The organism is Butyricicoccus sp. Marseille-Q5471, from assembly GCF_951230135.1.
Taxonomy (GTDB): Bacteria; Bacillota; Clostridia; order Oscillospirales; family Butyricicoccaceae; genus Agathobaculum.
The window spans coordinates 57,672-286,194 of the sequence record NZ_CATNVC010000003.1 but is presented as its reverse complement, the minus strand read 5'-3'; the positions used below and the strand labels follow the sequence as shown (position 1 = coordinate 286,194).

Below are 228,523 nucleotides of genomic sequence, written 5' to 3'. Positions count from 1 at the left end.
AAACCGATTTCAAGCTCCTCCACTTCGCCCTCGAAGGGACATTCGTCGTAGCTCTTGCCGACAGCGGTGATGCACGAAAGCTGTGCATAAGAGCCGTCAAAGTGGAAACGAACCGGATTTTTCAGCTTCTCGGACACAATCAGCGACACACGCTCGATGCAGGTAACCAGCTCTGAGCGGCTGACCTTGATTTCATGCTCAAATTCTGCGGGAATGGCGGCACGGTAGTTGAGAAATTCGCCGTCAATCAGGCGGGTAATGAGCGTTGTATTGCCGATGCGGAACAGAATGTTCTTTTTATCGGGATAGATTTCGACGATTGCGTCGGCGTCATCGCTTAAAATACGCTCAATTTCGCGCAGCGAGGAGCCGGGCACGACGAATTTCATGTCCCCGGAAATGCCTTCCACCGTTTCACGGCGCACCGAAAGACGATAACCGTCTACCGCGACGACGCTCAGGCACTTGTTTTCCAGCTCAAACAGACAGCCGGTGTGAATCGGCTTGGATTCATTGTCGGAAACCGAGAAAATGGTCTGCGCAATCATGCTTTTGAGCATTGCCTGCGGCAGATTGATTTCGGTTTCGCAGTCAACCTCAGCCAAAGCGGGAAATTCGTCGGCTTCGGTGGCAATCAGATTGAAAACAGCGCGGCCGCACTTAATGGTGGTCAGCAGCTTGTCATCGGTTTCAATATAGACAACATCGCTCGGCAGCTTGCGGACGATATCGTAAAACAGGCGGGCGTTCAGTACAACGCGTCCTTGCTGCACCACTTCGGCAGCACCTGTGGTGCGGATACCCATAGACAGGTCATAGCCTGTAAGGGTCAGCTTGTTTTCCGCTTCTACAAGCAGACCTTCGAGCAGCGGCATAGCGCTTTTGCCGGTGACGGCACGGGAAGCGGTACCGATCAAAGATAACAGCGTTTCTTTTTCACAGGAGAATTTCATCGGAAGTTCCTCTCTTCTCGGAATTGGTAAGGATAATATAGAATGGTTTTTATCGTAGTAGTAGAGGCTGTGCAAACTGGGGAAAACCTGCGGACAGTCAGGTATGGCGCGGGAAATGTCATTCACAGCGGGATGTGGAAAGTTTTTTGTCGATACACAGCGAAATTGGGTGAAAAATTTATCCACAGGGAAAGACCTGTGCAATCCACAAGGAACTGGGGAGAAATTCACAGGGGGATGGGGATAGAATTTAAGGCTCTGTTTTCCTCAAAATGAAGGATTGCAGGATAGAACTTTCATTTTTGCAAAATGCATTTCCAGTAGAATTTCCAGTTATTCGCCGCGGATGTTATTATGCAGCTTTTTGATGACTTCTTCGGTCTCGCCCGAGTGCTTGCGCTCTTCTTCGATCTTGTTGCAGGCGTGCATGACGGTGGTATGGTCACGCTTGAAAATCTTCGCGATGTCGGGGAAGGAGTATTCAAGCTCCTGCCGAATCATATACATAGCCATTTGCCGGGGGTATGCAACGTCCTTCGAGCGGTTTTGCGAAATCATCTGCTCGACCGGAATATAGAAGTAGTTGGCAACGGCCTCCATGATGCGCTCGGGTGTTGGGTTCAGACCCGGGTTTTCGGTTTTGACCGCGTCAATCGCGCGCTGCGCCAAATCCACGTCGACGGATTCATCGACCAGCTCGTGCATGGCCTTGATTTTCTTGACCGCGCCCTCAAGCTGACGGATGTTTGCCTGAATATACTGCGCGATATAGGTGGAAACGTCGCTCGGCAGTTCAACACCCATCTTTTCAGCCTTGGCGCGGATGATAGCGACGCGGGTTTCAAAGTCCGGCGGCTGAATATCGGCAAGCAGACCCCATTCAAAACGGGTTTTCATGCGGTCCTCAAGGGTGTTGATTTCCTTCGGCGGCCGGTCAGAGGTCAGCACAATCTGACGGTGGGACTCGTAAAGCGCGTTGAAGGTATGGAAAAACTCCTCCTGCGTACGCTCTTTGCCCGCGATAAACTGAATATCGTCAATCAGCAGCAGGTCGGCCATGCGGTATTTGATACGGAAATTCTGCACATTGCCTTCCTGAATGGCGGTGACCAGCTCGTTGGTAAAATCCTCGCCCTTGACATAAATGATGCGGTATTCCGAATGCGTTTTGCGAATGGCGTTCGCAATTGCGTACATAAGGTGGGTTTTTCCCAGACCGGATTGACCGTAAATGAACAAGGGGTTGTAAATTTCGGCCGGGGTTTTGGCAACGGCGAGCGCAGCCGCGTGCGCAAATTTGTTGGAAGAGCCGACGATAAAACGCTCAAACGTGTAATCGTCATACGGAGAAGAGGATGCCGAGGTCGGCGCGGAATATTCGCCTGTGACGACCACAACGGTGACCGGATCGCCGGTCAGCTCGTTCATCGCCTGCTGCAGCGGTTCGATGAACTTTTGGTCAATGAATTCTTTTTTGAACTGCACCGGAGAGTGCAAAATCAAACGGTTGTCCGAAAAGGAAACAACCGTCACGTCGTCAAACCAAGCCGAAAGGCTGGAAGGCGGAAAATCACGCTGGAGCAGCTCGAGCGCCATATCCAATATGTTATTGGCCATGAAGAGCCTCCTGTCTATTTTTATACATTATAAATAATAGCACAAGTTATCCACAAGTTCAATGAACAATTGTGTACAAATCCGCGGCGATGTAGTTGGAAAATGCTCCACGCCCCAACTTCTGGTGGGTGCAACCAACTCCTGCCCATAGATGTTGAAAACACAAAAAAAGCTTGACATTTTGGTCTGTTTATAGGATAATACTTATTGTCTCATATTCTGCGGACAGGCAGCGGCATGTGCCCGCGTCTTACCGGACTTATGCCGGTGCCCATCCGTAATCCAATTATAGGGAGGTGCACGAAATGAAGAGAACGTATCAGCCGAAGAAGCGTCAGCGCTCCAAGGAGCATGGCTTCCGCAAGCGCATGCGCACGACCAACGGCCGCAAGGTTGTGGCTCGCCGCCGCGCCAAGGGTCGCGCACGCCTGACCCACTAATTATCGTTATACCCAAAAACGGGCCGTCGAATTGTCGCGGCCCGTTTTTTGCCAGTTTATAAGGCACACGGAAAACAGGATTTGGGCCGAATTGCCGTGGGAAAAGAAGAAATTTCGGTCAGCTTTGCAGAAAATCAGATGCAAAGAATGCGTTTTTTCAGGGCATCGAAAAAACGGGGAGCAATTATGAAATACACAGTATCCATCAAGCAAAACCATGAGTTTCGGCGGACTTATCACCGGGGCAAATATACAGCCAACCGATATTTGGTGCTGTACTGCCGCAAAAACCGGCTGGGTCAAACCCGCCTGGGACTCACCGTCAGCGCCAAGCTCGGCAATGCCGTGCAGCGAAATCGGGTCAAGCGCCTGCTGCGCGAAGCCTACCGGCTGCATGAAACCGAATTTGCAACGGGCGCTGATTTTGTGCTGGTCGCACGCAGCCGTGCGGTTGGCGCAACGTACAAGGAAATCGAAAAATCACTGCTGCGCGCGCTGGCCGAAACGCCGGGCGCTGCGGCAGAGAAATGAAGCGGGTCATGCTGGCGGTCATTCGGTTTTACCGCCGTTACATCTCGCCTTCCATCGCCCCGCGCTGCCGTTACATTCCGACCTGCTCTCAGTATGCGGTTGAAGCGATCGAAAAATACGGCGCGCTCAAAGGCGGCTGGCTCGCATTCAAACGAATCATGCGCTGTCATCCGTTTTCCAAACGGGGACCGTATGACCCTGTCCCTTAGACATGATAATTCTTCCCCCCGCGCGGGGAAATCAAATGAAAGATCCGTTTTTGGAGGTTTAACATGCCAGAAGAACAACTTCTCAACCTAGTGAAGGACCCGAACATCTTTGGTTACGCCATTGTTCGTCCCTTCGGCCTGCTGCTGATGTGGATTTATGACATCGTCATGAACTACGGCCTGACTGTTATTCTGTTTGCACTGCTCGTCAAGATTATTCTGATTCCGCTTGCCATCAAGAGCAAGAAGAGCATGATGGCCATGTCGGCAATGAACGCGGAAATGCAGGCGCTGCAGAAAAAATACGCGAACAACCGTGAAAAGCTCAACGATGAAATGCAGAAGCTGTACTCGAAGCACGGCGTAAGCCCGATGTCCGGCTGCCTGCCGACCTTTATTCAGCTGCCCATTATGATGGGTCTGTATTATGCTGTGCAGCAGCCGCTGCAGTACATGATGGGCCTGAGCAAGGATTCTGTGCTTGCGCTGGCAAACTTTATCGGCCTTGACAATCTTGCGGGCGCGGGTTACACCGTGCAGATTACCATTGCCGAAAAGCTCAACGCCTTTCTCGATCCGGCGACCGGCGTGTTTAGTCCCGAGGTCACCAGCCTGATTACCGATACGGGCGCACAGCTCATTCCGCTCGACTTTAACTTCTTCGGCCTCAACCTTGCGATGACGCCGTCGCTCAAGGATCCGAGCATTATGTGGCTGATTCCGATTCTGTCGGGTCTGACCGCGTTCCTCTCCAGCTGGGTCATGCAGAGAATGCAGGGCACGCAGCAGCAGGGCGCTGCAGCGAACCAGATGAAAATTATGAACATCATGATGCCGCTGATGAGCGCCTATTTCGGCTTCATTCTGCCGGGTGCAATCGGCATTTACTGGATTTTCAACAACGTATTCACCTGCCTGCAGGAAATCGTGCTGGGCAGATACTTCCGCGCGAAAAAGGAAAAGCAGGAATCCGAAGCCGCACAGATGATGGCTGACGAAAAGGCTGCCAAGCGCGCCGCACAGCAGGCCGCGCAGAAAGAGCTGAACGAAAAGAAAAAGAAGGGGGATAAATAAAGATGCTTAAGAGCATTGAAATGACCGGCGAGACCCGTGATGCGGCGATCGATGCCGCCCTCAAATCGCTGGGATTAGATCGTGACGACGTTTCCGTCGAGGTACTGGATAACGGTAAAAAGGGATTTTTGGGAATTGGCGCAACGCCGGCCAAGGTGCGCGTAAGCTACGAAGCACCCGACGAACCCAAGGCAGAAAAAAAGCCGGAAGTCAAGCCGGAAAGCAAGCCGCAGAAGCTGTCCATCACGACGGAGGATACTACGCCCCGTCTGGTCAAGCCCGCGCCCAAGGATTTTGTGCCGGAAAAGCTGAATGTGGACAAGCCGCAGCGCGAAGACCGTCCGCAGCGCGAAGACCGTCCGCGTCGCGAAGGCGACCGTCCCCGCCGCGAGGGTGACCGTCCCCGCCGTGACGGCGACCGTCCGCGCCGCCCGCGCGAGGAGCGCCCGATTGTGCCGTCTGTTCCCAAGGAGCGTGAGCTGATTCCCGTCTCCGAGGAATGCATGAAGAAGGCCGAGGGCATGGCGACCGAGTTTATTAACGGTCTGCTCCAGAAAATGTGCATCGAAGGCGAAGTGAAGATTCTGCCGCAGGTTGAGGTAGATCAGCTGCGCGTTGAGATCGCAGGCCCGGATATGGGTCCGGTCATCGGCCGCCGCGGCGATACGCTCGACGCGATTCAGTATCTTGGTTCGCTGGTACTCAACAATACGCTCGATGAGCACATCCGTCTGTCGGTCGACACCGAAAATTACCGCGAAAAGCGTGCCGACAGTCTGGAACGTCTGGCTCGCAAGATGGCGATGAAGGTGGCGAAATCCCACCGTTCGATGACGCTCGAGCCGATGAACCCCTATGAGCGACGCATCATTCACGCCGCCCTGCAGGAATTCAACGGCGTGACGACCTACTCGACCGGCACAGAGCCCGGCCGCCGTGTCGTCATCGCGCCTGACAACAGCCGCTCCCACCGCTGATCGACCGGGGGGAACGATATGTACGATACCATTGCCGCCGTTTCATCCTCCGGCGGACCGATCGGACTGATCCGGGTATCGGGTGAGCATGCAATTGCAGCGGTTGAGGCGGTTTTTCGTGCGAAAAACGGCAAACCTCTGTCCGCTGCCCCGTCGCAGAAGCTGGTTTACGGCACGCTGCACGATAAAAACAACAACATGATTGACAGCTGTTTTGCGGTCTGCATGCGCGCGCCCCACACCTACACCGGTGAGGACATGGCTGAGCTGCAGTGCCACGGCTCGACCGCGTTGCTGACGCAGGCGCTTGAAGCGCTCTTTGCGCAAGGCGTGCGGCAGGCTGAGGCAGGCGAATTCACACGCCGTGCGTTTTTGAACGGCAAAATGGATTTGGCTGGCGCGGAAGCCGTGCATGATCTGATTACCGCCCGCACGGCCGAGGCCGCGCAGAATGCGGCGGCGCAGGTCATGGGCGCGGTCGGTTCGCCGGTGCGGGAAATCCGTGAGGAGCTGCTCGGTATGGTGGCGCATTTTCATGCCATCGTCGATTTTCCGGATGAGGACATTGATCCCATTCTGTTTGACGACGCGGCTGCGCTGCTCCATCGGACGACCACCCGGCTGTACGGCATGGCGGAAAGCTACGAGCGCGGGCGTATCCTGCGGGAGGGCGTGCCCTGTGTCATTCTCGGCAGGCCGAACGCCGGTAAATCCACGCTGCTCAACACCCTGCTCGGCCGTGAGCGCGCGATTGTCACACCCATTCCGGGCACGACGCGCGACCTGATTGAGGAAAATGTCAAGGTCGGTTCGATTTTGCTGCGCGTGTCGGATACGGCGGGTCTGCGCGATACGACCGATCCGGTCGAACAGGTCGGCATCGACCGTGCGCTGGCGCAGGCTTCGGCCTCGTCGCTCATCCTTGCCGTGTTTGACGGCTCGCAGACGCTCGGTGATGAGGACATGCTGGTATTGGCTCGTGCAGCCGGTCAGCGTGCCGTTGCCATCGTCAATAAGAGCGACCTTGCACAGCAGCTGGATATTGACCGCATCAAGCATCATTTCGAGCACGTTGTTTATCTTTCCGCGAAAACCGGAGAGGGACTCGATGAGCTGCTACACCTGATTCCAAATTTAGTCGGCTTGACGGACGGCGCGTATGACGGCGCGCTGATTACCAACGCACGTCAGGCCGCCGCGCTGGCGCGTGCCGCAGAACGGTGCGAAGCCGCGCTTTACGCCGCACAATCCGGCATGACGCCCGACGCGGTCGTGATGGACGCGGAAGGCGCGATTGCCGCCCTCGGCGAGATCACGGGAGAGACCGTGACCGAGGCCGTCGTCACACGCATTTTCAGTGATTTCTGCGTCGGCAAATAACCGGAAGGGCTGTTGCGCCTCGCGCAGCGGCCCTTTTGTTTTCCACAGGAAATCATTAAAATATTGATTACTATTTGATATATAAATATTAAATTATAACTAATTGTATTTGAAATTTTTAAAATATCAAAAAGTTATCCAGAGTTTACACAGAGTTATCAACAACCTGTGCACATGATTTCCACCAGAGGAAATCATGCCAATCCTCCGCGTTACACAAAGAAAGGAAAGCCGTCCATGACGATTTTTCAAGCAGAAACCTATGACGTTGCCGTAATCGGCGCGGGTCATGCGGGTATTGAAGCTGCACTGGCCTGCGCCCGACTCGGCGTGAATACTGTCTGTTTTACCATTAACCTGGATGCAGTCGGCAATATGCCCTGCAACCCCGCGATCGGCGGCACGGCCAAGGGGCATCTGGTGCGCGAAATTGACGCGCTGGGCGGCGAAATGGCGCGCGCGGCGGACGCGGCCTGCATCCAATACCGTATGCTCAACCGCGGCAAAGGCCCTGCCGTGCACTCGCTGCGTGCACAGGCTGACCGCACCGCGTACCGCTCTTATATGAAGCACGCGCTCGAATCGCAGCCGCATCTCAGTTTAAAACAGGATGAAATCGTGTCGATTGAAACGGAAAACGGTGCGGTTTGCGCCGTGGTGACAGCGGTCGGCGCGCGCCATCCGGTCAAGGCGGCGATTATTGCATCGGGCACCTTCCTCGGCGGCCGCATTATCATCGGCGATTTCACACGAGAGGGCGGGCCGGACGGCATGTTTGCCGCGGTCGGCTTGACCGACTGCCTGAGCATGCTCGGCCTGCGCATGCAGCGCTTCAAGACCGGCACACCGCCCCGCATTCACCGCCGCTCCATCAATTTTGACGGACTGGAGGAGCAGCGCGGCGAGGATGAAATCATCCCGTTTTCGTTTGAAACCGAGCGTCCGCCGGAAAATCGTGCGGTCTGTCATCTGACCTATACGACCGAAAAAACCCATCAAATCATCCGCGATAATTTGGATCGTTCGCCGCTTTACAGCGGCAAAATTGACGGCGTCGGCCCGCGTTACTGCCCCTCTATTGAGGATAAGGTGGTGCGTTTTGCCGATAAACCGCGCCATCAGCTCTTTTTGGAGCCGATGGGTCTTAACACCGAGGAAATATATGTCCAGGGGTTTTCGTCCTCCATGCCGTTTGATGTGCAGCTGAGCATGCTCAGGGCGGTCAAGGGTCTTGAGCACGCTGAGGTCATGCGTCCGGCTTACGCCATCGAGTATGACTGCATCGATCCGCTTGAGCTGCGGCCGACGCTCGAGACGAAAAAAATAACCGGTCTGTACGGCGCGGGACAGTTCTGCGGCTCATCCGGCTACGAGGAAGCGGCGGCACAGGGTCTTGTTGCGGGCGTGAATGCCGCGCTGCAGATTAAGGGCGAAGAGCCGCTCGTGCTCGACCGTGCGGACGGCTATATCGGCACACTGATTGACGATTTGGTTACCTGCGGCGCAAGTGAGCCGTATCGCATGATGACCTCGCGCTCGGAATACCGCTTGCTGCTGCGTCAAGACAACGCAGACGAGCGTTTGGTGCCGATTGGAGTAAGGATAGGCCTGAACCCTCCTGCGCGTGGAGCACGCGTGACGGCCAAATACGAGGCAGTGCAGCAGGAGATAGACCGCGTCGCCAAGGTCGGCGTCGCGCCGACCGATGTGCTCAACGGTATGCTTGCCGGCAAGGGCAGCACGGCTGTTTCGTCCGGCTGTAAGCTGATTGACCTGCTGCGCCGCCCGGAACTAAGCTATGCCGATCTCGCGCCCTTTGACCCTAATCGTCCGGCGCTGCCTGCCATCATTCGCGAGCAGGTCGAAATCCGCATTAAGTATGCGGGCTATATTGAGCGTCAGCTGCGTGATGTGGAGCAGTATCGCCGTCTGCAAAGCCGTTCGTTGCCCGCCGGACTGGATTATGCCGCAATTGATTCGCTGCGTCTGGAAGCGCGGCAGAAGCTTGCTGCGGTGCAGCCGATTAACTTTGGGCAGGCCGCGCGTATTTCGGGCGTTTCGCCGGCTGATATCACCGCGCTGATGATTTATTTGGAAACCAAGTGGAAGGGGGCGCAGGAAAAGTGACCGAACGCGAACTGCTGCAAAGCGGTCTGGAGCGCCTTGTCCCCAACTATTGTCCACAGGTTGTGGATAAACTCTGTGGATTCTCCGAGTTGCTCATTGAGAAAAACAAGGTGATGAACCTGACCGCGATTACCGACCCGTGCGAAATCGTCACCCGCCATTTTCTCGATTGCGCCGCGCTTGCATCCTATATTCCAGATAGCGCGCGTGTGCTTGACGTGGGAACCGGCGCCGGTTTTCCGGGCATGCCGCTTGCGATTTTGACAGCAGGGGAGTTTACGCTGCTTGACGCGCTGCGCAAGCGGACAGATTTTCTAAATGACTGTATCGTAGCGCTTGCGCTGCCGAACGCGGTTGCCGTGCACGCCCGCGCGGAGGATTTTGCGAAGGAGCACCGCGCAGGGTTTGATGTTGCGACCTCCCGCGCCGTGGCTGAGCTGAACGTCCTGTGTGAATTGGCACTGCCGATGCTCAAGGTGGGCGGCGTGTTCTACGCGATGAAGGCCGTCGACTGCGATGAGGAAATTTCCCGCGCGGAAAATGCTATTCGCACATTGGGCGGCGCGCCGGCTGAGGTGATTGATTACACCGTCCCGCACACGGATTTGACACGGCGCATTGTTAAAATCGTAAAGTATGAGCAAACGCCGGAAAAATATCCGCGGCGATTTAAGAAAATAGAATCGAATCCGCTCTGAAAATCAGAGGGAAATTACAGGTTGTATTGGAAATACGACCTGTAATTTTTTGTCCGAAAATAGGTGGAAATGTGTGTTTTGCCGAAGAATTTGACAGATTTGAGTCGAAGAAAGCAAGTATTGCGGTCGATTTTACTTGCCTATATGTAATAATATGGTAATCTATTACCAGTGGACATACTTTGGGACATAATGACGGAGGGATTCAAATTGATGTCAGTTTTAACGTTGGTTACGGGCAAAGAGGAGCGCACGCTGCGGCGTGTGCGGGTAGGAGAGATCGCGCGCAATCCCAATCAGCCGCGTAAGTATTTTGATCCGGAAGCAATTGCACAGCTAGCGGAAAGCATCCGTCAGTATGGTGTACTTAATCCGCTGACCGTGCGTCGGCTGTCAAACGGCGCATACGAATTGGTAGCAGGGGAGCGTCGGCTGCGCGCGGCGCGGGTTGCAGGACTGAACGAAGTACCGTGTCTGGTCATTTCGGCGGATGAACAGAGCTCTTCGGCAATTGCGCTGGTTGAAAATCTACAGCGCCGTGATTTGGACTTTTTTGAAGAAGCGTATGGATTTAAGCAGCTGATTGATCGCTACGGACTGACACAGGAGGAAGCTGCGCGCAAGGTAGGAAAAACGCAGAGCGCGGTGGCAAATAAGCTGCGGCTGCTCCGCCTGAGCCAGCAGAACGTGGAGCTGATTCGCAGTGCCAATTTGACTGAGCGCCACGCCCGCAGCTTGCTGCGGCTCGAGAACGAGGAAGAACGCATCAACGCAACACATTATATTATTGAGCATGAATTAAATGTCAGCCGCACGGAGCAATATATTGACAAGCTGCTGCAGGAGAAGGAAGCACAGGCTGCGCCGCAGCAGGAGCGCAAGGTTGTGCGCCTGATTAAGGATGTTCGGTTTTTCCTCAACACAGTGGATCGAGCAGTCGGCGTCATGGTAGACGCGGGCATCGGCGCAACGCTCGACAAAAAGGAGCAGGAAGGCGAGATGATTCTGACCATTCATATTCCGCATGTACGGGAAAATCAGGCATAAGCAAGCAGAATAGACGGGGAATGTTTCACGTGAAACATTCCCCAATTCGTTTTTTTGGATGTTTCACGTGAAACATTGTGCGAATGCTTTGCAATCGGAGAAAGAGGGTGGTATAATGGAACAGTACGATAATACCAGAAAGAAAAGGAGAAAGGCATGGGCAAAATCATCGCTTTTGCAAACCAGAAGGGCGGCGTCGGCAAAACGACAACGGCTATCAATCTGGCGGCCGCATTGTTCGATCGCGGCAAGCGCGTGCTGCTCTGTGATTTCGATCCGCAGGGCAACGCGACCTCTGGATTTGGCGTAGACCCGCGCGGTTTGGAAACCTCAATTTATGATCTCGTCGTAGCAGATGAGCCGGACGTGAAATCGGCCATCGTCTCCACAAAATGGGTGGATTTGATCGGTGCAAACGTCAATTTGGCGGGTGCAGAGTTGGATTTAATCGCATTGGAGCGCCGCGAGTACCGTTTAAAGGACGTTTTAGATCGCGTCAAGGACGATTATGAGTATATTTTCATCGACTGTCCGCCGTCCCTTGGTCTGCTGACACTCAACTGCTTGTGCGCGGCAGACAGTTTTCTCGTGCCGCTGCAGTGCGAATACTACGCACTCGAGGGCCTCAGCCAGCTGATGACGACCGTGCGTATGGTACGCAAGGCACTCAATCCGAAGCTAGAGATTGAGGGTGTGCTGCTGACCATGTTTGATGGACGAACCAACCTGTCCATCCAGGTCGTGGAAGAGGTCAAAAAGCACTTCCCGAACGAGGTGTATAAGACCGTTGTGCCGCGCAACGTGCGCCTGAGCGAAGCACCCAGTCACGGCAAGCCAATCACCGATTACGACCGCTATTGTCGCGGTTCTGAAGCATATTTAGAGCTTGCAGATGAAATGCTGAAGAAGAGTGAGAAAAGGGGGAAGTAAGGCGATGGCAACGCCCAAAAAGGGACTTGGCGGTGGTTTGTCCAACCTGTTTGGCGGCGAAACCGTAGTCGATCTTTCAGCGGAGAGCGCATCGCAAAGCGTCAGCTCACTGCCGCTGAACCGTGTAGAACCCAATCCCAATCAGCCGCGCAAGGTATTTGACCCGCAGGCGCTGGAGGAATTGGCCGAAAGCATCCGTCAGCATGGCATTATCACGCCAATTACCGTGCATCGCGGCGCAAAAGATGGGTATTATGAGATTATCGCGGGCGAGCGTCGCTGGCGTGCGGCACGCATGGCAGGTCTGGAGCAGATTCCGGCCATGGTGCTCGAGGTAGAGCAGAGCCAAATCATGGAGTTGGCTTTGGTTGAGAATTTACAGCGCCAAGACTTAAACCCGATTGAAGAAGCCGAGGGTTATGACCTGCTGATGCACGAGTTTGGTCTGACACAGGACGAAGTTTCGCGCCGCGTGGTCAAAAGCCGGTCGGCGGTGGCAAATTCGCTGCGTTTACTGGCTTTGCCCGAGGAAGTGCGCAAGATGGTGAGCAACGGCAAGCTGTCCGGCGGACATGCCCGTGCTGTGTTGGCGGTGAGCAACGAGGAAGAGCGCGTCGATGCCGCCAAGCAAATGGTCGGCTTGTCGGTGCGTCAGTCCGAAGCATTGGCCAAGCGACTGAACAAGAAGCCGCCGCAGAAACCCGAGCCGGAGACCGCATTTTCAGTTGATTATGTGGCTGAGGTGGAAAAGGAGCTGGAAGGCGTGCTCGGCCGCAAGGTTATCATCGAACAGGGTAAAAACAGCGGCACATTGTCGCTGGAGTATTACGGCGCGGATGATTTGGAGCGTCTGATGGACGCGCTGCGCGGTCTGCGCGTATAAGGAGGAGCCAATGGACGAGAAAAAGATGCCGGAAACACAAAAACAGGAGAAAAAGCTGAGCCGTACAACGCTTACCTTTTATATCATCGGCCTGTTTTCCGTTGCAATCGCGCTCATTTTAATCAGCTATGTCGCGCAGGTGCGCAGTGACAAGCAGCTCGAAAACCTGAACACCAAGCTCAGCGAGCAGCAGACCGTTGCGCAGGGAGCGACCCAGAAAATGGAAGACATGCAGAAGCAGCTTGATGCACAGGACGTGGCGCTGAACGCCGTGCGCGAGTCCCTGGCGACCGAGGAAGCGCAGAGCAATATTGCAAGCGCGGCCACCCACATGATGGACGAGAAAAACGCGGCGACCGTACTGGCGCAGGCGTGGCAGAAGCTGTCCGAGAGCGATGAGCAAGGCGCGAAAACGCTGTATGAATCGCTGATTTCCACCTATGGCGAAAATAGGATGCTCGCGAAGAGCGCGGACAAGCCAGAGGAAAATATGTCGGCTGACGTTGCAGCCTCGTTTGAGGCACTGGGCAAAAAGCTGGCCGAGCCAAAACAAGAAGAGAAATAAAATAGATATAAGGAGTCATCAAAATGCTGGATATTAAGCTGTTCCGAACCAATCCGGACGTAATTCGGGAAAACATCAAGAAGAAGTTTCAGGACGCAAAGCTGCCGATGGTGGATGAAATCATCGACATGGACCGTGAGTTCCGCGCTGCAAAGAGCCGCTGCGACGAGCTGCGCAGCCTGCGCAACACCAAGTCCAAGCAGATTGGCGGTCTGATGGCCAAGGGGCAGAAGGACGAAGCCGAGGCCGTCAAGGCCGAGGTCAAGGCGATGGCTGACGAGCTGGCCGCGCTCGAAGAGAAGGAAAAGACCCTACAGGTTGACATCCGTCAGCGCATGATGGTCATTCCGAACATCATCGATCCCTCGGTGCCGATTGGCAAGGACGATGCGGAGAACGTGGAAATCGAGCGGTTCGGCGACCCGGTTGTGCCGGATTACGAGATTCCGTACCATGTTGAAATCATGGAGAAGTTCGCGGGCATCGATTTGGACGCCGCCCGCAAGACCTCGGGCAACGGCTTTTACTATCTGGCAGGTGACGTTGCACGTCTGCATTCGTCCATCCTGTCCTACGCGCGCGATTTTATGATTGGCCGCGGCTTCACCTACTATATTCCGCCCTTCATGATTCGTTCGGATGTTGTGACCGGCGTTATGTCCTTCGCTGAAATGGAGAACATGATGTACAAGATCGAGGGCGAGGATCTGTACCTGATCGGTACCTCGGAGCACTCGATGATCGGCAAATTCATTGATTCGATCAACGATGAGGACACCATGCCGCAGGCGCTGACCAGCTACTCGCCCTGCTTCCGTAAGGAAGTCGGCGCGCACGGCATTGAGGAGCGCGGCGTTTACCGCATCCACCAGTTTGAAAAGCAGGAGATGGTCGTCGTCTGCAAGCCGGAGGAGAGCAAGGAATGGTATGATAAGCTGTGGAAAAACACGGTTGATTTCTTCCGCACGCTCGATATTCCGGTGCGCACGCTTGAGTGCTGCTCAGGCGATTTGGCCGATTTGAAGGTCAAGTCCTGCGACGTAGAGGCCTGGTCGCCGCGTCAGCAGAAGTATTTCGAGGTCGGCTCGTGCTCCAATTTGGGTGATGCACAGGCACGCCGCCTGAACATCCGCGTGCGCGGAAAGGACAGCAAGGAGCTGTACTTCGCGCACACGCTGAACAATACCGTCGTTGCGCCCCCGCGCATGCTGATTGCCTTCCTGGAGAACAACCTGCAGGCAGACGGCACGGTGCGCATTCCGGAAGCACTGCGTCCCTATATGGGCGGCCAGGAATGCATGAAGTGAGGGCGGAAAAGATGGAAATCGGAATTAAGGGCGAGCGCACGCTCGTTGTAACCAAGGAATTGCTGGCCAATCAGGTCGGCAGCGGTCTGGTGGCGGTGTTCGCCACCCCGATGATGATTGCAAATATCGAAGGCACAGCGGCGGACAGCGTCGCCCCGTCGCTTGACGCGGGCAAGACCACGGTCGGAACGCTGGTCAACGTCACCCATGTCGCGGCAACGCCCGAAGGCATGGAGGTTCGGTTTGAGACTGAGCTGACCGAGATTGCGCCGAACGGTAAGGTGCTCACCTTCCGTGTCGCGGCGTATGACGAAGCGGGCCTCATTGGCGAGGGCACACATCAGCGCGCCATCGTGGACAAGGAGCGTTTTGAAAGCAAGGCGCAGGCCAAAAAACAGAATTAAAAAAGAGGGAAGGGCAGTGCAAACTGTCCTTCCCTTTGTTATTTGCATATGGAAAAAGCAAATTTTAAAAAAGAGAAATAGCGGGAATCAAGAAGTATTTTGCCTAAATCAATCGATTTTATACTAAAAACGTATATTCACTTGAACTTCTTCGGCAAAAGTGATATACTGAAAGAAATATGGAAAAGGAGTTTGGATTATGGTAAATGCGCACGAACGGAAAATAGAGCACGAAAACGAAGCACTGCGCAGCCTGTTTTCCAGCGCCTTCCCCTATTATTTTTTGGTGAATCTAGAAAACGGAATAACGGAACTGGGCGGTTCCGATATGCAACCGGAACGGGCTATGGCCACGCGTCCGTGGGAAAAAATCCTGAATATTATCTGCAAGGAGCATGTCGTGCAGGACGATCAGGATAAGTTTCTCGGCGCGTTCTCGCTTGACCGCCTAAGGGAAAGCGGGCAGCGGTATACCTCGTGTGAGCTGCGCTGCCGCGGAGAGGCACAGGAATACTGTTGGGTGGAATTCGGTTTGGCGCGAGTCGAAAAGCCGGCGCCGCTTGCGTTGGTGACCGTGCGCGATATCAGCGGACCGAGAATGTTGCAGTCTATTGTGGAGCGTTATGTGTATCGCACGTGCGACTTTTTCCTCTATCTGGACGCAAAAGTGGGGCATTATACACTGTACAGCGCACATAAAGACCCCAATCGGCTGCCGCCCATGCGCAGCGGAGACTATGCGCAGGCGGTCGAGAGCAGCGTCAAGCGGTTTATCGCGCCGGAGGATCAGGAAATGGTGCTGCGGGAAATGCAGCTTGACCGCGTCATCGAGATGCTCGATTTGCATGGAGAGCACACATTTTTCTGCGGCGCAATGCATGAAGAACGCGGCTATACACGCAAGCAGATGCACTTTTTGTACTTTGACCGTACGGAAAAGACGATTATGCTCATTTGCACCGATGTGACGCAGGGCTTTCTGGAGGAGCGGATGCGCCGTGATCAGCTGCGCCGCGCCCATCATCTGGCGCAGACAGATCCGCTCACGCAGGTGTACAACCACCGCGCCATCAAGGAAATGATTGAAGCCACGCTGTGTGATGAAACCATCAAATGCGGCGCGCTCTTCTTTTTGGATTTGGATGATTTTAAGCTCGTCAACGATCGTTTTGGCCATTCGCAGGGCGATGATACCCTGCGCGGCATCGCCAATATGCTGCGCAGCTCGGTGCGCGTGACGGATTTGGTCGGCCGTGTCGGCGGGGATGAATTTGTCCTCTTCCTGCCCGGCATTACGGGCGATGAAGATATCGCACGCTATGCCGAGCGCCTGTGCGCCCTGCGGGAAACGGATGAAAAGCAGAGCTCGATTTCGGTCAGTGTCGGCATTGCACGCTACCCGGAGGACGGACGGGACTATTCCACCCTGTCCCGCCGCGCCGATTTGGCGCTATACCGCGCCAAGAGAGAGGGCAAACGCCGGTATGCGTTTTACACTGCCGAGCAGTGAGGTCAACAGCCGGACAGCGAATGCAGCAAAAGGGGAAGCGGAAATGGAAGGAACAGTGGCCGCACCGCGGCGCTATGGCATGCTGGACAGCCTGCGCGGGGCGATGCTGATGAGTATGATTGCCTATCACGCGACCTGGGATTTGGTCAACCTGTTCGGCGTTCGCTGGACGTGGTTTGACAGTCTGGGCGGCTTTATCTGGCAGCAGAGCATCTGTTGGGCGTTTATTCTGCTGTCCGGATTTTGTGCACCGCTCGGTCACAGACCGCTGCGCCGCGGCCTGCTCGTGCTCGGTGCAGGCGCATTGGTATCCGCAGCAACGCTGCTTGGTCCGGCGGCGTCGCGCATCCACTTCGGGGTGCTGACGTTTCTGGGAATCTGCATGCTGCTCTACGTCCTATTGCGGCGGTTGCTTTGCCGCGTGCCGCCTGCGGCGGGACTTGCCGGCAGTGCCGTGCTGTTTGCGCTCACGCGCAATGTGAACGCCGGTTTTCTGGGCTTTGGAGAGTGGAATCTGGCCGCGCTGCCCGCAGGTCTGTACCGCGGGCGGATGAGCGCTTTTTTCGGTTTTCCGCCGTCGGATTTTTACTCTGCGGACTATTTTTCGTTGTTTCCGTGGGTGTTTTTGTTCTTTTCCGGCTATTTTTTTTACCGGCTGTGCGAACGGCATGACGGACTGCGTCTGTTTTCCACGGGCAAATGGGGCGCGCTCGGTACGCTTGGCCGCCATTCGCTGCTGATTTATCTGGCGCATCAGCCTGCGCTGTATCTGTGCCTAAGTGTGGTGTTTTGAACCCTTCGTGTCTGCCGAAAACGGTGGATGCGGAGGGTTTTTTCAAAAGACGCTTGCTTTTATCAAAATTCCTGTTATGATAACTATCATACCGGTAGTACCGGTTTGACAGTTGACAGGAGGTTCTCTGATGGGAGCTTATTTATTTGAATCAATCGCCGACAAAATTGAGCGCGATATCAACACCGGCGTGCTGGCGGTGGGCGCGAAGCTGCCCAGTGAGCGCAGCATGGCCGAAAGCTACGGCGTGAGCCGCAATGTCATCCGGGAGGCCATCCGTGTGCTGGGCGAAAAGGGCTTTGTGCAGGTGCGTGCAGGGCGTGGCGGCTTTGCGTGCAAGCCGAGCCAGAAGGATTTGTCGGACAGCCTGACCACCGTGGTCGAGAGCAGCAGCGCCTCGCTCGAGGAAATCGTCGAAGCGCGCGAGGTGTTCGAGGCGGCCGTGCTCAGCTGCGCCGCCGAACGCGCAACCGGGGACGATCTTGCCGTGCTGCGTGCGCTGTATGAGAAGATGGAGCGCACGGGCAGCAACGGCCGCGAATACGCAGCGCTCGATAAGGAGTTTCACATCGCACTGGCCGGCTGCGCGAAAAACAGCGTGCTCGCACTGCTCGCGGGCAGTGTGTACAACATGGCGGCCTCAAGCCTGTTCCTGATGACGCCGCTCAACCCTGCCCGCATGGTCAGTGCCCAGCAGGAGCACCTCGAGATGATTGAGGGTCTGGCGCAGCACGACGCGGAGCGAGTCCGCCGCGCACTGGCCGCGCACATCCACTGCCTGCGCGAGCAAATCGCCGCGCAGTAAGCGGAACGCTTAGCACATTGCCAAAGAAAACACATCTGTTTTTGGAAGATTTGTACAAAGTAAACATTGACGGAAGTAGGCAAACCTCGTATACTAAAAGCATCAATTCAAACGGTTCAACTGGTAGAACCAGTTGGAGACCGAACCGGGTAATCCTTAAGATTTTCGGCAAAGGCGCTGCAAATGAGAACTTTTTCTCATGCAGCGCCTTTTTTGTTTTTCTGGTCAAAGGGAGGTTTTCCGGTCGGTCGGACGAAAGGAGTGGAGCACATTGGAACGCGCGATGGTCAAACTGGAGAACATAAAAAAGTCGTTTTCGGGCAACGAGATTTTGAAGGGCATCGACCTGACAATCAACACCGGCGAGGTGGTGGTCATTCTCGGGCCGAGCGGTTCGGGCAAGACCACGCTGCTGCGCTGCATCAACTTTTTGGAGGCGGCGGACGAGGGCAGTGTGACCGTGGACGACAAGACCGTGCAGTGCAAAAAGGCGGGGAGTCGGGACATTCTGGAGCTGCGGCGCAAAACCGCGATGGTTTTCCAGAATTACAACCTGTTCCGCAACAAAACGCTGCTGGAAAATGTGATTGAAGGGCCGCTCGTCGTGCGCCGCGCAACGCGCAAGGAGGCGACCGACAAGGCGGTGAAGCTGCTCGACAAGGTAGGCCTTGGCGAACGGCTGGACAATTACCCCTCGCAGGTGTCGGGCGGACAGCAGCAGCGCGCAGGCATTGTGCGGGCGCTCATCATGAATCCGGAGGTCATTTTGTTCGATGAGCCGACCTCGGCGCTCGATCCGGAGCTGGTGGGCGAGGTGCTGGCGACGATCAAGGCGGTTGCCAAGACCGGCATCACCATGATTGTCGTGACGCATGAAATAGCGTTTGCGCGCGAAGTGGCCGACCGCGTCGTCTTTATGGCGGACGGGCGCATCGTTGAGCAGGGCCCGCCGGGCGAGGTCATCGAACACCCCAGAGAGGAGCGCACACGCGACTTCCTCAGCCGTCTGGTCGGCGAACAGGCATCTTAATGTACAGGTAAGCAAGGGCGGTTACCGGAGGGGGGAAACCGTCCGGCTTCTCCCAACGGACCGAATTATTTGTCATCAAAACAGGGGGAAACCCCGCTGATTATGGGAGGAGACAGTATGAAAAAGATCACCAAACGATGGGCGGCTATGGGGCTGACAGGCGCAATGCTGCTGACCGGACTTACGGGCTGCGGCGGCTCGAGCGCACAGGACACGGCGGGCGCAAGCGGCCCGAAGACGCTGGAAATCGCCGTGCTGACGGGCATGGCGCCCTACACCTACGTTGACGATGCGGGCGAATTCCAGGGGTATGACTACGAATTCCTGACCAAGGTGGACGAAAAGCTTGCGGATTACGAGTTCCACTACAATTCGGTCGAGCCGGACGCGGCGGCCGCCGCGGTGCAGGCCGGCACCTATGCACTGTCCTGCTCGGCGCACTTCGTAACGCCCGCACGGGAGAAGAATTTCACCCTGTCCATTCCGAACTGCTACTATCCGGTCAACCTGATTTCGCGCACGGAGGACAATTTTAAGACATTTGAAGATCTCGACGGCGCGGTGATGGTGCCCAATCCGCCAAATGATGGCCTGTATGTCGTGCTCCACCAGATGGCTGAGCAGTATCCGGACGTGAAGTTCACGCAGGAGGAAGTCTCCAACTACGTGTCCTACGCGGATTCCTGCCGCGGTGTGTCGAACGGCACGTGGGACTGCTGGTTCGGCGGTGATACCATGTTCTATGACGTGATCGAGCAGGAGCCGATGGACAATCTGGTCTGCTCTGACCCGATTACCTGTGCGCCCTGCGTGGTTGTCATCAACAAGGATATGACCGACCTGCGCGACGCGATTAACGGCGCGATCGCCGAGCTGTATGAGGACGGCACGCTTTCCATCCTCGCCGATAAGTGGCTGGGCACCGATGTGTTCGCTATCGCCGAGCAGACCGGCGCGCTCGAGGATTACAGCCAGTACCTGCCCGCATAATTTCCGCATCTGAGGGAAAGGGATGCAATGCCCTTTCCCTCTCTCCATTTCCTAACTGGTCTGACTGGTCAGACCAAATACATCATAAGACGGTGCTCGACCGTCTGAGAGAGGGGAGAAGGCAAATGCAGATTGCAATTGAAAAACTGCCCGTACTGCTGGGCGCATTGCCGACAACGTTCTATATCCTGTTCGTTTCGGTGGCCGCCGCGCTCGCGCTGGGCGCCGCGCTGACCATGCTCAAGCTCAGCCGGCATACAGTCCCGCGCGTCGCGGCAACGGTGTACATATCCTTTATGCGCGGCACGCCGATGGTCGCGCAGGTGCTCATCGCGTTTATCGGCATTCCGATTTTGATGCGCACATGGTTCGGCATGACCCCAACTGGCTCCACCAACCTGTTCTGCGCGGTCATCGCCTTCAGCTTGAATGAGGCGGCGTTTTTTGCGGAAATCTTCCGTTCGGCCTATCTCGCCATCGATAAAGGGCAGATTGAGGCCGCCCAGAGCATCGGGATGAGTCGGGTGCAGACCTTTTGGCGCGTAATCCTGCCGCAGACAGCGATGAGTGCGCTGCCCAACACGACCAATATGATAATCGAACTGATGAAGAATACATCCGTTGGCCTTGCAATCGGCGTTGTCGATTTGATGGGCATGGCCAAGCAGGTTTCCTATAACACGATGGGCGTCGGCCAGACGCCGATTTTCCTCGAAACCGCCGTGCTGTACTGGCTGATTGGCATCGTCTTTATGGCGGTTTCCGGCAAGGTCACCGCGCATCTCAACCGGTGCGACCGGCAGACGGCCACCGTACGCCGCAGAACAGGAGGGGAGCACGCATGAGCTTTGATTTTGCTTACGCGGGCATGTGCTTTGCGCCCATCCTGCAAAAATTCGGCGTGACCATGCAGATGGCGCTGCTGTCCACCGTGCTGGCGCTGCTTGTGGGCGTGCTGCTTGCCGCCGCGATTGAAACGCGGTTTCCCGTGCTCGGCCCGCTGTCGCACTTCGTGTGCTCGTTTCTCAAGGGCGTGCCGGTGCTGGTGTTTTTGTACCTCGCCTTCAATTCGCTGCCCGACGGGCTGATTGCCGCAGGACTGTCCTATGACCGCCGCAACCCGCCGCAGCTGCTGTTCGCCGTGCTGGCCTTCGGCCTGGCCTATGCGCCCTATATGGCGGATATGTTCGTCTCGGCCTACCGCACCGTGCCCAAGGGGCAGAAGGAGGCGTGCATGGCGGCGGGCTTCACCGGCTTTCAGGCCATGCGGCGCATCATCGTGCCGCAGATGGTGGTCGTAGCCGTGCCGATTTTCGGCAACCACTTTGTCAATTTACTCAAAACGACGTCGCTTGCCTATCTGGTCAACATGGTAGAAATGATGGGCGCGGCCAAAAACTACGCGACCGGCTTTCAGATGTTTCTCGAAACCTATATCGTCGCGGCGCTCATCTACTGGGGCATCTGCATTGTGTTTGACCAGCTGTTTGCGGTGCTCGAAAGACGGCTGGGTAAATTCCGTGAAAGAACGGCGGCGGTCAAAAAGCCGGGCGTGCTGACAGCCGTGCTCGGCGCGGGGAGGTAAAAACATGAAGGATTTTTCGTTTCAAATGCCCGCGCGCATCGTCTTTGGCGAGGGCAAGGCGCTCGCGCTCGGCGCGCTGTGCCGCAGGTTGCTGCCCGAAGGGGAAGCGCGGGTGCTGCTCGTGACCGGCCCGCGTGTGTCGAAGGAGCCTTACTTCGCCGAAATCGTCGGGGCGCTCGAGCGGGACGGCCTGCACGTCACGGTCTTTTCCGACACCCGACCCGAGCCGACCGTCTCCTCGGTCGACAAGGCCGCACAGATGGTGCGGCAGAGCGGGGCGAAGCTGCTGATTGCGGTCGGCGGCGGCAGTCCGATTGACTGCGCCAAGGCGATGGCCGCGCTCGCCACGAACGATGGTTCCATCCGGGATTATCTGTTCGGCGGCTGCAAAACCGTCAAAAACGCGCCTCTGCCGCTGATTGCCGTACCGTCTACCGCGGGCAGCGGCAGCGAGGTTACGGCGGCGAGCGTGGTCGACGACACCGAGCGCGGCGTCAAGCTGTCGCTCACGCATGAGAGCCTGATTCCGCGCTTCGCAGTGGTCGATCCGCTGCTGCAGCGCGGCATGCCGCCCGCTGTCACCGCCGCGACCGGCATGGACGCGCTGACCCATGCGGTCGAAGCCTATGTGTCGGTTAACGCAAGTCCGATGAGCGACGCGTATGCGGAAAAGTGCATCGAGCTAATCGGCACGCATCTGCGCACCGCGGTCGGCAACGGCGCGGATTGTGCATCGCGCGGCGGCATGGCGGTTGCGGCCGTACTCGGCGCGGCGGCCTTCCTCAACGCGGGACTGGGCGCGGTGCACGGCGTTTCGCAGTCCATCGGCGGCGCGGCACATACCTCGCACGGCGCGACCAACGCCGTCATGCTGCCGGTTGTGATGGCGCGCAACCTGCCGGGCAGTCTCGCCAAATTCGCACGCATCGCCGCACTGCTCGGCGAGCGCACCGAGGGACTTTCCGAGCGGGACGCGGCGGAAAAGGCCGTTCAAGCGGTCAAAACGCTGTCCGCCGACATCGGCATTCCGAAGCGCCTGTCCGACCTCGGCGTGCGGCGCGATATGTTCGATGAAATCGTGCGCGGCACGATGGGGTACCGTCTGCTGGCCGTCAACCCCGTCCGAATCACCGAGCAGGACGTTTACGACTTTCTGGAGAAGGCGATTTAACGTGAACGAATATTTGTATCTGCGTCCGCCGTGCACGCCGCGTGCGGAACGCAACCACAACAGTTATAAAGGAGAGATTGTTTCATGTCTACGATGAAATTTTCCGATTATCAGCCCTATCTCAGCCCCGCGCTTGCAAAAAGCACCGATTTGGTCGTCGAGCGCGGCGAAGGCTGTTACGTAACAACCGTTGACGGCGAAAAATACCTGGATTTTGTGCAGGGCATCGCGGTCAACGCGCTTGGCCACAGCCATCCGGCAATCGTAAAGGCCATTTCCGAGCAGGCGGGCAAGCTGATTAACGCCTCGTTTAATCTGGTTAACTTCCCGACGACGCTCGCGCTTGCCAAGCGTCTGGCCGAGCAGTGCCCGGGAGAGCTGTCGAGCATCTTTTTCTCGAACGGCGGCGCGGAGGCCAACGACGGTGCGCTCAAGCTTGCCCGCGCATACACCAAGCGTCCGGCGATTATCGCATTCAAGGGTTCGTTCCACGGCCGCACGATTGGTGCAACCACGGTCACAGGGTCGAATGCCAAGTACCGCAAGCACTACGAGCCGCTGATGGGCGGTGTGTACTTCACCCCCTATCCGACGCGCGACCTCTGTCCCGCAGGTTTTGACGAGGATCAGCGCACCGAATACTGCTTAAACGAGATTGAAAACCTGTTCAAATACATCGTCGCGCCCGATACGGTTGCCGCGATTATGATGGAGGCGGTGCAGGGCGAGGGCGGCTATGTCGTTCCGACCAAGGCGTTTGTGCAGGGCGTGCGCGACCTGTGTGACAAGCACGGCATCCTGCTGATTTTTGACGAGGTGCAGTCCGGCTACGGCCGTACGGGAAAGATGTTCGCGTCCGAGCACTTCGGCGTCGTGCCCGATATTATGACGGTCGGCAAGGCGATTGCGGGCGGACTGCCGATGAGCGCGGTCATCTCCACGCCCAAAATCATGGCCGAGTGGCACGCCGGCATGCACGGCACGACCTTCGGCGGCAACCCTGTCGCCGCGGCAGCCGCCCTCGCCGTGCTCGACGAGTTTGAAAAGCAGGATATTCTCAAGAATGTCAATGAAATGGGCGGTTATCTCAAGAACCGCCTGCTCGAAATGAAGGAAAAGTACCCCATTGTGTACGACGTGCGCGGTCTTGGCCTGATGGTGGCAGTCGAGTTCTGCCGTCCCGATGGCACGCCTGCGGGCGATCTGTTCGGCAAGGTCAAGGATTTGTGCTTTGAGAACCATATGCTCACGCTGTCCTGCGGTGTAAACGGCAACGGCATGCGCTTTGCGACCCCGCTGAACGTCACCAAGGCGGAGCTTGACGCGGGACTTGCCATCTTTGAGGACGCGGTTGCCGCTGTGTGCCGGGAAGCGGGCTACTAAGGAGGAAACAGCATGGCCAAGGTCATTTATTACAACATTGACGACAACTTAGACTATGAAAACCGCCTGCTGCGCGAGTGGGGCGTGACCGATATCGAGCTGATTGAAATGAAAGATCCCGACCGCAAAACCGAATTCACCGAAGCCGTGCAAGCGGCGGACGGCGTGGTCGTCGAGTACGATCAGGTGACGGCGGCGCGGATGAAGAAGCTGCCGCACCTTAAAATCGTGGCGCTGCAGTCAATCGGCTACAACAACGTCGACATTCCTGCGGCGACGGCGCACGGCGTGTGTGTGACCAACATCCCCGGCTTTTGCACCGAGGAGGTGGCGACCCACACGGTCGGCATGCTGCTCGACCTTGCGCGGCAGATTACCTTTCTCGACCGCACGGTGCGCGCGGGCAAGTGGAATCCGCTGCTCGGCCACACCATGCGCCGCCTGTCGGGCAAGACGTTCGGCATGGTGTTTTTCGGCTCCATCCCCAAGGCGATGCTGCCGGTGCTCAAGGCGCTCGGCATGCACGTGCTGGTCTATGCGCCGACCAAAACCCGCGATTATCTCGCGGAGTTCGGCGTAGAAAAAGCCGAAACGCTCGAGGAGCTGTGCGAAAGGTCGGATGTGGTATCGATGCACTGTCCGCTGAGTGACGCGACGCGCGGCATGATGGGCGCGGCGCAATTTGCGAAAATGAAGCCCTCGGCCTTTTTTATCAATACCGCACGCGGCGGTGTTGTGGACGAAGCGGCGCTTGTGTACGCCCTGCAAACGGGTGAAATTCTTGCCGCTGCCGTGGACGTGATTGAAGACGAAGCGACCGAGCAGAGCGCGCTTTTCGCGCTCGAAAACACGGTCATCACCCCGCACGCGGCGTTTTTGTCGGAGGATTCGTTCTACAACGGCCGCAAAATGGCGCTCGAGCAGCTGGTGCAGCGCCTGAGCCTGCGGCAGATTCCAAGCAATCTGGTCAACAAAGAGGTACATATCGCGTTCTGAGGAGGACTTTTGATGAAGCAGGAGATTTTCTGTAAAGACGTGGCCGAAGCGGCGGGTCCCTATGTGCAGGGATTGACCTTCGGCAGCATGGTATACGCAACGCAGGTGGGCATCGACCGGGACGGTGCACTTGTCGGCGGCGGCATCGAAGCGCAGACCCGCCAGACGATGGAGAATCTTCGTCTGGTGCTCGAGCAGGCCGGCTCGTCGATGGACAAGGTGCTCAAATGCACGATTTATATCGCAAACGCCGCGGATAAGCCGGGCATGAACGCGGTGTATCAGACCTATTTCAGCGATCCGTTCCCGTCGCGCTGCTGTGTGCAGGTCGCCGGCATGGAGGGCGGGGCGCTGGTGGAGATGCAGGTCGAAGCGTACATCTAGTCCAGGGGGGATCAGTCCCCCTTGGACGCGGGTCCCAAGGCAGAGGTGCCTTGCTGCGGCGAAGCCGCGGCAAGGCGGGTATCCTATGGCGCTGCGGCGCGTGGGGCGGCGCAGCGCGACAACTTATTTTGATTTGGGGGCAACACGGTATGTGTATGCGTGTGGAAAACCATGTGGTGCTGGATACGGCGCCATCCGGGCGGCTGGTCACCATTACGGTGGACGGTCAGCCTGTCGAAGCCTTTGAGGGCGAAGCCATTCTGGCGGCGCTGCTGGCGAAGGGAATCATAATCAATCGCTATACGGTCAAAAAACAGGAGCCGCGCGGGTTGTTCTGCGGCATCGGGCAGTGTACCGACTGCGCCATGATTGTCGACGGCAAGCCCAATGTGCGCACCTGCATCACGCCGGTGCGTGCGGGCATGGTCATTGAGACACAGAACGGACTTGGAAAGGCGGGTGCGTGAGCATGCTGGAACGCGAGATAGTCGTCGTCGGGGCGGGGCCTGCGGGTCTGTCCGCCGCCATCGAAGCGGCAGGCGCGGGCGCAAGGGTGCTGTGCATCGACCTCAACATGCGGCCGGGCGGACAGCTTTTTAAGCAGATTCACAAGTTTTTCGGCTCGTCCGCGCACCGCTCGGGCACGCGCGGCATCGACATCGGCCGCATGATGCTCGACGAAGCCGAGGACAAGGGCGTGGAGCTTTGGCTCGGCTCGACCGTCATCGGTCTGTTCCCGGGAAATAAAGTCGGCGTGCGCCACGGACAGGACGGCACGGCAGGTGCGTTCGTCACCGTGCACGCGCAGAAAATCATCGTCGCCGCGGGCGCGAGCGAGAACGTCGTCCGCTTTGACGGCTGGACGACCCCGGGCGTGATGGGCGCGGGCGCGGCACAGACGATGGTAAATGTAAACCATGTAAAGCCCGGCAGGCGCGTTGTCATGCTGGGCAGCGGCAACGTGGGACTCATCGTGTCCTACCAGCTGATGCAGGCGGGGTGTGAAGTCGCGGCGCTGGTCGAGGCTGCGCCGAAGATCGGCGGTTACGCGGTGCATGCGGCAAAAATCGCCCGCGCGGGCGTGCCGATTTATACGAGCCACACCATCAAGCGGGTCGTGCCGGACGAGAGCGGGCGCGTGTGCCGCGTGGTCATTGTCGGTCTGGACGATGCATTTCAGGAAATCCCCGGCACCGAGCGCGAAATCGAAGCAGACACCGTTGCCATCGGCGCGGGACTCAAGCCGACGACCGAGCTGCTCGCGCTTTTGAAGTGCGATTTTACGTTCCATCCCGTTTGGGGGCGCGTGCCGCTGCACAATCGGGACATGGAGACCTCGCAGGAGGGCGTTTACATCGCGGGCGACACGACCGGTGTGGAGGAAGCAAACACCGCGCTTGAGGAAGGCCGCATCGCGGGCATTTCGGCGGCGGCAGCGCTCGGCTATCTGTCCGAAGACGAGGCCAAGGCACGCAAGGACGAAATCTGGGCGCGGCTGGCCGCTTTGCGCATGGGGCCGTTCGGCGAAAAGCGCGAGCAGGCAAAGCAGGATATTCTCAGTGCGTTTGACGAGAGCCGCGGCGGCCTTGCCGCGGTGTGAGGGGGGAAGAAAACATGCCATTACTGAAATGCGGCTACCTCACCTATGAGGAGCTTCGGGCGCTGCGCGCCGTTCCGTCGGACGCGCGGTATGCCAAGGGCCCTGTGGCGGTGATCGAGTGCGTGCAGGAAATTCCCTGCAATCCGTGCGAAACCTCGTGTCCGTCCCGTGCCATCTGCGTGGGCGACCCGATTGTCAATCTGCCCTGCCTTGCCGAGGAGCAGTGCACCGGCTGCGGCATGTGCGTGGCCAAGTGTCCGGGCATGGCGATTTTTGTGGTCGACAAGGCGTATTCGGACACGACCGCGACGGTCGGTTTTCCCTATGAATACTTCCCGCTGCCCGAAGAGGGGGCGGCGGTGACCGCGGTCGACCGCGCGGGACAGCCGGTGTGCGGCGGCACGGTCGTTCGGGTGATGAACCCCAAGGCCTTCGACCACACGCCGGTCGTGACGGTGGAAATTCCGAAAGCATTTGCCGACGAGGTGCGCGGCATCGAAAGGGGGACGTGCTGATGGAACGATATGACGACGAGATAATCGTCTGCCGCTGCGAGGAAATCACGGCGGGCGAAATCCGGCAGGCCATCCGCGAGGGCGCGCGGGACGTGACCGGCGTCAAGCGCCGCGTGCGCGCGGGTATGGGACTGTGTCAGGGGCGCACCTGTGAAAAGCTGGTACAGCAGATTTTGTGCAGCGAGCTGGGACTGCGGCCAAATCAGGTGGGCGCGTCCAGTCCAAGGCCGCCGGTGCGGCCGATTGCCTTCGGCGAGCTGGCTGACGGGGAGGTCGTTTGATATGACAACGTATGATGTAACGGTCATCGGCGCGGGCGCGATCGGCTCGTCGGTCGCCTATCACCTGTGCGAAAAGGGGTTTAAGGTCGCGCTGATTGACAAGGGGGACATTGCGCACGGCTCGTCGAGCCACTGCGACGCGGTCGCGCTCATCTGTGACAAGCAGCCGGGACTCGACACCCGGATGGGCGCGGCGTCCATTGCGCACTATGCGGAGCTTGCACAAAAGTTCGAGTACGATTTTGAGTTTGACCGCAAGGGCTGTCTTTACGTGTGCGAGACCGATGCGGAGTACGAAGCAGCGTCCGCCTACGCCGCCCGGCAGGCCGCCGACGGCTACGAGATGGGCATGGTGGACAACAAAACCCTGTGCGAAATGGAGCCGTACCTTGCGAAAGACATGGTCGGCGGCATCTGGACGCCGGGCGACGCAGCGATGAGTCCGTACAAGGTCTGCTTTGCCTTTACCTACGAGGCCGAAAAGCTCGGCCTTACCAAGTACACCTACTGCAATATTTCGTCCGTCACGCCGGTATCGGGCGGGTTTCACCTTTCGACCGATCAGGGCGAGCTGATGACAGGCAAAATCGTCAACTGCGGCGGCGTGTGGGCGCCCGACATCGGGGCGCTGTCCGGTCTTTCCATTCCCATTCAGCCGCGCAAGGGCATGAATCTCATTTCCGAGAAATGCGAGAAGATTTCCTTCCACAAGGTGCTCGAATTCGGCTACATGATGAGCAAGTTTGACAGCATCAACTTTAAGCGCAATGTTTCGCCGCTGGTGGAGGAGTACAACGTGGCCTTCAACATCGAGTACACGCACGCAAACAACGTGCTGCTCGGCGGCTACCGCGGCTTCCGCGGGTTTGACATCCGTTCGGAGGTTGAGGCTATGAAGGCCATCGCCGAGCGCGGCCTGCGCTTTTACCCCGTGCTGCGGGACATCAACTGCATCCGCTCCTACGCGGGCGTGCGGCCGTTTATTGAGGATCATCTGCCGATTGTGTCCGAGGTTGACACGCTGCCCGGCTATTTCATCGCCGCCGGACACGAGGGGGACGGCATCTGCCTGTCACCCATCACGGGCAAGCTGATGGCGCAGCTCGTCGCGGGTGAAGAGACCGATTTTGATATTTCCGGGCTCGATTTCGCACGTTTTGCCGCGCAGAAAGCGAGCGCGTGACATGGCAGGGGAATACGGTTATTTCGCGCCGGGCGCGGGCGGCGTCATTTCCCAGCCGGCGGGGCAGAATGCGGCGGGATTTCCCATCGGTATTTTGTATATCGACGAGGTCAATTACCCGCTGCTGCCCGGCAATGTCGTCAACGCCTGCACTTATTCGTATCCGGTTGCGATGGAGCCGGTTGAGGGGCTGACCATCGCGCAGCTCTTCGCGGCGGGGGACGAGGTGCTGCCCATGCTGCTCACCGCGGCAAGCAAACTGCAAAGGAAGGGCGTGCGGGCAATCACGGGCGCGTGCGGCTTTTTCGGAAATTATCAGCGGGAAATGGCGTCGGCGCTTGATGTTCCGGTCGCGCTGTCGAGTCTGGTGCAGCTGCCGTGGATGCGGATGCTGTTGAAACCCGCACAGCCGATCGGCGTGCTGACCGCCGACCTGTCCTCGCTGACCGACCGTCTGCTTGCCGCCTGCGGCACGACGAGCCGGGAGGGGCTTGTCCTGCGTGACCTGCGGCATGCGGAGGCGTTTTCCTGCATTCTGGAGGGGCGCGGCACGTTTGACAACGAGCAGGTGCGCCGTGAGGTGGTGTCCGCCGCGCTTGACGCGCAGCGGGAACGCCCCGACCTCGGCGCGATTCTGCTCGAGTGCAGCGACATGCCGCCCTACGCCGTCGATGTGCAGCGGGCAACCGGCCTGCCGGTGTTCGATTTCACAACGCTGATTGATTTTTTGCACAGCGCCGTCGCGCACAAACCGTTCAGCGGGTTTATTTGATTTTTGAACAAACCTTCCGGCGGCGCGAACACGTTCTGGAAAGACAAAAGAGACGGCAAACGCCGTCTCTTTTTATAAAGGGGAGAGTTACATTGCAAACAATGCTGCCACTGATTTTCAAAATCCTGCTGCTGATGGGGTTCGGGTTCGTCGTCAAGCGGGTAGGACTGCTGCCGGACGAAATCGAGCAGGGGTTGACGCGGCTGCTGCTCTCTGCGATTTTACCGCTGTCCATTCTGGCTTCGGGTGACGTGACGCTGTCCGCGCCGCTCGCCGCGGGACTAAAAACGACCGCACTGCTCGCCGCAGGGTATTACCTGTTTGCCATTTTCGGCCTGCGGCTGCTCTCGTGCACACTGCCCCTCGGGCGGGACCAGCGCACCGTGCTGGTCGTCATGGGGGCGTTCGCCAACACGGCATTTCTCGGCTTTCCGATCGCGCAGGCGCTGTTCGGGAGCGAGGGCGTGCTGTACTGCGCGGTGTACAACATCGGCTATCAGCTGACCTTTTTCACCTGGGGCGTGTCCGCGCTCGCGGGCGGGGGACAGTGCGACCTCAAAACGCTCGCCAAAACGCCGGTGACCGTCGCGTCGGCCGCAACCGTGCTGCTCGTGCTCACACCGCTGCGTCTGCCAGCCGTGCTGCAGGACGCGGTTTCGTCCATTGGCGGCATGACCACGCCGCTCTCGCTGCTGCTGATTGGCTGCGCCTTCACACGCATGCGCCCGACCGAGCTGCTGCGGGACGCATGGTCGTATCTCGTCAGCACGCTGCGGCTGCTTGTGTTTCCGCTCCTGATGCTGGGCATCGTGCTCGCGCTGCGGCTGCCTGCTGTGCCGTCGGCTTGCTGCGTGCTGCTGACCGCGCTGCCATGCGGCTCTCTGGGCGCGATTTACGCCGAGCGCTATGACTGTGCGCCGGGGTTTGCCGCTCGCGCCGTTGTGCAGACGACACTGTTGATGGCCGTCACCTTTCCGGCGCTGCTGCTTTTGCTCGGCAGGGTAGGACTGACATGAGCATCGGGCAGGCGATTTCATGCGCGGGGCGCTGTATCTCACCCGTTGGATGCGGTCGACTTCGGAACCTGTATCGGGGGTTCGGGCAGAATAATACCCGGCGGCGTCCGTGATGGGACGCCGCCGGGTATTGTTTTGCGGTGTATTTTGGTGAATGTTCATTCATTTGATATCATTTCAACCCACAGATTACTCTGACAAGGGGGATTTTATCACCTTGCGCGCAAAAAAAAGGTCAAATTAAAAACTATAGAAAAATCCTCGATATCAAATAAATGAATATTCTATTATATATGATGACATCATACAGTGCAGCAGGAGGTGATGAAAAATGTTTCACATTCGCAGTCCATCAGGATAGCCGCAGCGCAATGCGCTCTGCCGGGTGATAATGGGGAGGAAATATTGTTTGCGGTGGTGGGGGGAGTATGCTCAAAAGAGAAATAATACTATAGCAACAATTAAAAGTGCGAATGCACCTGTTATGATCCAACTCCGCACATGAGCTAAATTCATAGTCCAAGAATAAAGACCTTTTCTCCTTACGAAAAGATTCCAATCATCTTTATTGTAATATATTCGTCCCATCATGTGTTGCTGAATTTCTTCTTGGGAATATTTTCTTTTTATTAAATTTCCCTCACTGCGTCAAATAGAAACAACCCGATTCCATTCTATCACGCCCTGTACAATAAAAAGGCCTGACTTCCTTTTGGTGGAAGTTAGGCCTTTTTTGCATCCATGGGGGAAAATAGATTTATGCTTTGGGTAAGATTATGCTCATTTTGCGTTGTGATGGTTGCTGATTAAGAGAAAATTTGTCGCAGTTATGTTTTATATATTTAATATCCACATACCATTATCATATGTATAACGAACAACTTCACAATTTGAATATATAGGAGCTTTGTCTATTTCAAATATCGACTTTGACTTTGTACACGAGTATAATACACGTAAAGCCATTCCATGTGTCATAACGAATACTTTATCATAATCTTTTTTAATAAGATCATCTAAAAAGTAAGAAATCCTTGCTATCATATCATGAAGTGATTCACCATTAACTACAGGTTCATATGTTTTAGGGTCTGTAAAGAATCGCATTCCTGATTGTGGAAACTTTAATGAAGCCTCATCGTACGTCATTCCATCCATAACACCTAAATTAATTTCAGACAAACGATCATCAACATTAATTATATATTTATTGTCAAATGCTATGTTTACAGTATTAACAGCACGTTGTAAAGGACTACTATATACCACATCAAATGAAATACTATTCAAATTTTGTCCCAATTCTTTAGCTTGCATAATCCCTTTTTCTGTTAAAGGTGAATCCGATTTGCTACCTGCTAATCGTTTTTCAATATTTGCGAGTGTTTCCCCATGTCTTGAAACATACAACTCCATTTTTACCACCTATTATATAAACAACCTTTACTGCAATAATAGCACATAAAATAAAAACCATCAATCATTTCTGATTGATGGTTTTTTGGTGCGGGTAACAGGACTTGAACCTGCACGTCTTGCAACACCAGAACCTAAATCTGGCGCGTCTGCCAATTCCGCCATACCCGCATGCAGTTATAGTATACCCTGATGGCAAGGGTCTTGTCAATGCATGATGAAAATGAGCGGGAATTTCTTTAAATTGTTATATCCAATAATGGGGCTTTGTGATATACTAAATCTGTATAAGTGTTTGTCAAAACCGAGAAACGGGAGCTCAAATGAAACCCTTTAAATATCTTTGTTTGCTGCTTGCGATGCTGAGCGTGCTTTCCGGCTGCACCTTCCCCTCGGGCGACGATTTGCTCGCCGCACCGCAGGCTTCTGCAAACTACAAATCGCTTGAAGAAGAACTGAAAAAAATCCAGGCGACGCAGAACTATACCGCACCCATCGGCGGTCAAAACCGCTCAACCGTACAGCTTGCCGATTTGGACGGCGACGGGGTGGACGAGGCGATTTCCTTTTTTGCCAGCAACCCGGGCGCGGGCGGCAGCCAGTTCAGCGTCTACATTCATAAAAAGCAGGATGAGGCTTACGTGACCACCGGCTCAATCGTCGGCGCGGGCGTGGCGATTCAGTCGGTCGAGTATCCGGTCATTGCGCCGGACGGCCGCCGCGGCATCGTCATCGCATGGAAGCAGTCGACCGAGGGAACAGGCGCGCTGAGCGTGTGCACCCTAAACGAGGAGGGCGCACCCAAGGTGCTGCTCGAAACTGAATACACCGCAATGGAGCTGGCCGATTTGGACGGCGACGGCGCACAGGATTTGCTGCTGCTCGGCGCGGACGAATCCGGCAAGCGTGCGGCGCGGCTGTATCAATATCAGCGGGGCGAGCTGGTGCTTGCCGGCACTGCGCCGACCAATGCGGAGGCGGTCAGCGTGATGAGCATGACCGGCGGCCGCGTGGCAAACCATACCCCCGCCGTCTTTGCGGAGGAGAAAACCGAAAGCGGCGTCGGCCTGATGACCGATATTTTCGTCTTCAGCGACGGACAGCTGCATAATATCACGCTCGACGGCGAAGCCGCGGCAACCTTCGGTACGTATCGGCCGGTTTCGGTCTATGCGCGCGACATCAACGCCGACGGCATCACCGAGCTGCCTCGCGCCACACTGATGGCGGGTTATGAAAATGCCGCCGCGGCGGACGCGCTCTTCATGCTTGATTGGTATGTCTATGGGCCGGCCAGCCAGCCGCAGCGCGTCATGACCACGTACCAGAACGTGTCGGAGGAATGGCAGTTTACCATCGACAACGCATGGCACGACCAGATTACCGCCGTCAAATCGAGCGAAAGCGGCCTGACCGCCGTGCATTTTTCGCAGTATGTCAATGCAAATCAAAGCCTGCCGCTCTTTTCGATTTACTGTGCGACCGGCACGCTGCGTGACACCTACGCCTCGCGCGAGAATGTCATTCAGCTGGCGGAAACCGATAAGGCTGTCTTTTTCGCCCGCATTGATGATGTGAGCGGACAGGCCGGCATCCGAATCGACGAATCGGGAATTCGCGCACGATTCAAACTGATTGCAACATCGTGGAACACATGACCCCGTTTTTTCGGGGATGGATTGATAAATAATAGGAGGAACAAAAATGAAACGCAAGATCCTGGTACTCGAAGATGAAGAAAATATCCGTTCCTTTTTGGTTTTAAACTTAAAGCGTTCGGGTTATGAGGTCATCGAGGCAGAGACCGGCGAGCAGGCGCTTGAGCAATATCATGCAAATCAGGACATCGCAGTCGCCGTGCTGGACGTGATGCTGCCCGGCATTGACGGTTACGAGGTCTGCCGTGCGATGCGCGCCGCGGGGTATGCGGCGGGCGTTATCATGCTGACGGCACGCACGCAGGAGGCCGACAAGGTGACCGGGCTGATGAACGGTGCGGACGATTATGTGACCAAGCCCTTCTCGGTGATTGAGCTGGCCGCCCGTGTGGACGCGCTGTACCGCCGTGTTTCGGGTTCGCCCTTCTCGGAGGAGGACGTGATTAAGTCCGGCCCGTTCAAGCTCAACCTGCGCGCACGTGAGGTGCTGAAAAACGGCATTAAAATCGAGCTGACGCAGATTGAATACGGCCTGTTGAAGGCGTTTATGGAGAACATCGGCAAGGCGCTCAGCCGCGATGATTTGCTTGAAATGGTGTGGGGACACCACTATGTGGGCGAACTGAAGATTGTTGACGTGAACATCCGCCGTCTGCGCATCAAGATTGAGGACGATCCGGCCGATCCGAGCCACATCGTCACCGTGCGCGGGTATGGGTATATGTGGGAAGGATAAATAGTTCCAGGGGGAATCCAATTCCCCCTGGATACGCAGGGCGGTTCCGAAGAAACCACCCTGCGATACCCCCAGGACGCCGCCCGAGGCGGCTGGGTCGGGGTATAAAAAGTCAGGCGCATGTCCTGACTTTTTATGAAAACCGCGGGGCGGTTTCCTATTTTATGCGCGCGGCGCGCGGGGAAGGCACGAACCTATGAACAAGCACAACAACAAAAAAAAGCCTGATACGCAGACCGAAATTAAGGTACAGCACTCGCCCGGCGGCATTAAGGGCCGCTGGATGATGAATTCACTCAGCTTTGTGCTGGTCATTCTGGCGACGGTGCTGATTTTGGTGTCGGTGGGCGTGTCGGGCTATTATTATGCGGCAATCCGCGATAATCTGGTGCGCCGCGCCACCGGCTTGTCCAGTGAGTTCCAAAAGGACTGGACGGAAAACTACGACCAGTTCTACGCCCGCGCCGAAAACACCGTGCTCGATTATGCGGGCAAGGAAAAGGTTGAGCTGCAATTTTTAAACCGCTACAACCGCATCATGCTGTCCACCTCGGGGCTGACCTCGGGCGGCGCTCCCTCCACGGAGGATGCGTCGCAGGCGCTGACCGACCAGAAAACCGCAATTTTCACCGGCCGCGATCCGCTCTCCGAAGAGCGCGTGATGAGCGTCTCGACCCCGCTTTTCTCCGAAAACGGCGACTTGATCGGCGGTGTGCGCATTATTTCCTCGCTCCATATCGCGGAGCGGCAGATTTGGTTCATCATCGGCTTGACCTCGCTGTGCAGTCTGGGTTTTCTCATTCTGGTCGTGGCGAGCAACAACTATTTCATCAAATCCATCGTCGGCCCCGTGCTCAAAATCAACACCATCGCCAAGGAAATTGCGGACGGCCGCTACGGCGTGCGCCTGCAAAAAACCTATGACGACGAAATTGGCGAGCTGTGCGACACGATTAACTACATGTCCGACGAGATTTCCCGCGCCGAGCGCATGAAAAACGACTTTATCTCCTCGGTTTCGCATGAGCTGCGCACGCCGCTGACCGCCATCGGCGGCTGGAGCGAAACGCTCATCGCGGGCGGCGGCGAGGACCCGGAGGAGGTCATGCAGGGTCTGACCATCATCCAGAAGGAGGCCAACCGCCTGACCCGCATGGTGGAGGAGCTTTTGGACTTTGCGCGTATCGAATCCGGCCGGATGAAGCTGGAAATTGAGCTGTTTGACCTGTCGATTGAGCTGTACGAAGCCGTTTATATGTATGAAAACCTGCTGCAGCGCACCGGCATGCGCCTGACCTATGACGAGGACGAGCATGATAGCTACTTCGTCAGCGGCGACCGACATCGTATGAAGCAGGTGTTCCTCAACATTCTCGACAACGCCGCCAAGTACGGCGCGGACGGCAACCGCATCGACATCACGCTGTGCCGCGAGGCGGGCAAGGTGCTGGTCAGTGTGCGCGACTACGGCGCAGGCATTCCCGAAGCCGAGCTGCCCTTCGTCAAAGAGAAGTTTTATAAGGGTTCGAGCAAGCGGCGCGGCAGCGGCATCGGCCTTGCCGTCACCGACGAAATCGTAAACCTGCACGGCGGCTCGCTGACGATTGACTCGAAGGTAGGCGAGGGCACGACCGTGACCATCGCGCTGCCTGTGGCCGATACGCAGACCATCGCAAAGCCGTCCGAAACGGAAGGAGAAGCATAACCCATGTCAAATAAAAAAACCACGATCGGTGGGCAGGCCGTCATCGAAGGCATCGTGATGAAGGGGCCGAACAAATCCTGCACGGTCGTGCGCAAGGCAGACGGCACGCTGGTTGTCACCGAAAAGGAAACCAAGCAGCCGGCTGCCATTTGGAAAAAGCCCGTGCTGCGCGGCGCATACAGCCTGTTCACCGCGATGAAGGACGGCATCGAGGCCATTAACTACTCCGCCTCCTTCTTCGAGGACGAGGAGACCGACGGTCCGCCCTCCAAATTCGAGCTGTGGCTGGAAAAGAAGTTTGGCTCGGAGGGACTCAACAAGTTCATTATGGGTCTGTCAACCGTCATCGGCATTGCGCTGCCGGTCGCGCTGTTCATGCTGCTGCCGAGCTTTCTGGGCGGCCTGCTGCCCGCGGGTGTGGGCGTGCTCGGACGCAATGTGCTCGAGGGCATCGTGCGTATCGTGCTGTTTTTGCTGTTCATGTGGTCGGTGTCGCATATGAAGGATATCCGCCGCACCTTTGAATACCACGGCGCGGAGCACAAGACCATCTTTTGCTACGAAGCGGGCGACGAGCTGACGGTCGAAAACGTCCGTCGTCAGGGTCGGTTCCATCCGCGCTGCGGCACAAGCTTTATGTTCGTGCTGATCATCATCGCAACGATTGTCTCGTCGATCGTGTTTTCGATTGTCGATATCACCAATCCTTTTCTGCGTATGCTGGCGCATCTGGTGCTGCTGCCGCTGGTCGTCGGCCTGTCGTATGAGTGCAACCGCTTTGCCGGCCGTGTGGACAACACATTCACCCGCGCGCTGCGCTGGCCAGGACTGATGATTCAGCGACTGACCGTGTTTGAGCCGGACGATTCGATGATTGAGGTCGCAATCACGGGCATGCAGGCTGTCATTCCGACCGACGGGTCGGATAACTGGTAACAGAAAACGCGCAGGGGGTGAAGGTTTGACCAAGACGATTAATGATGTGTACATGCAGCTATTCAAGCGCTTTAAGGAGGGCGGCTCTCCGCAGCCGTCGCTTGAGGCGCGGGAGCTGACCGCTTATGCGTGCAAGGCGGACAAGCGCAAGACCGCCGACTGGGGGCACTGCTACTTAGACGACGCGACCGTCGACTATGCCAATCTGCTTTGCGACCGTTGTCTGGACGGCGAGCCGCTGGCCTATGTGCTTGGCGAATGGGATTTCTATGGGTTGACCTTCAAGGTCACGCCCGATGTGCTCATCCCGCGGTCGGACACCGAGCGCCTGTGTGAGCTTGCCATCGAGCGGGCGCGGCAGGTGGTTAATCCCCGCGTGCTCGACCTGTGCTGCGGCTCGGGCTGCATCGGCGTGGCGCTCGCGCACGAGGTGGAGGATGCCCACGTGACCGCGGTGGATATTTCGGATGAGGCGCTGCTTGTTTCCCGGGAAAACGCGCGGCGAAACGGGGTGTCCGCCCGCTATGTCGCCCTGCGGGGCGATGTGTGCAGCCGTCCGCAGCACCATCTGGGCGCGTTCGACATCATCGTCTCCAACCCGCCCTACATCACGGCGGACGAAATGCGTGGTCTTGACCCCAGTGTGCGCGATTTTGAGCCGGAACAGGCACTTTTCGGCGGGGAAGACGGTCTGGATTTTTACCGCACCATCTGCTCCAAATGGGGCGAGCTGCTCGTGCCGGGCGGTATGCTGCTGTTTGAGTGCGGCTACCGGCAGGCGGGCGAGGTGGCCGGCATTTTGGAAAACAACCGGTTTGCCGGCATCGGCGTGACCGAGGATTTCTCCGGCGTGCCGCGCATCGTGTACGGCTATACCATTTGAGGAAAAGTGAAATTTGAATGCAGGAAAATTATCGAACAAATTTTCGATTTTTTCTTGCATTTATTTTTTTATACTGCTATAATGAGTGCATCGAACAGAAATGCGAACATGCAGGAGGCAGTGCACATATGGCTAGCAAAAAGCAGCTTGAACCGGTCGCACCGGCAGCAGATAAGAAAAAGGCGCTCGCCGCCGCCCTCGGCCAGCTGGAAAAGCAGTTCGGCGCGGGCGCGGTCATGCGGCTTGGCGAAAACACCGGCATGGCGGTCGAGCATATTCCGACCGGCTCGATCGGACTCGACCTTGCGCTGGGCATCGGCGGCCTGCCGCGCGGCCGTATCATCGAGATTTACGGGCCTGAGTCCTCGGGTAAGACGACGGTCGCCCTGCACGCGGTGGCCGAAGCGCAGCGCCTGGGCGGCGAAGCCGCGTTTATCGACGCAGAGCACGCGCTCGACCCGATTTACGCCAAGGCGCTCGGTGTAGATATCGACTCGCTGCTCGTGTCCCAGCCGGACACAGGTGAGCAGGGTCTGGAGATTGCCGAAGCGCTCGTGCGCTCGGGCGCGATTGACATTGTGGTCATCGACTCGGTCGCAGCGCTCACGCCTCGCGCCGAAATTGAGGGCGAAATGGGCGATTCCTTTGTCGGTCTGCACGCCCGTATGATGAGTCAGGCCATGCGTAAGCTGGCAGGCTCGATTGCAAAGTCCAACTGCGTGGCGATTTTCATCAACCAGCTGCGTGAAAAGGTCGGCGTCATTTACGGCAGCCCTGAGGTCACGACCGGCGGCCGTGCACTCAAGTTCTACGCCTCCGTGCGTATCGACGTGCGCCGTACCGAGCACCTCAAGAACGGCACCGAGCTGATCGGCAGCCACACGCGCTGCAAGGTGGTCAAGAACAAGGTTGCGCCCCCGTTTAAGGAGGCCGAGTTCGACATCATGTACGGCGAGGGTATCTCCCGCACGAGCGAGCTGGTCGATCTGGGCGTGCGCTATGGCATGGTGCAGAAATCGGGCGCGTGGTTCTCAATGGGGGACATGCGTCTGGGACAGGGCCGCGACGCTGCCAAGCAGTATTTTAAGGATCATCCGGACGAAGCGGACGAGCTGCAGCAGCGCATCATGGACGCTGTTGAGGAGGAGCGCCGCAAGGCCGTTCAGCTCAAGGCCTCCAAGGGCATGGAAACAGCCAAGCCCGCCGCCGCACCGGCAGCACCCAAGGCGTCCGCCGCCAAGGCCGTGTCGATTGACGCGGACGATTTTGACGACGTAGACGACATCGAATAAGGAAAAAACAGGGCGAAGCACAGCTTTCGCCCTGTCTGTATTTTGCTATGAAGGATTTGGAACAACAATATCGCGACGCGCTCGATTTTGCGGCAAAGCAGCTGTCCTACCGTGCGCTGTCGACCGAGGGACTGCGCAAAAAGCTGCTCGAAAAGGGCTGCACCGAGGACGCGGCCGATTATGCCATCGCGTGGCTGACCGAGCGTGCGCTGCTCAGCGACACGGCCTATGCCGAAAGCGTCGTGCGGTCGTACGCGCGAAAAGGCTACGGTGAAATGCGTATCCGACAGGAGCTGACGCGCCGCGGGGTCGACCGTGAAACGGCGGACGCCGCGATGCAGGCGTTCTCGCCCGACCGGGCACAGCTCTTAGCGCTGCTCGAAAAGCGTCTGCGCGGCGATGTATCCGACCGTAAGGAGATTGACAAAGCGGTTGCCGCACTGCAGCGCCGCGGTTTTTCGTGGCAGGACATCCGCGACGCACTGGCCGAATACGGCGAAAGCCTGCCGGACGTGTGCGACTAAATGCATGTTTTGTGGTGCTGACAAACAGTTCGGGTCATGATATAATGAGTACAATTGAAAAGAATTGTGAATAGGAGAACCAAATGAGCAAAATCGGATTGATTTCCCTCGGCTGCTCGAAAAACCTCGTCGACAGCGAGCATATGCTCGCCCTGCTGCGCGACGCGGGGCACGAAATTACCGAGGATATGAGCGAGGCCGAGGTAGGCATTGTCAACACCTGCGGTTTTATTGAGGCCGCTAAGACCGAAGCGATCGAGACGATTCTCGACACCGCCCAGTTTAAGCAGACCGGCAGCATGAAGGGTCTGATTGTCACCGGATGCCTCGTGCAGCGATATGCGGACGAAATGCGTGCCGAGCTGCCCGAAATTGATGCAATCTGCGGTACCGGCAGCTACGAAAACATTGCGGACGCGGTTTCTGCCGTGCTGCGCGGAGAAAAGCCCGCCTATCTGGGCGATATGGCTGCCGCCGCGCTCGAGGGCGACCGCATGGCGCTCACGCCGTCCTACACCGCCTACTTCAAGATTGCCGAGGGCTGCTCCAACCGCTGTGCCTACTGCATCATCCCCAAGCTGCGCGGCCCCTACCGCTCGCGCGAGCTCAGCGCCCTGCTGGAAGAAGCGAAAAAGCTGTCCGACGCAGGGGTCAAGGAGCTCATCGTTATCGCACAGGATATCACAAAATACGGCATGGATTTGCCCGAACATCGCCGGTTGCTGCCCGAACTGCTGCAAAAGCTGTGCGAAATGGACTTCACGTGGATTCGGCTGCACTACCTCTATCCCGACCAGATTACCGACGAGCTGATTGACGTAATCGCCGTCGAGGATAAGATTGTCAAGTATCTGGACATCCCGCTGCAGCACGTGTCGAGCCGCATTTTGAAGGCCATGCACCGCCCTGGCGGCCGCGCCGAGTTTGAAGCGCTGATTGACAAGCTCCGCACGCGCATCCCCGGACTGGTGCTGCGCACCAGCCTGATCGTTGGTCTGCCTGGCGAAACCGAGGATGAGTTTGCCGAGCTGTGCGAATTTTTGCAGAATACCCGCATTGAGCGCGTCGGTGTGTTTGAATTTTCGCCCGAGGAGGGCACGGAAGCCGCGCTTCTGCCCGACCAGATTGATGCGGAAACCAAGTCAAACCGCCGCCTGATTGTCGAGGAATTGCAGTCCGGCGTGATGGACGACTATAACATCAACCGCCACAACACCGACATGATCGTGCTGACCGAGGGCTTTGACAGCGAGCAGGAGCTTTACTTCGGCCGCACCTACGCCGACTCGGTCGAGGTGGACGGCAAGGTTTGGTTTGAAAGCGAAAGCGAAGTTCGCGCGGGCGATTTCGTCACCGTGCGCATCACCGACAGCCTGGGGGCCGACCTGCTCGGCGTGAAAAAGGAGGACTGACCCATGACCACCGCCAATAAAATCACCATCATCCGCATTCTGATGATTCCGTTTTTCATTTTCTGCGCCATGCAGCCCGGCGCCGGGATGCAGATTGCGGCGCTTGTGCTGTTCTGCGTCGCCTCGTTTACCGACTTTCTGGACGGCTACATTGCCCGAAAATATAATCAGGTCACGGATTTCGGCAAATTTGTCGATCCGCTTGCGGATAAGCTGCTCGTCACTGCGGCACTGCTCCTCTTCATTGAAAATGGCATTTTCCCCGCGTGGATGGTGTTTATCATCCTCGCGCGTGAGTTTATCATCACTTCGCTGCGCATCGTGGCCGCAAACAAGGGTCGCGTGCTTGCCGCAACGTGGACGGGCAAGGTCAAGACCTGCGTGCAGATTGGCGGCATCATCCTGTTATTCCTGTCGCTGATCGTCTTCAACCTGACGCCGCAGGGCATGAATTCTGCACCGCAGCCCATCTGGACTGCCTTGGTGTGGGAGATTGCACCGTGGATTGTGACCATCGTCACCCTGTACTCCGGCTGGGACTACCTCGCCAAGAACTGGGATCTCATCAAGGAGGGCGCAGTCAAGCAGTGACCTGAAACCGACAAGGTTTTGCCTTGACAGTCCCTGAGAAAAGACGTACAATAAACACAAAGAAAGCAGCAAGGAGGCGCTTACCAAGCCCGTTCCTTGCTGCTTTTATTTTGTTTGAAAGGCAGGCGACCCCTGATGCGCACCCTAACCGAGCACACGGCGGCCATCAACACGCGCCTTGCGCGTTACGGCATCCGCTATGGCAAGATTGAAAACCACATGTATTACGAGCAGCGCGCCCCGTTTGACGGACAGCCATGCGTGCTGCCGGCGGACGTTTTTGCGCGGCTTGCGCAGGGCGTGGCGCAGCGCGTGCACGCGCTCAACCTCTTTCTGCAGGATGTTTACGGCGCACAGCATATCCTACGCGCGGGCGTGATTCCGTCCGATTTTGTGCACACATCGGCGGGATTTCTGCCGCAGTGCGCGGGACTTACCAAGGATGGGTTCCTTGCCGCCGCAGCGGTCGATGTGGTGCGCGGCGCGGACGGCGTATGGTATGCGCTGAGCGACCGCACCGCTGCACCCGCGGGCATGGTCTATCCGCTGGTCACGCGCGAGCTTGCGCGGATGGACTGCGACCTCACCGGCGTGGCGGACATCAGCCGTCTGGGGCAGTGGCTGGCGCAGTCGGTTGCGCGGCAGAACGCAGGCGGCGCGGCGGTCGTGCTCACGCCCGGACGGAGCGACCCGCGTTGGTTTGAGCACCATGTGCTGGCCGAGCGGATGGGTGTGCCGCTCGTGTCGGCGGACGATCTTTTCGTGGAGGACGATGTGCTGTTCCGCCGTCTGGAGGGCGGGCAATCCGAACGAGTCGGCGCCGTGCTGCGCCGCGTACCGGACGCCCTGCTCGACCCGCGCGTCCTTTCGCCGGACAGTACATGCGGCGTACCCGGCCTGCTTGGAGCCTGCCGCGCGGGAAATGTGCGCGTGCTGAATGCGCCGGGCAGCGGCCTTGCCGAGGACGGCGGGCTGTATCATTTTGTGCCACGCATCATTGAATATTACCTGCATGAAACACAGATTCTGCCCAATATACCAACTTTTCTGCCGTATTACGAGAGCGAGCGCAAGTACATCATCGACCACCTGTCGGACCTGATTGTTGAGGATGTCGAGGGCGGCTACGGCACGGTGGACGGCGCGGGGCTAAACGCCGAGCAGCTGACCAGTCTGCGCCGCACGCTGATTTCGCAGTCGCGCCGGTTTGTCGCGCGCCGTAAGGTGACGCTCGCCTCGCTGACGACCGAGGACGGCGCGGCCGAGCAGCTGGGCACGCGTCTGTTTGCCGTTGCAGGGGAGCAGGGGCCGTGCGTCTGGCCGGGTGGTTTGACGCGCTTTGCCCGCGACGGACACGAAGGCTTTCAGGACACGTGGGTCATGCAGAACGCATAACAACAGTTCCGTAAAACGGCCGCGCAGACGCACGGTACACATAAAAAAGTCAGGCACAATGCCTGACTTTTTGTTGTCTGTTTTCGCGGTGCGGAACTATACTTGAATCAGATATACTTAATGCCCTACGTGGTCTTTCCCTGCCGAAACTGAACGGGCAGCACGAAGTCATCCTGTGCAAGCGGCACGCATTCAATGCGCTCGAGCAGCACATCCACCGCACAGGCCGCCATCGCCCGCTCATCCTGCCGCGCGTGGGTGAACGTGTATCCGGTCGGGGCAAGGTAATCCTCGTCGATGCAGCAGACGCGCAGTCCGTCTCGTCCGAGCGTCACGCCCGCCTGCTCGGCCGCATGGGTCAGGCAGGAGACAATGCCATATTCGGTGGTGATTACCGCATCCAACTGCGCGGCGTTTTCGGTTAAATAGGCGCGCATTTCCTCGATAATCCCATGATCGGGCGCATTTTCGGCCAAATCCTGCGACACATGCACATAGCAGGGGGGACATTGGGGCAGACCGAGCCGGTCAATTTCATCAAAAAAGCCATCCCGCCGCTCGGTGAGTGAGGTGGTTTCGCCTGCATCCAGCGAAATCAGGCCGATGCGCCTGCAGCCGCGCTCGTGCAGATGGCGCACCAACATCGCGGTCGCGCCCGCGTTATCCGACCGTACCGAGGGCACCGGAATGCCCTCCAGCTTTTTGTCGACCAATACAATGGGGAAATTGTCGATAATCAGCCGCAGCAGCGTGGTGTTATAATGATTGCCGTGACAGGGCATGATGATGAGACCGACCACACCCAGCGACAGCAGGAAGGACAGCTCCTCTGTTTCGCGGTCGCGGTCGCCATAGGAATAGCGCACGCAGAGCTTATAGCCATGCTCGGAGAGCAAACGGTCGACCGTATAGAGCAAATCAAGGCCAAAGGGTGTGGAAACGTGCTCTAAAATCATGCCGATCAGCCGCGGATTGTACGGTCGGGGCGCACTGGCCGCCGCATCCACGACGGCAGAACCGCGCACAAAGGTGCCCTTGCCCGGCACGCGGCGGACCAAGCCTTCCTCCGCAAGCATGGAAAAGGCCTTTTTGATGGTGATTGCGCTCACACCGAACCGCGCCCGCGTTTCGCTTTCGGGCGGCAGCTTGCTCCCTTCGGGCAGCACACCGGTCTCTATTTCGTTTTTGATGGTCTCGTACAGCTGTTTGTACAGGAATTTATTATCCCCCATAGGACAAACCTCGCATTAAATATGTTAAATATATTATTTAATCTTTTTGCCCATTTGTCAATTGGTGAACCTGACAGAAGTGAGCCTTGGTTTCGCACATCCTTGTGCAGGACGCGCGAAGCCATGAATTTCTTGCGAAATGCGTGAAATAGGGGTATACTATCTCTATCTGGGATTCTTTATAAGGAGAAAATGCCGATGAAAGACGGATTTATCAAAGCGGCGGCGGCCACACCTGCTCTGCGCGTGGCGGACTGCGCTTATAATGCGCAGGAAATTGCAAATCAGGCGCGGTTAGCGGCCGAAAAGGGCGCACAGATTGTTGTGTTTCCCGAGCTTTGCCTGACGGGCTACACCTGCGGCGACCTGTTTTTGCAGGAAACGCTGCTGATGGGCGCGGTGGACGCGCTTGATACGGTGTGCAGCGAAACAGCCGAGCTGCCGCTGATTGCGGTCGTCGGACTGCCGGTGCGCAGCCGCGGTAAGCTGTATAACTGTGCGGCCGTGCTGTGCGGCGGCGAGGTGCTCGGCCTTGTACCCAAGCAGTACCTGCCCAATTATTCCGAGTTTTACGAGCAGCGCCACTTCGTTTCCGGACGTGAGATGGAGGCGTGCACGGTCACACTGTACGGCCGCAGCGCGGTCATTGCGGATGTGTCGCTCGCGTGCGACCAGTTGTTTGCCTGCGAGGACTTTCCGGAGCTGACGCTCGGTGTGGAAATCTGTGAGGATTTGTGGATTGCGACGCCGCCGTCGACCAAGCTTGCGCAGATGGGCGCAACGGTGATTGCCAACCTGTCGGCCTCGGACGAAATCGTCGGCAAGGCCGCTTATCGACGTGATTTGGTGAAGAGCCAGTCCGGCCGCCTGCTGTGCGCCTATGTGTACGCGGACGCGGGCTTCGGCGAGTCGACGCAGGATCTGGTCTTTGCCGGACACGACATGATTGCCGAAAACGGCACGCTGCTGCGCGAAAGCGGCCTGTTCGAGAGCGGCATCATCTACGCCGACCTCGATTTACAGCGCCTGCTGCACGAGCGTCAGCGTATGAACACCTTTGAAACCGTGGATGAGGGCTGGCGCATCGGATTTTCCCTGCCCGCGGTCGAGTGCGACCTGACCGACCGCTTGTTCCCGCGCATGCCCTTCGTGCCGTCCGACAAGGCGCGGCGTGACGAGCGGTGCGAGGAGATCCTCACCCTGCAGGCCACCGGCCTTGCCACCCGCCTCAGGCACACGCACGCGAAAAGCGCGATTATCGGCCTGTCGGGCGGACTCGACTCCACGCTTGCGCTCATCGTCATGGTGCACGCGTTTGACATGCTCGGGCTTGACCGCAAGGGCATCCGCGCGGTGACCATGCCCTGCTTCGGCACGACTGCCCGCACCAAGGGCAACGCCGAAAAGCTGGCCGACGCCTACGGTGTGACCCTGCAGACGGTTGATATCAAGGCCGCGGTCGATCAGCACTTCAGCGACATTGAGCAGTCCAAGGACGAGCACAGCGTCACCTATGAAAACGGTCAGGCGCGTATGCGCACACTGGTGCTGATGAACCTTGCCAACAAGCACGGCGGCATGGTGGTCGGCACGGGCGACCTGTCCGAGCTTGCGCTCGGCTGGGCGACCTACAACGGCGACCATATGTCGATGTACGGCGTAAACAGCTCGATTCCCAAGACGCTGGTGCGCCATTTGACCGCATACGAGGCAGAGCGGACGGAGGGCGAGCTGTCCGCCGTGCTGCGCGACGTGCTCGATACCCCGGTGTCACCCGAGCTGCTGCCGCCCAAGGACGGCGAAATCAGCCAGTGCACCGAGGAGCTGGTCGGTCCCTACGAGCTGCACGACTTTTTCCTGTACTATCTGTTGCGCTTCGGCTACCCGCCGCGCAAGGTGTTCCGCGTTGCAAAACGCGCGTTTGACGGCGTTTATGAGCCGGAAATCATCAAGCAGTGGCTGCTTGTCTTCCTGCGCCGCTTTTTCAGCCAGCAGTTCAAGCGTTCCTGCCTGCCGGACGGCCCGAAGGTCGGCTCGATCACTCTTTCGCCCCGCGGTGACTGGCGCATGCCGACCGATGCCTGTGCGGCACTGTGGCTCGACGAGGCCGAACGCCTGTAAGGAGAAAGCCATTTTGAAAACGCTCATTCGCAGAATCGCGGCGGTCGCTACCGCCGCGCTGTTCTGCATGAATCTGTATTTTGAGCTGGCGCCGAAATACGCGATCGGCCCGACGTGGAAGTTCGGTTTTGCCGCCGTCTTCGCCGGACTGCTCGCGCTTGCGTTTTTCTGCGGCGTCACACCGGGGCAGAAGCAAAAAAGGATGCACGATTATGTGCTCATTCTGTTCTGGTATTACATTTGGGTGCTCATGAACGTTTTGTTTTTCGACAGCACCTTTGGACGGGGCTTTTCGCTTGATTTGAGCTTCGGCGCGGTCAACTTGGTCCCGTTGCGCACCATTCACGATTATCTTGCGGCCTACGGCTACGGCAATATTTCGCTGTATCTGGTCGTGCTCAACCTCGCGGGCAATCTCGTCGCCTTCGCGCCGATGGGATTTTTCCTGCCCGCGCTGTTTCGCTGGCAGCGCAGCATTTTCTTTTTCACCGCAACGCTGACGCTCGCCATCACGGCGGTCGAGGTTTCGCAGGTCTATTCGGGCACAGGCTCGTGCGATGTGGACGATTTGATTTTGAATCTCGCGGGCGCGCTCGTCGTGTACATTTTCTGCCGCATTCCGCCTTTGTGGCGAAACGTGTGCCGGATTACACCAAAAAAGGGAGATTGACACCATGTTTGAAACGGTTTTGATTGCAGGCCTCGGCCTGATGGGCGGCTCGATGGCGGGCGCGGTCAAGCGGCACACGGATTGCCGCGTGCTGGGCTGGAACCGCACGCGCGAAACGGCCGAGCGCGCCAAGGCGGACGGCATCATTGACGCGGTCGCGGCCGAAGCGCTCTACGGCGAGGCCGACCTCATCATCATCGGCCTGTATCCGCAGGCGACGGTCGACTGGCTGCTGGACGCGATGCCAAGGCTCAAAAAGGGCTGCGTGATCGTCGACATGGTCGGCGTCAAAACATTTATGGTCGACCGCTTGGAGCAGGCCGCCATTGACCATGGCGTGCACTTTGTCGGCGGGCATCCGATGGCGGGACGCGAGTTTTCCGGCCTTGACTACGCGATGCCGACGCTGTTTGACGGCGCGAGCATGATTTTTGTGCCAAACCGGAGCAGCGATGAGGGTGTTTTGCAGGCGCTGGAAGCGTTTTTTCTGTCGCTCGGCTTCGGCCAGACCGTGCGCTGCACCGCCGAGCAGCATGACCGCATGATTGCCTTCACTTCGCAGCTGGCGCACGTTGTCTCCTCGGCGTATATCAAAAGCCCCGAGGCCGATCAGCACAACGGCTATTCGGCGGGCTCGTACCGCGATTTAACGCGCGTTGCAAAGCTCAACGAAACCATGTGGAGCGAGCTGTTCCTCTGCAACGCCGAGCCGCTTGCGCGCGAGATTGACGAAATCATCGCGCATCTCGACGAATACCGCCGCGTCATCCGCGCGGGCGACCGTGAAGCGCTCACCGCGCTGCTGCGGGACGGCCGCGAACGCAAAGAGCGTCTGGGATAATAAAATAACGAGAAAAGCACCGCGAAACCCTCGGGTTTCGCGGTGCTTTGTTTTGCAAAAATCAGCAGGCCGCATCGGTCTTGCGCTGCTGTTTGAACTGATACATTTGCTTGTCTGCCGCCGCGATGGCGCTCGCGGGGTCGGAGTGTGCACGGTCATAGTGTGCATATCCGAGAGAGACCAGCGGAAGCCGATAATCTGCCGCCCGTTCTCGGATAATCAGCTTCAAAAACCGCCGGATACCGGCCTGCACGGTGTCCTCGTCATGTCCGGGAATGATAACGCAGAATTCATCACCGCCAATGCGGTAGCAGCGACCCAAGGCGGAAAATGCATCGAGAATACAGGTGGAGACGACGGCCAGCGCCTGATCGCCCGCAGGATGACCGTAGGTATCGTTGACCATTTTGAAATCATCCACATCAAAAACTATAATAAACGCAGATTCAGCCAGGTTTTCCAGTGAATTTTCATACATGCGGCGATTAAACAGACGGGTCAAGGGATCAAATTTGAGACTGAGCTCGCAGTAGAATGCATAGTAGATTAGGAATGACATCGTCGCGCAGGCCCATGTTAAATAAATCTGCGGAAACAGCAGCTGCACCGAGGTACCCACTACGAAGAACACACAAATCAGCAGCAACGTCGAGCCGGATTTGTCCTGATATCGGTGGACGGCATCGCGCGTTTCGGTCGCAATCCAGATAATGCTCAAAAAGTAGGCGCCGAGAAAGACAAAAAAGAGCGGCCCGCGGGAGTAGACGTTGGCGTCGCTCACTCGAAAAATCAGTCCGTATCGCACCGAAAGCAGGCAGAGCAGGGCATTAAGTGCAGCGGGAATCAACAAAAATTGATTGCGATTGCCTCGTTTCTCACCAACGGCAAAGCTGATGAGCAACGGAATGAGCGGTGTTACGCCAAAGCCGATGACGTTAAACAGCTTGTGCAGCAGCACGTATGGCTTGCTCGCCGCGGCGCAGTGCAGCGTCCCGATTTCGGACACAATGGCCGCAATGGTAAGGCTGATTGCCATCATAAAAAAACGGCTGGAGCGCTTGGGAAGCACGCTGCTGCTCGCAATCATGTGAAGCACAAGTGCCATCACCGTAATATTAAGTAGGGCAAGCGCGGTGTAATTTCGTAGCATATCCTTCTCCACTGTAAGAAATTCCATATTTATAATAATCATAGCACAGGTTTCCCGAATAATCAAATGAGGGGACAAGGGCGAGATGCACGGAAATCCAAGCTCACAATCGTTATATTATATAAGAACGGCCAAAACAAAAAAATGTGACAAAAAAAGGCGAACAGCCGTGTAGCTGCTCGCCTGCAATGTGTTTTTATTCAAATTCCAGTGTATAAGCCAGCGTGTCGCACACGTTCGGCTGTAAAAGACGCACACCGTGCTTGTTTGCAAGCTCTGTGTCGAGATAGGCGCAGTCAGGCAGCGCACTCCACGGCTCGAGGCACACATAATTGCCCTTGCGCGGCGAATAGCGGCTCCAAACGCCAAGATACGGAAAGCCTGCGAAAGACAGTGTAACTTTTTCCGCGCTCTTGCGGCTGCCAAGCGTGACGGTGGATGCCGGTAGGTTTTCTAATATCAGCGCATCAAGCGCGAACACCTCCGGGGTCAAATACAGCCGTTCTGCATCAAGCGGCACTTCGCGCGTCTGGTCGAGCAGCATCAGGTTTTCGTCAGAACAGCGAGTGTGCAGCACGGTGCTGCCTGGGAATTCGACATAATAATCCTCCATGCGCTCGCCCGGATGCAGCGCGGTGCACAGGCCATCGTGTCCACCCAGTTCAAAGGGCATGACGGACGCAGAGCAGTTGTACACGGTGCATGTCTTGGTAAGGCGCGGCCCGTCGAGCGCAAAGCACACGGTGAGCACAAAGTCAAACGGATAACAGGCGCGGGTATCCGCGTCGCTTTCCAGCGTGAAGGTGATGGAGTTCTCGCGCTGCCCGGTGACAGAAAACCGTTTTGCGCCCGCAAAACCGTGAATCGGCATGCGGTAAGGTGTGCCGTCGAGCGAATAGGTTTCGTTTTTGAGCCGTGCAATGACCGGAAACAGCAACGGTGCATGCGCATCCCAAACTGCAGGGTCGGCCTGCCACAGCCGCTCGAGGCCGTTCCGGTCGCGGATGCTGTGCAGTTCTGCACCGATATCGCAGATTTGTACGTGTAAATAAGGATTTTGAATGGAATGCAGCATAATTACTCCTCGTTTTGGCTCAGAATATGCCAAACTGCCTTGGCCGCACCGTCGGAGCTGTTGTCGGCTGTGACGAAGTCGGCACAGGCCTGCACGGCGGCGGGGGCATTGCCCATGGCGACCGCGAAACCGGCCGCGTTGAGCATGCTCAGGTCGTTTTCGTTGTCCCCGATTGCGGCGCATTCGTCCGTCATCAGGCCGAGCTGCTCACACAGATGCAAAAGTGCCGTGCCCTTGTCCGTTCCCGCGGGTAAAACCTCGAAATTGTCCTCACCCGAACTGGTTAGCGTGATGCCGGGCAGCGAAACGAGCGAAGCGCGCACGTTGGCGAGCATGCTCTCCTCGCCGCAGGCAAGCAGCTTGCAAATCGGCGCATGCGAGTTGCGGGCATGCGCGGCAAGGTCGGGCACAATGACGAGCGCCTCCGGACGGCCGATGTAGCCGTTGTCTCCGGCGAACAATCGGTCGCGGGCGGAAGCGGTCGTCACAATCTGGCCGTTGGCATAGTACATGACCGCAAGGCCGTGCGCCGCCGAACAATCGAGCGCAGCGTAGGCGCTTTCGGGCGGCATAGTCCAGTTTTGGAGGATGTGCAGTGTGCTGCGGTCGGCAATCATCGTGCCGCCCTCACAAATCATGCGGTCCGCGCAGCCGGCGCGTTCGGCAAAGGCTGCGGCTTCGGTCAGACTGCGGCCGCTGCACACGGTGACAAGCACGCCCTGCGCCTGTGCGGCGGCGATAGCACGCACATTCTCCGCGCTGATTTGCTTGCGGTGGTCAAGCAGCGTGCCGTCCAGATCAACAGCAATCAATCGAATCATCGCAGCCGCTCCATAACCGCCTGCAGCGTGGGCATCGCCGGAATCGCGCCGCGCTTTTCCACGCACAAACTGGCAGCGGCGCAGGCAAATCGTGCGAAGTCTGCGGCTTCGTCGAGGCTGATTTCCTCGGGGTACTTGCTGCATTCGCTGAGCATGCTCAGGAATGCGCCCCAAAATGCGTCGCCCGCGCCCGTCGTGTCAACGACCGTTTCGCAGGCAAAACCGGGCACGGTTTGCACGCCATCCTTGGTGCAGACAAGCGCACCCTCCGCGCCGAGCGTGACCACAACGAGCGGAATACCGCCCGCAACCAGGTGCTTCGCCGCCTGCGCCGGGTCGGCGAGGCTGGTGAGCAGCTCGCACTCGTTGTCCGACAGCTTCATCACGTCGGTCAGCGGCAGCAGCGAGCGCATGTGATCAATTGCGGTCTGTACATCGGGCCAGAGCAGTGCGCGGTAGTTGGGGTCGTAGGAGAGGACCACGCCCGCCGCCTTTGCCGCGCGAATGGCAGAAAAGGTTGCGCTGCGGGCGGGTTCATCGGTCAAAGAGAGCGAACCGACATGGAAAATGTTCGTGTTTTGCAGCAGCTCCATGTCCAAATCAGCATCACAGAGCAGCGTGTCCGCGCCCGGCTTGCGGGCAAAGGAGAAATCGCGCTCGCCCGACTCGGTCAGGCTAACGAAGGCAAGCGTGGTGAACGCTTCGTCGGTCTGCATCACGCCGCGCGTGTCAATTTGTGCATTTTGCAGGGTTTCCAGCAGGAAATCACCATGCATATCACGGCCGACCTTGCCGATGAAAGCGGTCTTTTTGCCGAGCTTGGCCAGCGCCGCGAGCACATTTGCCGGCGCACCGCCCGGATTTTGCTCAAATAGGCGCATACCGGACGCCGAACGACCTGCGGGCGTGAAGTCGATCAGCGTTTCGCCGAGCGCGACAACGTCGTATCTCATAGCGTGCGATCCTGCGCGGCGTTGATGGCCGGATCGGTGTAGATGTCGAACTCGTCGCGGCTGCAGGTGGAGAATTCGGAAACCACGCAGCCCTCGGGGCCGGACTGGAACCAGTGCATGGTGTTGGGCATGATGGTGTACTGCTCGCCGGGATTCAGGATGACCTCATGGCGGCAGGTGAAGTACTGCGGACGGCTCTGGGGCGGTACGGCCTTCATGGTCTCGTCGGTCACGTTGGGCGCACCGTCGACATACAGGAACACCTGACCCGAGCGGCAGCGGAAGGTCTCTTCCTTGCCGATTTCGCCGCATACGGGCGGATGGCGGTGCTCCGGGCAGGTCTGACCGGGCAGCAGCACCAGCTCCTTGGCGCAGCAGCGGGCGGTGTTGACGTACTCAATCAATTCAAGTCCGATTTCATCGACGCAGCCGAGGTCGTATTCAGCGACCTGAAACTTCTCCCACTCCTCGTCGGTGACGGCAATTTTGGCGTTCTCGAAATAGGGCTTGCAGGCGGCCTTCAGGCGGTCGTAATCGGTTTTGTTCAGCATGGGTTTGTCCTCCTTTAATAATGTAAAATCAGTGTTTTGATCTCAAACGGGTGGAATTGCAGGGCATTTTGTTTGAGCGGTGCAAAGACCTCCTCGAGCAGGTTGGACTGCTCGGCGCGTGTGACATAGGGCGCGAGGGTCAGTGCGGCATTCGTGCGGCAGCCCTCGCACTCGTACAGGCGCACGGCGAAGGCGCGTGCGGCAGTCTCGTGCAGAGGCTTGATGGACTCGATGATAATGTTCGGATTTTCTACGCGAAGCGGCGTTTCCGGCAGGGTTTGTGCACCGGAAAAGACAATCGGCGGGTTGTTCAGGCAATACGCCGCACGCACAGTTTCCTCTGCGCAGAGCGCACCGACGTGGGGCAGCAGGGCATAACTGAAGTCGTGCACGCCGCTGTCGCTGCTGTCGTCCGGACGCAGGCCGCCCTTGTGCAGGCTCAGGCGCATGCTGCCGCCGCGCACGGACACGCCGTATTTGCAGTCGCTGAGCATGCTCACGCCGTAGCGCGGCTCGGAAAGGTCGGTGTATTTGTGGCTGCAGGTCTCAAACATCGCCTGCTCGCGTGCATTGTTGCGGGTGGTCGGACGGCGAAGTGCGCCGAACTGAATCTCATGCGTGGAAAAATCGGTGCGGATGTCGGTATCGAACGCCGCCTTGAGGAAGAGATGCTTGTCGTTCCAGTTGCAGCGGCTGTGGAACTCAATAATCGGACGGCGGGCGTAGAACACCACGTCCTGCGTGAGCGTGCTCAGCGCGGTCAGTCGATAGGTGCAGCGGAAGCGGATTTGGCTCTCGCCGGCGCTCACGAGCTCGCGGCGGATAAGCTGCGCGGTCGGGGCGAAGCGATCCTCCATATCGGGGTCGATGTCCCAGTTATCCCACATGTAGGGCACGTCCTCGGCGAGCAGCAGCGTGCCGAGCGGCAGGCCGGAGCGCACTTCGCGGTCGGCTCGCTTGTCGAAAAGTGATGCTAAACCGCCGTTTTCATCCCATATCACGCGATAGAACGGAGTTTCAATCGTGTTTTCGTCCCAAATAAAGTTACCCACAGAGTTTTCCACAGCCTGTGCATAAGTCGGTGGATAAGCACCGAAGGCGGGGAGGGAAAGTCCTTCAACCGCGGTCACAGTGCGGCCGAACACGTCGGTAAAGGTCTGACCGGGCACGTCACCCGATTCAAAATAAACCGTGTCGTCACGCGCAAAGCCCAGCGGATTGAACACCGTATAGCCTGCACCGTCGGCGGCGAGGGTTTCACGCTGCAAATCGCGGACAGACGCAATCATTTCGCCCATTTCAGCGATGCTTTCGGTGTGCGCGCGCTCGATGCACGAGCCGGGCAGGATGTCGTGGAACTGGTTTTTGAGCAGCGTTTCCATGTGCGGACGGATGCGGGCATCGTCCGCGGGCGCATCCTGCTGCACGGCGCGCAGGCAGGTCAGCACCTCCAGATCGTGCAGCGCCTGTTCGCCCTTGCGGTTGTTGCGCTTGATTTGGTGCTTGCTCGTCAGCGTGCCGCGGTGCAGCTCAAGGTAGAGTTCGCCGTGGTGCACGGGCGCGTTTTTGCTCTCGCGCTCGAGCTCCCGCCCGAATTCCTGCACCGAGCAGTGCTCGGTTTTGGGGCAGCCGTCCAGATCGGCTTCACGTTTTGTGTATTCAATGCTCTCAAATTCCGGACCGCCGCCGCCGTCGCCGTAGCCGTAGGCAATCAGCTTGCGGCGCGAAACCGTCTTGTTTTTGATTTCCTGGGTAAAGTTTTCCGCGCCCGCCGTGTAGCGGCTGAGCGTTTCGGGATCGGGATAGCAGTGTGTGGCGTTAAAGTGGGTGAACACGCGTGTGCCGTCGAGTCCCTCCCAGTAGAAGCTGTCATAGGGGAACACGGTCGTGTCGTTCCACGACAGCTTGGTGGTGAAGAAATAGTCCACGCCGCAGCCCTTCATAATCTGCGGGATGGCGGCGGAGTAGCCGAAGGTGTCGGGCAGCCAGAAGTTGTTCGAGCGGAAGCCGAAGTGCTTTTCGGTGTATTTCTGTCCCCAAAGGAACTGCCGCACCATGCTTTCGCCCGAGGTGATGTTGCAATCGCACTCAATCCAGACCGCGCCGCCCGGCTCATAGCGTCCCTCGCGCACCTTCTCGCGAATGCGCTCAAACAGGGCGGGGTAGTGGCGGCGAATCATCTCGCTGTGGCACGAGGAGGACTGGAAAAAGCGAAATTCCGGATATTCCTCCATCAGCGCGAGTGCGTTTGCGTAGGTGCGCGCGCATTTGCGCACGGTTTCATCCACCGGCCAGAGCCATGCGGTGTCCATGTGGCTGTGACCGACGACCGGGGTAATCGGCGCGGAGGCGGCATTTTTGGCCGCAAGCAGCGGGCGCATGATGTCCCGCGCGCGGATCAGACCGTCCTGCCAGTCGGTGTGCTCAAACGGATCGGCAACGCACGCATCGACAACCTCGCACAAGCCGCGCACCACGTCACCGCGGCGGAAGCTGTCCTCCGGCAGGGCGCGGACGAGCGAGCAGAGCACGTGCAGGTCGAACACAAAGCCGGAAACGAGAGGATTTTTGACGCAGACGGCGATTTCCTCGAAGGTGTGGGAGAAATCCTTAAGCCCGGTGTCCTCATAGGGCTGGCAGCCGGGAATGTTGTGTCCCGCGTAGTATTCAAAGGCAAGGTCGAGCGCCGTGCCGGCAGGGGCGCCGGCCGTGATGCGCGCCGCCCAGTGGTTGCCGTGGGTGTCGACCGTGTACTTGGTGGTGAAAATCGCATGGGGCGCACCGTCCAGATAGAGAAAGCCCTCCCAGCCGCCCAGACGGGGCAGCACGTAAAGCGGCTTACCCGCGAGGTGGTCAGGCACGGTGTAGCTGCCGCGCAGCCAGAGCGTCGACCACTCCGCGCCCCATTTGCCGCCGCGGGAAATGGGGGCATAGCCGGTTTCGGGCGGCGCGTACAGGTGCTCCTCGCACGCGAGCGCACCGACCGTTACCTCGCCCACCGGCGTAAAGAGCAAGCGGCCGTACAGGGTTTCAAGCCGCTCGGCCTTGTGCAGCACGCGGGTTAGATGTTTTTCGTTTACCATACTGTACTCCTTTTATCGGATGATAAAGCTGCGAATGCCGAATGCAGGCAGATCGAAGGAGAGTGCATCCCGCGTCTCTTCGCCCGCGGGCGTGCCGCGCAGGTCAATGGGAGCAAGGGCGCGTCCGGGCGCGGACAGTGTTGCCGTGCGAGGGGTCAGCGCGGTGTCGCGCAGGGTGAGTACGCGCGAGCCGTCCGCCTGCGCAAGGTACTGCACCACCTGCACGCCCTCGGGCAGGGTCAGGCGGCTGTGCTTTTCGGCAAGCGGCAGGGCGAACGCGCCGCGGGTCAGCGTAAGCGCACGGTCGTAAACCGCGCCACCGCAGGTGTCCGGATAGCCGAACAGGGTAAAATCATAGGTAAAATCGCCGCCCAACCACTGCGGGAAGTTGGTGCCCCACATGTTGTTGAACAGATTCCAATAGAGGATGGGTTCGTGCTCCTCGTAGCGCGGACGGTAGGCGTAAATGCCGGTTTCGCCGATTGCGCAGAGCGGCGCGTCGTGCGAAATGCAGCACAGGCCGCCTTGCTCGTCCTCGGCGCAGGCAAAGGATTCGACGCAGTAGAGTGCGTGGTTTGCGCGGTCGACGATGTCGGCGGCGGGGTCGATGAGGTCGCCGTTCTTGTTCATGCGCCAGCGCGGACGCTCCTCCGCCATCGGCAGGGCGAGCGAGCCGGATTCGACAAAGGGAGTTTCCGCTTTGCCGTCCAGATGCACGCGTACGAACAGCTCATCGCCCTTGGGCGGCAGGGAAACCGAAACGGTCACACGGTCAGCGTCGCCCAAGGCTTCGTGCCCCGTGCCGCGGTAGTGAAGCGACACGGTCGCGCCGTCGATGGACAGGCTTTCAAAGCGCGGCGTGCAGATGGTGCGGCCGCATTCGGGATAGCTGTCGCGGCCGTTGTCGCGCACGCCCCAGTCGGAAAAACGGTAGGCATAGGTGCGCAGGTATTCGGTTAAATCGTCTGCGCCGTAGCGGTCGTAGCGGTAGTCAAACACGCCCACGCCGCGGCGCTCGCGCAGCAGTGCGCGGCCAAGCTTTTTATCAAACAGTTCGGTGATTTTGCCGCGCTGCAGGTCGATTTTAAGAAGATAGCGGTGGTTTTCAAGCGTGTCCCCGTTCAGCCGGAGCGGCGCGGCAGGCGTGTGCGCGGGCAGCGGCGAAGCGGACAGGGCGGGCAGATTTTCGGCGTACACACGCGTCTCGCCGCAGATGTTTTCACCCTCGGGGGCGGGCATCCAGCCGGTGAACGCGCTGCCGTTCGGGTTGAGCGCGGAAAACGCATCGCCTGTGCAGGCAGCGGCAAGCGCGGCGCGGCTCTGCTCGTCTGCGGTGCAGGCGCGGACGCGCTGCTCGTCCCACGAGCGTTCCATCAGGCGGTAGGACGGAGAAGTGCGCTCTGCCGCAAAGGCCGCCTTGTCGTACACACGGTCGGGCAGCCAGGTTTTCACGTCCAGTCCCCAGGTGTGCTCGTCAAACAGCATCAGATTTTCGTAGGCCGCGGCGGTGTGGGCGTGCACGTCCGCGTCGCTTCGCTTGGACAGCGCGGCGGCGGCGTTCGCCGCCACCAGTGCTTCGCGTGCGCGGCGCACCTGCCGCACCTCGGCGGGATAGGTGCCTGCGCCGTGAATCCACGTGTCGGCCAGATCGCCCGCGACGACGGGCAGGCGGCTCAGGTCGCATTCGGAGAGCGCACGGTAGAAATCATCCATCGTGCCGCAAACAATCTCCGCGTCGGGGAAGGTTTCGCGTGCCTGCGCAACCATGCCGCGCAGCATGTCGGCCGACTGCGGGCCGCAGTTGTCGTGCGTGTGCATCAGCGCCATCCAGACCGGGAAATCCCAGCCCTCCGGCGGCGTCAGCGTGGAGCCGTAGCCGCCCGCGCCGTACATTGTGACGACCTCGCCGCCGTCCGGCCCGCGCCAGCGGAACAGATGGGGCACCTTGGGGGGTGTTGCAAACTCGTTGCAGCCCAGATGCAGGAATTTCACACCCGCGCCCGCAAGGATGGTGGGCAGCAGGCGGCCGTGGCCGGGGACGTCGGTCATCTTGGCGCTGACGGGCAGCGGCAGACCGTACTGCGCGGCAAGCTCCTTGGCACAGCCGAGGCCGTAAATCGCGTCTTCCACGCCGCCGAAGTCGAAGTGCGAGGTAAAGGGCAGCGCGTGGAAGGCGATTTGACCGTTTTGAGTCAGCCGGTCGAGCGCGGCGCGGTCGGCGGGGGCGGCCTGCTGCATAACGCGCAGCGGCCACGAGGGCATCGTCCAGACATAGCGCAGGTCGCCCATGTCGGCCGTGCCGTCGCAGGTCTCCACGACCTCGCGCAGCATTTTTCCGGCGTATTGATCGATGATATGTGCGGAAAGATCGGTGAAACCGATGTCAAAATGCGTCTTAAATACGAGTATTATCTTCATTATAATCCATTCCCTGTTAAAAGTAAATCGGGTTTGAGATCAGCACGGGCAGGTCGCCGCGCACAACCTCGAAGCGCACGAAGCGTGCGTCCGGAAACGTCCGTTCCGCCGAGAAGGCGTGTGCCGCAGGCGGGAAAATCAGTTGCTCCGCGCCGCGGTCGGTCAGTATGCGCAGGACATCGCCCGCGCGAAGATTGTCAAAGGAAAAGGCGACCGGTGCGCCCTGCGGCAGCGTTTCGCCGAGCGGCGCATCGAGCACCGGGCCCTTGGCGGTGGCGGTGACAAAGCTGCTGCCCGCGCGGATGGCGGAAAGAATGTCCGCCGGGGCGGGGGAGAGCGCATACAGGCAGGTGCAGGGCAGGCCGATCATGCCGAGCGGTTCGGGGCGGTGGAAGTCGCTGCCGCCTAGGATGGGCAGGTGTCTGCCCGCGCATAGCTGCTCGTGCCACCATGCAAGGCAGGCCTTGTTCGCGCCGCCGACCGTGCCGCCGTTCCAGATTTCGATGAGGTCGAACGGTACATCAAACCCGAAATGCCAGCCGCAGTTGGGGCAGAAGGGATGGTTTAACACGATCAAAGCGCCGTTTTGGTGCGCTTCCTCGAGCTTTTGCTCGGCCTCTTGCTGCGAATTGACGCAGAACGCCGAGCCGAACGGCCGCGGTACGCCCAAAAGGCCGGCGTGCCCCTGATAGTGCGTCCACTCCGTGCCGGGCAGGATGGTGATATCCGTTAGCGCGGGCAGGTTCAGATTGTGGGCATAGTTGTTGTGATCGGTGATAAAAATGTAGTCCATGCCGAGCTGCCGCGCGGTTTTTGCCGTGTCGTAGACCGACATGCAGCCGTCCGAGCCGAGGGTGTGCATGTGGGTGTCACCCCGGAGCAGGCGGCGGCGCTTTTCGGTGAAGCGAACGGTGTATTCCACATCGAGCCCGCCCGCTTCAATCTTGTACGCGCCGCAGATGATGGCCCACTCGCCGGGCAGGGTGTCAACGCGGGCATAGCCCTGCGCGCTGTCCCACGCCGAGAGATGGATGGCGTTCCGATCCGAGCCGGATGAGCCGACAAATTCCCCGCGTCCGTCGCGCACGGCGAGATCGACGATGTTGTCCTCGGTGCACAGCGTGAAGCCGTCTGCCGCATGGTCGCGACGGCGGGGATAAGCATAGGAAATATCAATGCGGCACACGTTTTCCGGCACAGAAAAGGGGATTTCAAAGTAAGTGCGCTCCTTTTCGTGCGGAATGTGCAAAGTAAAGCTGATTTCTTGTTCCATAACGCAGTCCTTTCGCGCCCCTCACCGGAGCGCAGCGACGATAAAATACCGTAAAAACCGGGGCTTCGCCTCGGTTTTTACACCACGACCCAGCCGCCTAGGGCGGCGTCATTCGGATATCGAAAGCAAGGTTCAAAGGAACTTGCTTTCGTATCCAGGGGACTTATGAAGTCCCCTAGAAGTAGTGTTACTCCTTGCTCGCGCCCAGTGTCATGCCCGAAAGCAGGAAGCGCTGCGCGAACACATAGATGAGCAGCAACGGCACGGTCGAAATGACGATTGCCGCCATAATGGCGTTGTCCGGTGTCATCGCCGCGCCCGACTGTGAAACGTCGGTTTGCAGAATCATCGCCTTGAGCATGAGCGGCAGCGTGTAGTATTTCTGCTCGGTGACCAACGTGGCGGGCAGCATGATGCTGTTCCACTTGCCGACAAATTCAATAAAGAACACCGTTGCAAGACCGGGTTTGGAAATCGGCAGATAGATGTTGCCGAAAATGCGAAACTCGCTTGCGCCGTCAATCCGCGCCGATTCGGCCAGCGAATAGGGCACGGAGGTAAAGTAGTTGCGCATCAGCAGAATCGAGAAGCCGGAAATCAGGCCGTTGAGAATCAGACCGGTGTAGCTGTTGAGCAAATGCAACTGCTTATTCATCTGGTAGACCGAAATCAGCGTCAAATCGCCGGGAATCATCATGGTGAGCATGATAAAGGAGGTGATTATCTTGCGGCCGGGCAGCTCCTTCTGAATGAGCACATAGCCTGCAAAGGCGGAAAGCACGACCTGAATGACTGTGCCCACGGTCGAGACAAACAGCGAGTTCAGGAACGGGCGGGCGAGCTTGGTGACCTCAAATACGTACTTGTAGCCTTCCAGACTAAATCTCGACCACCATAGCTTCATGCCGGATGCGGCCGCGTCGAGCGCGGTCGAGGTGGACATGACGATGACGTTCCACATCGGGATGGCCATAGTCAGGAAGATCAGGCCGAGCACCAGCCACGCAATGGTTTTCTGCGGTGCGGTCAGCTCGTTGCGGATGCCGCGATTAGTTCGTTTCATGGAATCCTCCTCAATCTTCGTAGGTGTCGTCGTAGCGCATCAGCTTGCGGGCAACGGCAGAAATGATCAGCGTTGCAACCAGAACAAGCGTTGCGCCCGCCGTTGCAGGGCCAATCTTGAACTGCGTGATGCCGTCCGTGTAAATCAGGTAAAGCAGGTTGCGCACCTTGTCGTAGATGGACGCGTTGCCCATGATGAAAATCTGGTCAAAGTTGCGCATCACGCCCATAATGCCGAGCATGGCGACGACCTTCATCGTCGGCACGATATTGGGCACGGTGATTTGGAAAATCTGCCGCAGGCGGGACGCGCCGTCAATCGAAGCCGATTCATAGATCGAGGGGTCGATGCCGACGATGGCGGCAAGGAACAGCACGGCGTAATAGCCTGCGCCCTTCCATGCGCCGGTGAAAATCATAATCGCACGGGCAAAGGAGGCCTCGCTCATAAAGACGATGGGCGAAAATTCCGCGCCCTTGACCAGCTCCAGAAAGCCGTTGACCATGCCGGAGGGGGAGAAGAGCAGAATCCAAAGTCCGCCGACAACCGACCACGAAAGCAGATACGGAATGTAGGTGACCGACTGAATGGCCGACTTTGCGACCTTGTTTTTGACCTCATTAAGCAGCAGGGCGATTAAAAGACCCCATACAAACTGCAGCACGAACGTGCCGATGCCGACAATCAGCGTATTGACAAAGGCCTGCGAATACTGCGGGTTGGAAAAGACATAGCGGTAGTTCGACAGACCGGAAAAGGTCGCATTGCCGAGCAGCTTGACATCCTGAAAGCTCGATACAATGCCGAGCCCGAGCGGGTAATAGGAAAAAAGGATGAAATACACGGCGATTGGCAACAGCATTAAGTAGATAAAACGGTGTTTATGTAAGGCGCGCACCAGCTTGCCGGGACGGCGGCGCACCGCGGTTTTCGGTTGATTCAATCGAATGACCTCCCTGATTTGGATAAAGTGAGGGGCGCCGGAGCTGGCTGACAGCCTTCGGCGCCCCTCTTAGAAAGATGAAAGAGACGGGAATTTTACTTGTCGGTAAAGCCGAGGGTTGCCAGCTCGTCGGACAGACCCTTGACGCCGTCAGCCGCGCTGACCTCGCCCTTGACCATCTTGATACCCCACTTGCCAACGGTCTTCTTATAGGTATCCTCGTCCGCGAGCGAGGGGTCTACCGAAGCGTACTGACCCAGTGCCAGGGCTTCCTCTACGCCCGGGTTGTAGCCGAGGGGATTGACAAAGTCCTTGAAAATCGGAACGGGAGCACCGTGGTCGTTGCCGTGCGCCTTGCCGGTCTCGGTCTGGGTGTAGGCGGAGCCTTCCTTGGTGTAGTCGTTGCCTTCCATGCCGATGGACAGCAGCTCGCCGCCCTCCTGCGTTGCAAAATACTCAAGCACCTTGATTGCGCCGTCCACGTTCTTTGCGTTGGCCGGTACGGCGAACAGGCTCGCCGAGCCCTTGACCAGCTTGTAGCTGCCGTCCGGCGTCTGGGTGCCGGGCAGGCTGACGATTTCGTACTGATCCTGCGATATGCCGCCCGCAAGTGCGTTGGAGTTATGCAGGCCGAGCCATGCCGCCCAGTCAACGCATACCGCGGTCTTGAGCGAGGAGGCTTCCATCTTGGCACGCATGTCCTTGGTCTGGTCTACAAACGAGGAGGGGTCGAGCAGACCTTCGTCATACAGCTTCTTGAACCATTCCCAAACCGGAATGGCCTCTTCGGTGGCATAAGCGCAGGTCTTCTTGCCGTTGACCTCGCGCACACCGTTGGATAGACCGGCCGATGCGAACCACGGCTGCAGATCATAGCTTTCGCTCAGCACGCAGTTGAAGGGGTAGAAGTCCTTGGTGGTGTTGTTTTCCTTGAGCGCCTTGAACACCTTATAATAGCCGTCGAGCGTCGGCTCGATCTTGGTGTAGTCAATGCCTGCCGCTTCGAGCATCTGGCGGTTGAGCTGCACCACGCGGTGCACTTCCTTCTTGTTGAAGCCTGCGTAGACCTTGCCGTCCACCGTGATATCGGCCCATTCCTGCGGGTCGATGTTGTTCGACAGGATTTCGGAATTCTTGACACGGTCGGTAATATCAAGCAGTGCGCCCTGATCAATCAGCTGTACGTACTCGTTCGCGCCGCAATAAATCAGGTCGTATTCCTCGCCGCCCTGCAGCTTTTGCATCAGCACCTTGTTGTAGTCCGAAGCGGGCTTTTCAATTTCGATGGTCAGGCCGGTCGCCTTGCTCAGTGCCTCCGAGAACAGCTTCATTTCGGCATCGTCCTTGCCGCCGGTGACGTTGGACATGATGCGAACCGTGCCGGTGGGTGTAGCCGCGGCATCTCCGCCGCTTGCCGAGGGGGTGGAGCCGCTGTCTGCGCTGCTGCCGCCGCCGCAGCCGGTCAGTGCGCTCATTAACATACATCCGGCCAGCATGCCGGATAATACCTTGGTCTTTTTCATAACAACTTTTCTCTCCTTCTCAATATGCCGATTCGGGTTGGCTATTTGTTGTGCTAATCATATCATCAGAAATATACTTTGTAAAGGCATATTTGGTATTTTGCATAGTTTTGAGGTTTACAAAAATAAAAAATCGGCAATATAGGCATAATAACGCGAATAATTGCCGATAAAGCCTATAAAAAGTTTCGGTATTTTGAGCGGATATCAGAAATATACTTTGACTATCTTAAAAAGTATGTTTAATGTGACAAGAACCAGCCGAGCCGCTGCGGATAATCGGAACAGCGCAGGCACAAACTAAAACCCCCGTCAAAAGACGGGGGTTCGTGTCATTTTTCGGCGGTTTGCGTAGGTTTACGCCCGAAAGAGGTGTGGGACAGCGCTTTTTGCAGCGCGGGCAGCAACGCCATCGCGACGACCACCGCGATAATCGTGTTCGGCACCGAGGTGACGAGCTTGGGCACATTGCCGATAAACGCCGGAACAAAGCCACTGCCGCCGATCATCAGTGTGATAATGCCCTTGAACATATAAAATACTGCAGAAAAGACGGCCGCGACGACGCAGGCGGTCAGGTTGCGGCTGAATTTCTTCGCCCGTGCGCCCGCCCAGTGCGCGATTACGCCGCACAGCCACGCCATCAGGAAAAAGCGCACAAAGGTCAGCCACGCTTCGGGCACGTATTCCGGCGTCATCAGGTCGAAAAACATCGAACCGATGCCCGCCGCCAGACCGCCGCGCACCGGGCCGAGCAGCAGTCCGCACAGAAGAACGAAGGCGTTGGCCAGCTTAATCATCGTCGTGCCGGTCGGTGTCGGAATGCGGATGGACAGGAACATGGTCACAACGAACACAACCGCTGCCATGAGGCCAACCATCACAATATCATACAGAGAAATGCGATTATTTGTGGATTTCATTGTAGTTACCCCCTCTGATTGTTATATTTGTGACTTTATGATACGCGATAATTGGCATTCTTTAAATATCCAATTTACGAATATTTTATAAGGCCAGATGGATAAGTATAAAAAGCCTGCGCATACTAGGGCAACACCGAAAGGGGAGAATTGCATGAATTTAGATAAGGAACAATATCAGCAGATGCTGCAGCAGAAAAGCCCGAATTCGCCCTTGTGGAAGGACTGCCTGAAGGCATTTTTAATCGGCGGGTTGATTTGTATGGTCGGTCAGGGCGTGAGCAGCTTTTACAAAGCGCGCGGCCTATCCGTTGCGGACAGCGCGGCGGCGACCTCCATCACGATGGTCTTCATCGGCGCACTGCTGACCTGCCTGCACCTGTATGAAAAAATCGCAAAGCATGCCGGCGCAGGTACAATTGTGCCGATTACCGGCTTTGCAAATGCCATTGTGTCGCCCGCAATGGAGTTCAAAAGCGAAGGTTTGGTGCTCGGTCTGGGCGCAAAGCTCTTTGCCATCGCGGGGCCGGTGCTGGTTTACGGCATTTCGGCGAGCGTGATTTATGGACTGATTTTAGTCATTATGCAGGGCGCATAATCGGCGCAAGAGAGGGAAAACGAAACTTCTCTCCCGTACACACAACGTTTCAGAGAGGGGAATTTGGCATGATGTTCGGCCAGACGACTTGTAAGACAGGGGGCGGCGCTTAATGGCAAAACGGATTGGCGAGCGCACGCTTCGGTTTGAAAATCCGCCCGCAGTGCTCGCACATGCGGCCGCGGTCGGCCAGAAGGAGGGTGCAGGCCCGCTGGGCAAGCGGTTTGATCTGGTTGCGCAGGATGACCGGTTCGATCAAAAATCGTGGGAGCTGGCAGAAAGCCATCTGCAAAAGAAGGCGATTGACCTCGCGCTTGAAAAGGGCGGCATGCAGGCGAGCGATTTGGATATGATTCTCGCAGGCGATCTGCTCAACCAGTGCATCGGCTCGGCCTTGGCCTCGGTCGATTCGGGCACGGCGTATCTCGGTCTGTACGGCGCGTGCTCGACGATGGCGGAAGGCCTGGCGCTCGGCTCGTGCCTGATTGACGGCGGCGCGGCACGGCGTCTGCTCGCGGCGGCATCGTCACATTTCTGCTCGGCCGAACGGCAGTACCGTTTTCCGCTCGCCTACGGCGGACAGCGTTCGCCGACCGCCCAGTGGACGGCGACAGCGGCAGGCGCGGCTGTTCTGGGGCAGATGGGAAGCGATATCCGCGTCACACACGCGATTTTCGGCCAGCAGGTCGAGATGGGCGTCAAGGACGCGAGCAATATGGGTGCCGCGATGGCGCCTGCCGCGTGTGACACCCTGTCGCGCCTTTTGCGTGACATGAACGCCAAGCCGACCGACTTTGACTGCATCGTCACCGGCGACCTCGGTCACGTCGGCGCGGATTTGGTGCTGACGCTGCTGCGGGAGCAGGAGAACCTTGACCTCACCCCGGTTTATTCCGACTGCGGCAGCCTATTATATAAGGAAGAGCAGGATGCGCATGCAGGCGGCTCGGGCTGCGGCTGTTCGGCCTGCGTGCTGTGCGGCCCGCTGCTGCGCGACATGCACGAGGGCAAAATCCGCCGCCTGATTTTTGCAGGCACGGGCGCACTGATGAGTCCGACCTCGATTCAGCAGGGACAGGCCATCGCGGGCGTGTGCCACGCGGTTGTGCTTGAAAGAGGAGGGAAATCATGAACTGGATGGACTATTTCAACGCATTCTGGGTCGGCGGCCTGATCTGCGCAATCTGCCAGATCGTGATTGACAAGACCAAGCTGACGCCCGCGCGCATTCTGGTCACGCTCGTCGTGCTGGGCGTTATTTTGCAGGGTTTCGGTTTGTATCAGCCGGTGGTGGACTATGCGGGCGCGGGCGCGACCGTGCCGCTGCTCGGCTTCGGCTACTCGCTGGCCAAGGGTGTTGCCAAGGCGGTTGCGGAGCAGGGACTGCTCGGCGCGTTCACCGGCGGCGTAACGGGCGCGGCGGGCGGCATCGCGGCGGCGATTGTGTTCGGCTGTCTGTTCGCACTGCTCTCAAAGCCCAAGAGCAAAAGCTGATTCCACCCTTTTATCCACAAGCCTGTGCATAAAAAAGGGCACAGCCAAATGCCTCAGTCTAATAAGGATGTTTCAAAAGACGGCAGCCATGATGCACTTTCATGGCTGCCGTTTTTCGCTTTTCGGGGGATTGGGACACTTTCCGGATTGTCATACCATGACGTATTTTGTCACAGCGGTGCAGTGGTTGCGATGGTCATTGAGTACTGGTATAATGAGGGGCAGTAGATTGTTTATATTTTGCGAGGAGGTCATACTTTGAATACTCTTTTTGAAAAATACAAGAGTCTGTGTATTGATGGCAGTTTAATATCCCTGGAAAATGGTGATTTGTCGTCGCCCTACTTTTGTTATCCGGTCAATGCAAAAGTGATAGGATTTGAAGGATGCATTCTGTATTGTGCCATTGCCGAATATGGTGAAATGATATTTGCATCAAACCCTGAAAGTTGTGCAGATAAAAACGTATATCCATTGGCTAAGAACTTTTCTGACTTTATGCGGCTCATTTTGGCTTGTGGTTCGACAAATCCAGTTGAGCAAATTGTTTGGATGGATAAAGAGCAATTCGAGCAACATATGCAAGATGAACGAGCCATTCAGACGGGGAAACAAAAAGCAGTATTGCTATTGCTTAGTAAAGAGCTGGAGTTGTCCCCTATAGAAAATCCTTTTGAATATGTTAAGGCAATACAAAAAGATTTTGATGATAGTCATATCAAATTCAGCGATGAATACTATGATGTTTTGGGCATAGAGAGAAATTGCTAAACTCTAATCTATAGTGAGATTCTGAGCATACTACGAAATTAAGGCATCACCGCTCCAATGAGCAGTGATGCCTTAAAATTATGGACGCTGACGGATGCGCCGTTTCGCTCTTGTTTACTTGTCCTCGTCCTTGCTGATCTTGACCACCAGACCGGAGAGCGCGAGCAGACCGATGAGGTTGGGGATGACCATCAAGCCGTTAAACATGTCGGACATGTTCCAAACCAGATCGACCTTGAGTGTCGAGCCGAGGATGATGAACAGGACGACAATTGCCGCGTAAATCTTGACCGCCTTCTGGCCGAACAACGCCTTGACATTGGTCTCGCCGAAGAAATACCAGCCGATAATCGTCGAAAATGCGAAGAACAGCATGCAAATCGCGATAAACACGTTGCCGAACGAGCCGAACGCCGCGTTAAAGGCCTCCTGCGCGAGAACAGAGCCGGTGTGACCATCCGCCCACAGGCCGGAGGAGATGATAACCAGCGCGGTCAGCGTCAGGATGATGAAGGTGTCGATAAACACGCCAATCATTGCAACAACGCCCTGATCGCCGGGCTTTTCCACCTTAGCAAGTGCGTGCGCGTGCGGGGTCGAGCCCATACCGGCCTCGTTCGAGAACAGGCCGCGCGCCACGCCGTAGCGCATCGCCTTCTGCACGGAAATGCCGATTACGCCGCCGGTGATGGCCTGCGGATTGAACGCCATCACGAAAATCTGCTTGAATGCAAAGCCCACGGTTTCGTGGTTGATGAACAGAATCGCCACACAGCCGACGATGTAAAGCGCCGCCATCAGCGGCACGACCTTCTCGGTGAAGGAGGCAATACGCCCCACGCCGCCGAGGAAAATGAACGCCGCGACGACCGCGCAGGCGATGCCGACATAGACAGCCTTGATGCCGAACGCGTTTTCAAACGCGCCGCCGATGGAGTTGGACTGCACCATGTTGCCCATAAAACCAAGCGCAAGGATGATGGCGACCGAGAAAAAGCCCGCAAGGAACTTGCCGAACTTGCCCTTGAATGCCGCGCGGATGTAGTAGCTCGGGCCGCCGGTGACGTGACCGTCCGGGCCGACTGTCTTGAACTTCTGCGCCAGCACGGCTTCACCGTAAATGGTGGACATGCCGAAAAACGCGGAAACCCACATCCAGAAAATCGCGCCCGGGCCGCCGGAGGCGATGGCGGTTGCCGCACCGGCGATGTTGCCCGTGCCGACCTGCGCCGCGATTGCAGTGGTCAGCGCCTGGAAGGACGACATGCCCTCGTGTCCGGCCTTGTCGCCGCGCAGCGAAAAGTTGCCGAACAGACGGCGCATGCCCTCGCCGAACTTGCGCACCTGAATAAACTTGAGACGAATGGTGAAATAGATGCCCGTGCCGCACAGCAGGAACAGCAGCAGGTAGTCCCACAACACCTTGTTGACCACGTCAACGATACTTTCGATAATTGCCACTTCTTACATACCCCTTTTTCATCTTTTTTTGCGCCAAACAAAAAAATGCCAAACCCCGCACGTGTCCCCCGCGGAATTTGGCTCTGAAAATTCGGCGGATAACCCGAAAAAACGGGGTTCCACCGGTCTCATACTCTGTCCTTTTGCCTGAGAGATTAGCGGATTTTCGCCCGCCTTGCACCTTCGGCATCTCACTAAAGAGACTTCTCCAGAGCCACATCCATCCATAGTCTTCATCCGGCTCGGCCGGACGCCTGAGAGTTTTGCTCCTTCGGCAGTGGGAATTCCCACTTTTCCTACAGACTTCGTTTGTCGCTTTTAAATTATGTAGCCTGACCACTATACCAGAAAGCGCAGAAAAAGTCAAATTTTCACCTGATATTGCTTTACATTGCTAACAAAATGGGATAAAATGTCTTGACAGATGTGATATAATAATATGATATAAAATTCGGTTTTTTCCTCGAAGGGAGGACATTTATGCAAGCAATTAATGACGGACTGCAGAGCATGCTCGACAGCCTGACCGCACTGCTTTCGGAAAATCCCTTGGTCGGCGCGTGGTACACGACGGTTGTGCGGTTTGTGTTCCCGCTGCTCGCCCTGATGATTCTGGTCGGCGCGATTCGCTCGCTCTGGAAGGTCAAGCACCCGGACGAGGTTTGGGGCTACCTGACGATGAACAACGGTGCGCGTCTGCCTATCACCCACTGGGAGAATATCATCGGCCGCGCTCCGGCCTGCGATTTGCAGCTCGGCTATCAGTCGGTGTCCCGCCAGCACGCCGCCCTCATCCGTGACGATGACGGCTCGTGGACAGTGTATGACCTCAATTCCACCGGGGGCGTACAGGTAAACGGTCTGGATGTGGACGAGTATGCCCTCGTCAACGACGGCGACACGCTCACCTTCGGCGGTATTCCCGCGGTGATGACGCCGATTTTAGCCGAAGAGAAGCGCGAGCAGATGTATGAGCGCCGCATGGAAGGCCGTCCGGCCGGCATGTGGGGCGCGCTTGTGCTGCTGACGCTGTTTCAGGTGCTGACCGCGCTGCAGCTCATTGTCGCCGCAGGCGACAAGGCCACCATTACCATCCCGCTGACGTTTTTCGCCTTCACCATCGTGTGCTGGGCGTATTTCCTCGCGCTGCGGATGTTCCGGCGCATCGGCTTTGAAATGGAGACCATCGCCTTCTTTTTATGTACGCTGTCGCTTGCGATTACGGGTTCGTCCGCGCCGGAGTCGCTGTTTAAGCAGTTTATCTCCATTTTAATGGGACTGCTCGTCTTTCTCGTGCTCGGCTTTTTCCTGCGTGACCTGCCGCGTGCCCAAAAGGTGCGCTGGGTCATGGCGGCGGGCGCGATATTCCTGCTTGCCATCACGCTCGTCATCGGCACGGGTGAATACGGCGCGAAAAACTGGATTAAGTTCGGCGGTTTTTCGTTCCAACCCTCCGAAATCGCAAAAATCTGCTACATTTTTGCGGGTGCGGCAACGCTTGAACGTTTGTTCAACAAGCGCAACCTGTGGATGTTCATTGTGTTGACCGCCGCGTGCGGCGGCCTGCTCGCCCTGCAGAATGACTTCGGCACGGCGCTCATTTTCTTCGTCACCTTCCTCGTCATCGCCTATCTGCGCTCGGGCGACTTTGCGACACTCGCCCTGATTTGCTCGGGCTGCGGCATCGGCGGCCTGATGCTGCTGCGGCTCAAGCCCCACGTCGCCAGCCGCTTTGCGGTCTGGGGGCACGCGTGGGAGGATGCGTCCGACAAGGGCTTTCAGCAGGTGCGCACGATGTCAGCCTCGGCCTCGGGCGGAATGATTGGCGTCGGCGCGGGCAAGGGCTGGCTTTCTGGCATATTTGCCGCCGATACCGACCTTGTTTTCGGTATGCTGTGCGAGGAATGGGGGCTGATTATCGCGGTTTTGAGCGTTTTGTGCATCATTACGCTCGCCGTGTTCGCCGTGCGTGCTTGCCGCGCCGGACGGTCGAGCTTTTACACCATCGCAGCCTGTGCCGCGACCAGTCTGCTCGTGTTCCAGACCTGCCTGAACGTGTTCGGCGCGGTCGATATCCTGCCGCTGACCGGCGTGACCTTCCCGTTCGTGTCGAACGGCGGCTCGTCGATGCTGTCGGCGTGGGGCATGCTCGCCTTTTTGAAGGCGACCGACACCAGACAAAATGCGTCCTTCGCGGTCAAGCTGACCCCGCGGCGCGAGCTGAGAGGGGAGGAGTAAGCCATGCGGAAAATCGAAAAACGAACGGTATTCTGCCTGATTCTCGCCGGCCTGCTCGGCCTCGGCCTTGCGGTGTTCTGCTTCCGCTTTGCGGTGGACGGCGGCGACTGGGCGTCCTTCCCGTCCAACCGGCATTTGTACAATTCCTCCGGCCAGCTCAAGGGCGGCACCATTCTCGACCGTGACGGCGATGTGCTGACGTGGATCAATGAGGACGGCAGCCGCAGCTATTTTGACAGTGCGGACGTGCGGCGTGCCACGCTGCACGCGGTGGGTGACCCGGCGGGCAACATCGGCGCGGGTGCGCTGACCGCCTTTGCCGACAAGCTTTCGGGCTACAACCTGTTCACGGGCGCGTATTCGCCCCTCGGCGGCGGTAACTCGGTCTATCTGACGATTGACGCATATCTGAACAATATCGCCTATCAGGCATTGGGCGGCAAAAACGGCACAGTTGGTGTTTATAACTATAAAACGGGTGAAATTTTGTGCATGGTATCCACGCCAACCTTTGACCCCGCCAACCCGCCGAGCATTGATCCGGACGATCCGCAGTGGGACGGTGTGTACGTCAACCGTCTGCTGTCCGCAAATACCACGCCCGGCTCGATTTTCAAGGTCGTCACGCTCAACGCTGCGATTGAAAATCTGCCCGACCTGTTTTCGCGCCACTGGACGTGCACCGGCTCGGTCGATGTCGGCGGCGACGCGGTCACCTGCCCCTATGCGCACGGCGAGCTGGACATCGAATCCGCCCTTGCCGTCTCGTGCAACGGTGTGTTCGGACAGCTTGCGGCCGAGATGGGCGGCAAGACGATGGCGAAATACACCGATGCGGCGGGCTTGACCACGGCCATGCGGGTGGACGGCATCCAGACCTCCAAGGGCAGCTTCAAGTTCGATGGCACGGAAAACCAGCTTGCCTGGGCGGGCGTCGGACAGGGGCAGGATGCGATGTGCCCCATTAATATGATGCTGTATATGGGTGCGATTGCAAACGGCGGCAAGGCGGCCATTCCGCGCCTGATTGAGAAATCCACGACTGATTACGGTCTGCCGACCGGCGTGTACGCGCCGCGCAAGTCGTCCGAGCTGATTGCCGCCGACACGGCGGATACTATCGCGGACATGATGCACAACAACGTCATTGCGACCTACGGGCAGGATCGTTTCCCGAACATGGACATCTGCGCCAAGTCGGGCACAGCCGAAATCGGCGCGGATAAAAGTCCGAACGCGTGGTTCACCGGCTTTCTGCGTGATCCCGAAACGCCGTATGCGTTCATTGTGCTGGTCGAGCAGGGCGGCGGCGGTGCGTCCGTCGCGGGCACGGTGGCGAGCAAGGTGCTGACCGCAGCAGTCGAAAAAGGGTATTAATCAGCAAAGAGACGGGGAAATCCCGTCTCTTTTTTCATGCCGAAGTCCGGTTTAACGGACGAGCTGTTGGGTAGAATAAAGGTATCAAAACAGCAACTGGAGGACGGACGGGATGAAAACAGCATACACAGCCATTCAGCTTGCGGGAGCGGTACTGCTGCTGCTGACAGCGGGCGCATCGGACGCGGGAGTCACAACGGTGGGCGAAATCGCCTATGGACTGGCCGTCTCGGGGCTGCTGGTCGGCGTGGGCACGATGGGCAAGCGCCCGCGTGCGCGTCGCGTAGTGCGCCATATCGCAAAGCGCGTCTAAAAAAACGGACGAACCAAATGGTTCGTCCGTTTTCCGTTCTCCAAAAGGAGCGCAGCGACATAAAAAAGTAAAAACCGGGGCTTTGCCCCGGCTTTTACGCCCCGACCCAGCCGCCTTGGGCGGCGTCGTTCGGGTATCGGGGTTTCCTTGCAAACCGCCCGCCGTATCTAGGGGACTTCCGAAGTCCCCTAGACCCACTTGTTACATTTTGTCAAGCACGCGGTAGCAGCGGCTCTTGGTGTAGCTCTGCTTAAAGCTGGTGCGCGCCAGATTGGCCGCGGTCTTGGCTTCATCGCTGTTTTTGTCGTCAAAGGTCTTGAGCGCATCGTTTGCCGCGCTTTCCGCACCGGTGTCGCGCTCCTTGACCCAGTCCTTGTACTGGCTTTCCTCGGAAGCATAAGCATCCGCGTTGAGCGAGGTCTGCAGGTGGTCATACATGCTGTTCAGCAGCGTATCCCACGCGTCGAAGGAGGACGAGGTCAGCTCAAGCTGCTCAGCCGTTGACGAAGCCGAGGACAGCTTCTTGTCAAACTCCTCAAGCTGATCGATCTGGGTGACGAAGGCGTCCTTCTGCTTGGCCTGCTCCTGCGCCGTTTCCTCTTGACGCTTGGCAGCGTCCTGCTTCTCGGTCAGCGTCTTGCGCACGTCCTCAATCTGCTTTTTCTGTTCGGACGTAAGGCTGCCGTCGCTCGCCAGTGCATCGAGTTGACCGGCCGCGGCGTCAAGCTTGTCGCTCGCGATATAGTCGACCGCCTGCTGCAGGTCGGCGGCAAATTTGCTCTCGCTCTGCTTCTGGTTGGCTTGCGTAATCAGCTCGTCAACCGCGTCATACAGCGGAGAAGTCGTGTCCGTGATGCGGTTTTTCAGGTCGGTCAGCAGTGCCAGCGCCGAGCTGTAGTCGCCGCTTTCAACCGCGTCGCGTCCCTGCTGATAGCTCTTGAGCAGGTCGATCTGCAGCTGGATGGAGGACGGGTCCTTCGCATCCGCAAGCGCGGCCTGATAGGCTTCGAGCGCATCGTCGAACTTGGCGCGTTCCATGTACTTTTCGGCCGCGGTGATGTTTTCATCCGGTCGGCGGGACATGGCGAACCAAACGCCGCCGCCAATCAGCGCAACGACGAGCACGACAACCAGCGCAATCACGCCGGCCTTTGCGCCCTTGCTCGGCTTTTTGTAGGGCCGGTCGGACGGATCGGGTTCAAAATAGGTGGTGCGCGGTGCGGTAGACGCGGACTGCGGTGCAGCGCGGCGCACGGGCGGCACGTCGATGGGCGGCATCTGAGGCGTTTCGCCGGTGTCTGCCAGCGGATCGGCCGGCTGTGCGGCACGGCGGTCGCCCTGCATGGCTGCGTCGAACGCAGCGGTGTCGATGGGAGAGCCGAACGGATCGTCCGCCTTTGGCGTTGTGTTTTCCTCGGGGATGGGCGTGAATACTGCGGTTTCGTCGTTTACGCCGACGATTTCGGTCGGCGCACCGCAAAACGGACAGAATTTGCCCGCAACCGGCAGCTCTTTGCCGCAATTTTTGCAAAGCATGATTAATGTCCCCCTCGCTGTTGATATAAAAATCCTATGATAGTATAGCACGCCCGCATTCCATTGTAAACCTTTGCTTGATTTATGCGGGGAAAGCGTGGAAAATAGCAGTTTTTTTGTCGTATCGTTTCTTGACACTGTCAGGTGCTGACCGTACAATATAAGTAGTATGGGCGATAGGTCCAAGTTTAGGGAGGAACAGCAATCTTGAGCAAACGACTTTTCTGTGCGTTTCTGGCGGCAGCGATGCTGCTGTCGAGTGCCGCTGCCGCAGGGACGGACACAGCGGATGCCTCGACGGAGACGACACAAACCGGCACGGCCGTGCCGGACGAAAACACCACCGCAGGCGATGCCATTGCACCCGCCGGGCGCGCGATCACAGTGGTTCCGACGGCGGAGCCGCTGAACGAGCAGTCCGCAGAGCAGGCCGCCTTTCCGGATATGACCGGCCATTGGGCCGAAGCCGAACTGCGCCGCGCAGTGGAGCTGAACCTGCTGAAGGGGGCAGACGGCAAGCTGCTGCCCGACCATGCAGTGAAAAGCTCGGAAGCGTTGACCATTTTAAACCGCACCCTCGGCGCGACGGTCGCTGCTGATATTTCGGGCCTGCATCAGGTGCCGCAGAGCGCTTGGTACGCCGAAGAGGTGGCCAAGGCCGTGCATCTCGGGTTAATCGACCCGTCCGACACCCGCAATTTTGATACGAACGCGACCCGCGCGGAGGCATTTGTGCTGCTTGCCCGCGCATTTGTGTACGAACGTGCCGAGTCTCCGGATGACGCGCTATCCGCCTTCCCTGATGCCGGCAGCATGACGGACGAGCAGCGCCGCGCCGCGGCCGCACTGGTCGGTACGGGCATCGTCAAGGGCGACAATAAGGGGGCACTCAACCCCTCCGCCAAGCTGACGCGTGCGGAGTTTGTCACCATGCTGCTGCGCATCGTGCCCAATTTCCCCGCGGAAAAGGATGATTTGATTCCGCTCATCGGCGGTGCGCTGATTGGAAGCGACACGGCGCTCAATTCCGCCCTGCCGGACGGCGACCGTGTTTTCGCCTGCGGTGCGAACGAAATCGTGCTGTCCGGCGTGTCTGCGACCGACCGTTTCGTGCTCAAGGGCATGGAAAACGCCTCGTTCCGCGCAGATAGCATGACCTCGCTGAATCTGCTCGCGGTTGACGCGGCAGGCAGCGCAACGCTGACCCTGGCAGACGGCGCGTCGGTTTCGACGCTCGTGCTCGCCGGACAGGGCGGGGCAGTTACTTATTTGGGCAACGCGCAGAATATTGAAATCACCGCGTCCAACCGCACCATCCGGCTGTCCGGCGTGCAGGCTGCGTCGCTCACCGTCACGGGCAGCGGCAACACCATCGTGGTGGACGGTTCTGCGGCGGTGGTGTCGATTGCGTCCACCGCGGTGAACACCGCGCTGACCATGAACGGTCAGGTCGATACGATGACCGTATCCGGCCGCGGCGCCAAAATCGACGGCACAGGCAAGGCCGGCAGCATTGATGTGCGCGCGGTCGGCAGTGAAATTACGCTGGCGGCGGATTCGCATATCGAGAACATCGACAACGGCCTTGCAGGCGTGACGCTCGAAATGGGCGTGCCCACCAAGGTGACGGCGGGCGGCCAGCTGGTCACGCAGGTCAAGTTCAGCGGCGTTACCGACCCCAAGCTGTGCAGTGCGCAGTGGTACCGCGACGGCAAGGCGATGGACGGCTTCGGCAACGATTCGTTTGAGCTGGCCGCAAATACTGTCTCCAAAATCACGACCGGCTTTGAGTTTACCAAGGACATGGCCAAAAGCGTGACCATGGGCTTTAAGCTGACGTATTTTAATCACTCAACCGGAGAAAACGAGGAGCGCTATGTCGAAAAGACCGTGCCGATTGAAAACTATTCGGATGAGTGGTACTATCAGCGGGACGTAAACCGCATTATGGCGTTGGTGTCGCACGAGTATAAGGGCAATTACACCGCAAAATACGCCATCAATAACGACTACAAGGACTACGAAAAAGAGGTGTGGATTAACGCCAAGGGCTATTCGAGCAAGACGAATTACCTCATCTGGATTAACCGCGCCTATCAGCACGTCAATATTTTCACCGGTTCTGCGGGCAACTGGAAGCTGCATCGCTCCACTCTGGTGGGTACGGGTGCGGATACCTCGCCCACGCCGACCGGCCTTACCACGGTCTCCTACAAGTCCGCCGCCGGCTGGACGACGGAAACGTATACCTGCAAACCGGTTGTCGGGTTCTATCCGGGCACGGGCTATGCGTTCCATTCCCGCCTGTACTATCCCGGCACGACCAAGCTGATGGATTCGAGCATCGGCTATCCGATTTCCCACGGCTGCATCCGTATGTACGATCAAGATATTAAGTGGATTTACGATAATATCCCGATTGGCACGGCCGTCGTTATTTTCTAAATCGGTTCAAATTAGAATGGTGTTTCCGATTTGACAAGCCTGACGCTCTTCCTTCGGGAAGAGCGTTTTTGGTTGTTAGCGTATCAAACTGTTTGCAGCTTATACATGCTGCTCTTGCGTACAACCATTGTGAACAGCCGGAAAAGCGCGAAAACTCCGCTTTTTGTAAGTTGTTCCAAGAGGGGAAGTTTGACATCATTGCAGGATTGCGTTACAATATATTCATTATCCATCGCAAGAAACAGAAAGGAGAAAGCCCGATGACATCACAACCGAATTTTATTAAGGAAGAACTACTTTCCGAGCTTTGTCAGAGCTTCCGCCAGAATACTAAGATACCAGCCGAGCTTTTCTCTCGTTATGGCATTAAGCGCGGCCTGCGCAACGCGGACGGCACGGGCGTGCTTGTCGGCGCGACGCGTCTTGGCAACGTACACGGCTACATCCTCAATGAGGGCGAGCGTGAGCCGATCGAGGGCCGTTTGACCTATCGCGGTTACAACGTTTATGATTTGATTCGCGGACTCGAGCAGGAAAACCGCTTCGGGTTTGAGGAGGTCGGCTATCTGCTGATGTGCGGTTCGCTGCCCAACCGCGAGCAGCTGCAGCAGTTTCAGCACACCATCGGTCTGGAACGTGCCCTGCCTGAGAATTTTACCGAGGATATGGTTATGCGCGCGCCCAGCCGGGATATCATGAACAAACTGGCCGCGGCGACACTCGCGCTGTACTCGTATGACGCGAACCCGGATGAGACAACGGTCGAGAATATCATGCGGCAGGGCATCAGCCTGACGGCCAAGTTCCCGGTCATCATCTCGCACGCCTATCAGGCCAAGCGCCGCTATTTTGACGGCGACTCCATGTTCCTGCACGTGCCTGATCCCAACCGTTCAACCGCGGAGAACATCCTGCACCTCATCCGTCCGGACGGTCAGTTCACCGACGATGAGGCCAAGCTGCTCGACCGCTGCCTGATTCTACACGCCGAGCATGGCGGCGGCAATAACTCGTCGTTCACCGTGCGCGTTACCTCTTCTTCGGGCACGGATACCTATTCGGCGATTGCCTCGGCGGTTTCCTCGCTCAAGGGTCCGCGCCACGGCGGCGCAAACCTGCGCGTCGTCACCCAGTTTGAGGAGATGAAGGCGAATATCATGAACTGGAAGGACGAGGACGAGGTGCGCGCTTATCTCGCCAGGGTGCTCGACGGTGAGGCCGGCGATGGTTCGGGTCTGGTCTACGGCATGGGGCACGCGATTTATACGCTGAGCGACCCCCGTGCGGTAGCGCTCAAGGACGCGGCGCGTCCGCTGGCCGAAAAGAAGGGCATGACCGACGAAATGGATCTGCTGGAGCTGGTGGAAAAGCTGACGCCCGATGTATTCCGCGAAAAGAAGGGTCTGGATAAGCCGATGTGCGCCAATGTCGACCTGTATTCCGGCTTTGTGTACAAAATGCTTGGCCTGCCCAAATCGCTGTACACCCCGCTGTTTGCCACGGCTCGTATCGTCGGCTGGATGGCGCATCGTCTGGAAGAGGTCACAACGGGCGGCAAAATCATGCGTCCGGCCTATAAACCGCTCGCCAAAAGCAACGAATACCGCTACCTGCCCGAACGGGACTGATCAGCAAGCGTAGCGGATTGCATAAAGGGAAGAAAAGGTTATTGTGCAAGGTGTCAAAAATGATCGGCCAAATTCCTGCAATATTGCATGAAAAATCAATTGAAAAATTGTGCGAAACGACTATAATAGAAACATAACCAAAACCTCAATTTGATCCTCAATCCTTTCTCTTTACTTAATGAGAAAACGGCGCGCTGCTTGGCAGCGCGCCGTTTTCTTTTTTGCGCGTTGCGGCGCAAAAAGCCGACAGACGCGGTTTCGCATCTGCCGGCTGACTGTTTTAAATGGAAATCTGTCCGGTGACCTTGAGCAGCTCACCTACGAGGATGCATACGATCAGAATGGGAGCAACCCAACGGATCATGACCTCAAACAGACGCTTGCGATGGAACTTGAAGTTGCGCTCGACCTCGTCCGACACCAGCTTGGTGCCGACCACGTGACCGACCAGAACGCAGGTCAGGAAGGCGACGATGGGCATGAGCACCGAGTTCGAGATGAAGTCAAAGAAGTCGAGGAACTGCATGCCGAGCAGCTTGACGCCCGCCCACGGGCCATAGCCCAGGCAGGATGGCACGCCCATTACAATGACAATCACTGTGACGATAAGCGTGCAAAGGCGACGATTCCAGTGCAGCTTGTCGTGCACGATGGAAACGACCGTCTCCATCAGCGAGATGGACGAGGTCAGCGCCGCAAACATAACGAGCAGGAAGAATGCCGTGCCGATGATGTGACCGAATGCCATCTGCTCAAACACCTTGGGCAGCGTGCCGAACATCAGGCCCGGGCCGGCGTTGATCTGGCTCGGGTCGCCGCCGTTGAAGGCTACAACGGCCGGAACAATCATCAGGCCCGCAAGGAAAGCAATGGCTGTGTCGAAAATCTCAATCTGGCCGACCGAACGCTCAAGATTGGCTTCCTTGGGCATGTACGAGCCGTAGGTGATCATAATACCCATTGCCAGCGACATCGAATAGAACATCTGACCCATCGCGGCAAGCACGGTGGTCATCGAGAAGTCCTTGAAATCGGGCAGCAGGTAGAACTTGAGGCCTTCGATTGCGCCCGGCATGGTCAGCGAGTAGCCGGCTACGAAGATCGTCAAAATGACGAGCACAGGCATCATCACGCGGGATACCTTTTCAATGCCCTTTTCCACGCCGAGCAGCACGACGACCGCAGTCACCGCCACATAAATCAGGAACCAGAACACCGGGGTGGACAGCAGGCCGCTGCCCGAGAAACCGATGAAATCACCGAAATAGTCCCCCTGCGAGAGCGCCGCGCCGCCGCCGGAAATGTATTCGAAGAAATATTTCATCACCCAGCCGCCGATGACGCAGTAATACGGCGTGATGATGACAGGCACAAGCGACGCCAGCCAGCCGAGGAAGGAAAACCGCTTGTCGAGCGCCTTGTATGCGCCGATGGTGGACAGTCCGGTTTTACGGCCGATGGTGATTTCGGTAATCATCAGCGCAAAGCCGAAGGTGACCGCCAGACACAGGTAGACGAACAGGAAGATACCGCCGCCGTATTTTGCCGCAAGATAGGGGAATCGCCAGATGTTGCCCAGTCCCACCGCTGAGCCTGCCGCCGCCAGCACAAAGCCGACGCGGCTGGAAAAACTGCTTCTCTTTTTCTCCATTATTTTTTGTTACTCCTTACATTGATGTTGCTACTCTTTATCATGACGCCGCAGATTTGGCGGTCATTCCATTAAATTAAAATCGCTGAGATACAGATAGGCATCCAGCAGGTTGGCCAAATGGTAGTTGCCCACCACGTCGGCTTCGGTGTGTGCGTCCCCCGGCATGGTTTCGGGCACACGCAGACCGAGCACGCCCAGACGCTCCGCATTTGCGCGGCTGAGCCGCCCGCGTTCGTCCATCGCGCAGAGCGCCCCGAGCTCGTGCACCATTGTTTGGGCGAGCTGCTCGCAGCCGCGCAGATAGACCGTTTGCTGATCATGGTCGCTGTGGCGCGGCCAGTTCTGCTTTTCGAAAATCTCGAGTTCCTCGCTGATGCGGTCAAGCTGTGCGTGCAGGGGGGATAAATCGGGATAGTGTCCATGCAGCACGCGCTCTCCTATATAATGAGGAATGGTTTGCAGCAGGTGCGTCAGCAGCTTGGAAATCTGTGCGCGGTTGTTGTACGGCTTGATGGCAACGTTGATGGCCAGCGCCGTGACAAGGCCGATCGAGGTATCGAGCAGGCGGTTGACACTATAAATGAAGGCCTCGTCCGGCGGGGACAGGCAGATGGAAACGAATACAATGCAGGCCAGCGGCACGGCGAAGTGCAGCCGGAACTGAATGCAGACCAGAATCAAGCCGATGATGCCCAGACCGATGCCGATATAGCGGAAATTACCGAAGAGCGTCACGAACAGCAGGCCGAAGCCCGCGCCCGCGATGATGCCGAAGAACTGCGTCACGCAGGACTGGAACGCATCGCCCAGTGTGCGGTTCATGGCGACGATTGCGCCAATGGCGGCAAAAATAGGCGCCGGACTGCCGCGCAGCGTGGCAAACAGCAGCGCGAGCGCAACCGCAGCGCCGGTTTTGACCGTTCGCAGACCGACATGAGGCAAATATCTTCCTAAAGACATGCGCATATCACCCCATTTTGAATAATATGCTTATTCTAGCACATAGAACGGTCGAGTACAAGGGTAACACGGCATTTGCATTGAAAAGCGGTTTGTGATAGAATGCCCCTATCGGAAACGATGTATGTGAAGGAGGAATTCGGATGAAGCAGTATCAATTCGGTGTGCTTGGCGCGGGCAATATGGGCACAGCCATTGTCGAAGGTGCAGTGCGTGCCGGCCTGTTCGCGGCAGGGGACGCGCTTTTATTTAACCGCAGCGCGGAAAAACGGCAGTTTAACGCCGCAAAGGGCTTTGCCGTGACCGCGGACTATGCCGAGGTTTATACACAGTGCGAGTGTGTTGTGCTCGGTGTCAAGCCACAGAATTTCAGCGAGGTGCTGCCCCGTCTTGCCGCCTGCAGGGTGGAACGCAAGCCGCTGCTCATTTCGATTGCCGCAGGCGTGACCTTCGGCACAATTGAGGCCGTGCTCGGTGCGGACACGCCGATTATCCGCGTCATGCCCAACACGCCGCTGATGCTCGGCGAAGGCGCAAGCGCGCTGGTCAAAAACGCCGCCGCAACGGACGAGCAGCTCGCCGCTGTCAATGCGCTTTTCGGCACGATGGGCGTGACCGCCGTATTCCAAGAGGAAAATATGCTCAACGAAGTCATTCCGTATAACGGTTCGCTGCCCGCTTATGTTTACCAATTTATTGATGCCTTCGCAAAAAGCGCCGAAAAGCATGGAATTTCCCGCGAGGATGCGCTGCCGCTGATTTGCAAGACCTTCATCGGCGCGGCGGAAATGGTGCTTGCCGGCGAAAAAACGCCCGCGGAGCTCATTCAAGCCGTCTGCTCGCCGGGCGGCACGACCATTGAGGGCGTGCATGTGTTTGAAGCGTACGGACTCAATGCTGTGGTCGCGGAAGCGAGCGATAAATGCATCGCGCGCGCCTATGAGTTGGGTAAATGACCGCGCTCTGCCATTGACTTTAAAACGCGGTTATGGTACATTTAATACAACCCGAATCACGGAGAGGAAGTGGATCTCGTGAAAAAATCGACGAAATTTAAGACAGCTATGCTGCTCACCAGCCTTGCAGTTGCCGCCGGCGCGACCGCGGCAGTGATTCTGCTGGAAAAAAAGCGTGAGGAAGAGGTTTACCATGAAGCTGAGCTCAAGGCCATGGATGAACTCGAGCAAATGATGCGTGCCGAGCAGGACTGCGCGTCCTGTGCCTGTGCCGAAGAGTGCGCCGCGGCAGACGCCGCTTATCAGGACGCACCGGAAGAGGATGCGCCCGCACCGGCCGACGATATCCCCGAAGAGGACGACGAGCCGGAAGCTACCGAATAATGTGACAACACGGGCGGGGACAGATGATCTCCGCCCGCATTTTTTATAAAGGAGAACAACAAATGATACAGTATGAAGGACGCGTGTTTCGTCCGCCTTCCGAGGCGTACAGCCTGATTGTGCAGGTCACCATCGGCTGCAGCCACAACAAGTGCACGTTCTGCGATATGTACAAGGAAAAGCAGTTCCGTGTGCGCAAAATTGAGGATGTCAAGCGCGATTTTGACGACGCACGCCGCCAGTACCGCCGCGTTGACCGCATTTTTCTGGCTGACGGCGATGCACTGATGTGCCGTGCCGAGCATATGGCGGAAATTTTGCGGTATATTAAAGCGGTGTTTCCCGAGTGTGAGCGCGTGACAAGCTACGGCTCGCCCGCATCCATCCTCGTGAAAAAGCAGGAGGAGCTGAACCTGCTGCACGAACTGGGACTGGATATGATTTATCTGGGGTTGGAGTCCGGCTCGGATGAGGTGCTCAAACGCATCAACAAGGGTGAGACCGCCGATGAAATCGTCCGCGCGGGCCTGATGGTCAAGCAAGCGGGCATGAAGCTTTCGGTCACCTGCATCGCAGGCTTGGGCTCGATGGAACTTTCCGAAGAGCACGCCGTCAAAACAGCAGAAGCGCTTTCGCGGATGAAGCCCGAGTATATCGGACTGCTGACCCTGCTGTTTGAGCTGGAAACGCCGCTCATGCGTGAGTGGCAGGCGGGACGCTTTTATCTGATGAACCCGATTGAAATTGCGCACGAAACGCTCATCCTGCTCGAGCATATTGATTCCGAGGGTTCGGTGTTCCGTGCAAACCATGCGTCGAATTATGTCAACCTCGCCGGCACGCTCAACCGCGACCGTGAAGCCATGTGCAGCCGTCTGCGGCAGGCACTGGAAGGTAAGATCCAATTCCGCAACGAAGCCTTTCGTGCAAGGTAACCAAAATAGAATTCAAAAATTTTACAATTCAAATCAATTCCTTAAATTTTCTGAAGGCATACAAGAAATTTTAAAAAAATGCGGGACATTAGCGGCAAGTTGTGCTATAATGACTTCGTATTTTGAGAAGAGATTGAATTGTGGCTATCCAGTTGGAGGATGAAGAATGGATTCCGTGTCCCACATCCGCGTGGCAAATCTGCTGATGAAATATGTGGAGCAGACTTGCGGCGTTACTTTTGAACAAAGTGGTTTTCTGTATGGCAACCTGAAGCCTGACCTGACCGGTACCTACCTCACCAAGCGGCATTATCCGTCGCTGATGATGGAAGAGGTAATGGAAAAAATCCGGGTGTTCGCTGCGAAATATACCATCGGACCGATTAACGGCCATGAGCTGTCGGTCGATTTGGGAGAAATCTGCCATTTCATGACTGATTTCTTTACTTACCCGCATAACGACGATATTTACGATCATAACCTGCTGGCGCACTATGTCTATGAAAAGCGCATCGCGCTCGTCATCCGCCGCAGGCTGGACGATCAAAAATTTGAGCAGTGGGCAAGCCCGCTGATTCCCCCGCTCACCGTGGATACGCTCATCGGCCGCATTGAAGCCATGCACGAGCAGTACCGTATGCAGCAGCGCAAGCACTGCATCAACGATGACATCATGCACGTCTGCCGCGCAACCGCGCTTCTGGTGATGTCGGTCATCAATATCTGCTACGAGCAGGCAGAGGTCGGCGTTCCGGCGACCGCTTAACGGAAAATTCGAAAATCCTGCTGCCGAACCGACAGCGGGATTTTTTTAACTCAGCGCAGCTGAAACGACGATAAAACCGCAGCAGAACACCGGCATTGAAGCATGCCAATCCAGGTCGGCGCGGTAAAACGGAACGAGAAAGAAGGTGACGCAGATGAAGAAGATTAAATTGCCAACTAACGTCATCATATCCATCGTGATTATGCTGGGCTTCGGGGCAACCGCGCTTTTCTCGTATCTCTCGTCTCAGCAGCTATTTTATGCGGATGTGGAGGCTGTTTCGGAGCTGACATCGGAAAATATATTTGTCAACATCAACAACCTGATGGATCGGCCGATGAATATTTCGCTGACCATGGCGAACGATACCTTCCTGCGTGACTTTATGCTGACGGAAGCGAAGGATGAGCTGCATCATAAGAATATTGCCACGCTGCAGGATTATCTCGCGTCCTACCGGCAGAAATACAACTTTGACTCCGTGTTTTTTGTCTCCACCAAGACGGGGTATTATTATCACTATGCCAATGGAATTGACCGCACTCTGACGCCTGACAATCCGGAAAATGATTGGTATTACGAATTTTTGAAGGATCCGAGCGAGTGCGCTCTTAATGTGGATAACGACGAGGCCAAGGATAATACGATCACCATTTTTGTCAACTGCAAGCTGCTGGACGACCAGGGCAATATTCTGGGCGTTGTGGGCGTTGGCATGGAAACGCCTTACGTGCAGCATTTCCTGTCTGAAAACGAAGAAAAATATGGCGTGCAGGCCTTCCTGATTGATGCACACGGCAAGGTGCAGCTTTCCTCCACCGCGACGGGCTTTGAGAATGTAAACCTATTCGATCAGGAGATTTACAGCTCCATGCAGGATGCGATCCTCAAAAACACCGAGGGTGCGGAGCAAAGATGGTACCACAGCAGGGAGGTGGACGGCCATGTTGTCTCCCAATATATCCCGAATCTCAATTGGTATCTTGTCGTAGAAAAAAATATTACCGAATTCAAAGAAAGAATGACAGTTCAGCTTGGCTTTGGTCTGCTGTTCAGCGTGATTGTGCTTGCTGTTGTCATCTCGATCGTTTCCGCGGTTAACAGGCGCAACAAGAAGATGCTTGTCAGCCTGGCGCAGATGGATCAGCTCACCGGAATCCGCAACCGCAACAGCTATGAACAGCAGATGGCCGAGTACAGCGCGCGGCTGAGCAGCCTGCCGGGCTTCGGCATCGGCATATTTGACCTGAACAATCTCAAACGGGTCAACGATCTGTACGGGCATCAGGCGGGCGACGCATGCATCAAGCGCTTTTCTGCCCTGCTGTGCACCACCTTCAAAAGCTGTCCGGTTTTCCGTATCGGCGGCGATGAGTTTGCCCTTGTGCTGCTCAATATGACGGAGGCTGAGCTTGAACGGTCGCTGCGGGTGCTGCGCGAGAAGCTGGAGGCGGAGCGTGTGGGCGAATTTGCGATCAGCGCGGCGTTCGGCTACGCGTTTTATGACAGAGCGCATCCGCAGGATTGGAATGAAATCTTCAAAACGGCGGATGACAATATGTACGCCAATAAGGCAGCGTCCAAGCGGCAGCAGGACGGCAGTTAATCCGATCAAAAACAAGCGGCGGAACACCAAGGTGTTCCGCCGCTTTGCTGATGCTGTTGTTATATTCCATGCTCCTGCGTCGCGCCGAGCTTTTTCTCGTGAATCAGGCGGGCGGCATAGACCGCGGGCGTGTCGAGCAGCGAGGTGAAAATGAAGATGATGTAGCTCGAAAGCGTGATGGAGAGCAGCGTCGGCCAGTCGTACGTGCCGTAAAACGCGAAAAGCGTGAAAAGCATGGCGTTAAGCAGCTGGGATACCAGCGTCGAAGCGTTGTTGCGCAGCCATAGGAAACGACGGCTGTCGCCCGTGCGTCGGGTGGTCAGCGCCCACCACGTGTGGTAAAGCCAGACATCGAAAATCTGTGCGATGGCATAGACCGCAAGCGAGGCAATCATCATACGCGGCGTGTTGGAGAACACCGTGCGCATGGCGGGCGAAGCCCAGTCGCTTTGTGCGGGTACGTACAGCAGCCACGACTGCGATACCAGAATGAAGAGAATATTGGTTAAAATACCCGCATGCACCGCCTTCTGCGCGGCCTTTTTACCCGCGACCTCGCTCAGGATGTCGGTCACAAGGAAGGTGGAGGCAAACAGGATGTTGCCGAGCGTCATTTCCATGCCGAAGGCGTTGACCAGAATCAGCACCTCGATGTTGGCGGCAATGGTCGCAAAACAGGTGAAGGCCATCAGGCCGCTTGTCCCAAAGAGGTAAAACCAGAGCAGCACCGAGCCGTACAGCAGCACGACCGAGCCGATTAACAGCAGTTCATTTGTCATTTTTACAGGCCTCCTACGCCAAAATCGGTATTGTTCAGCAAAATATCGACCCGTGGGTCGTCCTTGAAGCGGGGATAAATCTCCCGCACAAAAAGTTGGTGTACGTCCGCGTCCGGGCGGACATCGGTCGCGTTTTCAACCATGAGGTTGACGCATACGCGGTCAAAATGGGCAAGTCCGGTTTGGATATCGCTGAGCATGCTCAGCGCGGTCTGTCCCGAAAGTCCAAACAGCAGGCAGCATTCGTCAAACTGCTCGGCGATTGCGGCGGGGTCCGTCTCGTCGATGCCCTTGTCGAGCACGCGCTCGCGGAAGTTTGCATCAAAGCTCTCGACGCCGATTTTCACATGCAGGTGAACGCCAAGCGTTTCAAACCGCGCACGCAGCGCGGGGATGCGGGTGCGGTAAACCCAGTGGCTCTCGACATGAAGGTCGCGGATGCTCTTTTCGCGGCAGACCTGCTCAACGAGTGCGATGGAGGACGAATCCAGCTCGAAAAACGAGCCGGAGTTGATGACCTCAAGCCGGCCGAACACGCCGGTTACCTGCCCGAGCACCGCGCGGTTCACGGCGAGGTTGTCCTGCTCGTCCTTCGAGCAGTCCAGATGATAATCGCAAAAGCGGCACCGCCGCCATGTGCAGCCCCGTCCGCGCAGCAGCGCGATTTCGCGGGGGTTTTTGTCGTCAATCACGGAATACCGTGTTAAATCAGCCACAGCTGCCCCTTTCCGGCAAAAAAATATGGCACGCCCACGGGCGCACCATCACAAAGCCCCCGCGCCTTGCCGGCCGGGGAATGCCTAGTTTTGTTTATAGACAGGATGGTTACGAACTGTCTGTTTTTCAGTTGTAAATCGCAGTATACAGGAAAAAAACACAAAAGTCAAGCATAGACTTTCCCGAATGGGAAGGGAAGTGCATGTGATGGAACAAATAAAGCTGATCAATGACATGGTGCGTGCCTTTGTCTGGGGCATGCCGATGCTGCTGCTCCTGCTGGGCACAGGCGTGTGGTTCACGGTCAAAACCGGATGGTTTCAGCTGCGGTACATTCGGCTGTGGCTGCAAAAGACGCTGTTTTCCTGCTTCACCGGCCGCGCACGTCAGGGGACGGACAAGGGCGCGATTTCGCCCTTCGCCTCGATGTGCACGGCGCTTGCGGCGACGGTGGGCACGGGCAACATCGCGGGCGTGGCCACCGCGCTGACCATCGGCGGGCCGGGCGCGGTGTTTTGGATGTGGGTGTCGGCGTTTTTCGGCATGATGACCGCGTTTGCCGAAAATACGCTCGGCCTGCTGTACCGTGAGCGCGGAGCGGACGGCGCGTGGCGCGGCGGGCCGATGCTCTATCTCAAAAACGGCCTGAAAAGTCCGTTTCTGGCAGGCGCGTTCGCATTTTGCTGCATGCTCGCCTCTTTCGGCATCGGCAACATGAGCCAGTGTAACTCAATCGCAGAGGGGCTGTCGGGCACGTTCGGCGTGCCGCCGCTTGTCACCGGACTGTGCACAGCGGCCGTGCTCGGCGCGGTCATGCTGGGCGGCCTGAAGCGGATTTCCCGCGTCACAGAGACGCTCGTGCCCTTTATGGCGCTGTTTTACATGGGCGGCGCGGCGATTGTGCTGGTCGTTCATCGCGGGGGACTTGCGGACGCGTTTTCGCAGATTCTCTCCTGCGCCTTTGACTGGCGGGCAGGCGTGGGCGGCGCGGCGGGCTACGGCATGCTGCGCGCGCTGTCGTCGGGTGTGTCGCGCGGGGTGTTTTCGAACGAAGCAGGACTCGGCTCGTCGGTCATGGTACACGCAGCGGCGGACACAAAAGAGCCGTGTGAACAGGGCATGTGGGCGGTTTTTGAGGTATTTTTCGATACGATTGTCATGTGTACGGTGACGGCACTGGTCATTCTGGCGTCGGGCGTGTACGACGTGGGGCAGTACGGCGCGGCTGCCGGTACGCCCATTCTGTTCCGCCTTGCAACGGGGGCGCGGCTGACCTCGGCTGCGTTTTCCACCGTGTTCGGCGCGTGGGGCGGGGCGTTTATCGCGGTGTCGCTCGCGCTGTTTGCGTTTTCCACGCTGCTCGGCTGGTCGTACTACGGACAGCGCGGCGTGGAATACCTGTTCGGCGCGCGGGCAGTGCCGGTTTACAAGTTCCTGTTCGTCGCTATGACGGTGTGCGGCTGCACGATGGAGCTGTCCCTTGCGTGGGAGCTGTCCGACACCTTCAACGGCTTGATGGCGCTGCCCAACCTCGTCGGCGTGCTTGCGCTTTCGGGTCAGGCGCTCGACGAATGGAAGCGTTATCGCCGCCGTTTGGAGCCTATGGGCGGCAAAAAATACAGAAAATAGGGAAAGCGACAAAGGCAGACCGTGTGAGGAGCACTTTTTTTGGCGGAAAAGAAGCAATTTAGCCTTGTAAATCGTGTAAATCCCATGTAAAATAGAGAAATAGACTGCGAACGTTTGCGGCGTTCGGAGGAATAGAAAAAATATGGGGGACTTTATTGCTTATGGATTTGACTGCAACCGTATGGACACTGCTGCCGCCGATCATTGCAATCGCGCTGGCGCTCATCACCAAGGAGGTCTATTCGTCGCTGCTCATCGGTATTTTGACAGGTGCGCTGCTGTACAGCGGCTTCAATCCGCTGCACGCACTGGAAACCACCTTTGAGGTTATGGGCGGAAAACTGGGTGGAAACATCAATATCTGCATCTTTTTGGTGCTGCTGGGCATTTTGGTTTCGCTCGTCACCAAGTCAGGCGCATCCCGCGCTTACGGCGAGTGGGCGGTAAAATCAATCAAAAGCCGCCGCGGCGCATCGTTTGCCACCTCGTTCCTCGGCTGCTTCATTTTCGTGGACGATTATTTCAACTGCCTGACCGTCGGCACGGTCATGCGTCCGGTAACGGATAAATACCGCATCTCGCGCGCCAAGCTTGCGTACATTATCGACGCGACGGCCGCGCCCGTCTGCATCATCGCGCCAATTTCCTCTTGGGCGGCGGCGGTTACCTCGTCCCTGCCCGAATCGAGCGGGATTGACGGCTTCTCGCTCTTTATGCAGACCATTCCCTTCAATCTGTACGCCCTGCTGACGCTCGGCTTCCTCGCCTTCCTGATAGCGAGCGACTTCGATTTCGGCCCGATGGCCAAGTACCAGAAGCGCCATGAGCAGGACGATCTCGCCCACATTGAAGAAACGCACGTGGTTGCGGGCGCGGGCAAGGTCGGCGACCTGATTATCCCGATTGCCACGCTGATTGTGCTGTGCATCGCCGGCATGCTGTACACGGGCGGCATTCTGGACGGCGTGGGCGTTGTAGACGCGTTTGCAAACTGCGATTCCTCGACCGCGCTGGTGCTCGGCTCGTTCACGACGCTGATTGTGACCTTCCTGCTCTACATTCCGCGTAAGATTCTGACCTTCGGCCAGTTCTGCGAGGCCTTCACCGAAGGCTTCCGCTCCATGGTGCCCGCCATCATGATTCTGACCCTCGCGTGGACGCTGTCCGGTGTGTGCTCGGGCGATTACCTGAACATCGGCGGCTATGTGTCGAGCGTCGTCGGCGGCGATTCGGTCGTCACCATGCTGATGCCGGCCATCTTCTTCGTCGTTGCGCTCGGTCTGGCGTTTGCCACCGGTACCTCGTGGGGTACCTTCGGCATCCTGATTCCGATTATCGTTGCGGTTTTCGCCGATACGATGAGCCCGATGCTCGTGCAGACCGTGGCGGCCTGCCTTGCGGGCGCGGTGTGCGGCGACCATGTTTCTCCGATTTCGGATACCACCATTCTGGCCTCTGCGGGTGCGCAGTGCAACCACATTGAGCACGTTTCGACCCAGATGCCCTATGCGCTGCTGATTGCGGCGATCTGCTTTGTCGGCTATCTGGTCGGCGGCCTGACCGGCAGCGGCTATCTGGCGCTTGCAACGGGCGTAGTGCTGCTCGTGATCACCGCCTGCGTACTGACGGCCAAGAACAAGAAAAAAGCATAAAGCAAAAACCGTAAAGATGCGGGCGGACGAATGTGTCCGTCCGCTTTCTCACGCGAACATCGTCACAAAGGGTGAACAATTTTGACAACCGATTTAACCGAAGGAAATCCTTCCAAACAGCTGTTTTGGTTCTCGATGCCGCTTTTGGCGAGCGTTGCCTTCCAACAGCTGTACCAGATGGCGGACTCTATCATCGTCGGCCGGTTTGCGGCGACGGCTGAGGCCGGTGAGCTGGCGCTTGCCGCGGTGGGCGCGAGCTTTCCGATTACGCAGCTTTTCGTCGCCGTGGCGACCGGCGTCAACATCGGCGCTTCGGTGCTGGTGTCGCAGCTGTTCGGCGCAAAGCGCTTTGTCCGCATGAAAAGCGCGGTTTCGACCGCCATGCTGACCACCACAATCATCGCACTGCTGCTGACGCTGCTTGGCAGTCTGGCCTGCACGGGTATTATGTCCGCGCTGCAGACCCCGGCCAATGTGTTTGCGGACGGCGCGCTTTACTTACGGGTTTACGTGTTCGGACTGCTGTTTCTGTTCCTGTATAATGTCTGCACCGGCATTTTCAACGCCATGGGCGACAGCCGAACGCCGCTGATTCTGCTGGTCATTTCCTCGGTGGTAAACGTGGTGCTCGACCTGGTGTTCGTGGCACAGCTGCACTGGGGCGTGGCGGGCGTTGCATGGGCAACCTTCATCGCGCAGGGCGGTGCATCGGTGCTCGCGCTGATTCTGCTGCTGCGCAGGATGAAAAGCTTTGACACAGGCGGCCATTTTCTGTTCTTCTCGGTTGAAATGCTGCGCCGATTGACCAACTATGCCGTGCCATCTATCGCGCAGCAGAGCTTCGTATCGGTCGGCAACGTCATCATTCAGTATTTGATCAACGGCTGCGGCGCGTCGGTCATGGCGGGGTATTCGGCGGCGATTAAGGTCAATTCCTTTGCGCTGACCTGCTGCATGTCGTTCGCCTCCGGTCTGTCCAGCTTTGTCGCGCAGAACATCGGCGCGCGCAAGCTCGACCGCGTCGGACAGGGACTCAAAGCGGGCGCGGCCTACTCCATCGGTTTGTCAGTGGTGTTCACCGCAGTGATTCTGCTGAGCGCCGATCGGCTGATCGGCCTGTTTCTGCCTGCGGGCAGTGCGTCGGCGGCCATCACGGTCGGAAGGCAGTTCCTGTTTGTCGTGGTGCCGTTCTACATCGTCGTGTGCGTCAAGTTCGTGTGCGACAGCGTGCTGCGCGGCGCGGGCGCGATGCGTCCGTTCATGATTACCACCTTTTCCGACCTGATTATCCGCGTGGTGCTGTCGATTATTCTGTTCCGCGTGCTTGGCAGCGAGCTTGGTATCTGGCTTTCGTGGCCGCTTGGCTGGTTCCTCGGTTCGGGTCTGTCCGCGTATTTTTACAAAACAGGCGCGTGGCGTAAAATATTGCCCGAGCTGTAATGGCAAAACAATTGAAACCCTCCCAAAATGGGAGGGTTTTTTTTGTGCATAAACGCTGATTCATTGCCGCAAACTGTAAAAGGGAGGGGAATGGACTTGATAAATTTGATGCATGCGAGTAAAATATATGTAAACGGTGTGCGCGCGTTGAGCGGAATTGATTTTGCCGCGGAGGATGGAGAATTTGTTTCCATCATCGGCGCGTCCGGCTCGGGCAAGTCGACACTGGTACACCTGCTTGGCCTGCTCGATACCCCGAGCGACGGCCGCTATCTGCTCGATGGGGAGGACGTATCCGCCCTGCGTCCGCGGGAGCTTGCCGCGCTGCGGGGACGGAAAATCGGCTTTATTTTTCAGCATTTTCACCTGATTGAAGGCATGTCGGCGCGGGATAACGTTGCGCTGCCGCTGCTTTTGCAGGGCGTGCGCCGCGAGGAGCGGCTGGAGCGGGCGGATGAAGCGCTGGCGGCGGTCGGTCTGTCACACCGCGCGGGACACCGTCCGGCCGAACTTTCGGGCGGTCAGCAGCAACGTGTCGCGGTCGCGCGCGCAATCGTCACCAGACCGCGTGTGCTGCTTGCGGACGAGCCGACCGGCAACCTTGACCCGGCGGCGGCTAAGGACGTGCTCGCGCTGCTGTGCGAGCTGCATCGGCAGGGAAATACAGTCGTACTCATCACACACGATATGGCGGCGGCCGGCCGTGCCGAGCGCACGCTGTATCTGGAAAACGGTGCGCTGCTATCATAAAACGGAAATTTTGGAGGATGCATATGAATCGACGGGACAAGACCAATTACTATCTCGACATGGCCGAGGTCGCGCTCGAGCGCGGAACCTGTCTCCGACGCAATTTCGGCGCGGTCATCGTCAAAAATGACGTAATCGTGTCCACAGGCTACACCGGAGCGCCCCGCGGCCGTGAAAACTGTATCGACATCGGTTCGTGCATCCGCAAGAAGCTGAATGTGCCGCGCGGGGAACGATATGAGTTCTGCCGCTCGGTGCACGCCGAAATGAATGCCATCATCAACGCTTCGCGTGAGCAGATGCTAGGCGCGACGCTTTACCTCGTCGGACGCGACATGGAGACAGGCGAAATCATGCAGGATGCCAATTCCTGCACCATGTGCAAGCGCATGATTATCAATGCGGGCATTGAGCACGTGGTCATCCGCCGGGATCGGGATACATATGATATTGTCAGCGTTCGGGACTGGATTTATCACGATGATATTCTGGACGGGCAGCGGGGATACTAAGCGGTGAGGGCCAAACGAGCAATCGGTCGGCCTTTCCGATAGATGCGCAAGTGCGCAGAGGGTTTTAATAAGAAAGGAGTTTTACACAATGGAACTGAAGCTGCTGAAATGCATGCACTGCGGCAACGTAGTGGAAAAGGTAGTGGATCACGGCGTACCGGTTATCTGCTGCGGTGAGCCGATGAAGGAAATGCACGCGGGTGCGACCGACGGCGCGATGGAAAAGCACGTGCCCGTTGTCAAGGTCGAGGGCGATAAGGTCACGGCCTGCGTGGGTGAGGTCGCCCATCCGATGAGCGACGAGCACCACATCGCCTTCATCATTCTGGTGACGGACAAGGGCGTTTATCGCCGCGATTTGCCGCATACTGGGGCACCGGAGGCCAAATTTGCGCTGTGCGACGAAAAGCCGATTGCGGTTTATGAATACTGCAACCTGCATGGTTTGTGGAAAAAGGATCTGTAAGAAAAGTGAAGCAAAAGCCGCTGCCGATCAAGTCGGACAGCGGCTTTTTCCCCTGAAAGGCAAAAAAAGACCGCCCCCCGGAGGGACAGTCTCTTGTGTATCCTATTAAAAAACGATTTGCTTACTCCGCCGTGTAGGGGAGCAGAGCGATGTGACGGGCACGCTTGATTGCGTCGGTCAGCTGACGCTGATGGCACGCACATGCACCGGTCATACGGCGGGGCAGAATCTTGCCGCGCTCGGACATAAACTTGCGAAGCTTCGCAAGGTCCTTATAGTCAACATGCTCGACCTTGTCTACACAGAAGGTGCAAACCTTTCTGCGACGACGGCCGCGCTGGGGACGCTCCGAACGTTCCGGACGGGGCGTGTATTCCTTCCTGGTTTCTTCCATTGTCACATAACCTCCTTATTAGAATGGGACATCGCCGTCGTCATCAGCGAGCTCCTGGAAATCCGAACCGCCCGAGGGCAGATCGAATGCGGGAGACACCTGAGATCCGGCGGGTTCAGGGCGCATCTGGGAACCGTTATCATAGCCGCCAAAGCTGCCGCCGCCGTTTTCACGCGACTTTTTGGTCTCACCAAAGGAGACTTCGTCGCAGTTGATTTCGATGGCGGTTCGGTTGTTACCGTTCTGGTCCTGCCAACGGCGGGACTGGATGCGGCCAACCACGATGGCCATGACGCCCTTTGTGAACCACTGAGCGACAAATTCAGCCTGACGGCCCCATGCGACACAGTCGATGAAGTCGGTCTGGCGTTCGCCGTTGGGTCCCTTCCGATCGCGGTCAATCGCGAGGGAGAAAGAACAAACGGCCATGTTGCTCTGGGTGTGGCGCAGCTCGGGATCGCGGGTCAATCGACCCATCAGAATAGCCTTGTTGAGCATTTCAGCACACCTGCCTTAGTCGTCCAGGCAGACGATGAGGGAACGCATGATACCGTCCGTGATCTTGTAGATACGGTCGAGCTCAGCCGGGAAAGCCGGAGCAGACTCGAAACGGACGAGCGTGTAAGTGCCCTCGGTCAGATCGTTGATCGGGTACGCCAGCTTGCGCTTGCCCCAGTCCTCAACCTCGACGTTCGTGCTGTTCTGCTCGATGAGCGCCTTGAACTTGTCCACGACAGCAGTAGCAGCTGCCTCTTCCAGCGTGGGGTTGACAATGAAGATCGTCTCATACTTGCCAGTGATCTTTGCCATAAATTTAGCACCTCCTTTTGGACTTTTGGCCCACAACCTTTGTTGTGAGCAAGGATACCCTACTATTATATCGTGTGAAAACAAAAAGTCAAGGAAAATATCAAAAAAAGATTGACGAAATGTCAGAGCCGTGTTACAATAACAAGGCTGACAACCTGAGATGCTTGTGTGGCTCAGTTGGTAGAGCAGCGCATTCGTAATGCGCAGGTCGCCGGTTCGAGTCCGGCCACAAGCTCCAAGAAAACCCGCTGTTTCGTAAGAAACGGCGGGTTTTTTGCATCTGTTTACCGCTCATGGTTGCCGAGCGTTTTTTCTGGACATACTGGAAAAAACATGAGGTGATGACAGTGCGCAAACCAAACCATATTGCAATTATTCCGGACGGCAACCGCCGCTGGGCGTGCGAAGCAGGGCTGCAAAAGCGCGACGGCTACGACCACGGCCTGACGCCGGGCGTTGCCTGCCTGCGGCTCGCGCAGCAGTACGGCATCGGCGAAGTCACGTATTATGGCTTTACCACCGACAACTGCAAGCGTCCAAAGGATCAGGTGCAGGCGTTTACCGACGCGTGCGTTGAGGCGGTCAGAATGGTGCAGCGGGAGAACGTATCCCTCCTCGTGGTCGGCAACTACGACTCGCCGATGTTCCCGAAGGAGCTGCTGCCCTATGTGCACGAGCGCACGGTATTCGGCGACGGCAGAACCCGGGTCAATTTTCTGGTCAATTACGGTTGGGAATGGGATTTGGGTAACATGCAGACCGGCACGCGCAGCCGAAAAACCATCTGGGACAACCTCCGCTCCCGCGATGTTTCCCGGGTCGATTTGGTGCTGCGCTGGGGAGGCCGGAAGCGGCTGTCCGGCCTGCTGCCGGTGCAGACGGTGTATGCGGATATTTTCACGATTGACGAGATGTGGCCGGAGTTTGCCGCAGGGCAGTTTGAACGCGCCATGCAGTGGTATGATACGCAGGATGTGACCCTTGGCGGCTGAGTCCGCCCGGGGTGCGCGGGCGGGCATATTGACAAGGATTGCCGCATATGGTATGATAAAAAAACTGTAATAAGGGAGTAGTCAGCGAGGCTTGTTCCGGCCGCGCGGCAAGGCCAACATACTGAAGAGCCTGCTCTTCTGGTTTTGCATGAAATGACGAGACTTATCTGTTTAAGCGACAGATGGGTCTTTTTTTATGCCCTTTCTGGCGCGGGATAACATAAGGAGGACAAGAAATGGGATTATGGGAACTTTTTATCATCGCGGTGGGGCTGTCGATGGATGCGTTTGCGGTATCCATCTGTAAGGGGCTTTCGGTGCGCAAGCTGCGGCCAAAGCATGCGCTCATCACGGGCGCGTATTTCGGCGGTTTTCAGGCAATGATGCCGCTGATTGGCTTTTTGCTGGGCGTTAATTTTCAGTCGTTCATCACCAACGTCGATCACTGGATTGCATTCGTGCTGCTTGCACTGATCGGCGGCAACATGGTGCGCGAGTCGCGCGGCGGGCAGGATGACGAGGGCACCTCGCTCAATGACTCCTTCTCCTTTGCGACCATGCTGCCGCTCGCGGTCGCGACCAGTATTGACGCGCTCGCCGTGGGCGTAACCTTCGCGTTTTTGCAGGTCGACATCGTGCCGGCCGTGCTGTTTATCGGTCTGACGACCTTTGTGCTCTCGTGCATCGGCGTCAAGGTCGGTCATGTATTTGGACTGAAGTATAAGTCCCGCGCCGAGCTGTTCGGCGGCGCGGTGCTGATTTTAATGGGGCTGAAAATCCTGCTCGAGCATTTGGGATTGCTGGGCTGAACAAAACAGAAAGAGGGCGCTGTCGCTTGCAAGCGATAGCGCCCTCTTTTACTATGATTCCTCTAATCCGTTGCCCGCCGCCTCGATTTCCGGCCACCAGAGGACTTCCGGCTGATGCTGAAAATGGTCGCCGATGGTTTTCTCCATCCACACCATGTTGTACCAGCGCTTGAACTTATAGCCGCATTGATGGAACTCGCCGACCATGCGATAGCCGAGATGCTCGTGAAACCGCACGCTGTCCCGCGTGAGGTATTCGTCCTCGGTCTCCGGACAGGCAATGCAGGCGTTCACATTTAGAATACCCTGCTGCCTCAGCGCGCGCTCCAGCGCGTGATAGAGCTTGCATCCGATGCCCTGGTGCTTGCAGTCCATGCGGACATAAATGGACGTTTCGACCGCCCAATGGTATGCGGCACGTTCGTGAAACGCCCCGGCATACGCATAGCCGACGAGGACACCGTTTTGCGCGGCAACCAGATAGGGATAGCGCTCCTTGACGCGCCTGATGCGGGAGCGAAATTCGGACACGCTGGGTACGTCATACTCAAACGTAATCGCGGTCTGCTCAACATACGGCGCATAAATACCAAGGAGGTCTGCGGCATCCGCTTCGGTCGCAAGTCGGATGATGAAATCGTCCATTTTATTCGGACAGCAGCATACGGTCGTTTTCGATGTTGAATTTCTCCAACAGATCGCGCACGGAGAGGTTTTTCTTCTCCTCGCCGCGAATGTCGACCACCACGCGGCCAGCGTCCATCATAATCAGACGGTTGCCGTACTGGATGGCATGCTTCATGTTGTGCGTGACCATCAGCGTGGTCAGGCCGTCGCGTGCGACGATTTCTTCGGTCAGCTGCAGCACCTTGTCGGCCGTTTTGGGGTCGAGCGCGGCGGTGTGCTCATCCAGTAGCAGCAGATCGGGCTTTTGCAGGGTCGCCATCAGCAGCGTCAGCGCCTGACGCTGGCCGCCTGACAGCAGGCCAACCTTGCTCGTCATGCGCTCCTCGAGTCCCAGGCCGAGGGTGGCAAGCTTTTCGCGGTAAATCTCACGCTCGGCGGCGGTGATGCCGCTGCCCAGACCGCGTGTTTTGCCACGTCGGTAGGCCAGCGCGAGGTTTTCTTCGATGCCCATCGTCGCGGCGGTGCCCATCATCGGGTCCTGAAACACGCGGCCGAGATACTTCGCACGCTTGTGCTCGGGCAGTCCGGTCAGGTTGAAGCCGTTTAGGTGAATCGTGCCCTGATCGACCGGGAACACGCCCGCAATGAGGTTCAGGATGGTCGACTTGCCCGCGCCGTTGCCGCCGATGACGGTAACAAAATCGCCGTTTTCAAGCGTCAGATTGAGGCCGTTGATGGCCTTTTTCTCATTAATTGTGCCGGCGTTGAAGGTTTTTTGGATGTTTTTAAGCTCCAGCATGTTACTTGCCCTCCTTTTTCGCGGCCTTGTTGAAGTATTTGCCCTTCCAGTAGGGGATGGCGAGGAAAATCGCAACCACAACGGCGGAGAGCAGCTTGAGGTCGTTGGCGTTCAGACCCAGCCAGAGCACGACCTGAATGACAGCGTAGTAAATAATTGCGCCGAAGCCGACGGAAAGCAGCTTGAGTGCGAAATTGCGGAAAATCTTTCCGAAAATAACATCGCCCACGATGACGGCGGCCAGACCGATGACAATCGCGCCGCGTCCCATGTTGACGTCCGCAAAGCCCTGATACTGGGCGAGCAGTGCGCCGGAAAGCGCAACCAGTCCGTTGGATAGCATCAGGCCGAGCACCTTGGTCAAATCGGTGTTGATGCCCTGTGCGCGGGACATGTTGGGGTTTGCGCCGGTCGAACGAATCGCGCAGCCGAGCGAGGTGCCGAAGAACCAATACAGCAGGGCGATGATGACGACCGTGAAGAGCGCGCCGATGAGAATGGCGTTGGGAATGCGGCGCAGCGAGACGAGCAAATCGTATTTATCGACCGAAATGGCCTGATTTGCCTTGCCGCTCATGATGCGCAGGTTGATGGAGTACAGCGAAAGCTGCGTTAAAATACCGGCAAGCAGCGCCGGAATGCCCATCAGGGTATGTAGAATGCCCGTGATAAGACCCGCGAGCAGACCCGCGATAATCGCGCCGAGCATGGCAAGCCACACGTTGCAGCCGTTTACCATCAGGATGATGCAGGTCGCGCCGCCCGTGGTGATGGAGCCGTCGACGGTCAGGTCAGCGACATCGAGCACCTTATAGGTGATAAATACGCCGATTGCCATGATGCCCCAGATGAGGCCCTGGGCCATCGCGCCGGGCAAGGCGTTGAAGAGATTGACAAAATTCACGTTCATTCCCCCAAAAGGTATTTTTCATTACAAACACACGTTAACATTATAGCGAAAAAAAGCGGAAAAGGAAAGTCCTTTTCCGCTCTTTTTAAAAAGATGCCCGATTATTCCGCAGCGATGGCTTCGTAATCCGCCGGCGGGGTGATGCCGAGCGCTTCACAGTTCGCCGCATTGTACTTCTTGGTTACGTTGGGCGCAAATTCCACGTCCATCTTGGTCACGTCCGCACCGTTTACCAGAATGTCGTATGCCATCTGGCCGGTGGTCTGGCCGAGCTCATAGTAGCTGATCGACAGAGTAGCTACGCCGCAGCCGGAGCAGATGCCCTCTTCACCCGCGATGACCGGAACCTTGGCCGGCAGGCAGATGTTGTTGATGATTTCGGTGTTCGACGCAACCTGATTGTCGGTCGGTACGTAGATCACATCGGAAGCACCGACAGCGCTGGTGCAGATCGAAGCGATGTCGTTGGAGTCAGCAAAGGAATACTCGGTGCAGGTGTAGCCCATCTGCTCCAGAATCGGCTTGATGACCGAAATCTGGTAAGCCGAGTTCGGCTCGCCCGAGCAGTACAGCAGGCCGACGTTCTTTGCATCCGGGAACATTTCGTTCAGCATCTTGGCCTGCTCCTCGAGGGGGGCAAGGTCGGAGGTGCCCGAAATGTTGCGGCCGGTTGCGCCGGTCCAGTTGTCGATTTCAAGCGCGGTCGCATAGTCGGTGACCGAGGTGCCGAGCACGGGAATGGAATCGGTGCCTGCGGCAGCGGCCTGCAGCGGCGAGGTCGCGTTGGCAAGAATCAGATCAACGTTCGAGGAAACAAAGCCGTTGACGATGGTAGCACAGGTCGGTGCATCGCCCGAAGCGTTCTGCTCGTCAAACTCCACCTTGTTGCCGCCTGCCGTCATCAGCTCTTCGAGCTTTTCGCGGAAGCCCTGGGTTGCAGCGTCCAGTGCGGGGTGCTGCACGAGCTGGCAGATGCCAACTTTAAAGGTTTTGCCGGTCGCAGCCGCATCGCCGGCGTTATCGGTGTTGCCCGCAGCAGCATTGTCGCCACTGCCGCCGCATGCAGTCAGGCTGAGTGCCATTGCGCCCGCCATCAGAGCAGCCAGAATTCTTTTCTTCATTATGTAACCCTTCCTTTGCGATAAAACATTCAATGGGAAGCCGCCTGCGGCTTCACTTTTACATTTTAGCAGTTAAAAGGAAAAAGGTCAAGACTGTATGGAAGGTTTTTCATGCCGCTTTTTGCGAAGAAGTGCGCGGATATTTGTAAATAAACTATCAATCTTGTACGACGGCGGTTGACCTGTCACGCCCGCTGTCGTACAATAATACCAAGGGAAATTCAAACCTTCCCAAGAAATGAGGGGATTTGGATGAACATTTCGTTTTTCTTGAAGCCAAAGATAGAGGTTTCGTACTTATATGAGGACTGTCCGGCGCGGCAGGCGCTCAGCGACATGATGAAGAGCGGATTTACCGCCATTCCGGTGATTGACCATAAAGGCATATACCTCGGCACAATCAACGAGGGCGATTTTCTGCGCATGCTGCTGATGAAAAAGCCGGAAGAGGTCAAAAGTATGACGGTCGGACAGGTGCCGCGCCGCGTGCGCCATCGTACGGTCAGCATTGACGCGCGGATGGAGGATTTGGTGGATTTGGTGACCGAGCAGAACTTTGTGCCCGTGGCGGACGGCCGCGGTGTGTTTATCGGTATCATCACCCGGCATGATGTAATTCAGTACCTGCGTGAGCATAAATAAGCGGTAACAGGGGGAGTTTTATGGGCAGATCAGGCGGCGGAGGCGGCGGTTTCTCCGGCGGAGGCGGCTTTGGCGGCGGCGGATTTTCCGGCGGCGGGCGTTCCTCGGGCGGATTTTCCGGCGGCGGCCGCTCGGGCGGCGGCTCAAACGGCGGCTCGCGCGGCGGATATGGCGGATTCGGCGGTTACGGTGGCTTCGGCCGCATCCGAACCGGACCGATTATCATCAACAATTCACCCCGCAATTACGGCGGGGGCGGTTCAAACGGCGGTCCACCCGCGGGCGGCGGCGGACCCAACCGCAGCAGCGGCTCGGGCTGCGGCACATTTGCCATTTTGCTCGGTATTTTTGGGGTGCTGCTGCTGGTTTTCGTCATGATGAACGGCATTATGATTGGGGACGGTGCGCCGCGCTCCACCGTGGAACGCGAAGCCCTGCCCGCGAGCGCGGTGAGCGAAACCGCCTACTACACGGATGAACCCGGCTGGATTACACAGCCAAGGCAGCTTGAAAGCGGCATGAAGAAGTTCTATGAGCAGACCGGCGTGCAGCCCTATCTGTATATCCTGCGCGACGACGCGGCCGCAACCGTGAGTGAGCTGCAGAAGAAGGCGGAGGAGCTGTATCCCAAGCTGTTCTCGGACGAGGGGCATTTCCTTCTGGTGTTCTGTGACAACGGCCAAGGCTCGTATAACTGCGGTTATACGGTAGGCACGCAGGCAAAAACGGTCATGGACAGCGAAGCTATCGGCATTCTGGCCGATTATCTGGATCGCTACTATTCCTCCAACATGGGGGAAGAGGAATTCTTCAGCACCACGTTTGAAAAAACGGGCGAGCGCATCATGACGGTCACAAAGTCGCCGGTTCCGGTGATTGTGATTTGCGTGTCGGTTGTTGCCGTGGTCGCGCTGCTGTATTTCTGGCGCAAAAAGGCGCGTGAGCAGCGTGAGCGGGAGCAGAAGCGGGCGGAGGAAATCCTCAAAACGCCGCTTGAGAAATTCGGAGATCAGGAGGTCGAGGACCTCGCCAAGAAATATGAGGACGGCGAAAGCAAGCCGTAGGCACTGTAAGGAGGACAAAAGCAAATGGGCATGTTGGAACGTTTTAGTGACATTGTAAAGGCGAATATCAACGACCTGCTGGACAAATGCGAAGACCCTGCCAAGATGATTGACCAGTATCTGCGCGACCTGACCGAAAATCTGGCCGAGGTCAAGCGGGAAACCGCGGGCGTGATGGCAGAAGAGGCGCGCACCAAGCGTCTGGTGGACGAAAACGCTGCAGAAAGCAAGCGCTATGAGGAGTTGGCCAAAAAGGCGCTGGCCGCGGGCAGCGAGAACGACGCGCGCGTATTCCTCGGCAAGAAGCAGCAGCATGACGCAAAGGCGGAAGGGCTGCAGGCCACCTACGCCGCCGCGCATGAAAACGCGGTCAAGATGCGCCAGATGCATGACAAGCTGATCGGTGATATCGAGCAGCTCAATGGCCGCCGTGAGGCGATTAAGGCCAAGGTTGCCGTTGCAAAGACGCAGGAGAAGGTCAGCAAGTACTCGTCCTCGGCCGACAAGACGGCGGGCGCGATGAACGCCTTTGACCGCATGGAGCGCAAGGCCGACGACATGCTCGACCGTGCCAACGCGATGGCCGATTTAAACAGCAAGCCGGTGGACGAAGCAAGCGAGCTGGAGAAAAAGTATGCCGAAAACGGCGCGAACGCCGCCGTGAGCGACGAACTGGAACGCCTGAAAAAGGAAATGGGCTTATAAAGCAAACAAAAAAAGACCGCTGCATGAGCAGCGGTCTTTTTATTTTGGTTTACTTCAGAATAACGCGTTCGCGCACGGTATCCTTAACGATAATGGCCAGACTTTGCGAGGTGTAGCCTTGGCAGGCAATCTGCGCCGTGTAGGTAGAGCGCTTGAGGCGGAAGGTCGCCACGCCGTCTGCGCCGGTGTTGACAATCTTGCCGCCGATGGTCACCGCAGCGCCCGACAGCTTGGCGCCGTACGAGTTGGTCACGGTGATTTCGACCGTTTCAAGAATTTCGCCCGTCAGCGTGACTGTGCGTGCGTTGGTGACGCTGGTCGTGGCGGAAACGCTGGCGGTGAAGCGGCTGTCCGAAGCCTTGAGCGTGTACGAACCGCGCTTGACATAGAAGACTGCCTTGCCGCTCGAATCCGTGTTCACGGTCTGCACCGGCGTACCGGTCTCCGCGTCCGACGGGGTGCAGGTGGCGCTTGCGCCAGAAATGGCGTTTCCGAGGTCGTCCACTACGGTGGCGGTTAGCGCGTAGGTTGTCACATAGTTGACGCGCAGCACGGGGTTAACGCCGCTCGACATGACGAAGGTGAAATCAGCGTAGTTCGCGCCGCTCGTCGCAAAGGAGGACACGGCGGACTTGCTCAGCGTGATGACATTGCCGTTCGTCTGGTACTGCCAGTTCTCCTCGAGGGTCTTGTTATTGCTGCGGATGTACTTGAGCGTTGCACCGTTTGCGGGCTTGAGGGTAACGGTCAGGTCGGTGTAGCCGCCGGACGAGGTGTTTGCGTCAAAGTCGGCGGTGCTCTGCGACAGGGCGTTGACCGGCGAGGTATCCACAACTGTAAGAGAGCAGGTCATCGACGAGCCACGGCTGGGCACAAAGGTCACGGTGTACGAGCCGGTGCTGCGCGAGGCAAGCGCCGACAGCTTGAGTGTGACAAGGCCGCTGGTCGAGGCGTAGGTGTAATCGTCTCCGCGCGTCAGCATGGTGCTGCCGATTTTCACATCGGACAGTGTGGTGCCGGCCGGCAGGGTAACGGTCACCGACTGGTCCGCGTAGTTTGCGGATTCCTTGTACTTGTCAAAGGTGACGGTCGACGGACTGACGGCGGTCAGCGCGCTGTTGATGCTTGAAACCGCGATGGCGGCCTTGGTGCCGTCCTCAAAATAAAGCTCCATCGAGTAGGTGCCGGCACTGAGCGTGGTCAGATAGGTCTTGTACACGCGGATGCCGTTCTGGCTTGTCAGCAGCGCATAGTCGGTGCCTTGCTTGAGGTTTGCGCCGTTGCAGACGACCTTGGTCAGGTCGTTCTTGTCTGAATTAAAGGTAAAATCATAGGAATGCGCGATGGACGAGGTGTCGCTCACATCAAAGCTGAGTGCGGCGGGGGAGACTGACACGCTCGACGAGGACTTGACTTCCTCGCCCGCGATGGTCGCAGTCACGCCGCTTGCCAGCTCAACCGAGCCGGGCTTCATCAGCAGATTGCAGCCGGTGGCGTTGAGCTTTGCCTTCTGAATCGAGCCGCCGCCGGAAACCGTGACCTTGGCGTCAGCCGTCAGCTCGTTGATCTCGGTGCCGCCGGTGGTGAGGATGGTAGCGGGCTGGCTGACCTTAGTCGTCCAGACCTGACCGTCGAGCGTCAGCGACAGGCCAGAGCCGCCGAGCGTCAGGTCGGACAGGCCGCCTGCCGACACGCTGAGGTTGCTTTCGCTCAGCGAAGCGGAGGTCATGACCGTGGTCTGTCCGATGTTGGTGTTGCCGGAGCAGATGACCTGCGGGGCGATGCCGAGTGGGGTGGAAACGACCATTTGCGCCGTGTTTACGCCGTCCAGCGTGACTGCGCCGCCCGAAATAATCACGCGGCCGGAAACATTGACGTTCTTGAGCAACACCTCGCCCGAGAGCACGCCCTCGGTGATGTAGAGATTGCCGTTCACCGTCGTATCGGACAGGGTGCAGGGCGCGGTGATAGAGACGTTTTTGGTGGTGCTCTGCAGGTTGGCCGATGTGTAAACACCGCTTTTGGTGTTCAGCGGCGTGCCCATGTAGAAGTAGAGAATCTTGGCAATCTCAGCGCGGGTAATCTGTCCCTGCGGCTTGAGCGTGCCGTCGGTATAACCGTTTAAGTAGCCGTTGTCGATTGCGTCGGCCAGATACTCGCGGCTCCAGGAGTTGATGGTGCCGCTGTCCTTAAAGCTGGTCAGCAGGGAATCGCTGCTGGTGGGTGTGTACTTTTGCAGACGGCCCAGAATGGTCGCGGCCTGCTCGCGGGTGAGCGTGCCGTTGGGATTCATCTTGTTGTTGCCCACACCGTTAATGTAGCCGTGCGCTACCGCGATTTGGACGGTTTCATAGTACCAATCGGCCTTGGCAACGTCAGCAAAGCTGATGGTTGACTTCTGCGTGAAGTCAAACGCGCGGTTGATGTATCGCATGAACTCAGCGCGCGTGATGGCCTGATTGGGCTTGTACTCGCCCGTGCTGGACGAGGGATTCATGATGCCCTGGTTGCTCAGCGCCTCAATATAGCTTTTGGCCCAGTGATTCTGAATGTCGGACGCAGCAAAGGCTGCAGGCAGCGTGCAGATCAGCAAAGCGGCAGAAAGCACGGCGGTAAGAAATCTTTTCACTCTGTTTCACCTCTTATTGTTTTTCTTGGTTACACGTTCCATTTTACCATTGTTTTGCTTATTTGTGTACTGTAAATTTACGCCTGCGGACGAGCAGGGATGCCCTTTTGCGGAAAATGCTCCCTGAGTTAGACGAAAACGGCGCGAAAAGGGTTCCCCGCAACGCGGCGCGGATGGGAATCAGACAAGCAGCAGGAGTTTTACGAACTGTGCGCGGGTCAAGATGCTCTGCGGGTCGATGCGGCCGTCCGAGCCTTGGATCAGCGCCTGTTGTACGCACAGCGCGGCGGCGGCGCGTCGGTTGGCGGAAAGCTGCGCCGCATCGGAAAAGGCGGAGAGCGTGCTGTCAATCCGGGTGGAGGGCAGCGCGGTTTTTCCGTCCTTCAGCAGCACGTTTGCAAACAGCTGCATGGCGTCCTCCCGCGTGACGGCGGCGTTGGCGGAAAATCCGTCCCACAGGCCGGTGAGCAGGCCGCCGGTGTAGGCCGCGCCGACCTCCTCTGCGTACCATGCGTTCGGGTCATAGCCCGGCTGCGCGGGCACGGTCGCGGGGGTCAGGCTGCGGCTGCGCGCAACGGTGGTACAGACCTCGGCATAGGTGATGGCGTCATCCGGACGGAAGCGACCGTCACTGCCCTGCACCAGTCCGCGCTCGGCGGCACGCAGGATCAGCGGCTCGGCCCAGTGTCCGGACACATCGGTGAAGCGAACGGCGGCCGCGTTCTGCTGATAAGGGGTCAGCAGTGCCTGGAAGCAGGCGCTGTCGCGGTTGACCGCATCACCAAGCTGCTCAAAGGAAAGCAGATAGCGCTCAGTGTAAGTGCGGCGGGTGCTGCTCTCGTACTCGTTGTAGAAATAGGTCACGCCCGCGGTGCTGATGCGCGGAAAGCTGTACAGATAGATGGCGTGCTCATCAGGCAGCAGGCTGCGCACGGTGGACAGATAATCGCTTCCGAGCAGGTCGGAAAGCTGATACTGTTTGCCGGTGTTCAAATCAAAGGCCAGATTGTTGTTCCAGACGGCGGAACCCTGACCCTTGCCGCTGACACAGTTGGCCGAAACGACCAGAACCGACCCTTCGAGCGACACGCCGTAGGTGCCTTCAAGCGCCTCGTACTCGGCGGTTACCGACGGACCCTTGAGGAAAAGGTCGCGGATGGCAGCGTTGATCTGCTTTTGCACAGCCGTATCGGCCATGCCGCTGATTTCGGGGAAGGTGACGTTCCAGCCGTGCTCGGTGCCGTCCTTCTGATAGCCGAGGAATTTTTCATACCGCACGGACTTGGCGGTCAGGCCGCCGCCGAGGTCGAAGGAGGTTTGCGGGGCGTAAACCGTCTGCCCGGTGGCGAGGTTGATGTACCGCATCTCGCCGTTTTGCGTGACGCGCACGATGTTTTCGGTCAGCAGGCGCGGCTGCTCGGCGTTTTTCAGGCTGAAGGCGAAGCCGCCGTTGCGGCGGAAGAAAATCAGGCTGCCGTCGCTCATGCCGTGCCACGACAGACCGTACTTAATCTCGGAAAAGCCCCCGACGTACTCGGGCGTGCGGTAGACCACGTTGCCCGATGCATCGACCGCCGCGGCCGAGCCGTCCTCGCTGCGGGCGGCGTACAGGCCTTCGCCCATGTAGCTGAGGTAGTAATAGGCGGGTTTGGTCAGCACGCGGCCGTTTTCGTCAATCAGCCCCCAGCGGTTGATTTGGCGTACCATGGCCGCGCCCTCGTGGAATTCGGAGATGCGGTTGTAGATAAAATCGGTCAGGTACTGGCCGGTGATAATCGAGTACAGCGCCTGATTGCTGCCGTCCGACACGATGAGCGTGTCCTCGCCGTAAATGGTCAGGTAAGAGGGCGTCATAAAGCGCTCCAGCTGGCTGACCACCGCGCCGGTCGTATCAATGACGGAAAACGAGCCGTCAGCGGCCTCCACGACCGCCCGGCCGCCCGAAAACGAGCCTGCGCTCTTGTAGCTGCCGGAAAAGGCAGCCGTGCCGTCGGCCTTGACATAGCCGTACAGACCCGAAGCCGGACTTTTGCACAGCAGCAGTCCGTCGGCAAAGAAGCCCTCCGCACCGGCATAGGAGCCGATGAGCTCGCCCGCGAGGGTGTAGTATACGCTGCGGTCGGCATACCGGTAGGCAATGGCGTCACTTGAAAAATCGACCGAAATAGGCGCATCGGCATAGGGTATAATTAATTTGCCCTGGCGGTTGATAACGCCGGTCTGCCATTTTTCGTCCTCCACCGCGGCAAGCCCGCAGTCGGCAAATTCGCCGGCCTTGGTGTAGACGAAGGGCAGCACGGTCTGTCCCGATTCATCTAAATAGCCGTACAGCGTCACACCGTCCGCCCCGGTGCGCACGGCGGGAAAGGCGGAGCTTGCGTCTGCCGCCCCCGCGCCGACCAGCAGTGTCAGCACAGCGGCAAGTGCGCAGATTGTCTTTTTTATCATCTTTCAATACCATCCTTGGGTAATCATTTCTATGTATCCAAATTATATCCCCTGCCCGCGCCCCTCACAATAGAGCGCGCGAAACTGTAACAATGGTGACACAAAACCGTTATATTACAGCTGCGAAACGGCCCGATCGATTGCTTTACATCGACAAAACGCTGTGATAAAATACTTATGTTGGAAAATGCTTACGGAAGGGGGACTCGTTGGCATGTCCAGGAGCTTTGGCGCGCTTCGATTTTTATTCCTCGCGGGCTTTCTCGCGGCGGCCGCAGCCGTGCTGCTGCAAAGCGGCTACGCGCTCGCCGTGCTATTGGCGTGCGCAGTGTTCTGCTGCCTGCGCCGCCGACCTATCCCGCAGTTCACCTTCTGGCTGCTCGCAGGCGGCATCGCGCTGCGGGTCGCGGGCGTTTTCGTGCTGCACCCGCCGCTGGAATCGGACTTTCGCATGATGTACGAGGCTGCGCAGTCGCTGCTCGCGGGCGATGTATCGTTTTCGCACACACCCTATTTTACCCTTTGGGCGTATCAGAGCGTCTTTGTCGCGTGGCAGGCGATGTGGCTGCGGCTCTGGAACAATCCACTGTGCTTGGAACTGGTAAACGCCGTCCTCGCCGCGGGCACGGTCTGCCTGCTGTATCGCATGGTCCGCCCCCACGTGCGCGAATCCGCCGCGCAGACGGCCGCCGTGCTGCTGACGCTGTTTCCGTTTGCGCTGTCACTACCGACGCTGCTGTCCAATCAGATTCCGTCCGCCTTTTTCCTGACGCTCGGCCTGTGGCTGGCCGTCTCGGCGGACTGCAAAGGCCTGCGGCTCTGGCGGTTTGCTCTGGCGGGACTTGCGCTGCAGCTGGGCAATTTGCTGCGGGCAGAGGGCATTATCGTACTGGTTGCTGTGCTCGCATGGGCGGTTTTTGAGCTGCTGCGGCGGCGGGAGGGACGCAAACGTCTGATTTGCGGCCTGCTGCTCCTGCTTGCGGTTTACGGCGGGATGCACGCCGCGGCGGACGGCATCGTCCGGACAAGCGGTCTGAACGAAAACGGACTGTCAAACGGCGATCCGACGTGGAAATTCGTCACGGGACTGAATTATAAGACCGCAGGCGGCTATTCGGACGACGATTGGACAGCCACCGCAGCAACGCTCGACGAAAACCATCGCCCGACTGCCGAGACCGACGCGCTGCAAAGCGCCCTGCTGGAGGAGCGGCTGCACGTGCCGCCCCTGCGCCTTGTGCGGCATTTCGCGCACAAAACGGAGTACCTCTGGTGCGCCGATGCGCTTGACTGGGCGTTCGGGCATACGCAGAACGATCCGACCGCACCGCTCGGCCTGTCGTCGCATGAGAGGCTGCTCGATATGCTTAAGGAATTTGATCGCGGCCTGTTTTTCCTCGCACTGGCACTCGCCGCCTGGGGATTAATCGGCCCGCGCGGACGCTGGGGCGCACGGGAAACCGCCGCATACCTGCCGTATTTCGTCGTATTCGCGGCGTTTTGCGCGCTGCTGCTGATTGAGGTGCAGCCGCGCTATGCGTATCTGCCGCAGCTTTATGTGTTCACGGCCGCCGCCTTCGGACTGGACCGGCTGGGGGAAGGGAGAAAAAATGAAGGATAAGATTTCGCTCGTCGTACCCTGTTATAATGAGGAGGCCGCGCTGCCGCTGTTTTATCAGGAGGCTGACCGTGTGACCCGCGACATGTCCGGGATTGATTTCGAGTTCGTGTTTGTCGACGATGGCTCGCGCGATGGTACGCTGTCCATCCTGCGTGAGCTGGCCGAGCGGGACAAGCGCGTGCGCTTCGTGTCCTTTTCGCGCAATTTTGGCAAGGAAGCAGGCATGCTGGCCGGTCTGGAGGCCGCGACAGGCGATTTTGTCGCGCTGATGGACGCCGATTTGCAGGATCCGCCCGCGCTGCTGCCCGCGCTCTATAAGGCCGTGACCGAGGAAGGCTACGACTGCGCTGCGACCCGCCGCGTCACGCGGCAGGGCGAGCCGCCCATCCGCTCCTTCTTCGCGCGGTGCTTTTATAAGCTCATCAACCGAATTTCGGATGCCGACATCGTCGACGGCGCGCGCGATTACCGCCTGATGCGCCGCACGGTGGTCGATGCAATTTTGTCCATGCGCGAATACAACCGCTTTTCCAAGGGCATCTTCGGCTGGGTCGGCTTTAAGACCAAGTGGATTCCCTTTGTCAACGTTGAGCGCGTCGCGGGCGAGACCAAGTGGTCGTTCTGGAAGCTGTTTCTCTATTCGCTCGAAGGCATCGTCGCGTTTTCGACCGCGCCGCTTGCCATTGCGTCCATTTTGGGATTTCTGCTGTGCGTTATTGCGTTTGTGTTCATCGTGCTAGTCGTTATCAAGACGCTGGCCTTCGGCGACCCTGTCGGCGGCTGGCCGAGCATGATGTGCATCATCCTCTTCCTCGGCGGCATTCAGCTGTTCTGTATGGGCATTCTGGGACAGTATTTGGCCAAAACCTATCTCGAAACCAAGCACCGCCCGGTTTATCTGGTGCGTGAGACCGAGGAGGGCGTCAAGTGAGCCGTCTGGTCGACAAAAAGTTGCTGAAATTCCTGTTGGTCGGCGTGGTCAACACCCTTGTCGGCACGGCGATTATGTTCGGGCTGTACAACCTTGCCGGCTGTACCTACTGGGTGTCCTCGGCCGCAAACTATATCCTAACCAGCATTTTGAGCTTTTTCCTCAACAAATACTTCACGTTTGGAAACAAGGAAAAGAGCGCGGCGCAGGTCGTGCGCTTTGCCGTCAATATCGTGGTGTGCTATCTGCTGGCTTACGGCATCGCAAAGCCGCTGTGTCTGCAATTGCTTGCGGGCGCGTCGGTTGCCGTGCGCGATAATGTGTCGATGTTTGTCGGCATGTGCCTGTTCACCGGCTTTAACTATCTGGGACAGCGCTTTTTTGCATTCAAAGAGGACAAATAGAGCATGAAAAAAGGCGGAGCCGACTGGCTCCGCCTTTTGGTTTAAAGAAAATCAGCCGATGGCACGAACCGAGATCATACCCTCGATTGCGCCGAGCTTCTCAATCATGGCTGCATTCGGCTCGACCGAGATGTCCATGATGGTGTACGCATAGTCGCCGCGCGAGCGGTTGCCCATGTTTTCGATGTTCGCGCCCTCTTCCGAGAACACGCCGGTGATCGCGCCGATCATGCCCTGCACGTTCTTGTGAATCATGCACATGCGGTAGCCGGTTTCATACGGTACCTTGAGGTTCGGGAAGTTGACCGAATTGCGAATCGTGCCCTTTTCTAGGTACTCGGCAATTTCGTAAACGGCCATTTTGGCGCAGTTGTCCTCGCTCTCGGGCGTGGAAGCGCCGAGGTGGGGCAGAACAATGGCGTTCTCCTGCTCCAGAATCACGTCGGACGCAAAGTCGGATACATAGCAGGCGACCTTGCCGCTTGCCAGCGCCTTGGCGATTGCCGGCTCGTCGACCAGCTCGCCGCGGGCGAGGTTGACCACGCGCACGCCGTCCTTCATCTTTTCGAACGCGGCTTCGCCGATGATGCCCTTGGTGTCGGCCAGCAGCGGAACGTGAACGGTGATGTAATCGCAGTTTGCGAAAATTTCGTTGAGATCGGTCACGTGCTTGACCGAGCGGGACAGCTGCAACGCGCCGTCAACCGACAGGAAGGGGTCGTAGCCCCAGACTTCCATGTCAAGACCGACCGCGGCGTTGGCAACCTTGACGCCGATTGCGCCCAGACCGATAACGCCCAGCTTTTTGCCCGCGATTTCGGGGCCGGCATAGGTTGCCTTGCCCTTTTCAGCAGCGGGGCCGATGTCGGGCGTGCCCTTGAGGCCGCGCACCCAGTTCGCGCCCTGCACGATCTTACGGGAGGACAACAGCAGTGCGCAGATGACCAGCTCCTTCACGGCGTTAGCGTTCGCGCCCGGCGTGTTGAATACAACGATGCCCTCTTCTGCGCAGCGATCAACCGGAATGTTGTTTACACCCGCGCCTGCACGTGCGATGCACTTGAGGTTCTTCGGGAATACGACGTCGTGCAGCTTGGCCGAACGGACGAGCACTGCGTCATAGTCTTCAAACTCTTCGCTGCAAACATACTTCGCAGCGTCAAGATTATCCAGACCTACCTTGGAAATCTTGTTATACAGCTTAATCTGATTCATTATTTCTGATTCTCCTCTGCGAACTTCTTCATGAATGCAATCAGCGTCTCCACGCCCTCAACCGGCATTGCGTTGTAGATGGAGGCACGCATGCCGCCAACCGAACGGTGACCCTTGAGGTTGGACATGCCGAGCGCCGCGGTTTCCTTGGCAAACTTGGCGTCGAGCTCTTCGTCGCCGGTGCGGAAGGTGACGTTCATGTTGGAGCGGCTTTCCGTTTCGGCCACGGCCTGATAGAAATCCTGGCTGTCGAGGTAGTCATACAGCATGCCTGCACGCTTTTCGGCAAGCTTCTGCATCGCGGTCACACCGCCCATTTCCTCCACCCATGCGAGCACAAGGCCGAGGATGTAGATGCCGTACGTGGGGGGCGTGTTGTACATCGAGTCCTTCTCGGCCATCAGCTTCCAGTCGAGAATGGTGGGGTACTTTTCGGTCGGGTAAGCGCCGAGCAGATCCTCGCGCACGATGACAACGGTCACGCCTGCGGGGCCCATGTTCTTCTGCGCACCTGCGTAAATCACGCCGTACTTAGAAACGTCAACGGGCTTGGAGAGGATGTTGGACGACATGTCAGCCACGACCGGAACGCCTGCGGGCGCTTCGGGATCGTAGTGGAACTCGGTGCCGTAGATGGTATTGTTGGCGCAGATGTAGAAGTAATCCGCGTCAGAGCGGATGTCCAGTTCGGCCTGCGTGGGCACGCGGTCGAAGTTGCCCTCCTTGGAGGAGAATGCGACATGGATGTCGCCGAACTTCAGCGCTTCCTTGTAGGCAAGGTTTGCAAAGTTGCCGGTGACGGCGTAATCGGCCTTGCCGCTCTTCATCAGGTTCATCGGAACGGCCGCAAACTGCGTGGTCGCACCGCCCTGCAGGAAGAGCACCTTGTAATTGTCCGGAATGGAGAGCACGCGGCGCATGGCGGCCTCGGTCTCCTTGATGATGCCGTCGTATACCTTAGATCGGTGACTCATCTCCATGACGGACATGCCTGAGCCCTTACAATTGAGCATTTCGGAAGCCGCGCGCTCGAGCACGGGAACCGGCAGCATAGAGGGGCCTGCGGAAAAGTTGTAAATACGATTGTCAGCCATTGGTGAGTTACCTGCCTTTCAAAATTAAGGGTGCTATTCGTAAATGAATGCAGTATTAATTATAATATAACAATTCATTCTTTACTACGTTAAACACAACCAAAAATCCTTCCTAAAAAGACGAATGTATGCACAATATGGACATAGGAAAAGGCAGGTGCAGACGGCTGAAATTTGCATGTTTCGGGACATACTGGTATACTGAAAGCAATTGACTCATAGAAAGGGGCGTGCGATATGATCCGAAGACACGACGCACACCGTCATACCCGCGCACAGCGCCGCTGGGGCGACAGCGTACTGCCGATTGCGACCGCGCCGCTGTTCCACACCCTGCAAATGCTGGCGACGAGCGACTCGGCGCGTTTCCATATGCCGGGGCACAAGGGCGAACCGGTGTTCAGCAGCTATGCTGACGTGTTCGCCATTGACTTTACCGAGACCTACGGCACGGGCAACCTGTACGAGGGCGAAGGGCCGATTCGTGAAGCGGAAATTGCGGCTGCGCGCTATTTTCACGCGGAGGACTGCTTTTTCCTGACCGGCGGATCGACGCAGGGTATCCTTGCGATGCTGGCGGCCGCTGCAGGTGAGGGGGGCGCGGTGCTGCTCGACCGAGGCTGCCACAAATCGGTCTGCCACGGCTGCGCCCTGCTGGATTTGACGCCGTATTTCATCGGATCGGACACGCTCGAACGGTTTCACGTGCCTGCCGCGCTCCATCTGCGTGAGGCCGAGGAGCAGCTGCGCGCCCATCCCGAAATCCGCGCCCTGCTGCTGACCTCGCCGAACTACTATGGCGTGTGCCGCGATGTGGAGGCCTTCGCCGCTCTGTGCACGCGGTACGGCGTGAAACTCCTTGTCGATGCGGCGCACGGGGCGCACTTTCCCGCTGTCGGTCTGCCCACGCCGGTCGAGCAGGGAGCCGATATGACCGTGCTGTCCATCCATAAAACGCTGCCCGCACTCGGACAGTCCAGCGTACTGCTCATGCGCAAGGGCACGGATCGCCGTGCGCTGCGCGAGTTTACCGCGCTGTTCGGCACGTCGAGTCCGTCCTATCCCATTATGGCCTCGACCGACCTTGCCCGCGCCTATATGGAAGGGCGGGGGCGCGAAGCCTATCTCCGCGCGGCGGAAAGCTGCGCCGAGCTGCGGCGGTATGTCAACACGCACACCAAATTTCATGCGCTGACCACGGATGATTTTGCCGAGCTCGACCCCTGCCGCCTGACCGTATGCACGGACGGTGCGAACCTCACCGGCCATCAGCTGGCCGATCGGCTGTGGAGCGGCTTCGGCGTGGCCTGCGAGATGGCCGACGGGCAGAACGTGGTGTTCATCCTGACCGGCATGGACGCGGCAATGTCGCTCTACCGCCTACGGCGTGCGCTGCGGCGGATTTCGCAAACCTGCGCCCCGGCTGAACCGGCGGGGGTGCATGCGGCCTTCCCGCCTGCCGAACGCGTGAGCTCGGTGCGGCAGGCATGGTTTTCCAAAAAGATGGCCGTGCCTGTGCGGGATGCGGCGGGACTGGTCTGCGCCCGTCCGGTCACACCCTATCCGCCCGGCGTGCCGCTTCTCTGGCCGGGCGAGAAAATTACCCCGGCGCACGTTGAATTGTTGACCGAAAGATGGTACAATGAAATCAGCGAAATCCAAGTTGTGATACCTTAATTAATGTTACACTCGAATAAAAGGGGGAACCTTTCATGAAAATGGTACTCGCCATCATCAATTACGACGACGCACAGGACGTTATCAACAACCTGATGAAGGCCGGCTTTTCGATTACAAAGCTGGCAACGACGGGCGGCTTTCTCAAGGCCGGCAACGTCACCATTCTGATCGGTCTGGACGAGGATAAGCTCGACGCCTGCTTCGACATCATCCGTGAGCATTCGTCCACACGCCGGCAGGTCATCCCCACCACCGCTGAGCTGGGCATGGGCTTTTTCCCGTCCACCCCGGTGCAGGTCGAGGTCGGCGGCGCAACCGTGTTCGTGCTGAACGTCGAGCGCTTTGAAAAGCTGTGATTTCCTTTGACAGCCTGCCGGGCAACCGTACGCTCAAGGAAAGCCTGCAACACGCCCTCACCGAACGCATTCCGCAGACCATTCTGCTCTCGGGCGACGACAGCGCCGGACTCGAAACCCTGTCCACCGTGCTCGCCGCCGGCATTTTGTGCGAGACGGCGGGCAAACGACCCTGCGGCATGTGCCTGTCCTGCCGCAAGGTCGAGGGCGGCATCCATCCCGACCTGACCGTCGTGGACGAGGGCGAAAACGAAATCAAGGTCGACGCGGCAAGGCGCATCAAGTCGGAAAACGCCATCATACCGGGAGACGGCGACCGCCGTGTGACCGTCATTCGGCACGCGCAGAACCTCAATCCCGCCGCGCAGAACGCGCTGCTCAAGGAGTTGGAGGAGCCGCCGTCCTACGCGTTTTTCATCCTGACCGCCGAACAGCCGGACGCGCTTTTGGAAACGGTGCGCTCGCGCTGTGCGAAATTTGCGCTCGAGCCGCCGCAGGCCGTGCTGTCGGACGACGAAGCCGCCGCCCTGCTCGCACCCTATCTGGCCGCCGTTGCCGCCGGACGGGAGGAGCAGATGATGCAGGCCGCTGTCGGACTGGAAAAAACGCCGCGCCGGCAGCTTTTGGGTCTGCTTGGGCTGCTGCAAGCCGCCCTGCGCGACGCCGTGCTCGCCGCAAACGGACTGACGGTCGCCCCCCTCGTGCCGCAGCTGCGCGAGCAGACCGCCGCACTGTCGCGCACCGTGACGGCCGCGCGCCTGCTGCGTGTGCATGACTTTGTCGACGAACTGACAGGGCGTGTCTCCCGCAACGCGGGCGCGGCCGCCATGACCTGTGCGCTGACGGCTGATGTTTACCGAATTTGTTTTATATGAATCCGCAGGAGGATCAATATTTGACCAGTATTATTGGCGTTCGCTTTAAGGCGAACGGAAAAATGTATTATTTTGACCCCAAGGACAAGCAGGTCCAAACGGGGCAGGCTGTCATTGTCGAGACGGCGCGCGGCCTCGAATACGGCGAGTGCGTGCAGGGCAATACCGAGGTGCCCGAGCAGTCGGTGGTGCAGCCGCTCAAGAGCGTCATCCGCGTGGCGACTGACGCCGACCGTGAGACCTTAAAGCGCAACCAGAAGCGCGCGGACGAGGCCTATATCATCTGCAAGCGTAAGATTGAAGAGCGCGGCCTGGAAATGAACCTCGTGACCGTCGAATGCACGTTTGATATGAACAAAATGCTGTTTTACTTCACGGCGGACGGACGCGTTGACTTCCGCGAGCTTGTGAAGGATCTTGCAAGCGTGTTCCGCACGCGCATCGAGCTGCGCCAGATCGGCGTGCGCGATGAGGCCAAGATGATCGGCGGACTGGGCGCGTGCGGCCGTGAGCTGTGCTGCTCCTCGTATCTGGAGGATTTTCATCCGGTGTCGATCAACATGGCCAAGGAGCAGAATCTGTCGCTCAATCCCGCCAAGATTTCGGGCACGTGCGGCCGTCTGATGTGCTGCTTAAAGTATGAGCACGAGGCTTATGCCGAGCTGCAAAAGGTCACACCCAAGAACGGCAGCATTGTCGAAACGCCGGACGGACGCGGCAGAGTCGTGTCCACCCAGATGCTGCGCGGCACCTGCAAGGTGCAGCTTGACGACAGCACCGACCATACGCCGGTGCAGTTCCAGTGCACCGAGTGCTGCATGGTGCGGGGCGGCGGCGGATGCCGCGGCCGTGGCTGTTGCGGCGGCGGTGCCGAGCAGGAGGCGGAAAAGCAGGACAAGCTGGAAAAGGCAGAGCGGCCGGAAAGAGCGGACAAGCCGGAACGGACGGATAAGCCCCGCGCTGAGCGTCCCGCAAAGCAGGATAAACCGCGCGCCGAGCGTCTCGTAAGACAGGATAAGCCGCGTCCGGAGCGCCAGCCGGCCGCTGCGCAGGTGGACGAGGTTCAACCGGATGCCCCGGCAGAGGACGAAGGCTCCGTCGAGGGCGCACCGCGCCGCAGACGCCGCCGCGGCGGCCGCCGCCGTACGGGTCGAAAACCCGGGGAAGATGGCGAACAGCAGTCCGAGGGCACTTCCGAAGAATAATTTTTTGCACGCTCCGACTTGTGCGGAGCGTGCTTTGTTATTTCCGATTTTCTATGTTTTGGAAGGTGTGGGGACTGGAAAAGTTTGATATTTTCGGAAAAGTGTAAAATCTTTTCATAATGTCGCACAAAAACCCTTGCATTGACAGGTGATTATTGTATAATTTAGATAGAGCCACAAATCTAGGACGAGGTGAAAGCTATGGATTACATGATGGAATACAGCCGTTGGCTGTCGCGCCCCGAGCTGAACGAGGGCGAGCGCGCAGAATTGCAGGCGGTTGAACACGATAAGGAAGAGATTGAAAGCCGGTTTTTCGGCCCGCTTTCGTTTGGTACGGCAGGCCTGCGCGGTGTGCTCGGCGTCGGCCTGTACCGCATGAACCGCTTCACGGTCGGACAGGCTACGCAGGGACTGGCTAATCTGATTGTGGAAAACGGTGCGGAGGCAAAGAAACGCGGCGTGGCGATTGCGTTTGACAGCCGCAATTGCTCGCCCGAATTTGCCCAGCAGGCCGCCTGCATTCTCGCGGCAAACGGTATCCACGTGCGCCTGTTCGATGAGCTGCGCCCTACGCCCGAGCTGTCCTTTGCCATTCGGCATTACGGCTGCATCGCGGGCATCAACATCACGGCCAGCCACAATCCCAAGGAGTACAACGGTTATAAGGTCTACTGGGAGGACGGCGCACAGCTGCCGCCCAAGGAGGCTGACGTGGTTGCCAAGGAAATGGCAGCGACCGACCTGTTTACCGGTGTAAAGTCGGGCGATTTTGAAGCCTTCAAGGCCGAAGGCCTGATTGAAATGCTCGGTTCCGAGACCGATGAAGAGTACCTTTCGCAGGTGCTCGCCGTTTCGGTCAACCCTGACTGCGTGCGGCAGGTGGCGGACGAGTTTAAGCTGGTCTACACCCCGTTCCACGGCGCGGGCTATCGCCTTGTGCCCGAGGTGCTCAAGCGTCTGGGCTACAAGCATATCCTCTGCGTGCCCGAGCAGATGGTGATTGACGGCAATTTCCCGACCGTTGCCAGTCCCAATCCGGAAAATAAGGAAGGCTTTCATCTCGCCATCGAGCTTGCCAAGGCAAACGGCGTGGATTTGATTATCGGCACCGATCCGGACGCCGACCGTACCGGCATTGTGCTCAAGGACAAGTCGGGCGAGTACATCACGCTGTCGGGCAATCAGGTGGGCGTGCTGCTTGTGGATTATGTCATCACCGCGCGCCGGCTGACCGGTACGATGCCCGAAAATCCGGCCGTGCTCAAGTCAATCGTTACGACTGAGATGGCGCGTGCCGCGGCAGAAAAGAACGGCGTTGCGTGCTTTGATACCTTTACAGGCTTCAAGTTCCTCGCCGAAAAAATTAAGGAATTCGAGAAAACCGGTTCGCATCAGTACATTTTCGCGTTTGAGGAGTCCTACGGCTATCTCTGCGGCGATTATACGCGCGATAAGGACGCAGTCACGGCCTCGATGTTGATTGCCGAAATGGCGGCCTACTATCGCACGCAGGGCAAGACCCTGTTTGATGCGATGGAGGAAATGTACGAAAAGTACGGCTACTTTATCGAGCAGACCATTTCGATCACCATGCCCGGCGTGTCGGGTCTGACCCGCATGAAGGAGCTGATGGCCGAGCTGCGCGAAACCCCGCTGACCGAGGTCGCCGGTGTGCCGGTTGCCTACGCGCGCGATTATCTGCCGGGCACCCGCACCTGTGTGGCGGACGGCAAGACCGAGCAGATGGAGCTTTCCGGTCAGAACGTGCTGTATTATGAAATGCAGGGCGGCACGGTGTTCATCATCCGGCCGTCCGGCACCGAACCCAAGGTCAAGGTCTATATCATGGCCAAGGGCGAGGATAAGCAGCAGGCGAGTGACAAGGTCGCGGCTTATGTGAGCGCGGCGCGCGAAATCGTCAAGTAAATGCAACGCACGGAGCGGTGCGTCAAGAAGCGGCATGCATTTCGTCATGCCGCTTTTGCTTTGCCAAAGAGCGCCGCCGGTTGATTCTTTGACTGCCGCATGATATAATAATCGTAAGTGCAGTCATTTTATGGTTCGCTGCAAAATCATCGCAACAGCGACATAAAAATAGGGCTTATTGATTCAGAACGCCTGCTGTTTTGGCGGGTGAGAAGGATGGTTCGCAATGGATTTTGTGCTGGAAGCGTGCGTCGATTCGGTCGAATCGGCGATGGAAGCCGCAGCGGGCGGCGCAACGCGGCTGGAGCTGTGCGGCGACCTGATTGTCGGCGGTGTAACGCCCGACCCTGCGCTCTTTGAATGCGTGCGGGAAGCGGTGGATTTGCCGGTGCGCGTGCTGCTGCGGCCGCGCTTTGGTGACTTTTTATATACCGATGCGGAATTTGAGCTGCTGCGGCGACAGGTGCGGCGCTATGCCGCCATGGGCGCGGACGGTGTGGTCATCGGCGTGCTGCGGGCGGACGGCACGCTCGACGAAGTGCGCATGGCCGAGCTCATCGCACTTGCGCAGGGTGCAGGCGTGACGCTGCACCGTGCGTTCGACCTGTGCCGCGACCCGTTTGAGGCGCTGACGGCTGCAAAACGGCTCGGCGTGGACACGATTCTCACCTCGGGACAGCGTGCAAGCTGTACCGAAGGGGCGGAATTGCTCTCGGAGCTGGTTCGGGCGTCAAACGGTACGCCGCGCATCCTGATTGGCGCAGGGGTGAACGCGGCGGCAATTGCTTCGCTCGGCGCGGCGACCGGTGCGCGGGCGTTCCACCTTTCGGGCAAGCAAACGCTCGAAAGCGGCATGAAATATCGGCGCGAGGGCGTTCCGATGGGGCTGCCCGGCATTTCGGAATATGAAATTTGGCGCACCGATCGCACCGCCATCCGTGCGGCGCGGCAGGCTCTCGAAGCGCTTGACAAGGGGGAAATCTGAGATGCAGATTCAGAAAATTCTCAACAATAACGTGGTGGTAGCGCTCGACGAACAGGGCGCGGAGACCGTGCTCATGGGGCGCGGCCTTGGTTTTGGCCGCAAAACCGGCGATCCGGTGAACCAAGCCGCGGTTGAAAAGCGCTTTACCCTACATAGCGAACAGCTTTCCGATAAATTTCAGCAGCTGATGACGAGCATTCCGATGCCGCATTTTCTGATGAGCGAGCGCATCATCAACCATGCGAAGATTGCCTTGGGCAAGACGCTGTCGGACAGCATTTATGTCACCCTGCCCGATCATATTTCGGCCGCGATTACGCGGTATAAGGACGGCATTCGGCTGCCCAACCCGCTGCTGTGGGATATTCGCCAGTTCTATCCGGATGAGTTTTCGGTTGGTCTCAAGGCCAACGAAATTGTGCTGGAGGAGACCGGCGTGCAGTTCACCGAGGATGAGGCCGGCTTTATCGCCATGCACTTCGTCAACGCGCAGATTGACGGCGAAATCCGCGAAGTATACGATATGACCTACCTGATGCAGGAGGTTTTTCAGATCGTGCGCCGGGAATTTGGCTATGAACCCGATCGGGATTCCATCAATTACTACCGTTTTGTGACGCATCTGAAATTTTTCGCCCAGCGCATCATGAACGGACAGCGCTACGGCAACGGGGAAGAGGATCTGCTGGCGGTCGTACGGTATAAGTATCCCAAGGCATACGAATGTGCCAGACAGGTCTGCGCCTATGTGCGCCGCGATAAAGGGTTTGACGCGGGACAGAACGAACTGCTGTACCTGACCATTCACATCGCCCGCATCACGGAGGATTGCGACAGCAACTAAAATTCTATGACACATCATCAGGCTGCCTTCTTGGAGGGCAGCTTTTTTGATGCATGGATGCCGATGGCACGCAAAACGGCTCTCCGCAAAAGCGGAGAGCCGTTTGAAATCATGGGTGAAAATCCCCATTCATCCCGCATCTCTTCATTCCTATGCTGCCAGTTACAGCAATTTTCCTCGCAGGATAATGGAGTTGACCTCCAGATTTTCATCAAGAAGGACGACATTCGCAAGCTTGCCGGCCTCCAGACTGCCATAGTCATGTGCCACGCCGATGGCGCGCGCGGGGTGCAGGGACGCCGCCTTGACGGCCTGCCCGAACGGAATGCCCATCTTGACCGCGCTGCGCACGCAGTCGAGCAGACAGGTGGCCGAGCCGGCGATGGTGCCGTCGTGCAGCGTGGCCAGATTGCCGCGCACGGTGACAGCCTGACCGCCGAGGGAATATTCGCCGTCCGCAAGGCCGGTTGCCATCATGCTGTCCGAAATCAGGATGACGCGTCCGTCAAACAGCCGGAAGGTCGCGCGAACCACCGAGGGGTGGATGTGCACGCCGTCCGCAATCAGCTCGACCGCGACCGCGTCGCAATCAAACGCCGCGCCAATAACGCCGGGCGCGCGGTGCGACAGGGGGGGCATCGCATTGTACAGGTGCGTCACCTGCCGCGCGCCGCGGCGGAAGGCCTCGGTGGCGGTGTCATAGTCCGCCGTTGTGTGCGCCACCGAAATGCGAACCTCGGAGCTGAGCGCTTCGATGGTGTCCATCGCGCCGGGTTGTTCGGGGGCAATATCGCAGATTTTGAACAGGCCGTTTGCCTTGTTCTGCAGGCGGCGGAACATGTCCGCATCCGGTGCGTGCAGGTATGCGCCGTTCTGCGCGCCCTTTTTGGCGGCGGAAATGAACGGCCCTTCCATGTTGATGCCGACCAACGCGGCTTCGTCCGTATCCGTTTGATAGGAGGCGGCAGCGGTTGCAATTCCGGTAAGTTTGTCCTCGGGATAGGTCATCGTGGCCGGACAGATGGCGGCAACGCCGTTCTGTGCCTGATACTTGGCAATGGCCGAAATGGCCTCATGTGTGCCGTCACAGAAATCATAGCCGACGCAGCCGTGAAAATGCACGTCAACCAAACCGGGAATGGCGTACAGGCCGCCCGTGTCGGCAGCGTCCGCCGAGGGCGCAGCCGCAGTGATGCGGTCGCCGGAAATGGACAGGCCGCCCGTTTGGAACGTGCCGTCCGGCTGGAAAATCTTCAGATTACGAAAATCCATTTGATCACCTGAGTTCCTTTTCCGTGCACAGCGAGAGCGCGGCGTCATCCGCCACGACCGATACGTCGGTATGCAGCTGCAGAATCGAGGCGGGCACCATGGGGGTCACCGGGCCAAAGCACGCATCCCGCAGGATTTGCGCCTTGTTTTCGCCCGAAACAATGATGATGATTTTGCGTGCGAGCATAATGGTCTGCACGCCCATCGTGTAGGCCTGACGCGGCACATCGTCCGCGCTTTCAAAGAAGCGCTTGTTGGCTTCGATGGTCGACTCGGTCAGGTCAACGCAGTGCGTGCCCTTGGAGAAGGACTCGTCCGGCTCGTTGAAGCCGATGTGTCCGTTAAGACCCATGCCCAAAAGCTGCAGGTCGATGCCGCCCGCGGCACGGATGGCCTTGTCATAGCGCTCGCATTCCTTTTCGATGTCCATCTGTGCGCCGTCCGGCAGGTTGATGCGTGCGGCCGGGATGTTGATGGCGTCAAAAAAGTTCTTGTGCATGAAATAATGGTAGCTTTGGTCGTGGTCAGCGGTCAGCCCGCGGTATTCGTCGAGGTTGAAGCTCGTGCATTCGCCGAAGTTCACGTCGCCCTTGTTATACCATTTAATCAACTGCTCGTAAATACCAATGGGGGATGACCCTGTCGCCAGACCGAGCACGGAGTTCGGTTTCAGAATTACCTGAGCCGAAATGATATTGGCGGCCTTGCGGCTCATGTCGTTATAGTCTTTTGCACGGATGATTTTCATATCAGCACCTCATATTTTCATTCCTGTTTCAAGGATATCACGGAATATCCTTCGTGGCGACTGAAACTCGCCGATGAAACAAAGACTGTTAAAACTGCCAAAAGGAAGGCGGGCATTGCCGCCCGCCTTCCCCCGGTTGCGCCGCAGCGCAATTTACAAACTTACTTTAGCATTTTGGCCATTTCGTCGGCTACGAACTGAACCTTGGTGCCCACAATGACCTGCACCGAGGTCTTGGAGGGACGCATGACGCCAGCAACGCCGGCAGCCTTGATCTTCTTTTCGTCGATTGCAGTGTAATCCTTGATTTCCAGACGCAGACGAGTGATGCAGTTGTCGAGCGAAACAACGTTGTCCTTGCCGCCCAGACCTTCGAGGATCTGCGCTGCAACAGCGGTGAAATCGTTGTTGGAAAGAACGGCCTTGTTGTCGTCGATCTCGTCGTCATCCTCGCGGCCGGGGGTCTTGAGGTTCCACTTGGTGATGACGAAGCGGAATACCACGTAGAATACCACGAATGCTGCAATGCCGAGCGGGATAATCATCCAGGTCTTCGCCGCTGCCGGAAGGGAAGCAGAGAACACAAGGTCGGTCAGGCCGGCGGAGAAGGAGAAGCCTGCGCGGAAGCCGACAGCCACCGTGATGACGGTGAAGATAGCGTACAGCAGAGCGTAGATCACGTACAGTGCGGGAGCGAGGAACATGAATGCGAATTCAAACGGCTCGGTAACGCCGCAAACGAATGCGCAGATAGCAGCCGCGCCTACCAGACCGGCGGCAATCTTTTTCTTGTTGGACTTGGCGGTGTGAACGATAGCCAGCGCCGCACCGGGGATACCGAACATCATGCAGGGGAAGAAGCCGGACATGTACATGCCCAGATCGTGACCGGCCTCGGCAGAGGTCAGGCCGCCCCAGAAGCTGCCCAGATCGTTGATGCCGATTGCGTCAAACCAGAATACCGAGTTGAGCGCATGGTGCAGGCCGAACGGGATGAGCAGACGGTTGAAGAACGCATAGATACCAGCGCCGATGGAGCCGGTGGAAACAATCGCGCCGCCGAACGCAACCAGTGCGCCGTAGACGATCGGCCATACGAAGAACAGGATGGCCGCCACAACGATCGAGATGACCGCTGTAACGATTGCGACACAGCGCTTGCCGGAGAAGAAAGAAAGTGCATCCGGAAGCTTGGTGTCCTTAAACTTGTTGTAGCAAGCGCCGCCGATGAGGCCGGCGAGGATGCCGATAAACTGGGTTTCGATCTTGGTGAACGCGGGGTTTACAGCGTCAGCTGCAACACCGGTCAGAACCGAAACAACGCCGGGGTTTAAGAGCTTGGTAATCATCAGCCAGGAAACCAGACCGGCAAGACCTGCGGTGCCGTCCTTATCGTTGGCCATACCAACTGCTACGCCGACAGCAAACAGCCACGACATGTTGTCAATCAGTGCGCCGCCTGCCTTAACCAGGAAGAAACCGATGATCTGGAGTGCGCCGGTGATGTCACCGCCCTGCATGGTAGCCGGGCAGAGCGCGTAGCCAATGCCCATCAGAATGCCTGCAACCGGCAGACACGCGACAGGGAGCATCAGGGACTTGCCGAGTTTCTGTAAATACTTCATCATAAGAGTTTGCCCCTCCTTTTTCTCTTTTGCCGCCTATTTTGACAGCAGTGTTGATGTCTATCGACGTTTTGGCCGTCCCAGCCGAACGGATGGCCAAAGCGCCATTTCCACCGCCCGCGCCTATCGGACGGAAAGAAATCCTTACAGGTTCTGCTTGAGGAACAGCTCCATCTCCTCTGCCGCTGCGTCCTCATCCGCACCGGTGATGGTCAGCCGGAGCAGGTCGCCCTGCTTTGCGCCCATGCTCATCACGCCCATGATGCGCTTGGCGTCGACCTCCTTCTTGGGGGATGCAATCTTGATATCGGACTGGAATTTCCCGGCCGCCTTGACCAGAAGGCCTGCCGGGCGTGCGTGGATGCCCAGTTCGTCGGTAATCGTGTATTCAATCGTTTTCATGCTGTCAAATCCTTTCTCCGTGGTTACTTCTTCAGCGTCAGCAGCGCGCCGCCGGCCGAAATCGAGCCGGGCTTTGCGCCCTCCACCGCACTGTACGCGTCACTGTTGCAAATGATGACCGGCGTTACGATGTCGTAACCTGCGGCTTTGATGGCCGCGGGATCGAACTCAATCAGCAGGTCGCCCTTTTTCACCTTGTCCCCAGCCTTGCAGCGGGCGGTGTAGTGCGCGCCCTTGAGCTGCACCGTGTCCAGCCCGACATGGATGAGCACCTCGGCGCCGTCCGCCGTCGTCATGCTGACCGCGTGGCCGGTGTCGAACATCACATCAATCACACCGTCAGCCGGCGCGGTAACGCGCCCCTCTGCCGGAATAATGGCTGCGCCTTTTCCCAAAATGCCCTGCGCGAACGTCGGGTCCGCGACTTCATCGAGCGGAACAACCGTTCCCGCAAGCGGGGCGGAGATTTCAATTGCAGCGCTGCCGCCACCCATCAACTTCTCCTTTAATTTTCCAAACATATCATCACACCTTTTTTGAGCAGTATATCCAGTGGGCATCGGAATAACCCTCCGGAAAATAAAAAGAACCAAATCTCAGCACAAGAAGACAGCTTAACTGTTTTCCTGCGAGAAATTTGGTTTTGCCCGCCGAAGCGGTAACAATCCAACCCACCGAAGTGGTCTCTTCACTTATCTGCACTCATTGTAACAAAGCGTTCACAAATTAGCAAGCTCTTTTTAGCAGTTTTTCCATGTCGTTTTACTTAAAAAATAAAGCAGAAAATTGGCAAATTGCACAAAATGATTGAGAAGTCGGCACATCGCGCACAACCTGTTGACGGAGCAGTGAGGATGCGATATGATGTCGATAAGACAAGAAAGAAAGGGAATTTTCAATGCAGATCGATAATAATGAGCTGGCTATTTTGCAGGATCGCCTCGACCGGGAGGGGTTTAAGGAAGAAGCCTGGAAAATCAAGCAGGAATTTCTAAAGCAGGTGCGCGAGTCGGGCGACCATTGTCCGTGCCGCGAGGCCTGCCCGCATCACGGCAACTGCTTCGAATGTGTTACCATCCACCGCGGCCACCGCGACCATCTGCCCCTGTGCATGTGGGACATGGTAAACGAGCGCCTTGCCGCGCTCTCGCACATGACCGAGGGTTCGCTGCGCGACTATGAAGACCGCAAGGCGCGCGAGGAAGCCGAGGCCGAAGGCTGCGGCGGCTGCTGCGAAGGCTGTGCAGGCGGCTGCGGCGAGGGATGATGCGCTCTTGACCACGCGCCCCGCGGTGTGCTACCATATTACATAAGAGGGAACACGCGAAAGGGGCCGGCGGATGATTCAGTGCTTTGTCAAAAAAGAATATGAGCCGCCGTTCGGGCTTACGGCGCTGCCGCGCCTGTTTTCGTGCAGCCATACCGACGCCGAGGGCAGTGTGCATCCGCGCGTCATGCATGCGCACCACGATTTGGTGGAGATTGCGCTGATTTGCGGCGGGGAAAGTGTGTATTTCGTCGGCGGCGTGGCCTATCAGGCGCGCCGCGGCGATCTTTTCATCTATAACAGCGGCGTGGTGCACGATGAACGCTCGGGGCCGGAGGCGCGCATTGCCAGCTACAGTCTGGCGCTCGGCGGCCTTGCCGTGCCCGGCCTGCGCGAAAACGCGCTGCTGCCTGAGGATGCGCCGCCCGTCTACCACCTGTCCGAAGCGCAGACCGCGCGGCTGGAGCGGCTGTACGCCGTGCTGTTCGACGAGCTGACCGCCGGCGGGGACGACGGCTGCCACCATCTGCTGATGGCGCTGCTGTCGGTCGTCAGCCAGTACATCGGAGCAAGCACATCGGCGCACTCGTCGGACGAAAACGCGCTGTCCCGCCGTGTCAAGGCGTATATCGACGCGCATTTTGCTGAGGAATTCAGCTTGCAGGCACTGGCGGACGGACTTCGCGTCAGTCCGTACTACCTGTCGCACGTGTTTAAGGATGTGACGGGGTATTCACCCTTGCAGTACGTGCTACGCCGCCGCATCGGCGAAGCACAGACCCTGCTCATCACGACCGGTCTGCCCATCACGCAGATTGCGGCGCAGGTGGGGTATGATAATCCGAGCCACTTCAACGCCCAGTTTTCCAAGGCGGTGGGCATGTCGCCGCGCAGCTTCCGTAAGGAGTACGTGGTGCACAAATAGCCTAGCGCAAGATTTTGAAAGTCCGCTTCAAAGCGCCGCCGTTTGGCGGCGTTTTTTTATCAAACAAATAACAAGAACGCTCTGTTTTTTTCGGCGGATGGGCGGTACAATGAAAGCATGAGAACGGGCGGCGTGAGAGAGCCGTCCCCAACGGATGAGACCGTGCTACGGAAGAGGAGAATGTATTATGAAGACTGTTAAAATCGGTTCTGTCGGCCTGGGTCGCCTGGGTTACGAGCATGCAAGCAACATTGCCACCCAGATTCCCGGCTGCGAGCTGGCTGCCATCTGCGATGTAGACGAAAAGCGCGTCAAGGAAGTCGCGGAGGAGTTGGGCGTTACCTATACTTACACCGACTTCGAGGAAATGTGCAAAAACCCTGAGTTGGACGCAATCGCTATCGTATCGCCCTCTTTCCTGCACACCCAGCAGATTGAGATTGCAATGCGCAATGGCAAGCACGTGTTCTGCGAAAAGCCGCTCGGCACTGACGTGGCCCAGTGCAAGGAAGCCGAGAAGGTTGTTGAAGCACATCCCGAGCTGATTTTCCAGCTGGGCTTCATGCGCCGCTTTGACAAGTCCTATGCCGAGGCCAAGCGCAAGATTGAAAACGGCGACATCGGCAAGGTCGTGCTCGTCCGTTCCTACACGCAGGATCCCCGCACCACCATCGAGTCCACGCTCAAATTCGCGCCCCACTCGGGCGGTCAGTTCCTCGATATGTGCGTGCACGACATCGACCTGATTCGCTGGTTCACCGGCTCGGACGTCAAGAACGTGTGGGCAATCGGCGGCGTGTTTGAGTTTGATCTGTACAAGGAGCTCAACGACGCGGACAACGCGGCGGCTACCGTGCAGATGGACAACGGCGCGATGGGCTTTATGTTCACCAACCGCACCCATGCCGCAGGCTCGAACGTCGAGACCGAAATCATTGGTACACACGGCACGCTGCGCATTGCGAACGTCGGCGCAAAGAACCTGCTCAACATCGTTGACGAGCATGGCTCGCGCGAGGAATACTATCCGGACTTTATGAGCCGCTGGCACGAGGCCTTTGTGGCAGAGTTGGTCGCGTTCACCAATCATGTCCGCACCGGCACAAAGCCTGCCGACCTGACTGTGTACGACGGCACCGCCGTATCGGAAGCCGCATACCGCTGCAAGGAGTCCTTCGAAACCGGCGCAATGCTGCCGATTCGATAAGTAAGTTCCCATTTTCATTTTTATCCTTATATGCAAGAGCCGCCGCACACGGTGCGGCGGCTCTTGCGGCTGTTTAATAGGACGGTTTACGGGGATAGGGACGCGGCTCGTCAGTGAGGCCGGCTAAGTAGTCCATGCTGGTATCCAGTGCGACGGCAAGGCGCTTGCACTGCTCGAAGGTCATGTATCGGATTTCGTTTTCCAGTTTGGAATAATCACTTTGGTCGATGCCGGTCAGCATCTGCATTTTAATCTGCGTATAGCCTTTGGCGCGGCGCAGTTGTTTTAGACGATTCATATTCATCACCAATTAAATTATGGCAAATTGACCTATTGACTTTAAGGTGAAATTGACCTATTATGAATATGGGAATGAAGCAGAACATAAAAAGAAGCGGGACGGTGTAAGCCATCCCGCTTCTTTTATGCTTTAGCCGATCATGTGGGAAACGCTGTTTGCCGCGGAGTGAGTCGCCTTGTTGACCGCGTGCTCGGCCTTGTGCGCCGCCTGCTTTGCGCCCTTGCGTACCGAGGGGTTCATCATAGCGCCCGCCGCCATCATGGAAACAACCGCTCCTGCAACCGCGCCGGTTGCAATGCCGGAAACAAAAGAAGATACTCGCATGTGTGTCCGCCACCTTTCAAAATTATCGGATTTGGTGCTGCGAAGATAGGTTGCCCGCTTTGAGGCACTTTGTTGCATCGTCCGGCTGAGCAAAAATTTCATAAAAAAACAAGTTTCTTTTGTCGCTTCGACTGTTTACAAATGTCTGCGCATAGGATATAATAAATCAAACAATCCGCCTTTAAGGCGCGGCCAGCGAGCCCGCCAAGGTAGAAAACAGTGCATACGCCGTCAGCCAAACAGGGGGACAGGTGTAATATTTTGTGCGGCTTTCTGCTTATGTGGCGGAAGGCTGTTTTTTGTTATTGCAAATCAATGGGAGGAGGCGTTCCATTGCCCGAAAAAAAGGCGGTCATTATGGATGCAGACGGCGTGCGCCGCGCACTGACCCGCATCACATATGAAATTGTGGAAAAAAATCAAGGCGCAGCCAATTTGGTGCTCGCGGGAGTCAAAACACGAGGCGTGTTTCTGGCCCGCCGCATTGCCGAAAAGCTGTGTGAGGTAGAGGGCAAAGCGCCGCCCGTCATCGAGCTGGACGCAACCCCGTGGCGGGACGACAAGCCCCGCGCGGACGACGCACCTCTGCCGCCGACCGACCCGCGTGTGACCGGCGCGACTGTCATCATCGTGGACGATGTGCTCTACACCGGGCGCACCGTGCGCGCCGCAATTGAAGCTGTGTCCCACATGGGGCGCGCAGGCCGCATGCAGCTGGCCGTGCTCGTCGACCGGGGACATCGCGAAATTCCCATTCGTCCGGACTATATCGGCAAAAACGTGCCGACCTCTCGCGAGGAGCGCGTTCGTGTCCGTCTGACTGAGGTGGACGGAGCGGATGACGTGCAAATCTTATAAGCTAACCTGTCCGTTTATCGCATCTTTTATGAAAAAGGAGTGCAGCATTTATGTCGATTCAAACACTGGTAGAGAAAATTAAGGAAAAAGGAAACCCGACCGTTGCAGGTCTGGACGCACGCCTGGAGTACATCCCGCCGCACATTTCGGGCCGCAATATGATGCTGCACGGCGAGACGCTCCGCGCAGCTGCCGAGAGCGTCGTCGCGTTCAACTGCGGTCTGATTGATGCGCTGTGCGACATCGTGCCCGCCGTCAAGCCGCAGGCCGCTTACTATGAGCTTTTGGGTTCTTACGGCGCAATGGCGCTCAAGGAAACAATTGACTATGCGCACGCAAAGGGCATGTATGTCATCGGCGATATCAAGCGCAACGACATCGGCGCGACCGCATCGGCGTATGCCGAGGCTTATCTGGGCAAGACCCGCATCGGTGACACCGAAATCGCGCCCTACGGCTGCGACAGCGTGACCATCAACGGCTATCTGGGCACCGACGGCGTTGAGCCCTTCCTCAAGGAGTGCCGGGCCCGCGAAAAGAGCCTGTTTATGCTGGTCAAGACCTCGAATCCGTCCTCGGGCGAGCTGCAGAACCGCGATATGGAAGGCATGCCGCTCTATGCGCGCATGGCAGAAATGGTCGCCAAGTGGGGCGTGGGACTGGATACGCCCTGCGGCTACAATCAGGTCGGCGCAGTGGTTGGCGCAACCTATCCGGAGGAGCAGCGCATCATTCGTGAGCTGCTGCCGCGTGCATATTTCCTCGTGCCGGGCTACGGCGCACAGGGCGCAACGGCAAAGGATATCGCAAACTCCTTTAACGACGACGGCCTCGGTGCAATCGTCAATTCCTCCCGCGGTATCATGTGCGCATGGAAAAAGACCGGCGGAGATGGGCATGATTATAAGGAAGCCGCCCGCGCGGAGGCCATCCGCATGCGCGATGACATCGTAGGGGCGATTAAGTAAAACGGCGAAAATACAAGCGGGCAGCCGCCAAAGAGGCGGCTGCTTTGTTGAAGATAACACTCGTGCGGTTTTTTATGCATAAAACCGCATAAATTTTCAAATTATCTTACACACAACGCTGCAAGTATGGTATAGTGTGTAGTATGAGAGACAGAAGTGTGCGCAGCGCGTGCGCAAAAGCCGGAATCATCGGAGGCAGGGCGTGCCTGCAGCCGAATTTCTAAAGGAGCGTGGAATTTTGAAAAAAGCGTATTTACTGCTTGCGGACGGCACCCTGTTTGAGGGTACGGCTGTCGGCTACGAGGGACAGTGCATCGGCGAGGTTGTATTCAACACCGGTATGGCCGGTTATCAGGAAGTGCTGACCGATCCGTCGTATTTTGGCCAGATTGTCACAATGACTTATCCGCTGGTCGGCAACTACGGCATCAACTTTGAGGACTATGAGAGCCGAAAGAGCTGGGTTTCCGGCTTTATTATGCGCGAAATGTGCGATTTGCCGTCCAACTGGCGTTGCAAGCTGTCGCTGGATGACTACCTCAAGAGCCAGAAGGTCGTCGGCCTTGCCGGCATCGACACCCGCCGCCTGACCCGCATCCTGCGAAACAGCGGTGTAATGAATGGCGTGATTTATACAGAGGGTTATCAGCCGGACAAGCAGACGATTGCGGATATGAAGGCCTATGTGGTCAAGGACGCGGTCAAGTCCGTCACCTGTGCTGAGAATATCGTGCATCCCGCAGAGGGCGAGCAGAACTATCGCGTGGCGCTTTTTGATTACGGCGTAAAATACAACATCGAGCGCGAGCTGTGCAAGCGCGGCTGTGAAGTGACGATTATTCCGGGCGACACCGCACCCGAGACTGTGATCGGCGGTGGGTACGACGGCATCATGCTCTCAAACGGCCCCGGCGACCCGGCGGAAAACGTGCAGATTGTTGAAAACCTCAAAACCCTGCGCGAGAGCGGCATCCCGATTTTCGGCATCTGCCTCGGCCATCAGCTGATGAGCCTTGCAATCGGCGCGGAAACCTGCAAGCTCAAGTACGGTCACCGCGGCGTTAACCACCCCGTCAAGGATCTGGACGAGGATCGCACCTACATCACCTCGCAGAACCACGGCTATGCGGTTGTCGGCGAAACGGTCGACCCCGCCGTCGCACGCGTGCGCTATGTCAACCTCAACGACGGCACGGTTGAGGGCGTGGAGCACATCGGCAAGCCCATCTTCACCGTGCAGTATCACCCCGAAGTCTGCCCGGGACCGATGGACACCAGCTATCTGTTTGATATTTTTATTGAAAATATGGAGAAAACCAAGGGAGGTGCTCAGTAATGCCGCTGCGCAAGGATATTAAGAAGGTTTTGGTACTGGGCTCTGGCCCGATTATTATCGGCCAGGCGGCCGAGTTTGACTATGCAGGCACGCAGGCCTGCCGCGCCCTGCGCGAAGAGGGTCTGGAGGTTGTGCTCGTCAACTCCAACCCCGCGACCATCATGACCGACAAGGCCATGGCGGACAAGGTCTATATTGAGCCGATGACCGTTGAAGCCGTACAGGAGATCATCAAGAAGGAACGCCCGGACTCGCTGCTGCCCAACCTTGGCGGTCAGACCGGCCTGAACCTTGCGATGGAGCTGTGCGAAAACGGTTTCCTCGACCGCATGGGCGTGAAGCTGCTCGGCGCGAATCCGGAAACCATCGCCAAGGCCGAGGATCGCCAGATGTTCAAGGACACGATGGAGAAAATCGGTGAGCCCTGCATCGCTTCCAAGGTTGTGCACACGGTTGAGGACGCGGTTGAGTTCACGCGTGAAATCGGCCTCCCGGTCATCATCCGTCCCGCCTACACGCTCGGCGGCACGGGCGGCGGCATCGCCTACACGTGGGAGCAGCTGCGCGAAACGGCCGCAACCGGCATCATGTACTCCCGCGTGGACGAAATCCTCGTCGAAAAGTGCATCGCGGGCTGGAAGGAAATCGAATACGAGGTCATGCGTGACCATAAGGGCAACGCCATCACCATCTGTAATATGGAAAACGTCGACCCGGTCGGCGTGCACACGGGCGACTCGGTCGTCGTTGCGCCCAGCCAGACGCTGTGCGACAAGGAATATCAGATGCTCCGCACCTCGGCGCTTAAAATCATCACCGAGCTGGGCGTGGAAGGCGGCTGCAACGTGCAGTATGCGCTGCATCCCGAGTCCTTCGAGTATGCCGTTATCGAGGTAAACCCCCGCGTTTCGCGCTCGTCCGCGCTCGCTTCCAAGGCGACCGGCTATCCGATTGCCAAGGTGACCGCCAAGATTGCGGTCGGCTACGGTCTGGACGAAATCGAAAATGCCGTTACCGGCAAGACCAAGGCCTGCTTCGAGCCGACGCTCGACTACTGCGTGGTCAAGTTCCCGCGTTGGCCGTTTGATAAGTTCGTATACGCTGATAATTCGCTCGGCACGCAGATGAAGGCGACGGGCGAGGTCATGGCGATTGACAACTCGTTCGAGGGTGCGCTGATGAAGGCCGTGCGCGGCTGTGAAATCAAGCTCAGCTCGATGATTATGCCCCGCCTTGCCGAAAAGAACGAGGCGGAAATCCGCAAGGGCGTTGCCACCGTGGACGATCAGCGGCTGTTCCACATCTGCGAAGCCTTCCGCCGCGGCATGATGTCCATCGAAGAAGTGCACGATGTGACGACCATTGACGTGTGGTTCCTCAAAAAGTTGATGCATATCATCGAAATGGAGCACGCGCTGGAAAAGGCCGATGCAATTGACGCCGACCTCTACCTGCGCGCGAAAAAGATGGGCTTCCTCGACAAAACGATTGAAGAGCTGTCCCAAAAGGACATTTCGGCCGTCAAGCGTCTGCCTGTTTACAAGACGGTAGACACCTGCGCCGCCGAGTTTGAAGCCGAAACCCCGTATTACTACTCCACCTTCGACGACGAGAGCGAAGTAAAGCCGTTCTCCGGCAAAAAGAAGGTGCTCGTGCTCGGCTCGGGCCCGATTCGTATCGGACAGGGCATCGAGTTTGACTACTGCTCGGTGCACGCTGTTATGGCACTTAAAGAGCTGGGCTGTGAGACGGTTATCATCAACAACAACCCCGAAACCGTATCGACTGACTTTGACACGGCTGACCGCCTCTATTTCGAGCCGCTGACTCCCGAGGACGTGACCGGTGTTGTAAATGCCGAAAAGCCCGACTACGCCATCGTGCAGTTTGGCGGACAGACTGCCATCAACCTTGCCGCCCACATCGAAAAGCTCGGCGTGCCGATTCTGGGTACCCCTGCGTGGTCGATTGATGCGGCGGAGGATCGCGAGAAGTTCGACGTTATCCTCGAAAAGTGCAGCATTCCGCGTCCGGCAGGCCATACGGTCATGACCGAGGACGAAGCCGTTACCGCGGCGGATGAGCTGGGCTATCCGGTGCTCGTTCGTCCGTCCTACGTGCTGGGCGGTCAGGGCATGGAAATCGCGTACAAGGAAGAGGACGTGCGCGAATTTATGAAGGTCATTACCCGCAACAAGGTGGAAAACCCTGTGCTGGTCGATAAATACATGATGGGACGCGAAATCGAGGTTGACGCCATCTGCGACGGCGACGATATCCTCATTCCCGGCATCATGGAGCATTTGGAGCGCGCAGGCGTGCACTCGGGCGACTCCATTTCGGTCTATCCGTCCATCACCATTGAGGATCGCCACAAGGAAGTAATCATCCAGTACACCGAAGCATTGGCGAAGAACCTCAATGTGCTCGGTCTGGTCAATATCCAGTTTGTGCTGTATAACGATGAGGTCTACGTGATCGAGGTAAACCCGCGTTCGTCGCGTACCGTGCCGTATATTTCCAAGGTAACGGGCGTGCCGATGGTCGATTTGGCGACGCGCTGCATGTTCGGCGAGAAGCTGCGCGACATGGGCTGCGGCACCGGTCTGCATCCCGAGGGTGAGCATTACGCCGTTAAGGTGCCGGTGTTCTCCTTCCAGAAGCTGCGCGATCTGGACACCCAGCTCGGCCCTGAAATGAAGTCCACGGGCGAGGTGCTCGGCGTTTCGACTTCGTTCCGTCAGGCGCTTTTGAAGGGTCTGCTCGGCGCGGGCTTCCAGATGAAGAAGAAGGGCGCGGTGCTCATTTCTGTGCGTGATTCGGACAAGCAGGAGGCCATCCGCATCGGCGAACGCTTTGAGCGGCTCGGCTTTGAGATTTTTGCGACGAGCGGCACGGCAAACGTGCTCAACCGTCACATGGTCGCGGCGAACGCCATCCGCAACGTGGACGAGCCCAGCCCGAACATCATTGACCTCATCGAGTCGGGCAAGATTGACTATGTCATTGCCACCTCAGTTAAGGGTCGTCATCCGGAACTTGGCTCGGTGCACATTCGCCGTACCACGGTTGAGCGTGCGATTCCGTGCCTGACCTCGATTGACACCGCCTCGGCGCTGCTGCGCTGCCTTGAGGGCGACGTGAAGATCGAAAACTGTGAAATGGTCGATATTAACACGCTGTAAGCTTGGTATAAACGAAAAAGAGGAGAAACCGAATGGTTTCTCCTCTTTTTTCATGGTTTAGCGTACGACCTCGATAATTTCTTCGATTCCGCAGTCGAGTGCGACACACACTTTGAGCAATACGTCGATATCATAGCGCGAAATGTTATCCTTGAAATAGCGGTCTAACGTCTGATAGGGAATCCCTGTCATTTTGCAAAGCTGATAGCGGTTCATCGCGCGTGCTTCCATTGCTTCGCGTATCATCAATTTAATACTGCTCATTCTATCACCTAAATTATACATTAACCATAACTTAGCAAATTTACAATTGGTCATTTTTAGTATATGATCAACTATATATTATTCGAGTGATATAGTGAGCACCTTTTAAGGAAGTTTACGCAACCTACCGCACGACCTCGATAATTTCTTCGATACCGCAGTCGAGCGCGATGCACATGCGCAAAAGAATATCGCTGTCATAGCGAATGACCTTGTTTTTATAGTAATTATCCACGGTTTGGTACTGAATGCCGGTTCGTTTATGCAATTCATAGCGCGTAATGTTCAGGCGCTGCAACGTTTGATCCAGACGAATACGAATACTGCTCATTTTTGTCACCTCATATATACCCTAATCAATATATATTTAATTGACAATTCATTTATATGCATATATATTTATATAAAGATATAAAGGGAGATGAGGATATGAATAATAAAAAAGCGGAGCGGCTTATCGAGGCCGTGGCGCAGAAAAACGGTGTAACAACACAGGAGGTTCGCCGCGAGCTTGAAACGATGATCAAGCAAATGTTCTCCGCTCCATCGGACGAGCTGACGCGTTTCCGCCAGAGCCAAATCCCCTGCAAAGGCGCGCGCCCGACGCCGGAGGAGCTGATTGTCTATCTCGTCGGCCGGATGTAGCGGCTTTCTATTGCCCTGCCTTCCAAATTGTGGTATGATAGGCTCGTGGAGGGATGGCTGATGAAAAAACAAAACCCGCTGCTGATTACGGCCTCGGCAATCGCGCCGCTGCTGAGCATCGTGTGTTACCTATTGCAGTCGCAGGTGACTGGTTTAGTCACGCGCGGTGGGTCCATGGGCTGGCTGATACTGGTGTATCCGTTGCGAATCCTGAGCTATTTGATTATCACACTGTGCTGTTTTGCCGCCTTGCGTGCGTGGAAGCCGCAGTCGACCGCTATGCTTACGCTCGCATCCGTCTGCGTGTTGTGCCTGCTGATTGCAGTGCCGCCGTATCTGGGCGCACCGTATCTGTCGGCGACGCTGTGGCGCAGCACCGCGTTGGTCATCCCGCAGATGCTGTTTGGCCTCATCTGCGCGCTCATTGTGCTGCTCATTCGCAGCCGTGAAATCTGAATATTAAAAAGCTGCTGAGCATGCTCAGCAGCTTTTTTGTTTAATCAATCGCAATTCGCTTGAACATGCGGTAATGCTTGCCGTTTTCGTTGACATGCTCGCCGCGCTGCTCAAAGGAAAATTTATGATAGAATCCCTTGGCGCGTTCGTTGTGCTCGGCCACGTGGGCGCATAAGTAGGTCTTGCCCAGCCCGCGGTATACGCTGATGGCCTGCCCTAGAATCTGTTGGCTCAGCCCGCCGCCGCGGTATTTTTCGTCGATGCAGAAACCGCCGACCATGCCAACCTCGGGTTCGTCCTGCTTGGTAGTGTCCATCAGCACGAGCGCAGCGGTGTCGCCCGTGTCGGGCAGGATGCCGAAGGTGACCGACCGCGGACAAATCTTCTGCATCGCCGCCACGCGCTCGAGCAGCTCGTCGGGATGCAGGTTGCTGTCCGTCCCGTAGGCGTTTTGGTGCAGCTCGCGCATGTAGCGAATGATTTCTGACGCATCTGCATCGTCCAGCGGATTGGCGCGGCGGAACCACACCTGCTGCGTGGTGGGCGCACCCTTTGCGTCCTTCCAGCCGAGCGCCGCAAAGGTGGAGAGTGCGGCAGGGAGGTGGGAGGCGTCGTTCTCGTAAATGACCTCGACCTTGTCCGGACCGTCAAACTCCAGCTTGGCAACGCAGGTGTTGTCGCCCCAGCCGATTTCGCCCATTTGCTCCGCCTTCCATCCATGCGCCAGCGTCAGCGCACCGCGGATGGCCGAGCCGTGGGTGACGACGGCAATGGTCTGTCCGTCGCGCTCGCGCACCAAATCGCGCACACCGTTCAGCATGCGCTCGCCCGAGCAAATCACGCTTTCGCCGTGCGGCGGCACCGCGTCCCACGGGCGGGAGCGCCAGTTTGCGTACTCCTCCGGCCAGAACAGCGGCAGCTCCGCCCAAGTGAGATCCTCCCAGTCGCCCATGTCAATCTCGCGCAGAATGGGGCGAATTTCCACCCGCATGCCCTTCGCGCCCGCAATCGCGCCCGCCGTTGTCCGCGCGCGGAACAGGTCGGAGGAATAAATTGCGTCAAGCGCTACGTGCTCAAACCGCTTGGCAAGGCAGGGGAGCTGCTCATATGCGCGGGGGGTGAGCAGGCTGTCATACTGGCCGTGGCAGCGGCGGTAGACATTGCCCTCGGCCTCGGCGTGGCGGATGAGATAGACGGTCGTATTCATGTTCAGACCTCCACCGCGCCAGACAGCTCGCGGACGGATTTGACACCGTGCGCGTCCATCCACGCGGTCAGCTCGTCGAGCGCCTTGACCGGTGCGAGGGGATCGGCGAACATCGCCGTGCCGATTGCGACCGCATCTGCGCCCGCCATCAGCATTTCAACGATGTCGCGTCCCGTGCGGATGCCGCCCATGCCGATAATCGGCACGTCAACAGCCTTGCGCACCTGATAAACCATGCGCACGGCGACGGGGAACACCGCGGGGCCGGACAGGCCGCCCATGACGTTGGACAGGATGGGACGGCGCTTCTCGATGTCGATGCGCATGCCGAGCAGCGTGTTGATGAGCGAGAGCGCGTCCGCGCCTGCGTCAACGGCGGCGCGTGCGATTTCGGCAATGTCGGTCACATTTGGGGACAGCTTGACAATCAGCGGCCGCGTGGCCTTGCGCTTGGCGGCCGAAACGACCTCCTGCACCATGTCCGGACGTGTGCCGAAGGCCAATCCGCCGCATTTTACGTTAGGACAGGAGATGTTCAGCTCAATCAGGTCGACGTCGGCAGCCGAGATCTTCTCGACCATGCCCTCGTATTCCTCGACCGTGTTGCCCGACACATTGGCGATGATTTTGGTGTCGAACTGGCGCAGATAGGGAATCTGCTCCTCAATAAAGCGGTCGATGCCCGGATTTTGCAGGCCAACGCAGTTGAGAATACCCATCGGCGTCTCCGCGATGCGGGGCGCGGGGTTGCCGAGCCGCTCGTGCGGGGTCATACCCTTCACGCCGATGCCGCCGAGCATCGAAAGGTCGAAAAATTCGCCGTATTCATGCCCGAAGCCAAAGGTGCCGGAGGCGGTCGTCAGCGGGTTTTTGAGCTCTACGCCGCAGATGTTGACGGTCATATCCATTACCACTGTACCTCCTCTGCATCAAATACCGGGCCGTCCTTGCAGACATGGCCGTAGCGGGTTTCGCCGTTCTTGGCACTGAGCGCACACGCGCAGACCAGACATGCGCCGATGCCGCAGCCCATGCGCTCCTCCATCGACACCTGACAGGGAACCCCTGCTTCCTTGGCAATCGCTGCGATGGCCTTCAGCATGGGCTTGGGGCCGCAGGCGGCAACGCCGGTCGCGCCGGTGATTTTCTCGCGCAGCACATCGGTTACAAAGCCGTGCACGCCGTAGGAGCCGTCGTCGGTGCAGACGGTGTAGTCAAAATCCGAAAACTCAGGCTCGAGTACAACGAGGTCACGCGTGCGTGCGCCGGCAATCATCGTGACCGCAGCGCTGTTCTTCGCGCAGGTCTTGGCGGTCAGCAGCATGGGCGGCACGCCGATGCCGCCGCCGAGCAGCACGGGGCGTGCGCCGAGCTTTGCAGCATCAAAACCGTGGCCGAGGGGACCAAGCACGTCGATTTTATCGCCTGCTCTGCGCGCAGCAAGCCACGCTGTGCCGTCGCCCTTGACTTCGTAGAGCATGGTGAGCGTGCCTGCCTCGCTGTCCGCATCGCAGATCGAGATCGGACGGCGCAGCAGATTGCCCTCGCCGCAGGTCAGGTGGACAAACTGGCCGCAGGCCGCGGAGGCGGCGATTTTCTCGGTCTTAATCACCATGCGGTAGAGTCCGGAACCCAAATATTCATTTGCGCGAACCGCGCAGATTTCCTGAATTGCCATTTCAATTCCCCTTTCGGTGGTGCTGTATTTATTGTACAGGATTTTCGCACAAAAGGCAAAGAAAAAACGCTCCCTCGTGATGAGAGAGCGTTTTTGTGAAGTTCAAAAGAAACTTACTTGAGCTCGACCTTAGCGCCGGCAGCCTCAAGCTTCTCCTTGATCTCGTTAGCCTCAGCCTCGGGAGCAGCTTCCTTGATGGTTGCGGGAGCGCCGTCAACCTTCTCCTTAGCTTCCTTCAGGCCCAGACCGGTGATCTCGCGAACAACCTTGATAACGTTGATCTTGGAAGAGCCAGCCTCAACCAGAACTACGTCGAAATCGGTCTTTGCTTCAGCAGCAGCCTCAGCGCCGCCTGCAGCAGCACCAGCAACAGCTACGGGCGTAGCAGAAACGCCAAACTCTTCTTCCAGAGCCTTAACCAGCTCGGACAGCTCCAGAACCTTCAGTTCCTTGACTGCATCCATAATCTCCTGTACAGACATGGGATATACCTCCGTTTTGTTTTAAATTTAAGTTAAAATAAAGAATTCTTACTCGGCAGCGGGAGCTTCCTCCGCGGCTGCTGCAACGGCTACCAGATCGGCAACCTTCATATCCTCGTTGCCCTCGGCCTTCTTGACGATCGCGTCGCAAGCAATAGCCAGCTGCATGATAGGATAGTTGAAGCTGTACAGAACCTGCGCGATAAGGGTTTCCTTGTTCGGCATGTTCGCAAGCTTCTGGACCTCAGCTTCCCCGATGACCTTGCCTTCCAGGAAACCAGCCTTGATCTTGAAGTTCTCGTGCTTCTTAGCGAATTCGCCCAGAATCTTAGCAGGAGCGACTACGTCGTCAGTCATGCTGATTGCCAGAGCGGTGGTACCGTTCAGGTGCTCGTCCAGAGCTTCAAAGCCCAGTTCGTTGCACGCGAAGCGGATCATGGTGTTCTTGATAACGGCATACTCAACGCCAGCGGCACGCATATCGCGGCGCAGCTTGGTATCATCCTCAACGGTGATGCCCTTATAGTCGACCAGTACGCCAGCGGGAGATTTCTTGATCTTCTCAACCAGAGACGCAACAAGTGCCTTCTTTTCTTCCAAAACCTTTGCGTTCGGCATCTTTTTCACCTCCTAAAAAAATAAAGTACCCTTTTGTACAAAGACAAGAGGGTACACAATAAACAAATCTGTTTCATGTGCTGACCTCGGCGGGCGGCGTACAAATCGCCTTTCAAGCCTTGCGGCTGCCTGCTGTCTTTGACCAAGCTATTACAGTATAACAGCGTGATATTCACTTGTCAAGCACTTTTTATAAATTTAAGAGCTGCCTTTTGAGCAGCTCTTAAAGGAAACAGACTTAGTCCATCAGCTTGGCAGCATTGACCTTCACGCCGGGGCCCATGGTGGAAGCAACCACGCAGGAGCGGACGTACTGGCCCTTTGCAGCCGACGGCTTGGCCTTGATAATCGCGCCCATCAGAGCGTTGAAGTTGTCAGCCAGCTTCTCCGCGCCGAAGGAAGCCTTGCCGATCGGGCAGTGGATGATGTTGGTCTTGTCCAGACGGTACTCAATCTTACCTGCCTTGGATTCCTGAACAGCCTTGGCTACGTCCATCGAAACCGTGCCTGCCTTCGGGTTCGGCATCAGGCCCTTAGGACCGAGCACCTTACCAAGGCGGCCGACGATACCCATCATGTCGGGCGTCGCAATGACAACGTCGTAGTCAAAGAAGTTTTCCTTCTGGATACGCTCCAGCATATCCTCGGCGCCAACGTAATCAGCGCCGGCGGCCAGCGCTTCGTCAGCCTTTGCGCCCTTTGCGAACACCAGAACGCGAACGTTCTTGCCGGTGCCGTGGGGCAGTACGATTGCGCCGCGGACCTGCTGGTCAGCGTGACGCGAGTCAACGCCAAGCTTTACGTGCAGCTCGATGGTCTCATCGAACTTTGCCTTGGCAGTGGACAGAACGGTGTCCAGCGCCTCGTTGGTGTCGTACAGCTTGGAACGATCAACCAGCTTTGCGCTGTCTACATATTTTTTACCTTTATGCACAATAAATCCTCCTTAAGTGGTAAGCGGGAAATTCCCTCCCACTGTATGCGGCGGAACTGCCGCAGTTCGTTTCGCTTACTTGGGGGCAAGAGCCGGTTGCTCTTACTCCTCTACCGTTACACCCATCGCGCGGGCGGTGCCGGCAACCATGCTCATTGCAGCTTCCAGAGAAGCGGCGTTCAGGTCGGGCATCTTGATCTCGGCGATCTTCTGCAGGGAAGCCTTGGACAGCTGAGCAACCTTGGTCTTGTTCGGAACAGCCGAACCGGACTCGATGTTGCATTCCTTCTTAATCAGAACAGCTGCCGGGGGGGTCTTGGTGATAAAGCTGAACGAACGGTCAGCGTAAACCGTAATAACGACCGGGATGACCATACCCACGTCGTTCTTGGTGCGCTCGTTGAATTCCTTGGTAAAGGCCATGATGTTAACGCCGTGCTGACCCAGAGCCGGACCTACCGGGGGGGCCGGCGTTGCCTTGCCTGCGGGAATCTGGAGCTTAATATAACCTACTACTTTCTGTGCCATGGTTGAGGGTTCCTCCTTCAATAAATGTGGTGGCTGGCGAGCGTTTCGCACGCTCTCCCACTTGCCATGCGGACGAAAAAGCTGTCCGCTTTTTGTTTAATCGTTGAGCGTCTCGACCTGGTCGAGCTCAAGCTCGACGGGGGTTTCGCGGCCGAACATGGAAACGACAACGTTTACCTTGTTCTTATCAGGCTCCAGCTTATCGACAACGCCGATAAAGCCGGCCAGCGGACCGTCGATGACGCGCACACTGTCGCCTTCCGCGTAGCTGATCTCGATTTCGCGCTTTTCAACGCCCATCGAAGCGATCTCTTCCTCCGTCAGCGGAATCGGACGGCTGCCGCCCGATTTATCCTGACCGACAAAGCCGGTGCAGCCGCGCGTATTGCGCACGAGATACCAGGTTTCGTCTGTCATCACCATTTTGACCAGGACATAGCCCGGAAAGAGCTTGCGCTCAACCTCACGGGTTTTGCCGTCCTTGACCTCGGTGACGGTTTCGACGGGGATGTTAACTGCGGGGATCAGGTCATGCAGCTTGCGGTTTTCGACCGCTTTTTCGATCGAAGAGGCTACTTTGTTTTCATAGCCCGAGTATGTGTGAACCACATACCACTTTGCAGCGTCTGACATTAAAAGCCTCCTTACGGTCAGGCGGCGGAAGCAAATTGCATCAGCAGCGCCTGCACGCCGAGGTTGAATACGGCATCGAGGATCCAGATAAAGATACCGACGATTACAACACTGGCGAGAACCACCAGCGTGTTGTTAATGGTCTGCTGGCGGGTAGGCCAGACGATCTTGCGGCACTCACTCTTGAGCTCGCGGAACCACTTGCCGATGCGAGAGAAGACAGAGGGCTTCTTAACCTTGGTTTCTTCAGCCATGAAGCAACTACTTCCTTTCTCTTACTTAGTCTCTCGATGGGGCGTATGCTTCTTGCAGAAACGGCAATACTTGTTCATCTCAAGACGGTCCGGATCATTCTTCTTGTTCTTCATCGTGTCATAATTTCTTTGCTTGCACTCAGTGCAGGCGAGCGTAACCTTTACGCGCATTAACGGCACCTCCTTCTTAATTCGGCCGGAGCTTTTTGGTGGCCGGCCATGTTGTCCCGTTGTCCATATATACCTTTTATATATGCGTGGGGACTTTTTGCCTCCCTTTGCCAGCGTTCTAACGCGTTTTTTCAGACACACGAAAAAAGCGCGCAAAAAAAAGAACCTGCATAGGTTCATTTATTATAGCATGCCAATTTAGGGTGGTCAAGTTTTTCTGTAAAAAAAACTGCCTTAAAAAGTGCTGAATTTTTTAAAAATTTGTGTTATAGTTATACTAACCACAAGATATAGGAGTAAAACGATGAAGATATTGGGCATAGATTACGGTGACGCACGCACCGGGCTTTCCATCTCCGACGCGACCGGGCTGCTTGCGGGTTCGCCGAGCGTCATTCACGAATGGAATTATGACAAGCTGGTCGACAAGCTGACCGCACTTATCGAGCAGGAGAAAATCGAAGAAATTGTGCTTGGCCATCCGAAAAACATGGACGGCACGGTGGGCGCGCGCGCGCAGAAATGCGAAGCACTGGCTGATACGCTCAAGGAACGCACCGGTGTGCCGGTCGTGCTGTGGGACGAGCGCCGCACCACGGTGGCCGCGCATGATATTCTGCATCAGGCGGGCAAGAAAAGCAAGCAGCACCGCCAGACGGTGGACGCGGTCGCGGCTTCGCTGATTTTGCAGGGATATCTGGACTTCAAACGGCGGCAGGGATGACAAAACCCGCCGGAAACGGCGGGTTTTGGGAAAATCAGGTGCGCGGATGGCCGAGCGCAATCAGGCGCGTCCAAAGGTGGGCGGAATACAGCGTTGCACCCGCGCCAACCGCAAGAATGCCCCAGCAGGCGGCATAGTAGGCGAGCGAGCCGGCGGTTACAACGCGGCAGACGATGACAATCAGCGCAATGAGCGCAATCAGCAGGACGGCCAACACGGCGAGGCCGCGGCCGAGAATGGTTTTTTCTTGGGTTTCCATGAGGAATGCCTCCAATCATCAGGTTTTTCTTATGCTGTTATTGTACCGTTAAAATCGCCTGTTTTCTATGCCTTAATTAAGGCATTATGCCTATCGCGCCGAACGGTTTTAAGCAGTTTTCATAAAACACTTTACGGATTTTAGGTGCAATTCACGGGCAATCATGTTTGAGCAAAGGGGACACGGAGACAGCGATATGGATACGACTGATTACGAAATTTTACGCATCCTGCAAGCGGACGGGCGCATTACGATGAAGGCGCTGGCGGGGCGCATCAGTATGAGCGTGCCCGCGGCGGCCGAGCGCGTGCGGCGGCTGGAGGAGCAGGGCGTCATTCAGGGCTACCGCGCCGAGATTGACCCGGCCGCGCTCGGCCGGCGGGTGGAGGCGGTAATTCTGGCGATCGATCGGCCGGGGCTGTCCGTCAAGCTGCGCGAATTTGCCGCGGACTGTCCGGATATCACGGAGGCGTGGGATCTCGCGGGGCGGGTCAATGTGCTGCTGCGCGTCAGCTGCCGTGATATGCCCGCGTTTCAGCAGCTTGCCGCATCGCTTCAGCAGTTGTGCACAACCGAATCCTATCTGTTTCTGAACGAATTTAAGAATACCGGCGTGCCAATCGAAAATGAATAGACATAAATAAAGGCGGTTCCCCCAAGGGAACCGCCTTCCGGCTTGTCGCAGAATGTTCCGCGCCGTCGCGCATATTAAATAGCCAATTGCAGCATCGCTGTAATTTACATAAAAAGGCAGGACATGCGCCTGGCTTTTGATACAAACCGACTGCAAGTGTGCCCGAAGGCGCGCGCAGCAGCCGGAACAATCGTTTGAAAGCGTGGTTTCAAACGAAGGCTGTCGACCTTGTCGACGGCCAAATAAAGGCGGTTCCCAAGGGAACCGCCTTCGCTTTTTACTTGGTTGCCCAGTTGCCGGTGGCAAGCGCGGTCAGATAGGCGTTGATGAAGCCGTCGATCTCGCCGTCCATGACAGCATCGATATTGCCGGATTCAAATGCCGTGCGCGTATCCTTGGCAAGGGTATAGGGCATAAAGACATAGGAGCGAATCTGGCTGCCCCATTCAATCTTCTTCTGGTCGCCCTTGATGTCGGAAATCTTATCGAGATGCTCGCGTTCCTTGATTTCGACCAGCTTGGAGCGCAGCATGCGCATACAGTTGTCCTTGTTCTGGAACTGGCTTCGCTCGGTTTGGCACGAAACGACGATGCCGGTCGCCTTGTGAATCAGACGCACCGCGGACGAGGTCTTGTTGATGTGCTGACCGCCCGCGCCGGAGGAGCGGAATACCTGCATTTCGTAATCGTCAGGCTTGATTTCAAAGTCGGTGGAGTCGTCCGGAATGTCCGGAATGACTTCGATGGCCGAGAACGAGGTGTGGCGGCGGCCCGATGCGTCAAACGGCGAAATGCGCACCAGACGGTGCACGCCGGACTCGCCCTTGAGGAAGCCGTAGGCGTTTTCGCCCTCAATGAGGATGTCGGCACTCTTTAAGCCGGCCTCGTCGCCGTCCTGATAGTCCATGATTTTATAGGTGAAACCGTGGCGCTCCGCCCAGCGGGTGTACATGCGGTAGAGCATCTCGCACCAGTCTTGCGCCTCGGTGCCGCCCGCGCCCGCGTGGAACGACATCAGCGCGTTGTGCGAATCGTACTCGCCGGTCAGCAGTGTGCCCAGCTTCTGTTCGGCGATGCCCTCTTCGAGCACCTTGTAGCCGCTTTCCAGCTCCTCGAGCATGGACTCGTCGCCCTCTTCGATGGCCATTTCGCAGATGGTCATCAAATCCTCCCACGAGGTTTCCAGCTTGTTAAAGGATTCGATTTTGCCGCGCAGCGCACCCATACGGGATACGACCTTCTGGCTCGACTCGGGATCGTCCCAAAAGCCGGGCTGCGACGACTTCATTTCCAGCTCGCTGACCTCGCGTGCGGCCTGTTCCAGACCGAGGTTGCCGCGCAGTTCATCCAAATCCGGTTTGATATTGGTCAGTTTGACCTTGTATTCCTCAAATTGCAGCATGTACATGCTCCTTCACAGATACAAATTTTTCAGTACCTTATAGTATAGACAAAAAACGGCGCGTTGTAAAGAAAATTTCGGTTTTTGCTTGACAAACTGTGCAAAGATGCATATATTAAGGAGAGATAAAGGGGAGTAGCTCACGCACCGTGCGTGAAGCGCGGTCGTCAGTACGTTCGGGATGCCCGAACCGGCCCGCTTCGCAAGTAGCGAGACTTTTGTTGCATTTTGTCATGCAAGAAAAGTCTTTTTTTATTGCATGAAACGAGGGAAAAGGAGATATTACTTATGATGTCATTTGTTTACCTGATCGTCGGTTTTGTGCTGTTGGTGGTGGGCGCCGATAAATTTGTCGCGGGCGCATCTGCGGCCGCGCGCAGACTGGGCGTGCCCGCGCTCATCGTCGGTCTGACCGTGGTCGCTTTCGGCACCTCGGCGCCTGAGCTCGCGGTCAGCGTGACGGCTGCAATGAGCGGCGCGAACGAAATCGCGGTCGGTAACGTGGTCGGCTCGAACATTTTCAATCTGCTTGTCGTCGCGGGTCTGTCGGCGGTGCTGTGTCCGCTCGCGCTCGATAGGGACATTCTGCGTCGCGACTGGCCGCTTTCCATGGCTGCCGCCGCCATTTTGACCGCTATGGTTGCGTGGAACGGCGATATTTCGCGTCTGGAAGGACTGGTGCTGCTTGCGCTGTTTGCCGGTCTGATGGTGCTGCAGCTGCGCCCCGCGCTGCAAAACCGCGCCGCGCTCCTCGCACAGAAGGACGAGAACGAGGTGCAGATGAAACCCTCGTTGATTGCGGTGAACATTGTGATCGGGCTGGCAGCCATTATCCTTGGCGGTCAGCTTGCGGTAAACGGCGCGACCGGCATCGCCCGGATGTTCGGCCTGTCGGAAACGCTGATTGGCCTAACCATCGTTGCAATCGGCACCTCGCTGCCCGAATTGGTAACCTCGCTCGTGGCGGCGCGCCGCGGACAGAACGATATCGCAATGGGCAATGTTATCGGGTCGAATCTGTTTAATATTCTGCTCATTCTGGGCGTTTCGGCGGTCATTTCACCGATTTCTGTGCTGCCGACCGCTGTGATTGACGGTGCGATTCTGCTCGTGGTCAGCCTGCTGTTCTATTTGCCGGCACGCAAGGGCACGCTGTCCCGTCCGGTGGGCGCGGTGATGGCGCTGACCTATGTTGCCTATACGGCTTATCTGATTTGCCGCTGACGGCACGGCGTTCACAAAAAATTTGTTTCTTTGCGCACACAGCTGTGATATAATAAGCTGATAAAATAAGGAGCGTATGGCTTCCTTCTTGAAAGGCTGATCTACGAAAATGGCTAATTTTCTGACAAAGCTCTTCGGCACGCACTCGAGCCATGAGCTGAAAAAGATTTATCCGATTGCGGATAAGGTAGAGGCGCTCGAGGACAAGTTCCGCGCCCTGTCTGACGACGAACTGCGCGGCAAGACCGCCGAATTTAAGGAACGCTATCAGAACGGCGAAACGCTTGACGATTTGCTGCCCGAGGCGTTTGCCACCATGCGCGAGGCGGCCGACCGTGTGCTCGGCATGCGGCATTACCGCGTGCAGATTATCGGCGGTATCGTGCTGCACCAGGGGCGCATCGCCGAAATGAAAACCGGTGAAGGCAAGACGCTCGTGGCAACCCTGCCGACCTACTTAAACGCACTGACCGGCAAGGGTGTGCACATTGTCACAGTCAACGATTATCTGGCCAAGCGTGACTCTGAGTGGATGGGCAAGGTCTACCGTTTCCTCGGCCTGACCGTCGGTCTGATTGTCCACGATGTGCAGCCGCAGCTGCGCAAGGCGATGTACGATGCCGATATCACCTACGGCACCAACAACGAATTCGGTTTTGACTATCTGCGCGACAATATGGCCATCTACAAGCAGGCGATGGTGCAGCGCGGCCACGCCTTCGCCGTGGTCGACGAGGTTGACTCCATCCTCATTGACGAGGCGCGTACCCCGCTGATTATTTCGGGTCAGGGCGAGCAGTCCTCGGCGCTCTATCAGCTGGCCGACCGCTTTGCGTCGGGTCTTAAGCAGCTTCGCGTCAAGGAGATTGACGCAAAGGAGGAGCAGGACGACATCGACGCGGACTACATCGTCGATGAAAAGGCCCGCACCGCTACGCTCACCCCGCACGGACAGGCCAAGGCCGAGGCCGCGTTCAAGGTCGAAAATCTGTCAGATCCCGAGAATACCACGCTGCAGCACCACATCAATCAGGCAATCAAGGCGCGCGGTGTCATGCAGCGCGACGTGGACTATGTCGTGCGCGACGGACAGGTTATCATTGTCGACGAGTTTACCGGCCGTCTGATGTTCGGCCGCCGCTATAACGAGGGTCTGCATCAGGCCATCGAGGCCAAGGAAGGCGTTAAGGTCGAGCACGAGTCCAAGACCCTTGCGACCATCACCTTCCAGAACTACTTCCGCCTGTACGGCAAGCTGTCCGGCATGACCGGTACCGCGCTGACCGAGGAGGAGGAGTTCCGCCACACCTACAAGCTCGACGTCATCGAAATTCCGACCAACAAGCCCATTCTGCGTCAGGACAATCCCGATGCGGTGTACAAGAACGAAAGCGGCAAGGTCAAGGCGATTATTGCCCGTGTTGAGGAATGCCACGCCAAGGGGCAGCCGATTCTGGTCGGTACGGTTTCGATTGAAAAATCCGAGGAACTGGGTGCAATCCTGAAGAAAAAGGGCATCAAGCATACCGTGCTGAATGCAAAGTACCATGAGCGTGAGGCTGACATCGTCGCGCAGGCAGGCAAGCCGGGCGCGGTCACGATTGCGACCAACATGGCAGGCCGTGGTACCGATATCATGCTCGGCGGCAACGCCGAAACCATGGCGCTCGACGAGCTGCGCCGCGGCGAATACACGCCCGAGCTGCTGGCCGAGGCCAACGGCCATGCCGAGACCGAAAACCTCGAAATCCTCGCCATCCGCGAGAAGTTCGAGGAGCTGTACCGCAAGTATAAGAAGCAAACCGACGAAGCGGCCGAGCAGGTGCGCGCGGCCGGCGGCCTGTATATTCTGGGCACCGAGCGTCACGAGTCCCGCCGTATCGACAATCAGCTGCGCGGCCGTGCCGGCCGTCAGGGCGACCCCGGTGAATCCTCGTTCTATATTTCGCTGGAAGACGATTTGATGCGTCTGTTCGGTTCGGAGCGCATTCAGAACATGATGGACACGCTCGGCATCGAGGAAGACGAGCCGATCGACCAGAAGATTCTGTCCGGCGCGATTGAGAACGCTCAGAAGAAGATTGAGTCCCGCAACTTTGCCACCCGTAAGCACGTGCTGGAGTATGACGATGTGCTCAACACCCAGCGTCAGACTATCTATTCGCAGCGCCTGCAGGTGCTCGAGGGAAAGGACATCAAGGATAACATTGTTTCCATGATTGACGCGACCATCGCGGCTTCCGTGCACGCGGCAATCGGCGAAAACCATCTGATTACCCCCGAAATGGTCGACGCGGCGCGGCGTCCGTTCATCGGCGTGTTCCTCCGTCCCGAGGACTGCACGTTCACGCCCGAGGAGTGTGATGACCTGACCGCTGACAAGCTGATTAACGTCATGGCCGACCAGGCGCACAAGGTGTACGACATCAAGGAGCAGCTGCTCACCGCGCCCATCATGCGCGAGCTGGAGCGCGTTGTGCTGCTTAAGAACGTTGACACCAAATGGATGGATCATATCGACGCAATGACCGAGCTGCGAAACGGCATCGGCCTGCGTGCGTACGGTCAGCACGATCCGGTTGTCGAGTACAAGCGCGAGGGCTTTGATATGTTCGATGCGATGATTGACTCGATTCGCGAGGACACCGTGCGCATGATTTTCCTGGCGCAGGTTCGCACGCGTGAGGAGCCGAAGCGGGAGCAGGTCGCCAAGGAGACGGCAACTGCAAGCGCGTCCGACGGCACGACGGTCAAGGAACCGGTGCGCGCCGGCAAGAAGATCGGCATGAACGATCCCTGCCCGTGCGGCAGCGGCAAGAAGTACAAAAAGTGCTGCTATCTGAAGAACCCGCAGCAATAACTGCATAAAGATTCCCCTCTCGCGGAAAAATAGACCGGGAGGGGATTTTTTTATGTCTAATTCAGCCAAATATGCCGTGATCGGCGCACTGGCCGGGGCGGCAAACGGCTTTTTCGGAGCGGGCGGCGGCCTGTTTCTCGTGCCCATGCTGGCCGCGTGGACGGGTCTTGAGCAGCGCCGCGCGTTTGCCACCTCGGTCGCGGTGATTCTGCCGCTGTCCATTGTTTCGGCCATCATTTACTGGATGCGCGGCGGGATTGACTTTTCCATCGCGTGGCCCTATCTCATCGGCGGTGCGATTGGCGGCCTGATTGCCGGACGCATCTTCAAACGCATCGATATGACGTGGCTGCGCCGCATTTTCGGCGCGCTGATTCTCTATGGCGGCGTGAGGGCGGTGCTGCTGCTGTGATTTGGGCGATTTTAATTGGTCTGGCAACCGGCATTTTGTCCGGCTTCGGCGTGGGCGGCGGCTCGCTGCTGCTGCTGTATTTGACCATGTTCGCAGGCGTGAGCCAGTACCGCGCGGGCGGCATCAATCTGCTGTATTTCATTGCGTGCGCACCGGCGGCGCTCGTTTCGCACATCAAAAACCAACTGGTGGAGTGGAACGCGGTCAAATGGAGCGTCGCGGCAGGCGTGCCGACCTCGATTCTCGCGGCAATCGGCGCGGCGGGCATGAATGTCAGCTGGCTGCGTCGGCTGTTCGGCGTGCTGCTGCTTTATATCGGCTGCAAGGAATTGTTTACAAAAAGGAAAAATTAAGGAACTTTTATCGGATGCATTCGTCTCAATAAATACCAAATAAACAGAGAAGGGGTGTATTGAGATGAAAAAACGTCTATTATGTCTGGCAATGACGCTGATTTTGCTGATTGCAGCCACTGCTTGCGGGTCAAGCGGCGGAAGTCCGATGGAAGTGGCCGATTCTGCTGCATCAAGCGCAGACACCGGCTGGACGGAAACCGCCAAGCAGGACGCGGCATCCGGCACGAACGGCGCGTTGTCTGCGGTGCGTGCCAACGCGAAGCTGATTCTGCGGGCAGAGCTCATGCTGGAATCACAGGAGTTTACCAAAACGAGTGAGAGCATCGATACCCTAACCGCGCAGTACGGAGGCTATTTCGAGCAGAACGGTGTCAGCGGAGACGTGGGAAACCGCTATGCCGACTACACCGTGCGTGTGCCGCAAGCGAAGTTTGAAGAATTTCTGAGCGCGGTCGGTGAACAGTGCCACGTGGTCAGCAAGAGTCAGTCCGCCGAGGACATCGCCGATCAATACACCGATGTGGAGACGCGTCTGGCGACGCTGCGAACCAAGCATGAGCGCCTGCTCGCTTTGCTCGACAAGGCCGCCACGATGGAGGATATCATTTCGCTCGAAACCGCGCTGAGCGATACCGAATACCAAATCGAAAGCCTGACCGGACAGCTGCGCAGCTATGACAGTCTGGTAGACTTTGCAACGGTGCAGCTTTCCGTGCGCGAAGTACAGGCGCTGAGCGCGACAGCGGAAGGCAATAGTTTTGGCGCACAGGTGCGGCAGGCAGCCGCAAGCGGCCTGAACGGCCTGACGGCATTCTGCCGCGGATTGGTGCTGACGGTGGTCACAATTTGGCCGCTGCTGCTGGTGTTGGGCGGCGCGGGTGCCGCAGCATGGCAGATTTTGAAGTACCGCCGCCGCAAGCAGGCGGAGCAGGATGCGGCGCTTCAGCAAAAGAACACGGACGAAAAGTGAGTGTAGGCATAAAAAAGAGAAGGAATCGCGGTTCCTTCTCCTTTTTTATAACGCTCCATGTTGGCATGCAAAAAAGCCTGCGCCGAAGCGCAGGCTTTTGTTTGTTACTTTGCGTACTCGATGGCGCGGGTTTCGCGCACCATGTTGACCTTAATCTGACCGGGATAGTCGAGCTCTTCCTCGATTTTCTTGGCCACATCGCGGGCGAGCAGCACCATGGCATCGTCCGAAATCTTGTCGGGGTTGATGATGATGCGAATCTCGCGGCCGGCCTGAATGGCATACGAGCCGGTGACGCCGGGGGTCTCGTTGGCGATGCCTTCCAGACGCTCCAGACGCTTGATATAGTTTTCCACATTCTCGCGGCGTGCGCCGGGACGGGCTGCCGAAATGGCATCCGCCGCCTGCACGAGGCAAGCGATGACGGTCTTGGCTTCCACGTCGCCGTGGTGCGCTTCAACCGCGTGGATAATTGCGGGGGATTCCTTGTACTTCTTGCAGAGGTCTACGCCGATCTGAACGTGGCTGCCCTCAACCTCGTGGTCAATTGCCTTGCCGATGTCGTGCAGCAGACCAGCGCGGCGGGCAGGTGTGGGATCGAGTCCCAGCTCGCTTGCCAGCATGCCGGCGATGTGTGCAACCTCAATCGAGTGCATCAGCACGTTCTGGCCGTAGCTGGTGCGGTAGCGCAGACGGCCGAGAATCTTAATCAGCTCAGGATGCACGCCGTGGATGCCGGTTTCAAACGTTGCGCGTTCGCCTTCGGACTTGATAATCTGCTCGACCTCGCGGCGGGACTTTTCGACCATTTCCTCGATGCGAGCCGGATGAATACGGCCGTCGACAATCAGCTTTTCGAGCGCCAGACGTGCGATTTCACGGCGCACGGGGTCGAACGAGGAAAGCGTGATGGCTTCGGGGGTGTCGTCTATGATCAGGTCAACGCCGGTCAGCGTTTCGAGGGTGCGAATGTTGCGGCCCTCGCGGCCGATGATGCGACCCTTCATTTCATCGTTGGGCAGCGGCACGACGGAGACGGTCGCCTCGGCGACATGGTCTGCGGCGCAGCGCTGAATCGCGGTGGAGATCAGTTCGCGGGCGGTCTGCTCGCTCTCATCCTTAACACGTTGGTTGATTTCGCGGAGTTTGATGGCGGCGTCGTGCGTCGCCTCGTTTTCGATGGAAGCTACGAGCATCTCGCGTGCTTCATCGCGGGTCATGCTGGCAATGGCTTCAAGCTTTTCAAGCTGCTCGGCCTTGATGCGCTCACATTCTTCCTTGTCCTTCTGCGTCGCGGCAAGCTGCCGGGACAGCTCTTCGTTCTTGCGGTCGAGCGAATCACTTTTTTTGTCGATTGCTTCTTCGCGCTGAATCAGGCGGCGTTCAAGCTGCTGGGTCTCGTTGCGGCGCTCCTTGAGCTCGCGGTCGGCTTCGGTGCGCTGCTTGTGGATTTCATCCTTCGCTTCGAGAATGGCTTCGCGTTTTTTGGTTTCTCCGGCCTTAATGGCTTCGTTGATGATGCGTGTCGCTTCCGTTTCGGCAGAGCCGATTTCCTTTTCCGCAACGCTCTTGCGGTACAGAAAGCCAATGACAACGCCCACAACGAGACACACGATACCGGTAATCAGCGGTATAATGATATTGCCCATTGTTTTGGTGTGTCCTCCTAATTTTGTTTTTTGGGTACAGTTTCCGGCAGAACACGGGAAAATGACGCCTGAAGTGCGTCCATACGTATCGAAAACGTCGGTGCGAATGAAATGCGCCGGCGGCGGTAATTCCAGCTTCTACCTTGGGTAAAAAAGAAATTCTGCTTGAATTGTTTTGTATAATCCCTTGAAAAACCGCATTCGGCCATGCGGCTGTATCACAACAGGTATTATATATGATAATTGTAAAGCCTTTTGGTCAAACTGTCAAGAAAAACACGGTGAGTGCCGTACATATTTTGGCGTTTCTTGAAAAGAACGATGACGCGCTCTTGTGACCCATGCGGCGATTTGATATAATGGTACAACTGTGAATGGAGGGATTTTCGATGCATCCAACCATGCGCCGCGTGCAAAGCGGTTCGATTCTATACTATACTTGCGATAAACTGCCCGTCCGCCATGCGTTTACGACCAAATTCGGCGGCGTAAGCACCGGCCCGTGCGAGAGCATGAACCTTGGCTTCGGCCGCGGGGATGCGGAGGAAACTGTGCGGGAAAACTACCGCCGCCTGTGTGGTGCGCTCAAAATGGACGTCAGCCGTGTCACGATGACCAAGCAAATCCACGAGGATGAGGTCACGGTCGTGACCGAGCAGGGCGTGGGCATGGGTCTGTGGCAGCCGATGGCATGGCAGTCGGACGCGATTGTCACCGCGCTTGGCGATACACCGCTCGCCGGATTTTATGCCGACTGCGTTGTCACACTGCTGTACGACCCCGAAACCCACACCTGCGGTGTATGCCATTCGGGTTGGCGCGGCACGGCGAAGGGGATTTTGGGCAAAACAGTGGACCGGATGGCCGCGTCCCTAGGCACCAAACGCGACAGCTTGATTGCCGTCATGGGGCCTTCAATCCATCGGGAATGCTTCGAGACCGACTCTGACGTGCCCGATGCCATGGAAGCGTTGCTCGGCGCGTGGGTGCGACCCTACGTTGCGGAGAAGGGCGTGAAATTCCATGTCGACCTGCAGGGCATCAACGCGGCGCTGCTGTGCGAGGCGGGACTGAACGCGGAAAACGTCATCGACAGCGGCATCTGCACGATGTGCGAGCACGAAACCTTCTGGTCGCACCGTGTGACAAACGGCGTGCGCGGCGTACAGGCGGGCGTGATTTGCCTGTGAAGAGGAAAACGATGAAACGAATGAAAAAACGCCTGACCGCGTGCCTGCTCGCGGCGATCTGTCTGCTGAGCGGCTGCGGCGGCGGGCAGGCGGACGGGCAGGATGAACGCCCGCCCGATACGGTCAAGGTCAGCGCGGGCTATTTCGGCCTTGCGCATTATGATAACGGCGCGCTCAACCCCGTTACCGAAAATACGGCGATGAACCGCCTGCTGTGCGAGGCGATGTATGAAGGCCTGTTCGAGGTGGGCGAGAGCTTTACCGCGGTGCCTGTGCTGTGCGCAGATTATACGGGAGACGGCACGACCTTCACCTTCACCCTCAAAGACGGCGTGACCTTCTGGTCGGGCGCAGCGCTGACGGCGCAGGACGTGGTTTCCTGTCTCGAAGCCGCGCAGACGGCCGAAGCCTCTCCCTATTATGCGCGCATGCAGCAGGTTTCGTCGATTGCCGCTGTGGGCGATAAGCAGGTGCGCATCGTGCTGAGCAGTCCCAACGTCAATTTCCCGCGCCTGCTGGATATTCCGATTTTCCGCGCGGGCGAAAATGAAACCTTTCCCGACGGCACCGGACCGTTTCGCCCGACCGAGGAGAGCGGAAAATGGTTTTTGACCGCGAACGAAAACTGGCAGGGGGGCTATCTCGGCTCCATTCGCAAAATCGCACTGGTGACGGTGTCGCGGGCGGATGCCGCCGTGTCCAGCTTTGAAACAGGAGATGTTTCGCTCATGCGCACCGAGCGGATTTCGAGCGGCTCCACCATCATTTCGGGGTTGGTCGATGCCGTGCAGACGGCGAGCGCCGACCTGCACTATCTGGGCGTGAATATGAATCATTCGCAGCTGCAAAACGCCGCCGTGCGCCGTGCGCTGAGTGCGGCAATCGGACGGAAAAACCTGTGCGACACCCAGCTGCAAACCTTCGCCGACCCAGCGATTCTGCCGGTCAATCCGCAGCCGTCAGGGGATAACTGGAGCCTCAACATGCAGGCGGACACCGAGCGGGCGACCGCCCTGCTCGCCGAAGCCAAATTGGAGGAGCCGCTTGCGATCACCCTGCTCGTCAACAGCGATAACGCGTTTAAAACCGCGGCGGCGGATCAGATTGCCGCTGCATGGCGCGCCATCGGCGTGCAGGTGACGGTGCAGAAGGTCGAGTACAGCGCCTTCACCGAGGCGGTGCAAAACGGAAATTTTGATGTATACTACGGCGAAACCCTGCTCATGCCGGACTTTGACCTGCGTCCTCTGCTGTCAAGCGGCGGCGCACTCAATTACGGCGGGTACAGCAGTGCGGCAGCCGATACGGCAATGGCCTCCGCGCGCCGCGGCGAGGATTTGAATGCGCTCTATCAGCAGCTGCTCGACGATATGCCGATCATTCCGATTGCCTTTGAGCGGCAGCAGCTTGTGCTGCGGCAGGGGCTGATTGACAGTCTGCCCGCCGCGCCCTACAACGCATTTGCAGGGGTGGAGAACTGGCGCACAGGTGAGAATAAGTGACTGTTGCAGGAAATGAGCGCACAGCGCTCTTTTTCTGTTTTCGTGCGTGAAAACGCAAGCAAAGGAGTATTATTGCAATGGAAAAGGTGGTTTTAGGCCTTTCGGGCGGCGTGGATTCGGCGGTTGCAGCCGCGCGTCTGCGCCAAATGGGGTATGAGGTGCACGGCCTGTTTCTCGAGCTTGGCCTCGGCGGCACGGAGACCGCGCAGGAGGTGGCGGACGAGCTGGGCATCCCGCTCTACATCGCGCATCGGCGCGAAGCGTTTGAACAGCAGGTCTGCACGTATTTTGCTGATGAATTCAAAAACGCACGCACGCCCAACCCCTGTGTGGTGTGCAATCCGCTCATTAAATTCCGCGCACTGACCGATTATGCAGATGAAATCGGCGCAAAGTATGTCGCGACCGGTCACTACGCCCGCACGGGCACGGACAGTGAGGGCCGTGCGCTGCTGCTTCGCGCCCGCGCGCAGAAGGATCAGACCTATATGATGCATCGCCTGCCGCGACGGACGATTGCACGGTGCGTTTTTCCGCTCGGCGAGGCCGAGGGCAAGGATGAGGTGCGAGCGAATGCAAGAGAGCTGGCGCTCGGCGTGTCGGACAAGCCGGACAGCATGGACATCTGCTTCATTCCGGACGGCGATGTGCACGGCTGGCTCGAGCGCCACGGTGCGGCGCTGCCCGAGGGCGACTTTGTTGACGAGACAGGCAGGGTGCTCGGCCGTCATCTGGGTCTGCACCGCTACACGGTGGGACAGCGCAAGGGGCTTGGTGTCGCAGCGGAGGGACGGCTGTTCGTCCACGCGCTCGACACGGCAAACAACCGCATCGTGCTGTCGCTAAGCGACGTGTACAAAAAGGAAATTATGGTGCGGAATATCAACTATATTGCACCAGAATACGCGGAAAACGGCGCGTTTTCGTGTGATGTGCGTGTGCGTTTTTCCGTGCACAGCAACCGCGCGACAGTCTATCCCGACGGCGAGCATGCCCGCGTCGTGTTTGAGGACGCGGTGCGCGCGCCAACGGCCGGACAGTCAGCCGTGTTCTACGACGGCGAAATCGTCATCGGCGGCGGCTTTATCGAGGGGTAAAAGGGGTTTCAACATGCAGGACAAAAAGCAGCTTTCCGGCCACATCATGGCCTTGTTTTCCGTGCTCGTCTGGGGCACGACGTTTGTCTCGACCAAGGTGCTGCTGCGCACCTTTTCGCCGGTTGAGATTATGGTCACGCGCTTTGCGCTTGGCTTTGCGGCGCTGCTGCTCGCCGGGCGGGGATGGCTGCGGCTGCAAAAGCCGCGCCACGAATGGTATTTTGCCGCCGCGGGGCTGACGGGCGTGACACTGTACTTTCTGATGGAAAACATCGCGCTGACCTATGCTTCGGCCTCGCTGATCGGCGTACTGGTGTCGGTCGCGCCGCTCTTTACCGCGGTCGCGGTGCGTCTGCTGCTCGGCGGTGAGCCGATGAGCCGGTATTTCTTTGCAGGCTTTGCGCTCGCAATCGCCGGCGTGGCTGTCGTGTCGTTTTCGGGCGTGAGCGAGATGCATTTCAGCCCCGTGGGCGCAGTCTTGGCCGTGCTGGCCGCTGCGGTATGGGGATTTTATTCGGCTATTGTGCGTAAAATCGGCACGTTCGGCTATCAAACCGTGCCTGCGACCTGCCGCGTATTCTTTTACGGTCTGCTGTTTCTGGTGCCGGCCGCCATTTGGGACGGCTTCCCGGGCGGTCTTATGGCGTGGTTTACACCGCTGCATCTGGCGAATCTGCTGTTTTTGGGACTGTGCGCATCGGCGCTGTGCTTTGTGACGTGGAACCGCGCGGTGCATCTGCTCGGCGCGCTGAAAACCAGCGTGTATGTGTACATTGTGCCGGTCATCACCATCCTCTCGTCGGCCATCGTGCTGCACGAGCGGCTGACTCCGCTGATGGCGGTCGGCACGCTGCTCGCGCTCGGCGGGCTGTTCCTGTCGGAAAAGCGGGAAGCGGCAGCGGACGAAACATAAAAATAAATCAGGGCGTCATCGTTTCAAGCGATGACGCCCTGATTTGTTCTGGTTTTGCTGCTAAATATGGTTCGAGGTAATCAAAAGCTTTTGTAAAAATCCAGTAGCTCCTTCTTAATGGCAGTGCTCAAGGCGTGCCACCGGATGCCCTCAATCGCGCCCTCCAAGGCACAGAGACGGTTATAACAGGCAGAGGAATCCATCGCCCGAATGCGAAGCCACGCCTGCTTGCTCCCGATTTCGGCGAGTTTTTCCGGCGAATCGATGCCAACCTGCAAAAGCTGCTGCTCCAGCACCGCGCCGATGTTGGGGAGCTTGGATAATTCACACATAATGGCCTCCTAAGCGTGTTTGAGTACGAAAAAACTCAGTTAAACGCCTCGTCGCCGCTGTTTTCAAACATGCGGCGAACGCGGTCGCGCAGCAGGGGATAGGTTTCGAGCGTCGGGTCGTGTGACAGGAGTTCTTCGGCCTCCTCGCGCGCCGACTGCATCAGCGCCAAATCGGCGGCGATGTCCGCAATGTGCAGGGCGGGCAGACCGTGCTGCCGACGGCCGAAAAAGTCGCCCGGCCCACGCTGTGCGAGGTCGGCGCGCGCGATTTCAAAGCCGTCGCTCGTTTTGCACAGGGTTTTCAGGCGTTCGCGTGCGGTTTCGCCCTTGTCTGCGCCGAAAAATACACAGAACGACTGCCGTGTGCCGCGCCCGACGCGGCCGCGCAGCTGGTGCAGCTGGGACAGGCCGAAGCGTTCGGCATCCTCAACCACCATGAGGTTTGCGTTCGGCACATCCACGCCGACCTCAATCACCGTGGTCGAAACCAGAATATCGTACTGCTTCTCGGAAAATTCACGCATAATACGATCTTTTTCCGCGTTTTTCATGCGCCCGTGCAGCACGGCGACGCGTCGGTGCGGAAGCGCCTTCTGCAAATCAATGGCGTGCTGCTCTGCGCTTTTGAGGTTCGTTTCGCCCTCCTCCACCAGCGGGCAGACGACATAGGCCTGACCGCCGAGCGCAATCTGCTTGTCGATGAAGCGGGTGATGCGCTGCCGCATGTTCTGGCCGACCGCGTAGGTCTCCACCGGCGTGCGGCCGGGCGGCACCTCGTCGAGAATGGATACATCGAGGTCGCCGTACATAATCAGCGCGAGGGTGCGCGGAATGGGCGTGGCCGACATGACGAGGATGTGCGGCGCGTGTCCTTTGGCCGCGAGCGCGGCGCGCTGGGTCACGCCGAAGCGGTGCTGCTCGTCCGCGACAACCGCGCCGAGGTTTGCAAACTGCACGCTCTGCTGAATGAGCGCGTGCGTGCCGACAACGACCTGCGCCGCGCCGCTTTCAATGCGGGCAAGGGTCTTGCGCTTTTGCGCGGCGGTCATCGAACCGGTCAGCAGTGTGAGCGTAATGCCGAGCTTTTCAAGGATGGGGGTCAGGCTTTTTGCATGCTGCGCGGCCAAAATCTCGGTCGGCGCCATGAAGGCGGCCTGATAGCCGTTCTGCGCCGCGAGCACGCACAGCGCCGCCGCGACAATCGTCTTGCCCGAGCCGACGTCGCCCTGCACCAGACGGTTCATCGGCCTGCCGCTGACCACATCAGCTGCCTGCTCTGTGATGGCGCGGCGCTGTGCGCCGGTCGGCGAGAACGGCAGCGCGGCAAAAAAGGCGGACAAATCGGTGTTTGCAAACAGCAGGCCTTCATCCGCGCGCCGCCGTTCCTTGAGCTGCTGCAGGCCGCAGCACAGCAGGAACAGCTCCTCAAATATCATGCGCCGCCGCGCCTCGGCCACGTCGCGCATGGTCTGTGGGCGGTGGATGGAAATGAGTGCGTCCGACGCGTCGACAAGGTTGTATTTCACGCGCAGCAGCTCGGGCAGCGGGTCGGGCCAGTCTCCTGCGACGGCGGCAAGCGCGGATTCGGTCACTTGCTCCATATTGCGCTGGCTCACGCCCGCGGTCAGCGGGTAAACGGGCACAATGCGTCCAATCGGCTCACCCGTTTTGGGCACGGGCTCGGACTGGGGCGATACCATCGTCCGCCCGCGGCCATAGCCTTGCACGGAACCGTAAAACAGGTATTCCTGTCCCTCGCGCAGGGTGGCAGCCGCGTATTTGTTGTTGAAATAGGTGATATTCAGCGTGCCAGTCTCATCAAACACGGTGGTTTTGGTCAAATCCAGACCCTTGCGGATGCGGCGCAGCGTGGGAGCAGTGCCGACGATGCCGCGCACGCAGTATTTGTCCTCCTCGTCGATGTCGGCGATGAGAGTGATTTTCGTGCGATCCTCATAGTCGCGTGGATAGGTTTCCAACGCGTCGCGCAGCGTGCGGATATGCAGTTTTTCGAGCAGCTTTGCCTTTTTCGGACCAATTCCCTTGGCAAACTGTACGCTGTCATCGAGTGCGGGCATGAAAAGTCTCCTCCAGACGGACAGACGCGCCCGGTTTTCTCCCGGAATCGGGGAGCTCCGGGCGCGCCGCATTAATATTCTCGGTAAACCGCCTTGACCACGCCAAGAATCTGGCAGCCGGTGCCGTCAATCGGGGGATAGGCGGGGTTTTCGGGCAGCAGCCACACGCCGTCCGACGTGACGGACAGGGTTTTGCAGGTGGCTTCATCTTCAAGCAGGGCGATGACGATATCCCCGTTTCGAGCGGACAAATCCTGCCGCACGATAACGAGATCGCCGTCCATTATGCCCACGCCGATCATGGACTCGCCGCGGATGCGCAGGGCGTAGTATTCGCCGCCGCCGACCGCGCCCTCAAACGGGACGTAGCCGATGTGCTCCTCAACGGCGAGGATGGGCATGCCGGCAGTGACTCGGCCGAGGATGGGCACGCGCGGCACCATGGATGGCCCGCCGGTGGGAGACAGGGCACGGGATTTGTGGTCGCTACCCTCCAGATAGCCGGCCTCCTGCAGTTTTTTCAGGTGCGCGTGCACGGTTGAGGGGGAGCGCAAATCCATTTCGGCGCAGATTTCACGCACCGAGGGCGGATAGCCGTGTTCCAGCGAAAATTCGCTGATGAAATCGAGAATCCGCTGCTGTTTGGCGGAGATTTTCTTCATCATATCAGGTACTCCTTGTCAGACAGAAAGGAACATTAGTTCGTGTTTTAACCATTATATCGTGAATGAAACCAAAAAGCAAACATTTGTTTCTGTATTGTAAGCAAAAAAATTGCAGAAAAGTGCCGCATGACTATTTTACTTGTATTTGTGCATCATTTGTTATAAAATAAAGAGTAACCAAAATGCAAACGCATTCCACTGATCGTCAGGAGGGTTCTTTTATGACAATCAAAACCGATCTGGGATATATCGAAATCACAAATGAAGTGCTGGCCGGCATCGCAGGCTATGCAGCCTCCAGCTGTTTCGGCGTCAAGGGCATGACCATGCGCTCGGTGACGGACGGTCTGGCGCATCTGCTGCGCCGGGAGAACCAGTCGCGCGGCGTGCGCGTGCTGGAAGCGGCGGATGGCGGCGTCAACATCGACCTGCACATCGCGGTTGAGCATGGCGTCAATATCGCGGCGGTCTGCCGCTCGATCATCGGCGAGGTGCGTTACAATGTAGAACGCCTGACCGGCGTGGACGTGAAAAACGTCGACATCTACGTTGAGAGCATCAAAGCCGATTAAAGGGAGAGTTTTTAGGAATGTCAGACAAGAAAATCACGGGTGCGCTGTTTCAGTCGATGGTGACTGAGGGCGCGTTGGCCATTGCCGAAAAGAAGCAGCAGGCCAATGAACTGAACGTATTTCCGGTGCCCGACGGCGACACCGGCACCAATATGTCGCTGACCATGGCCTCCGCCATGGCTGAGATGCAGAAGCTCTCCGAGCCGACGCTCGCCAAGGCGGTTGACGGGGCGGCGTCCGCGCTGCTGCGCGGTGCGCGCGGCAACTCGGGCGTTATCCTGTCACTGCTGTTCCGCGGTCTGGCCAAGCGCCTGCACGAGCTGGCTGAGGCCGGCGGCCGTGATTTCGCGCTTGCTCTGCGCGAGGGCGTCGACACTGCCTACAAGGCCGTTATGAAGCCGGCTGAGGGCACAATCCTGACCGTTTCGCGCGTTTCCGCACAGTACGCGGTCGAAAAGTGCCAGGCAGAGCCGGGGCTTTCGGTCGAAGCGGTGTTTGAGGCCGTACTTGAGCGCGGCAAGACAGCGCTGGAGGAAACCGTGCACCAGAACCCCGTGCTGGAAAAGGCGGGTGTGGTCGATGCGGGCGGCTTTGGCTTCCTCGCCATTCTGGAAGGCATGTTTGATGCATTCCGCGGCATCCAGAAGGAGCGAACTGCGGCAGTGGAAACGACAAAAACAGCGGCTGATTTTTCAGCAATTTCGGATGAGGACATCACCTTCACCTACTGCACCGAGTTCATCGCCGAGCGCCGCGACAAGGCGCGCAATGTTGGCCGTATGCGCCAGATTTTGAGCGAAATCGGCGACAGTCTGGTCGTGGTTGAGGATGACGACATCGTTAAGGTGCACGTCCATACCGACGAGCCCAACAAGGCAATCGGTGAAGGGCTGAAGTTTGGCCCGCTGCTGACCGTCAAGATTGAGAACATGCGCGAGCAGCACACCGCCAAGGTGGTGGAGGGCACGGCAGACGCACCCAAGGAGCGTGTCATCGTGCCGCCCGAGAAGAAGTACGGTTTTGTTGCCGTTGCTGCGGGCGCAGGCCTGAAAAACGTCTTTACCGACCTCGGCTGCGACGTGGTCGTGCAGGGCGGTCAGACCATGAACCCCTCGACGGACGACATTCTCCGTGCGGTGGATGCGGTTCCGGCCGAAATTGTGTTCGTGCTGCCCAATAATAAGAACATCATCATGGCCGCGGAGCAGGCCGTTTACCTGTCCGAGACCAAGAAGATTGTAGTCGTGCCGACCAAGACCATTCCGCAGGGCATTTCCGCGCTGCTCGTGGTTGATACCGACGGCGAGGAAAATGAAATCACTGCTGCAATGAAGGAAGCCGCGGGCAACGTGCGCAGCGGTCAGGTGACCTATGCCGCGCGCGATTCCGAATTTGACGGCAAGAAAATCAAGGAAGGCGAATTCCTGAGCCTGTGCGAGGGCAAGCTGTGTGCCAACGGCCGCGAAAACGCGGTGCTCAAGCGTCTGGTGCGTGATCTTGTGCGTGAGGACAGCGCGTTTGCCACCGTTATTTACGGCGAAGGTGTGACCGAGGAGCAGGCTGCCGAGGTTGAAGCGCTGCTGCGCCGCGAGAATAAGGATATGGAGATTACGGTTGTTGACGGTGGTCAGCCGGTGTATTATTATATCCTGTCAGTAGAATAAAATCTTCCAAGGGGGATGCTGTCCCACTTAGATATGAAAATGGCCTCCCCTTTGGGGGAGGCTTTTTGGAGTGAATGGTATGTCGGTATTCGATATTTTTGCAAAACTGGACCGGGAAAAGACGGCCAAGGCCGCGCAGCCGATCGAATGGCTGGTGGTCGGACTGGGCAATCCCGGCGCGAAGTACGAGGGCACGCGCCACAACGCGGGCTTTCGTGCACTGGAGGGCTATTGTAGCCGCACCGGTCAGAAGATTGATAAAATCAAATACAAGGCACTCATCGGTGAGGGCATGCTCGGCGGGGCGCGCGTGCTGTTTATGAAGCCGCAGACCTTCATGAACCTGTCGGGTGAGGCGGTGCGGGATGCGGCGGCGTTTTACAACATCCCACCCGAACGCGTCATCGTGCTCAGCGACGATATTTCGCTCGATGTGGGTGCGCTGCGCGTGCGTGCAAAGGGTTCGGCAGGCGGACAGAACGGCCTGAAAAACATCATTCAGCACCTCGGCACGGACGAGTTCCCGCGTGTGAAAATCGGCGTGGGACAAAAGCCGCATCCGGAGTATGATTTGGCCGACTGGGTGCTGTCCCGCTTTACGGCGGACGAGCAGCAGGCCATCGACAAAGCCTGTGCGGACGCGGTGGACGCGGCGGCGTGCATCATTTCCAAAGGCTGCCCTGCTGCGGCGCAGGAGTTTAACGGCAAGAGAGTCAAATAAAAAAGGGAGCAAACATTGTTTGCTCCCTTTTTGTGTGGAAAATCACTCTGTAATCAGAATAAAGCCGGGGTTTTCTGCTGCCGCGCCGGCAAGCACGCGCAGGGTTAAGTCGCCGTAGTTGCCGAGGTTGATGACAAGCATCTCGGCATGCCGCAGGGTCAGCCGCGTGCGCGGCAGTGCGGTGAGCAGATCATACAGCGCATCCAGATTGCGTCCGTAGCCTGCCGGAAAGCCAAACGCGCCCGCAAACGCGTCGTGCAGCTGATCGCGTGTGTACAGCGTTTCCGCATCGAGCAGCAGATCCCGCATGATTCATTCCTCCCCCTGAATCAGTGTGAACGTCTCGTAGTGGTCGTCGGTATAGAAAATCAGTCCGTCGTTGGAGAAAACGATGCGTTTTGCGCCCCGATCCTCCGTGCCTTGTGTGTCAATATCGCATTCAGTATAGGTGCGGCCGTCCTCCTCGGGCAGCGAGCCTTCATAGTTGCCGAACCGGTCGCCGCCAATCGCCTTGCCCGGCGCGAAGGCGTCCAGCGAACCGCCCTCCCAGCCGAGCGCCTGTGCGTCCGACTTGGTCATGTAATTGCCGGGCAGACTGCCGTACTGCATCAGATAGAGGGCAACCTCCTCCTTACCGGTGTACCAGCCTTCCTCGTCAAGCGGGGTGTCGCCCAAGGCGAGCGTCTGTATCGCCGTGACGGCAGGGCCGAGCGCGGGCGTTTGGGTGTCTGCACTCTGTCCCGCGTCCTGCGGCGTGGCAACGGTTGCGTTGTTCGGACTGCCGGGGTCAGCCGCATTCTGCGGACTGCACGCGCCGAGCGGCAGCACCGTCATCAACAGTGCGAGCAGCAGGGACAGTGGTTTTTTCAGTTGTTTCATTGTATTCTGCCTTTCATTCCGCGTTCGGGTAGAACAGCACGTAAAGTTTGTGATACAGCTCCTTGCCGCGGCTGCCTTCCACGTCGCGCAGCTTGCCGTCTACAAAGACGAAGCCATCTGCACTCACGCCGATGGAGCTTTCATTGCCAAAGGTCACCGTCAGCGTGCTGCCGCCGAGCGAACGGTCGGACGGATGCAGCAGCTTGGGATATTCGGTGTAGGTATAGCCGCCGAGCGCCGTAAGCACCGCGTCAATCTGCGCGCGCTCGGTCAGGTCGGCGATGGGAACATCATTTTCGGCAAGCTTAAGCTCGCTTTGCACGCCGCTTCCGGCGATTTGCGCAAGCGTTTGCTCATGCATGTTAATATAAATCAGGCGTCCGGCGATAAACAGCAGCACCAGCAGAGCTGTGCCGCACAGCGCGAACACGAACGCAGTGGATTTTCGCATGGAAGGTCTCCTTACATCCTGGGTGGGTACTGTTAGCATAGCGCAAATGGTGGGGACTGTCAACGAGGGAAGGTGTAAACAATTTGCAACAAAGCGGGCGCGTTTGCATCGCGCGAAGCCGTTTCAAGAGCCGCAAACAACATTAGAATACCCTTCCTGCGCGTCAGGATACCAAAACAAGCGGAACATTTTTCATACGAGAATAGAGTTATACAATTAGTATAAAAAGATATAGTTTAAACGAAATGGACTGGAAAGCAAGTGCAAGTATAACAGACCAAAATATTCCTTGACAGCGTGCCCCGCAATGTGTTACGATACAGCCAAACAAAGGGGAGTAGTCGGCGCGGCTTTGCCGCGCGGCATCGCCAACAAGCATGTGCGGAGCGTTTGATTCCGCTCTGGCTGTTGCCTGAAATGACCAGACCTGTGTTTCCTTGCGGGGAAACACAGGTCTTTTTTCATACAAAAAGGGTAAACTGATAAAAGAGGTGCATTTATGGAATTTTTATGGGAGGGACTGCTGTCGATTACCTGGCAGCAGCTCGTCATGTACTGCGTGGGTGGTCTGCTGATTTATCTTGCGGTGCAGAAGCAGTACGAACCCGCGCTGCTGCTGCCGATGGGCTTCGGCGCGATTCTGGTCAACCTGCCCGCGTCCGGCGTCATCAACCAGATTACGCAGGGCGTGGGTGAGACACACGGCATCATTCAATGGCTGTTTGAAAACGGCATCGAGATTTCCGAGGCGTTTCCGCTGCTGCTGTTCATCGGCATCGGTGCGATGATTGACTTCGGACCGCTTTTGGCCAACCCAAAGCTGTTCCTGTTCGGCGCGGCGGCGCAGATCGGCATTTTTCTGACCATCATCGTCGCGGTGTTTTGCGGATTTGACATCAGGGACGCGGCCTCGGTCGGCATCATCGGCGCGGCGGACGGCCCGACCTCGATTCTGGTGTCGCAGGTACTCAAATCGAGCTATGTAGGGCCGATCGCGGTAGCGGCGTACAGCTATATGGCGCTTGTGCCCATCATTCAGCCGTTTGCCATCAAGCTGGTGACCACCAAAAAGGAACGCGCCATGCGCATGCCCTATGCCAGCGGCAAGGTCAGCCGCCGCACGCGTATCCTGTTCCCGATTCTGGTGTCCATCGTGGCCGGACTGGTCGCGCCTGCATCGGTATCGCTCGTTGGCTTTTTGATGTTCGGCAACCTCATTCGTGAATGCGGCGTGCTGAACAGCCTGTCTGAAACAGCACAGCACGAGCTTGCCAACCTGATTACGCTGCTGCTCGGCATTACCATTTCGTTTTCTATGCGCGCGGAGCAGTTTGTCTCGCTGCAAACGCTGATTATCCTCGGCTTGGGACTGGTCGCCTTCGTGCTTGACTCGGTCGGCGGCGTGCTGTTCGCCAAGCTGCTCAACCTGTTCTGCAAGAATAAGGTAAACCCGATGATTGGCGCGGCAGGCATCTCGGCCTTCCCGATGTCGGCGCGTGTGGTTGAAAAGCTCGGCATGGAGGCCGATAACCAAAACCACCTGCTAATGCATGCAGTCGGCGCAAATGTTGCGGGACAGATTGCCTCTGTTGTCGCGGGCGGCGTGATTTTACAGTATTTCATGGGCTGACGAAAGGAGCGTTGCGGTATGGAAGCAAATTTAGCGGCAGCGATTGAGCTGCTGGGACGCGGCATGGCGGGCATTTTCACCGTGCTGATCATCATTGCGCTGACGGTGGCGCTGCTCGGGCGGCTGGACAGCAACAAGCAAGGATAATGCAAAACAGCGGCAATCACAGGTTACGTGATTGCCGCTGTTTTTTTAGCATTAGAGTGTTGAAAGTGAAAAAAGGCGGTTCCGAAGAACCGCCTTTTTCTTTTTACAGATTAATCGGGGTCAGACGGAGGTAATCCTCCATCGTGCCGTCGTTCATGCAGACGTCAATAATCTGCTTGCCGAGCGGGCTGAGCTCAGGCGTATCGAACTTCTGCAGTTCCTTCTTGAAGAAATCGGTCAGAATCTTGGCACCGGCGTCATAGCCTGCCTCGCCCATACGGTCCTGTGTATCGCAGCGCAGGAACTTGGAGCGGATCTTCTGTCCGTCGATCTTCATGTCCTTGAGCGCGTAGCCGAGCAGCGAGCAGCGTGCCGGCTCGAGATGCTCAGGCTTGATGCGGCCGTTGTGGCGTGCGAGGAATTCACGGGAAATCCACTCTGCGGCAAAGCCGACCTTGTAAACACCGATGTGCTGGTTCGGGATGAGCACATAGCGGGTGTTCGGGCAGTTCGTAATCTGCTCAAGCAGCAGGTTTGCCTGCTTGACGCGCAGACCGGTCGCAAACGGCCAGTAGGAGCCAACGCCCTCGCTCTTGAGCTCGCCGCCGCCCACGATGGACGGGTTCTTAAAGCCGCGGGGAGCAACCAGACGCCACAGCCACGCCAGTGCAGGCGGGATGATGTGCAGCATGCCCATAATGCCGTAGTTCGGGTTCTCCGCAGTGGAGGGGGGCATACGAACGCCGAAGGAGCGTACGTCAACCTCGACCGGCTGGTGCACGATGTGCGGCACCTTGTCGCGCGGTACAATGGCGCGCGGGTTGGGGCAGGGCTGACCGTTGGAGTCAAGCGTGTGCTCCCAAATCAGGCAGGTCGCGTTGCGGTGTGCTTCCATGTTGAAGAAGCAGAGCGGCTCGTCGGGCTCGGTGCAGATGCGCTCGTAAACCGGGTCGCAGCCGTAGTGCGTCACGCCGTCCATACGGAGGAACCAGCCGTCCTCGCCGTCAACAAGCACAAGCTTGCCCGAGTTGTTCTGGAGCGTAGAATAGCAGGTCGCCATATCGTCACAAACAGGCTCGATGGAGCAGGTCTGACCGATATTGATGATGGTATCCTCAGCGGTGACCGTGTTGTGGGACAGCAGAACGGTGCCGTCCTCCAGGCGGGAGATGTCCTGCAGCATTTCGCTCTTGCCGCCGCCGGATGCGCCCTCGTGCATGATGACGATTTCGTTCTCATACGGGGTGACAATGCGGCCGCAGGAAGCGTGCGCAGTGACCCAGCCTTCGTGCTCGCCGATGTCGAGCAGCACGGAGTAAACGCCCTTCTTCGCGGACGGGCCGGGATAAAGGTTATAGGAAAATACCTCGTGGCACTCAGCCGAGCGGTTGTGTACGCAGACCTGACGGCCGTCAAAGTGGGTGTGGCGGAAGGGAGGTGCAACGTAGACGATTGCGCGGGGTGCGTAGCCTTCGGTCTCCTCGGCAGAGACAAAGCCCTGCAGGTGCGCCAGTGCAAAGGCAAAGAACGCAGCGTTCTTCGGGCAGACCAGCAAGGAGCCGTAGCCGTAGACGTTACCGCCCGAGTTAAAGGGCATCAGGATCAACTCCTGCGTCTTGAACCAGTCCATGGTTTCCTTGCGCAGCTTTTCGAAGGGATAGCCGTACTTGTCGGCAAAACGGGGCTTGTCGGTCGGGCCGTCGTCGGCGATGCGCATGCAGTCGGGGTCGCGGCGGCGCATGTAGTCCTCTACATAGTTGACGGCAGCGCCGTTCTTGCAGCGGGTAACGTCGGCTTCCTTCACAGGGCCCTTGCCGGCAACGTCGAACACAACGTTGTAGCGAGCCTCGTGGTCGGGGCCGAAGCACATATCATAGAGCTCGGCCTTGGTCGTCGGCACCGAAACGCCCTTGCAGTTTTCGATGACGTCGATCAACTCGTCAGAAAAAGTGAATTTTGTCAGAAGCGGGTTCATCAGATTTCCTCCTTTGGCATCGTACGGGAGCTTCGCGCCTGAAATGCGCGGATGCGGCCGATGCGGAACATGGCAGATCCATGAGGTAGTATTCCTCACAAGGCCAATTTTAGTTCATTTATAGCATACAACAAAATGAGCCTTCGCGTCAACTGGTTTTTCTCTATTTTGCAAGATGTGAAATAAAAACTTGCAAAATAGCCAAAAAGCGCACCAGAATTTTGCCAACATGTCAGGTGGATTCTGCACGAATGCGGACGATGCGGCTGCGGATGGGTAATTTACTCATTTTTGTATCATGCAAGCGAAAGGGGACGGTATGCCCGTCCCCCTTCGCTTGATTAATAGCCGTAGCCTGCCTTCCAGCGCTGGAGGGAGAGCGTGGCGTTTTTGTAGCGCACGTCAGCGGTCGGCGTGCCGGATGGTACGCCGAGGATGTCCGCGTCGCCCTGAACGACGTAGCCGTAGGTCTTCCAGCGGTTGACAGCCTGCTCGTAGGCCGCCTGCGTTTGCGCGGTGGTTTGATCGGTCTGATACTGCCGATAGGCAAGCGTGGGCGTGCCGTTTAAAAAGCCGGACAGACCGGCGACCGACAGGCTGTAATCGCGGTCGGCGTTATACTGCTGCAGCGCGGCCTGCGCCTGCTGAAGCGCCGCGTCAGACGATGCGGCATAGTAGCTGCCGGACAGGGAATCCAGTTGGTCGTCCGCGCTTTGCTGCGCGGCGGCGCGTGCGGAAAGACGAGCTGTGCCAAGGGTGTTCAGGTCGCTGCGGTACTGGTTATCGACTGCGATGCGGCTGGTTTCGGCCGCACCCGAGGTTGCATCGGAATAGCGGCTGCCCATATTGAGTCCCAGCGCGGCCATCTTCTCCTCGTTTCCAATGACGGATTTGCGGGCGTTGATGTCGGTTTGCGTCATGCCGGCGGTGTAGTCGTTGTCAATCGAGGACAGGTTGCTTTTCAGCTGCCGTGCAATGCGGCGGCGCGCAGCCTCAAATTGGGAGAGGCGAGACTGCTCCGCCGCATCGTACAGGGCGCTGACCGTCAGCCCGCCGGATTTGGTGCTCGATGCGGAATAGGGGCGGTAGCCGCTCGTCCAGGTGGAGACGGCGTCGTTGCCCGCAACCTTGCCTGCGAGGCCTTCCGCGTCAATCTTATTTTGACGCTCGACGAGCAACTGCTGTCGTTTTCCTTCGTCGGATTCGTTTGCGATGGCTTCTGAGTAGTCAAAATCTTTTTGATAAGTTGCCATAGAAATCCTCCTTTCATTTTTGGTGGCTTTGTATAAACAGAGCACAATATGCCATAAGTCTACAAGAAAACAGGCATATCGCCTGCTGCTAGTGAATGATTTTTCCCGTTGTCCAGAGGATGGTCAGCGCGAGCAGGCCAAACGGCTCGTCCGGACGGTCGTTGCCGATGCGCACGGCAAACTGCGGCACCCTGTGCTGCCGCCAGCGGGTGCGGTAGCTGATTGCGCCCGGCATGCAGCGGAAGGAAAGGCGCGAAAAATCTAGCGTTTCGAAGGAAAACAAATCCATGTTCCGCGAAAGTGCGAGCAGCACGCCGTTTTCGTTCTCGTACCGCACGGTAGCGCCCGAGCGGGAATAGGGCATGAGCGTCGGAATGACATCGCGGATGGACTTGAACCGCGCCCACTGCCCGAGCGGCAGGGTGGGCGTACGCCAGTAAGCGTCGATTGCCTTTCCGTCGTCGAGGTAAGCGTGCTGGTCGTCCGCAAGGCAAAAACGGCACAGCCGTCCGTCCTGCGTGCCGAACCACAGTCGGCCGTCGAGCACGGCAAGGCACTGTGCGGGCACATTGTCCCAGTAAAACCACGCGGGTGCACCGTCGGCTTCGCTCAGACTGCCGTCCGCGATGTAGACATGACCGCCCACCGCGAGATAGTATTTGCCCTCGTGCACGACGGCGCAGGCGTTTTGGAGATCGGGCTCGGCAGACAGGCGGGGACTGACGGCCTCGGAGACGTTGCGCAGCGTGCGCTGTTCGGCAACAGCCGTGCCGTATGCGCCCATCACGCCCCGCGCCGAGAGAAAGAGCGGCAAATCATTCAGTGTCGCGAAGCTGCGGCGGGCTATCGCGCCCTCGCCCTGTGCGCCCTGTCCGAGCGGATAGAGCGCCGTGCCGTCGTCAGCCATCAGATAGGTGCGCAGAAAGCTAGTCGCCTCCTGTGCACCGCCTGCTTTGACAATCATCTGGCTTTCGTACTGCTTGAGGTAACCCATAATCGCAGACGCATCCGTGCCCATTTGGGTGTAGCCGGTGTCGGGGAAATAGGTGGGATCGTACAGCCCGCTCTGCCAGTCGCAGGCAGGCTCGTCCGGATTGCCCGAGAGAAAGACGCGCGTGTCGTTTTTGCCGCCGTACAAACCGGCAAAGCGGCATTTGTTGATGCGCGCGAGATGTCCCTCGACGGTTTTGGAAAAGGTGATGGCAACATTGGCAAGGCCGTTGCCGTTTGCGGGCGCGGCGGACAGCGTGACCATGCCGGTCGCGCGGTTGACCGAGGAGACAGTCGCGGCCGTGCCGTTCACGGTCGCGGTCACTGGCTGGTCGTCAAGCTCCTTGGCGTCCACCTGAAACTGCGTGGCCGAGCCGTTGCCGATAAAGGTGTTGATGCGCTTGGGCGTGAGCAGGTTAACGGCTTCGTAGCTGGTGCCGCCGCCGGTTGGGGCAGCGGAGATGGTCGTGGTCGGCACGAACGCGGTTTCGTTGACGGGAACGGCTTCCCACGCGGTGTCGTCTTCGTTGCGGCGCACCACGCGGTAGGTCAGCCCGTCGAGCAGGTAGAGTGCGCCCTTCATGGTGAAGGACTGCGAAAAATCCTGCTGCATACCGATGCAGAGCTCGGTCGTTGTGCCGTCCCACAGGCGGCATTGCAGCGCTTCACCCGCGTGGACGACCGTGCCGGTGCCGTCGGGCAGGGCGAACAGGCCGAAAATCGGTCCGCTAAAGGTCGCCTGCGTCTGATAGCCGGTGCGCTTGACCAGAAACTCGTTCTGCTCGCAAATGAGGTTCTTGAGATCGGGCGAGCGGGACAGCGACACCTTGGTCGGATGGGTGCGGAAATCCGCGCCGCCGAAGCTGCGCACGACGGTCTGCTGCACGGCTTCGGTCTGCGGAAACTGGTAGGGCTTCATTAAATCATCTCCTGCACCGCCGTCATGCACGCCGGACAGTGCGCGAGCAGGCGAGAGGAAAATTCACTGCCCGCCCAGTTGAATTTGTCCTTGTCATCCTCTGCGACGAGCAGCGCGGCCAGACCGTAGGGAAAACACTCGGCAACGAGTGCATCGTCCGCCGGGATGTGCTCGGTGAGTCCGGTCATGCGCGGCGGGACGGCAAAGGGCGGCTGTCCGTCCATCTCGCGCAGCGCGTTGATTTCGCGCAGGCAGTTGGCCAGCAGCTGGTTTAGGGCAGGCACGGCAAAGGTTTCATAATAAGCGCCGCTGTCGCGGGTTTCGCTCAGCAGGGCGAGGGCGGCGGCGTAGCATTCGGTTCCGGTCATGGAATACCTCCTTTAAAAGGTGCGCGGCCGGCAACGCGGCCGCGCGGCAGCGTGAATCAGGCGACGACAGAGGGGTATTTGCCCGTCTGCACCGCGTAGGCGCGGATGGACTTACCGGTTTCGGGCGTGAGCGTGCCGGAAACGTATTCCTTGGCGGAATCCGAGTAGCGCGGGTCGGTGCCGTCGAGCGTGTAGCGGATGGTGCCGCTGCCCGTAATCTGGCTGTTCGAGATGGTCGGGGCGGTCGAGACGGCGCCAGTGGCGACCAGCGCGTATACGCCGCCGCACTTCGCGCCGAGCACGTAGGCGTCATAGTAGTGACGGCCTTCGATCAGCGCACCGGACACACCGACCGGATCCTCGTGCACCTTGGCGTCCGCGATTTTGTACGGCATGAGCACCGCATCCTTGTGCGCCACCAGAAAATACACGTTGGAGGGCAGATAGCTCTTGGGCACGCGCACGACGTTCATGCCGAACACCTCGCCGCACACGCCCTTGGCGATGGACTGGCGGGCGAGCACGTCCACGCCGGAAAACTCGTCCGAGGTGCAGACCAGCTTGTACATTTCACTCGTCAGATAGAGATAGCGGTTGTCATCGGGCACAAGCGCGTCGTCCAGTGCCTGTGATGCGTCCGCGATTTTGGAGATGATGTTGGCCTTGGTCGGCTTTTCGCTGGCGCACAGCGTGCCTGCCATCGTGACAAAGCGTGAAAAGGCGTATTTATCGGCGGTCGGGGTGGATTTTTCGTTGAGCTGTAAGCGCAGCATGTCGGCTGCGTTCTTGACGAGGTTCTGGTCGAGGTTGTTGCCCTTGTCAATGGTCAGCGTGAACGCCTTGTCCTGCGTCATGGTCAGCTCCTGCACCACGTCCTGCATTTCGCTCACATCACCGTAGCGGGCAAGGCCGCCGTCGCGGTCGTAATCGACCTCCTCGACGGTGATGGGTGTGTACACCTTGAGCGTCTTGACGCCCGTCAGGTCGAAGGTCGTCGCGGTTTTGCCCTTGATAAAGGACGAGCGGGTGAATACCTCGGCAATCTGGTCAGAGTATTTGCTTGCAAGATTGATAGCCATATGTATAATTCCTCCTAAATATTATAAATTGTAATTACTTCCCGAGCAGGGCCAGGGTGACGGGGTCGATGCCTGCAGGCTCGCCATCGCCGCTTGCCGGCCCGACGGCCTGCTTGCGGTTTTTCGTGTTCTGCTCAAGGGCGGCAAGCTCGTCGCGCAGCTCGAGCAGCTCCCATTTGCGGAACGCCGAGACGAGCGAGCCCTCCTGCTGTGCCCATTCCCAGACCTGTGCGGGGATGTCCTCGGGGCGCACGTCAGGATATTCCTCGACAAAGGATGCGTAAATTTGACCGTTTGGCATACCGTTTGCCGCGCGGTTGCGGCGGATGACGGCGTTCTGCTTGGAAAGTCCCTGCGCGGCGGCTTCGGTCAGCTCATTGAGAGTCAGCTCGCGCGTTTCGCCGTCTACAGTGACCGGATACGTCGGTTCGGCGGGCTGCTCGGGCGGCTGCTGCGCGTTCGGGTCGGCGAAGAGCAGTGCTTCGTTAGGTTGGTTCATGGACGGGTTCCTCCTTTTGTGTGTCGCGCTGTACGCGCAGGGCGTGCAGCAGGTCGTGTTTGCCGCGCACCTGATAGTCAGGCACGTTTTCCAGATAGATGAGCGGGTCGGAGATTACGCCGCTTTCGAGCAGATGATCGTTCGTGACCGTCTGCATGGTTTCAGACCAGTAGCTTGCCGCACCCACGTCGACCTGTAAGCGCAGATCAAGTCCGGCGAGCGTGCCGAAGTCAAAGGCCTGCATCTCGGGTTCCTCACCCGCTTCGTTCGGCACGGCGAGACGGCGCACGCCGTAATGTGCGCCCATCAAGTCGAGGAAGATGCGCGCCCAGTCCTCGGTGAAGCGGTAAAACTCCATGCGGGTCAGCTCCATCGGCGCGGCAGTCGCATTCTGCACCGCCACAATCGCCGAGGTGTTTTCCGCCTTAACCGTGCCGAGCGCGGCTTCGGACGCACCCATCAGCTCCATCGTGTCCTTCATCATCTGGTTCAGCAGACCGAGTACCTGCGTCGAGATTTCCGGCGCACGGAACGCGGTCGCGATGGCCTCGTTCGGATTGCCGCGCATGCCGACGGCCTTGCCCACGTCGTTCGACCAACCGCCGGGGAAGCGTGTCATGTCGTATACGATTTTGGGGAACGCGACCTGCTTGATGCACTGCACGTACATCGAATACAGCTTGTTAATCGCGATCTGGTTGGGGATGGCTTCGGTAATGGGGCTTTCGCCGTGGCACGAGTTGCGCACGCGGTTCCAGGACAGATAGGTGACCGGGTACAGGCGGTAGGGCAGCGTTTTTTCGCGCATGACGGCCGCAGTGCGGGTGGTTTTGCAGAAGGCCACGCCGCCTTCAACCTTGCGCATGTGCAGCAGCACGGTCACGCGGCGGTCGTCCTCCTCGTAAACGGTCATGCGCTCGGCTTCTGCGTCGGGCACGATGGCGTTCACCTCGTCGCGCGGCAGACCGTTTGCGCGGGCCTCGCGCCGCACCTCGTCCACGTCACGGCGCATCGCAATGATGATGTAAGGCTGCTTCTGCACCTCGTCGGACGCGGTGTTGCCAAAATAAATGTTGGTGGAGTCGATCAGTTCGACCGCCAAATCGCCCTTGACCGCCTGTCCGGTCTCCAGACTCGGGTCAAAGTGGATGTAAAAGCAGCTGTCGCCGTCCACGCAGGCGTTTTTCAGCAGGCTGCGGCCGAGGGTTTTCACGCCCGACCGCTCGATTGCCGAAGCAAAGGCGCGGTCGAGCACGCGGGCGGTCTTTTGGCTTTCCGCGTCCGTGTCGAAGGGTTTGGCGTGCACTGCAACGTCGTCCGACACCAGCATGGATACGAACAGGTTGACGCAGCGGCGCAGCACATTGAAAATCAGCGGATCGAGGGACTGCACGCGTAATCCCTCCCACTGGCGGCCGAGGTAGAAGGCTTCGTTCTTGCGCACGCGATCATACAAACCAATCGAGCGCTTGTAGTCCTGTCCGCGCTCGTACTTGCGCCAGAGCGCGGCGGGTGACGGGTCAAATTTCATCGGTCTCCTCCTCTCCGCCGTAGGTGAGCATGGCGCGGATGTCGCGCGTCAGCTGATCGTCGTCAGCGGCGGCAGCTTCCGCCGTGGACTCGCGCCTGCGCGGCAGCCGCAGCCCGCCTGAGACAACCGCACCCGTCACAACGAGCGCGACTGCACAAAGGCAGTATAAAATGATGGTCAATGGTCTTTCCTCCTTGTTCAGTAGCCGAGAAACGCGCCGATTTCGCCGTCGTACACGGTCGGACGCGCTTCGGCGGGCGGCTCGCGCACGGTTGCCGCATAGCCGCGCAGCGCATCGGGCGCGTGGGTCAGCTCATGCGGGGAGCCGGACACGTCCGAGGGATTGCGCTTGTCGTGCTGCAGTGCGGGCAGTGTGCGAATCAGGTTGCGGCAGGTGTCGAAAATGGTGAGCTTTGGGCACAGAATGCCCTGCTCGTCCGCGCGGGGCGCGAGCAGCTCATGCAGCGCGAGCCAGCCGGAAACGCGGTTGTTGTCGCTCTTTTCAAAGGCAAGTCCGCTCTCCGCAAACAGCTCGACTGCGCTTTTTCCTGTTTCCTGTCGCCGATTCCACAGGTCGGGCGGGGCGAGACGGGCATAAATCACCTCGTTTTCGGCCTCCTGCGCGAGAATCTGCACCGCGGCTTCCGAGATAATCAGATTTGGCCGATACAGCTCGCGGTAAACCACGCTGTGTCCGCCGGGCGACTGCGCAATCCAGAGCGCGGCAAGCATGTCCAGACCGTAGTCAATGGTCAGATACCGCCGCCAGTTCCGCGGGATGGCGTGTGGCGGCACCACGTGCAGCGGCACGGAGAATTCGCCGAAATACCGCCCCTCGTCCAGCTCCCAAACGCCGTCGAGCAGGGCACGGCGGTCGTTCGGGGACAGCAGGCGCAGCCGCTTCTCATAATCGCGGTCGGCGCGGCGCAGAAACGGATTGTCGGACAGCTTGGCGGGCAGAAAGAGCCGTGCGCCGCCATCGAATTCGGTCGGGGTGTCGGGCGGCATCGGGTCGATGTACCGCGCTTTCACCCAGGCATGTCCCACGCCGCCGGGGTTTGTTGTGCTTTTGACCTGCTTGGGGTAGCCGTTTGCCCCGCGCACGCGGGAGATGAGATAGGTGAACTGGCTTTCGGTGAAGTGTGTCAGCTCGTCAAAGCGCAATACGTCATATTCGGCGCTTTGATAGCGGGTCACATCGCTCTCCGCATCGCAGTAGCCAAATTCGAGCACCGAACCGTTCTTAAACTCCCAGCGGTGGTCGCTCACCTTATAGCTTGCAACCGCCTGCGGATAAAGCCTGAGCGACGCGGGGACGAGCGAGCGTTCCAGCTCGGGCATCGTCCGGCGCAGCATCAGCTGGCGCGAACCCGGATAGCGCAGCGCGAACAGCAGTGCATCGACCAATTGTCCGTGGCTCTTGCCGCCGCCTGCCGCGCCGCCGAACAGCGTTTCAAACGCCTCCGACTGTGCAAAGGCCATTTGCCGGTCGGTCAGTCGCAGTCGGAGTCCACAACCTCGATCTCGACGCGAAACGGCTGCTCGCTCGCGCTCTCGTCCGGAATCAGCAGCGTTCCTTTGCCGACCGTGCGGTCGAGAATCTCCTTGATCGCGGACAGCCTGCTCGCCGCAGGGGCCTCCGCATCCTCGGCGATGTCGTAGAGCATCCGCACGAGTGCGTCCGCGTCGGCTTCTGTATGTCGCAAGATGGCATCTCCTCCTTTCGGGTGGTGGATTTGCTTACCCAGCCCGTGAGGCATAGAATAGCCGCAGGTCCGAAATTTGTCAATGAAAATGAGAACAAATGTTCGATAACTTTTTCTTGCAATTTTTGGCTGGGTAGGGTATGCTAATAACAGAAGGAAAAACACAAAAAAGGAGTTAATGATGAGAGAAATCGATCTAATCGCCCTCGATTTGGACGGAACGGCCCTCTCGCCGGGCAATGTTGTATCGGATGAAACACGCAGAGCCGTCGCGCGGGCACGGGCAGCCGGCTTGCATGTCGTCGTCGCGACCGGGCGCATCTGCGGGGAAGCGCGGGAGTTTGCACTGCAAATGGGGGCGGACGACCTGATGGTCACCTCGGGCGGGGCGACGCTGTCCTCGGCGAAATACGGCAACTGCACCATGCGCATTTCGATGCCGTGGGAGCCTGCCGTGCGCGCGGCAGCGGTGGTTGAGCGCGTCGGCATGACCGCCATGGTCTATGCGGGGGAAACGCTGCTCATCACGCCCTATGACGATCTGGAATTCGGCAAATACAAGTCGAACGAAGGCTATCTTGCGGTCAAGCAGGTTGTGCCCTCGGTGGCCGAGCATATCGCAAACGAGCACCTGTCAATCGACAAGATTTTCGTGCGCAGCCGGGACAATTTCATGCTCCGCAACGCTCGCGAGCAGCTGACGCAGATACCCGGTGTGCGTGTTATGTCGTCAGCGAGCGACAATCTGGAGATTATCTCGCCCATTGCGGACAAGGGCATGGCGCTTGGCATGCTGTGCCGTATGTTGGGCACCGGTCTGTCGCGCGCCGCGGCGATCGGGGACAGCGAGAACGATTTGGAGATGCTCCGCGCGGTCGCCCTGCCGATTGCAATGGGCAACGCGACGGACGCGGTCAAGGCCGCCTGCCGCCGCACGACCAAAACCAACGCCGAGGAGGGCGTGGCTGCCGCGATTGAGCGCATTCTGGCCGAATAAGCAGAAAAAAGGCTTCCCATCTGGACGGGAAGCCTTTTTTCGCCTCTTTTCCGCCCGAAAAACAGGTGGTATCCGCAGGCAGATTATGCTATAATATTACCATATGTTAAAATGTTCCCAATCGAGAGGAGAGTCATTATGAGCTTGCTGCTTGCAATCGTGCTCGGCCTTGTGCAGGGCCTGACCGAGTTTCTCCCCGTGTCGTCCTCCGGCCATCTGGTGCTCGCGCAGACGCTGTTCGGCGGCGCGGCCAATGTTGAGGCCGATTATATGCTGTTCGATGTGCTGCTGCACTTCGGCACGCTGTTGAGCGTGGTCGTTGCGTTCTGGAAGGACATTCGGGAGCTGTTCGTCGAGTTCTTCGGCTGGGTGCGGGACGGCTTCAAGATAAACGGCCATCCCTACCGCCGCTTCATCGTGATGCTGCTGATTACCATCGTGCCGATGTTTGCGGTGCTGCCGTTCAAATCCAAGCTGGAAAGCGCGTTTTCCAGTCCGCTGCTCGTCGGTCTGCTGCTGCTCGTGACCGCGGTGCTGCTGCTGCTTTCCGAAAAAGCGCCCAAAAAGCACAAAACCGAGAAGGACGCCACCTGGTTGGACGCGCTGCTCGTCGGCGTGGCGCAGTGCTTTGCGGTTCTGCCCGGACTGTCGCGCTCGGGCACTACCATCTGCGCCGGTCTGTTCCGCGGCTTCTCGCGGGAGTTTGCGGTGCGGTTCGCCTTCATCATGTCGCTGCCCGTTGTGCTGGGCGCGAACATACTGGAGCTGGCGGACGCGATTCAGTCGCCGCCCGCGCAGGCCGTTCCGTTTTACATCTATTTTGTCGGCATTCTGGTCGCTACGGTGGCCGGGCTGATCGCAATCCGTCTGGTCAAGTACGTGTCCAAGAGCGGCAATTTCCGTCCGTTCGCGGTCTACTGTGCGCTGATTGGCGTGATTACCCTTGTTGTTTCGCTCATTCAAATGGTATAAGAGAGGTTTCAATCTGTGGCTGCTAGAAAATCCCCAACAAAAAAAACCGCGCCCCGTAAGAATGGTACGGCGGCAAAACGTGTCGAGCCTGTGCATGAGCCGATCATGTCACGCGTGGCATGGGCGGTCGTTTACGCCTTAATCGGTCTGCTGTGCCTGCTTGCCCTGCTGCCGATTGACGGTTTCGTGCTCAAGGCTCTGCGTCAGTGTATCGGCGCGCTCATCGGCACAGGCGTGTATGTGCTGCCCTTCGCCCTGTTTGCGCTGGCCGGTCTGCTGTTTGTGCGTGAGAAAGGCCCGGTGCGCCTGCGCGGTACGGCGGTTGCGCTGCTGCCGTTGATTATCGGCGCAATCGTACATGCGTTTACGAGCGCCAACGACTATGATTTCTCGATGGCAACGCTCGGCTCGCTGGTTTCAACCGGCATGGATGCAAAATCAGGCGGGCTGCTGTCCGGCGGGCTGTATCTTGTGCTCGAATGGGCACTCTCCTCAATCGGAGCGCTGCTGATTCTGCTGGTGCTCTTGGTCGCGGCCTCGCTGCTTGCGCTGCGCATCACGCCTGCCGCCCTGTTCGAAATGTTCAAGGCGCCCGAATACGACTATCAAGACGAGGACGAGCGCGAAAAGTATGAAGCGCCCGTCAAGCTCCCCAATGTACATGAGGTTGCGGCCGCCCGTGCACAAAAGCGTGCGGAGCGCAAGGTTAATATTGACATCCCGCTGGATGATACACCGTCGGCAGCCGAACCACCTCAGAAAAAGCCCATCCCGCCCGACGAATATCTGCGCACAATCAACAATCAGCCGGGCGCGGGTGAGTCGGGCAGCATCATGGATTTGGTGCGCCCCAAACCGGAGGAGGACGATGAGCCGCCCTTCCCGATGGACAAGCCTGCCGAAAAGGCGGCCAAGCCCGAAAAAATATCCGAGGACGAGCAAAGCGCCCTCAACGCCGCGATGGACGAAAGCCAGAAGGCGCCCGTGCCGGTGTATGATTATCCGCCGCTCGACCTGCTGACGGTCGGCAAGCACACGCCCGTCGCCAACGCCGAGCACGAGCTGCAGGAAAGCTCGGCCTGCCTGATTGACACCCTGCAGTCCTTCGGCGTAGATGCGCAGATTATCGGCATCGTGCGCGGCCCGTCGGTCACGCGGTTTGAGCTGACCATCCCGCGCGGCGTGAAAATCTCGCGCATCACGGCGCTTGCGGATGATATTGCGCTGTCGCTCGGCGCGGTTTCGGTGCGTATCGCGCCCATTCCGGACAAGGTCGCGGTCGGTATTGAGGTGCCCAACAAGTCCGTCAACACCGTGTTCATCCGCGAATGCATCTCGTCCGCCGCATTTGGCAGCGCCAAGAGCCGTCTGTCCTTTGCCGTCGGCAAGGATATCACGGGCAAGCCTGTCATCGGTGACATCGCCAAGATGCCCCATATGCTGATTGCCGGTACGACCGGTTCAGGTAAATCGGTCTGCATCAACTCAATGCTGATTTCATTGCTGTATAAATCCACGCCCGAAGAAGTTCGCTTGATTATGGTCGACCCGAAAATGGTCGAGCTGGGCAACTATAATGGCATTCCACACCTGCTCATCCCGGTCGTGACCGATCCTAAGAAGGCGGCGGGCGCGCTCAACTGGGCGGTGGGCGAAATGGAGCGCCGCTATAAGCTGTTTGCGGACAATTACGTGCGCAACCTCGTCGGCTACAACGATTTGATGCGTGCCAAGCGTGCCGAAGCCGAGAAGGAAGAGGGCGGCGTGCCCGATCAGTATAATGTGCTGCCGCAGATTGTTATCGTCATCGACGAGCTGGCCGACCTGATGATGGTTGCCGCGAAGGAGGTCGAAACCTCCATCTGCCGTATCGCCCAGAAGGCGCGTGCCGCAGGCATGCACCTCATCGTTGCCACGCAGCGCCCCTCGGCGGACGTCATCACCGGCATTATGAAGGCGAACATTCCCTCGCGCATCGCCTTTGCGGTGGCAAGCCAGATTGAATCGCGTATTATTCTTGACACCACCGGCGCGGAAAAGCTGATTGGCAAGGGCGATATGCTCTATGCGCCGCTTGGCGAGGGCAAGCCCACCCGTGTGCAGGGCTGCTTCATTTCGTCGGACGAAATTGAGGCCGTTATCACGCGAATCAAGGAGACAAGCACCGCTGAATACAATGAAGAGATCCTCGAACACATCGAGCGCGTGGCCGAAGCCTCTGAAAAGGGCGGCGGCGGAGCAGGCGGCGATGCTGCGGGCGATGAGGATGAGATGATTGAGGAAGCGATTGACGTCATTATGGACTGCCGACAGGCATCCACCTCGATGCTCCAGCGCCGCTTGAAGCTCGGCTATTCCCGTGCGGCGCGCATCATCGACCAGATTGAGGAGCGCGGCATTATCGGCCCGAATGAAGGGTCAAAACCGCGGCAGATTCTGATTTCACGCGAGGACTGGCAGGCAATGAAGCTGCGCCGACACGATATTTAGTGGAAGGCGAGGGAACGTTGTTCGCCGTTATTTATGATTTTATTGGGAGGAATTTATTATGGCACTGACCAAAATCAACATCGCAGAGCAGTCGTTTAACCCCTTTGAGCTGATGGGGAAGGACTGGATGCTCATTTCCGCGGGCAACGTCAACAAATGGAACACCATGACCGCAAGCTGGGGCGGCGTTGGCGTCATCTGGGGCAAGCCTTCGGTAACAGCCTATATTCGTCACAGTCGTTATACAAAGGAGTTTGTTGATAACTCAGAGTATTTTACATTAACGTTTTTACAGGACGGACACCGTGACGCGCTCAATAAAATGGGCACCCAGTCGGGCCGTGCCATCGATAAAATGCACGAAAGCGGCCTGACCCCGATTTTTGTGGATGGTCAGCCGGCCTTTGCGGAGGCGAAGCTGGTGCTCGTATGCAAAAAACGCTGCAAGAGCGAAATTGCGCCCGAGGATATCCTGCAGGAGGCAACCATCGACAAGTGGTATGGCGACCGTGACTTCCACACGATGTACATTGGGGAAATCATTGCGGCATATCAAGGCTAAAAAGTCACAATTTGATCACACACTATACAAACGCATCAGGTAGAATAGAAAAAACAGAGTTTAGGCAACACCGCACAATTCGCTGCTAGCGCCTTAAGCGCACGCTTGCTTGCATCTTTTCCGTCATATGCGCCAAAAATGCTCGCAAATACACAAAGTATTTGCCGCGCTTTTTGACACATCTGGCAAAAAATCTGACTGCGCAATCCCGCACTTAGAATTGTGCGGTGTTGCCTTTACCCTTTGGGGAGGATCACATTTTGAAAAAGAGATTGCTGTCCCTGCTGCTGTCGCTTTCGCTGCTCGCGGCATCGGTGCCGCCCGCGTTTGCGGCTGAGGGATACAACAACTTCACCACCATCGCAACCTATGCGCAGGGGCAGTTTACCGATGTTGCTGCTGACGCATGGTATGCGGAAAACGTCAAAACCGCGTATGAGCTCGGCCTGATTAATGGCAGCAGCGCGAATGCCTTTACCCCCTCGGGCAGCCTGACGGTCGGCGAGGCCATCAAGCTGTCCGCCGTGCTGCACCGCATTTACACGAGCGGCAGTGCGGCGTTTGAGGCATCAACGCCGTGGTATCAGACCTATGTCAGCTATGCGCTGCAAAACGGCCTCATCACGGCAGGCTATGCCAATTATGATGCCGCAGTCACCCGTGCGCAGTTTGCCGTTATCCTTGCTGCCGCACTGCCGGACGAAGCGCTGCCCGTCATTAACGATGTAGAGGACGGCGCGATTCCGGATGTCTCGACCGCCAGCCTGTATGCCGCGTCGGTTTATCAGCTGTACCGTGCAGGCGTGCTGACCGGGTCGGATACTGCGGGCAGCTTCCGTCCGTCTGCGTCCATTCAGCGCGCAGAGGTTGCCGCTATTGTCACGCGTATGGCGGATCAATCGCTGCGCCGCAGTGTGTCTCTGCTTCGCACCGCATCTGTCGAGCTGACCAGTGAGCAGCTCTTTGCCCAGTGTTCGCCCGCCGTGTTTTACATCGTGGTGTATGACAAGGCAGGCTCGGCCATCGCGTCGGGCAGCGGCGTGTTTTTGTCGGAAAGCGGCGAGGCCGTGACCAACTATCACGTGATTGAGGGCGCAAGCTCAGCCAAAATCCGCACGAGCGAGGGCAAGGTGTACGATGTTTCCGGCGTATATGCCTATGACGCGGATTTGGACTTGGCGCGGATTCAGGTCAAGGGCAGCGGCTTTCACAGTCTGCCGCTCGGCGACAGCCAGAACCTGACGACCGGCGCGGCCGTGTATGCCATCGGCAGTCCGCAGGGGCTTGAGAACACGCTGTCCAACGGCATTATTTCCAGCGCGCACCGTACCATTGAGGGCATGGACTATATCCAGACCACGGCCGCCATTTCGCATGGCTCTTCGGGCGGCGCACTGCTCAATACCAAGGGCGAGCTGATCGGCATCACTTCTGCGTATATTGAAGGCGGTCAGAATCTGAACCTTGCCATTCCGGTGCGCTATCTGGAGGAGCTGAAAACAAGCAGTCTGGTGACGTTGTCCGCAATTGTAGCGGAATCGAACAAGGTCACCACAACGGCCGCTACCTATGCCGGATTTTATCCTGCGCCAGATTTCGGTGCGTACGCGGGGGTATCTGCCTATCAGACCGACACCGCCAAGGGCGTGACCACCTACGCCTATCGCGCGTCCGATATCAAGGGAACCGCGAATACGGTCATTTCCGGCTATCTGAACCTGCTGACGCAGAATGGATTCGTCTTTGCGGGCAGTCAGGAGCAGACCGGTTACAGCAGCCTGACCTATTATCAGCAGAGCTATACCCTCATGCTGACCATCGGCGCGGGCAAGGCCGGGGTGGATGAGTATGTCCTAATCAGCCTGAGCAATACCTAAAACTTGAAAGGAGACCGCCAAAAGAGTGCGGCCTCCTGTTTTTTTGCGAAGTTTTGCAGGAAATCCTGCGTGAAGAAAGAGTGGATGCAGACATAACGAGCATTTTCGTTTCATTTCACAAAATCAGGTAAAATATTGCGAAAAATGCGATAAATATAAATTAATATTGTTACGCAATCGTTTGCAAAACGCAATTAAAAAAGTAAAAAAAGAGTGATTGGGAATAAAAGAATAATTTTCCGTCAAATTAAACAATATAGATATTGGAAATCGGTATATTCCCACAATGGAACATAGAATAGGCAGCGTGTTATAATAGCGTTGTTAAATGAAGTGAGTTCAAGAAGAGGCAAAGAAATGAAATGGAGGAAACGACCCAAATGAAGAAGTATGTTTACATGTTCCCGGAAGGCAATGGATCGATGCGTGAACTGCTCGGCGGTAAGGGCGCAAACCTGGCGGAAATGACCGGCCTTGGTATGCCGGTACCTCAGGGTTTTACCATTACTACCGAAGCCTGCACCCGTTACTATGAAGACGGGAAGACGATCTATCCTGACATCCAGGAACAGATTATGGAATATCTCGACAAGCTGGAAAAGGCCACCGGCAAAACCCTCGGTGATCCCGCACAGCCGCTTCTGGTTTCCGTCCGCTCGGGTGCGCGTGCGTCCATGCCCGGCATGATGGACACCATTTTGAACCTCGGCATGAATGATGAAATCTGTCAGGCGGTCGCCGCGCTGACGAATAATCCCCGCTTTGCCCGCGACTCCTACCGCCGCTTCATCCAGATGTTCTCGGATGTCGTGATGGAGCTGCCCAAGTCCTCGTTTGAGCAGTTTATTGATCAGGTAAAGGACAAGAAGGGTGTCAAACTCGATAATGAGCTCGATGCGGACGATATGTCCGAACTGATCGTGCTGTTTAAGGATCATTATAAGAAATCCCTCGGCTCGGACTTCCCGCAGGATCCCAAGGTACAGCTGATGGAGTCCGTCCGTGCGGTATTCCGCTCGTGGGATAACCCGCGTGCCAATACTTACCGCCGCATGAACGACATTCCGCATTCCTGGGGCACCGCTGTCAACGTCCAGTCGATGGTATTCGGCAACATGGGCGAGACTTCGGGCACCGGCGTTGCTTTCACCCGCAACCCTGCTACCGGCGAAAAGAAGCTGTACGGCGAGTTCCTGATGAATGCACAGGGCGAGGACGTGGTTGCCGGCATCCGCACGCCGCAGCCGATTTCCGCACTGGCGGACACCATGCCTGAGGTTTATCAGCAGTTTGTGGACATTTCCTCCCGTTTGGAGCAGCACTACGGCGATATGCAGGACATGGAGTTTACGATTGAAAACGCCAAGCTCTACATGCTGCAGACCCGTAACGGTAAGCGCACCGCGCAGGCCGCTTTGAAGGTCGCGGTTGACCTTGTGGATGAGGGCGTTTGCACCAAGGAGCAGGCCATCATGAAGGTCGAGCCCAAGCAGCTCGACGCGCTGCTGCATCCGACGTTCGTGCCTGCCGCACTCGAGGCTGCAAAGCCGATTACCACCGGACTGCCGGCATCCCCCGGCGCTGCCTGCGGCGCAGTCTACTTCACGGCGGAGGAAGCCGCTGCCGCGCATAAGAAGGGCGAAAAGGTTGTTCTGGTGCGTCAGGAGACCTCGCCTGAGGACATTGACGGCATGGCCGTTTCCGAGGGCATCATGACCGCCCGCGGCGGCATGACCTCGCACGCGGCGGTTGTCGCGCGCGGCATGGGCACCTGCTGTGTTGCCGGCGTTGGCGGCATTAAGGTATCTGAGAGCGCCAAGACCCTGACCTTTGCCGACGGCACCGTCGCGCATGAGGGCGATTTCATTTCGCTCGACGGCTCGACCGGCAACGTATACCTCGGCTGCATCGAGACACATGAAGCCGAGCTGACGGGTGACTTCGGCCGCTTCATGGGCTGGGCGGATGAAATCCGCACCCTGCACGTCCGCACCAACGGCGATACCCCGCGCGACGCAACGCAGGCACGCAAGTTCGGCGCGGAAGGCATTGGTCTGTGCCGTACCGAGCATATGTTCTTCGAGCCGGAGCGCATCAAGGCGGTGCGTGAGATGATTGTGTCCGACACGGTCGAGCAGCGCAAGGCGGCACTGGCTAAGATTCTGCCGATGCAGCGCGGCGACTTTGAAGGCATCTACCGCGCGATGGGCGGCCTGCCGGTTACCATCCGCTTGCTCGATCCCCCGCTGCACGAGTTCCTGCCGCACGAGGATGACGAGATTCAGGAGCTTGCTGCTGAAATGGGCATTTCCTTTGAAAAGCTCAAGGGCAAGGTCGAGGATTTGCACGAATTTAACCCGATGCTCGGCACCCGCGGCTGTCGTCTGGATGTACTGTATCCCGAAATTGCCGAGATGCAGACCGAGGCAATCATTTCTGCCGCACTCAACGTCTCCAAGGACGGCCTGAACATCGTTCCCGAAATCATGATTCCGCTGGTATCTGAAATCAACGAGCTGCGTTATGTCAAGAAGGTCGTCAAGACCAAGGCTGACGAGCTGATTGAAGCATCCGGCCAGAGAATGAAGTATATGATCGGCACCATGATTGAGACCCCGCGTGCAGCCGTCACGGCTGACGAGATCGCGACCGAGGCCGAGTTCTTCTCCTTCGGCACGAATGACCTGACCCAGATGACCTACGGCTTCTCCCGCGACGACGTGGGACGTATCCTCGACTGCTACTTCGAGAAGAAGATTCTCGAGAGCGATCCATTTGCCCGTCTTGACCAGAACGGCGTTGGCAAGCTGGTTAAGTACGCAGTGGAGAACGGCCGCAAGGTTCGCCCGGACATCAAGCTGGGCATCTGCGGCGAGCATGGCGGCGACCTGTCGTCCGTCGAGTTCTGCCACAACGTGGGTCTGAACTATGTTTCCTGCTCGCCCTTCCGCGTTCCGATTGCCCGTCTGGCAGCGGCGCAGGCGCGTGTTAAGGAGCTTGGCAAGGCGTAACTTCCAAAAGTAAGAGCGGTATCCACAACCCTGTGGATACCGCTCTTTTTTATTGGTCTATCAGGCTTCACCAATTAACAGCGCAACCGATCGTGCGCCGACTGTGAACGCCCCTTGCTCGATGGACGTGTCGGGAGCAAACGGCGCATCACAGGCCGTGTGCATCGTCAGATGCCACGAAAATCCGGTCGGCAGCGTGGGCAGCGCCTGCCGGTGCGCCTCCCAGTGCGCATTGACCGCGAGCAGCACAAAATCGTCTGCGGTGTCCTCTGCATTGCGCCCTGTGAACAGAATGCCGATTTGCCGAGTGTCAGGCGTGATGTGGTCGTTCCAGACCTCGCCGCAATGCAGGCTGACATCCGCCCATCCCGCGTGGGCGGGCGCGGTCGACCCGCGCAGCACGGGATGTGCTTTGCGGAACGCAATCATACGGCGCACAAAGTCAAATAAGTCGGCGTTCGTGTCCAAATCCGACCAATTAAGCCACGAAATGAGGTTGTCCTGACAGTAGGCGTTGTTGTTGCCGAACTGCGAGTTGGCGAACTCGTCGCCCGCGAGAAACATCGCTGCACCCCGACTGGACAGCAGCACTGCAAAGGCGTTTTTGCGCAGCCGTGAGCGCAGCGCAAGGATTGCGGAATCGTCGGTCGCACCCTCCGCACCGCAGTTCCAGCTGTTGTTGTCATCCGCGCCGTCCGTGTTGTCCCAGCCGTTCTTTTCGTTGTGCTTTTGGTTGAAGGCATACAAATCGTGCAGCGTAAAGCCGTCGTGGCAGGTTAAAAAGTTGACGGATGCGTTTTTGCGGTCAGGATACAGGTCGGGCGAGCCTAAAATGCGCTGCACCGCCGCCTGTGCAATACCGCCGTCGCCTTTGAGAAAGCGGCGCAAATCATCGCGATAACGGCCGTTCCACTCAGCCCAGCGGTTCCACGATGGAAACGAGCCGACCTGATACAATCCACCCGCGTCCCAGGCCTCGGCAATCAGCTTGACGCCTGACAAAATTGGGTCAAACGCCAGACTTTCGAGCAGCGGCGGGGAGGAGAGCGGGCCGCCGGTTTCGTCACGGCCGAGAATGGTGGCCAAATCGAAGCGGAAACCGTCGACGCGGTACTCGGTCACCCAGTAGCGCAGGCAGTCGAGGATGAACTGCCGCACGGTCGGGTGGTTGCAGTTGAGTGTGTTGCCGCAGCCGGAGAAATTGTAGTATTTGCCGTCCGGCGTGAGCATGTAGTAAACGTTGTTGTCAATGCCGCGGAAGCAAAAGCAGGGGCCGCGTTCGTCGCCCTCGGCGGTGTGGTTGAACACCACGTCCAAAATGACCTCGATACCGTTCTCGTTGAGTGTTTTAATGAGCGTTTTGAGCTCGCGGCCCTCGCGGTTGTATTCGACCTCGGCGGTGTAGGAGGTGTTGGGCGAAAAGAAGCTGACCGTCGAATACCCCCAGTAGTTGTACAGTGTTTCACCGTCGATTTTGCGGGCGTCCGCCAATTCATCAAACTCAAATACCGGCATCAGCTCGACCGCGTTCACACCCAGTTTCTTCAGATAGGGCAGTTTTTCGAGCAGCCCGGCAAACGTGCCCGGATGCGAAACACCTGCGGATTCGTGCTTGGTAAAGCCGCGCACATGTGTTTCATAAATCACCATGTCCTGAAACGGCAGGCGCGGATTGACGAATTCCCCCCAGTCGAAATTGCTGCGGACAACGCGGCTGTGGTAGCCGTGCTCCTCGGTCATCTGCTGTCCCCAGACGCTCTGTCCGGTCACCGCGCGGCCGTAGGGGTCGAGCAGGAATTTGGAGCGGTCGAACAGCAGACCGCGTGCGGGATCGTGCGGGCCGTCCAAACGGTAAGCGTACTCGAACTCCTCAATGTTGAGGCCGAACACAATCATCGAATAAGTGTTGCCGACGCGGAAGCCCTCCGGAAACGGCAGTACGGCAAAGGGCTGCTGCTCGGTGCGGTGAAACAGGCACAGCTCGCAGTGCGTCGCGTAGCACGAGTGGAGGGTGAAGTTGACCCCGCCCGGCACGAGGGATGCACCGTTGGACAGAAACAGGCCGGGGCGCACCGAATAGCCGCCGATTTGGTGGGTGGGCGGCAGCGGTTCGGGCGCGGCATGTGACAGCGGCATAAAAAACCTCCTAACAAAAACGGTCAAAAATTGAAAAAGAGCGCCATAAAGCGCTCTTTTTTGCTTATTCTCCCATAACCTGAAACACGATGTCGCGCACGCGGTTGCGCGTGTCGCACTCGATCAGGGTTAGGTTCTGCCACGGACCGATTGTCAGCTCGCCGTTGACAAACGGCACGGTGATGAACGGTGAGAGCAGTGCCGCCTTGATGTGGCTCGAGCCGTTGTCATCGTGCCATGTATCGTGGTGGTGGTAGTGAATCACGCGGCCGGTTTCGTCCCGATAGGGCGAAAAAACGTCCATCGCGGCCTTGAGGTCGTGGTGCACCATGCCCGGCTCGAACTCGAGCGTGGTCAGTCCTGCGACGCCGCCGGTGGTAAAGCCGGTGATGATGCCGGACTTCATGCCGGTCTCGCGGCAGGCGTTTGAAATGGCGGCGCGAAAATCGTCCGTCACGTCAATCATGCCCATATGCGCCTTGGTTTGATAGGTTTTGGTATCGGTATATACTGCCATGAAGCTGGTTCTCCTTTTATTGACACTGCAAATATTGCCCATACAGCGTTTTGTCCAAATCGCGCGCAAGCATCTCCAGCTGTTCGCGGCTGATGTAGCCGCGGTTGTAAGCGATCTCTTCCAGACACGCGATATAGCGTCCGGTGTCGTCCTGCACGCGCTTGACCTCCAGTCCGGAGGACAGCAGGTTATCTGCCGTGCCCGCGTCGAGCCAAACGAAGTCGCGGTCAAGCTTTACCACGTGCAAATCGCCGCGACGCAGGTATTCGAGGTTGACGTCGGTGATTTCGAGCTCGCCGCGCGCCGAGGGAGTCAGATTGTGCGCAATCTCCATGACCTCATTATCGTAAAAATACAGGCCGGGGATGATGTAGTTGGATTTCGGGAAACGGGGTTTCTCCTCGATGGAGACAGCCGCGCCGTCCTCATCGAACTCGACCACGCCGAACGCGCGGGGGTCGGTCACATAGTAGCCGAAAACGCAGGCACTTTCCTTGCAGGTCAGCGCCTGATTGAGGTAGTGTTCAAAGTCGAGCGAGTAAAAAATATTATCGCCCAGGACCAGGCAAACCTTGTCGCCACCCACGAACTGCTCGCCGATGAGCAGGGCATCCGCAATGCCGCGGGCAACCTCCTGCACGGCGTAGGTGATGTTGACGCCAAAGCGTGCGCCGTTTCCAAGCAAGCGGTAAAACGGACCCTCTTCTCCGGGCGGGATGATAATCATGATGTCGCGGACACCGGCCTGCATGAGCACAGCAAGCGGATAATAGATCATCGGCTTGTCATAAACGGGCAGAAGCGGCTTGCAGACCGGGCGGGTCATGGGGTACAGGCGAGAGCCTTTGCCGGCTGCTAAAATGATACCTTTCATAAAACATCCTCTATCTCGAAAAAAATTAGGGCAAGGCCAAGCCCTTTGTTTATTATAGCATAGCGCATGAAAAAGCACCACATAAAAAAGCAATAAGTGGTAAACGCATGGGCGCAATAAATGCGGGAAGCCGTTTTCGATTTGAGAATTAGGAGAAGTGACCTCGCGCCCGACAAAAACGCAAAAAGAAGGGCGGCAGGCATCAAACGGCGGATTGCAATCAAAAGCTCGGCACAGAATTACATGGGGTTCGATTGATTGGTTGCTGCCTGTCAGTGAATGGGCGCAGCCTACTCTGTGGCGGAACTGTGTTCTGACTTCCATTCCTCCGTCGGCAGCGGTACATCTTTTCGTGTTTCCGCATCAAAGAGCGTGGTAAAGAGCGCCATGAGCAGAACGCCGTTTCCACTGTCCTGAATGTACCGTAGCTGCAGTCTGCATCGCAGCAGACCCCCGGTGCTGTTGTGCATCCAGAACTCCGTCGCCGCGTCACCTCTTTGCCCGGCAGCCGCCCGGAACGCATTGATTATCCGCTCCGTATCTGCCTTAGACAGCGTAGAAATCATCTGCTGATTCAGATCCTGCCGCAGCGCTCCGAACATTACGCGAAACGCTGTGTTCACCCGCATGGGATTGCAGTAGTTGTGGCCGAATTCAAAGACGGCCAGCGGATTCATGATGCTGTCAAACAGTCGGCTGGCCTGTTCCGAGGATGACCATATCAAATCCAGAACCTTATTATCCGGCTTCTGTTTTTCACTGAGGATGGGCGAGTCGATGGCATGCGCTTTGACAGACACTTCATATTCCTCCGCCGGCATGGGTTTGGCAAAATAGAAGCCCTGTACATAGCCGCAGCCCACGCTCTCCAAAAAATCCAACTGCCCCTTGGTTTCCACGCCCTCCACAATAACATCCAGCCCCAACCAGCCCGCCATGCGAATTACCGATGCCAGAATGCGCTCGCTTCGGCTGTCTGAACTGTTGGCCGGTAAAAACCGCATGTCAACCTTCAGTACGTCGATTGGCACGTCTTTCAGCGTGTTCAGCGAGGAGTAGCCGCTACCGAAATCATCCATCATGATGACAAATCCGGCCTTTTTCAGCTTCTCCACCGTCTTCTTCATCTGCTCCGGATTATCCATGTAAGCGCTTTCTGTGAGCTCCAGATTTAAAAGGGAGGGGGAGAGACCGTATTTGCCCACCAACGCCCGCAGAATTTCCACGAGATGGGGGTTATACATATTGACGCGAGAGATGTTGACGGAGACCGGATCGGGGTTCAGCCCCGCATCGCTCCATTTGCGCAGCAGGCGGCAGGTGCGTTCCCACATATAAAAGTCCAGCTTGGCGATGAACCCGTTTTTCTCGAATATGGGGATGAATTGCCCCGGAGAAATCAGACCCCGTGCAGGATGGTTCCAACGAGCCAGTGCCTCTGCGCCGTAAACACATTTCCGGGCAAGGTCGTACTTTGGCTGCAGATAGACCTCGAACTGCTCACTGTCCAGCGCTGCCTGCGCTTCGCTCATGATTTTCTGCTCGATTACGACGGCCTCGCTCATTGTCTGCTGATAATATACCACCGGCGACTGAAAGCCGTTCTTGGTAAGCTTCGCCGCCTCTCCCGCACAGTCGCACATCGCCTCAACGGGGGTGGTACGGTCCGTGATACAGTAGACACCGAAGGACAGCTCCTGATAGTAATTTGCTCGATACGTTGCAAATTGACGCTGCAGTTGAGCGGCCATCGCAGCAATCTGTTCTTTGTTCAGCGGCGCGCAGGCACAGAACACATCCGCTTCCAACCGCCCGAGGGTACACTGGTGGATAGGAGCAAACTGCTCGCGAAGCTGCTCTGCCAAAAATTTCAGCAGCGCGTCGCCCGCACTCGCGCCAAAGAAGCTGTTGACTAGCCGGAAGCGCTTGACATCCACGTGAATCAGCGCATAGACCTGTCCCGAATCTGTTTCGTCCAGCATACGGCGTGTGACTGATAGGAACTGCTTGCGGTTGTAAAGTCCGGTCAGTTCGTCGTGTTCCGCCATATGGCGAATTTGATTGGAAAGGGCATTTTGACTGCGGCCAATCGTATTTTTCAGCCGCAGCTTCAGCAGGTCCGCATCAATAGGTTTGCGGATAAAGTCCCACGCCCCCAGTTTCAGACACTCTTTTTCATCACTTCCGTCCTGCGCCGATGTCGCCACGAGGACGGGGATGTTAGCATAGGCGGGGGTTTGAGAGTAGACTTTCAAAAACTCCAACCCATTCATGACCGGCATCAGCAAATCCAGAAGAATGCCCGAAACCGATGGATACGCTGATGCGAGATAGTCCAGCGCCGCACGTCCGTTTTCGGCCTCCACCACCTCATAGGAGTCGGACAGTATTTTTATGATTACTGCGCGGTTGATCGGATGATCCTCCACCAGTAAAATTTGTTCTCTCTTCATGATGGTACTCCTAAACCGAAACGGATTTAAAATTGCCCCCGGAGCCGGTTTTCAAGCGGCGAAATTTAAGAAGGCCGCGGAAGGAAAACAGTCCGGGGGCAGTAGGGGGTATTTCAAAAGGCTTGTTCGCGCGTTAGGGATAGCGCCCCGTCTGTGCCGCGAAGGATCGCTTATTCGTTAGTAGGCGCTGCGGAGCTGGAGTACGTCAGGGAACCTGCCTCACTCGTCTTAGAGTCTTCGCCCTGCGCTACGGTGACCGTAAGGTCCTTGTGCGCACGGCCGAGCAGACCTTCAAAATACGCTGTCTTAGAGCCGGAGGTTTCCGTTGCCCATGAGCCATAGGCTGCAACACTCGTATCACCGGCGTTGCTGATGTTCAGCGTGCCGGAGAATGTGCAATCTTGCACCGTCAGCGGGAAATAAATTGATTGATCGCTCGAATCCTGTTCATAGGACGTGCCGCCGTACATTGCGCCGGCCCACACAGAACTGGGGCCTGCGGCGGCGTCGATGGTAATTATGCCGGAATAGCGGCAATTCTCAATCACCACTGGAGTGTCTGCGCTGGTTCCACTGATTTGCTGGGCAAGACCGCCCACGATGGCCGATTTTCCGCTCTTGCATTGGGCTGTCAAAGCCATGGAAACGTCGCAGCTCTGAAAGCTATCGTCCACAGAGTAGCAGGTAATGCCGGAAGGCCGATAAGAGGTGTTGGATCCGGTAACCGTCACATTTTCATAAGTCGTACCATTGGAAATGCCCGCGATACCGGCAATGTTTGCAGTGGTGGACGAATTGTTGATGGTGGCGTTCAGGGTCAGATTTTTGATTGCGGCATTTTCGACCGCCGCAAACAGTGTACCCGTCCATGTACCATTGGCAATCAACTTGGTCAGCGCGGTCTTGTCCACGGTGACAGCAGCGGTAGCTTCGCTGGTTGACTAGCCTCTGCGCCATAGTTGGAAATGGTCACCGTGACGGTTTGGCCAATCTGGTCATCGGTCAGGGTAAAGGTTTTCCCGGTCGCGCCGGTAATTTCAGCGCCGCCCGCCTTCCACACATAGGACAGCGTGCCGGTGGCATCGGCATTGACTGCGGCGGTGAGGGTCTGGCCCACGCAGGGCGTGCCCTGAATCGCGGCGGAACTCAAACCCACAGCGGCAGGGATGGTGACAGTCACGGCCTCACTGGCCAGTGCGGTATCTGTTGCCTTCACGCGCACCTGATAGATCCCCGCATTGGCGGTGACCGGTGCGTCGGCATCCACAGACGTCCAAGAATCAGCGGCGACCGACTTGTATTCCATTTTGTCGGTTACGCCGGTAATCGTGCCCATCCCACCGATGGTGGTGGGAGGCGTAAAGCTGACGCCGGTGGGTTTTACAGCCTTGACGGTAACGGGGGCTGCTGTGGTAGTGACGGTTACACCCTCGGGCGCGGTAATCTGGGTGACGGAAACCGCAGCTCCGGCGCTGACTGCGATCGTTGCAGTTTTTGTTACATCGATGCTGCCAACGGTACCGCTGCCGCTCAAAGTGAGATTACCGCCTGCTTCGACGGTGTTTACGGTTTGATTTTCGCCTATAGCAACCTCAGCGTCTGCTGGCGTCGTGACGGTATTCACGTTGGCGTTCAGTGTCAGCGTGCCACCCGCCGCAACCGCCACAGTCCCAATCTGGCTGTTCGGTGCAGTGATGGTGGCACTGCCGGCGGTCTTAATCGTGGCGACAGTGAGCGCGGTGCTCTCAGCGGAGATTGTAACATTGCCGCCCGCGGTCAAATCGCTGACCGCGCCGCCGCCGCTGAGGGTAATGCCGCCATTGGAGATCCCGGCATTCAAAGTTCCGACAGTACCGTTGACCGTCAGAGACGGGGCAGAGGAATTTGCAGTAACCGTCCCCGCCGTGCCGCCGATGGTAGCTGCGGCAGTATTTACAGTCAGTGATACGCCGCTAGCCGAACTGGTGATGGTGGGAGCGCTCCCGGTGGTAGCGAGTGTGAGAGAAGCGCCATCCGCAGTTACATTGATTTCGGTGGAGTTGCCGCGCACGGCCACCAGTTGATTGGTGCGCACAACAACGGAAGCCGGATTTGCGCTTGTATCATTCAGTGCGCCTGCACCCAGGAAATTGATGTTGCGCTGACGAGAGCATCATTATTAAAGGTGTTCTGAGATACGGCATGAATATTGATTGAGCCGTTCACCGTTACACGATTCGTTACGGTGGCATTGGGCGCGTTGACCGTCAGAGAGGACACTGAGGCCGTTGCACCATTTAGGTAGATTTGTGCCGCGCCGGTGGAATTGACGGTCAGGTCCCCAATGCTGGCGCTGCCCAGATTCAGGGTCAGAGTGCGGACGCCATCATTGGTAATCGAGATATCGTCGTTTACTGTGATGCTGTTGGTCGATTCAATCGTTGCTGTGACATTTGTCGCACTCTTCTGTGCAGCCTCGATAAAGCCGACGGCGGTATTGGCGCTGTTGGAAACGGAGGAGCTGACACTGCCGCCGCCGCTGCTGGGTGTGGTGACGGTTTTGCCGGTGCTCAGCAGCAGCGCCAGACGGTGAACCACTGCCGCGACCTGAGCACGGGTGGACAGCGCGTTCGGGCCAAAACTGCCATCGGCGTTGCCGTTGATGAGACCGTAGGAGCGGCAAAGCGTAACGGCACCGGCGGCGTATTCGGCGATTTGGCCGGCATCGCTGAAGGCTGCGGCAGAGCCGGTGCCGGCAAAGGTCACCTTGTGTTTTGCCGTGTAGTATTCGATGTACCGCGCCATAAACGCGGCCATCTGCTGGCGGCTGACCGGCTCATCAGGTGCAAACCGGTTGCCGCCGACACCGCAAAGGACGACGGCACCAGAGGAATCATCATACAGATGGTTAGGACAATGGATAAAAGCCTTCGTCCTTTTGTTTTCATTTTTTCTCTCGTTTAATAGGTCTATTTGTTTAATGTTGTGCTAAAGCACATTTTACTGTATCAGCCTCCTCGCCGAACAAATTCCATTCTGTGACACGCCGCTTCCCCTAAGACGAAATTGTAAAACGGCAGTTGCTTTTCAAAAGAGCAAAACACAAAAAGAACAGACCCCACCTGTGGCAAAGTCTGTTACATATTGCAACTGGCTGGCATTCCTATTCGGAGAAGCCCCTATAGCTTTGCGTCACTGATTTTCAAACAGCTTTGCTAAATTATGAAATTGTAGGAATGATTGCTCTTTGCTTGGCATCAACGGGTGATACACCCGCGGCTATTGTTTATTGTACACGAATATTCTCCTAAAATCAACAAATTCTTCCTGATATCGCCATAGTCGCTTCGCGAGTCATTTGTTCATTGGGATAGCCGTCCTGCCGGACGTGATTTGTGCAAGGTGATGGCAACGCCGTCAGATTTCGCTTAACCCAATCAAGGTCTGGAGCGTTTGATACAGCTTTTGCGGTTCAATGGGCTTTGCCAGATGCGCATTCATACCGGTAGCCAGGCTCTTATGTTCATCCTCATAAAAGGCATTTGCCGTCATGGCGATAATCGGAACGCCTTTAGCATCCGGACGGGCAAGCGCACGAATCTTCCTTGTGGCTTCCAGTCCATCGCACACCGGCATGCGAATATCCATCAGAATCGCATGGTAGTATCCGTATTTGGATGCTTGAAACAGGTCGAGACCTACTTGCCCGTTTTCCGCGATTTCCACGCTGACGCCGATTTTTTTCAGCAGCTTACGGGCAATCTCACGATTCAGCGGATGATCTTCACAAAGAAGCACTCTTTTTCCATCCAAATGGTAGCTGCTTACGTCGGCGCAATCCTTGGAAGCGTCCGACGCATCTGCAATTTCGGGGAAAAGGGTCACCGTAAAGACAGTGCCTGTTCCCGGCGCACTTTGGCAGGAGATGGTTCCGTCCATTGCCGTCACCAATTCCTTGACGATGGCCAAGCCAAGCCCTGTTCCGCTCTCTGTGTTTTCGATGCGGCGCTCCTGCTCAAAAGGTTTATAGAGCCTGTTCTGCTGAAACTTTTCCGTCATGCCGATGCCGTCGTCTGTGACGGTGAAAATTGCGCAGCACCGCTGATTGTCTTCTCGGCTCGGCTTCACATCAATCCTAAACGAGACATGCCCGCCGGCAGGGGTAAACTTAATGGCATTATTGAGCAGGTTGATAAAAATCTGCTGTAAGCGCAGCTTGTCAAACATTAAGGCTTTGGGATTGGACAGCTTATTTTCAATGGTAAATGCAACGCCTTTTTTCTCCGCCTTCGGCCGCAGCATATTCTCAAGCGTTTTAATAAAATCCGAACTCATATACGGCTCGGGGTAAACCGTCAGCGTATTCGCCTCCAGCTTGCTCAAATCCAGAGTGTCGTTGATGAGCTGAAGCAGATACTTGCTGGAGTCTTGGATTTTGCGGAAGCAATCCTTGGCTTCCGGGAGCTGATTGCTCTCCAGCCCGAAGCCGGAAAATCCGATAATTGCGTTCATCGGGGTGCGTATGTCGTGACTCATGCGGCTTAAAAACTCCGTTTTGACGCGGGTCGCCTGCTCCGCTTGCTCCAGTGCCTGCTGCAAGGCGGTTCTCGCCGCTTCCTGCTCGGCATAGATGCTCTCCACATCAATTTGGGACATCAGGAAGGTTTTGCGGCTGGGATCAATCTCTGTAAACTGCAGCTGCTTGCGGCGAACTGTGCCGTCCGGCATGCGCATACCAAAGCTGAATTTATAAATATTGCCATCCTGAATCTGCGCCCAGACGTGTGTGATTTTACAGCCCGCAATCACACGCTCCAAATCCTCTGGGCAGACGTGCGCGTTGAGCCACGCCTCATTCTGTGCTTCAAAGGACAGATGCTCGTTATAAAGATGCGTTTCCGAGCCGATTCCGTAATCAAGGGCAGAGTCGGTAGACCCGTCCACGACCACGAAGGAATCATAGTCTGTTTTCGTAACGGTCTCCATAATGGTCTGCATCACTTTCTCCTGCGTGATGTCCACACAGGAGATATGTGCGACCACGTGTTTCGTCTCGGGATTCTGAATGAGATGCACACTGTAATTAACCCAATAGACCTTGTTGGTATCATACAGCCGTGTCAGCTCCATGGATATCATAAACTCTCCGCTGCCAAAACTATGGAGCAGAGCCTGGGGGGTAAATACGTCATTAAATCGTCTGCGCCGCTCGTCACCCATGATCATCTTTGCGGTCTGCGAAAAATATTCTTCTGCCGTACCGCCAGCCAGATTCAATATGGTTTGAAATGTGCTGCTGACTTCCAAAATGCAATTAGCTGTCAAGTCCACAATAATGGTGGATAGATTGTCGCTTTGACCGGCTTTCCGATAGGATAGTTCTTCGTGAAATTTCTTTTCTGCCTCTCGCTCACGCGTCACGTCTCTGCCTGCGCCAAAGGCTTTAACGGGTTTCCCTGCGTCATCATAAACAGTGGTGTAGCCAACGCGTTCACACCACCATCCGGCCTCGTCGGTGGTCTTATACCAGATGTCCTCGGTTACCTCGGCCTCCCCCTTGCGCAGCCGTTCAAAAACCCGCAGGAAACGCGGGATAGAGTCCGCGCGCACATAGCAGTGATCCAAGGTTGACTGAATATAGTTTTCAATATAAAAGCAGTTTTGCTTGATGCGTGAGGAATTTGAAATGACATAGAGACAATCCTTTTGGATATCGTACTCCCAAATATTAATTCCGGCGCTCTTGATGGCCACCTCATAGCGAAGCTGGTTTTCCTGAAGCTCCTGTTCAATTTTCTTGAGCTTATCCACATCGGTGAACACAGCCTGATAAAAGCACTCACCCTGCGGGCCGGGGGCATAGGCGGCATTCAGATTCACCCAGCGCGGCTGTCCGCTTTTGGTGCGTATTCGATAAGTGATGGTCAAGTTTTCTCTGCTTGCAATGGCAGTATGGATGGCCCCTAACAGCCGGTCATAATCTTCATCATAGGTAATGGAGAGCATATCCCGGCTGTCCATCAGTTCTCGTTCTTCCCGTGCATAACCCGATAGCTCACACAGACCGTCGCTGACAAAGCGCGTCAGCACTTGTCCGTTGAGCATCTCATACTGCGCAATGCCGCCGGGTACTGCGTTGACCAACACCTGGTAGTTGTTCAAAGCGCTTTGCGCCTTCTGCCGCAGGTCATCCATGATGTGCTGCGTATAAATCAGCTTTTCCTGCGCCTCGCGCTCTGCTGTCACATCGGCATAGCTTGCGTAGCAGAGCTTCGATCCGTCCTCCTGCGGGACAATCACGCCGTTTAAGTTAATCCAGATATACTTGTCCGCCACCTCGCTGAAGGAGCGGTAGGTGTGATTGACGCGCGCGTTTGCCTCAATGGCCTCATCCAGCTTGCGCTTAAGCTCCGGAAAATCCTCCGGATTCACCCTTGAATAATCCGTTTTTTTCAGGGCGTCCGCCTGATGCTCCGGCAAGTATCCGAAGATATCGATAAACGCCTGATTATAAACCGCGGGACGGCTTCCGGCTGCATCAATCCGGTACATACACATTCCGCCGGGGATATGTTCCATCACGGACTGCAGCTGCTTTGTCAGCTCCACATTTTTCTGTTCTGCCGCACGGGTTTCGGTTACATCCTGAATGTACTCCACGTGGGCGGGAATCCCGTTCCAATCAGCCAGTCTGCCGCGCATGGAATAGATGGCTCCGCTTTGGGGGGATTGGAATTCCCGTTCTAAATACGCATCCGCACTCATTTTTTTCAACTTGCAGAATGGACACGGCGAGGTTCGATTCATTAAAAAGTCGTAGCATTTTTTGCCGGCGTAGTCGATGGTTTCCTTCCCAAGTTTGCGAAGGCCGGTATGGTTGATATACAGAAGATTGTAGTTATGGACGTCACTGACATAGATGAGGCTCGGCGTCTCGTTGACCAGATTGTCATAAAGCTGTACCATCCGCTGCGGGATCTGAAAGACCGCGTGGATGAGCGGTTTTCCATCCTCTTTCCCAATCACAATGCCGTTGAGCCGCACCCATACCAAGCTTCCGTTTTTATGATAAATGCGGTAGGTTTCATCAATTGGTTTTCCGCTTTGCAGCGTTGCGATTGCGGCGGCTGCAAGGCGGTGCCTGTCCTCAGCATAGACGATGGATGCGGCATCGTCTCCGATAATCTGTGCATACTCCTCGCGGGTGTGTCCGGTGAGTTGGGCGACTCCATCTGAAAAGTATAGGGTTTCAAAGCGCCGCTCGGTCAGCTTATAGATTGCGATGCCGCCCGGAATGCTGTTGACGAGATTATCCATCTCGTGGGTGGCTTTCAGCAGCTGCTTGCTGTGCCGGCGCTCGCCCTCGAAGTCGCTGCGCCCCAGCACGTTGTGGACGCGGGCGCGGATAATCCGATTGTCGGCAGGCTTTGGAATCAAATCCCACGCACCGGCCTCCAGCGCCTCAAGCTGGTAGTCCGATTCTGCGGTCACGGCAATCACAGGAATCGTGTCATATCCCCACTGCTTTAACCAACGCAGCACCGCAAGTCCATCCATGTCCGGCATCATAATATCCAGCAGTATCATGGTAATTCTGCTTTTATATTGTTCGATAATTTGGACTGCCTGATGCCCGCCCTGCGCATGAAGGATGGAAAATTCTCCGCGAAAGCATTCTTCCAACACCGCGCGGTTGACATCAATATCATCGACAATCAACATGATCTTTTCTTTCATTTATTGCCTCCATGCCCGTATGGTGCTTTGTAACATCTTATTGAGTGCAGGAATACCGTTGCGTCATGCCGCTCGCTGGCAGAGATTCGGTAGCCGGGCAGGCTGCAGTGCGCTGCCGCTGTACGAGGATTGCGCGGTTATAGGGATGTCCGCAGCTCGGTCTGGTCGGTGTACAGGGCAAATATCCGCTGACTGCCGTCCGGCTGCAGTTTGGTGTTTGTTTGCATGCGCAGCCAAACATAGTCCTGCTTCATTCCATGAAACACGCGAAAGACACAGTCTGCCGCTTCGCCCCGGTGCAGGACACCCTTCATAGCGTCGCGCAGCTGTTCTAAATCCGCCGGATGGACATGATCGGTCAGCAACTTCTGCGTGTTTTCATAGGCCTGCGCCCGGTCACAGCCGACGATTTCATGGAACTGATTGCTGCATGCAAGGGTTTCAAGCTGATGCCCATCCCACTGATAGAGACACAATGCCCCGGGCACGTTGTCCACCAGGCTGGCGATGCGCTCGATCAGCTGCTGATTCTGCCGTTCCATTTGCTTGAGATGCGTGTTATCCGTCACGATGACATAAAACTCGTCGCCGTTGTCATCTGCGTGGAGATATCCCGCGTCAAATACCCAGCACAGCGTGCCGTCCTTTTTCTCGATCCGGTATTCACAGGTATCGAAGCTTGAAACGGCAATCTGCTTGTCAATTTCGTTCAGCACCCTTGCCCGATCCTCCTGCCAGACGAGATTATCAAAACGGTTGCCAAACTTCTCGTCAAATTCTTCTCGCGTGTAGCCTAGCATACGCAGCATGTTTTCGCTGACAAAGCTAAACTCCTGCGTGTGTGCATCATAGCGAAACAGGCCACCCGGCAGCAAATCCAGAAGCATCTGCCTATCCGTCGCGAGCCTTGACATCTCTCGGGCAAGCTGAAACCGCTTTGTATTGTCATGGATGTAGTGGACACGGGCTTCCCGGCCGCCCCAGGGGAACAGCTTGCTCTTCACGATATAGCTTTTATCGGAATTTTCCGGCTGGATTTCCTGCTCATAGTACTCATGCGTCATCTGGTTGATTTTGATACAATGGCTGCAGGGCGCGGCGTTACCCCAAATCGCCTTATAGCAGGGCATGGACAGGCAGGTCTTACGGTCCTTTCCCGCCAAGGTGCAGGCCACGTCGTTGATGTAGTGGAGCTTGTAAGTTTCGGCATCACAAACTACAATCGCGTCACTGGACTCATCCAGCAGCCAGTCCATGTTGCGGTGCAGCATCTGCTCCGGCAGCGTCTCCTCACCGCCGTAAATGTGCCAACAGTTTTTCCCCAGACGCTTTGCAATCAGCAGCGCCAAATCGGCGTTGCTGTAGATCTCCTGATAGCTTCTGCCATACTCTGGCACCATGCAGACTCCGATAGAGCAGCTGACCTCGGTCTCCTCAATGCGGAAATTCAGCTTTGTGCGCATTTCATCCAAGCGGTGCAGCAATTTTTCCTGCGTGAGCGCTGTCCGCATAAAAACGGCAAACTCGTCTCCGCCCATACGGCAGATGGAGTCCTCCTCACAGAACAGCGTTTGCAGTGTGCCTGTAACCTGACGAATGGCTTCGTCACCGCGCCCATGACCATACTGGTCATTTACCTTTTTGAAGTTATCAATATCAAGCATAAAGAATACAGCGCCGCGGTTTTGGCCTGCGGCAAAGAAATCCTGCACCTGCCGCTCCATCTCCATGCGGTTGTACACGCCGGTCATAGGGTCAAGCTTGGCTTCCGTTGCCATCTGCTGCATTTTTAACAGCATGCGCTTTTCCCGTTCCAACGTCTGTATGGTATTGCGTGCGGTCACATTCTGCACCCGATGCAGGGCAACATCCATATTGTACGGCTTTGAGAGAAAGTCGCTGGCGCCCAGCTCGAACGCATGAGCCTCGCTGGTTTCGCCTGCCTGCGAGGTTAGAATCACAGGGATAGAGGCAAACCGGGGCGTTTCACGCAGTAATTTCAGCAGCTGAAAGCCGTCCATCACCGGCATGATGAGATCCAACAGGATAATGGCAATATCCTCGCAGTGCTCTTCGATATATCCATAGGCAGCCTGTCCGTTATCTGCTTCGACGATGCTGTAAGCCCCGCTAAAATACTCTGCTAAAATCTGACGGTTCAGCTGCACGTCGTCCACAATGAGCATGACCTGATTGCCGGTTTTTTCACCGATGAGCAAAGTGCCGTCCTGACAGTCCTTTTTCGGCTCGGTCACCGGGGTTGCAAGCTGTGTGGTTCTGAGCAACTCCGTGAATTGCTCCACCGGCATGGGCTTTGCATAATAATACCCCTGTACATAATTGCAGTCCATGTTGCGCAGCAGCTCCACCTGTTCCTGCGTTTCGACGCCCTCCGCGGTGACCAAAAGATTCATCCATTTGGCAAGGCTGATGATGAAGCTCAGAATATTTCGGCTGCCGTTTATGCCGGACTCCTTCTGAATAAAGCGCATGTCCAGTTTCAAGATATCAATCGGAAGCTCCGAGAGCATATTGAGGGAGGAATATCCGTTTCCGAAGTCATCCATTTCAATGATAAACCCCAAACCCTTGAGCCTGCCAACGACCTCAATGAGCTGCTGCGGATTTTCTGTATAAGCGGTTTCAGTGATTTCTAGGTGCAGCTGATTCGGGGGAAGACTATGCTTTTGGACGATTTCAATCAGCGTTTCGGGCAGATCAATCTGATAAATATCCTTGCGGGAGACATTGACGGACACGGATACATATTTTTTTTCGGCCGCAATCCAATGCGCGATAATTTCACAGGACTTGTCCCAAATATAACGATCCAGCTCTGAGATAAAGCCGTTTTTCTCAAACAGCGGGATAAACTCACCCGGGCTCAGCATGCCCAGTGTCGGGTGCACCCAGCGCACCAACGCTTCAGCTCCGGCAATCTGCTCGCTGTGTATCTCATACTTAGGCTGAAGATAGACCTGAAACTGGTTTTCCGAAAGTGCGCTGAGCATACTGTTGATGATTTCCTGTTCCAGGCGCAGCTGCTGACGAATGGAATCATCATAAAAAGCGCAGATGCATTGATACTGCCCCTTGACACTGTCGGCAGCCAGCATGGCACGGTCGCACATCAGTTCAATGGGAACGTTCTTTTCCGTGACCGGATACAAACCGAATTTCAGAGATATTTTCATATTAAGGGGATAAGTACGCAAATTATTTTCAGCACCCTCTACAACGCGCTGAAAACTATCCGCATCAAAAATCGCCGGCAACAGCGCCGCAAAATGATCGGCGTTTAGTCTGGCGCATGTTCCATTGCTTCGATGCACGTCATGTGCCAATTGTTTTGCAACATATTGCAGCAGTTCATCGCCCGCCTTTGTGCCAAAACTGTCGTTGACCAGCTTAAACCGCTCAATATCCGTGACCACCAGTGTGTAGTTATTGTCGGTGTCCTGCTGTAGAATCTCCACAGCACGGCGGTAAAATCCATCCTTGTTGTAAAGACCCGTCAGATCATCGCGCTCAATGCGAAGGAGCGTCGTATTGGTCTCATACAGCTCAATCAAGTTTGCAAGCCGCTTGCGCAGAACCGCAGGGTTATACGGCTTGGCTACAAAGTCCCGAGCACCGAGTCGGAGAGCTTTTTCTTCTGTTTGGTTTTTATCTGTCTGCGAAGCCACAATGACCGGAATAGCGGACATTTTTGCATTGCGGGCAATGGTCTCTAAAACGGCATAGCCGTCCATCTCCGGCATAATAAGATCCAGAAGGATTGCCGAAATTGTATCGCCTTGCTCATTTAAAATAGCAAGCGCGGTTTGTCCGTTTTCCGCTTCCAAAATGTCATATTGGTCGCACAATAGCTTCCCTAATATTTTTCGGTTTATGAACTGATCATCGACGATTAATATTCTCTTTCGCATATTGGTGCCCCCCACAGTATGAATCCTGCGCTGCGCCGTCCTTGGTATGCGCACCGCCATTGTCATTGACAAATAATGAAAGACATTGCATGTCCCACCGTGGGACATGCAAAATTAAAAATAATACCTTCATAAGTTGTTATTTAATCGGGGAATCATTTGACGGAATGTTCGTTGCAGACACAGCGGGTTCTGGACGTCTATCGATTTAGGTAGCGGGAAATCATATCCTGTGCATCGGCAAAAATGTTTTTTTCATACATTACATGCGTTTCGTCCTCCATATAGGACATGGAGGATAGCATTTGCGCAACGCTGATATACGTGGTTCAAATCAGAGCTGAAGCCCTGACGGGATCGAGATCAGGGCGAATGCTCCCGTCCTTTATGCCCTTCTGCAGCAAGTGGTAGTATGGGACGCTCTGTCGAAGCCACAACGCGTCTGTATCAACAATGGTTTTATTGAGGTACATGCAATCCAAGGTCTGACTGAATATTCTGAAATATTTGATGTTCTCCAAGTACATTTCGTGTTTCTTTTCCAGTATAGACATAATAATCTCATATCCGAACTATCCACCGCCTGTAACACCGCCATTACCGCCGGATGTGATGTGACGCTGACTGACGGAACGGTGGAGCATTTTAGTCTGATGGAAACCGACCAAATCAATCTATCAACCGCGGTCGCTGCCTGTGAGCAGGGCGCAACCGCGTACCCCTACCACGCAGACGGTCAGCTGTGCCGGTTGTATCCAGCGGCTGATATCGTTGCCATCGGCACGGCAGCCACTAAGCATAAGCTGTATCACACTACCTACTGCAACCACATCATGACGTGGGCACGTCGTGCAGAGTCGGTGGACGAGCTGCAGGGTATTGCATATGGCGCGGCGCTGCCGGAGGATCTGGCAGCAAATATGGAGGCGGTGCTTGGTAATGCGTAAAACACTGTACCATATCCCGATCTTTATGATTGGCGGCCTGCTGTACATGCTGGTGGAAATCCTATGGCGCGGGTATACGCACTGGAGTATGGGCGTGCTCGGGGGCGTTTGCTTTGTGACTATCGGAATGTTTGACGAATGGAGGGTATACAACCCTCCGCCGCTGATTGTGCAGATGCTGATAGGTGCATTGGTCATTACCGCTAGCGAATTAGTTATCGGCCTTATCGTCAACGTTTGGCTGGGCTGGAATGTGTGGGATTACTCCGCCGTCCCCGGCAATGTGTTGGGGCAGATTTGCCCACAGTTTACAGTAGCATGGTTTTTCCTGTCCGGCGTTGCAATCTGGGCAGAAAATCGGCTGCATGACATTATAGATTGGGCGCAATCGCGCCGGAGGTGAAAATTGAACGAGGTCTTGGTTGCCATCATTACGGGTGGTTTGTCTCTATTGGGGGTGGTTGCTTCTAATCGGTCGGCCGCCCAGCGCACCGAAAACAATATCCGCGTATCGCAGGCCGTCACCGACACAAAGTTGGACGACCTGACGCGAGAAGTGCGCGAGCATAACAACTTCGCAAAGCGAATGCCGGTTGTTGAAGAACAAATCAAGGTGATTAACCATCGGATTCAGGATTTGGAGGATGCAAAATGAAAGAGAAAATCGCAAAGCTGCTTGAGGTCAAAAGCCTTGTTACGCTGACCCTGACAGGCGCTATGGTCGGCATTCTGTTTGGTACACATGAAGTGTCGCAGGATGCGTTGGCACTGTTCTGCACTAGCTACGGCGCAATCATTACATATTTCTTCACGCGGAAGGATGGTTAACATGGGTAGCATCAGAATCGACGTTTACGACCGAAATGAATACGATATCTGGTTTGCGGCTGCACCGGCCGATGCGACCGTTAAACCTGCAAAAACACTAAGGCAGTGGGCGCAGGAGCAGGGCGCGGACATCACGTATAACCTTGCTTGGTTCAATATGGTTGGCAAGGGAAACGATCAATACGGCGTTATCAAGGGCCGCACGTTGCAAGACCTGCGCTGCAAGGGTGTGATGTGCGGATACGGAGGAACAGCGGAACGTTTGACATTGGACAGCGGGAACTACGTGTCCGGTGTTAAGGTTGCAATTAAGGACTGCGTGGTGCAGAAGGGATTGACCACCAGCCGCGTAAACGCATGCAGCCGCAACATGTGCGGAATGCTGGCGGATGGCCGGTATATTCACGTGCAGTCCTCGGACGGTTGCACGGAGGACGAGGTCGCGCGGTATGTCAACGGTAAGTACACTGTTGCATTGCTGCTGGTGCAGGACGCAGGCGGCAGCACGGGCATGTACCGGGCGTCGGATGGATATCTGTTTGCCCCACAAAAGGAAGGTACAAACGGCAGGCCGGTGTGCAGCGTGGTCTGCATTAAGGCAAAAAACAAAAAGCAGGAGGACAGCAAGGTGGGTAAGAAGGTATTCATCGGTGTAGGCCACGGCGGCAGCGATCCGGGAGCAGCGGCAAACGGTCTGGTTGAAAAGACTGTGAATCTGACCATGGCTCAGGCGTTATGCGACGAGCTGGTGCGTCACGGTGTAGAGGTGCGTATGAGCCGAGAGAAGGACGAGAACGACACCGTCGCGCAGGAAGTTTCCGAGTGCAATGCATACGGCCCTGACCTCGCGGTCGAGGTACATAACAATGCGGGCGGCGGCAAGGGATTTGAAGCGTATATCTACCCCGGCAGCGCAACCGGCCGTAAAATGGCCGAGAACATCGAATCCGAAGTGAAGGCCATCGGACAGAGCAGCCGAGGCATTAAGACCAGCACCGGATTTATGTGGGTTCGGTCGACTAAGGCTCCGTCCGTGCTGCTGGAAGGCTTCTTCGTGGACGGCGCGGATCACACCAAGTTTGACACGGTCGCAGAACAGCGTGCAATGGGCGTGGCCTACGCTAAGGGCGTGCTGAAGACGCTGGGAATCGCATATGTCACACCCGCCGATGAAGGCGCAGCCGTGGAGAAATTGCAGGACGCAATGGACAAGGTGCAGAAGGCTGCGGGACTGGACAACGACACAATGGGGTATCTGCTGGCCTATGAGTACGGCGCAGAGTTGATTTACAAACTGGCGGCAGCGGTAAAGTAAATACCGGTGTCAGATTCTGACCCCGGACGCAAAGAAGCCCCTCTGGCCATGGCTGGAGGGGCTTTTCCGTATTTAGTATAAGCATAAAATTTATGTTATTTTACGATAAAATGTTGATAATTGAAATATTTTCCTTTATAATGTCTTTATTGACAGAGGGGGATAATATGTGGGTGTGACAAATGATGTAATACGCAAGTTGGCAATGAAGTCAAGAAAAGATACGGCCACGGGGCATTTTCTTGCATTTATGTACCAGTTTCTTAGATCTGACATTGTCCAAGGCTTCTTTCATTTTGCGGCACCGATCGTGGCGAGCGTGGGAGCGTTTCAAAACGGAGTGTGGAACTGGACGTTTATTGTTTGCTTTGGAATCGCCTACATTATCGCACTATGTGTTTTTTATAGGATAAACCAATATAAATCTCAGGAATGCCTTTCATACAAAAACAGTGCGGCTTTGGTTACCGACTTATCGACCCTGCTATATGGAATGAAGAAATATGGTGATGTGCTTCAGCAATCGATTGTAAACGATCCATCGTTTGATACGTTTTCTCGGACACAATACTTTGAATCGGTAGCTGAAAACGTGTGTGCTTCGGTATTTGGTATGCTCAAGAATCGATTTGGAAATAATAGATTCAAGGTATCGGTTTTTCAGCAATTTCAACAGGAAGGCCGCGCACATATCAAAATGATTGCTGAAAAAAGCGCAAAGTTAGATAAGGCGGACAGCTATCAGCAGATGCATTGCTTAGAATCCGATAAAAAACTTCCATTTTTCTGCAATGTTTTCTTGAATGCCGATGACGATTATGTTATCCTTGAGAACGAAGATCAGGTAAACAAAAAATTCATTAGGATAAAGGGTCACAAAATCACAACCAAACAGTATATTGGAATACGTGGAATTACCGGAATTGATACGGTTGGATTTGTTTTACAGATATGCACATATACTAAAAATCAATTCGGTCAGCATGACGAGATGGAGAAGTTTTGTGATGAAAATTTGATTCCATACCGAGAGGTACTGCGAGTCGCTTTTAATCAGAGGCTTTTGCAAGAGACCATTGCTGACTCCCTAAAGAATGGAGATGCGATCAATGAACGCTACGAATGTTTGTCCATTTCGCGTTGATGCAAAAAAAAATCAAACGGCTTTAATCAGAGAGATAAACATGACTCTTCTGACAAAGAAAGAGATTTTTGAGAAGTCGAAGGCCGCCGAAAAACGCATGCGTGATTTGAGGAACGAGCTTTATTCTAGAGCATAGCTGCGCGCATTTAGATAATGAATACGATGTCTCACACCGCCCTCCGGGGCGGCCTTTTTCATTTAGTTGACAAAATCCTACCGGAATCGAAAACCAGTTGACACGGCATGATGTCAACTAGCGCGCACAAAATTGAATATTTGTCAACTGAGAAAGTCACACTGGCGCACCGCCATAGAATGCCTAGTCCCTGCGCTGGAAAAATACCAGAGAGATTAAAGATGCCCCCGGCTTGTCCATCGGATAGGCCGGGGGGGGGTTGTTGTATTGATGGGTTTATTATAGCACTTGGCGGGCGGGTGTCAATGTGCGCAAATAGGTGACACACTAGGTGACACACTAAACGGCGTAAAATAGCTATAAAAGGCACATGTCAGCCTAAGTTACAACAACATCGATATACGCTTAAAAGTTTAATATATAAAACAAAAAGCATCCAAACGCAGTGTTTGAATGCTTCAATGTTGGTGATCCAGCGGGGATTCGAACCCCGGACACCCTGCTTAAAAGGCAGGTGCTCTGCCGACTGAGCTACTGGATCGTAAGGGGTTTTAATTGGCAGGGACGGCTGGATTCGCTTTTCCTCGGAAAAGCCACGGCGGTTACAATATGCCACCGGCATATTGCTAAGAGCCGCCTTTCGAATCCTAGAATGAAATTGGCAGGGACGGCTGGATTCGAACCAGCGAATGTCGGCGTCAAAGGCCGATGCCTTACCGCTTGGCGACGCCCCTGTATTCGCGGGTCGGAATGCTGCCCTTAGAGACAACGCGCTGCGATCAGCAGCGCGTCGTAGGGTAATATGGGGTGGATAAAGGGATTCGAACCCTCGACCCTCGGAACCACAATCCGATGCTCTAACCAACTGAGCTATATCCACCATATGAAGTTAATCAGCGGAAAGACTGGCACGCCAGGAGGGATTCGAACCCCCGGCCTACTGCTTAGAAGGCAGTTGCTCTATCCGACTGAGCTACTGGCGCATATCAATTCCAAGCCCAAATAAAAATTGGAGCGGGTGATGGGAATCGAACCCACGTGTTCAGCTTGGAAGGCTGACATTCTACCATTGAACTACACCCGCGGGTTTTCTGACGCTTATATAGTATAACAAGGAAAACACATCTTGTCAACAAAAAATGAAAAAATTTTAAAGAATCGGACAAAGAAGATATTTTTATCCTTCTTTGTCCGGTTCGCATGCTGCAGCGCGCAGATCTATTTCAAAAAAAGCAAGAAAATAGGGTGTATTTCATCGCCAGGTGCTGCGGAAATTAGAAAATCTGCGTGGGCAGCACGTGCTTTTCACGAGGCGGGAAGGTGGCGTCAAATCGCGCTACCTCATCGGGCGGGAGCGAGAAAAAGGCTTCGCTTTCACAAAACACGCCCGAAATGCCGGCAAGCGCATCCTCGTGCAGCTCTAAGGCCATCAAATAATCTGGTGACTGGCCGTCGGCGTCAGTGATGCCATAGGAACCCGCGGGTCGGAAGCCGAAGCGGGGATAGTATTCCGGCCGTCCGCACAGCGCGACGGCGGATGCGCCCATCTCTTTGGCCTTCGGGAGCGTAAAATGCATCAGCGCAGAACCAACGCCCGTCCGCTGGCAGTCCGGCCGCACACTCAGCGGACCGAAGGTCAGCATCGGCCATCTGTCGCCATTCGGTTGTACAATCGCGGCATGACTGTACGCAATGTGGCCGACGATTGCACCGTCCTGCTCTGCCACGATGGACAGCTCTGGAATGAAATCCGGATGGGAGCGGAAAATGTGGATCAGGTAGTGCTCGTCGCAGCCGGGCTTGAACACATCCCAGAACGCTTCGCGCGTCAGTTGCTCGACCGCGCGGTAGTCACTTGGGGTTTCAGGACGTAAAATCAGGTTATTCATGGATAAAATCCTTTCTTCCGTCGCCCTGCGGGACGAAAAAAGGGCACGGCAGAAACCGCGCCCAAAGCAAACAAAGTGCTTGACGTTTCGTTCTGCAAGGCATGATGTGGCGCAAAAAACCAGACCCTTTACAGGGCCGCTTTTCTGCGTGCAATCAAACAGCACTTACAGAACCGGCAAACAGACACTTCCTTTTTCTCTTCAGATGCTCTCAGTATAGTGCACTGTCTGTGGGATGTCAATACCGACGGCGCGCAAAATTATCCCGAACCGTATCAGACAAAAAGCACCTCCGACCGTCTGATGTGGTCGGAGGTGCTCGTTTTCGTGTCAATCGCGCGAATTAAATGGTATCAATCTTGATTTTGCCGTCAGTCGTGGTGAGATGTGCGCCGCTCAGCGCAAAATCGGCTGTAACCATATCGGTTGCAAGCGGATTTTCAATCTCTTTTTCAATCTGGCGGCGCAGATTACGCGCGCCAAACTTGACGGAGAATGACTTTTCGGTCAGATAATCGACAATGCTGTCCTCCCACGTCAGGCGGATGTGCTTGTCGGCAAGGTTGGCGGCCAGCTCGCCCAGCATGATTGCGGCAATGGCGCGGAAATTCGCCTCCGAAAGCTGATTGAAGGCGATGATTTCGTCGACACGGTTCAAAAATTCGGGACGCATGATCTGCTCAAGCGCCTTCATTGCGCGTTCCTTACTCTGCTCGGTCACGCTCTTGCCGAAGCCGACCGGCGTCGAATTGGTGGACGAGCCGGCGTTCGAGGTCATGACGATGACCGTGTTTTCAAAATTCACCACGCGACCCTGCGCATCGGTGATGCGGCCGTCGTCCAGAATCTGAAGCAGGGCGTTGAGAATATCGGGGTGCGCTTTCTCGATTTCGTCAAACAGTACGACGGAGTACGGGCGGCGGCGGATTTTCTCGGTCAGCTGACCGGCCTCATCGTAGCCGACATAACCCGGCGGCGAGCCAATCAGGCGGGATACCGCATGCTTCTCCATATATTCGGACATATCGAGCCGCACGAGCGCGTCGGGCGAGTCAAACAGGTCGAGCGCGAGCTGTTTGACCAATTCGGTCTTGCCCACGCCAGTCGGGCCGACGAAGAGGAAGGAAACCGGCTTTTTCTTGGGGCTGATGCCCGCACGGGAGCGTCGAATGGCGGCGGCGATAGACGAAATTGCCTCATCCTGACCAACCACATGGCTTTTCAGACGACTTTCCAGTCCGCCGAGCCGTGCGCTTTCCTGCGCACGTACCTTGGATGCCGGAATGCCAGTCCAAAGCTCGATGACCTCAGCCAGTCCCTGCTCGTCGACGCTCGGGGCGGGTTTGGTCAGCAAATCGTGCAGACGGCCTTCCACCTGCAGCAGACGCGAGCGGCACGAAGCCATACGGGCGTAAACATCCTCCGCTTCGTTGCTCTGTGCGGTCTGGGTCAATAAATCAAGCTGTGTCTGCAGGCTCTCCAGTTCGGCCTGCAGGGCAGGAATCTCGGACAGCTGCGGAGAATCAAGGTTGAGCCGCGAACAGGCCTCGTCAATCAAGTCGATTGCCTTGTCGGGCAGAAAACGGTCGGTGATATAGCGCTCGGACATCTGAGCCGCCATGTCGCAGATTTCGTCGGGCACGACCACGCCATGGTAGGTCTCGTAGTACGAGCGGATGCCCTTTAAAATCTCAGCGGTGTCATGGACACTCGGCTCGCCGATGTGCACCGGCTGAAAGCGGCGTTCCAGTGCCGCGTCTTTTTCAATATATTTGCGGTACTCGGCGAAGGTTGTCGCGCCGATGACCTGAATTTCGCCGCGCGAGAGCGCAGGCTTCAGGATATTCGCAGCGTTCATCGAGCCTTCCGAATCGCCCGCGCCAACGATGTTATGCACCTCGTCAATCACGAGTACGATGTTGCCAAGGGCACGCACTTCCTCAATCAGTCCCTTCATGCGGCTTTCAAACTGGCCGCGGAACTGTGTGCCCGCGACGAGCGCGGTCAGGTCGAGCAGGTGTACCTCCAGATTGCGCATTTTAAAGGGGATACGTCCCTCTGCAATGCGTACGGCCAGTCCCTCGGCAACGGCGGTCTTGCCGACACCGGGGTCGCCGATCAAACAGGGATTGTTCTTCTGGCGGCGGTTCAAAATCTGAATCACGCGGTCGGTCTCGCGGTCACGGCCTACAATCAGGTCAACGCGGCCTTCACGCGCCTTGCGGGTCAGGTCGTCGCAGTAGGTGTTCAGGTATTTGCGCTTTTTGTCTTCCTTAGGCGGGTTTTGAGAGCGGGTGCGGGTGCCTTCGGAGGAGCGAAGCGGGCTTTGCGGGCCAAAAATCGAGGGCAGCGACGGTTCGGTGGACGATTCGTGCGGTGCATCCTCGTCCGTATCATCGGGCCCTGCGGGGACGAGGCCGTTCAAATCCTCAAGCGAGTTAATCTCGCCTGCGAGTGCTTCGATATCGTCCTCGGTGATGCCCATTTGCTCCATGATGTTGTCGAGCGGCTTGACACCCAGCTCACGGGCGCATTTGAGGCACAACCCCTCCTGCGAGGTCTTGTCAGGCCCCTCGATTTTGGTGATAAAGACGACCGCCACATTTTTTTTGCAGCGGGAGCACATTGGCATATTCATATAAGCAAATCTCCTTTGGGGATTAGATGGCAACAGGCAGCAGGCCAATCAGGCGGGCCAGCAGCACCGTGTCCTCGACGCGCTGCGGGGAAAGCCAGCCGAGCGTCGTATAGGTGATGGGCGAAAACCATTCGATGCCGATCAGGATGAGCGAAACCAGCACCAGACCACTGGCCGCGCCAATCACGCCGCCGCCGAGCGAGTCCAGAATGCCGAGCGGCGTGAGGTGTGCAAGAAAGTGCAGTCCCTTGGACGCGAGCGTGACCAACCAGCCGAACAGCACGGAAAACAGAATCAGCAGCGCGATGAACGCGACGCTTTCCGCCATGCCGGCGGCGGCCTCGGTGACCGTTTGCTGCAGACCCTGCAGCGCACTGCCGCCAAAATTCTGGACGCGGGTCTCGAAGACCTTGCCCACAATCGGCGTCACCACAAAACGGGCGAGTCCCGGGGCGAGCGTGCGGGCGGCGAAAATCGCGCCCGCGATGGCGGCCAGCTTGCCGACCAGTCCGCACAGGGAGCGGACAAAGCCCTGCCGCAGGCCGAGCACGATGTTGACCAGCACGATGGCCAGTATGATCAGATCGGGAAGGTTAAAAAGGTTTGTCAGGGTATCGGGCGTAGATGTCATTGCGTTAATTCCTCAGATTCGGTCGAGTTTGCGGTGAACAGACGGGTGTTTTTGGCGTACAGGGCATAGACTGTGCCGTCATCGGTCAGCAGCACGCGGCGCGCACCGACGGCCTCACCGTTCATCCAGAGCGGTGTAAGGTCGCTGCCGAAAACCGAAACGCCGGTCGAGGTCAGTACGGCGGTACCTGCTCTGGATACGGCAAGCGCGGAGGGCTCCTCGGCGATGGAAATCGGCTCGCTCAGCTTGCCATTCTCGGACAGCACGCGGATATCGGCGCGCGCTGTGCCCGAGTAGGAACGCGTTGCCAGCGCAAGCATGCCGTCATTGGCCGAAAACGCCAGTAAATCGCTTGGAGAATAGGTCAGCAGTTCTTTGGCGGTCTTGCTGCCGCGGTCGGTAAGGTACAGGCCATCGTCACACAGGGCGGCGACCGTCGTGCCGGAAAGCGGGATGAGGTTCAGACCGAGTGCACTCGGAATCACAGCATCGCCCGTCTGTGCGCCGCCGGATACCGAGAAGAACAGCACATGTGAATCAAGTGAAACACCGTTTTGCTTGAAACAGAGGGCGGCAAGCGTCTTGCCGTCCGGAGAAAGCGTCGCCGATACGATATAGTATTCCGACGAATTCCATTTAAACACCTCTTCGCCGCGTGCATTGTAAACGGCGGCGGCGGTGCGGTAGCCCTGCTCGTCCGTAATGAGGACGAATTGGCCGCTCGCGCTCAGCGAGCCGGTGGAGATGGCGGAGGAAAGCGTCAGCTCAGCTGTCGGCGCGACGGAGTTGAGCAGTGTTGCGCCGTGGCCGCCGCGGTCGTAGGCAAGCACATAGTCGCCTGCCGACTCAACCACCATGGAGGAATAGGCCAGCTGGCGGCGCTGTGAGACCAGTCCGCCCGGACGCGCCATATACAGCGTGTCGCTGTCGGCATAGGCCAGGCCGTTGCCATACAGTGCGGCATCGGAAAAAGAACCGTTCTCGTATACGATGGTGGTCACATCACCTTCGTGCTGACGCAGGCCAGAGATGGCCGTGCTCGCCAACCGCTGAATTGCGGAAGGCGTGAACATGCGATAATTGACCAGCAGAAAGAAAAAGGTTGCTATCACGAGCAGCCAACCGGTGGCAATGCGCAGTGTCAGGCAAAGCCGCACGCGCTTATCCTCGCTTTCGCGGAGGATTTTCTTGCGCTCGCTGGCCGAGCGCGGAAACCGGATGACGTTTCCCTTGTTTTTGACGTGTCCGCCCAAAAGTCCCACCTCCTCATTGTAACGCGTTCGGGACTGCGAAATGTAAATAAAAAGTGAATATCAAAAAATTACTTAAAAAGTGCAAACCTGTCAAGCTCCGGGGTATGGTCATACCATAGGCGGTTCATGAACAGGCCGCAGGCGGGCAGCGTAGGCCCGGCAAGCTCGCGGTCGCCCGATTGCAGGATGGCGGTCACATCGTCCGGCGAGAGCTTACCGCCGCCGGCGTAGACCAACGTGCCCGAAATCGCACGCACCATGTTGTAAAGAAAGCCGTCCCCGCATACGCGGATGCGGATAAGGCCTTGCTCATCCTGCTCCGCCTCGCACCAGAACACGGTTCGCACGGTCGATTTGACCGGCGTGCCTTGGCTGCGCACGGCAGCAAAATCCTGCTTGCCGACAAACCGCTGCGCGGCTGCCTGCATTTTGGCAACGTCAAGCGGATAATTGTAACGATAGGCTCTGCCCGAGAGAAAGGGGTCGCGCATCGGCGAAGGATAGACGTAATACGCGTATTCCTTCTTGGTGCAGTCAAAGCGTGCATCGAAGTCCTCGGGCACGCACACTGCGCCGGTGACGGCAATGTCCTCGGGTAGCTGTGCGTTGAGTGCGAAGGGCAGGCGCTCCATCGGAATGGTGCAGTCCGCCTTAAAATTTGCGACATAGCGGCGGGCATGCACACCGGCATCGGTGCGGCCGACGCCCGAAACGTGCGTTTTCTGTCCGAGCAGGCGGTGGATGGCCTCCTCCAGCGTCTGCTGGATGGAAGCTCCGTTCTTCTGCACCTGCCAGCCGTGATAATTGGTGCCGTTATAGGATAAAATCAATGCGATATTCATGTATGCCCTCGTTTTACAGGCCAAAACGGCCGAGCGTGATGACCGAGCCGAGCACGACCGCGCTGATGACCATAGCACAGACGTCCACGCGCTCGATTTTCAGCTGCTTCATGCGCGTGCGGCCGACGTCGCCGCGGTACAGCCGGCATTCCATCGCAGTTGCAAGCTCGTCCGCACGGCGGAAGGCCGAAACGAACAGCGGCACCAGAATGGGTACCATGGCTTTGGCGCGCTGCACGATATTGCCTGATTCAAAGTCCGCTCCGCGCGCCTTCTGCGCCGAGATGATCTTTTCGGTCTCCTCGATCAGCGTCGGGATGAAGCGCAGTGCGATCGACATCATCATCGAAAGCTCGTGCACAGGCGCGTGCACCTTTTTAAGCGGGCCAAGCAGGCGCTCGAGTCCGTCGGTCAGCTGAATGGGCGAGGTCGTGTAGGTCAGCATCGAGGTGGCGATGATGAGCAGCATCAGGCGCAGCACCATAAAGAAGGCGATTTTGATGCCCTCCTTGGAAATATGCAGAAAGCCCCACTGCCAGATATAATCGCCCGGCGTGTAGAACAGATTGAGCACCGCCGTAAAGATAATGATGAACAGCACGGGTTTGAGTCCGCGCACGATAAGCTTGGGGGAAATACCGGAAATGCCGATAATCGCGGCGAGAAAGCCGATGATGATCACATAGGAAATGGGTCCTGCGGCAAGAAAAAGCGTGATAATCATGGCGACCGTCAGCACGATTTTGACGCGGGGATCAAGCCGGTGTACGGCGCTTGTGCCGGGGAAAAATTGGCCGATGGTAATGTCCTTGAGCATCAGCGTGCACCCCCTTGCTTGTAGCTGCGCACGGCAGCAAGCGCCTGCTCGACGGTGAAGACCGAGGTATCCACGTCGATGCCGCGCTTTTTGAGCTCAAGCATGACCTTGGTGACCATCGGAATGTCCAGTCCGGCGGCGATGATTTCATCGGCGTGCGAGAATACCTCGCGCGGCGTGTCGCAGAACAGCACACGGCTGTGATCCATCACGAGCAGACGGTTGGCAAGCTGCGCGATATCCTCCATCGAGTGGGAGACAATCAGCACGGTCGCGCCCGACTGGTCGTGGTAGTCCTTGACCATGCCGAGGATTTCGTCGCGTCCTCCGGGGTCGAGTCCCGCGGTCGGTTCGTCGAGCACAAGTACGTCGGGGCGCATGGCAATCACGCCTGCAATAGCAACGCGGCGCTTCTGTCCGCCCGAAAGCGCGAAGGGGGACTGCTCGGCAAGCGACGCATCCAGACCGACAGCCTGCATGGATTCGCGCACGCGCACGGCAATTTCGTCCTGCCCCAGCCCCATATTGGTCGGGCCGAAGGCGATGTCGCGTGCAATCGTCTCCTCAAACAGTTGATATTCGGGGTACTGGAATACCAGACCGACGCGAAAGCGCGTCTCGCGGCTGCACTTGCCCTTTTCGTTCCAGATGGACTGCCCATCGAGCAGGATTTCGCCCGAAAAGGGTTTCAGCAGGCCGTTGAGATGCTGAATCAAGGTCGATTTGCCCGAGCCGGTGTGACCGATGACGCCCAGAATTTCGCCCTTTTCAATTTGCAGATTGACATTGTCGAGCGCTTTGCGCTCAAATGGGGTGCCTGCTCCGTAAACGTAAGTCAGGCCCCGCGTTTCAAGAATGGTTGACAATGGGTTGTCCTCCGATTTTACTGTAAATACTGCTCTAGAATATCCGCGCATTCGGTGACGGAAAGTGCATCGATTTTCAGGTTTGCACCATCTTTCACGTTCAGTTCATGCAGGATTTCGATGGTCTGCGGCACGGTCAGCCGCGCGTCGCGCAGGGTGTCCACCTGGGTGAAAATCTCCCGCGGTGCGCCGTCGAGCAGCACATTGCCGCGGTGCATGACCACCACGCGCTGTGCCTGCACGGCCTCGTCCATATGATGGGTGATGAGGATGACCGTGATGCCGTATTTGTGGTTGAGCTCGCGCACGACCTCCATCACCTCGCGCCGACCCTGTGGGTCAAGCATGGCGGTGGGCTCGTCCAGCACGACGCAACGGGGCATCATGGCGATGACGCCTGCGATGGCGATGCGCTGTTTCTGTCCGCCGGACAGCCGATGCGGCGCTTGCGTGCGGTATTCGTACATGCCGACCGACTTGAGCGCATCGTCCACGCGTTTGCGGATTTCGGCGGGCGGCACGCCCATATTTTCGAGCGCGAAGGCCACATCCTCCTCCACCACGGTCGCAACCAGCTGGTTGTCGGGGTTCTGGAACACCATGGACACGGTTTTGCGTACCTCATAGGTGTTGCTTTCGTCCCGCGTGTCCATCATGTCGACGTAGCACACGCCGCCGGTTGGCAGACGGATGGCGTTGAAATGACCCGCGAGAGTCGATTTACCCGAACCGTTGTGACCGAGCACGGCGACAAATTCACCGCGGCGGATTTGCAGGTCAACGCCCTTTAAAACAGGGGCGGACAGGCCGTTTTCGGTGGGATAGGCGTATGTGAGCGCTTCGGTTTTGATGATTTCAGACATGGTTTCAGTCCTTTTTGTCCTTGTTCTTTCGGTGGCGCTGCACCAGATAGCAGATGGCCAGAAAAATGATAAACGAGGGGAATGCAATAAAACAGATCAGAATGGTCAAATTCGTGATACTGAACATCGGTTATTCCTCTGCAATAAACCGCGCGCTTGAGCCGCACGGCAGCACAAGGCCGGTCGATTCGACCCGCAGACCCAGTTCCTGCGCGTCAATCTTGCCTGCCGCGCGCCGTCCTGCCGTGATGCCGAGCAGATAGCTCATCACCGCGGGGGCAAGGCCGGTCGAGTAGCTGGAAATCAGCACGAACAGCGGCTTGTCGGACAAAAGCTCCATTGTCAGCTTGACAAAGTCGGCGATGTCCTCTTCAATCTTCCACGTTTCACCCGAGGGGCCGCGTCCGTAGCTGGGCGGGTCCATGATGATTGCATCATACTTGCGTCCGCGGCGGATTTCACGCTGCACAAACTTTTTGCAGTCGTCCACAATCCAGCGGATGGATGCCTCGCCAAGGCCGGAGGAAGCCGCGTTCTCGCGCGCCCACTGCACCATGCCCTTTGATGCGTCCACGTGGCACACATTTGCGCCCGCGTTTGCTGCCGCCAGCGTTGCGCCGCCCGTGTAGGCGAATAGGTTCAGCACATTGACCGGACGCCCCGCGCCGCGTACCATCTGGTCGATAAAGTCCCAGTTGGCAGCTTGCTCGGGGAACAGACCGGTGTGCTTAAACGACATCGGCTTGAGCTGAAAGGTCAAATCCTTGTAGGAAACCGCCCACTGCTCGGGCAGCTTGCGGATTTCCCACTTGCCGCCGCCTGCGTTCGATCGGTGATAAATGGCGTTGGGCTTGTCCCATGCGCGGCAGCTCTGCTCCTTGGGCCAGATGGCCTGCGGGTCGGGGCGGACGAGGATTTGGTTACCCCAACGCTCCACCTTTTCGCCGTCTCCGCAGTCCAGTACGGCATAGTCTTTCCAATTGTTCGCAATCCACATAAAATACATACCTCATTCGGGTGTTAAATACACAATATATCAGCATCTATTTTATCACCAAACGGTGCTGTACGCAATCAAAATTGTGTCAAGACAGCGAAACAGGCCGCACATTCATGCAGCCTGTTCCAGAGAAAGAGTAAGAAATAGGAGTGTAGAAAGGTATGTGCAGTGTCTTGGGTGTGTTTACAGCACAAGACCGCGCGGCGGCACGGGTGCGGAAAACACAATTTGCGTTTCGGTTTTGCCGAATTTCTGAAGCTGACCGATAAAGCTGTCCAAATCCTGTGTGGACGGAAAGGAGACCTTAATCAGCATCGAATAATTGCCGGTCACGCAGTTGCACTCGAGTACGTTGGCGCACGACCCGATAAACGGATAGAACTCCGTCTTTTGCGCCGGCTGCATGTCCAGATTGATGTAGGCCAGAATGTGCTGACCCAGCTGAAGCGGGTCAAGGTCAAGCGTGTAGCCGCGAATCACGCCGCGCTTTTCCAAGCGTTCGATGCGCGCGGAAACGGCGGGCGAGGAGAGACTCACTTCTTTTGCCAGATATTTAATCGGTGAGCGGGAGTTTTTCTGCAGCAGCTGCAGCAGTTTCATATCAATTTCGTCCATGGTTGCCGTCGTTCCTTCCTTTATTAGGAAATAAAAAATAGGAGCTCGCCCCTTGAGGCGAACTCCTTTGTTCATTTCATATTATAGACTTTTGCGGGGCGACTGTCAAATAAAATGAAGCGTCTTTCGGGATTTTGTTGGTTTTGCACGTGGGACTGCCTGATTTTATTTTGTTTTTAAGAAAAGGTGTGCAAAAAATCAGGAAGCCGGCTCGGGCTGCGGGGAGGGAGCAGGCGCTTGCTGCGAAAGCTTGCGGGTGATGTGGCGGAACATCAAAATCGCCATGACAATCGAGCAAAGGTCGGCAATCGGCTGAGTATAAATGATGCCGTCTAAGCCAAACAGCGCGTTGAAGAGGAATAGGCACGGCACAAAAATGAAACCCTGGCGGCTGACCGAAAGCACGAGGGAAGCCGCCACGCGCCCCATGGCCTGCAGGGCGTTGGTGAGCACGAACAGCACGCCGAGCACAGGCGCCGACCACATCAGCGCGCGTAGCATAGGTACGCCGGCCGAGATGACGGTGGGGTCGGCGATAAAGACCGAAATAATACGGTCCGCCCCGAACCAGTACACGGCGGTGAGCACAACGCCCATCAGCGTGGTGCACAGCACGGAAAAAGTGGTCACGCTCTTCAGACGGGAGACATTTTTCGCACCGTAAGCATAGCCAATCAACGGTTGTACGCCCATTGCAAGGCCAAGCTGTACGAAAATCACGAGCATGTTGGCCTTGGTCGCGACGCCCATTGCGGCGACAGAAGCATCACCGTAGGAGCTGAGGAAGTTGTTGAGCAGGATGTTGGTCGCGCTCATCAGGATGTTGTTGAGCGAGGCGGGCAGGCCGATGGCGATGACGCCGCTGAGGATGCCACGCACCGCAAAATCGCGCACGCGAATGGAGAGCATGGTCTTGCCGCGCAGAAAATAGCACAGATAGAACAGACTTGCCGCCATATTGCCGATGACAGTGGCAATCGCCGCGCCCTTAACACCCCAGCCGAGCGACAGAATCATAATGGGGTCGAGCACGATGTTGACCACCGTGCCGACTATGTTGCCAATCATCGAAGCGGTCGCCGCCCCCTCTGCGCGGATGAGATTGCCAAAGGCGGTGGAGAAAATAATAAACGGTGCGCCGAGCGCAATCCAGCGCAGATAGTCCTCCGCATAGCCGACGGTGTTCGCGCTCGTGCCGATGGCGGTCAGAAGAACCGGCATGGCGGATAGGAAAACGACGACCATCAGCACGCCCCAAATGAGCGAAGCATAGCAGCAGAATGCGCTGACATGCTTGGCACGCTCGGGCTCGCCCGCGCCGAGCAGGCGGGAAATCATGGAAGAGCCACCGATGCCGAACATGTTGCCGAAGGCCATGAAAATCAGGAAAATGGGCGTTGCCACCGAAACGGCCGCGACCTGATTGGCGTCGCCCGTCTGGCCTACGAAAAAGGTATCCACCATATTGTAAATGACCACGACCAGCATGCTGAGCACGGTCGGGATGGCCATTTGGGCAACAGCCTTGGGGATGGGCGCATCTTTGAATAGCGATTCGTTGTTTTTATTCATTATATTACCTCCTGTATATCTGAAAATTAGGTAGTTCACTACATAAATGGCCGAAAGAAAACGTCAGCATCCGCTGACGTTTTGATAGACGCGTGCCAGAAAGTCTCGCAGCAGCAGCAGCTCCTCATCGGAAAAGCCGCGTGCGGATTGCTCGTCCAGCTCATCGCGCATTTGTTCCATCACACGGCTGACCTCGGCGGCCTTGGTCGTTGTCCGCACGATGCGGCAGCGGCGATCCTGTGCGGAGGGAGCGGTCGTGATAAAGCCTTTGCTCTCCAAACGGTGCAGGATACCAATTACCGTTGGGTGGCGGAGTCCAAAATGCGTGCTGATGTCCTGCACGGTGGCCGGTTCATCTCCGCGCAGCTCGAGAAAACGCAGTACATCGCTTTGGGCAGTCGTCAGGCCGAGCGGGCGCAGGGCGGCATCTGCCTTGGAGATTGCGTGGATGTGGATTAGCTTGAAATACTCGCCGGGAAATCTGCTTTTCGGCATATCACACCTCCATTACGTAGCTTGCTACGAAATTATATCAAACAGAAAGCCGTTTTGTCAACGGCTTTCCGAAGATTTACTTTTTCCGCTTGGATTTTGCCCAACCCTTCTTGGAGGGGGCAGGCTTGCGTGCAGCGCTGCCGCCGGAGGCAGGCGTTCTCGTCGGTGCAGCGGCCTTTTTGGCGGGCTTTTCGGGCTTTTTCGCCGCAACAGGCGGCTTTTCTCCGCGGTTCGGGCGGACAAGGCACTCTTTCCCGAAGCCAATCAAATCCTCGCGCCCTGCTTTTTTCAGTGCGGCAAGCACAATCGGGCGTTTGTCCGGCCTGCGCCACTGCAAAAGCGCGCGCTGCATGGCCTTTTCCTCGGCCGTTTTGGCGACGAACACCGGTTTCATCGTGCGAGGATCGATTTCGGAATAATACATCGCAGTCGACAGCGTGCCGGGCGTGGGATAGAAATCCTGCACCTGCTCGGGCATATAGCCAACCTTGTTCAGGTACTCGGCAAGCAAAATCGCGTCGTCCAGTCCCGCGCCGGGGTGGGACGACATCAGATAGGGCACCAAATACTGTTTGCGCCCCAGCTTTTGATTGATGCGGGCATAACGTTCGCGGAATTGTTCATATACGGAGAATGATGGTTTGCCCATATAATACAGAGCGTTATCGCTCATGTGCTCGGGTGCCACCTTGAGCTGACCCGAAATGTGGTGCTCCACCAACTCGCGGAAGAACGCATCATTGTGGTCGGCCATCATATAATCATACCGCAGACCCGAGCGCACGAACACCTTTTTCACGCCCTCAATCTGCCGCAGCTCGCGCAGTAGCGCGAGATAATCCGAGTGATCGGCTTCGAGATTACTGCACGCGTTCGGGAACAGGCAGCGCTTGTCGCGGCACAGGCCGTGCTTGTCTTGCTTTTTGCAGGAGGGGAAACGGAAATTCGCCGTCGGCCCGCCCACATCATGGATATAGCCCTTAAATTCAGGCATTGCGGCAATCTGCTTGGCTTCCTCAATTACGCTGTCGTGGCTGCGCGCCGAGATATAACGCCCTTGATGGAAGGCCAGTGCGCAGAAATTGCACGCGCCGAAACAGCCGCGGTTGTGGATGATGGAAAACTGCACCTCCTGAATGGCGGGCACGCCGCCCTCGGCCTCGTAGGAGGGATGATAGGTGCGCTGATAAGGAAGCGCGTAAACGCGATCCATTTCCTCGGTGGTAAGCGGTTTTGCAGGCGGGTTCTGGACGAGCACGCGCTTGCCGTGGCGCTGTAAAATGGCCTTGCCGGTCACAAAGTCCTGCTCGTCGTACTGCATTTTGACCGAACGGGCGTAATCTGCCTTGCTTGACAGCACATCGTCGAGTGCGGGGCATTCGACTGCGGGGAAAGGCAGCTCCTGCGCGTCGTGCGCGAGATACGCCATGCCGCGGATGTTTTTGCAGGCATCCGCGCCCTTTTTGCCGTGCTTGAGGTTGCTTGCCAGTTCCTTGACCGAGCGCTCGCTCATGCCGTACATTAAACCGTCCGCGCCGGTGGAGTCAAGGATGGAAGGCATAATGCGGTCAGCCCAGTAGTCATAGTGGGCGAACCGGCGGAGCGAAGCCTCGATGCCGCCCAGATAAATGGGCACATCGGGGAATGCGCGGCGCGCGAGCATCGAATACACCGTCACCGCGCGGTCAGGGCGCTTGCCGGCCTTGCCGCCGGGGGTGTACGCATCGTCTGAGCGACGCTTTTTCGCAGCCGTGTAGTGGGCGACCATTGAGTCGATGTTGCCGCCGTTGATGAGCACGGCGTAGCGCGGCCGTCCCATAGCGGTAAAATCGTGCTCGTCGCGGAAATCGGGTTGGCTTAAAATAGCGACCTTGTACCCCGCGTCCTCCAGAACGCGGGAGATGATCGCCGTGCCGAACGAGGGGTGGTCAACATATGCGTCGCCTGTGACAAGCAGGAAATCGCAATAGAACCAGCCCTTTTCGGTCATCTCTTCGTGAGAAATTGGGAGAAAATCTGACATAATTATACCTTTTCGTTTTAAAATCCGCAGAACAATAAAAAAATAACCGCTCCCGAAGGTTTGCGGTTATTCTTCAAATCACTTCCTGAGTTGGGAAAACCGTACGGACGGTATGCCCTATTACCTCTTTATTATAACCAAAACCATCATATTGTCAAGCCATTCCGCGATGTTACGGCCTGTTTTATGCGCCAGAAATTTTTTGAAAAACCCTATTGACAAATTGGGAGAAGGAATGTACTATTGTGTTATGCAGTTAATACAGCGACACAAAAGACAGTCGCAAAAGGAGTGAGCATATGCAATGGCAACTGAGAGGAGACCGTCCGATCTATCAGCAGCTGATGGAGCAGCTGACCGAACAGATCGTCAGCGGTCAGCTGCTGCCGGGGGATAAAGTGCCGCCGGTGCGCGAGCTGGCAGCGGAAGCGGGCGTAAATCCAAACACCATGCAGCGGGCGCTGGCCGATTTGGAACGGGAAGGGCTGCTGTACACCAACCGCACGAGCGGACGTTATGTAACGGAGGATAAGAGTATGATTGATGCTGTACGCGAGCAAATCGCGGCTGACCGCATTGCGGATTTCATGAACAGCATGCGGCAGCTGGGTTTTACCAAGGAAGGTATTGTAAAGCTGCTGGAAAAGAGCAGTATGGGGGAGGGCAACGAGGATGCAAACAAATGAACTGGTGGTTTGTCAAGGCCTGAGTAAGAGCTTCGGCTCGCTCAAGGCGCTCGACAATCTGAATTTAACCTTGGAGCGCGGCCGCTTCATCGGTCTGCTGGGGCCGAACGGCTCGGGCAAATCGACGACGATTAAGCTGCTCAACGGTCTGCTGCAGCCGACCGCGGGCTCGCTGACGATCGACGGGGCGCAGCCCGGCGTGCACACGCATGAAATTGTCAGCTACCTGCCTGACCGTCCGTATCTCAATGACTGGATGCGCGTGTGCGATCTACTGAGCTTTTTCTCGGATTTTTATAAGAACTTCGATCAGGTCAAGGCGAATGATATGCTCAAGGCGCTGCAGATCAATCCGATGGACCGCCTCAAGACCATGTCCAAGGGCACCAAGGAAAAGGTACAGCTGATTCTGGTCATGAGCCGCAAGGCACAGCTTTACCTGCTTGACGAGCCGATTGCGGGTGTTGACCCGGCGGCGCGCGACTATATCCTAAACACGATTTTGTCAAATTACAGCGAGGACGCGACCGTTCTGCTGTCTACTCACCTGATTGCCGACATTGAGCGCGTGCTCGATGAGGTGCTTTTCCTGAAAAACGGCGTACTCACGCTGCATGAAAGCGTCGATACCATTCGGGAGCAGCACGGAAAATCGGTCGATATGCTTTTCCGGGAGGTGTTCGCATGCTGAGCAAGCTGACTAAATATGAGTGGAAGGCCTGCGCCCGCGCGTGCCTGCCTGTCTACGGTGCGGCGCTCATCGTCGCGCTGATTAACCGTGTGCTGTCCGGCTTGCAGCTTGAACATACCATGGGCGATGTGCCAATGATGATTGCCGCCATGATGTATTTTGGCGTTATGGTTGCGGTATTCGTCGTCACGGCGGTTATTTTGGTGCAGCGCTTCTATAAAAGCCTGCTCGGGGACGAAGGGTATCTGATGTTCACCCTGCCGGCGACGGTCGGTCAGCATATTTGGGCGAAATCCATTATCGCGCTTGTCATGTGCGTGCTCAGCGGAGTGGCCGCCGTGCTGAGTGTGGTTATTCTGGCCGCGCAAAGCTCGCTGCCGCAGGATATCTGGAATTTGTTCACTGACTTCTTCCGCGTGTTCCGAGAGTCCCAGTTCGGTGCGGTAAATGGTATGTTCTACATGATTGAAGCCTTTGCACTCTGCGCCCTGTGCGGACTGTTTGGCATTCTGTTCATCTATCTGTGCATCGCGCTCGGTCATATGGCCAAGAAGCACCGCGTTGCAATGGCGGTCATCTGGTATTTCATCCTGTCGACCGTGGTGCAGATTGTAGCAAGCTTTCTGCTATTCAGCAACGGCGCCACCTCGCTGTATCAGATGATGTTCAGCTGGGTCGAGCACATGCCGGTTGCGGCGGGAGTGCATGTCGGTATGCTGGTGCTGTGTATTGGCGCGGCGATTCCGACTGCCGCATGCTTCCTCGGCACACGATATATTTTGCAGAACAAGCTCAATTTGGAATAAGGAAAAACGGAGAAGGGGGCGTGCATAGGCGCGTCCCTTTCGTAAATCTTAAGATTTCTTTGGAGGAAATCTTTCGAATATGCTGATAAACTAAAATTGTGAGGGGAGGAAAACAGCATGACAGCGATAAAGGATCAGAGAAAAGCAAGAGCAAAGCAAAAGTACCGTGTGGGACAGCTCGTCATGCTGTTTTTCACTTTTTCATTCCTTGGATTTCTGTGGGAAATCGGTCTGCGCTGGGTCGTGGAGGGTGAATTGGTCAAGCGCGGCACGCTCGTCGGTCCGTGGCTGCCGATTTACGGTGCGGGCGGTGTGCTGGCGGTCTGCCTGCTGCGGCGTGTGGCGGAGCGGCCGGTGCTCACGTATTTGGCCTCGTGTGTGCTGTGTGCGGGCATTGAATATGGGACAAGCTGGTATCTGGAAAGAATGTATGGCCTGCGGTGGTGGGATTATAGCGGTTATTTTATGAATATACACGGCCGTATCTGCTTGGCGGCGGTCGTGTTGTTCGGTCTGGGCTGCTGCACGGCGATTTACTTTGCCGCACCCTCCTTCGTGCGCCATTTTGCAGACCTGCCGCGGCGGGTTCGCCGCACGGTCAGCGTGGTGCTAGTGCTCATGTTTGCACTGGACTTCGGATGGTCTACCCTGCACCCGAACACCGGCGCGGGCATTTCGGATTATCCGGTCAGCGGCTCCTCGCAGCTCACTGTCATCGATCCGCCGCAGGCTGTGCGCCTGCTGCGAAACCTGCTTAAATAATAGGGGGGAACACCGCATCAGCCGCGCGCGGCGAATTATGCGGTGATCCCCTTGTAAATTGCCCCCTATTCTGTTATGCTGAAAACAGGATAGGGGGCGATTATTATGAAATGTCTCAATTGCGGTGTTCACTATGATGACAGCGAGAGTGAATGTCCGATTTGCGGTACGAAATCGGGCAGGGGAAAACACGCGAATGTGCCCCGTTATACGAGCTATACACACGACACGCACAGCGAGCAGGAGTGTACCCATCGCAGCTTTACGTCAGCGGCGGGGCAGAAAAAGCCGCAGCGCAGTGCGGTCAGTGCGCCGTTGGGCGGGAATAAAAATAAAAAGGAAGAAACCAAGGCCGGCAAGGCGGTTGCAACGGTGGTCGCGGTGATTATCGTGCTGGCACAGATTCTGCCGTCCTGCGCCAGAACAATACTGGACAACGGCGCGGCCTTTTTGGAAGAGAACAACTGGTCGGTTAGTGCGCCTGAGCCGGATGTACCCATGCCGGACAACGGATATACGGACGATTCGTTTGCGGAGGCTGACTATGTTTACGCCGCCGACCTGCTGGGGTCTGAACTTGGCGTGGAGCTGGCGGACGGAACGCTGTCCCTGTCGATTGATGAATATGATAACTATACCCTGCGCCGTGCGGGAGCTGACTGGGATTACAGCGAGTCCGGCTGGCTGTACTGCGAGCTGCTTGATTCGACCTATGATGTGTATAACGAGAC

General features: G+C 57.2%; 215 protein-coding genes, 7 tRNA genes, 2 pseudogenes, 2 riboswitches and 1 other annotated feature (2 of these 227 only partly in view). Of the genes and pseudogenes, 123 read left to right on the top strand and 101 right to left on the bottom strand.

Annotated elements, in window-relative coordinates:
* Positions 1-953, bottom strand: the 5' portion of a protein-coding gene (gene dnaN / locus QOX26_RS05915) for a DNA polymerase III subunit beta (protein WP_283674040.1). The gene continues 157 nt to the left of window position 1, outside the view; the window shows 953 of its 1,110 coding nt (coding positions 1-953); it begins with the start codon at positions 951-953; its stop codon lies beyond the left edge, outside the window.
* A gap of 333 nt (positions 954-1,286) precedes the next feature.
* Positions 1,287-2,570: a chromosomal replication initiator protein DnaA gene (gene dnaA, locus QOX26_RS05910; protein ID WP_283674039.1), complete on the bottom strand. Its 1,284-nt coding sequence runs from the start codon at positions 2,568-2,570 to the stop codon at positions 1,287-1,289.
* 305 nt (positions 2,571-2,875) lie between these two features.
* Between dnaA and rpmH the strand changes: the two genes are divergently transcribed.
* The 32 genes from rpmH to QOX26_RS05750 all read left to right on the top strand — a co-directional run bounded on the left by rpmH (position 2,876) and on the right by QOX26_RS05750 (position 31,156).
* Entirely contained in the window at positions 2,876-3,010 is a 135-nt protein-coding gene (rpmH, locus tag QOX26_RS05905; RefSeq protein WP_283674038.1) for a 50S ribosomal protein L34, read from the top strand.
* 186 nt (positions 3,011-3,196) lie between these two features.
* The gene (gene rnpA / locus QOX26_RS05900; RefSeq protein WP_283674037.1) at positions 3,197-3,541 is read left to right on the top strand and encodes a ribonuclease P protein component; all 345 of its coding nucleotides are present in this window, start codon (positions 3,197-3,199) and stop codon (positions 3,539-3,541) included.
* The gene (gene yidD / locus QOX26_RS05895; RefSeq protein WP_283674036.1) at positions 3,538-3,750 is read left to right on the top strand and encodes a membrane protein insertion efficiency factor YidD; all 213 of its coding nucleotides are present in this window, start codon (positions 3,538-3,540) and stop codon (positions 3,748-3,750) included. The genes rnpA and yidD overlap by 4 nt, the downstream gene beginning before the upstream one ends.
* 63 nt (positions 3,751-3,813) lie before the next feature.
* The gene (locus QOX26_RS05890; protein WP_283674035.1) at positions 3,814-4,824 is read left to right on the top strand and encodes a YidC/Oxa1 family membrane protein insertase; all 1,011 of its coding nucleotides are present in this window, start codon (positions 3,814-3,816) and stop codon (positions 4,822-4,824) included.
* A gap of 2 nt (positions 4,825-4,826) precedes the next feature.
* The gene (gene jag / locus QOX26_RS05885) at positions 4,827-5,801 is read left to right on the top strand and encodes an RNA-binding cell elongation regulator Jag/EloR (protein WP_283674034.1); all 975 of its coding nucleotides are present in this window, start codon (positions 4,827-4,829) and stop codon (positions 5,799-5,801) included.
* Positions 5,802-5,819: 18 nt separating this feature from the next.
* Positions 5,820-7,181, top strand: a complete 1,362-nt coding sequence (gene mnmE, locus QOX26_RS05880; RefSeq protein WP_283674033.1) for a tRNA uridine-5-carboxymethylaminomethyl(34) synthesis GTPase MnmE — start codon at positions 5,820-5,822, stop codon at positions 7,179-7,181.
* A gap of 237 nt (positions 7,182-7,418) precedes the next feature.
* Positions 7,419-9,308 carry a tRNA uridine-5-carboxymethylaminomethyl(34) synthesis enzyme MnmG gene (gene mnmG, locus QOX26_RS05875; protein ID WP_283674032.1) on the top strand — a complete coding sequence of 630 codons (1,890 nt, stop codon included), beginning with the start codon at positions 7,419-7,421 and terminating at the stop codon, positions 9,306-9,308.
* The gene (gene rsmG / locus QOX26_RS05870) at positions 9,305-10,006 is read left to right on the top strand and encodes a 16S rRNA (guanine(527)-N(7))-methyltransferase RsmG (protein ID WP_283674031.1); all 702 of its coding nucleotides are present in this window, start codon (positions 9,305-9,307) and stop codon (positions 10,004-10,006) included. Before mnmG ends, rsmG begins: the two co-directional genes overlap by 4 nt.
* A 213-nt stretch (positions 10,007-10,219) precedes the next feature.
* A complete protein-coding gene (locus tag QOX26_RS05865; RefSeq protein ID WP_283674029.1) occupies positions 10,220-11,053 on the top strand; it encodes a ParB/RepB/Spo0J family partition protein in 834 nt (277 codons plus the stop codon).
* Between the two features lie 156 nt (positions 11,054-11,209).
* Positions 11,210-11,983 (top strand): ParA family protein, encoded by a 774-nt coding sequence (locus QOX26_RS05860; RefSeq protein ID WP_283674027.1) that lies wholly within the window; start codon positions 11,210-11,212, stop codon positions 11,981-11,983.
* 4 nt (positions 11,984-11,987) lie between these two features.
* Positions 11,988-12,866, top strand: coding sequence for a ParB/RepB/Spo0J family partition protein (locus QOX26_RS05855; protein WP_283674025.1), 879 nt, complete (start codon positions 11,988-11,990; stop codon positions 12,864-12,866).
* Between the two features lie 10 nt (positions 12,867-12,876).
* On the top strand, positions 12,877-13,431 hold the full coding sequence (locus QOX26_RS05850) for a hypothetical protein (RefSeq protein WP_283674023.1): 555 nt from the start codon (positions 12,877-12,879) through the stop codon (positions 13,429-13,431).
* Positions 13,432-13,454: 23 nt separating this feature from the next.
* Positions 13,455-14,738: a serine--tRNA ligase gene (serS, locus tag QOX26_RS05845; protein WP_283674022.1), complete on the top strand. Its 1,284-nt coding sequence runs from the start codon at positions 13,455-13,457 to the stop codon at positions 14,736-14,738.
* Positions 14,726-15,142, top strand: coding sequence for a thioesterase family protein (locus QOX26_RS05840; RefSeq protein WP_283674020.1), 417 nt, complete (start codon positions 14,726-14,728; stop codon positions 15,140-15,142). The genes serS and QOX26_RS05840 overlap by 13 nt, the downstream gene beginning before the upstream one ends.
* Before the next feature lie 199 nt (positions 15,143-15,341).
* Positions 15,342-16,652, top strand: a complete 1,311-nt coding sequence (locus QOX26_RS05835; RefSeq protein ID WP_283674018.1) for a diguanylate cyclase — start codon at positions 15,342-15,344, stop codon at positions 16,650-16,652.
* Positions 16,627-17,445, top strand: coding sequence for a heparan-alpha-glucosaminide N-acetyltransferase domain-containing protein (locus QOX26_RS05830; RefSeq protein ID WP_283674016.1), 819 nt, complete (start codon positions 16,627-16,629; stop codon positions 17,443-17,445). The genes QOX26_RS05835 and QOX26_RS05830 overlap by 26 nt, the downstream gene beginning before the upstream one ends.
* 130 nt (positions 17,446-17,575) lie before the next feature.
* Positions 17,576-18,250 (top strand): FadR/GntR family transcriptional regulator, encoded by a 675-nt coding sequence (locus tag QOX26_RS05825; RefSeq protein ID WP_283674014.1) that lies wholly within the window; start codon positions 17,576-17,578, stop codon positions 18,248-18,250.
* A 283-nt stretch (positions 18,251-18,533) separates the two neighbouring features.
* A complete protein-coding gene (locus tag QOX26_RS05820) occupies positions 18,534-19,280 on the top strand; it encodes an amino acid ABC transporter ATP-binding protein (protein WP_283674127.1) in 747 nt (248 codons plus the stop codon).
* Positions 19,281-19,397: 117 nt separating this feature from the next.
* Positions 19,398-20,270, top strand: a complete 873-nt coding sequence (locus QOX26_RS05815) for a transporter substrate-binding domain-containing protein (protein ID WP_283674012.1) — start codon at positions 19,398-19,400, stop codon at positions 20,268-20,270.
* Between the two features lie 125 nt (positions 20,271-20,395).
* Positions 20,396-21,115, top strand: coding sequence for an amino acid ABC transporter permease (locus QOX26_RS05810; RefSeq protein WP_283674010.1), 720 nt, complete (start codon positions 20,396-20,398; stop codon positions 21,113-21,115).
* Positions 21,112-21,855 (top strand): amino acid ABC transporter permease, encoded by a 744-nt coding sequence (locus QOX26_RS05805; RefSeq protein WP_283674009.1) that lies wholly within the window; start codon positions 21,112-21,114, stop codon positions 21,853-21,855. Before QOX26_RS05810 ends, QOX26_RS05805 begins: the two co-directional genes overlap by 4 nt.
* Positions 21,856-21,859: 4 nt before the next feature.
* Positions 21,860-23,026: an iron-containing alcohol dehydrogenase family protein gene (locus tag QOX26_RS05800; protein WP_283674007.1), complete on the top strand. Its 1,167-nt coding sequence runs from the start codon at positions 21,860-21,862 to the stop codon at positions 23,024-23,026.
* Between the two features lie 84 nt (positions 23,027-23,110).
* Positions 23,111-24,409, top strand: a complete 1,299-nt coding sequence (locus QOX26_RS05795; protein WP_331488472.1) for an aspartate aminotransferase family protein — start codon at positions 23,111-23,113, stop codon at positions 24,407-24,409.
* Positions 24,410-24,421: 12 nt separating this feature from the next.
* Positions 24,422-25,405, top strand: a complete 984-nt coding sequence (locus QOX26_RS05790) for a C-terminal binding protein (protein ID WP_283674005.1) — start codon at positions 24,422-24,424, stop codon at positions 25,403-25,405.
* Positions 25,406-25,417: 12 nt separating this feature from the next.
* A complete protein-coding gene (locus QOX26_RS05785) occupies positions 25,418-25,789 on the top strand; it encodes a RidA family protein (protein ID WP_283674003.1) in 372 nt (123 codons plus the stop codon).
* Positions 25,790-25,944: 155 nt separating this feature from the next.
* Positions 25,945-26,256 carry a (2Fe-2S)-binding protein gene (locus QOX26_RS05780; protein ID WP_283674125.1) on the top strand — a complete coding sequence of 104 codons (312 nt, stop codon included), beginning with the start codon at positions 25,945-25,947 and terminating at the stop codon, positions 26,254-26,256.
* Positions 26,257-26,258: 2 nt separating this feature from the next.
* Positions 26,259-27,389, top strand: a complete 1,131-nt coding sequence (locus QOX26_RS05775; RefSeq protein WP_283674001.1) for an NAD(P)/FAD-dependent oxidoreductase — start codon at positions 26,259-26,261, stop codon at positions 27,387-27,389.
* A gap of 14 nt (positions 27,390-27,403) precedes the next feature.
* A complete protein-coding gene (locus QOX26_RS05770) occupies positions 27,404-27,904 on the top strand; it encodes a 4Fe-4S ferredoxin (protein WP_283674000.1) in 501 nt (166 codons plus the stop codon).
* Positions 27,904-28,185: a (2Fe-2S)-binding protein gene (locus tag QOX26_RS05765; RefSeq protein ID WP_331488471.1), complete on the top strand. Its 282-nt coding sequence runs from the start codon at positions 27,904-27,906 to the stop codon at positions 28,183-28,185. Before QOX26_RS05770 ends, QOX26_RS05765 begins: the two co-directional genes overlap by 1 nt.
* A 1-nt stretch (position 28,186) precedes the next feature.
* A complete protein-coding gene (locus QOX26_RS05760; RefSeq protein ID WP_283673998.1) occupies positions 28,187-29,368 on the top strand; it encodes an NAD(P)/FAD-dependent oxidoreductase in 1,182 nt (393 codons plus the stop codon).
* Between the two features lies 1 nt (position 29,369).
* Positions 29,370-30,140, top strand: coding sequence for an aspartate/glutamate racemase family protein (locus QOX26_RS05755; RefSeq protein WP_283673997.1), 771 nt, complete (start codon positions 29,370-29,372; stop codon positions 30,138-30,140).
* Between the two features lie 101 nt (positions 30,141-30,241).
* Entirely contained in the window at positions 30,242-31,156 is a 915-nt protein-coding gene (locus QOX26_RS05750) for an AEC family transporter (protein ID WP_283673996.1), read from the top strand.
* Positions 31,157-31,990: 834 nt separating this feature from the next.
* Here the strand turns inward: QOX26_RS05750 and QOX26_RS05745 are convergent.
* Both QOX26_RS05745 and QOX26_RS05740 read right to left on the bottom strand, forming a co-directional pair.
* On the bottom strand, positions 31,991-32,572 hold the full coding sequence (locus tag QOX26_RS05745; RefSeq protein WP_283673994.1) for a histidine phosphatase family protein: 582 nt from the start codon (positions 32,570-32,572) through the stop codon (positions 31,991-31,993).
* A gap of 86 nt (positions 32,573-32,658) precedes the next feature.
* A tRNA-Leu gene (locus tag QOX26_RS05740) sits at positions 32,659-32,743 on the bottom strand.
* 152 nt (positions 32,744-32,895) lie between these two features.
* On the opposite strand from QOX26_RS05740, the gene QOX26_RS05735 reads away from it, so the two are divergent.
* From QOX26_RS05735 to QOX26_RS05690, 10 genes are all read left to right on the top strand, one after another.
* A complete protein-coding gene (locus tag QOX26_RS05735; RefSeq protein ID WP_283673993.1) occupies positions 32,896-34,230 on the top strand; it encodes a hypothetical protein in 1,335 nt (444 codons plus the stop codon).
* A gap of 46 nt (positions 34,231-34,276) precedes the next feature.
* Positions 34,277-34,966, top strand: a complete 690-nt coding sequence (locus QOX26_RS05730; RefSeq protein ID WP_283673991.1) for a response regulator transcription factor — start codon at positions 34,277-34,279, stop codon at positions 34,964-34,966.
* 196 nt (positions 34,967-35,162) lie between these two features.
* Entirely contained in the window at positions 35,163-36,671 is a 1,509-nt protein-coding gene (locus tag QOX26_RS05725) for a sensor histidine kinase (RefSeq protein WP_283673989.1), read from the top strand.
* Positions 36,672-36,674: 3 nt separating this feature from the next.
* Entirely contained in the window at positions 36,675-37,607 is a 933-nt protein-coding gene (locus tag QOX26_RS05720) for a DUF1385 domain-containing protein (RefSeq protein ID WP_283673988.1), read from the top strand.
* A 25-nt stretch (positions 37,608-37,632) separates the two neighbouring features.
* Entirely contained in the window at positions 37,633-38,490 is an 858-nt protein-coding gene (gene prmC, locus QOX26_RS05715; protein WP_283673986.1) for a peptide chain release factor N(5)-glutamine methyltransferase, read from the top strand.
* Positions 38,491-38,618: 128 nt separating this feature from the next.
* Positions 38,619-39,782: a recombinase RecA gene (recA, locus tag QOX26_RS05710; protein WP_283673983.1), complete on the top strand. Its 1,164-nt coding sequence runs from the start codon at positions 38,619-38,621 to the stop codon at positions 39,780-39,782.
* Positions 39,783-39,829: 47 nt separating this feature from the next.
* Positions 39,830-40,306, top strand: a complete 477-nt coding sequence (locus QOX26_RS05705; protein ID WP_283673982.1) for a regulatory protein RecX — start codon at positions 39,830-39,832, stop codon at positions 40,304-40,306.
* A gap of 83 nt (positions 40,307-40,389) precedes the next feature.
* Positions 40,390-41,718: a 30S ribosomal protein S12 methylthiotransferase RimO gene (rimO, locus tag QOX26_RS05700; RefSeq protein WP_283673981.1), complete on the top strand. Its 1,329-nt coding sequence runs from the start codon at positions 40,390-40,392 to the stop codon at positions 41,716-41,718.
* Between the two features lie 3 nt (positions 41,719-41,721).
* Positions 41,722-42,309 (top strand): CDP-diacylglycerol--glycerol-3-phosphate 3-phosphatidyltransferase, encoded by a 588-nt coding sequence (gene pgsA / locus QOX26_RS05695; protein WP_283673979.1) that lies wholly within the window; start codon positions 41,722-41,724, stop codon positions 42,307-42,309.
* 135 nt (positions 42,310-42,444) lie between these two features.
* The gene (locus tag QOX26_RS05690) at positions 42,445-43,704 is read left to right on the top strand and encodes a circularly permuted type 2 ATP-grasp protein (protein WP_283673978.1); all 1,260 of its coding nucleotides are present in this window, start codon (positions 42,445-42,447) and stop codon (positions 43,702-43,704) included.
* Positions 43,705-43,829: 125 nt separating this feature from the next.
* Here QOX26_RS05690 and QOX26_RS05685 read toward each other — a convergent pair whose 3' ends face one another.
* Positions 43,830-44,936 (bottom strand): GntR family transcriptional regulator, encoded by a 1,107-nt coding sequence (locus QOX26_RS05685; RefSeq protein WP_283673976.1) that lies wholly within the window; start codon positions 44,934-44,936, stop codon positions 43,830-43,832.
* Positions 44,937-45,134: 198 nt separating this feature from the next.
* Between QOX26_RS05685 and QOX26_RS05680 the strand changes: the two genes are divergently transcribed.
* From QOX26_RS05680 to QOX26_RS05670, 3 genes are read left to right on the top strand one after another with little or no spacing between them, the layout of a single operon-like run.
* Positions 45,135-47,057, top strand: a complete 1,923-nt coding sequence (locus QOX26_RS05680; RefSeq protein WP_283673974.1) for an NAD(+) synthase — start codon at positions 45,135-45,137, stop codon at positions 47,055-47,057.
* A gap of 13 nt (positions 47,058-47,070) precedes the next feature.
* Entirely contained in the window at positions 47,071-47,727 is a 657-nt protein-coding gene (locus tag QOX26_RS05675; RefSeq protein ID WP_283673972.1) for a VanZ family protein, read from the top strand.
* Positions 47,728-47,731: 4 nt separating this feature from the next.
* Positions 47,732-48,568, top strand: a complete 837-nt coding sequence (locus QOX26_RS05670; RefSeq protein WP_283673971.1) for a prephenate dehydrogenase — start codon at positions 47,732-47,734, stop codon at positions 48,566-48,568.
* A gap of 61 nt (positions 48,569-48,629) precedes the next feature.
* Here the strand turns inward: QOX26_RS05670 and QOX26_RS05665 are convergent, their stop codons facing one another.
* The 12 genes from QOX26_RS05665 to QOX26_RS05610 form a co-directional block, all read right to left on the bottom strand.
* Positions 48,630-49,745, bottom strand: coding sequence for a GGDEF domain-containing protein (locus QOX26_RS05665; RefSeq protein WP_283673969.1), 1,116 nt, complete (start codon positions 49,743-49,745; stop codon positions 48,630-48,632).
* Between the two features lie 169 nt (positions 49,746-49,914).
* The gene (locus QOX26_RS05660) at positions 49,915-50,793 is read right to left on the bottom strand and encodes an aldose 1-epimerase family protein (protein WP_283673968.1); all 879 of its coding nucleotides are present in this window, start codon (positions 50,791-50,793) and stop codon (positions 49,915-49,917) included.
* A 2-nt stretch (positions 50,794-50,795) separates the two neighbouring features.
* Positions 50,796-51,614: a Cof-type HAD-IIB family hydrolase gene (locus QOX26_RS05655; protein ID WP_283673967.1), complete on the bottom strand. Its 819-nt coding sequence runs from the start codon at positions 51,612-51,614 to the stop codon at positions 50,796-50,798.
* Positions 51,611-52,567, bottom strand: a complete 957-nt coding sequence (locus tag QOX26_RS05650; RefSeq protein ID WP_283673966.1) for a carbohydrate kinase family protein — start codon at positions 52,565-52,567, stop codon at positions 51,611-51,613. Before QOX26_RS05650 ends, QOX26_RS05655 begins: the two co-directional genes overlap by 4 nt.
* Positions 52,564-53,118 carry a D-lyxose/D-mannose family sugar isomerase gene (locus tag QOX26_RS05645; RefSeq protein WP_283673965.1) on the bottom strand — a complete coding sequence of 185 codons (555 nt, stop codon included), beginning with the start codon at positions 53,116-53,118 and terminating at the stop codon, positions 52,564-52,566. Before QOX26_RS05645 ends, QOX26_RS05650 begins: the two co-directional genes overlap by 4 nt.
* Before the next feature lie 14 nt (positions 53,119-53,132).
* The gene (locus QOX26_RS05640; RefSeq protein ID WP_283673964.1) at positions 53,133-56,201 is read right to left on the bottom strand and encodes an alpha-mannosidase; all 3,069 of its coding nucleotides are present in this window, start codon (positions 56,199-56,201) and stop codon (positions 53,133-53,135) included.
* A 12-nt stretch (positions 56,202-56,213) separates the two neighbouring features.
* Positions 56,214-58,619, bottom strand: coding sequence for a hypothetical protein (locus QOX26_RS05635; protein ID WP_283673962.1), 2,406 nt, complete (start codon positions 58,617-58,619; stop codon positions 56,214-56,216).
* 16 nt (positions 58,620-58,635) lie between these two features.
* Complete coding sequence (locus QOX26_RS05630) at positions 58,636-59,892, bottom strand: CehA/McbA family metallohydrolase (RefSeq protein ID WP_283673960.1); 1,257 nt, start codon at positions 59,890-59,892, stop codon at positions 58,636-58,638.
* Between the two features lie 187 nt (positions 59,893-60,079).
* Positions 60,080-60,955: a carbohydrate ABC transporter permease gene (locus QOX26_RS05625; protein ID WP_283673958.1), complete on the bottom strand. Its 876-nt coding sequence runs from the start codon at positions 60,953-60,955 to the stop codon at positions 60,080-60,082.
* A gap of 10 nt (positions 60,956-60,965) precedes the next feature.
* Positions 60,966-61,898 carry an ABC transporter permease subunit gene (locus QOX26_RS05620; RefSeq protein ID WP_283673956.1) on the bottom strand — a complete coding sequence of 311 codons (933 nt, stop codon included), beginning with the start codon at positions 61,896-61,898 and terminating at the stop codon, positions 60,966-60,968.
* A gap of 95 nt (positions 61,899-61,993) precedes the next feature.
* Positions 61,994-63,421 carry an ABC transporter substrate-binding protein gene (locus tag QOX26_RS05615; protein ID WP_283673955.1) on the bottom strand — a complete coding sequence of 476 codons (1,428 nt, stop codon included), beginning with the start codon at positions 63,419-63,421 and terminating at the stop codon, positions 61,994-61,996.
* A gap of 332 nt (positions 63,422-63,753) precedes the next feature.
* A complete protein-coding gene (locus QOX26_RS05610; protein WP_283673953.1) occupies positions 63,754-64,344 on the bottom strand; it encodes an ECF transporter S component in 591 nt (196 codons plus the stop codon).
* Between the two features lie 154 nt (positions 64,345-64,498).
* Between QOX26_RS05610 and spoVAC the strand changes: the two genes are divergently transcribed.
* From spoVAC to QOX26_RS05590, 4 genes are all read left to right on the top strand, one after another.
* Positions 64,499-64,942, top strand: coding sequence for a stage V sporulation protein AC (gene spoVAC / locus QOX26_RS05605; protein ID WP_283673952.1), 444 nt, complete (start codon positions 64,499-64,501; stop codon positions 64,940-64,942).
* Between the two features lie 112 nt (positions 64,943-65,054).
* On the top strand, positions 65,055-66,074 hold the full coding sequence (spoVAD, locus tag QOX26_RS05600; RefSeq protein ID WP_283673951.1) for a stage V sporulation protein AD: 1,020 nt from the start codon (positions 65,055-65,057) through the stop codon (positions 66,072-66,074).
* A 5-nt stretch (positions 66,075-66,079) separates the two neighbouring features.
* A complete protein-coding gene (gene spoVAE / locus QOX26_RS05595) occupies positions 66,080-66,436 on the top strand; it encodes a stage V sporulation protein AE (protein WP_283674123.1) in 357 nt (118 codons plus the stop codon).
* Positions 66,437-66,694: 258 nt separating this feature from the next.
* The gene (locus tag QOX26_RS05590) at positions 66,695-67,207 is read left to right on the top strand and encodes a hypothetical protein (protein ID WP_283673950.1); all 513 of its coding nucleotides are present in this window, start codon (positions 66,695-66,697) and stop codon (positions 67,205-67,207) included.
* Positions 67,208-67,321: 114 nt separating this feature from the next.
* Here the strand turns inward: QOX26_RS05590 and QOX26_RS05585 are convergent, their stop codons facing one another.
* Positions 67,322-68,668, bottom strand: coding sequence for an alanine/glycine:cation symporter family protein (locus tag QOX26_RS05585; RefSeq protein WP_283673949.1), 1,347 nt, complete (start codon positions 68,666-68,668; stop codon positions 67,322-67,324).
* A 125-nt stretch (positions 68,669-68,793) separates the two neighbouring features.
* Positions 68,794-68,890: riboswitch (glycine riboswitch) on the bottom strand.
* A gap of 258 nt (positions 68,891-69,148) precedes the next feature.
* Here QOX26_RS05585 and QOX26_RS05580 point away from each other — a divergent pair.
* The 3 genes from QOX26_RS05580 to QOX26_RS05570 all read left to right on the top strand — a co-directional run bounded on the left by QOX26_RS05580 (position 69,149) and on the right by QOX26_RS05570 (position 72,596).
* Positions 69,149-70,906 (top strand): FtsW/RodA/SpoVE family cell cycle protein, encoded by a 1,758-nt coding sequence (locus tag QOX26_RS05580; RefSeq protein ID WP_283673947.1) that lies wholly within the window; start codon positions 69,149-69,151, stop codon positions 70,904-70,906.
* Positions 70,907-70,909: 3 nt separating this feature from the next.
* Positions 70,910-72,283, top strand: a complete 1,374-nt coding sequence (locus tag QOX26_RS05575) for a penicillin-binding transpeptidase domain-containing protein (RefSeq protein ID WP_283673946.1) — start codon at positions 70,910-70,912, stop codon at positions 72,281-72,283.
* A gap of 112 nt (positions 72,284-72,395) precedes the next feature.
* Positions 72,396-72,596: a hypothetical protein gene (locus QOX26_RS05570; protein WP_283673945.1), complete on the top strand. Its 201-nt coding sequence runs from the start codon at positions 72,396-72,398 to the stop codon at positions 72,594-72,596.
* A gap of 201 nt (positions 72,597-72,797) precedes the next feature.
* Here the strand turns inward: QOX26_RS05570 and QOX26_RS05565 are convergent, their stop codons facing one another.
* Positions 72,798-74,132, bottom strand: a complete 1,335-nt coding sequence (locus tag QOX26_RS05565; protein ID WP_283673944.1) for a zinc ribbon domain-containing protein — start codon at positions 74,130-74,132, stop codon at positions 72,798-72,800.
* 207 nt (positions 74,133-74,339) lie between these two features.
* On the opposite strand from QOX26_RS05565, the gene QOX26_RS05560 reads away from it, so the two are divergent.
* Positions 74,340-76,577 carry a L,D-transpeptidase family protein gene (locus QOX26_RS05560; protein ID WP_283673942.1) on the top strand — a complete coding sequence of 746 codons (2,238 nt, stop codon included), beginning with the start codon at positions 74,340-74,342 and terminating at the stop codon, positions 76,575-76,577.
* Positions 76,578-76,837: 260 nt separating this feature from the next.
* The gene (locus QOX26_RS05555; RefSeq protein WP_283673941.1) at positions 76,838-78,205 is read left to right on the top strand and encodes a citrate/2-methylcitrate synthase; all 1,368 of its coding nucleotides are present in this window, start codon (positions 76,838-76,840) and stop codon (positions 78,203-78,205) included.
* A 280-nt stretch (positions 78,206-78,485) separates the two neighbouring features.
* Here QOX26_RS05555 and QOX26_RS05550 read toward each other — a convergent pair whose 3' ends face one another.
* A complete protein-coding gene (locus QOX26_RS05550) occupies positions 78,486-79,856 on the bottom strand; it encodes a sodium-dependent transporter (protein ID WP_283673939.1) in 1,371 nt (456 codons plus the stop codon).
* 63 nt (positions 79,857-79,919) lie between these two features.
* Entirely contained in the window at positions 79,920-80,819 is a 900-nt protein-coding gene (locus QOX26_RS05545) for an FUSC family protein (protein WP_283673938.1), read from the bottom strand.
* A 143-nt stretch (positions 80,820-80,962) separates the two neighbouring features.
* Here QOX26_RS05545 and proC point away from each other — a divergent pair, with 143 nt between their 5' ends.
* From proC to QOX26_RS05520, 5 genes are all read left to right on the top strand, one after another.
* Positions 80,963-81,775 (top strand): pyrroline-5-carboxylate reductase, encoded by an 813-nt coding sequence (gene proC, locus QOX26_RS05540; RefSeq protein ID WP_283673936.1) that lies wholly within the window; start codon positions 80,963-80,965, stop codon positions 81,773-81,775.
* Between the two features lie 78 nt (positions 81,776-81,853).
* Positions 81,854-82,159, top strand: a complete 306-nt coding sequence (locus QOX26_RS05535; protein WP_283673934.1) for a hypothetical protein — start codon at positions 81,854-81,856, stop codon at positions 82,157-82,159.
* Between the two features lie 62 nt (positions 82,160-82,221).
* A complete protein-coding gene (locus QOX26_RS05530; protein WP_283673932.1) occupies positions 82,222-83,094 on the top strand; it encodes a radical SAM protein in 873 nt (290 codons plus the stop codon).
* Between the two features lie 166 nt (positions 83,095-83,260).
* Complete coding sequence (locus QOX26_RS05525; protein WP_283673931.1) at positions 83,261-83,860, top strand: zinc dependent phospholipase C family protein; 600 nt, start codon at positions 83,261-83,263, stop codon at positions 83,858-83,860.
* Between the two features lie 154 nt (positions 83,861-84,014).
* Positions 84,015-85,466 (top strand): sensor domain-containing diguanylate cyclase, encoded by a 1,452-nt coding sequence (locus QOX26_RS05520; RefSeq protein ID WP_283673930.1) that lies wholly within the window; start codon positions 84,015-84,017, stop codon positions 85,464-85,466.
* Between the two features lie 59 nt (positions 85,467-85,525).
* Here the strand turns inward: QOX26_RS05520 and QOX26_RS05515 are convergent, their stop codons facing one another.
* Both QOX26_RS05515 and QOX26_RS05510 read right to left on the bottom strand, forming a co-directional pair.
* Positions 85,526-86,245, bottom strand: a complete 720-nt coding sequence (locus QOX26_RS05515; RefSeq protein WP_283673929.1) for a queuosine precursor transporter — start codon at positions 86,243-86,245, stop codon at positions 85,526-85,528.
* A gap of 2 nt (positions 86,246-86,247) precedes the next feature.
* Entirely contained in the window at positions 86,248-86,961 is a 714-nt protein-coding gene (locus QOX26_RS05510; protein ID WP_283673928.1) for a radical SAM protein, read from the bottom strand.
* Between the two features lie 208 nt (positions 86,962-87,169).
* Between QOX26_RS05510 and QOX26_RS05505 the strand changes: the two genes are divergently transcribed.
* From QOX26_RS05505 to QOX26_RS05480, 6 genes are all read left to right on the top strand, one after another.
* The gene (locus tag QOX26_RS05505) at positions 87,170-88,591 is read left to right on the top strand and encodes an alanine/glycine:cation symporter family protein (RefSeq protein ID WP_283673926.1); all 1,422 of its coding nucleotides are present in this window, start codon (positions 87,170-87,172) and stop codon (positions 88,589-88,591) included.
* Between the two features lie 161 nt (positions 88,592-88,752).
* Positions 88,753-90,243, top strand: coding sequence for a Na+/H+ antiporter NhaC family protein (locus QOX26_RS05500; RefSeq protein ID WP_442870211.1), 1,491 nt, complete (start codon positions 88,753-88,755; stop codon positions 90,241-90,243).
* 81 nt (positions 90,244-90,324) lie between these two features.
* The gene (locus QOX26_RS05495) at positions 90,325-91,683 is read left to right on the top strand and encodes an MATE family efflux transporter (protein ID WP_283673925.1); all 1,359 of its coding nucleotides are present in this window, start codon (positions 90,325-90,327) and stop codon (positions 91,681-91,683) included.
* Positions 91,684-91,773: 90 nt separating this feature from the next.
* Positions 91,774-92,433: an ABC transporter ATP-binding protein gene (locus QOX26_RS05490; RefSeq protein ID WP_283673924.1), complete on the top strand. Its 660-nt coding sequence runs from the start codon at positions 91,774-91,776 to the stop codon at positions 92,431-92,433.
* 23 nt (positions 92,434-92,456) lie between these two features.
* A complete protein-coding gene (locus QOX26_RS05485) occupies positions 92,457-92,945 on the top strand; it encodes a deoxycytidylate deaminase (protein ID WP_283673923.1) in 489 nt (162 codons plus the stop codon).
* A gap of 88 nt (positions 92,946-93,033) precedes the next feature.
* The gene (locus tag QOX26_RS05480) at positions 93,034-93,411 is read left to right on the top strand and encodes a desulfoferrodoxin family protein (RefSeq protein WP_283673922.1); all 378 of its coding nucleotides are present in this window, start codon (positions 93,034-93,036) and stop codon (positions 93,409-93,411) included.
* A 121-nt stretch (positions 93,412-93,532) separates the two neighbouring features.
* Here QOX26_RS05480 and rpsR read toward each other — a convergent pair whose 3' ends face one another.
* From rpsR to rpsF, 3 genes are read right to left on the bottom strand one after another with little or no spacing between them, the layout of a single operon-like run.
* A complete protein-coding gene (gene rpsR, locus QOX26_RS05475; RefSeq protein WP_283673921.1) occupies positions 93,533-93,805 on the bottom strand; it encodes a 30S ribosomal protein S18 in 273 nt (90 codons plus the stop codon).
* An 18-nt stretch (positions 93,806-93,823) separates the two neighbouring features.
* Positions 93,824-94,303 (bottom strand): single-stranded DNA-binding protein, encoded by a 480-nt coding sequence (locus QOX26_RS05470; RefSeq protein ID WP_283673920.1) that lies wholly within the window; start codon positions 94,301-94,303, stop codon positions 93,824-93,826.
* A 15-nt stretch (positions 94,304-94,318) separates the two neighbouring features.
* Positions 94,319-94,615, bottom strand: coding sequence for a 30S ribosomal protein S6 (gene rpsF / locus QOX26_RS05465; RefSeq protein ID WP_283673918.1), 297 nt, complete (start codon positions 94,613-94,615; stop codon positions 94,319-94,321).
* A gap of 162 nt (positions 94,616-94,777) precedes the next feature.
* Here rpsF and QOX26_RS05460 point away from each other — a divergent pair.
* The 3 genes from QOX26_RS05460 to QOX26_RS05450 all read left to right on the top strand — a co-directional run bounded on the left by QOX26_RS05460 (position 94,778) and on the right by QOX26_RS05450 (position 96,416).
* Positions 94,778-94,853 (top strand) — tRNA-Thr (locus QOX26_RS05460).
* A 109-nt stretch (positions 94,854-94,962) separates the two neighbouring features.
* Positions 94,963-95,607, top strand: coding sequence for an undecaprenyl diphosphate synthase family protein (locus QOX26_RS05455; protein WP_283673917.1), 645 nt, complete (start codon positions 94,963-94,965; stop codon positions 95,605-95,607).
* A gap of 236 nt (positions 95,608-95,843) precedes the next feature.
* A complete protein-coding gene (locus QOX26_RS05450; protein WP_283673916.1) occupies positions 95,844-96,416 on the top strand; it encodes a manganese efflux pump MntP in 573 nt (190 codons plus the stop codon).
* 51 nt (positions 96,417-96,467) lie between these two features.
* Here QOX26_RS05450 and QOX26_RS05445 read toward each other — a convergent pair whose 3' ends face one another.
* From QOX26_RS05445 to QOX26_RS05430, 4 genes are all read right to left on the bottom strand, one after another.
* Positions 96,468-97,061, bottom strand: a complete 594-nt coding sequence (locus QOX26_RS05445) for a GNAT family N-acetyltransferase (RefSeq protein WP_283673914.1) — start codon at positions 97,059-97,061, stop codon at positions 96,468-96,470.
* Between the two features lies 1 nt (position 97,062).
* Positions 97,063-97,842: an ABC transporter ATP-binding protein gene (locus tag QOX26_RS05440; protein ID WP_283673913.1), complete on the bottom strand. Its 780-nt coding sequence runs from the start codon at positions 97,840-97,842 to the stop codon at positions 97,063-97,065.
* A gap of 1 nt (position 97,843) precedes the next feature.
* On the bottom strand, positions 97,844-98,752 hold the full coding sequence (locus tag QOX26_RS05435; RefSeq protein ID WP_283673912.1) for an ABC transporter permease: 909 nt from the start codon (positions 98,750-98,752) through the stop codon (positions 97,844-97,846).
* 101 nt (positions 98,753-98,853) lie between these two features.
* Positions 98,854-99,873: an ABC transporter substrate-binding protein gene (locus tag QOX26_RS05430; RefSeq protein WP_283673911.1), complete on the bottom strand. Its 1,020-nt coding sequence runs from the start codon at positions 99,871-99,873 to the stop codon at positions 98,854-98,856.
* Positions 99,874-100,143: 270 nt separating this feature from the next.
* On the opposite strand from QOX26_RS05430, the gene QOX26_RS05425 reads away from it, so the two are divergent.
* Genes QOX26_RS05425 through QOX26_RS05415 form a run of 3 tightly spaced genes read left to right on the top strand, consistent with a single transcriptional unit; the run spans position 100,144 to position 102,284 of the window.
* On the top strand, positions 100,144-100,515 hold the full coding sequence (locus QOX26_RS05425) for a CBS domain-containing protein (RefSeq protein ID WP_283673910.1): 372 nt from the start codon (positions 100,144-100,146) through the stop codon (positions 100,513-100,515).
* Between the two features lie 20 nt (positions 100,516-100,535).
* On the top strand, positions 100,536-101,579 hold the full coding sequence (locus tag QOX26_RS05420; RefSeq protein ID WP_283673909.1) for a hypothetical protein: 1,044 nt from the start codon (positions 100,536-100,538) through the stop codon (positions 101,577-101,579).
* Positions 101,580-101,603: 24 nt separating this feature from the next.
* Complete coding sequence (locus QOX26_RS05415) at positions 101,604-102,284, top strand: PspA/IM30 family protein (RefSeq protein WP_283673907.1); 681 nt, start codon at positions 101,604-101,606, stop codon at positions 102,282-102,284.
* A 49-nt stretch (positions 102,285-102,333) separates the two neighbouring features.
* Here the strand turns inward: QOX26_RS05415 and QOX26_RS05410 are convergent, their stop codons facing one another.
* Together QOX26_RS05410 and QOX26_RS05405 are read right to left on the bottom strand one after the other, a co-directional pair.
* Positions 102,334-104,913 (bottom strand): S-layer homology domain-containing protein, encoded by a 2,580-nt coding sequence (locus QOX26_RS05410; protein ID WP_283673906.1) that lies wholly within the window; start codon positions 104,911-104,913, stop codon positions 102,334-102,336.
* A 180-nt stretch (positions 104,914-105,093) separates the two neighbouring features.
* The gene (locus QOX26_RS05405; RefSeq protein ID WP_283673905.1) at positions 105,094-107,361 is read right to left on the bottom strand and encodes a WG repeat-containing protein; all 2,268 of its coding nucleotides are present in this window, start codon (positions 107,359-107,361) and stop codon (positions 105,094-105,096) included.
* 214 nt (positions 107,362-107,575) lie between these two features.
* Here QOX26_RS05405 and QOX26_RS05400 point away from each other — a divergent pair, with 214 nt between their 5' ends.
* The 3 genes from QOX26_RS05400 to QOX26_RS05390 are packed head-to-tail and all read left to right on the top strand — an operon-like array spanning position 107,576 to position 110,317.
* Positions 107,576-108,982: a glycosyltransferase family 39 protein gene (locus QOX26_RS05400; RefSeq protein ID WP_283673904.1), complete on the top strand. Its 1,407-nt coding sequence runs from the start codon at positions 107,576-107,578 to the stop codon at positions 108,980-108,982.
* Positions 108,972-109,913 (top strand): glycosyltransferase family 2 protein, encoded by a 942-nt coding sequence (locus tag QOX26_RS05395; RefSeq protein WP_283673903.1) that lies wholly within the window; start codon positions 108,972-108,974, stop codon positions 109,911-109,913. Before QOX26_RS05400 ends, QOX26_RS05395 begins: the two co-directional genes overlap by 11 nt.
* Entirely contained in the window at positions 109,910-110,317 is a 408-nt protein-coding gene (locus QOX26_RS05390) for a GtrA family protein (protein ID WP_283673902.1), read from the top strand. Before QOX26_RS05395 ends, QOX26_RS05390 begins: the two co-directional genes overlap by 4 nt.
* Positions 110,318-110,368: 51 nt before the next feature.
* Here QOX26_RS05390 and QOX26_RS05385 read toward each other — a convergent pair whose 3' ends face one another.
* Together QOX26_RS05385 and serC are read right to left on the bottom strand one after the other, a co-directional pair.
* Complete coding sequence (locus QOX26_RS05385) at positions 110,369-111,532, bottom strand: phosphoglycerate dehydrogenase (RefSeq protein ID WP_283673900.1); 1,164 nt, start codon at positions 111,530-111,532, stop codon at positions 110,369-110,371.
* Positions 111,532-112,626 carry a 3-phosphoserine/phosphohydroxythreonine transaminase gene (gene serC / locus QOX26_RS05380; RefSeq protein ID WP_283673899.1) on the bottom strand — a complete coding sequence of 365 codons (1,095 nt, stop codon included), beginning with the start codon at positions 112,624-112,626 and terminating at the stop codon, positions 111,532-111,534. Before serC ends, QOX26_RS05385 begins: the two co-directional genes overlap by 1 nt.
* Before the next feature lie 237 nt (positions 112,627-112,863).
* On the opposite strand from serC, the gene QOX26_RS05375 reads away from it, so the two are divergent.
* From QOX26_RS05375 to licT, 7 genes and pseudogenes are all read left to right on the top strand, one after another.
* A complete protein-coding gene (locus QOX26_RS05375) occupies positions 112,864-114,303 on the top strand; it encodes an aminotransferase class I/II-fold pyridoxal phosphate-dependent enzyme (RefSeq protein ID WP_283673897.1) in 1,440 nt (479 codons plus the stop codon).
* Positions 114,304-114,338: 35 nt separating this feature from the next.
* A complete protein-coding gene (locus QOX26_RS05370) occupies positions 114,339-114,662 on the top strand; it encodes a cyclic-di-AMP receptor (RefSeq protein WP_283673896.1) in 324 nt (107 codons plus the stop codon).
* Complete coding sequence (locus tag QOX26_RS05365) at positions 114,659-115,537, top strand: hypothetical protein (RefSeq protein WP_283673895.1); 879 nt, start codon at positions 114,659-114,661, stop codon at positions 115,535-115,537. The genes QOX26_RS05370 and QOX26_RS05365 overlap by 4 nt, the downstream gene beginning before the upstream one ends.
* A 20-nt stretch (positions 115,538-115,557) precedes the next feature.
* A pseudogene (locus QOX26_RS05360) lies at positions 115,558-116,319 on the top strand (PSP1 domain-containing protein); the annotation flags it as partial.
* A gap of 624 nt (positions 116,320-116,943) precedes the next feature.
* Entirely contained in the window at positions 116,944-118,671 is a 1,728-nt protein-coding gene (locus QOX26_RS05355; protein ID WP_283673894.1) for a phospho-sugar mutase, read from the top strand.
* A gap of 226 nt (positions 118,672-118,897) precedes the next feature.
* Positions 118,898-119,656 carry a copper homeostasis protein CutC gene (locus QOX26_RS05350; RefSeq protein WP_283673893.1) on the top strand — a complete coding sequence of 253 codons (759 nt, stop codon included), beginning with the start codon at positions 118,898-118,900 and terminating at the stop codon, positions 119,654-119,656.
* A gap of 1 nt (position 119,657) precedes the next feature.
* A complete protein-coding gene (licT, locus tag QOX26_RS05345) occupies positions 119,658-120,500 on the top strand; it encodes a BglG family transcription antiterminator LicT (protein WP_283673892.1) in 843 nt (280 codons plus the stop codon).
* A 162-nt stretch (positions 120,501-120,662) separates the two neighbouring features.
* On the opposite strand, the gene nagA is transcribed toward licT, so the two are convergent.
* The 5 genes from nagA to QOX26_RS05320 all read right to left on the bottom strand — a co-directional run bounded on the left by nagA (position 120,663) and on the right by QOX26_RS05320 (position 125,068).
* Positions 120,663-121,772: an N-acetylglucosamine-6-phosphate deacetylase gene (gene nagA, locus QOX26_RS05340; RefSeq protein WP_283673889.1), complete on the bottom strand. Its 1,110-nt coding sequence runs from the start codon at positions 121,770-121,772 to the stop codon at positions 120,663-120,665.
* A 4-nt stretch (positions 121,773-121,776) separates the two neighbouring features.
* Positions 121,777-122,520 (bottom strand): glucosamine-6-phosphate deaminase, encoded by a 744-nt coding sequence (gene nagB, locus QOX26_RS05335; RefSeq protein ID WP_283673888.1) that lies wholly within the window; start codon positions 122,518-122,520, stop codon positions 121,777-121,779.
* 161 nt (positions 122,521-122,681) lie between these two features.
* Entirely contained in the window at positions 122,682-124,148 is a 1,467-nt protein-coding gene (gene nagE / locus QOX26_RS05330) for an N-acetylglucosamine-specific PTS transporter subunit IIBC (RefSeq protein WP_283673887.1), read from the bottom strand.
* 141 nt (positions 124,149-124,289) lie between these two features.
* Entirely contained in the window at positions 124,290-124,547 is a 258-nt protein-coding gene (locus tag QOX26_RS05325; protein WP_283673886.1) for an HPr family phosphocarrier protein, read from the bottom strand.
* Positions 124,548-124,570: 23 nt separating this feature from the next.
* Positions 124,571-125,068 carry a PTS sugar transporter subunit IIA gene (locus tag QOX26_RS05320; RefSeq protein WP_283673885.1) on the bottom strand — a complete coding sequence of 166 codons (498 nt, stop codon included), beginning with the start codon at positions 125,066-125,068 and terminating at the stop codon, positions 124,571-124,573.
* A 377-nt stretch (positions 125,069-125,445) separates the two neighbouring features.
* On the opposite strand from QOX26_RS05320, the gene QOX26_RS05315 reads away from it, so the two are divergent.
* From QOX26_RS05315 to QOX26_RS05305, 3 genes are all read left to right on the top strand, one after another.
* The gene (locus tag QOX26_RS05315) at positions 125,446-125,814 is read left to right on the top strand and encodes an LPS biosynthesis protein (protein WP_283673884.1); all 369 of its coding nucleotides are present in this window, start codon (positions 125,446-125,448) and stop codon (positions 125,812-125,814) included.
* A gap of 73 nt (positions 125,815-125,887) precedes the next feature.
* Positions 125,888-126,739 carry a helix-turn-helix domain-containing protein gene (locus QOX26_RS05310; protein WP_283673882.1) on the top strand — a complete coding sequence of 284 codons (852 nt, stop codon included), beginning with the start codon at positions 125,888-125,890 and terminating at the stop codon, positions 126,737-126,739.
* Between the two features lie 187 nt (positions 126,740-126,926).
* Entirely contained in the window at positions 126,927-127,946 is a 1,020-nt protein-coding gene (locus tag QOX26_RS05305; protein ID WP_283673881.1) for a Gfo/Idh/MocA family oxidoreductase, read from the top strand.
* A gap of 73 nt (positions 127,947-128,019) precedes the next feature.
* Here the strand turns inward: QOX26_RS05305 and QOX26_RS05300 are convergent, their stop codons facing one another.
* Positions 128,020-128,244, bottom strand: a complete 225-nt coding sequence (locus tag QOX26_RS05300; protein WP_283673880.1) for a helix-turn-helix domain-containing protein — start codon at positions 128,242-128,244, stop codon at positions 128,020-128,022.
* A 132-nt stretch (positions 128,245-128,376) separates the two neighbouring features.
* Complete coding sequence (locus QOX26_RS05295) at positions 128,377-128,571, bottom strand: hypothetical protein (protein ID WP_283673879.1); 195 nt, start codon at positions 128,569-128,571, stop codon at positions 128,377-128,379.
* Between the two features lie 315 nt (positions 128,572-128,886).
* Here QOX26_RS05295 and pyrR point away from each other — a divergent pair, with 315 nt between their 5' ends.
* The 4 genes from pyrR to carB all read left to right on the top strand — a co-directional run bounded on the left by pyrR (position 128,887) and on the right by carB (position 134,918).
* Entirely contained in the window at positions 128,887-129,429 is a 543-nt protein-coding gene (pyrR, locus tag QOX26_RS05290; RefSeq protein WP_442870210.1) for a bifunctional pyr operon transcriptional regulator/uracil phosphoribosyltransferase PyrR, read from the top strand.
* 50 nt (positions 129,430-129,479) lie between these two features.
* Positions 129,480-130,397, top strand: coding sequence for an orotidine-5'-phosphate decarboxylase (gene pyrF / locus QOX26_RS05285; RefSeq protein WP_283673877.1), 918 nt, complete (start codon positions 129,480-129,482; stop codon positions 130,395-130,397).
* Between the two features lie 238 nt (positions 130,398-130,635).
* Positions 130,636-131,733 (top strand): carbamoyl phosphate synthase small subunit, encoded by a 1,098-nt coding sequence (locus QOX26_RS05280; protein ID WP_283673876.1) that lies wholly within the window; start codon positions 130,636-130,638, stop codon positions 131,731-131,733.
* Positions 131,733-134,918, top strand: coding sequence for a carbamoyl-phosphate synthase large subunit (gene carB, locus QOX26_RS05275; RefSeq protein ID WP_283673875.1), 3,186 nt, complete (start codon positions 131,733-131,735; stop codon positions 134,916-134,918). Before QOX26_RS05280 ends, carB begins: the two co-directional genes overlap by 1 nt.
* Before the next feature lie 57 nt (positions 134,919-134,975).
* Here the strand turns inward: carB and QOX26_RS05270 are convergent, their stop codons facing one another.
* The gene (locus tag QOX26_RS05270; RefSeq protein ID WP_283673874.1) at positions 134,976-135,182 is read right to left on the bottom strand and encodes a helix-turn-helix domain-containing protein; all 207 of its coding nucleotides are present in this window, start codon (positions 135,180-135,182) and stop codon (positions 134,976-134,978) included.
* A gap of 124 nt (positions 135,183-135,306) precedes the next feature.
* Positions 135,307-135,513 (bottom strand): helix-turn-helix domain-containing protein, encoded by a 207-nt coding sequence (locus tag QOX26_RS05265; protein WP_283673873.1) that lies wholly within the window; start codon positions 135,511-135,513, stop codon positions 135,307-135,309.
* Positions 135,514-135,611: 98 nt separating this feature from the next.
* Between QOX26_RS05265 and QOX26_RS05260 the strand changes: the two genes are divergently transcribed.
* Both QOX26_RS05260 and QOX26_RS05255 read left to right on the top strand, forming a co-directional pair.
* Complete coding sequence (locus tag QOX26_RS05260; RefSeq protein ID WP_283673872.1) at positions 135,612-135,827, top strand: sporulation initiation factor Spo0A C-terminal domain-containing protein; 216 nt, start codon at positions 135,612-135,614, stop codon at positions 135,825-135,827.
* Between the two features lie 60 nt (positions 135,828-135,887).
* Positions 135,888-136,283 carry a hypothetical protein gene (locus tag QOX26_RS05255; protein WP_283673871.1) on the top strand — a complete coding sequence of 132 codons (396 nt, stop codon included), beginning with the start codon at positions 135,888-135,890 and terminating at the stop codon, positions 136,281-136,283.
* Positions 136,284-136,323: 40 nt separating this feature from the next.
* Here QOX26_RS05255 and QOX26_RS05250 read toward each other — a convergent pair whose 3' ends face one another.
* The 10 genes from QOX26_RS05250 to rpmG form a co-directional block, all read right to left on the bottom strand.
* Complete coding sequence (locus QOX26_RS05250) at positions 136,324-137,490, bottom strand: bifunctional histidine phosphatase family protein/GNAT family N-acetyltransferase (RefSeq protein ID WP_283673870.1); 1,167 nt, start codon at positions 137,488-137,490, stop codon at positions 136,324-136,326.
* 2 nt (positions 137,491-137,492) lie between these two features.
* Positions 137,493-138,398 carry a dihydroorotate dehydrogenase gene (locus QOX26_RS05245; RefSeq protein WP_283673869.1) on the bottom strand — a complete coding sequence of 302 codons (906 nt, stop codon included), beginning with the start codon at positions 138,396-138,398 and terminating at the stop codon, positions 137,493-137,495.
* The gene (locus tag QOX26_RS05240; protein ID WP_283673868.1) at positions 138,398-139,168 is read right to left on the bottom strand and encodes a dihydroorotate dehydrogenase electron transfer subunit; all 771 of its coding nucleotides are present in this window, start codon (positions 139,166-139,168) and stop codon (positions 138,398-138,400) included. Before QOX26_RS05240 ends, QOX26_RS05245 begins: the two co-directional genes overlap by 1 nt.
* A 113-nt stretch (positions 139,169-139,281) precedes the next feature.
* Complete coding sequence (gene rplL, locus QOX26_RS05235; protein ID WP_283673867.1) at positions 139,282-139,650, bottom strand: 50S ribosomal protein L7/L12; 369 nt, start codon at positions 139,648-139,650, stop codon at positions 139,282-139,284.
* Between the two features lie 48 nt (positions 139,651-139,698).
* Complete coding sequence (gene rplJ, locus QOX26_RS05230) at positions 139,699-140,268, bottom strand: 50S ribosomal protein L10 (protein WP_283673866.1); 570 nt, start codon at positions 140,266-140,268, stop codon at positions 139,699-139,701.
* A 12-nt stretch (positions 140,269-140,280) separates the two neighbouring features.
* Positions 140,281-140,428 (bottom strand) — a sequence feature (ribosomal protein L10 leader region).
* A gap of 78 nt (positions 140,429-140,506) precedes the next feature.
* Positions 140,507-141,202, bottom strand: a complete 696-nt coding sequence (gene rplA / locus QOX26_RS05225) for a 50S ribosomal protein L1 (protein WP_283673865.1) — start codon at positions 141,200-141,202, stop codon at positions 140,507-140,509.
* A gap of 102 nt (positions 141,203-141,304) precedes the next feature.
* Positions 141,305-141,730, bottom strand: coding sequence for a 50S ribosomal protein L11 (rplK, locus tag QOX26_RS05220; RefSeq protein ID WP_283673864.1), 426 nt, complete (start codon positions 141,728-141,730; stop codon positions 141,305-141,307).
* Positions 141,731-141,826: 96 nt separating this feature from the next.
* Positions 141,827-142,363: a transcription termination/antitermination protein NusG gene (gene nusG / locus QOX26_RS05215; protein WP_283673863.1), complete on the bottom strand. Its 537-nt coding sequence runs from the start codon at positions 142,361-142,363 to the stop codon at positions 141,827-141,829.
* A gap of 17 nt (positions 142,364-142,380) precedes the next feature.
* Positions 142,381-142,617, bottom strand: coding sequence for a preprotein translocase subunit SecE (gene secE / locus QOX26_RS05210; RefSeq protein WP_283673862.1), 237 nt, complete (start codon positions 142,615-142,617; stop codon positions 142,381-142,383).
* Between the two features lie 21 nt (positions 142,618-142,638).
* Complete coding sequence (gene rpmG, locus QOX26_RS05205) at positions 142,639-142,788, bottom strand: 50S ribosomal protein L33 (RefSeq protein WP_283673861.1); 150 nt, start codon at positions 142,786-142,788, stop codon at positions 142,639-142,641.
* Between the two features lie 304 nt (positions 142,789-143,092).
* On the opposite strand from rpmG, the gene ruvX reads away from it, so the two are divergent.
* Positions 143,093-143,512, top strand: coding sequence for a Holliday junction resolvase RuvX (gene ruvX / locus QOX26_RS05200; RefSeq protein ID WP_283673860.1), 420 nt, complete (start codon positions 143,093-143,095; stop codon positions 143,510-143,512).
* A 34-nt stretch (positions 143,513-143,546) separates the two neighbouring features.
* On the opposite strand, the gene QOX26_RS05195 is transcribed toward ruvX, so the two are convergent.
* Positions 143,547-143,771, bottom strand: coding sequence for a hypothetical protein (locus QOX26_RS05195; protein WP_283673859.1), 225 nt, complete (start codon positions 143,769-143,771; stop codon positions 143,547-143,549).
* Between the two features lie 196 nt (positions 143,772-143,967).
* Between QOX26_RS05195 and QOX26_RS05190 the strand changes: the two genes are divergently transcribed.
* Positions 143,968-144,405: an Lrp/AsnC family transcriptional regulator gene (locus QOX26_RS05190; protein WP_283673858.1), complete on the top strand. Its 438-nt coding sequence runs from the start codon at positions 143,968-143,970 to the stop codon at positions 144,403-144,405.
* 277 nt (positions 144,406-144,682) lie between these two features.
* Here the strand turns inward: QOX26_RS05190 and prfB are convergent, their stop codons facing one another.
* Positions 144,683-145,807, bottom strand: coding sequence for a peptide chain release factor 2 (prfB, locus tag QOX26_RS05185; protein WP_283673856.1), 1,125 nt, complete (start codon positions 145,805-145,807; stop codon positions 144,683-144,685).
* Positions 145,808-146,095: 288 nt separating this feature from the next.
* Between prfB and QOX26_RS05180 the strand changes: the two genes are divergently transcribed.
* The 5 genes from QOX26_RS05180 to QOX26_RS05160 all read left to right on the top strand — a co-directional run bounded on the left by QOX26_RS05180 (position 146,096) and on the right by QOX26_RS05160 (position 151,629).
* Complete coding sequence (locus QOX26_RS05180) at positions 146,096-147,031, top strand: calcium/sodium antiporter (RefSeq protein WP_331488469.1); 936 nt, start codon at positions 146,096-146,098, stop codon at positions 147,029-147,031.
* 109 nt (positions 147,032-147,140) lie between these two features.
* Positions 147,141-149,891 carry a preprotein translocase subunit SecA gene (secA, locus tag QOX26_RS05175; RefSeq protein ID WP_283673855.1) on the top strand — a complete coding sequence of 917 codons (2,751 nt, stop codon included), beginning with the start codon at positions 147,141-147,143 and terminating at the stop codon, positions 149,889-149,891.
* A gap of 52 nt (positions 149,892-149,943) precedes the next feature.
* Complete coding sequence (locus QOX26_RS05170) at positions 149,944-150,303, top strand: sulfite exporter TauE/SafE family protein (protein ID WP_283673854.1); 360 nt, start codon at positions 149,944-149,946, stop codon at positions 150,301-150,303.
* Entirely contained in the window at positions 150,300-150,656 is a 357-nt protein-coding gene (locus QOX26_RS05165) for a sulfite exporter TauE/SafE family protein (RefSeq protein ID WP_283673852.1), read from the top strand. The genes QOX26_RS05170 and QOX26_RS05165 overlap by 4 nt, the downstream gene beginning before the upstream one ends.
* A gap of 64 nt (positions 150,657-150,720) precedes the next feature.
* Entirely contained in the window at positions 150,721-151,629 is a 909-nt protein-coding gene (locus QOX26_RS05160; RefSeq protein WP_283673851.1) for a DUF4349 domain-containing protein, read from the top strand.
* A gap of 104 nt (positions 151,630-151,733) precedes the next feature.
* Here the strand turns inward: QOX26_RS05160 and rny are convergent, their stop codons facing one another.
* Positions 151,734-153,278: a ribonuclease Y gene (gene rny, locus QOX26_RS05155; RefSeq protein ID WP_283673849.1), complete on the bottom strand. Its 1,545-nt coding sequence runs from the start codon at positions 153,276-153,278 to the stop codon at positions 151,734-151,736.
* A gap of 389 nt (positions 153,279-153,667) precedes the next feature.
* Here rny and pgeF point away from each other — a divergent pair, with 389 nt between their 5' ends.
* From pgeF to QOX26_RS05135, 4 genes are all read left to right on the top strand, one after another.
* Positions 153,668-154,468 carry a peptidoglycan editing factor PgeF gene (gene pgeF, locus QOX26_RS05150; RefSeq protein WP_283673848.1) on the top strand — a complete coding sequence of 267 codons (801 nt, stop codon included), beginning with the start codon at positions 153,668-153,670 and terminating at the stop codon, positions 154,466-154,468.
* An 11-nt stretch (positions 154,469-154,479) separates the two neighbouring features.
* Entirely contained in the window at positions 154,480-155,970 is a 1,491-nt protein-coding gene (locus QOX26_RS05145; RefSeq protein WP_283673846.1) for an ABC transporter substrate-binding protein, read from the top strand.
* A gap of 77 nt (positions 155,971-156,047) precedes the next feature.
* Positions 156,048-157,067, top strand: a complete 1,020-nt coding sequence (gene mnmA / locus QOX26_RS05140; RefSeq protein WP_283673845.1) for a tRNA 2-thiouridine(34) synthase MnmA — start codon at positions 156,048-156,050, stop codon at positions 157,065-157,067.
* A 13-nt stretch (positions 157,068-157,080) separates the two neighbouring features.
* Positions 157,081-157,980: a DMT family transporter gene (locus tag QOX26_RS05135; RefSeq protein WP_283673844.1), complete on the top strand. Its 900-nt coding sequence runs from the start codon at positions 157,081-157,083 to the stop codon at positions 157,978-157,980.
* A gap of 80 nt (positions 157,981-158,060) precedes the next feature.
* Here the strand turns inward: QOX26_RS05135 and QOX26_RS05130 are convergent, their stop codons facing one another.
* The 3 genes from QOX26_RS05130 to lexA all read right to left on the bottom strand — a co-directional run bounded on the left by QOX26_RS05130 (position 158,061) and on the right by lexA (position 161,055).
* Entirely contained in the window at positions 158,061-158,312 is a 252-nt protein-coding gene (locus QOX26_RS05130; protein ID WP_283673842.1) for a TfoX/Sxy family protein, read from the bottom strand.
* A 35-nt stretch (positions 158,313-158,347) separates the two neighbouring features.
* The gene (gene recG / locus QOX26_RS05125; RefSeq protein ID WP_283673840.1) at positions 158,348-160,390 is read right to left on the bottom strand and encodes an ATP-dependent DNA helicase RecG; all 2,043 of its coding nucleotides are present in this window, start codon (positions 160,388-160,390) and stop codon (positions 158,348-158,350) included.
* A gap of 71 nt (positions 160,391-160,461) precedes the next feature.
* Positions 160,462-161,055: a transcriptional repressor LexA gene (gene lexA, locus QOX26_RS05120; protein ID WP_331488468.1), complete on the bottom strand. Its 594-nt coding sequence runs from the start codon at positions 161,053-161,055 to the stop codon at positions 160,462-160,464.
* 221 nt (positions 161,056-161,276) lie between these two features.
* Here lexA and QOX26_RS05115 point away from each other — a divergent pair, with 221 nt between their 5' ends.
* The 3 genes from QOX26_RS05115 to pth all read left to right on the top strand — a co-directional run bounded on the left by QOX26_RS05115 (position 161,277) and on the right by pth (position 164,012).
* A complete protein-coding gene (locus QOX26_RS05115) occupies positions 161,277-161,627 on the top strand; it encodes an Asp23/Gls24 family envelope stress response protein (protein ID WP_283673839.1) in 351 nt (116 codons plus the stop codon).
* Between the two features lie 17 nt (positions 161,628-161,644).
* Positions 161,645-163,291: a DAK2 domain-containing protein gene (locus QOX26_RS05110; RefSeq protein ID WP_283673838.1), complete on the top strand. Its 1,647-nt coding sequence runs from the start codon at positions 161,645-161,647 to the stop codon at positions 163,289-163,291.
* A gap of 79 nt (positions 163,292-163,370) precedes the next feature.
* Positions 163,371-164,012, top strand: a complete 642-nt coding sequence (gene pth / locus QOX26_RS05105; protein WP_283673837.1) for an aminoacyl-tRNA hydrolase — start codon at positions 163,371-163,373, stop codon at positions 164,010-164,012.
* 42 nt (positions 164,013-164,054) lie between these two features.
* Here the strand turns inward: pth and QOX26_RS05100 are convergent, their stop codons facing one another.
* From QOX26_RS05100 to QOX26_RS05090, 3 genes are read right to left on the bottom strand one after another with little or no spacing between them, the layout of a single operon-like run.
* Positions 164,055-164,321 carry a barstar family protein gene (locus tag QOX26_RS05100; RefSeq protein WP_283673836.1) on the bottom strand — a complete coding sequence of 89 codons (267 nt, stop codon included), beginning with the start codon at positions 164,319-164,321 and terminating at the stop codon, positions 164,055-164,057.
* A 3-nt stretch (positions 164,322-164,324) separates the two neighbouring features.
* Positions 164,325-164,891 carry a ribonuclease domain-containing protein gene (locus QOX26_RS05095; RefSeq protein WP_283673835.1) on the bottom strand — a complete coding sequence of 189 codons (567 nt, stop codon included), beginning with the start codon at positions 164,889-164,891 and terminating at the stop codon, positions 164,325-164,327.
* Positions 164,892-164,904: 13 nt separating this feature from the next.
* Positions 164,905-165,342, bottom strand: a complete 438-nt coding sequence (locus QOX26_RS05090) for a hypothetical protein (protein ID WP_283673834.1) — start codon at positions 165,340-165,342, stop codon at positions 164,905-164,907.
* Between the two features lie 499 nt (positions 165,343-165,841).
* Between QOX26_RS05090 and QOX26_RS05085 the strand changes: the two genes are divergently transcribed.
* Entirely contained in the window at positions 165,842-166,972 is a 1,131-nt protein-coding gene (locus tag QOX26_RS05085) for a sodium ion-translocating decarboxylase subunit beta (protein WP_283673833.1), read from the top strand.
* Positions 166,973-166,990: 18 nt separating this feature from the next.
* The gene (locus QOX26_RS05080) at positions 166,991-167,119 is read left to right on the top strand and encodes an OadG-related small transporter subunit (protein ID WP_283673832.1); all 129 of its coding nucleotides are present in this window, start codon (positions 166,991-166,993) and stop codon (positions 167,117-167,119) included.
* 103 nt (positions 167,120-167,222) lie between these two features.
* Here QOX26_RS05080 and QOX26_RS05075 read toward each other — a convergent pair whose 3' ends face one another.
* The 10 genes from QOX26_RS05075 to QOX26_RS05030 all read right to left on the bottom strand — a co-directional run bounded on the left by QOX26_RS05075 (position 167,223) and on the right by QOX26_RS05030 (position 177,439).
* Positions 167,223-169,094, bottom strand: a complete 1,872-nt coding sequence (locus QOX26_RS05075) for a DUF4914 family protein (RefSeq protein ID WP_283673831.1) — start codon at positions 169,092-169,094, stop codon at positions 167,223-167,225.
* A gap of 341 nt (positions 169,095-169,435) precedes the next feature.
* On the bottom strand, positions 169,436-170,347 hold the full coding sequence (locus tag QOX26_RS05070) for a hypothetical protein (RefSeq protein WP_283673830.1): 912 nt from the start codon (positions 170,345-170,347) through the stop codon (positions 169,436-169,438).
* Positions 170,348-170,435: 88 nt separating this feature from the next.
* On the bottom strand, positions 170,436-172,256 hold the full coding sequence (locus QOX26_RS05065; RefSeq protein ID WP_283673828.1) for a hypothetical protein: 1,821 nt from the start codon (positions 172,254-172,256) through the stop codon (positions 170,436-170,438).
* Positions 172,256-172,624 carry a hypothetical protein gene (locus QOX26_RS05060; protein WP_283673827.1) on the bottom strand — a complete coding sequence of 123 codons (369 nt, stop codon included), beginning with the start codon at positions 172,622-172,624 and terminating at the stop codon, positions 172,256-172,258. Before QOX26_RS05060 ends, QOX26_RS05065 begins: the two co-directional genes overlap by 1 nt.
* Before the next feature lie 56 nt (positions 172,625-172,680).
* Positions 172,681-173,703: a chitobiase/beta-hexosaminidase C-terminal domain-containing protein gene (locus QOX26_RS05055; RefSeq protein WP_283673826.1), complete on the bottom strand. Its 1,023-nt coding sequence runs from the start codon at positions 173,701-173,703 to the stop codon at positions 172,681-172,683.
* A 34-nt stretch (positions 173,704-173,737) separates the two neighbouring features.
* On the bottom strand, positions 173,738-174,202 hold the full coding sequence (locus tag QOX26_RS05050) for a hypothetical protein (protein ID WP_283673825.1): 465 nt from the start codon (positions 174,200-174,202) through the stop codon (positions 173,738-173,740).
* Positions 174,189-175,733, bottom strand: a complete 1,545-nt coding sequence (locus tag QOX26_RS05045) for a portal protein (RefSeq protein ID WP_283673824.1) — start codon at positions 175,731-175,733, stop codon at positions 174,189-174,191. The genes QOX26_RS05050 and QOX26_RS05045 overlap by 14 nt, the downstream gene beginning before the upstream one ends.
* Positions 175,723-175,914, bottom strand: coding sequence for a hypothetical protein (locus QOX26_RS05040; RefSeq protein WP_283673823.1), 192 nt, complete (start codon positions 175,912-175,914; stop codon positions 175,723-175,725). Before QOX26_RS05040 ends, QOX26_RS05045 begins: the two co-directional genes overlap by 11 nt.
* A gap of 17 nt (positions 175,915-175,931) precedes the next feature.
* On the bottom strand, positions 175,932-177,215 hold the full coding sequence (locus tag QOX26_RS05035) for a phage terminase large subunit (protein ID WP_283673822.1): 1,284 nt from the start codon (positions 177,213-177,215) through the stop codon (positions 175,932-175,934).
* A gap of 11 nt (positions 177,216-177,226) precedes the next feature.
* Positions 177,227-177,439, bottom strand: a complete 213-nt coding sequence (locus tag QOX26_RS05030; RefSeq protein WP_283673821.1) for a hypothetical protein — start codon at positions 177,437-177,439, stop codon at positions 177,227-177,229.
* A 181-nt stretch (positions 177,440-177,620) separates the two neighbouring features.
* On the opposite strand from QOX26_RS05030, the gene QOX26_RS05025 reads away from it, so the two are divergent.
* From QOX26_RS05025 to ppdK, 6 genes are all read left to right on the top strand, one after another.
* Positions 177,621-178,436: a Cof-type HAD-IIB family hydrolase gene (locus QOX26_RS05025; protein ID WP_283673820.1), complete on the top strand. Its 816-nt coding sequence runs from the start codon at positions 177,621-177,623 to the stop codon at positions 178,434-178,436.
* Positions 178,437-178,574: 138 nt separating this feature from the next.
* Positions 178,575-179,408: an undecaprenyl-diphosphate phosphatase gene (locus QOX26_RS05020; protein ID WP_283673818.1), complete on the top strand. Its 834-nt coding sequence runs from the start codon at positions 178,575-178,577 to the stop codon at positions 179,406-179,408.
* A gap of 15 nt (positions 179,409-179,423) precedes the next feature.
* A complete protein-coding gene (locus tag QOX26_RS05015) occupies positions 179,424-181,898 on the top strand; it encodes a DNA translocase FtsK (protein ID WP_283673817.1) in 2,475 nt (824 codons plus the stop codon).
* Between the two features lie 58 nt (positions 181,899-181,956).
* A complete protein-coding gene (locus QOX26_RS05010) occupies positions 181,957-182,460 on the top strand; it encodes a flavin reductase family protein (protein WP_283673816.1) in 504 nt (167 codons plus the stop codon).
* A gap of 260 nt (positions 182,461-182,720) precedes the next feature.
* Entirely contained in the window at positions 182,721-184,337 is a 1,617-nt protein-coding gene (locus QOX26_RS05005; protein ID WP_283673815.1) for a trypsin-like peptidase domain-containing protein, read from the top strand.
* 380 nt (positions 184,338-184,717) lie between these two features.
* Positions 184,718-187,348, top strand: a complete 2,631-nt coding sequence (ppdK, locus tag QOX26_RS05000) for a pyruvate, phosphate dikinase (protein ID WP_283673814.1) — start codon at positions 184,718-184,720, stop codon at positions 187,346-187,348.
* A gap of 60 nt (positions 187,349-187,408) precedes the next feature.
* Here ppdK and glgX read toward each other — a convergent pair whose 3' ends face one another.
* The 10 genes and pseudogenes from glgX to QOX26_RS04955 form a co-directional block, all read right to left on the bottom strand.
* Positions 187,409-189,484, bottom strand: coding sequence for a glycogen debranching protein GlgX (glgX, locus tag QOX26_RS04995; protein WP_283673813.1), 2,076 nt, complete (start codon positions 189,482-189,484; stop codon positions 187,409-187,411).
* Positions 189,485-189,548: 64 nt separating this feature from the next.
* Positions 189,549-190,001 (bottom strand): YjbQ family protein, encoded by a 453-nt coding sequence (locus QOX26_RS04990; protein WP_283673812.1) that lies wholly within the window; start codon positions 189,999-190,001, stop codon positions 189,549-189,551.
* Between the two features lie 16 nt (positions 190,002-190,017).
* Positions 190,018-190,875 carry a glucose-1-phosphate thymidylyltransferase RfbA gene (gene rfbA, locus QOX26_RS04985; RefSeq protein ID WP_283673811.1) on the bottom strand — a complete coding sequence of 286 codons (858 nt, stop codon included), beginning with the start codon at positions 190,873-190,875 and terminating at the stop codon, positions 190,018-190,020.
* A 290-nt stretch (positions 190,876-191,165) separates the two neighbouring features.
* On the bottom strand, positions 191,166-193,328 hold the full coding sequence (locus tag QOX26_RS04980) for a two-component system response regulator (RefSeq protein ID WP_283673809.1): 2,163 nt from the start codon (positions 193,326-193,328) through the stop codon (positions 191,166-191,168).
* Positions 193,329-193,498: 170 nt separating this feature from the next.
* Positions 193,499-194,239: a hypothetical protein gene (locus QOX26_RS04975; RefSeq protein ID WP_283673808.1), complete on the bottom strand. Its 741-nt coding sequence runs from the start codon at positions 194,237-194,239 to the stop codon at positions 193,499-193,501.
* On the bottom strand, positions 194,221-195,402 hold the full coding sequence (locus tag QOX26_RS04970) for a hypothetical protein (RefSeq protein WP_283673807.1): 1,182 nt from the start codon (positions 195,400-195,402) through the stop codon (positions 194,221-194,223). Before QOX26_RS04970 ends, QOX26_RS04975 begins: the two co-directional genes overlap by 19 nt.
* 32 nt (positions 195,403-195,434) lie before the next feature.
* Entirely contained in the window at positions 195,435-196,112 is a 678-nt protein-coding gene (locus QOX26_RS04965) for an S-layer homology domain-containing protein (protein WP_283673806.1), read from the bottom strand.
* Between the two features lie 12 nt (positions 196,113-196,124).
* Positions 196,125-196,211: pseudogene (locus QOX26_RS14380) on the bottom strand (hypothetical protein); the annotation flags it as partial.
* A gap of 238 nt (positions 196,212-196,449) precedes the next feature.
* Positions 196,450-196,534: riboswitch (cyclic di-GMP riboswitch) on the bottom strand.
* 190 nt (positions 196,535-196,724) lie between these two features.
* On the bottom strand, positions 196,725-201,044 hold the full coding sequence (locus QOX26_RS04960) for a response regulator (RefSeq protein WP_283673804.1): 4,320 nt from the start codon (positions 201,042-201,044) through the stop codon (positions 196,725-196,727).
* A 137-nt stretch (positions 201,045-201,181) separates the two neighbouring features.
* Positions 201,182-204,973, bottom strand: a complete 3,792-nt coding sequence (locus tag QOX26_RS04955; protein WP_283673803.1) for an EAL domain-containing protein — start codon at positions 204,971-204,973, stop codon at positions 201,182-201,184.
* A gap of 404 nt (positions 204,974-205,377) precedes the next feature.
* On the opposite strand from QOX26_RS04955, the gene QOX26_RS14375 reads away from it, so the two are divergent.
* From QOX26_RS14375 to QOX26_RS04925, 6 genes are all read left to right on the top strand, one after another.
* On the top strand, positions 205,378-205,920 hold the full coding sequence (locus tag QOX26_RS14375; protein ID WP_442870209.1) for a DUF4376 domain-containing protein: 543 nt from the start codon (positions 205,378-205,380) through the stop codon (positions 205,918-205,920).
* Positions 205,913-206,323: a putative ABC transporter permease gene (locus tag QOX26_RS04945; protein ID WP_283673801.1), complete on the top strand. Its 411-nt coding sequence runs from the start codon at positions 205,913-205,915 to the stop codon at positions 206,321-206,323. The genes QOX26_RS14375 and QOX26_RS04945 overlap by 8 nt, the downstream gene beginning before the upstream one ends.
* A gap of 3 nt (positions 206,324-206,326) precedes the next feature.
* On the top strand, positions 206,327-206,575 hold the full coding sequence (locus QOX26_RS04940; RefSeq protein WP_283673800.1) for a hypothetical protein: 249 nt from the start codon (positions 206,327-206,329) through the stop codon (positions 206,573-206,575).
* A complete protein-coding gene (locus QOX26_RS04935) occupies positions 206,572-206,748 on the top strand; it encodes a hypothetical protein (protein ID WP_283673799.1) in 177 nt (58 codons plus the stop codon). Before QOX26_RS04940 ends, QOX26_RS04935 begins: the two co-directional genes overlap by 4 nt.
* A gap of 1 nt (position 206,749) precedes the next feature.
* Positions 206,750-208,063 carry an N-acetylmuramoyl-L-alanine amidase family protein gene (locus tag QOX26_RS04930; protein ID WP_283673798.1) on the top strand — a complete coding sequence of 438 codons (1,314 nt, stop codon included), beginning with the start codon at positions 206,750-206,752 and terminating at the stop codon, positions 208,061-208,063.
* Positions 208,064-208,232: 169 nt separating this feature from the next.
* Complete coding sequence (locus QOX26_RS04925; RefSeq protein WP_283673796.1) at positions 208,233-209,207, top strand: hypothetical protein; 975 nt, start codon at positions 208,233-208,235, stop codon at positions 209,205-209,207.
* A gap of 601 nt (positions 209,208-209,808) precedes the next feature.
* On the opposite strand, the gene QOX26_RS04920 is transcribed toward QOX26_RS04925, so the two are convergent.
* The 19 genes from QOX26_RS04920 to QOX26_RS04830 all read right to left on the bottom strand — a co-directional run bounded on the left by QOX26_RS04920 (position 209,809) and on the right by QOX26_RS04830 (position 224,847).
* Positions 209,809-209,884, bottom strand: a tRNA-Lys gene (locus QOX26_RS04920).
* 118 nt (positions 209,885-210,002) lie between these two features.
* A tRNA-Gln gene (locus QOX26_RS04915) sits at positions 210,003-210,077 on the bottom strand.
* A 69-nt stretch (positions 210,078-210,146) separates the two neighbouring features.
* Positions 210,147-210,223: transfer RNA gene (locus QOX26_RS04910), tRNA-His, on the bottom strand.
* Positions 210,224-210,249: 26 nt separating this feature from the next.
* Positions 210,250-210,326: transfer RNA gene (locus tag QOX26_RS04905), tRNA-Arg, on the bottom strand.
* 27 nt (positions 210,327-210,353) lie between these two features.
* Positions 210,354-210,427: transfer RNA gene (locus QOX26_RS04900), tRNA-Gly, on the bottom strand.
* A 190-nt stretch (positions 210,428-210,617) separates the two neighbouring features.
* On the bottom strand, positions 210,618-211,232 hold the full coding sequence (locus QOX26_RS04895) for a GNAT family N-acetyltransferase (protein WP_283673794.1): 615 nt from the start codon (positions 211,230-211,232) through the stop codon (positions 210,618-210,620).
* A 343-nt stretch (positions 211,233-211,575) separates the two neighbouring features.
* Complete coding sequence (locus QOX26_RS04890) at positions 211,576-213,870, bottom strand: ATP-dependent Clp protease ATP-binding subunit (RefSeq protein ID WP_283673792.1); 2,295 nt, start codon at positions 213,868-213,870, stop codon at positions 211,576-211,578.
* A gap of 22 nt (positions 213,871-213,892) precedes the next feature.
* The gene (locus tag QOX26_RS04885) at positions 213,893-214,501 is read right to left on the bottom strand and encodes a CvpA family protein (protein ID WP_283673791.1); all 609 of its coding nucleotides are present in this window, start codon (positions 214,499-214,501) and stop codon (positions 213,893-213,895) included.
* Positions 214,498-215,754: a DUF5711 family protein gene (locus tag QOX26_RS04880; protein ID WP_283673790.1), complete on the bottom strand. Its 1,257-nt coding sequence runs from the start codon at positions 215,752-215,754 to the stop codon at positions 214,498-214,500. The genes QOX26_RS04885 and QOX26_RS04880 overlap by 4 nt, the downstream gene beginning before the upstream one ends.
* 68 nt (positions 215,755-215,822) lie before the next feature.
* Entirely contained in the window at positions 215,823-216,596 is a 774-nt protein-coding gene (truA, locus tag QOX26_RS04875) for a tRNA pseudouridine(38-40) synthase TruA (protein ID WP_283673789.1), read from the bottom strand.
* Positions 216,597-216,609: 13 nt separating this feature from the next.
* Positions 216,610-217,413 carry an energy-coupling factor transporter transmembrane component T family protein gene (locus QOX26_RS04870; protein ID WP_283673788.1) on the bottom strand — a complete coding sequence of 268 codons (804 nt, stop codon included), beginning with the start codon at positions 217,411-217,413 and terminating at the stop codon, positions 216,610-216,612.
* The gene (locus tag QOX26_RS04865) at positions 217,413-218,279 is read right to left on the bottom strand and encodes an energy-coupling factor transporter ATPase (RefSeq protein WP_283673787.1); all 867 of its coding nucleotides are present in this window, start codon (positions 218,277-218,279) and stop codon (positions 217,413-217,415) included. Before QOX26_RS04865 ends, QOX26_RS04870 begins: the two co-directional genes overlap by 1 nt.
* 17 nt (positions 218,280-218,296) lie before the next feature.
* On the bottom strand, positions 218,297-219,142 hold the full coding sequence (locus tag QOX26_RS04860; protein WP_283673786.1) for an energy-coupling factor transporter ATPase: 846 nt from the start codon (positions 219,140-219,142) through the stop codon (positions 218,297-218,299).
* 4 nt (positions 219,143-219,146) lie between these two features.
* Positions 219,147-219,269, bottom strand: a complete 123-nt coding sequence (locus QOX26_RS04855; protein WP_283673785.1) for a hypothetical protein — start codon at positions 219,267-219,269, stop codon at positions 219,147-219,149.
* Between the two features lie 3 nt (positions 219,270-219,272).
* Positions 219,273-220,139 carry a class I SAM-dependent methyltransferase gene (locus QOX26_RS04850; protein ID WP_283673783.1) on the bottom strand — a complete coding sequence of 289 codons (867 nt, stop codon included), beginning with the start codon at positions 220,137-220,139 and terminating at the stop codon, positions 219,273-219,275.
* Positions 220,140-220,325: 186 nt separating this feature from the next.
* Complete coding sequence (locus QOX26_RS04845) at positions 220,326-220,757, bottom strand: Lrp/AsnC family transcriptional regulator (RefSeq protein WP_283673782.1); 432 nt, start codon at positions 220,755-220,757, stop codon at positions 220,326-220,328.
* 198 nt (positions 220,758-220,955) lie between these two features.
* Positions 220,956-222,329 (bottom strand): MATE family efflux transporter, encoded by a 1,374-nt coding sequence (locus tag QOX26_RS04840; RefSeq protein ID WP_283673781.1) that lies wholly within the window; start codon positions 222,327-222,329, stop codon positions 220,956-220,958.
* A 63-nt stretch (positions 222,330-222,392) separates the two neighbouring features.
* Positions 222,393-222,824: a MarR family winged helix-turn-helix transcriptional regulator gene (locus QOX26_RS04835; RefSeq protein WP_283673780.1), complete on the bottom strand. Its 432-nt coding sequence runs from the start codon at positions 222,822-222,824 to the stop codon at positions 222,393-222,395.
* A 76-nt stretch (positions 222,825-222,900) separates the two neighbouring features.
* Complete coding sequence (locus QOX26_RS04830; protein ID WP_283673778.1) at positions 222,901-224,847, bottom strand: YgiQ family radical SAM protein; 1,947 nt, start codon at positions 224,845-224,847, stop codon at positions 222,901-222,903.
* 299 nt (positions 224,848-225,146) lie between these two features.
* On the opposite strand from QOX26_RS04830, the gene QOX26_RS04825 reads away from it, so the two are divergent.
* The 5 genes from QOX26_RS04825 to QOX26_RS04805 all read left to right on the top strand — a co-directional run.
* Positions 225,147-225,533, top strand: coding sequence for a GntR family transcriptional regulator (locus QOX26_RS04825; protein WP_283673777.1), 387 nt, complete (start codon positions 225,147-225,149; stop codon positions 225,531-225,533).
* The gene (locus QOX26_RS04820; RefSeq protein ID WP_283673776.1) at positions 225,520-226,224 is read left to right on the top strand and encodes an ABC transporter ATP-binding protein; all 705 of its coding nucleotides are present in this window, start codon (positions 225,520-225,522) and stop codon (positions 226,222-226,224) included. The genes QOX26_RS04825 and QOX26_RS04820 overlap by 14 nt, the downstream gene beginning before the upstream one ends.
* The gene (locus QOX26_RS04815) at positions 226,218-227,030 is read left to right on the top strand and encodes a hypothetical protein (RefSeq protein ID WP_283673775.1); all 813 of its coding nucleotides are present in this window, start codon (positions 226,218-226,220) and stop codon (positions 227,028-227,030) included. Before QOX26_RS04820 ends, QOX26_RS04815 begins: the two co-directional genes overlap by 7 nt.
* Before the next feature lie 117 nt (positions 227,031-227,147).
* On the top strand, positions 227,148-227,792 hold the full coding sequence (locus QOX26_RS04810) for a putative ABC transporter permease (protein ID WP_283673774.1): 645 nt from the start codon (positions 227,148-227,150) through the stop codon (positions 227,790-227,792).
* A gap of 105 nt (positions 227,793-227,897) precedes the next feature.
* A protein-coding gene (locus QOX26_RS04805) for a hypothetical protein (protein ID WP_283673773.1) crosses the window boundary here: on the top strand, positions 227,898-228,523 show its 5' portion. It continues 220 nt past the right edge of the window; only the first 626 of its 846 coding nucleotides appear in the window; the start codon lies at positions 227,898-227,900; the stop codon falls past the right edge of the window.

Excerpts from the sequence above, each read along its gene's own strand:
- dnaA (WP_283674039.1), bottom strand. The coding sequence starts at position 2,570 with ATGGCCAATAACATATTGGATATGGCGCTCGAGCTGCTCCAGCGTGAT.
- rpmH (WP_283674038.1), top strand. The coding sequence starts at position 2,876 with ATGAAGAGAACGTATCAGCCGAAGAAGCGTCAGCGCTCCAAGGAGCAT.
- rnpA (WP_283674037.1), top strand. The coding sequence starts at position 3,197 with ATGAAATACACAGTATCCATCAAGCAAAACCATGAGTTTCGGCGGACT.
- yidD (WP_283674036.1), top strand. The coding sequence starts at position 3,538 with ATGAAGCGGGTCATGCTGGCGGTCATTCGGTTTTACCGCCGTTACATC.
- QOX26_RS05890 (WP_283674035.1), top strand. The coding sequence starts at position 3,814 with ATGCCAGAAGAACAACTTCTCAACCTAGTGAAGGACCCGAACATCTTT.
- jag (WP_283674034.1), top strand. The coding sequence starts at position 4,827 with ATGCTTAAGAGCATTGAAATGACCGGCGAGACCCGTGATGCGGCGATC.
- mnmE (WP_283674033.1), top strand. The coding sequence starts at position 5,820 with ATGTACGATACCATTGCCGCCGTTTCATCCTCCGGCGGACCGATCGGA.
- mnmG (WP_283674032.1), top strand. The coding sequence starts at position 7,419 with ATGACGATTTTTCAAGCAGAAACCTATGACGTTGCCGTAATCGGCGCG.
- QOX26_RS05865 (WP_283674029.1), top strand. The coding sequence starts at position 10,220 with ATGTCAGTTTTAACGTTGGTTACGGGCAAAGAGGAGCGCACGCTGCGG.
- QOX26_RS05860 (WP_283674027.1), top strand. The coding sequence starts at position 11,210 with ATGGGCAAAATCATCGCTTTTGCAAACCAGAAGGGCGGCGTCGGCAAA.
- QOX26_RS05855 (WP_283674025.1), top strand. The coding sequence starts at position 11,988 with ATGGCAACGCCCAAAAAGGGACTTGGCGGTGGTTTGTCCAACCTGTTT.
- QOX26_RS05850 (WP_283674023.1), top strand. The coding sequence starts at position 12,877 with ATGGACGAGAAAAAGATGCCGGAAACACAAAAACAGGAGAAAAAGCTG.
- serS (WP_283674022.1), top strand. The coding sequence starts at position 13,455 with ATGCTGGATATTAAGCTGTTCCGAACCAATCCGGACGTAATTCGGGAA.
- QOX26_RS05840 (WP_283674020.1), top strand. The coding sequence starts at position 14,726 with ATGCATGAAGTGAGGGCGGAAAAGATGGAAATCGGAATTAAGGGCGAG.
- QOX26_RS05835 (WP_283674018.1), top strand. The coding sequence starts at position 15,342 with ATGGTAAATGCGCACGAACGGAAAATAGAGCACGAAAACGAAGCACTG.
- QOX26_RS05830 (WP_283674016.1), top strand. The coding sequence starts at position 16,627 with ATGCGTTTTACACTGCCGAGCAGTGAGGTCAACAGCCGGACAGCGAAT.
- QOX26_RS05825 (WP_283674014.1), top strand. The coding sequence starts at position 17,576 with ATGGGAGCTTATTTATTTGAATCAATCGCCGACAAAATTGAGCGCGAT.
- QOX26_RS05820 (WP_283674127.1), top strand. The coding sequence starts at position 18,534 with ATGGTCAAACTGGAGAACATAAAAAAGTCGTTTTCGGGCAACGAGATT.
- QOX26_RS05815 (WP_283674012.1), top strand. The coding sequence starts at position 19,398 with ATGAAAAAGATCACCAAACGATGGGCGGCTATGGGGCTGACAGGCGCA.
- QOX26_RS05810 (WP_283674010.1), top strand. The coding sequence starts at position 20,396 with ATGCAGATTGCAATTGAAAAACTGCCCGTACTGCTGGGCGCATTGCCG.
- QOX26_RS05805 (WP_283674009.1), top strand. The coding sequence starts at position 21,112 with ATGAGCTTTGATTTTGCTTACGCGGGCATGTGCTTTGCGCCCATCCTG.
- QOX26_RS05800 (WP_283674007.1), top strand. The coding sequence starts at position 21,860 with ATGAAGGATTTTTCGTTTCAAATGCCCGCGCGCATCGTCTTTGGCGAG.
- QOX26_RS05795 (WP_331488472.1), top strand. The coding sequence starts at position 23,111 with ATGTCTACGATGAAATTTTCCGATTATCAGCCCTATCTCAGCCCCGCG.
- QOX26_RS05790 (WP_283674005.1), top strand. The coding sequence starts at position 24,422 with ATGGCCAAGGTCATTTATTACAACATTGACGACAACTTAGACTATGAA.
- QOX26_RS05785 (WP_283674003.1), top strand. The coding sequence starts at position 25,418 with ATGAAGCAGGAGATTTTCTGTAAAGACGTGGCCGAAGCGGCGGGTCCC.
- QOX26_RS05780 (WP_283674125.1), top strand. The coding sequence starts at position 25,945 with ATGCGTGTGGAAAACCATGTGGTGCTGGATACGGCGCCATCCGGGCGG.
- QOX26_RS05775 (WP_283674001.1), top strand. The coding sequence starts at position 26,259 with ATGCTGGAACGCGAGATAGTCGTCGTCGGGGCGGGGCCTGCGGGTCTG.
- QOX26_RS05770 (WP_283674000.1), top strand. The coding sequence starts at position 27,404 with ATGCCATTACTGAAATGCGGCTACCTCACCTATGAGGAGCTTCGGGCG.
- QOX26_RS05765 (WP_331488471.1), top strand. The coding sequence starts at position 27,904 with ATGGAACGATATGACGACGAGATAATCGTCTGCCGCTGCGAGGAAATC.
- QOX26_RS05760 (WP_283673998.1), top strand. The coding sequence starts at position 28,187 with ATGACAACGTATGATGTAACGGTCATCGGCGCGGGCGCGATCGGCTCG.
- QOX26_RS05755 (WP_283673997.1), top strand. The coding sequence starts at position 29,370 with ATGGCAGGGGAATACGGTTATTTCGCGCCGGGCGCGGGCGGCGTCATT.
- QOX26_RS05750 (WP_283673996.1), top strand. The coding sequence starts at position 30,242 with ATGCTGCCACTGATTTTCAAAATCCTGCTGCTGATGGGGTTCGGGTTC.
- QOX26_RS05745 (WP_283673994.1), bottom strand. The coding sequence starts at position 32,572 with ATGGAGTTGTATGTTTCAAGACATGGGGAAACACTCGCAAATATTGAA.
- QOX26_RS05735 (WP_283673993.1), top strand. The coding sequence starts at position 32,896 with ATGAAACCCTTTAAATATCTTTGTTTGCTGCTTGCGATGCTGAGCGTG.
- QOX26_RS05730 (WP_283673991.1), top strand. The coding sequence starts at position 34,277 with ATGAAACGCAAGATCCTGGTACTCGAAGATGAAGAAAATATCCGTTCC.
- QOX26_RS05725 (WP_283673989.1), top strand. The coding sequence starts at position 35,163 with ATGAACAAGCACAACAACAAAAAAAAGCCTGATACGCAGACCGAAATT.
- QOX26_RS05720 (WP_283673988.1), top strand. The coding sequence starts at position 36,675 with ATGTCAAATAAAAAAACCACGATCGGTGGGCAGGCCGTCATCGAAGGC.
- recA (WP_283673983.1), top strand. The coding sequence starts at position 38,619 with ATGGCTAGCAAAAAGCAGCTTGAACCGGTCGCACCGGCAGCAGATAAG.
- QOX26_RS05705 (WP_283673982.1), top strand. The coding sequence starts at position 39,830 with ATGAAGGATTTGGAACAACAATATCGCGACGCGCTCGATTTTGCGGCA.
- rimO (WP_283673981.1), top strand. The coding sequence starts at position 40,390 with ATGAGCAAAATCGGATTGATTTCCCTCGGCTGCTCGAAAAACCTCGTC.
- pgsA (WP_283673979.1), top strand. The coding sequence starts at position 41,722 with ATGACCACCGCCAATAAAATCACCATCATCCGCATTCTGATGATTCCG.
- QOX26_RS05690 (WP_283673978.1), top strand. The coding sequence starts at position 42,445 with ATGCGCACCCTAACCGAGCACACGGCGGCCATCAACACGCGCCTTGCG.
- QOX26_RS05685 (WP_283673976.1), bottom strand. The coding sequence starts at position 44,936 with ATGGGGGATAATAAATTCCTGTACAAACAGCTGTACGAGACCATCAAA.
- QOX26_RS05680 (WP_283673974.1), top strand. The coding sequence starts at position 45,135 with ATGAAAGACGGATTTATCAAAGCGGCGGCGGCCACACCTGCTCTGCGC.
- QOX26_RS05670 (WP_283673971.1), top strand. The coding sequence starts at position 47,732 with ATGTTTGAAACGGTTTTGATTGCAGGCCTCGGCCTGATGGGCGGCTCG.
- QOX26_RS05665 (WP_283673969.1), bottom strand. The coding sequence starts at position 49,745 with ATGGAATTTCTTACAGTGGAGAAGGATATGCTACGAAATTACACCGCG.
- QOX26_RS05660 (WP_283673968.1), bottom strand. The coding sequence starts at position 50,793 with ATGCTGCATTCCATTCAAAATCCTTATTTACACGTACAAATCTGCGAT.
- QOX26_RS05655 (WP_283673967.1), bottom strand. The coding sequence starts at position 51,614 with ATGATTCGATTGATTGCTGTTGATCTGGACGGCACGCTGCTTGACCAC.
- QOX26_RS05650 (WP_283673966.1), bottom strand. The coding sequence starts at position 52,567 with ATGAGATACGACGTTGTCGCGCTCGGCGAAACGCTGATCGACTTCACG.
- QOX26_RS05645 (WP_283673965.1), bottom strand. The coding sequence starts at position 53,118 with ATGCTGAACAAAACCGATTACGACCGCCTGAAGGCCGCCTGCAAGCCC.
- QOX26_RS05640 (WP_283673964.1), bottom strand. The coding sequence starts at position 56,201 with ATGGTAAACGAAAAACATCTAACCCGCGTGCTGCACAAGGCCGAGCGG.
- QOX26_RS05635 (WP_283673962.1), bottom strand. The coding sequence starts at position 58,619 with ATGAAGATAATACTCGTATTTAAGACGCATTTTGACATCGGTTTCACC.
- QOX26_RS05630 (WP_283673960.1), bottom strand. The coding sequence starts at position 59,892 with ATGGAACAAGAAATCAGCTTTACTTTGCACATTCCGCACGAAAAGGAG.
- QOX26_RS05625 (WP_283673958.1), bottom strand. The coding sequence starts at position 60,955 with ATGAAACGAACTAATCGCGGCATCCGCAACGAGCTGACCGCACCGCAG.
- QOX26_RS05615 (WP_283673955.1), bottom strand. The coding sequence starts at position 63,421 with ATGAAAAAGACCAAGGTATTATCCGGCATGCTGGCCGGATGTATGTTA.
- QOX26_RS05610 (WP_283673953.1), bottom strand. The coding sequence starts at position 64,344 with ATGAAATCCACAAATAATCGCATTTCTCTGTATGATATTGTGATGGTT.
- spoVAC (WP_283673952.1), top strand. The coding sequence starts at position 64,499 with ATGAATTTAGATAAGGAACAATATCAGCAGATGCTGCAGCAGAAAAGC.
- spoVAD (WP_283673951.1), top strand. The coding sequence starts at position 65,055 with ATGGCAAAACGGATTGGCGAGCGCACGCTTCGGTTTGAAAATCCGCCC.
- spoVAE (WP_283674123.1), top strand. The coding sequence starts at position 66,080 with ATGGACTATTTCAACGCATTCTGGGTCGGCGGCCTGATCTGCGCAATC.
- QOX26_RS05580 (WP_283673947.1), top strand. The coding sequence starts at position 69,149 with ATGCAAGCAATTAATGACGGACTGCAGAGCATGCTCGACAGCCTGACC.
- QOX26_RS05575 (WP_283673946.1), top strand. The coding sequence starts at position 70,910 with ATGCGGAAAATCGAAAAACGAACGGTATTCTGCCTGATTCTCGCCGGC.
- QOX26_RS05570 (WP_283673945.1), top strand. The coding sequence starts at position 72,396 with ATGAAAACAGCATACACAGCCATTCAGCTTGCGGGAGCGGTACTGCTG.
- QOX26_RS05565 (WP_283673944.1), bottom strand. The coding sequence starts at position 74,132 with ATGCTTTGCAAAAATTGCGGCAAAGAGCTGCCGGTTGCGGGCAAATTC.
- QOX26_RS05555 (WP_283673941.1), top strand. The coding sequence starts at position 76,838 with ATGACATCACAACCGAATTTTATTAAGGAAGAACTACTTTCCGAGCTT.
- QOX26_RS05550 (WP_283673939.1), bottom strand. The coding sequence starts at position 79,856 with ATGGAGAAAAAGAGAAGCAGTTTTTCCAGCCGCGTCGGCTTTGTGCTG.
- QOX26_RS05545 (WP_283673938.1), bottom strand. The coding sequence starts at position 80,819 with ATGTCTTTAGGAAGATATTTGCCTCATGTCGGTCTGCGAACGGTCAAA.
- proC (WP_283673936.1), top strand. The coding sequence starts at position 80,963 with ATGAAGCAGTATCAATTCGGTGTGCTTGGCGCGGGCAATATGGGCACA.
- QOX26_RS05530 (WP_283673932.1), top strand. The coding sequence starts at position 82,222 with ATGATACAGTATGAAGGACGCGTGTTTCGTCCGCCTTCCGAGGCGTAC.
- QOX26_RS05525 (WP_283673931.1), top strand. The coding sequence starts at position 83,261 with ATGGATTCCGTGTCCCACATCCGCGTGGCAAATCTGCTGATGAAATAT.
- QOX26_RS05520 (WP_283673930.1), top strand. The coding sequence starts at position 84,015 with ATGAAGAAGATTAAATTGCCAACTAACGTCATCATATCCATCGTGATT.
- QOX26_RS05515 (WP_283673929.1), bottom strand. The coding sequence starts at position 86,245 with ATGACAAATGAACTGCTGTTAATCGGCTCGGTCGTGCTGCTGTACGGC.
- QOX26_RS05505 (WP_283673926.1), top strand. The coding sequence starts at position 87,170 with ATGGAACAAATAAAGCTGATCAATGACATGGTGCGTGCCTTTGTCTGG.
- QOX26_RS05500 (WP_442870211.1), top strand. The coding sequence starts at position 88,753 with ATGGATTTGACTGCAACCGTATGGACACTGCTGCCGCCGATCATTGCA.
- QOX26_RS05490 (WP_283673924.1), top strand. The coding sequence starts at position 91,774 with ATGGACTTGATAAATTTGATGCATGCGAGTAAAATATATGTAAACGGT.
- QOX26_RS05485 (WP_283673923.1), top strand. The coding sequence starts at position 92,457 with ATGAATCGACGGGACAAGACCAATTACTATCTCGACATGGCCGAGGTC.
- QOX26_RS05480 (WP_283673922.1), top strand. The coding sequence starts at position 93,034 with ATGGAACTGAAGCTGCTGAAATGCATGCACTGCGGCAACGTAGTGGAA.
- rpsR (WP_283673921.1), bottom strand. The coding sequence starts at position 93,805 with ATGGAAGAAACCAGGAAGGAATACACGCCCCGTCCGGAACGTTCGGAG.
- QOX26_RS05470 (WP_283673920.1), bottom strand. The coding sequence starts at position 94,303 with ATGCTCAACAAGGCTATTCTGATGGGTCGATTGACCCGCGATCCCGAG.
- rpsF (WP_283673918.1), bottom strand. The coding sequence starts at position 94,615 with ATGGCAAAGATCACTGGCAAGTATGAGACGATCTTCATTGTCAACCCC.
- QOX26_RS05450 (WP_283673916.1), top strand. The coding sequence starts at position 95,844 with ATGGGATTATGGGAACTTTTTATCATCGCGGTGGGGCTGTCGATGGAT.
- QOX26_RS05445 (WP_283673914.1), bottom strand. The coding sequence starts at position 97,061 with ATGGACGATTTCATCATCCGACTTGCGACCGAAGCGGATGCCGCAGAC.
- QOX26_RS05440 (WP_283673913.1), bottom strand. The coding sequence starts at position 97,842 with ATGCTGGAGCTTAAAAACATCCAAAAAACCTTCAACGCCGGCACAATT.
- QOX26_RS05435 (WP_283673912.1), bottom strand. The coding sequence starts at position 98,752 with ATGAACGTGAATTTTGTCAATCTCTTCAACGCCTTGCCCGGCGCGATG.
- QOX26_RS05430 (WP_283673911.1), bottom strand. The coding sequence starts at position 99,873 with ATGAAGAAAAGAATTCTGGCTGCTCTGATGGCGGGCGCAATGGCACTC.
- QOX26_RS05420 (WP_283673909.1), top strand. The coding sequence starts at position 100,536 with ATGGGCAGATCAGGCGGCGGAGGCGGCGGTTTCTCCGGCGGAGGCGGC.
- QOX26_RS05415 (WP_283673907.1), top strand. The coding sequence starts at position 101,604 with ATGGGCATGTTGGAACGTTTTAGTGACATTGTAAAGGCGAATATCAAC.
- QOX26_RS05405 (WP_283673905.1), bottom strand. The coding sequence starts at position 107,361 with ATGATAAAAAAGACAATCTGCGCACTTGCCGCTGTGCTGACACTGCTG.
- QOX26_RS05400 (WP_283673904.1), top strand. The coding sequence starts at position 107,576 with ATGTCCAGGAGCTTTGGCGCGCTTCGATTTTTATTCCTCGCGGGCTTT.
- QOX26_RS05395 (WP_283673903.1), top strand. The coding sequence starts at position 108,972 with ATGAAGGATAAGATTTCGCTCGTCGTACCCTGTTATAATGAGGAGGCC.
- QOX26_RS05385 (WP_283673900.1), bottom strand. The coding sequence starts at position 111,532 with ATGAATCAGATTAAGCTGTATAACAAGATTTCCAAGGTAGGTCTGGAT.
- serC (WP_283673899.1), bottom strand. The coding sequence starts at position 112,626 with ATGGCTGACAATCGTATTTACAACTTTTCCGCAGGCCCCTCTATGCTG.
- QOX26_RS05375 (WP_283673897.1), top strand. The coding sequence starts at position 112,864 with ATGATCCGAAGACACGACGCACACCGTCATACCCGCGCACAGCGCCGC.
- QOX26_RS05370 (WP_283673896.1), top strand. The coding sequence starts at position 114,339 with ATGAAAATGGTACTCGCCATCATCAATTACGACGACGCACAGGACGTT.
- QOX26_RS05355 (WP_283673894.1), top strand. The coding sequence starts at position 116,944 with ATGGATTACATGATGGAATACAGCCGTTGGCTGTCGCGCCCCGAGCTG.
- QOX26_RS05350 (WP_283673893.1), top strand. The coding sequence starts at position 118,898 with ATGGATTTTGTGCTGGAAGCGTGCGTCGATTCGGTCGAATCGGCGATG.
- licT (WP_283673892.1), top strand. The coding sequence starts at position 119,658 with ATGCAGATTCAGAAAATTCTCAACAATAACGTGGTGGTAGCGCTCGAC.
- nagA (WP_283673889.1), bottom strand. The coding sequence starts at position 121,772 with ATGGATTTTCGTAATCTGAAGATTTTCCAGCCGGACGGCACGTTCCAA.
- nagB (WP_283673888.1), bottom strand. The coding sequence starts at position 122,520 with ATGAAAATCATCCGTGCAAAAGACTATAACGACATGAGCCGCAAGGCC.
- nagE (WP_283673887.1), bottom strand. The coding sequence starts at position 124,148 with ATGATGAAGTATTTACAGAAACTCGGCAAGTCCCTGATGCTCCCTGTC.
- QOX26_RS05325 (WP_283673886.1), bottom strand. The coding sequence starts at position 124,547 with ATGAAAACGATTGAATACACGATTACCGACGAACTGGGCATCCACGCA.
- QOX26_RS05320 (WP_283673885.1), bottom strand. The coding sequence starts at position 125,068 with ATGTTTGGAAAATTAAAGGAGAAGTTGATGGGTGGCGGCAGCGCTGCA.
- QOX26_RS05315 (WP_283673884.1), top strand. The coding sequence starts at position 125,446 with ATGCAGATCGATAATAATGAGCTGGCTATTTTGCAGGATCGCCTCGAC.
- QOX26_RS05310 (WP_283673882.1), top strand. The coding sequence starts at position 125,888 with ATGATTCAGTGCTTTGTCAAAAAAGAATATGAGCCGCCGTTCGGGCTT.
- QOX26_RS05305 (WP_283673881.1), top strand. The coding sequence starts at position 126,927 with ATGAAGACTGTTAAAATCGGTTCTGTCGGCCTGGGTCGCCTGGGTTAC.
- QOX26_RS05300 (WP_283673880.1), bottom strand. The coding sequence starts at position 128,244 with ATGAATCGTCTAAAACAACTGCGCCGCGCCAAAGGCTATACGCAGATT.
- QOX26_RS05295 (WP_283673879.1), bottom strand. The coding sequence starts at position 128,571 with ATGCGAGTATCTTCTTTTGTTTCCGGCATTGCAACCGGCGCGGTTGCA.
- pyrR (WP_442870210.1), top strand. The coding sequence starts at position 128,887 with ATGGGAGGAGGCGTTCCATTGCCCGAAAAAAAGGCGGTCATTATGGAT.
- pyrF (WP_283673877.1), top strand. The coding sequence starts at position 129,480 with ATGTCGATTCAAACACTGGTAGAGAAAATTAAGGAAAAAGGAAACCCG.
- carB (WP_283673875.1), top strand. The coding sequence starts at position 131,733 with ATGCCGCTGCGCAAGGATATTAAGAAGGTTTTGGTACTGGGCTCTGGC.
- QOX26_RS05270 (WP_283673874.1), bottom strand. The coding sequence starts at position 135,182 with ATGAGCAGTATTAAATTGATGATACGCGAAGCAATGGAAGCACGCGCG.
- QOX26_RS05265 (WP_283673873.1), bottom strand. The coding sequence starts at position 135,513 with ATGAGCAGTATTCGTATTCGTCTGGATCAAACGTTGCAGCGCCTGAAC.
- QOX26_RS05260 (WP_283673872.1), top strand. The coding sequence starts at position 135,612 with ATGAATAATAAAAAAGCGGAGCGGCTTATCGAGGCCGTGGCGCAGAAA.
- QOX26_RS05255 (WP_283673871.1), top strand. The coding sequence starts at position 135,888 with ATGAAAAAACAAAACCCGCTGCTGATTACGGCCTCGGCAATCGCGCCG.
- QOX26_RS05250 (WP_283673870.1), bottom strand. The coding sequence starts at position 137,490 with ATGAATACGACCGTCTATCTCATCCGCCACGCCGAGGCCGAGGGCAAT.
- QOX26_RS05245 (WP_283673869.1), bottom strand. The coding sequence starts at position 138,398 with ATGGATATGACCGTCAACATCTGCGGCGTAGAGCTCAAAAACCCGCTG.
- QOX26_RS05240 (WP_283673868.1), bottom strand. The coding sequence starts at position 139,168 with ATGGCAATTCAGGAAATCTGCGCGGTTCGCGCAAATGAATATTTGGGT.
- rplL (WP_283673867.1), bottom strand. The coding sequence starts at position 139,650 with ATGTCTGTACAGGAGATTATGGATGCAGTCAAGGAACTGAAGGTTCTG.
- rplJ (WP_283673866.1), bottom strand. The coding sequence starts at position 140,268 with ATGCCGAACGCAAAGGTTTTGGAAGAAAAGAAGGCACTTGTTGCGTCT.
- rplK (WP_283673864.1), bottom strand. The coding sequence starts at position 141,730 with ATGGCACAGAAAGTAGTAGGTTATATTAAGCTCCAGATTCCCGCAGGC.
- nusG (WP_283673863.1), bottom strand. The coding sequence starts at position 142,363 with ATGTCAGACGCTGCAAAGTGGTATGTGGTTCACACATACTCGGGCTAT.
- secE (WP_283673862.1), bottom strand. The coding sequence starts at position 142,617 with ATGGCTGAAGAAACCAAGGTTAAGAAGCCCTCTGTCTTCTCTCGCATC.
- rpmG (WP_283673861.1), bottom strand. The coding sequence starts at position 142,788 with ATGCGCGTAAAGGTTACGCTCGCCTGCACTGAGTGCAAGCAAAGAAAT.
- ruvX (WP_283673860.1), top strand. The coding sequence starts at position 143,093 with ATGAAGATATTGGGCATAGATTACGGTGACGCACGCACCGGGCTTTCC.
- QOX26_RS05195 (WP_283673859.1), bottom strand. The coding sequence starts at position 143,771 with ATGGAAACCCAAGAAAAAACCATTCTCGGCCGCGGCCTCGCCGTGTTG.
- QOX26_RS05190 (WP_283673858.1), top strand. The coding sequence starts at position 143,968 with ATGGATACGACTGATTACGAAATTTTACGCATCCTGCAAGCGGACGGG.
- prfB (WP_283673856.1), bottom strand. The coding sequence starts at position 145,807 with ATGCTGCAATTTGAGGAATACAAGGTCAAACTGACCAATATCAAACCG.
- QOX26_RS05180 (WP_331488469.1), top strand. The coding sequence starts at position 146,096 with ATGATGTCATTTGTTTACCTGATCGTCGGTTTTGTGCTGTTGGTGGTG.
- secA (WP_283673855.1), top strand. The coding sequence starts at position 147,141 with ATGGCTAATTTTCTGACAAAGCTCTTCGGCACGCACTCGAGCCATGAG.
- QOX26_RS05170 (WP_283673854.1), top strand. The coding sequence starts at position 149,944 with ATGTCTAATTCAGCCAAATATGCCGTGATCGGCGCACTGGCCGGGGCG.
- QOX26_RS05160 (WP_283673851.1), top strand. The coding sequence starts at position 150,721 with ATGAAAAAACGTCTATTATGTCTGGCAATGACGCTGATTTTGCTGATT.
- rny (WP_283673849.1), bottom strand. The coding sequence starts at position 153,278 with ATGGGCAATATCATTATACCGCTGATTACCGGTATCGTGTGTCTCGTT.
- pgeF (WP_283673848.1), top strand. The coding sequence starts at position 153,668 with ATGCATCCAACCATGCGCCGCGTGCAAAGCGGTTCGATTCTATACTAT.
- QOX26_RS05145 (WP_283673846.1), top strand. The coding sequence starts at position 154,480 with ATGAAACGAATGAAAAAACGCCTGACCGCGTGCCTGCTCGCGGCGATC.
- mnmA (WP_283673845.1), top strand. The coding sequence starts at position 156,048 with ATGGAAAAGGTGGTTTTAGGCCTTTCGGGCGGCGTGGATTCGGCGGTT.
- QOX26_RS05135 (WP_283673844.1), top strand. The coding sequence starts at position 157,081 with ATGCAGGACAAAAAGCAGCTTTCCGGCCACATCATGGCCTTGTTTTCC.
- QOX26_RS05130 (WP_283673842.1), bottom strand. The coding sequence starts at position 158,312 with ATGTGTGAATTATCCAAGCTCCCCAACATCGGCGCGGTGCTGGAGCAG.
- recG (WP_283673840.1), bottom strand. The coding sequence starts at position 160,390 with ATGCCCGCACTCGATGACAGCGTACAGTTTGCCAAGGGAATTGGTCCG.
- lexA (WP_331488468.1), bottom strand. The coding sequence starts at position 161,055 with ATGATGAAGAAAATCTCCGCCAAACAGCAGCGGATTCTCGATTTCATC.
- QOX26_RS05115 (WP_283673839.1), top strand. The coding sequence starts at position 161,277 with ATGACAATCAAAACCGATCTGGGATATATCGAAATCACAAATGAAGTG.
- QOX26_RS05110 (WP_283673838.1), top strand. The coding sequence starts at position 161,645 with ATGTCAGACAAGAAAATCACGGGTGCGCTGTTTCAGTCGATGGTGACT.
- pth (WP_283673837.1), top strand. The coding sequence starts at position 163,371 with ATGTCGGTATTCGATATTTTTGCAAAACTGGACCGGGAAAAGACGGCC.
- QOX26_RS05100 (WP_283673836.1), bottom strand. The coding sequence starts at position 164,321 with ATGCGGGATCTGCTGCTCGATGCGGAAACGCTGTACACACGCGATCAG.
- QOX26_RS05095 (WP_283673835.1), bottom strand. The coding sequence starts at position 164,891 with ATGAAACAACTGAAAAAACCACTGTCCCTGCTGCTCGCACTGTTGATG.
- QOX26_RS05090 (WP_283673834.1), bottom strand. The coding sequence starts at position 165,342 with ATGCGAAAATCCACTGCGTTCGTGTTCGCGCTGTGCGGCACAGCTCTG.
- QOX26_RS05085 (WP_283673833.1), top strand. The coding sequence starts at position 165,842 with ATGGAATTTTTATGGGAGGGACTGCTGTCGATTACCTGGCAGCAGCTC.
- QOX26_RS05080 (WP_283673832.1), top strand. The coding sequence starts at position 166,991 with ATGGAAGCAAATTTAGCGGCAGCGATTGAGCTGCTGGGACGCGGCATG.
- QOX26_RS05075 (WP_283673831.1), bottom strand. The coding sequence starts at position 169,094 with ATGAACCCGCTTCTGACAAAATTCACTTTTTCTGACGAGTTGATCGAC.
- QOX26_RS05070 (WP_283673830.1), bottom strand. The coding sequence starts at position 170,347 with ATGGCAACTTATCAAAAAGATTTTGACTACTCAGAAGCCATCGCAAAC.
- QOX26_RS05065 (WP_283673828.1), bottom strand. The coding sequence starts at position 172,256 with ATGAAGCCCTACCAGTTTCCGCAGACCGAAGCCGTGCAGCAGACCGTC.
- QOX26_RS05060 (WP_283673827.1), bottom strand. The coding sequence starts at position 172,624 with ATGACCGGAACCGAATGCTACGCCGCCGCCCTCGCCCTGCTGAGCGAA.
- QOX26_RS05055 (WP_283673826.1), bottom strand. The coding sequence starts at position 173,703 with ATGGCTATCAATCTTGCAAGCAAATACTCTGACCAGATTGCCGAGGTA.
- QOX26_RS05050 (WP_283673825.1), bottom strand. The coding sequence starts at position 174,202 with ATGAACCAACCTAACGAAGCACTGCTCTTCGCCGACCCGAACGCGCAG.
- QOX26_RS05045 (WP_283673824.1), bottom strand. The coding sequence starts at position 175,733 with ATGAAATTTGACCCGTCACCCGCCGCGCTCTGGCGCAAGTACGAGCGC.
- QOX26_RS05035 (WP_283673822.1), bottom strand. The coding sequence starts at position 177,215 with ATGGCCTTTGCACAGTCGGAGGCGTTTGAAACGCTGTTCGGCGGCGCG.
- QOX26_RS05025 (WP_283673820.1), top strand. The coding sequence starts at position 177,621 with ATGAGAGAAATCGATCTAATCGCCCTCGATTTGGACGGAACGGCCCTC.
- QOX26_RS05020 (WP_283673818.1), top strand. The coding sequence starts at position 178,575 with ATGAGCTTGCTGCTTGCAATCGTGCTCGGCCTTGTGCAGGGCCTGACC.
- QOX26_RS05010 (WP_283673816.1), top strand. The coding sequence starts at position 181,957 with ATGGCACTGACCAAAATCAACATCGCAGAGCAGTCGTTTAACCCCTTT.
- ppdK (WP_283673814.1), top strand. The coding sequence starts at position 184,718 with ATGAAGAAGTATGTTTACATGTTCCCGGAAGGCAATGGATCGATGCGT.
- glgX (WP_283673813.1), bottom strand. The coding sequence starts at position 189,484 with ATGCCGCTGTCACATGCCGCGCCCGAACCGCTGCCGCCCACCCACCAA.
- QOX26_RS04990 (WP_283673812.1), bottom strand. The coding sequence starts at position 190,001 with ATGGCAGTATATACCGATACCAAAACCTATCAAACCAAGGCGCATATG.
- rfbA (WP_283673811.1), bottom strand. The coding sequence starts at position 190,875 with ATGAAAGGTATCATTTTAGCAGCCGGCAAAGGCTCTCGCCTGTACCCC.
- QOX26_RS04980 (WP_283673809.1), bottom strand. The coding sequence starts at position 193,328 with ATGAAGAGAGAACAAATTTTACTGGTGGAGGATCATCCGATCAACCGC.
- QOX26_RS04965 (WP_283673806.1), bottom strand. The coding sequence starts at position 196,112 with ATGGCGCGGTACATCGAATACTACACGGCAAAACACAAGGTGACCTTT.
- QOX26_RS04960 (WP_283673804.1), bottom strand. The coding sequence starts at position 201,044 with ATGAAAGAAAAGATCATGTTGATTGTCGATGATATTGATGTCAACCGC.
- QOX26_RS04955 (WP_283673803.1), bottom strand. The coding sequence starts at position 204,973 with ATGCGAAAGAGAATATTAATCGTCGATGATCAGTTCATAAACCGAAAA.
- QOX26_RS04945 (WP_283673801.1), top strand. The coding sequence starts at position 205,913 with ATGCGTAAAACACTGTACCATATCCCGATCTTTATGATTGGCGGCCTG.
- QOX26_RS04935 (WP_283673799.1), top strand. The coding sequence starts at position 206,572 with ATGAAAGAGAAAATCGCAAAGCTGCTTGAGGTCAAAAGCCTTGTTACG.
- QOX26_RS04930 (WP_283673798.1), top strand. The coding sequence starts at position 206,750 with ATGGGTAGCATCAGAATCGACGTTTACGACCGAAATGAATACGATATC.
- QOX26_RS04895 (WP_283673794.1), bottom strand. The coding sequence starts at position 211,232 with ATGAATAACCTGATTTTACGTCCTGAAACCCCAAGTGACTACCGCGCG.
- QOX26_RS04890 (WP_283673792.1), bottom strand. The coding sequence starts at position 213,870 with ATGAATATGCCAATGTGCTCCCGCTGCAAAAAAAATGTGGCGGTCGTC.
- QOX26_RS04885 (WP_283673791.1), bottom strand. The coding sequence starts at position 214,501 with ATGACATCTACGCCCGATACCCTGACAAACCTTTTTAACCTTCCCGAT.
- truA (WP_283673789.1), bottom strand. The coding sequence starts at position 216,596 with ATGAATATCGCATTGATTTTATCCTATAACGGCACCAATTATCACGGC.
- QOX26_RS04870 (WP_283673788.1), bottom strand. The coding sequence starts at position 217,413 with ATGCTCAAGGACATTACCATCGGCCAATTTTTCCCCGGCACAAGCGCC.
- QOX26_RS04860 (WP_283673786.1), bottom strand. The coding sequence starts at position 219,142 with ATGTCTGAAATCATCAAAACCGAAGCGCTCACATACGCCTATCCCACC.
- QOX26_RS04855 (WP_283673785.1), bottom strand. The coding sequence starts at position 219,269 with ATGTTCAGTATCACGAATTTGACCATTCTGATCTGTTTTATTGCATTC.
- QOX26_RS04850 (WP_283673783.1), bottom strand. The coding sequence starts at position 220,139 with ATGTGGATTGCGAACAATTGGAAAGACTATGCCGTACTGGACTGCGGA.
- QOX26_RS04845 (WP_283673782.1), bottom strand. The coding sequence starts at position 220,757 with ATGGACGAAATTGATATGAAACTGCTGCAGCTGCTGCAGAAAAACTCC.
- QOX26_RS04840 (WP_283673781.1), bottom strand. The coding sequence starts at position 222,329 with ATGAATAAAAACAACGAATCGCTATTCAAAGATGCGCCCATCCCCAAG.
- QOX26_RS04835 (WP_283673780.1), bottom strand. The coding sequence starts at position 222,824 with ATGCCGAAAAGCAGATTTCCCGGCGAGTATTTCAAGCTAATCCACATC.
- QOX26_RS04830 (WP_283673778.1), bottom strand. The coding sequence starts at position 224,847 with ATGTCAGATTTTCTCCCAATTTCTCACGAAGAGATGACCGAAAAGGGC.
- QOX26_RS04825 (WP_283673777.1), top strand. The coding sequence starts at position 225,147 with ATGCAATGGCAACTGAGAGGAGACCGTCCGATCTATCAGCAGCTGATG.
- QOX26_RS04820 (WP_283673776.1), top strand. The coding sequence starts at position 225,520 with ATGCAAACAAATGAACTGGTGGTTTGTCAAGGCCTGAGTAAGAGCTTC.
- QOX26_RS04815 (WP_283673775.1), top strand. The coding sequence starts at position 226,218 with ATGCTGAGCAAGCTGACTAAATATGAGTGGAAGGCCTGCGCCCGCGCG.
- QOX26_RS04810 (WP_283673774.1), top strand. The coding sequence starts at position 227,148 with ATGACAGCGATAAAGGATCAGAGAAAAGCAAGAGCAAAGCAAAAGTAC.